This is a genomic window from Cupriavidus sp. H19C3 (assembly GCF_049393815.1).
Classification (GTDB): Bacteria; Pseudomonadota; Gammaproteobacteria; order Burkholderiales; family Burkholderiaceae; genus Cupriavidus.
The window spans coordinates 2,154,545-2,378,363 of sequence record NZ_CP184986.1 but is presented as its reverse complement, the minus strand read 5'-3'; the positions used below and the strand labels follow the sequence as shown (position 1 = coordinate 2,378,363).

Annotated in this window: 207 protein-coding genes and 1 pseudogene (2 of these 208 cut by a window edge); 141 read left to right on the top strand and 67 right to left on the bottom strand. The window is 66.8% G+C overall.

The genetic code is table 11. From position 1 onward, the window contains the following. Window positions 1-157, top strand: the 3' portion of a protein-coding gene (locus DFLDMN_RS30155) for a hypothetical protein (protein ID WP_423200620.1). The gene continues 215 nt to the left of window position 1, outside the view; the window shows 157 of its 372 coding nt (coding positions 216-372); its start codon lies beyond the left edge, outside the window; its stop codon occupies window positions 155-157. Between the two features lie 90 nt (window positions 158-247). Here DFLDMN_RS30155 and DFLDMN_RS30150 read toward each other — a convergent pair whose 3' ends face one another. Next, window positions 248-2,236 carry a diguanylate cyclase domain-containing protein gene (locus DFLDMN_RS30150; RefSeq protein ID WP_423199407.1) on the bottom strand — a complete coding sequence of 663 codons (1,989 nt, stop codon included), beginning with the start codon at window positions 2,234-2,236 and terminating at the stop codon, window positions 248-250. Between the two features lie 341 nt (window positions 2,237-2,577). Here DFLDMN_RS30150 and DFLDMN_RS30145 point away from each other — a divergent pair, with 341 nt between their 5' ends. Both DFLDMN_RS30145 and DFLDMN_RS30140 read left to right on the top strand, forming a co-directional pair. Next, window positions 2,578-5,436: a bifunctional diguanylate cyclase/phosphodiesterase gene (locus DFLDMN_RS30145; RefSeq protein WP_423199406.1), complete on the top strand. Its 2,859-nt coding sequence runs from the start codon at window positions 2,578-2,580 to the stop codon at window positions 5,434-5,436. 214 nt (window positions 5,437-5,650) lie between these two features. Further along, window positions 5,651-5,809 carry a hypothetical protein gene (locus DFLDMN_RS30140; RefSeq protein WP_423199405.1) on the top strand — a complete coding sequence of 53 codons (159 nt, stop codon included), beginning with the start codon at window positions 5,651-5,653 and terminating at the stop codon, window positions 5,807-5,809. Between the two features lie 136 nt (window positions 5,810-5,945). Here DFLDMN_RS30140 and DFLDMN_RS30135 read toward each other — a convergent pair whose 3' ends face one another. Beyond that, window positions 5,946-6,269: a PadR family transcriptional regulator gene (locus tag DFLDMN_RS30135; RefSeq protein WP_423199404.1), complete on the bottom strand. Its 324-nt coding sequence runs from the start codon at window positions 6,267-6,269 to the stop codon at window positions 5,946-5,948. Window positions 6,270-6,802: 533 nt separating this feature from the next. Here DFLDMN_RS30135 and DFLDMN_RS30130 point away from each other — a divergent pair. Then, window positions 6,803-7,732 (top strand): DMT family transporter, encoded by a 930-nt coding sequence (locus tag DFLDMN_RS30130; RefSeq protein WP_423199403.1) that lies wholly within the window; start codon window positions 6,803-6,805, stop codon window positions 7,730-7,732. 39 nt (window positions 7,733-7,771) lie between these two features. Here DFLDMN_RS30130 and DFLDMN_RS30125 read toward each other — a convergent pair whose 3' ends face one another. The 5 genes from DFLDMN_RS30125 to DFLDMN_RS30105 all read right to left on the bottom strand — a co-directional run bounded on the left by DFLDMN_RS30125 (window position 7,772) and on the right by DFLDMN_RS30105 (window position 13,645). Next, window positions 7,772-8,080 (bottom strand): hypothetical protein, encoded by a 309-nt coding sequence (locus tag DFLDMN_RS30125; protein WP_423199402.1) that lies wholly within the window; start codon window positions 8,078-8,080, stop codon window positions 7,772-7,774. A gap of 144 nt (window positions 8,081-8,224) precedes the next feature. Continuing rightward, entirely contained in the window at window positions 8,225-8,668 is a 444-nt protein-coding gene (gene fur / locus DFLDMN_RS30120; RefSeq protein ID WP_423199401.1) for a ferric iron uptake transcriptional regulator, read from the bottom strand. A gap of 518 nt (window positions 8,669-9,186) precedes the next feature. After that, entirely contained in the window at window positions 9,187-10,386 is a 1,200-nt protein-coding gene (locus DFLDMN_RS30115; protein WP_423199400.1) for a mechanosensitive ion channel family protein, read from the bottom strand. Between the two features lie 176 nt (window positions 10,387-10,562). Next, window positions 10,563-11,954: a dihydrolipoyl dehydrogenase gene (locus tag DFLDMN_RS30110; protein WP_423199399.1), complete on the bottom strand. Its 1,392-nt coding sequence runs from the start codon at window positions 11,952-11,954 to the stop codon at window positions 10,563-10,565. Window positions 11,955-12,085: 131 nt separating this feature from the next. Next, window positions 12,086-13,645 (bottom strand): methyl-accepting chemotaxis protein, encoded by a 1,560-nt coding sequence (locus DFLDMN_RS30105; RefSeq protein ID WP_423199398.1) that lies wholly within the window; start codon window positions 13,643-13,645, stop codon window positions 12,086-12,088. A 250-nt stretch (window positions 13,646-13,895) separates the two neighbouring features. On the opposite strand from DFLDMN_RS30105, the gene DFLDMN_RS30100 reads away from it, so the two are divergent. The 8 genes from DFLDMN_RS30100 (at window position 13,896) to DFLDMN_RS30065 (ending at window position 22,340) form a co-directional block, all read left to right on the top strand. After that, window positions 13,896-14,351, top strand: coding sequence for a hypothetical protein (locus DFLDMN_RS30100; protein WP_423199397.1), 456 nt, complete (start codon window positions 13,896-13,898; stop codon window positions 14,349-14,351). Then, window positions 14,308-14,664 carry a hypothetical protein gene (locus tag DFLDMN_RS30095; RefSeq protein WP_423199396.1) on the top strand — a complete coding sequence of 119 codons (357 nt, stop codon included), beginning with the start codon at window positions 14,308-14,310 and terminating at the stop codon, window positions 14,662-14,664. The genes DFLDMN_RS30100 and DFLDMN_RS30095 overlap by 44 nt, the downstream gene beginning before the upstream one ends. A gap of 302 nt (window positions 14,665-14,966) precedes the next feature. Further along, the gene (locus DFLDMN_RS30090; protein WP_423199395.1) at window positions 14,967-15,620 is read left to right on the top strand and encodes a PepSY-associated TM helix domain-containing protein; all 654 of its coding nucleotides are present in this window, start codon (window positions 14,967-14,969) and stop codon (window positions 15,618-15,620) included. A 38-nt stretch (window positions 15,621-15,658) separates the two neighbouring features. Beyond that, window positions 15,659-16,171: a DUF2271 domain-containing protein gene (locus tag DFLDMN_RS30085; RefSeq protein WP_423199394.1), complete on the top strand. Its 513-nt coding sequence runs from the start codon at window positions 15,659-15,661 to the stop codon at window positions 16,169-16,171. A gap of 26 nt (window positions 16,172-16,197) precedes the next feature. Further along, entirely contained in the window at window positions 16,198-17,031 is an 834-nt protein-coding gene (locus tag DFLDMN_RS30080) for a DUF4198 domain-containing protein (RefSeq protein ID WP_423199393.1), read from the top strand. A 16-nt stretch (window positions 17,032-17,047) separates the two neighbouring features. Next, window positions 17,048-18,055, top strand: coding sequence for an FAD:protein FMN transferase (locus DFLDMN_RS30075; protein ID WP_423199392.1), 1,008 nt, complete (start codon window positions 17,048-17,050; stop codon window positions 18,053-18,055). After that, complete coding sequence (locus DFLDMN_RS30070; RefSeq protein ID WP_423199391.1) at window positions 18,052-19,692, top strand: flavodoxin domain-containing protein; 1,641 nt, start codon at window positions 18,052-18,054, stop codon at window positions 19,690-19,692. Before DFLDMN_RS30075 ends, DFLDMN_RS30070 begins: the two co-directional genes overlap by 4 nt. A gap of 209 nt (window positions 19,693-19,901) precedes the next feature. Beyond that, window positions 19,902-22,340 carry a penicillin acylase family protein gene (locus DFLDMN_RS30065; RefSeq protein WP_423200619.1) on the top strand — a complete coding sequence of 813 codons (2,439 nt, stop codon included), beginning with the start codon at window positions 19,902-19,904 and terminating at the stop codon, window positions 22,338-22,340. Between the two features lie 43 nt (window positions 22,341-22,383). Here DFLDMN_RS30065 and DFLDMN_RS30060 read toward each other — a convergent pair whose 3' ends face one another. Both DFLDMN_RS30060 and DFLDMN_RS30055 read right to left on the bottom strand, forming a co-directional pair. Further along, complete coding sequence (locus DFLDMN_RS30060) at window positions 22,384-25,410, bottom strand: FAD-binding and (Fe-S)-binding domain-containing protein (RefSeq protein WP_423199390.1); 3,027 nt, start codon at window positions 25,408-25,410, stop codon at window positions 22,384-22,386. A gap of 73 nt (window positions 25,411-25,483) precedes the next feature. Then, window positions 25,484-26,176 carry a GntR family transcriptional regulator gene (locus DFLDMN_RS30055; protein ID WP_423199389.1) on the bottom strand — a complete coding sequence of 231 codons (693 nt, stop codon included), beginning with the start codon at window positions 26,174-26,176 and terminating at the stop codon, window positions 25,484-25,486. A 250-nt stretch (window positions 26,177-26,426) separates the two neighbouring features. Here DFLDMN_RS30055 and DFLDMN_RS30050 point away from each other — a divergent pair, with 250 nt between their 5' ends. The 5 genes from DFLDMN_RS30050 (at window position 26,427) to DFLDMN_RS30030 (ending at window position 31,590) form a co-directional block, all read left to right on the top strand. Then, the gene (locus DFLDMN_RS30050) at window positions 26,427-27,638 is read left to right on the top strand and encodes a pyridoxal-phosphate-dependent aminotransferase family protein (protein WP_423199388.1); all 1,212 of its coding nucleotides are present in this window, start codon (window positions 26,427-26,429) and stop codon (window positions 27,636-27,638) included. 149 nt (window positions 27,639-27,787) lie between these two features. Further along, window positions 27,788-28,789: a Bug family tripartite tricarboxylate transporter substrate binding protein gene (locus DFLDMN_RS30045; RefSeq protein ID WP_423199387.1), complete on the top strand. Its 1,002-nt coding sequence runs from the start codon at window positions 27,788-27,790 to the stop codon at window positions 28,787-28,789. A gap of 99 nt (window positions 28,790-28,888) precedes the next feature. Further along, window positions 28,889-29,395 carry a tripartite tricarboxylate transporter TctB family protein gene (locus DFLDMN_RS30040; protein WP_423199386.1) on the top strand — a complete coding sequence of 169 codons (507 nt, stop codon included), beginning with the start codon at window positions 28,889-28,891 and terminating at the stop codon, window positions 29,393-29,395. A gap of 9 nt (window positions 29,396-29,404) precedes the next feature. Further along, window positions 29,405-30,928, top strand: coding sequence for a tripartite tricarboxylate transporter permease (locus tag DFLDMN_RS30035; RefSeq protein ID WP_423199385.1), 1,524 nt, complete (start codon window positions 29,405-29,407; stop codon window positions 30,926-30,928). 26 nt (window positions 30,929-30,954) lie between these two features. Then, the gene (locus DFLDMN_RS30030) at window positions 30,955-31,590 is read left to right on the top strand and encodes a CoA transferase (protein ID WP_423199384.1); all 636 of its coding nucleotides are present in this window, start codon (window positions 30,955-30,957) and stop codon (window positions 31,588-31,590) included. 12 nt (window positions 31,591-31,602) lie between these two features. On the opposite strand, the gene DFLDMN_RS30025 is transcribed toward DFLDMN_RS30030, so the two are convergent. After that, complete coding sequence (locus DFLDMN_RS30025) at window positions 31,603-32,301, bottom strand: dienelactone hydrolase family protein (protein WP_423199383.1); 699 nt, start codon at window positions 32,299-32,301, stop codon at window positions 31,603-31,605. Window positions 32,302-32,418: 117 nt separating this feature from the next. Continuing rightward, on the bottom strand, window positions 32,419-32,727 hold the full coding sequence (locus DFLDMN_RS30020) for a hypothetical protein (protein ID WP_423199382.1): 309 nt from the start codon (window positions 32,725-32,727) through the stop codon (window positions 32,419-32,421). 144 nt (window positions 32,728-32,871) lie between these two features. On the opposite strand from DFLDMN_RS30020, the gene DFLDMN_RS30015 reads away from it, so the two are divergent. From DFLDMN_RS30015 to DFLDMN_RS30005, 3 genes are all read left to right on the top strand, one after another. Then, complete coding sequence (locus tag DFLDMN_RS30015) at window positions 32,872-33,135, top strand: hypothetical protein (protein WP_423199381.1); 264 nt, start codon at window positions 32,872-32,874, stop codon at window positions 33,133-33,135. A gap of 224 nt (window positions 33,136-33,359) precedes the next feature. Next, on the top strand, window positions 33,360-34,355 hold the full coding sequence (locus DFLDMN_RS30010; RefSeq protein WP_423199380.1) for a Bug family tripartite tricarboxylate transporter substrate binding protein: 996 nt from the start codon (window positions 33,360-33,362) through the stop codon (window positions 34,353-34,355). A gap of 40 nt (window positions 34,356-34,395) precedes the next feature. Beyond that, window positions 34,396-36,165 (top strand): IlvD/Edd family dehydratase, encoded by a 1,770-nt coding sequence (locus tag DFLDMN_RS30005; RefSeq protein WP_423199379.1) that lies wholly within the window; start codon window positions 34,396-34,398, stop codon window positions 36,163-36,165. A 4-nt stretch (window positions 36,166-36,169) separates the two neighbouring features. Here DFLDMN_RS30005 and DFLDMN_RS30000 read toward each other — a convergent pair whose 3' ends face one another. Beyond that, window positions 36,170-37,102: a LysR family transcriptional regulator gene (locus DFLDMN_RS30000; RefSeq protein ID WP_423199378.1), complete on the bottom strand. Its 933-nt coding sequence runs from the start codon at window positions 37,100-37,102 to the stop codon at window positions 36,170-36,172. A 95-nt stretch (window positions 37,103-37,197) separates the two neighbouring features. On the opposite strand from DFLDMN_RS30000, the gene DFLDMN_RS29995 reads away from it, so the two are divergent. Continuing rightward, window positions 37,198-38,139, top strand: a complete 942-nt coding sequence (locus DFLDMN_RS29995; RefSeq protein WP_423199377.1) for a dihydrodipicolinate synthase family protein — start codon at window positions 37,198-37,200, stop codon at window positions 38,137-38,139. An 11-nt stretch (window positions 38,140-38,150) separates the two neighbouring features. On the opposite strand, the gene DFLDMN_RS29990 is transcribed toward DFLDMN_RS29995, so the two are convergent. Further along, window positions 38,151-39,644, bottom strand: coding sequence for a fumarate hydratase (locus DFLDMN_RS29990; protein ID WP_423199376.1), 1,494 nt, complete (start codon window positions 39,642-39,644; stop codon window positions 38,151-38,153). Between the two features lie 108 nt (window positions 39,645-39,752). Next, on the bottom strand, window positions 39,753-40,481 hold the full coding sequence (locus DFLDMN_RS29985; RefSeq protein ID WP_423199375.1) for a GntR family transcriptional regulator: 729 nt from the start codon (window positions 40,479-40,481) through the stop codon (window positions 39,753-39,755). 257 nt (window positions 40,482-40,738) lie between these two features. Here DFLDMN_RS29985 and DFLDMN_RS29980 point away from each other — a divergent pair, with 257 nt between their 5' ends. The 3 genes from DFLDMN_RS29980 to DFLDMN_RS29970 all read left to right on the top strand — a co-directional run bounded on the left by DFLDMN_RS29980 (window position 40,739) and on the right by DFLDMN_RS29970 (window position 44,461). Further along, a complete protein-coding gene (locus DFLDMN_RS29980; RefSeq protein ID WP_423200618.1) occupies window positions 40,739-41,977 on the top strand; it encodes a cation:dicarboxylate symporter family transporter in 1,239 nt (412 codons plus the stop codon). 62 nt (window positions 41,978-42,039) lie between these two features. Next, window positions 42,040-43,398 (top strand): class-II fumarase/aspartase family protein, encoded by a 1,359-nt coding sequence (locus DFLDMN_RS29975; protein WP_423199374.1) that lies wholly within the window; start codon window positions 42,040-42,042, stop codon window positions 43,396-43,398. Between the two features lie 91 nt (window positions 43,399-43,489). Next, window positions 43,490-44,461, top strand: a complete 972-nt coding sequence (locus tag DFLDMN_RS29970) for a Bug family tripartite tricarboxylate transporter substrate binding protein (protein WP_423199373.1) — start codon at window positions 43,490-43,492, stop codon at window positions 44,459-44,461. A 41-nt stretch (window positions 44,462-44,502) separates the two neighbouring features. On the opposite strand, the gene DFLDMN_RS29965 is transcribed toward DFLDMN_RS29970, so the two are convergent. Then, window positions 44,503-45,468 carry a Bug family tripartite tricarboxylate transporter substrate binding protein gene (locus DFLDMN_RS29965; protein ID WP_423199372.1) on the bottom strand — a complete coding sequence of 322 codons (966 nt, stop codon included), beginning with the start codon at window positions 45,466-45,468 and terminating at the stop codon, window positions 44,503-44,505. Window positions 45,469-45,764: 296 nt separating this feature from the next. Here DFLDMN_RS29965 and DFLDMN_RS29960 point away from each other — a divergent pair, with 296 nt between their 5' ends. From DFLDMN_RS29960 to DFLDMN_RS29950, 3 genes are read left to right on the top strand one after another with little or no spacing between them, the layout of a single operon-like run. Further along, entirely contained in the window at window positions 45,765-46,916 is a 1,152-nt protein-coding gene (locus DFLDMN_RS29960; RefSeq protein WP_423199371.1) for an acyl-CoA dehydrogenase family protein, read from the top strand. Further along, window positions 46,913-47,965 (top strand): acyl-CoA dehydrogenase family protein, encoded by a 1,053-nt coding sequence (locus DFLDMN_RS29955; protein WP_423199370.1) that lies wholly within the window; start codon window positions 46,913-46,915, stop codon window positions 47,963-47,965. Before DFLDMN_RS29960 ends, DFLDMN_RS29955 begins: the two co-directional genes overlap by 4 nt. Beyond that, window positions 47,962-48,975 (top strand): Bug family tripartite tricarboxylate transporter substrate binding protein, encoded by a 1,014-nt coding sequence (locus DFLDMN_RS29950; protein ID WP_423199369.1) that lies wholly within the window; start codon window positions 47,962-47,964, stop codon window positions 48,973-48,975. The genes DFLDMN_RS29955 and DFLDMN_RS29950 overlap by 4 nt, the downstream gene beginning before the upstream one ends. Window positions 48,976-48,983: 8 nt before the next feature. On the opposite strand, the gene DFLDMN_RS29945 is transcribed toward DFLDMN_RS29950, so the two are convergent. Next, window positions 48,984-49,964 carry a LysR family transcriptional regulator gene (locus tag DFLDMN_RS29945; RefSeq protein ID WP_423199368.1) on the bottom strand — a complete coding sequence of 327 codons (981 nt, stop codon included), beginning with the start codon at window positions 49,962-49,964 and terminating at the stop codon, window positions 48,984-48,986. Between the two features lie 166 nt (window positions 49,965-50,130). Between DFLDMN_RS29945 and DFLDMN_RS29940 the strand changes: the two genes are divergently transcribed. The 7 genes from DFLDMN_RS29940 (at window position 50,131) to DFLDMN_RS29910 (ending at window position 57,027) form a co-directional block, all read left to right on the top strand. Beyond that, window positions 50,131-50,910: an enoyl-CoA hydratase/isomerase family protein gene (locus DFLDMN_RS29940; RefSeq protein ID WP_423199367.1), complete on the top strand. Its 780-nt coding sequence runs from the start codon at window positions 50,131-50,133 to the stop codon at window positions 50,908-50,910. 19 nt (window positions 50,911-50,929) lie between these two features. Continuing rightward, the gene (locus DFLDMN_RS29935) at window positions 50,930-52,162 is read left to right on the top strand and encodes a CaiB/BaiF CoA transferase family protein (protein WP_423199366.1); all 1,233 of its coding nucleotides are present in this window, start codon (window positions 50,930-50,932) and stop codon (window positions 52,160-52,162) included. A 146-nt stretch (window positions 52,163-52,308) separates the two neighbouring features. Beyond that, window positions 52,309-52,713, top strand: coding sequence for an FKBP-type peptidyl-prolyl cis-trans isomerase (locus tag DFLDMN_RS29930; RefSeq protein WP_423199365.1), 405 nt, complete (start codon window positions 52,309-52,311; stop codon window positions 52,711-52,713). A gap of 295 nt (window positions 52,714-53,008) precedes the next feature. Further along, on the top strand, window positions 53,009-53,149 hold the full coding sequence (locus tag DFLDMN_RS29925; protein WP_423199364.1) for a hypothetical protein: 141 nt from the start codon (window positions 53,009-53,011) through the stop codon (window positions 53,147-53,149). 247 nt (window positions 53,150-53,396) lie between these two features. Beyond that, window positions 53,397-54,599: an MFS transporter gene (locus tag DFLDMN_RS29920; protein WP_423200617.1), complete on the top strand. Its 1,203-nt coding sequence runs from the start codon at window positions 53,397-53,399 to the stop codon at window positions 54,597-54,599. Window positions 54,600-54,751: 152 nt separating this feature from the next. After that, window positions 54,752-55,351: a histidine phosphatase family protein gene (locus tag DFLDMN_RS29915; protein WP_423199363.1), complete on the top strand. Its 600-nt coding sequence runs from the start codon at window positions 54,752-54,754 to the stop codon at window positions 55,349-55,351. 134 nt (window positions 55,352-55,485) lie between these two features. After that, entirely contained in the window at window positions 55,486-57,027 is a 1,542-nt protein-coding gene (locus tag DFLDMN_RS29910) for a methyl-accepting chemotaxis protein (RefSeq protein ID WP_423199362.1), read from the top strand. A gap of 128 nt (window positions 57,028-57,155) precedes the next feature. Here the strand turns inward: DFLDMN_RS29910 and cyoD are convergent, their stop codons facing one another. From cyoD to cyoA, 4 genes are read right to left on the bottom strand one after another with little or no spacing between them, the layout of a single operon-like run. Then, window positions 57,156-57,578 (bottom strand): cytochrome o ubiquinol oxidase subunit IV, encoded by a 423-nt coding sequence (gene cyoD / locus DFLDMN_RS29905; RefSeq protein ID WP_423199361.1) that lies wholly within the window; start codon window positions 57,576-57,578, stop codon window positions 57,156-57,158. Beyond that, window positions 57,575-58,231 (bottom strand): cytochrome o ubiquinol oxidase subunit III, encoded by a 657-nt coding sequence (cyoC, locus tag DFLDMN_RS29900; protein ID WP_423199360.1) that lies wholly within the window; start codon window positions 58,229-58,231, stop codon window positions 57,575-57,577. The genes cyoD and cyoC overlap by 4 nt, the downstream gene beginning before the upstream one ends. Then, complete coding sequence (cyoB, locus tag DFLDMN_RS29895) at window positions 58,224-60,227, bottom strand: cytochrome o ubiquinol oxidase subunit I (protein WP_423199359.1); 2,004 nt, start codon at window positions 60,225-60,227, stop codon at window positions 58,224-58,226. The genes cyoC and cyoB overlap by 8 nt, the downstream gene beginning before the upstream one ends. A 51-nt stretch (window positions 60,228-60,278) precedes the next feature. Continuing rightward, window positions 60,279-61,346, bottom strand: coding sequence for a ubiquinol oxidase subunit II (gene cyoA, locus DFLDMN_RS29890; RefSeq protein ID WP_423199358.1), 1,068 nt, complete (start codon window positions 61,344-61,346; stop codon window positions 60,279-60,281). 361 nt (window positions 61,347-61,707) lie between these two features. On the opposite strand from cyoA, the gene DFLDMN_RS29885 reads away from it, so the two are divergent. Beyond that, window positions 61,708-63,027, top strand: a complete 1,320-nt coding sequence (locus DFLDMN_RS29885) for an MFS transporter (RefSeq protein WP_423200616.1) — start codon at window positions 61,708-61,710, stop codon at window positions 63,025-63,027. Between the two features lie 61 nt (window positions 63,028-63,088). Here the strand turns inward: DFLDMN_RS29885 and cynR are convergent, their stop codons facing one another. Continuing rightward, a complete protein-coding gene (gene cynR / locus DFLDMN_RS29880) occupies window positions 63,089-63,976 on the bottom strand; it encodes a transcriptional regulator CynR (protein ID WP_423199357.1) in 888 nt (295 codons plus the stop codon). Window positions 63,977-64,112: 136 nt separating this feature from the next. Between cynR and DFLDMN_RS29875 the strand changes: the two genes are divergently transcribed. Continuing rightward, window positions 64,113-64,772: a carbonic anhydrase gene (locus tag DFLDMN_RS29875; RefSeq protein WP_423199356.1), complete on the top strand. Its 660-nt coding sequence runs from the start codon at window positions 64,113-64,115 to the stop codon at window positions 64,770-64,772. A 30-nt stretch (window positions 64,773-64,802) separates the two neighbouring features. Then, complete coding sequence (gene cynS / locus DFLDMN_RS29870) at window positions 64,803-65,273, top strand: cyanase (RefSeq protein ID WP_423199355.1); 471 nt, start codon at window positions 64,803-64,805, stop codon at window positions 65,271-65,273. A gap of 90 nt (window positions 65,274-65,363) precedes the next feature. Here the strand turns inward: cynS and DFLDMN_RS29865 are convergent, their stop codons facing one another. Next, window positions 65,364-66,278 carry a LysR substrate-binding domain-containing protein gene (locus DFLDMN_RS29865; protein ID WP_423199354.1) on the bottom strand — a complete coding sequence of 305 codons (915 nt, stop codon included), beginning with the start codon at window positions 66,276-66,278 and terminating at the stop codon, window positions 65,364-65,366. Between the two features lie 135 nt (window positions 66,279-66,413). On the opposite strand from DFLDMN_RS29865, the gene DFLDMN_RS29860 reads away from it, so the two are divergent. Together DFLDMN_RS29860 and DFLDMN_RS29855 are read left to right on the top strand one after the other, a co-directional pair. Then, a complete protein-coding gene (locus tag DFLDMN_RS29860; protein ID WP_423199353.1) occupies window positions 66,414-67,169 on the top strand; it encodes a glucose 1-dehydrogenase in 756 nt (251 codons plus the stop codon). A gap of 76 nt (window positions 67,170-67,245) precedes the next feature. Continuing rightward, window positions 67,246-67,785, top strand: coding sequence for a carboxymuconolactone decarboxylase family protein (locus DFLDMN_RS29855; RefSeq protein ID WP_423199352.1), 540 nt, complete (start codon window positions 67,246-67,248; stop codon window positions 67,783-67,785). Window positions 67,786-67,916: 131 nt separating this feature from the next. Here DFLDMN_RS29855 and DFLDMN_RS29850 read toward each other — a convergent pair whose 3' ends face one another. Continuing rightward, window positions 67,917-68,900, bottom strand: a complete 984-nt coding sequence (locus tag DFLDMN_RS29850) for a quinone oxidoreductase family protein (protein WP_423199351.1) — start codon at window positions 68,898-68,900, stop codon at window positions 67,917-67,919. A gap of 50 nt (window positions 68,901-68,950) precedes the next feature. Beyond that, window positions 68,951-69,517 carry a TetR/AcrR family transcriptional regulator gene (locus DFLDMN_RS29845; RefSeq protein ID WP_423199350.1) on the bottom strand — a complete coding sequence of 189 codons (567 nt, stop codon included), beginning with the start codon at window positions 69,515-69,517 and terminating at the stop codon, window positions 68,951-68,953. Window positions 69,518-69,800: 283 nt separating this feature from the next. On the opposite strand from DFLDMN_RS29845, the gene DFLDMN_RS29840 reads away from it, so the two are divergent. The 12 genes from DFLDMN_RS29840 to DFLDMN_RS29785 all read left to right on the top strand — a co-directional run bounded on the left by DFLDMN_RS29840 (window position 69,801) and on the right by DFLDMN_RS29785 (window position 82,786). After that, the gene (locus DFLDMN_RS29840; RefSeq protein ID WP_423199349.1) at window positions 69,801-70,469 is read left to right on the top strand and encodes a CDP-alcohol phosphatidyltransferase family protein; all 669 of its coding nucleotides are present in this window, start codon (window positions 69,801-69,803) and stop codon (window positions 70,467-70,469) included. A gap of 7 nt (window positions 70,470-70,476) precedes the next feature. Next, complete coding sequence (locus tag DFLDMN_RS29835; protein WP_423199348.1) at window positions 70,477-71,316, top strand: HalD/BesD family halogenase; 840 nt, start codon at window positions 70,477-70,479, stop codon at window positions 71,314-71,316. Then, the gene (locus tag DFLDMN_RS29830) at window positions 71,313-72,302 is read left to right on the top strand and encodes a lysylphosphatidylglycerol synthase domain-containing protein (RefSeq protein WP_423199347.1); all 990 of its coding nucleotides are present in this window, start codon (window positions 71,313-71,315) and stop codon (window positions 72,300-72,302) included. Before DFLDMN_RS29835 ends, DFLDMN_RS29830 begins: the two co-directional genes overlap by 4 nt. Before the next feature lie 88 nt (window positions 72,303-72,390). Next, window positions 72,391-73,155, top strand: coding sequence for an NTP transferase domain-containing protein (locus DFLDMN_RS29825; protein ID WP_423199346.1), 765 nt, complete (start codon window positions 72,391-72,393; stop codon window positions 73,153-73,155). Next, window positions 73,152-74,843, top strand: coding sequence for a bifunctional phosphoenolpyruvate phosphomutase/phosphocholine cytidylyltransferase family protein (gene aepX, locus DFLDMN_RS29820; RefSeq protein ID WP_423199345.1), 1,692 nt, complete (start codon window positions 73,152-73,154; stop codon window positions 74,841-74,843). The genes DFLDMN_RS29825 and aepX overlap by 4 nt, the downstream gene beginning before the upstream one ends. Then, the gene (aepY, locus tag DFLDMN_RS29815) at window positions 74,840-76,060 is read left to right on the top strand and encodes a thiamine pyrophosphate enzyme family protein (RefSeq protein ID WP_423199344.1); all 1,221 of its coding nucleotides are present in this window, start codon (window positions 74,840-74,842) and stop codon (window positions 76,058-76,060) included. Before aepX ends, aepY begins: the two co-directional genes overlap by 4 nt. Next, window positions 76,060-77,127 carry a 2-aminoethylphosphonate aminotransferase gene (locus tag DFLDMN_RS29810; RefSeq protein WP_423199343.1) on the top strand — a complete coding sequence of 356 codons (1,068 nt, stop codon included), beginning with the start codon at window positions 76,060-76,062 and terminating at the stop codon, window positions 77,125-77,127. Before aepY ends, DFLDMN_RS29810 begins: the two co-directional genes overlap by 1 nt. 157 nt (window positions 77,128-77,284) lie before the next feature. After that, window positions 77,285-78,268, top strand: a complete 984-nt coding sequence (locus DFLDMN_RS29805) for a tripartite tricarboxylate transporter substrate binding protein (RefSeq protein ID WP_423199342.1) — start codon at window positions 77,285-77,287, stop codon at window positions 78,266-78,268. Between the two features lie 298 nt (window positions 78,269-78,566). Next, complete coding sequence (locus tag DFLDMN_RS29800) at window positions 78,567-79,763, top strand: hypothetical protein (protein ID WP_423199341.1); 1,197 nt, start codon at window positions 78,567-78,569, stop codon at window positions 79,761-79,763. Between the two features lie 166 nt (window positions 79,764-79,929). Further along, on the top strand, window positions 79,930-80,874 hold the full coding sequence (locus tag DFLDMN_RS29795; protein ID WP_423200615.1) for a Bug family tripartite tricarboxylate transporter substrate binding protein: 945 nt from the start codon (window positions 79,930-79,932) through the stop codon (window positions 80,872-80,874). Further along, window positions 80,871-81,995 carry a CaiB/BaiF CoA transferase family protein gene (locus DFLDMN_RS29790; protein WP_423199340.1) on the top strand — a complete coding sequence of 375 codons (1,125 nt, stop codon included), beginning with the start codon at window positions 80,871-80,873 and terminating at the stop codon, window positions 81,993-81,995. Before DFLDMN_RS29795 ends, DFLDMN_RS29790 begins: the two co-directional genes overlap by 4 nt. Before the next feature lie 8 nt (window positions 81,996-82,003). Next, window positions 82,004-82,786, top strand: coding sequence for an enoyl-CoA hydratase (locus DFLDMN_RS29785; protein WP_423199339.1), 783 nt, complete (start codon window positions 82,004-82,006; stop codon window positions 82,784-82,786). 100 nt (window positions 82,787-82,886) lie between these two features. Here DFLDMN_RS29785 and DFLDMN_RS29780 read toward each other — a convergent pair whose 3' ends face one another. Continuing rightward, complete coding sequence (locus DFLDMN_RS29780; RefSeq protein WP_423199338.1) at window positions 82,887-83,468, bottom strand: YdeI/OmpD-associated family protein; 582 nt, start codon at window positions 83,466-83,468, stop codon at window positions 82,887-82,889. A gap of 144 nt (window positions 83,469-83,612) precedes the next feature. On the opposite strand from DFLDMN_RS29780, the gene DFLDMN_RS29775 reads away from it, so the two are divergent. From DFLDMN_RS29775 to DFLDMN_RS29765, 3 genes are all read left to right on the top strand, one after another. Next, window positions 83,613-84,524 carry a LysR family transcriptional regulator gene (locus DFLDMN_RS29775; protein WP_423199337.1) on the top strand — a complete coding sequence of 304 codons (912 nt, stop codon included), beginning with the start codon at window positions 83,613-83,615 and terminating at the stop codon, window positions 84,522-84,524. A gap of 90 nt (window positions 84,525-84,614) precedes the next feature. Next, on the top strand, window positions 84,615-84,956 hold the full coding sequence (locus DFLDMN_RS29770) for a DUF2322 family protein (protein WP_423199336.1): 342 nt from the start codon (window positions 84,615-84,617) through the stop codon (window positions 84,954-84,956). A gap of 261 nt (window positions 84,957-85,217) precedes the next feature. Beyond that, the gene (locus DFLDMN_RS29765) at window positions 85,218-85,637 is read left to right on the top strand and encodes a hypothetical protein (protein WP_423199335.1); all 420 of its coding nucleotides are present in this window, start codon (window positions 85,218-85,220) and stop codon (window positions 85,635-85,637) included. 39 nt (window positions 85,638-85,676) lie between these two features. On the opposite strand, the gene DFLDMN_RS29760 is transcribed toward DFLDMN_RS29765, so the two are convergent. Together DFLDMN_RS29760 and DFLDMN_RS29755 are read right to left on the bottom strand one after the other, a co-directional pair. Continuing rightward, window positions 85,677-86,231: an RloB domain-containing protein gene (locus tag DFLDMN_RS29760; RefSeq protein WP_423199334.1), complete on the bottom strand. Its 555-nt coding sequence runs from the start codon at window positions 86,229-86,231 to the stop codon at window positions 85,677-85,679. Window positions 86,232-86,236: 5 nt separating this feature from the next. Beyond that, complete coding sequence (locus tag DFLDMN_RS29755) at window positions 86,237-87,427, bottom strand: AAA family ATPase (protein ID WP_423199333.1); 1,191 nt, start codon at window positions 87,425-87,427, stop codon at window positions 86,237-86,239. A 226-nt stretch (window positions 87,428-87,653) separates the two neighbouring features. Between DFLDMN_RS29755 and DFLDMN_RS29750 the strand changes: the two genes are divergently transcribed. The 7 genes from DFLDMN_RS29750 to DFLDMN_RS29720 are packed head-to-tail and all read left to right on the top strand — an operon-like array spanning window position 87,654 to window position 94,905. Next, window positions 87,654-88,619 (top strand): Bug family tripartite tricarboxylate transporter substrate binding protein, encoded by a 966-nt coding sequence (locus DFLDMN_RS29750; protein ID WP_423199332.1) that lies wholly within the window; start codon window positions 87,654-87,656, stop codon window positions 88,617-88,619. 25 nt (window positions 88,620-88,644) lie between these two features. Beyond that, a complete protein-coding gene (locus DFLDMN_RS29745; RefSeq protein WP_423199331.1) occupies window positions 88,645-89,601 on the top strand; it encodes an NAD(P)H-dependent flavin oxidoreductase in 957 nt (318 codons plus the stop codon). Between the two features lie 4 nt (window positions 89,602-89,605). Further along, window positions 89,606-90,337 carry an enoyl-CoA hydratase/isomerase family protein gene (locus DFLDMN_RS29740; RefSeq protein WP_423199330.1) on the top strand — a complete coding sequence of 244 codons (732 nt, stop codon included), beginning with the start codon at window positions 89,606-89,608 and terminating at the stop codon, window positions 90,335-90,337. Between the two features lie 6 nt (window positions 90,338-90,343). Beyond that, window positions 90,344-91,543 carry a CaiB/BaiF CoA transferase family protein gene (locus tag DFLDMN_RS29735; RefSeq protein ID WP_423199329.1) on the top strand — a complete coding sequence of 400 codons (1,200 nt, stop codon included), beginning with the start codon at window positions 90,344-90,346 and terminating at the stop codon, window positions 91,541-91,543. A 31-nt stretch (window positions 91,544-91,574) separates the two neighbouring features. After that, window positions 91,575-92,333, top strand: coding sequence for an enoyl-CoA hydratase/isomerase family protein (locus DFLDMN_RS29730; RefSeq protein WP_423199328.1), 759 nt, complete (start codon window positions 91,575-91,577; stop codon window positions 92,331-92,333). Beyond that, window positions 92,330-93,952 (top strand): AMP-binding protein, encoded by a 1,623-nt coding sequence (locus DFLDMN_RS29725; RefSeq protein ID WP_423199327.1) that lies wholly within the window; start codon window positions 92,330-92,332, stop codon window positions 93,950-93,952. The genes DFLDMN_RS29730 and DFLDMN_RS29725 overlap by 4 nt, the downstream gene beginning before the upstream one ends. 23 nt (window positions 93,953-93,975) lie before the next feature. Continuing rightward, window positions 93,976-94,905: a hydroxymethylglutaryl-CoA lyase gene (locus DFLDMN_RS29720; RefSeq protein WP_423199326.1), complete on the top strand. Its 930-nt coding sequence runs from the start codon at window positions 93,976-93,978 to the stop codon at window positions 94,903-94,905. Here the strand turns inward: DFLDMN_RS29720 and DFLDMN_RS29715 are convergent. Further along, window positions 94,902-95,525, bottom strand: a complete 624-nt coding sequence (locus DFLDMN_RS29715; protein WP_423199325.1) for a MarR family winged helix-turn-helix transcriptional regulator — start codon at window positions 95,523-95,525, stop codon at window positions 94,902-94,904. The genes DFLDMN_RS29720 and DFLDMN_RS29715 overlap by 4 nt on opposite strands. Window positions 95,526-95,734: 209 nt before the next feature. Between DFLDMN_RS29715 and DFLDMN_RS29710 the strand changes: the two genes are divergently transcribed. The 14 genes from DFLDMN_RS29710 to DFLDMN_RS29645 all read left to right on the top strand — a co-directional run bounded on the left by DFLDMN_RS29710 (window position 95,735) and on the right by DFLDMN_RS29645 (window position 107,708). After that, a complete protein-coding gene (locus DFLDMN_RS29710; RefSeq protein WP_423199324.1) occupies window positions 95,735-96,874 on the top strand; it encodes a porin in 1,140 nt (379 codons plus the stop codon). A gap of 218 nt (window positions 96,875-97,092) precedes the next feature. Beyond that, entirely contained in the window at window positions 97,093-97,251 is a 159-nt protein-coding gene (gene napE / locus DFLDMN_RS29705) for a periplasmic nitrate reductase, NapE protein (protein ID WP_423199323.1), read from the top strand. A gap of 93 nt (window positions 97,252-97,344) precedes the next feature. After that, window positions 97,345-97,719: a chaperone NapD gene (locus tag DFLDMN_RS29700; RefSeq protein ID WP_423199322.1), complete on the top strand. Its 375-nt coding sequence runs from the start codon at window positions 97,345-97,347 to the stop codon at window positions 97,717-97,719. Continuing rightward, window positions 97,691-100,186: a periplasmic nitrate reductase subunit alpha gene (gene napA, locus DFLDMN_RS29695; protein ID WP_423199321.1), complete on the top strand. Its 2,496-nt coding sequence runs from the start codon at window positions 97,691-97,693 to the stop codon at window positions 100,184-100,186. Before DFLDMN_RS29700 ends, napA begins: the two co-directional genes overlap by 29 nt. A gap of 35 nt (window positions 100,187-100,221) precedes the next feature. Beyond that, window positions 100,222-100,710, top strand: a complete 489-nt coding sequence (locus DFLDMN_RS29690; protein ID WP_423200614.1) for a nitrate reductase cytochrome c-type subunit — start codon at window positions 100,222-100,224, stop codon at window positions 100,708-100,710. Between the two features lie 14 nt (window positions 100,711-100,724). Further along, window positions 100,725-101,315, top strand: coding sequence for a NapC/NirT family cytochrome c (locus DFLDMN_RS29685; protein ID WP_423199320.1), 591 nt, complete (start codon window positions 100,725-100,727; stop codon window positions 101,313-101,315). Between the two features lie 10 nt (window positions 101,316-101,325). After that, entirely contained in the window at window positions 101,326-101,949 is a 624-nt protein-coding gene (gene ccmA / locus DFLDMN_RS29680) for a cytochrome c biogenesis heme-transporting ATPase CcmA (RefSeq protein WP_423199319.1), read from the top strand. Then, a complete protein-coding gene (ccmB, locus tag DFLDMN_RS29675; protein ID WP_423199318.1) occupies window positions 101,946-102,626 on the top strand; it encodes a heme exporter protein CcmB in 681 nt (226 codons plus the stop codon). The genes ccmA and ccmB overlap by 4 nt, the downstream gene beginning before the upstream one ends. A gap of 1 nt (window position 102,627) precedes the next feature. After that, window positions 102,628-103,392 carry a heme ABC transporter permease gene (locus DFLDMN_RS29670; protein WP_423199317.1) on the top strand — a complete coding sequence of 255 codons (765 nt, stop codon included), beginning with the start codon at window positions 102,628-102,630 and terminating at the stop codon, window positions 103,390-103,392. 28 nt (window positions 103,393-103,420) lie between these two features. Then, a complete protein-coding gene (locus DFLDMN_RS29665; protein ID WP_423199316.1) occupies window positions 103,421-103,582 on the top strand; it encodes a heme exporter protein CcmD in 162 nt (53 codons plus the stop codon). Beyond that, the gene (ccmE, locus tag DFLDMN_RS29660) at window positions 103,579-104,037 is read left to right on the top strand and encodes a cytochrome c maturation protein CcmE (protein ID WP_423199315.1); all 459 of its coding nucleotides are present in this window, start codon (window positions 103,579-103,581) and stop codon (window positions 104,035-104,037) included. The genes DFLDMN_RS29665 and ccmE overlap by 4 nt, the downstream gene beginning before the upstream one ends. Continuing rightward, a complete protein-coding gene (locus DFLDMN_RS29655) occupies window positions 104,034-106,106 on the top strand; it encodes a heme lyase CcmF/NrfE family subunit (RefSeq protein WP_423199314.1) in 2,073 nt (690 codons plus the stop codon). Before ccmE ends, DFLDMN_RS29655 begins: the two co-directional genes overlap by 4 nt. After that, complete coding sequence (locus tag DFLDMN_RS29650; RefSeq protein ID WP_423199313.1) at window positions 106,103-106,642, top strand: DsbE family thiol:disulfide interchange protein; 540 nt, start codon at window positions 106,103-106,105, stop codon at window positions 106,640-106,642. The genes DFLDMN_RS29655 and DFLDMN_RS29650 overlap by 4 nt, the downstream gene beginning before the upstream one ends. Next, on the top strand, window positions 106,635-107,708 hold the full coding sequence (locus DFLDMN_RS29645) for a cytochrome c-type biogenesis protein CcmH (protein ID WP_423199312.1): 1,074 nt from the start codon (window positions 106,635-106,637) through the stop codon (window positions 107,706-107,708). Before DFLDMN_RS29650 ends, DFLDMN_RS29645 begins: the two co-directional genes overlap by 8 nt. A 21-nt stretch (window positions 107,709-107,729) precedes the next feature. Here the strand turns inward: DFLDMN_RS29645 and pobA are convergent, their stop codons facing one another. Next, entirely contained in the window at window positions 107,730-108,899 is a 1,170-nt protein-coding gene (gene pobA / locus DFLDMN_RS29640) for a 4-hydroxybenzoate 3-monooxygenase (protein ID WP_423199311.1), read from the bottom strand. A 147-nt stretch (window positions 108,900-109,046) separates the two neighbouring features. On the opposite strand from pobA, the gene DFLDMN_RS29635 reads away from it, so the two are divergent. After that, window positions 109,047-109,940, top strand: a complete 894-nt coding sequence (locus tag DFLDMN_RS29635) for a helix-turn-helix domain-containing protein (RefSeq protein ID WP_423199310.1) — start codon at window positions 109,047-109,049, stop codon at window positions 109,938-109,940. Between the two features lie 2 nt (window positions 109,941-109,942). Here the strand turns inward: DFLDMN_RS29635 and pcaD are convergent, their stop codons facing one another. The 4 genes from pcaD to pcaH form a co-directional block, all read right to left on the bottom strand. Then, window positions 109,943-111,130: a 3-oxoadipate enol-lactonase gene (pcaD, locus tag DFLDMN_RS29630; protein ID WP_423199309.1), complete on the bottom strand. Its 1,188-nt coding sequence runs from the start codon at window positions 111,128-111,130 to the stop codon at window positions 109,943-109,945. Window position 111,131: 1 nt separating this feature from the next. Then, window positions 111,132-112,538, bottom strand: coding sequence for a 3-carboxy-cis,cis-muconate cycloisomerase (locus DFLDMN_RS29625; RefSeq protein WP_423199308.1), 1,407 nt, complete (start codon window positions 112,536-112,538; stop codon window positions 111,132-111,134). A 116-nt stretch (window positions 112,539-112,654) separates the two neighbouring features. Further along, window positions 112,655-113,224: a protocatechuate 3,4-dioxygenase subunit alpha gene (pcaG, locus tag DFLDMN_RS29620; protein WP_423199307.1), complete on the bottom strand. Its 570-nt coding sequence runs from the start codon at window positions 113,222-113,224 to the stop codon at window positions 112,655-112,657. Between the two features lie 3 nt (window positions 113,225-113,227). Then, a complete protein-coding gene (gene pcaH, locus DFLDMN_RS29615) occupies window positions 113,228-113,938 on the bottom strand; it encodes a protocatechuate 3,4-dioxygenase subunit beta (RefSeq protein WP_423199306.1) in 711 nt (236 codons plus the stop codon). A 105-nt stretch (window positions 113,939-114,043) separates the two neighbouring features. On the opposite strand from pcaH, the gene DFLDMN_RS29610 reads away from it, so the two are divergent. Beyond that, window positions 114,044-114,976: a LysR substrate-binding domain-containing protein gene (locus DFLDMN_RS29610; protein ID WP_423199305.1), complete on the top strand. Its 933-nt coding sequence runs from the start codon at window positions 114,044-114,046 to the stop codon at window positions 114,974-114,976. A gap of 10 nt (window positions 114,977-114,986) precedes the next feature. Here DFLDMN_RS29610 and DFLDMN_RS29605 read toward each other — a convergent pair whose 3' ends face one another. Beyond that, window positions 114,987-116,093 (bottom strand): porin, encoded by a 1,107-nt coding sequence (locus DFLDMN_RS29605; RefSeq protein ID WP_423199304.1) that lies wholly within the window; start codon window positions 116,091-116,093, stop codon window positions 114,987-114,989. 74 nt (window positions 116,094-116,167) lie between these two features. Next, on the bottom strand, window positions 116,168-117,556 hold the full coding sequence (locus DFLDMN_RS29600) for an MFS transporter (protein WP_423199303.1): 1,389 nt from the start codon (window positions 117,554-117,556) through the stop codon (window positions 116,168-116,170). Window positions 117,557-118,012: 456 nt separating this feature from the next. On the opposite strand from DFLDMN_RS29600, the gene DFLDMN_RS29595 reads away from it, so the two are divergent. The 13 genes from DFLDMN_RS29595 to mdcH all read left to right on the top strand — a co-directional run bounded on the left by DFLDMN_RS29595 (window position 118,013) and on the right by mdcH (window position 130,042). Next, window positions 118,013-119,095, top strand: coding sequence for an FUSC family protein (locus DFLDMN_RS29595; protein ID WP_423199302.1), 1,083 nt, complete (start codon window positions 118,013-118,015; stop codon window positions 119,093-119,095). A gap of 160 nt (window positions 119,096-119,255) precedes the next feature. Next, on the top strand, window positions 119,256-120,137 hold the full coding sequence (locus DFLDMN_RS29590; protein WP_423199301.1) for a hypothetical protein: 882 nt from the start codon (window positions 119,256-119,258) through the stop codon (window positions 120,135-120,137). A gap of 117 nt (window positions 120,138-120,254) precedes the next feature. Next, entirely contained in the window at window positions 120,255-120,569 is a 315-nt protein-coding gene (locus DFLDMN_RS29585; RefSeq protein ID WP_423199300.1) for an EF-hand domain-containing protein, read from the top strand. A 21-nt stretch (window positions 120,570-120,590) separates the two neighbouring features. Continuing rightward, window positions 120,591-121,313 carry a response regulator gene (locus DFLDMN_RS29580; protein ID WP_423199299.1) on the top strand — a complete coding sequence of 241 codons (723 nt, stop codon included), beginning with the start codon at window positions 120,591-120,593 and terminating at the stop codon, window positions 121,311-121,313. Further along, window positions 121,313-122,653 carry an ATP-binding protein gene (locus DFLDMN_RS29575; RefSeq protein ID WP_423199298.1) on the top strand — a complete coding sequence of 447 codons (1,341 nt, stop codon included), beginning with the start codon at window positions 121,313-121,315 and terminating at the stop codon, window positions 122,651-122,653. Before DFLDMN_RS29580 ends, DFLDMN_RS29575 begins: the two co-directional genes overlap by 1 nt. 88 nt (window positions 122,654-122,741) lie before the next feature. Then, window positions 122,742-123,653 (top strand): LysR family transcriptional regulator, encoded by a 912-nt coding sequence (locus tag DFLDMN_RS29570; protein WP_423199297.1) that lies wholly within the window; start codon window positions 122,742-122,744, stop codon window positions 123,651-123,653. A gap of 126 nt (window positions 123,654-123,779) precedes the next feature. Beyond that, window positions 123,780-125,438 carry a malonate decarboxylase subunit alpha gene (gene mdcA, locus DFLDMN_RS29565; RefSeq protein WP_423199296.1) on the top strand — a complete coding sequence of 553 codons (1,659 nt, stop codon included), beginning with the start codon at window positions 123,780-123,782 and terminating at the stop codon, window positions 125,436-125,438. Further along, window positions 125,438-126,352: a triphosphoribosyl-dephospho-CoA synthase gene (locus tag DFLDMN_RS29560; RefSeq protein WP_423199295.1), complete on the top strand. Its 915-nt coding sequence runs from the start codon at window positions 125,438-125,440 to the stop codon at window positions 126,350-126,352. The genes mdcA and DFLDMN_RS29560 overlap by 1 nt, the downstream gene beginning before the upstream one ends. Before the next feature lie 2 nt (window positions 126,353-126,354). Next, the gene (locus DFLDMN_RS29555) at window positions 126,355-126,669 is read left to right on the top strand and encodes a malonate decarboxylase subunit delta (protein WP_423200613.1); all 315 of its coding nucleotides are present in this window, start codon (window positions 126,355-126,357) and stop codon (window positions 126,667-126,669) included. Continuing rightward, complete coding sequence (locus DFLDMN_RS29550; RefSeq protein ID WP_423199294.1) at window positions 126,666-127,517, top strand: biotin-independent malonate decarboxylase subunit beta; 852 nt, start codon at window positions 126,666-126,668, stop codon at window positions 127,515-127,517. The genes DFLDMN_RS29555 and DFLDMN_RS29550 overlap by 4 nt, the downstream gene beginning before the upstream one ends. Next, on the top strand, window positions 127,514-128,386 hold the full coding sequence (mdcE, locus tag DFLDMN_RS29545; RefSeq protein ID WP_423199293.1) for a biotin-independent malonate decarboxylase subunit gamma: 873 nt from the start codon (window positions 127,514-127,516) through the stop codon (window positions 128,384-128,386). Before DFLDMN_RS29550 ends, mdcE begins: the two co-directional genes overlap by 4 nt. 4 nt (window positions 128,387-128,390) lie before the next feature. Beyond that, complete coding sequence (locus tag DFLDMN_RS29540; RefSeq protein WP_423199292.1) at window positions 128,391-129,116, top strand: malonate decarboxylase holo-ACP synthase; 726 nt, start codon at window positions 128,391-128,393, stop codon at window positions 129,114-129,116. Further along, complete coding sequence (gene mdcH, locus DFLDMN_RS29535) at window positions 129,113-130,042, top strand: malonate decarboxylase subunit epsilon (protein ID WP_423199291.1); 930 nt, start codon at window positions 129,113-129,115, stop codon at window positions 130,040-130,042. Before DFLDMN_RS29540 ends, mdcH begins: the two co-directional genes overlap by 4 nt. Window positions 130,043-130,095: 53 nt before the next feature. Here the strand turns inward: mdcH and DFLDMN_RS29530 are convergent, their stop codons facing one another. Further along, on the bottom strand, window positions 130,096-130,995 hold the full coding sequence (locus DFLDMN_RS29530; protein ID WP_423200612.1) for an AraC family transcriptional regulator N-terminal domain-containing protein: 900 nt from the start codon (window positions 130,993-130,995) through the stop codon (window positions 130,096-130,098). Between the two features lie 326 nt (window positions 130,996-131,321). Here DFLDMN_RS29530 and DFLDMN_RS29525 point away from each other — a divergent pair, with 326 nt between their 5' ends. The 3 genes from DFLDMN_RS29525 to DFLDMN_RS29515 all read left to right on the top strand — a co-directional run bounded on the left by DFLDMN_RS29525 (window position 131,322) and on the right by DFLDMN_RS29515 (window position 134,270). Then, on the top strand, window positions 131,322-132,371 hold the full coding sequence (locus tag DFLDMN_RS29525; RefSeq protein WP_423199290.1) for an aldo/keto reductase: 1,050 nt from the start codon (window positions 131,322-131,324) through the stop codon (window positions 132,369-132,371). A 103-nt stretch (window positions 132,372-132,474) separates the two neighbouring features. Then, window positions 132,475-133,122, top strand: coding sequence for a DsbA family oxidoreductase (locus tag DFLDMN_RS29520; protein ID WP_423199289.1), 648 nt, complete (start codon window positions 132,475-132,477; stop codon window positions 133,120-133,122). A gap of 77 nt (window positions 133,123-133,199) precedes the next feature. After that, window positions 133,200-134,270, top strand: coding sequence for a phytoene/squalene synthase family protein (locus tag DFLDMN_RS29515; RefSeq protein ID WP_423199288.1), 1,071 nt, complete (start codon window positions 133,200-133,202; stop codon window positions 134,268-134,270). Between the two features lie 85 nt (window positions 134,271-134,355). Here DFLDMN_RS29515 and DFLDMN_RS29510 read toward each other — a convergent pair whose 3' ends face one another. Further along, window positions 134,356-135,156 carry an N-acyl homoserine lactonase family protein gene (locus DFLDMN_RS29510; protein WP_423199287.1) on the bottom strand — a complete coding sequence of 267 codons (801 nt, stop codon included), beginning with the start codon at window positions 135,154-135,156 and terminating at the stop codon, window positions 134,356-134,358. Between the two features lie 111 nt (window positions 135,157-135,267). Here DFLDMN_RS29510 and DFLDMN_RS29505 point away from each other — a divergent pair, with 111 nt between their 5' ends. The 11 genes from DFLDMN_RS29505 (at window position 135,268) to DFLDMN_RS29455 (ending at window position 145,592) form a co-directional block, all read left to right on the top strand. Beyond that, on the top strand, window positions 135,268-136,326 hold the full coding sequence (locus tag DFLDMN_RS29505; RefSeq protein ID WP_423199286.1) for a LacI family DNA-binding transcriptional regulator: 1,059 nt from the start codon (window positions 135,268-135,270) through the stop codon (window positions 136,324-136,326). Between the two features lie 122 nt (window positions 136,327-136,448). Continuing rightward, entirely contained in the window at window positions 136,449-137,228 is a 780-nt protein-coding gene (locus DFLDMN_RS29500) for an SDR family oxidoreductase (protein ID WP_423199285.1), read from the top strand. 138 nt (window positions 137,229-137,366) lie between these two features. Continuing rightward, complete coding sequence (locus DFLDMN_RS29495) at window positions 137,367-138,749, top strand: MmgE/PrpD family protein (RefSeq protein WP_423199284.1); 1,383 nt, start codon at window positions 137,367-137,369, stop codon at window positions 138,747-138,749. A gap of 52 nt (window positions 138,750-138,801) precedes the next feature. After that, window positions 138,802-139,701, top strand: coding sequence for an NAD(P)-dependent oxidoreductase (locus tag DFLDMN_RS29490; protein ID WP_423199283.1), 900 nt, complete (start codon window positions 138,802-138,804; stop codon window positions 139,699-139,701). A 56-nt stretch (window positions 139,702-139,757) separates the two neighbouring features. Beyond that, window positions 139,758-140,084 (top strand): NIPSNAP family protein, encoded by a 327-nt coding sequence (locus tag DFLDMN_RS29485; protein WP_423199282.1) that lies wholly within the window; start codon window positions 139,758-139,760, stop codon window positions 140,082-140,084. A gap of 11 nt (window positions 140,085-140,095) precedes the next feature. Further along, window positions 140,096-141,526, top strand: a complete 1,431-nt coding sequence (locus DFLDMN_RS29480) for an aldehyde dehydrogenase family protein (RefSeq protein WP_423199281.1) — start codon at window positions 140,096-140,098, stop codon at window positions 141,524-141,526. Between the two features lie 153 nt (window positions 141,527-141,679). Further along, a complete protein-coding gene (locus DFLDMN_RS29475; RefSeq protein ID WP_423199280.1) occupies window positions 141,680-142,075 on the top strand; it encodes a carboxymuconolactone decarboxylase family protein in 396 nt (131 codons plus the stop codon). Between the two features lie 80 nt (window positions 142,076-142,155). Next, window positions 142,156-143,508, top strand: coding sequence for an MFS transporter (locus DFLDMN_RS29470; protein WP_423199279.1), 1,353 nt, complete (start codon window positions 142,156-142,158; stop codon window positions 143,506-143,508). Window positions 143,509-143,521: 13 nt separating this feature from the next. Next, window positions 143,522-144,439 carry an NAD(P)-dependent oxidoreductase gene (locus DFLDMN_RS29465; RefSeq protein WP_423199278.1) on the top strand — a complete coding sequence of 306 codons (918 nt, stop codon included), beginning with the start codon at window positions 143,522-143,524 and terminating at the stop codon, window positions 144,437-144,439. Further along, a complete protein-coding gene (locus tag DFLDMN_RS29460; RefSeq protein WP_423199277.1) occupies window positions 144,436-144,831 on the top strand; it encodes a cupin domain-containing protein in 396 nt (131 codons plus the stop codon). The genes DFLDMN_RS29465 and DFLDMN_RS29460 overlap by 4 nt, the downstream gene beginning before the upstream one ends. Next, a complete protein-coding gene (locus DFLDMN_RS29455) occupies window positions 144,828-145,592 on the top strand; it encodes a carboxymuconolactone decarboxylase family protein (protein WP_423199276.1) in 765 nt (254 codons plus the stop codon). Before DFLDMN_RS29460 ends, DFLDMN_RS29455 begins: the two co-directional genes overlap by 4 nt. Window positions 145,593-145,667: 75 nt before the next feature. Here the strand turns inward: DFLDMN_RS29455 and DFLDMN_RS29450 are convergent, their stop codons facing one another. Next, window positions 145,668-146,237: a helix-turn-helix domain-containing protein gene (locus tag DFLDMN_RS29450; RefSeq protein WP_423199275.1), complete on the bottom strand. Its 570-nt coding sequence runs from the start codon at window positions 146,235-146,237 to the stop codon at window positions 145,668-145,670. A gap of 247 nt (window positions 146,238-146,484) precedes the next feature. Between DFLDMN_RS29450 and DFLDMN_RS29445 the strand changes: the two genes are divergently transcribed. The 7 genes from DFLDMN_RS29445 (at window position 146,485) to DFLDMN_RS29415 (ending at window position 156,471) form a co-directional block, all read left to right on the top strand. Continuing rightward, window positions 146,485-147,855: an LLM class flavin-dependent oxidoreductase gene (locus DFLDMN_RS29445; protein WP_423199274.1), complete on the top strand. Its 1,371-nt coding sequence runs from the start codon at window positions 146,485-146,487 to the stop codon at window positions 147,853-147,855. Window positions 147,856-147,870: 15 nt separating this feature from the next. Continuing rightward, complete coding sequence (locus DFLDMN_RS29440) at window positions 147,871-148,377, top strand: flavin reductase (protein ID WP_423199273.1); 507 nt, start codon at window positions 147,871-147,873, stop codon at window positions 148,375-148,377. A gap of 18 nt (window positions 148,378-148,395) precedes the next feature. Then, entirely contained in the window at window positions 148,396-149,655 is a 1,260-nt protein-coding gene (locus tag DFLDMN_RS29435) for an MFS transporter (RefSeq protein ID WP_423199272.1), read from the top strand. Between the two features lie 123 nt (window positions 149,656-149,778). After that, on the top strand, window positions 149,779-151,206 hold the full coding sequence (locus tag DFLDMN_RS29430) for an aldehyde dehydrogenase family protein (protein ID WP_423199271.1): 1,428 nt from the start codon (window positions 149,779-149,781) through the stop codon (window positions 151,204-151,206). A 436-nt stretch (window positions 151,207-151,642) separates the two neighbouring features. Further along, a complete protein-coding gene (locus DFLDMN_RS29425; protein ID WP_423199270.1) occupies window positions 151,643-153,742 on the top strand; it encodes a hydantoinase/oxoprolinase family protein in 2,100 nt (699 codons plus the stop codon). After that, the gene (locus DFLDMN_RS29420; RefSeq protein ID WP_423199269.1) at window positions 153,739-155,370 is read left to right on the top strand and encodes a hydantoinase B/oxoprolinase family protein; all 1,632 of its coding nucleotides are present in this window, start codon (window positions 153,739-153,741) and stop codon (window positions 155,368-155,370) included. The genes DFLDMN_RS29425 and DFLDMN_RS29420 overlap by 4 nt, the downstream gene beginning before the upstream one ends. 114 nt (window positions 155,371-155,484) lie before the next feature. Beyond that, the gene (locus DFLDMN_RS29415; RefSeq protein ID WP_423199268.1) at window positions 155,485-156,471 is read left to right on the top strand and encodes a Bug family tripartite tricarboxylate transporter substrate binding protein; all 987 of its coding nucleotides are present in this window, start codon (window positions 155,485-155,487) and stop codon (window positions 156,469-156,471) included. 186 nt (window positions 156,472-156,657) lie between these two features. Here the strand turns inward: DFLDMN_RS29415 and DFLDMN_RS29410 are convergent, their stop codons facing one another. The 3 genes from DFLDMN_RS29410 to DFLDMN_RS29400 all read right to left on the bottom strand — a co-directional run bounded on the left by DFLDMN_RS29410 (window position 156,658) and on the right by DFLDMN_RS29400 (window position 160,295). Next, on the bottom strand, window positions 156,658-157,641 hold the full coding sequence (locus tag DFLDMN_RS29410; RefSeq protein ID WP_423199267.1) for a LysR family transcriptional regulator: 984 nt from the start codon (window positions 157,639-157,641) through the stop codon (window positions 156,658-156,660). A gap of 190 nt (window positions 157,642-157,831) precedes the next feature. Then, on the bottom strand, window positions 157,832-158,692 hold the full coding sequence (locus DFLDMN_RS29405; protein WP_423199266.1) for an oxidoreductase: 861 nt from the start codon (window positions 158,690-158,692) through the stop codon (window positions 157,832-157,834). 139 nt (window positions 158,693-158,831) lie between these two features. Further along, window positions 158,832-160,295: an MFS transporter gene (locus DFLDMN_RS29400; protein WP_423200611.1), complete on the bottom strand. Its 1,464-nt coding sequence runs from the start codon at window positions 160,293-160,295 to the stop codon at window positions 158,832-158,834. Window positions 160,296-160,526: 231 nt separating this feature from the next. On the opposite strand from DFLDMN_RS29400, the gene DFLDMN_RS29395 reads away from it, so the two are divergent. Both DFLDMN_RS29395 and DFLDMN_RS29390 read left to right on the top strand, forming a co-directional pair. Beyond that, entirely contained in the window at window positions 160,527-162,500 is a 1,974-nt protein-coding gene (locus tag DFLDMN_RS29395; RefSeq protein WP_423199265.1) for a DUF4153 domain-containing protein, read from the top strand. Window positions 162,501-162,539: 39 nt separating this feature from the next. Beyond that, window positions 162,540-163,298 (top strand): SDR family oxidoreductase, encoded by a 759-nt coding sequence (locus DFLDMN_RS29390; RefSeq protein WP_423199264.1) that lies wholly within the window; start codon window positions 162,540-162,542, stop codon window positions 163,296-163,298. Between the two features lie 76 nt (window positions 163,299-163,374). Here the strand turns inward: DFLDMN_RS29390 and DFLDMN_RS29385 are convergent. Next, window positions 163,375-164,106 (bottom strand): annotated as a pseudogene (locus tag DFLDMN_RS29385) (YoaK family protein); the annotation flags it as partial. 342 nt (window positions 164,107-164,448) lie between these two features. Between DFLDMN_RS29385 and DFLDMN_RS29380 the strand changes: the two are divergent. Together DFLDMN_RS29380 and DFLDMN_RS29375 are read left to right on the top strand one after the other, a co-directional pair. Further along, window positions 164,449-164,835 carry a DUF805 domain-containing protein gene (locus DFLDMN_RS29380; RefSeq protein WP_423199263.1) on the top strand — a complete coding sequence of 129 codons (387 nt, stop codon included), beginning with the start codon at window positions 164,449-164,451 and terminating at the stop codon, window positions 164,833-164,835. Then, complete coding sequence (locus tag DFLDMN_RS29375; RefSeq protein ID WP_423199262.1) at window positions 164,832-165,992, top strand: hypothetical protein; 1,161 nt, start codon at window positions 164,832-164,834, stop codon at window positions 165,990-165,992. The genes DFLDMN_RS29380 and DFLDMN_RS29375 overlap by 4 nt, the downstream gene beginning before the upstream one ends. A gap of 12 nt (window positions 165,993-166,004) precedes the next feature. Here the strand turns inward: DFLDMN_RS29375 and DFLDMN_RS29370 are convergent, their stop codons facing one another. Together DFLDMN_RS29370 and DFLDMN_RS29365 are read right to left on the bottom strand one after the other, a co-directional pair. Continuing rightward, window positions 166,005-166,547: an ankyrin repeat domain-containing protein gene (locus DFLDMN_RS29370; RefSeq protein ID WP_423199261.1), complete on the bottom strand. Its 543-nt coding sequence runs from the start codon at window positions 166,545-166,547 to the stop codon at window positions 166,005-166,007. Between the two features lie 140 nt (window positions 166,548-166,687). Then, entirely contained in the window at window positions 166,688-168,142 is a 1,455-nt protein-coding gene (locus DFLDMN_RS29365; RefSeq protein ID WP_423199260.1) for a catalase, read from the bottom strand. 443 nt (window positions 168,143-168,585) lie between these two features. Between DFLDMN_RS29365 and DFLDMN_RS29360 the strand changes: the two genes are divergently transcribed. After that, window positions 168,586-168,969 (top strand): hypothetical protein, encoded by a 384-nt coding sequence (locus DFLDMN_RS29360; RefSeq protein ID WP_423199259.1) that lies wholly within the window; start codon window positions 168,586-168,588, stop codon window positions 168,967-168,969. A gap of 38 nt (window positions 168,970-169,007) precedes the next feature. Here DFLDMN_RS29360 and DFLDMN_RS29355 read toward each other — a convergent pair whose 3' ends face one another. Continuing rightward, window positions 169,008-170,162, bottom strand: coding sequence for a diguanylate cyclase domain-containing protein (locus DFLDMN_RS29355; RefSeq protein WP_423200610.1), 1,155 nt, complete (start codon window positions 170,160-170,162; stop codon window positions 169,008-169,010). A gap of 341 nt (window positions 170,163-170,503) precedes the next feature. Here DFLDMN_RS29355 and DFLDMN_RS29350 point away from each other — a divergent pair, with 341 nt between their 5' ends. The 4 genes from DFLDMN_RS29350 to DFLDMN_RS29335 all read left to right on the top strand — a co-directional run bounded on the left by DFLDMN_RS29350 (window position 170,504) and on the right by DFLDMN_RS29335 (window position 176,359). Beyond that, a complete protein-coding gene (locus tag DFLDMN_RS29350; RefSeq protein ID WP_423199258.1) occupies window positions 170,504-173,722 on the top strand; it encodes a response regulator in 3,219 nt (1,072 codons plus the stop codon). A gap of 89 nt (window positions 173,723-173,811) precedes the next feature. After that, complete coding sequence (locus DFLDMN_RS29345) at window positions 173,812-174,603, top strand: CheR family methyltransferase (RefSeq protein ID WP_423200609.1); 792 nt, start codon at window positions 173,812-173,814, stop codon at window positions 174,601-174,603. Window positions 174,604-174,605: 2 nt separating this feature from the next. Further along, window positions 174,606-175,211, top strand: coding sequence for a chemotaxis protein CheB (locus DFLDMN_RS29340; RefSeq protein WP_423199257.1), 606 nt, complete (start codon window positions 174,606-174,608; stop codon window positions 175,209-175,211). A gap of 11 nt (window positions 175,212-175,222) precedes the next feature. Beyond that, window positions 175,223-176,359, top strand: a complete 1,137-nt coding sequence (locus DFLDMN_RS29335; RefSeq protein ID WP_423199256.1) for a hybrid sensor histidine kinase/response regulator — start codon at window positions 175,223-175,225, stop codon at window positions 176,357-176,359. 64 nt (window positions 176,360-176,423) lie between these two features. Here the strand turns inward: DFLDMN_RS29335 and DFLDMN_RS29330 are convergent, their stop codons facing one another. Next, window positions 176,424-176,645: a DUF2188 domain-containing protein gene (locus DFLDMN_RS29330; protein ID WP_423199255.1), complete on the bottom strand. Its 222-nt coding sequence runs from the start codon at window positions 176,643-176,645 to the stop codon at window positions 176,424-176,426. Window positions 176,646-176,851: 206 nt separating this feature from the next. Between DFLDMN_RS29330 and DFLDMN_RS29325 the strand changes: the two genes are divergently transcribed. After that, complete coding sequence (locus DFLDMN_RS29325) at window positions 176,852-177,163, top strand: hypothetical protein (RefSeq protein ID WP_423199254.1); 312 nt, start codon at window positions 176,852-176,854, stop codon at window positions 177,161-177,163. 109 nt (window positions 177,164-177,272) lie between these two features. Next, window positions 177,273-178,007: an alpha/beta hydrolase gene (locus DFLDMN_RS29320; RefSeq protein ID WP_423199253.1), complete on the top strand. Its 735-nt coding sequence runs from the start codon at window positions 177,273-177,275 to the stop codon at window positions 178,005-178,007. Here DFLDMN_RS29320 and DFLDMN_RS29315 read toward each other — a convergent pair. Further along, window positions 177,998-178,819 carry a MipA/OmpV family protein gene (locus tag DFLDMN_RS29315; protein WP_423200608.1) on the bottom strand — a complete coding sequence of 274 codons (822 nt, stop codon included), beginning with the start codon at window positions 178,817-178,819 and terminating at the stop codon, window positions 177,998-178,000. The two genes, DFLDMN_RS29320 and DFLDMN_RS29315, sit on opposite strands and share 10 nt — an antisense overlap. A 369-nt stretch (window positions 178,820-179,188) precedes the next feature. Then, window positions 179,189-179,650, bottom strand: a complete 462-nt coding sequence (locus tag DFLDMN_RS29310) for a two pore domain potassium channel family protein (RefSeq protein ID WP_423199252.1) — start codon at window positions 179,648-179,650, stop codon at window positions 179,189-179,191. Window positions 179,651-179,846: 196 nt separating this feature from the next. On the opposite strand from DFLDMN_RS29310, the gene DFLDMN_RS29305 reads away from it, so the two are divergent. Next, window positions 179,847-184,796 carry a response regulator gene (locus DFLDMN_RS29305; RefSeq protein ID WP_423199251.1) on the top strand — a complete coding sequence of 1,650 codons (4,950 nt, stop codon included), beginning with the start codon at window positions 179,847-179,849 and terminating at the stop codon, window positions 184,794-184,796. A gap of 42 nt (window positions 184,797-184,838) precedes the next feature. On the opposite strand, the gene DFLDMN_RS29300 is transcribed toward DFLDMN_RS29305, so the two are convergent. Both DFLDMN_RS29300 and DFLDMN_RS29295 read right to left on the bottom strand, forming a co-directional pair. Beyond that, on the bottom strand, window positions 184,839-185,480 hold the full coding sequence (locus DFLDMN_RS29300; RefSeq protein ID WP_423199250.1) for a copper resistance protein CopQ: 642 nt from the start codon (window positions 185,478-185,480) through the stop codon (window positions 184,839-184,841). A gap of 377 nt (window positions 185,481-185,857) precedes the next feature. After that, window positions 185,858-186,556, bottom strand: coding sequence for a CerR family C-terminal domain-containing protein (locus DFLDMN_RS29295; protein ID WP_423199249.1), 699 nt, complete (start codon window positions 186,554-186,556; stop codon window positions 185,858-185,860). A gap of 106 nt (window positions 186,557-186,662) precedes the next feature. Here DFLDMN_RS29295 and DFLDMN_RS29290 point away from each other — a divergent pair, with 106 nt between their 5' ends. From DFLDMN_RS29290 to DFLDMN_RS29270, 5 genes are all read left to right on the top strand, one after another. Further along, window positions 186,663-187,790 (top strand): HlyD family secretion protein, encoded by a 1,128-nt coding sequence (locus tag DFLDMN_RS29290; RefSeq protein ID WP_423199248.1) that lies wholly within the window; start codon window positions 186,663-186,665, stop codon window positions 187,788-187,790. Next, window positions 187,783-189,360 carry a DHA2 family efflux MFS transporter permease subunit gene (locus DFLDMN_RS29285; protein ID WP_423199247.1) on the top strand — a complete coding sequence of 526 codons (1,578 nt, stop codon included), beginning with the start codon at window positions 187,783-187,785 and terminating at the stop codon, window positions 189,358-189,360. The genes DFLDMN_RS29290 and DFLDMN_RS29285 overlap by 8 nt, the downstream gene beginning before the upstream one ends. 2 nt (window positions 189,361-189,362) lie before the next feature. After that, the gene (locus DFLDMN_RS29280) at window positions 189,363-190,895 is read left to right on the top strand and encodes an efflux transporter outer membrane subunit (protein ID WP_423199246.1); all 1,533 of its coding nucleotides are present in this window, start codon (window positions 189,363-189,365) and stop codon (window positions 190,893-190,895) included. A gap of 46 nt (window positions 190,896-190,941) precedes the next feature. Then, window positions 190,942-191,778, top strand: a complete 837-nt coding sequence (locus DFLDMN_RS29275; protein WP_423199245.1) for a mechanosensitive ion channel domain-containing protein — start codon at window positions 190,942-190,944, stop codon at window positions 191,776-191,778. 166 nt (window positions 191,779-191,944) lie between these two features. Beyond that, window positions 191,945-193,507 (top strand): phospholipase D family protein, encoded by a 1,563-nt coding sequence (locus DFLDMN_RS29270; protein WP_423199244.1) that lies wholly within the window; start codon window positions 191,945-191,947, stop codon window positions 193,505-193,507. Here DFLDMN_RS29270 and DFLDMN_RS29265 read toward each other — a convergent pair whose 3' ends face one another. Both DFLDMN_RS29265 and DFLDMN_RS29260 read right to left on the bottom strand, forming a co-directional pair. Continuing rightward, a complete protein-coding gene (locus DFLDMN_RS29265; protein WP_423199243.1) occupies window positions 193,508-194,152 on the bottom strand; it encodes a response regulator in 645 nt (214 codons plus the stop codon). 243 nt (window positions 194,153-194,395) lie between these two features. Next, window positions 194,396-196,039 carry a hypothetical protein gene (locus DFLDMN_RS29260; protein ID WP_423199242.1) on the bottom strand — a complete coding sequence of 548 codons (1,644 nt, stop codon included), beginning with the start codon at window positions 196,037-196,039 and terminating at the stop codon, window positions 194,396-194,398. 191 nt (window positions 196,040-196,230) lie between these two features. Here DFLDMN_RS29260 and blaOXA point away from each other — a divergent pair, with 191 nt between their 5' ends. Next, window positions 196,231-197,097, top strand: a complete 867-nt coding sequence (blaOXA, locus tag DFLDMN_RS29255) for an OXA-1206 family carbapenem-hydrolyzing class D beta-lactamase (RefSeq protein WP_423199241.1) — start codon at window positions 196,231-196,233, stop codon at window positions 197,095-197,097. Between the two features lie 167 nt (window positions 197,098-197,264). On the opposite strand, the gene fliR is transcribed toward blaOXA, so the two are convergent. The 7 genes from fliR to fliL form a co-directional block, all read right to left on the bottom strand. Then, window positions 197,265-198,050: a flagellar biosynthetic protein FliR gene (gene fliR / locus DFLDMN_RS29250; RefSeq protein WP_423199240.1), complete on the bottom strand. Its 786-nt coding sequence runs from the start codon at window positions 198,048-198,050 to the stop codon at window positions 197,265-197,267. A gap of 10 nt (window positions 198,051-198,060) precedes the next feature. Beyond that, window positions 198,061-198,330, bottom strand: coding sequence for a flagellar biosynthesis protein FliQ (gene fliQ / locus DFLDMN_RS29245; protein ID WP_423199239.1), 270 nt, complete (start codon window positions 198,328-198,330; stop codon window positions 198,061-198,063). Between the two features lie 13 nt (window positions 198,331-198,343). Then, window positions 198,344-199,153 (bottom strand): flagellar type III secretion system pore protein FliP, encoded by an 810-nt coding sequence (fliP, locus tag DFLDMN_RS29240; RefSeq protein WP_423199238.1) that lies wholly within the window; start codon window positions 199,151-199,153, stop codon window positions 198,344-198,346. Then, a complete protein-coding gene (gene fliO / locus DFLDMN_RS29235; RefSeq protein WP_423199237.1) occupies window positions 199,150-199,686 on the bottom strand; it encodes a flagellar biosynthetic protein FliO in 537 nt (178 codons plus the stop codon). The genes fliP and fliO overlap by 4 nt, the downstream gene beginning before the upstream one ends. Further along, window positions 199,683-200,132 (bottom strand): flagellar motor switch protein FliN, encoded by a 450-nt coding sequence (gene fliN, locus DFLDMN_RS29230; RefSeq protein WP_423199236.1) that lies wholly within the window; start codon window positions 200,130-200,132, stop codon window positions 199,683-199,685. Before fliN ends, fliO begins: the two co-directional genes overlap by 4 nt. Next, on the bottom strand, window positions 200,125-201,135 hold the full coding sequence (gene fliM / locus DFLDMN_RS29225; protein ID WP_423199235.1) for a flagellar motor switch protein FliM: 1,011 nt from the start codon (window positions 201,133-201,135) through the stop codon (window positions 200,125-200,127). Before fliM ends, fliN begins: the two co-directional genes overlap by 8 nt. Before the next feature lie 143 nt (window positions 201,136-201,278). Further along, the gene (gene fliL, locus DFLDMN_RS29220; protein WP_423199234.1) at window positions 201,279-201,767 is read right to left on the bottom strand and encodes a flagellar basal body-associated protein FliL; all 489 of its coding nucleotides are present in this window, start codon (window positions 201,765-201,767) and stop codon (window positions 201,279-201,281) included. 252 nt (window positions 201,768-202,019) lie between these two features. Between fliL and DFLDMN_RS29215 the strand changes: the two genes are divergently transcribed. The 3 genes from DFLDMN_RS29215 (at window position 202,020) to DFLDMN_RS29205 (ending at window position 206,127) form a co-directional block, all read left to right on the top strand. Beyond that, window positions 202,020-202,739, top strand: a complete 720-nt coding sequence (locus DFLDMN_RS29215; protein WP_423199233.1) for a 4'-phosphopantetheinyl transferase family protein — start codon at window positions 202,020-202,022, stop codon at window positions 202,737-202,739. Window positions 202,740-202,911: 172 nt separating this feature from the next. Then, window positions 202,912-205,497 carry a bifunctional aconitate hydratase 2/2-methylisocitrate dehydratase gene (locus DFLDMN_RS29210; RefSeq protein WP_423199232.1) on the top strand — a complete coding sequence of 862 codons (2,586 nt, stop codon included), beginning with the start codon at window positions 202,912-202,914 and terminating at the stop codon, window positions 205,495-205,497. Between the two features lie 174 nt (window positions 205,498-205,671). Further along, window positions 205,672-206,127 carry a hypothetical protein gene (locus DFLDMN_RS29205; RefSeq protein WP_423199231.1) on the top strand — a complete coding sequence of 152 codons (456 nt, stop codon included), beginning with the start codon at window positions 205,672-205,674 and terminating at the stop codon, window positions 206,125-206,127. A gap of 44 nt (window positions 206,128-206,171) precedes the next feature. On the opposite strand, the gene DFLDMN_RS29200 is transcribed toward DFLDMN_RS29205, so the two are convergent. Next, window positions 206,172-206,915 (bottom strand): SDR family oxidoreductase, encoded by a 744-nt coding sequence (locus DFLDMN_RS29200; protein ID WP_423199230.1) that lies wholly within the window; start codon window positions 206,913-206,915, stop codon window positions 206,172-206,174. Window positions 206,916-207,029: 114 nt separating this feature from the next. Here DFLDMN_RS29200 and DFLDMN_RS29195 point away from each other — a divergent pair, with 114 nt between their 5' ends. The 3 genes from DFLDMN_RS29195 to DFLDMN_RS29185 all read left to right on the top strand — a co-directional run bounded on the left by DFLDMN_RS29195 (window position 207,030) and on the right by DFLDMN_RS29185 (window position 210,997). Then, the gene (locus tag DFLDMN_RS29195) at window positions 207,030-207,953 is read left to right on the top strand and encodes a LysR family transcriptional regulator (protein WP_423199229.1); all 924 of its coding nucleotides are present in this window, start codon (window positions 207,030-207,032) and stop codon (window positions 207,951-207,953) included. A 273-nt stretch (window positions 207,954-208,226) separates the two neighbouring features. Continuing rightward, window positions 208,227-208,529, top strand: a complete 303-nt coding sequence (locus tag DFLDMN_RS29190; RefSeq protein ID WP_423199228.1) for a hypothetical protein — start codon at window positions 208,227-208,229, stop codon at window positions 208,527-208,529. Between the two features lie 248 nt (window positions 208,530-208,777). Further along, the gene (locus DFLDMN_RS29185; RefSeq protein ID WP_423199227.1) at window positions 208,778-210,997 is read left to right on the top strand and encodes a DUF6351 family protein; all 2,220 of its coding nucleotides are present in this window, start codon (window positions 208,778-208,780) and stop codon (window positions 210,995-210,997) included. A 46-nt stretch (window positions 210,998-211,043) separates the two neighbouring features. Here the strand turns inward: DFLDMN_RS29185 and DFLDMN_RS29180 are convergent, their stop codons facing one another. Both DFLDMN_RS29180 and DFLDMN_RS29175 read right to left on the bottom strand, forming a co-directional pair. Continuing rightward, entirely contained in the window at window positions 211,044-211,802 is a 759-nt protein-coding gene (locus DFLDMN_RS29180; protein ID WP_423199226.1) for an anti-sigma factor family protein, read from the bottom strand. Beyond that, window positions 211,799-212,317 (bottom strand): sigma-70 family RNA polymerase sigma factor, encoded by a 519-nt coding sequence (locus tag DFLDMN_RS29175; protein ID WP_423199225.1) that lies wholly within the window; start codon window positions 212,315-212,317, stop codon window positions 211,799-211,801. The genes DFLDMN_RS29180 and DFLDMN_RS29175 overlap by 4 nt, the downstream gene beginning before the upstream one ends. A gap of 360 nt (window positions 212,318-212,677) precedes the next feature. Between DFLDMN_RS29175 and DFLDMN_RS29170 the strand changes: the two genes are divergently transcribed. The 3 genes from DFLDMN_RS29170 (at window position 212,678) to DFLDMN_RS29160 (ending at window position 215,269) form a co-directional block, all read left to right on the top strand. Continuing rightward, the gene (locus DFLDMN_RS29170; protein ID WP_423199224.1) at window positions 212,678-213,250 is read left to right on the top strand and encodes a hypothetical protein; all 573 of its coding nucleotides are present in this window, start codon (window positions 212,678-212,680) and stop codon (window positions 213,248-213,250) included. Between the two features lie 62 nt (window positions 213,251-213,312). Further along, the gene (locus DFLDMN_RS29165) at window positions 213,313-213,516 is read left to right on the top strand and encodes a CsbD family protein (protein WP_423199223.1); all 204 of its coding nucleotides are present in this window, start codon (window positions 213,313-213,315) and stop codon (window positions 213,514-213,516) included. Window positions 213,517-213,841: 325 nt separating this feature from the next. After that, window positions 213,842-215,269 (top strand): ATP-binding protein, encoded by a 1,428-nt coding sequence (locus tag DFLDMN_RS29160; protein ID WP_423199222.1) that lies wholly within the window; start codon window positions 213,842-213,844, stop codon window positions 215,267-215,269. 69 nt (window positions 215,270-215,338) lie between these two features. Here the strand turns inward: DFLDMN_RS29160 and DFLDMN_RS29155 are convergent, their stop codons facing one another. The 3 genes from DFLDMN_RS29155 to DFLDMN_RS29145 form a co-directional block, all read right to left on the bottom strand. After that, complete coding sequence (locus tag DFLDMN_RS29155; RefSeq protein ID WP_423199221.1) at window positions 215,339-215,836, bottom strand: acyl-CoA thioesterase; 498 nt, start codon at window positions 215,834-215,836, stop codon at window positions 215,339-215,341. A 166-nt stretch (window positions 215,837-216,002) separates the two neighbouring features. Continuing rightward, window positions 216,003-216,413: a hypothetical protein gene (locus tag DFLDMN_RS29150; protein WP_423199220.1), complete on the bottom strand. Its 411-nt coding sequence runs from the start codon at window positions 216,411-216,413 to the stop codon at window positions 216,003-216,005. A 205-nt stretch (window positions 216,414-216,618) separates the two neighbouring features. Then, window positions 216,619-218,670 carry a hypothetical protein gene (locus tag DFLDMN_RS29145; protein WP_423199219.1) on the bottom strand — a complete coding sequence of 684 codons (2,052 nt, stop codon included), beginning with the start codon at window positions 218,668-218,670 and terminating at the stop codon, window positions 216,619-216,621. 414 nt (window positions 218,671-219,084) lie between these two features. Here DFLDMN_RS29145 and DFLDMN_RS29140 point away from each other — a divergent pair, with 414 nt between their 5' ends. The 3 genes from DFLDMN_RS29140 to DFLDMN_RS29130 all read left to right on the top strand — a co-directional run bounded on the left by DFLDMN_RS29140 (window position 219,085) and on the right by DFLDMN_RS29130 (window position 222,204). Next, window positions 219,085-220,260, top strand: coding sequence for a DUF535 family protein (locus DFLDMN_RS29140; protein WP_423199218.1), 1,176 nt, complete (start codon window positions 219,085-219,087; stop codon window positions 220,258-220,260). 90 nt (window positions 220,261-220,350) lie between these two features. Further along, window positions 220,351-221,892 (top strand): acetolactate synthase large subunit, encoded by a 1,542-nt coding sequence (locus tag DFLDMN_RS29135; protein WP_423199217.1) that lies wholly within the window; start codon window positions 220,351-220,353, stop codon window positions 221,890-221,892. 42 nt (window positions 221,893-221,934) lie between these two features. Continuing rightward, the gene (locus DFLDMN_RS29130; RefSeq protein WP_423199216.1) at window positions 221,935-222,204 is read left to right on the top strand and encodes a DUF1272 domain-containing protein; all 270 of its coding nucleotides are present in this window, start codon (window positions 221,935-221,937) and stop codon (window positions 222,202-222,204) included. A 15-nt stretch (window positions 222,205-222,219) separates the two neighbouring features. Here the strand turns inward: DFLDMN_RS29130 and DFLDMN_RS29125 are convergent, their stop codons facing one another. Both DFLDMN_RS29125 and DFLDMN_RS29120 read right to left on the bottom strand, forming a co-directional pair. Next, on the bottom strand, window positions 222,220-223,080 hold the full coding sequence (locus DFLDMN_RS29125) for an FAS1-like dehydratase domain-containing protein (protein WP_423199215.1): 861 nt from the start codon (window positions 223,078-223,080) through the stop codon (window positions 222,220-222,222). An 11-nt stretch (window positions 223,081-223,091) separates the two neighbouring features. Next, window positions 223,092-223,819: the 3' portion of an MmgE/PrpD family protein gene (locus DFLDMN_RS29120; protein WP_423199214.1), read on the bottom strand. It continues 655 nt past the right edge of the window; only the last 728 of its 1,383 coding nucleotides appear in the window; the start codon falls outside the window, past its right edge; the stop codon is at window positions 223,092-223,094.

Below are 223,819 nucleotides of genomic sequence, written 5' to 3'. Positions count from 1 at the left end.
CGAGCCGAATGCCGTGGCTGAAGCGATGCTGGCCTACGAAAAGATGATGGGCGAAGGCACCAAGCTCGGCTACCAGCACGCCGACGGGCGGCACGTGGCGTTCGACGCGTCGGCCCCGCAGGCGTCCGATGCCGCGGACGATTCGACGCAGCACTAAGGCCGCGCGGCGTTGCCGCGTGGTCCGCCCCTGCTGCTTTCGGCGCTGAAAGCAGCAGGGGCGCCAGCGCGTCAGCGGGGGCCCGGGCCGTCAAAAGGTCACCTGCAGCAGCTCCGGTGGACCGATTTCGTAGCGGCCGCGGCCCAATGTCTTGGCGCGATACAGCAGCACATCGGCGGCGCGCGACAGTTCGTCGTCGCGCATCGCGCCGCCTTGATACAGCGCGATGCCGATGCTGACGTCGACATCGGCCTGCACGCCCTCGAACGCAAAGCCGTTGCCGACCGCTTGCAGAATCGCCTCCGCCACGCGGCAGGCGTTGGCCGGACTCTCGATGCTTTCCAGAATGACCGCAAACTCGTCGCCACCGAGGCGCGCCACGGTATCGGTGTCGCGTACGCAGCGGCGCAGGCGCTGCGCGAATGCCTGCAGCAACTGGTCGCCCACCGCATGGCCGTGGCTGTCGTTGACGGCCTTGAAGCGATCCATGTCGAGAAAGAGCAGGGCCATCAGGTGTCGGCTCGCGCGGCAACGTTCCATCGCGGCGAGCAGGTGCGACTCGAACGCGCTGCGGTTGTACAGTTGCGTGAGGTGGTCGATCTGGGACATGCGCGCCAGGCGCAGGGTTTCGACCTTGCGTTCGGTAATGTCCTGCACATGGATATGGACGCCCACCACCTCGGTGCCGTCTTCGTTCCATTCGGGCCGGAAGCTCGTCTCCATCCAGTGCGGCGCGGGATCGGGATACTCGGCCTCGAAGCTCACCACCTTGCCGGCGAGCGCCTGCAGCAGGTACGGGCGCGCCCGCGCGTAGCGTGTCTCGCCGAGCAGCTCGCGCACGGTCATGCCGCGAATGCGGTCCACCGGTATGCCGAAGGCGCGCTCGTAGGCGATGTTGGCAAACACGTAGCGCTCGCCGGTATCGATGAACGAGAGCAGTGCGGGCAGCGTATCGGTGACCGCGCGCAGGCGTCGCTCGCTGAGGGCGAGTTGCTGGCGGCGCTCGCGAATGTCGCGCATGAGCCCGATAAACGCGCGCGTGACGTCGCCGATTTCGTCGCGGTGCTGCCGCTGCGGCAGCCGTTCGAAGGCGGACGCGTCGCCGGCGCTGTCGCTGACCACCTGATGCAGTCGCGACAGCGGCGCCAGCAGGCGGCGCACCGCCAGCCAGATCAGCGCGGTGACGACCACCAGCGCGAGCCCCGACATCAGCACGAAGCGGCGCTGCATCTGACGCAGCGGTGCGAAGGCTTCCTGCGCGGGGAGGACGGCCACCAGTTCCCAACCGGTCGTCGCCATCAGGTAGCGCGCGATGATCGGGCGGGTCGGCATCAGGAACTCGAACAGCGCGGCGCCGTCGTCGACGCCACACGTATCGTTGACCGCGCGCGCGGGCTGCTGGCGCTGGGCCGGGTCGGGGTGCTGTACATAGACCGGTTCGGCACCGGCGGAAACAAGGCAGTAGAAGCCGGTATTGCCGAGCCGGACATGCGAGAGCTCGACGAGAAAGTTCAGGCTGGTCAGGTCGAGCCAGCCTCCCGCCAAGCCCAGGAAGGCACCGCTGTCCGCGAGGATGGGCACCGCCACCAGCACGCCGCTGGCGCCGGTGCTGCGCGCCCGGATCGGTGCCGTGACCACGGGCATATGCGTGCGCGCGACCTCGCGGAAGTAGCCCCGGTCCGAGACCTCGAACGGCACCTTGGTCGGTGTGACGATGCGGCCTTGCGCATCGGCCACGACCACCGAGTTGAACGCGGCCGGCATCGGCACCGAGCGCTGCAGGAGGTCCGCAAGCTGCCTGCCGACGAGCGGCGAGCGGGAATGGCCATTGGCTTGTTGCAGGATGTCACGCAGTTGCGGCGCGAGGTGGCCGAGCAGCGCGATGCGATCCTCCATGGCTGCGTCGAGCTGGTCGGCGGAGAGGCGCACGGTGGAGTCCTGCTGGTTGCGCAGCGCCTCGCGCAGGTCGCGATGGGCGAAGTACAGCGAACCGAGCACGATGCCGGCGCCGAAGACGGCGACCAGCGCCGTGGTCATGAGCGCGATACGCGCTTTCAAGGAAGGCAGCAAACGAGGCATGTGACGAGTGGGGCCATCCGAAGATGCCGCGCGGGGAGCCACGGAACGCCGCGGACGCCAGATCGCGGCGCAACGAAGACTCCCGGCATGCAAGCCAGCCGCAACGGTAGCACGCCCGTCGCTGCACCGGCAGCCGGGGAATCCGGATTTGACAAGCACGGTTGCGCGACATCGCCCGGGGGGTAGCCACGCCGATGTGACCTGTGTGCGGCGCGGCACTGTCGGCCGTGCGGGCGGCACGGTATAGTGCGCCGTCGCGTCGAATCGGCCCACCGACAGCCGAGATCGAGCCCGCTGTGCAGGGGCGCGCTGCCGCATCCTGTCGCCCCCATCTCCTGCCCATGACATTGCCGTCCCTCCCGCCCGCGTTGCTTGCGCTGCTGGTCGCCGCGGGCGGCACCGTGCTGACGGCCGCCGCGTGGCGGCAGGCCAACCACCTCGAATACCAGGTGGCGCGCCAGGACGTGGCAGCCATGCTCGACCGCACCGCCGATGCGCTGCAGGGCCGGCTCGAGGAAAACGAACGGCTGCTGCGTGGCGCGGCGGCGCTGATGGCGGCCGATCCGGGCACCACCCGCGCGCAATGGCGCGGCTACGTCTACACCGCGCAGTTCGACGAGTTGCCACCCGGTACGCTGTCGATCGGCTATGCCCGGCTGGTCGTGCCGGCCGACGTGCCGGCACTGGTCGAGTCGATGCGAGCCGATGACCTCGGCGAGTTCGACATCCATCCCGCCGGTGAGCGGCCCCTCTACGCGCCCATCGTCTATGTCGAGCCCTTTGCCGGGCGCAATGCGCGCGCCGTCGGCTACGACATGCTCAGCGACGCGTCGCGCCGCGCCGCGATGGAGACCGCGCGGGACACCGGCCATGCCACCCTGACGCACGGTTTGGAACTGGTGCGCGAAGTGGAAGCGCAGAACCACCAGCGCGGCGCCATCATCTACGTGCCGGTCTTTCCCGCCGGCATGCCCGCGGCCACGCGCGACGAGCGGCGCGCTGCCGTCAGCGGCTATGTATATGCCACCTTGCGGCTTGGCGATCTGATCCGAGGCGTGTCGGCGCCGGCCGCCGGCGAACTCGTGCTCTCCCTTTATGAAGGCGTGTCGAAAGCGGACGGGGCGCTGCTGTCCGGCGACGGTACCGACGGCGAGCGTCGCGACGATGGCCGCCGGCCGATGCTCGAGGCCGAGCGCCAGCTGCAGTTCGGTGGCGCGACCTGGACCCTGCATGCCGCCACGCGGCCTGCCTTCGAGGCAACGCACCGTGATCATGCCGGCGCCCGCGCGCTCCTGCTCGGCTCGCCGGCCACCGCGCTGATGGCCTGGCTGGCCGGCTGGCTGGCGCGCCAGCGTCGCGAGGCACGCGCCACCGCCGAGCGCGCCCGCCAGTCCGGGCGCGAGGAAGCCGAACGTCTGCGCGCCGCGCTCGCCCAGGCCGAGCAGGACGCCGCGGCAGCGGCCACGCGCTACGTGCGTCTGCTCGACCACGCGGCGTTCTGCGTGGTGACCTTCGATGAAGCGGGCATGATCACCGGCATCAATCGCGCGGGACTGCGCATGCTCTGGTACAGCGAGAGCGAACTCGTGGGGCGCATGCCGTACGCCAGCCTCTACGAGCCCGACGAACTCGCGGCGCGCGCGCGGGACCTGTCGCAGGATCTCGGCACGCCGGTCGCGCCCGGCCTGCCAACGCTGGTGGCCAAGCCGCGCCTCGGTCTCGCCGACGAGCGCGAGAGTACCTACCTGCGCAAGGGCGGCTCCCGCCTGCCGGTGCATGTGACCGTGACCGCGATGTCCGACGCCCATCCCGGCGAGGGCGGGTACCTGGCGATCGCGCATGACCTGACCGAGCGGCGCCGCGTGGACGAATATATTCGCCACCTCGCCCAGCACGATGCGCTCACGGGCCTGCCCAACCGCACCGAACTGCACGATCGCACCGAGACACTGCTGCAGGAAGCGCGCCGCAAGGGCAATCGGGTGGCGTTGCTGCTGCTCGATCTGGACCACTTCAAGCACATCAATGAATCGCTTGGCCATCCGGTGGGCGACGACGTGCTGCGCACCATTGCCGACCGCATTCGCGGCGCGGTGCGTCCGCGTGACGTGGTGGCGCGCATGGGCGGCGACGAGTTCGCGGTCGTGCTGGCCAATCTGCGCCATGACAGCGAAGCCGAGCTGGCGGCATCGAAGATCCTGGCGCGCGTTTCGGAAGAACTGCAACTGGCCGGACAGCCGCTGCGCGTTACGCCATCGCTCGGCATGGCCGTGTTTCCGGACGATGGCGACTCGCTGACCGAACTGCTCAAGTCGGCGGATTCCGCCATGTACGCGGCCAAGCAGGGCGGCCGCGCGCAACTGCGCCGCTTTGCCAGCGAGATGGCGGAAGCATCGCTGACGCGCTTTACCATCGAGGCGCTGCTGCGGCGCGCGCTGGCCGAGCACGAGTTCCACTTGCGCTACCAGCCCATCGTGGAGGTCGGCACGCGGCGGATCATCGGCGTGGAAGCGCTGGTTGCGTGGGAGACCCCCGAGCGGGGCGTGATGCAACCGTCCGAGTTCATTCCCATTGCGGAGCAGTGCGGCCTGATCGGGCAACTGGGCGAATGGATCCTCGCTACGGCCTGTCGCGACATACAGTCCCTGCGTGCGGAATCGGGCCGGGACATCGATGTCGCGGTCAATATCTCGCCGCTGCAACTGCGCCAGCCGGGTTTCCCCAACACCGTCATGCATTGCCTGGAGGCCGCCGGCCTGCCGCCGCGCAGCCTCACCATCGAGGTCACCGAAGGCATTCTTGTCGACGGGGGCGATATCACCATCGAGACTTTCCGGCAGATCCGCAAGCTCGGCGTGGGTCTCTCGATCGACGACTTCGGCACCGGCTACTCCGGGCTGGGCTATCTGACCCGCCTGCCCATCAACAAGCTCAAGATCGACAAATCGTTCGTCGACGATCTCGCCTCGCCCGGGCACGACCGCGCGGTGGCGGCGGCCATCATCGCGCTCGGCCATCAATTGCACCTGCAGGTGGTGGCCGAGGGCGTGGAGTCGCAGGCGCAGTTCGACGTGCTGCGCAACGAGGGGTGCGACGCCGTGCAGGGTTTCCTGTTCTGCCAGCCGGTGGGACTCGACCGACTGCGCGAGATCCTTGCCAGCGGACTCGACGTCGCGGTGCACGATACCGGTGTGGTGTAGCGACACGATCGGCGGCCCTTGTCATTGTCCGGACATTCGACGGTCCCATGCTGTGACCCGAAAAGCGGCGTCACTTCGACCGATTGTTTCTCGCCAGAACGAAAATAATCTGCGTGGTGTAGCGGGGGTGGTCCTGCGCAATGCGATCGGCAGAATCGCGCGGCAGGGCCGGGACCTGGAAGCATCGGGCCGGATTCACTTTGGGCGATTCAACATGAACAAGTCGATGGTCGCGCGCGTGCTGCGCGCCCTGCGGGATGGCCTCGCGCATGCAGACCTGCCGATCGAGCGTTACCAGATGGACCGCCTGTCGCCGAGCGGGCGCCGGCATCTGTGGCTGTCCTTCGTGAGCTGTACGGTGCTGCTCGGCTGACGCAGAAACGGGTACGGTGGGGGTACGGCACGGAGTTAGGCCTGGCTTCGGCCGGAACGCCGATGGACCCCGCGACAGTAAAGAAAAACGGCATGGATGAGTGTGTCATCCACGCCGCTGGCATGAGGTCCGGAAATCAGGTCTGCCCGACCGGGACGTCCTGCGCGCCGTCGGGATTGTGCAGGCGGCGGTAAAGATCGTCGATGCGTGAGCGGCTGTTGGCGAGCTCCTCGCGGCCCAGTTCGGTCAGCAGGTAGACGCGGCCGATACCGTCGCGCAGTACGCTCTCCAGGTAACCCTCCATCTGCAGTGCGCGCAGCAGGGGTCGTACGGTGCCGATATCCACCTGGAATCCATACTCGATGAGCATTTCCGCGAGCATGGCCACGGTGGCGGGCACCTCCATGGCGAATTGCATCACATAGACGCGGGCCAGCAGGCCAAGGAACTGTCGTTTCATGAGGCAGGCAACGCAAAGCACGGGGTGGTGGTTGACGCCGGATCGCAAGACTTGCAGCCGGCCCACCCCCACACGACTGCATCAGTCGCGTACGATACTCCATTCCCGTGCCGCACAAAAAAAAGAAGCCGCCAGGAGGGCCTGGCGGCTTGTCGGGAATGCGTCGGAGGGGTCAATTAACTCTGGCGCAGGGCAGATTTTAAAGGAATCTAATACGCGGTGTCACGTCTTGTGCTAGATACCCCCTCATTGGGGGGGTAATCCCCAAAGCGATATGGCGGTCGCGGCGCGGCATAAATGCAACACGGGTGGCTTTTGCCACACTTTCGTGCAGGAAACGGCGTAGATCGCGGGGAATCGCGAGCGTGCCGAGAGCTTGACCGCATGTCCGAAAGCGGCTTGCTGGCGCGTTGTAAAGCCGCTGTAATCGCACGCATCCTCTTGCCGAAACCCGATTCCGGCCGCTGTGGGTGGAATCTGTTTCGTTTACACCACAATCATGGCGCGACGTTTTCAGTTTGCGCCAACGCCTCATGAAGCCCTCCGATATTGCCCGCCTGTTCGTGCTGTCCGCCATCTGGGGCGCAAGTTTCCTGTTTATCCGCATCGGCGCGCCGGTACTCGGGCCGCTGCCGACCGCATTCTTCCGCGTGCTGATCGGTGCTGTCACGCTGGTCGCGTGCCTGTCGCTGATGCGCGTGAGCTGGGAGATGCGTGGCAAGTGGCGGCCGGTGCTGGTGCTCGGCGCAATCAATTCAGGCATTCCGTTCGTCATGTACGCGGTGGCCGCACTGTGGCTGCCCGCCGGCTATTCGGCGATCTTCAACGCGATGACACCGTTGATGGGCGTGCTGATCGGTGCCGTGTTCTTCTCCGAGCGGCTGACGCGGGCCAAGGCGGGCGGCGTCGTGCTCGGGCTCGCCGGGGTGGCGGTCTTGACGCGTACCGGTCCGGTCAGTTTTTCGCCGAGTGTCCTGCTGGGGGCGGGTGCGTGCCTGGTGGCGACCTTCTGCTATGGGCTCGCCGGCTTCCTGACACGCCGCTGGGTCACGGCCCAGGGCGGCCTCGATAACCGGCTGGTGGCGGCGGGCAGCATGATCGGTGCGACGCTGTTGCTGTTGCCGTTCAGCGTGGCCGCCCTGGTGCGAGACAACACGTTGCCCGCGGCCGGGCCGGGGGTATGGCTGGCGATGCTCGCGCTGGGCACGGGCTGTACCGCGATCGCTTACGTGCTGTACTTCCGCCTGATCGCCGATATCGGTCCCGTGAGGTCGCTGACCGTGACCTTCCTGATTCCGCCATTCGGCATCGTGTGGGGCTGGATGTTCCTGGGCGAAACGCTGTCCGCGGCACACGCCGTCGGCATGGCCCTGATCGGCGGCGCGGTGTGGATGGTGCTGCGGCCTGCCGCGCCGGCCACATCCACCGGCCCCAAGGAAAACTCGGCAGCGGCGCGCTCCTGATCACGCCGATCCGCGCGGCCGCGGATCGGACCGCATGACTCAGTGATGGTGGTGATCGGGGCCATGGCCATGATGGCCGTGGTCCCAATGGCGGCCACGATCATGCCATTCGCGCCGACCGTACCAGCGGTGGCCATCCCAATAGCGGTCGCCATGCCAGCCGATCACGACCGGCGGCGGCGCCACCACGACCGGCGCCGGTGCGACATAGACGGGCGCCGGCGCCGCATAAACCGGGGCCGGGGCGCCGATGTTCACGTCCACATCGACGCGGGCGAGGGCGGAAGTCGACGCCGCGAACGCGGCGGCACCGATGACGGCTACAGCAAGAAGGGGGCGCTTGTTCATGGAGGTTCACCGGGGTGTGAATGGTGTACCTCTACTCTACCGGTGTGGCGTATTACCGTTCTAGCGGGTTTGTAACAAGCCTTGGGATTTCTGTAAGAGACGTTGTCGCCACGCGACGAAAGTACCCCGCCGAGCGGGCCGCCTTCAGTCGTCGGTCGCGCGCGGCCTGCAGGCCGGGCATAGACCGTACAGCACCAGCATGTGCTCGCGCAGGACAAAGTCGTTGTCCGCCGCTACCTCGCGCTGCCGGCGTTCGATGCTTTCGTCGCGGAATTCCTCGACGCGTCCGCAGTTCACGCAGATCAGATGATCATGATGACCTCCCTCGTTGAGTTCGAACACCGCATGATCGGCCTCGAAGCTGTGACGCAGCAGGATATTGGCCTGCACCAGCTGGTTGAGCACGCGGTAGACGGTCGACAGGCCGGCGTCCACATCCTGGCTAAGCAGGATGCGATAGACGTCTTCCGCGCTGAGATGACGGCGATCGCTGGTGCGGAATACCTCGAGCACGTGCATGCGGGGCGAGGTGGCCTTGAGTCCGGCATGCTTGAGACGGGGATCGAAACTCACGGGTGACAGTGACATGCGGCGATTCGCGCCAGACGGCGCGTATTAGCGTTCGGCCGGTCGTCCACACATTGCGGTGCTCGCAGGCGGGGGCGGGCGTCATGCGGCGTGTCGAGACCAGTCGGGTTGGGAGGCGAACGACAGGTGGAAGGGCGTCCGGGACGCGGGCCATATGCCTGCGCGTCCCGGACGGTGCGCCGTCCTGTCACGGCGCCCGGAATAAAAAGGCGGCCTGGCTTGCCACCGGATGACGCGATCGGGAAAGCGGGGTCTGGATGCTTTCCCGATCTTCCGGTGACTGGCTACTGCCAAACGCTCCGCGTGACGGAGCGGTCCCCACAAAAGTCGGTAACGGGCGCCGCCACGGCAACGCCCCGAGATTCGGTGCTACAACTTCGATGCTGCAACTTCGTTACTGTCTCCGCGACCGATGTCGTGAACCAGACAGTGATCGCAGTGTAAATGCGAATCGATCTCATTACAAGCGCCAACTTCAATGACCCCTCTGGGCATGGGGCCACACTGCGGACCGGCGGCTAGCGCTTCTGCCAGACCCGCAGTCCGAACAGCGGCAGCACGCCGTAGACATGGTCGAGCAGGTCGGACTGCAACTGTTCGTACGGTTCCCAGGCGGTCTCGTCGAGGTACAGGAAGATGTCCAGCGGAATGCCGCCATGAGCGTTGGCGGGGAGCAGGCGTACCACCAGAGGCAGGTCGCGCCGGACGGCCGGATGCTGGCGCAGGTAGCCGAGCAGGTAGCGTCGCAGCATGCCAAGGTTGGTGAGGCGCTCGGTGCCGGTCGCGACGCCGAGCGGCACCGCCAGTTCCGGGCGGATGCGCAGCGCGCACAGCGTCGCCTCGTCGCAAAAGCGCACGCTATCGGCATCGAAGGGAATGGCATGGCGCACGCGCCGTGCGCCGGACTCGACCATCCCGCGCCAGTTGCGCACGCCATTGGTCAGCAGCACGTAGCTGGGCAAGGTCACGATCGTGTTGTCGAAGTTGCGTACCTTGATCGTGTTGAGCGACATATCGGTGACCACGCCATCGGCCACGTAGCCCGGCACTTCGATCCAGTCGCCGATGCGCAGCATGTCGTAGGCAGCCAGCTGGATGCTGGCGACAAAGCCCAACAACGAATCGCGGAAGACAATGATGAGCAGCGCGGTCATCGCGCTGACACCGGTCAGGAAGTAGGTGGGGGAGCGATCGAGCACCAGCGACACGATCGCGATAAAGGCGACCAGGTACAGCACGATGGTGGCGACCTGCAGAAAGCTCTTGATCGGCCGTTCGCTGGCATGCGGGAAATGACCGTAACGATCCTCGATGCTCGCCAGGAAGGCGAAGCCCGCGCGCAGCGCCGCAATCACCATGCAGCAGGCGGCGATCACCCTGACCGGTTTGCCGAGCAGGGCGATCATCGGAAACGTAATGCCGGCAAGCAGCGGCGCCGACCAGTAGACGATCAGCGCTGGCACGATCAGCGCGAGCCGGTCGAACACCTTGTGCCGCTCGGCCGCGCGTATCCACTTGCGGTGCTCGCCACGCGCCAGCGTACGGACGGCCCACCGGAACACGAAGCGCGTGACCACGTAGCAGACAACGCTGGCCAACACGATGCAGAGCAGCAGCGCTGCCACCAGCCCGATGGCCACCAGCAGGCTGTCCGTATGCACGAAGATCCGATGCGCGCCGTCAGGGCCCTCCACGATGCGGAACATGTCGGCGAACATAGCTCCTCGCGGCAGCCGTCGGTCAGCCCGTATTGTAGTGGGCCAGTGGCGCTACCGTGGCCGTGGCGGACCCAGCCATCGGGATGAGGCGCCCCCGTGCGGCGGCGCACCAGATACCGCGGCGCGGCAAGGAAGCACGCGGATGCCGCCGCTTCCTTGCGCCGCCGGGGTGTGCTTCAAGCCGGCTTCAACTTTGCCGCGGCATCGCGCAGCGCCGTGCGCAGGCCTTCCTCGACCACCGGATGGTAGAACGGCATCGCCAGCATCTGCGCCAGCGTCAGCTGCTGCTGGTATGCCCAGGCCAGCAGATGCGCGATATGTTCCGCACGCGGCCCGATCCACTCGGCGCCAAGGAAGCGTCCCGATGCCTTGTCCGCGTAGACATGCATCAGCCCACGGTTCTGCAGCATGACGCGGCTGCGTCCCTGGTTGTGGAAGCTGACTTCGCCCACCACATGGCTGTCCGCGGCGAGCTCGTCGAAATGCTTGCCGACGAGTGCGATCCCGGGGTCGGAGAACACCACCGCGATCGGGGCGCGCCGCGAGAGCGGGGTCAGGTCGGGCCAGGTGGCGGCGTTGTGGCCCGCGGCGCGGCCTTCGTCGGCCGCTTCATGAAGCAGGGGCAGCACGTCGTTGGCATCGCCGGCGATAAAGACGGGGGCGGTGCCGGCCTGAAGCGTACGCGGGTCGAACACCGGGACACCGGCGGCATCGAGGGTCAACCCGCTGTGCTCGAGGCCCAGACCTTTGACATTGGGGGCACGGCCGGTCGCGGCGAGCGCATAGGCAAAGCGCTCGGTGGCTCGCGCGCCGTCGTCGCCGGTAAAGGTCACCACGACTTCGTCGCCCTCGCGTTGCACAGCATGAATCGTCGCGCGCGTCTCCAGCGCGAATTCCTGCTTGAAGATCGCTTCCGCGGCGGCCCGGATGGCGGGGTCGGTGAGCGAGCCCAGCGAGCCACTGCGGCCGAACACGCGCACGCGCACGCCGAGCCGCGCGAGCGCCTGGCCCAGTTCCAGACCGATGACGCCGGGGCCGAACACCGCCACGCTCGCCGGCAGGTCGTCCCAGGCGAAGACGTCGTCGTTGACCACGAGGCGGTCGCCAAGGCCTTGCAGCATCGACGGAATGACCGGCGTGGAACCGGTGGCGATGACCACGCGCGTGGCGTGCACGACGGTATCGTCGCCGACCTGGAGCACCGTATTGTCGATAAAACGGGCATAGCCGCGCAGGCGGTCGGCTTCCGGGATGCCCTCCACCCCTTCCACCACGAAGCCGACAAAGCGGTCGCGTTCGCTGCGGACGCGCGCCATGACGGCGCGACCATCGATCTCGACGCCGGCCACCCGTACGCCAAACGCGCCGGCATGTTGCGCCGAGTGGGCGGCTTCGGCGGCCGCAATCAGCAGCTTCGACGGCATGCAGCCCACGCGGGCACAGGTGGTGCCGTAGGGGCCGCCCTCGATCAGGACCGCGCGCTTGCCGGCGGCGATGGCCGCGCGGTAGGCAGTGAGGCCGGCAGAGCCGGCACCGATGATGGCAACGTCTGTGTAGAGCGAGTTCATGATTGGCGAGGGAATGTCGTTGGGAGCGTACCCGATGACTGCAGTCTACGTGCGCACGCTCGCGATACCGCCGCAGATCGGCGCACGTTTATGCTCGGACGTCTCAACCCTCGCCGGAGGGGTGCCGCGCGTCAGATCGCGCCGGCGAGCCGGAACTGGCCCACGGCACGGTGCAGCGCATCGGCCTGGTCTTCGAGCGAGGCCGCCGCGGCGGTGGCTTGCTCGACCAGGGCGGCGTTCTGCTGGGCCATCTGGTCCATCTGCGACACCGCCTGGTTGACCTGCTCGATGCCGCCGGTCTGCTCTTCGGTGGCCGCGCGCATCTCGCCCATCAGGTCGGTCACGCGCTTGACCGCCTGCACGATCTCCTGCATGGCCTGACCCGCGTTTTCCACCAGCACGGCGCCGTCCTCCACGCGTTGCGCGGAATTGCCGATCAGTGCCTTGATTTCCTTGGCGGCCGTCGAAGAGCGCTGCGCCAGGCTGCGCACCTCGCCCGCCACCACCGCAAAGCCGCGGCCCTGCTCGCCGGCGCGCGCCGCTTCCACCGCGGCGTTGAGCGCCAGGATGTTGGTCTGAAACGCGATGCCCTCGATCACGCCGATGATGTCCACGACCTTGCCGGACGCGGCCTTGATCTCGCCCATGGTGCCGACCACCTCGCCGACGATGGCGCCGCCGCGGGTGGCGATCTCCGAGGCACCCTCGGCCAGACGGCTGGCCTGGCGCGCGTTCTCCGCGCTCTGGCGCACCGTGCTGGTCAGTTCTTCCATGCTGGCAGCGGTCTGCTCGAGCGATGCGGCCTGTTCCTCGCTGCGACGCGAGAGGTCTACGTTGCCCGCGGCAATCTGCTTGGCGGCGCTGGCAATCGAGTCTGCCGAGCCGCGAATGGTGCCGATCGCGCCGGACAGGCGGACCTGCATCTGCTGCATGTTGTAGAGCACGCTTTCGCTATCGCCCGGATGCGTCTCCACATGGCAGGCGAGGTCTCCTTGCGCGATGCGCGCGGCGATTTCCGACGTGGTGGTCGGCTCGCCGCCGAGCTGCTTCTGCAGGATCGAGGCAATGCGCATCATCACCACGCTCATCAGCGCACCGACCGCCAGCAGCAGGCCGAGTGCCTTCCACAGCGAGGCGCGGAATTCCGCCGCTATGTCGTCGGTATAGACACCGCCGATGAAGTTCCAGTCCCACGGCTTGAAGTTGTAGACGTAGCTCAGCTTGGGCTGCGGCGCATCGGCGCCGGGCTTGGGCCAGAGGTACGCGACGAAGCCCTTGCCGGCGGTCTTGCCGATCTGCGCGATGTCGCGGAACAGGTAGACGCCGTTGGGGTCCTTGAACTCCGACATGTTCTTGCCGTTCAGCTCCGGCTTGATCGGATGCATGAGCACGACCATGTCGGAACGCATGAGGGTGAAGTAGCCGTCGTCACCGAAGCGCATCGCGCGCAGGCGGTCGAGGGCCTGCTTCTGGGCCTCTTCGCCGGACAACTTGCCGGCGCGCGCGAGGCCCTCGTATTCGGCGGTGATCGACACCGCCGTGTCGGTCACGTGTTCCAGGTCCAGCTGGCGCTCATGCATGCGCAGCTCGCGCATTTGCCAGGCGTTCCACAACGTGATGCCGAGCAGGCAGACCCAGCTCAGCACCAGGGGCAATAACAGCTTCTTTCTCAGACTCAGGTTTTGCAGCATGACGTGGTTTCCTCCGTGTCCATGGTTCCGCGGGGCAATGTCGACGGTTGCCCTCTATGCGTGCCATAACGGCGTACCTGGGGTGAACTTGATGAGGGGAAACGCGCGTTCGCGGCGGAGGGATCGCAGAATTCCGAAAGTGTGATGTGGGGTGCGCAAAAGGAGGGGGTGGGTCAGCACTTTTCGTCACATGATTGGTAGACTCGGCGGTGTCGTCATGCGGGGTGCATGAGGCGAAAGGAGCGGACTTATGAACGTCTTCAGCAAACTAAGCAACCTCAGCAAACTGGGCAACCTCAGCAAACCGGGCAACCTCAGCAAACCGGGCAACTTCAGCAAACCGGCCAGCTTCCGCAACCTGGGTATCTTCCGCAAGCCGGAGCGCGTGGCATACCGCTCGTTTGCACGCACGTGTCCGTGCGGTGGTGTCGGGCGTGATGATGCCGTAGCCGGTGCGGGCAACCCTGGCGCCGCTTCCTTAGTCCTGGCCAACCACGCAGTGGGCGCCGGCGCGACGGAGGCAATGCCGTCCAGCCGGGACAAGGATGCAGACAGTGATCGCAAGTTCGGGATGGTCGCCACCATGGTCATCGGTGCCGCCACCATCGGAGGCCAGCTGGGCCCTTGGGGTGCTGTGTGCGGGGCACTCGGAGGACTGGCCTTTGCTATTCACCGACTACACGTTGAGGCTCATCGCCGAGACTGATTTTACGTATGCGGGAACGGTTGGTGCGGCCGCGGTCGGGCTGACCGTATCGCTTGCCTGTTGTTGTCGACGTACCTGGCCCGACATCGGCGAGATGATCGCCTGCCAGCTGGCGTTGGCAGGCACCTTGTCCGGCCTCAAGCTGATTGTCCTGGCGTTTCATCTCACCCCCGAGGAGCTTGGCGGGCTCCGTGACGATCGCATTGCGTTGGTGATCGGCGGCGGAGCCACCATCTGCTACGCCTTGCGCGAGGTGGTGGAGCACTGGGTCAAGACCGTCAAGGGTGCCAAAACCCCGAAAGAGAGTACGTAAGCCTGCCGTACGTATGTCTGTAGATCAGGCTGGATGCGCGGGCGCTGCACGATGTCCAGGACAGCGCGCGGCGCCCGCGTAATCGACCCCACGTAATCGACCCCACGGAATCGACCCACGTAATCGACCCACGTAATCGACCCCACGGAATCGACCCACGTAATCGACCGTAACGGGCGCGACGTCACACCGCATTGCCCTCCTAATTGAGAACGATTATCATCCTTACCGCCTGCGCATCCTTGTGACGTCCATGTCACCGCAGCCGCGTGCCCTCCGTTTCTGATGATTCCCGTATTTTCATGATGGATACCCAGCCAGCTTCCGGCCAGCAGCGCCGCGCCTTCTGGCTCAAGCATCTTCACCAGTGGCACTGGATCAGTTCCGCGATCTGCCTGGTCGGGATGCTGCTGTTCGCGCTGACGGGATTCACGCTCAATCATGCGGGCCAGATTGAAGCGCGGCCCAAGGTGGTGACGCGCGACGATACGGCGCCGCGCGAACTGGTGGCGGCGCTGCGGCGCGCCGCCCCGGCCGATGGCGGCGCACGCAACCAGAAAGGGCCGGTGCCGCCGGCACTGGCCGAATGGCTTGCGCGCGCCTGGCATATCGATACCGCGGGCCGCGAGGCCGAATGGTCGGCCGACGAGGTGTATGTGGCGCTGCCACGGCCCGGTGGCGATGCCTGGGTCAGCGTCTCGCTCGACGATGGCGGGGCACAGTACGAAGTCACCAGCCGGGGCTGGATTTCCTATCTCAACGATCTGCATAAGGGCCGTAATACGGGCGTCGCCTGGAGCTGGTTTATCGACGCCTTTGCGCTGGCCTGCCTCGTGTTCAGCGTGACCGGCCTGTTCCTGCTGAAGCTTCATGCCGGCGGCCGTGTCGCGACTTGGCCCCTGGTGGGATTTGGCCTGGTGCTGCCGCTGGTGCTCGCCATCGTATTCATTCACTGACTTACCGATTCACTACCGAAGAGAAAGGCTGTCCTGACATGCGCCGACTGCTTACCGTCACCCTGACCGGCATGGCCGCGGTTCCCGCCGTGGCCGCGGAGATGAACGTCAAGGTGGAGATCCCTCGCCTGAACGTCGCGGAATATCATCGGCCCTATGTGTCGATCTGGGTCGAACGCGCGGACCAGAGCCCGGTGTCGACGCTCGCCGTCTGGTACGACGGCAAGAACAAGGAAGACGGCGGCACCAAGTGGCTCAAGGATATGCGCCAATGGTGGCGCAAGGCAGGCCGCGACATGACGATGCCGGCCGATGGCATCTCGGGCGCCACCCGGGCACCGGGCGAGCACGCCGTGACCTTTAGCGATGGCAAGGCCCCGCTCGGCAAGCTCCCGGCCGGCAATTACCAGCTGGTGGTGGAGGCCGCGCGCGAGGTCGGCGGCCGCGAACTGCTGCGCGTACCGTTCGCATGGCCGCCGCAAGCCGCCACCAATGCCAGCGCCAAGGGTGAACATGAACTGGCCGGCGTGCGCGTCGAGCTGAAGCCCTGAGATCGAGAAACAAACCGGAGCCCACCATGAACACACCTGCCCGCTCGCTGCAACGCCTGGCTACGCGCGCCACCATTCTCACCCTCGTCGCGCTGGCGCCGCTCGCCGCCCACGCGCACCGGCAGTGGCTGCTGCCCTCCACCACGGTGCTGGCCGGGAATGATCCGTGGGTGACCGTGGACGCCGCTGTATCCAACGATCTGTTCATCTTCGAGCATGTTCCGATGCGGCTCGACAACCTGGCCGTGACCGGGCCCGACGGCAACGCGGTGAAGCCCGAGAATCAGGCGACCGGCAAGTTCCGCAGCTCGTTCGACCTGCACCTGACGCAACCGGGCACGTATCGCGTGGCGGTGGTCAACCATGGCATCTTCGCAAGCTGGAAGGTGAATGGGCAGGTCAACCGCTGGCGGGGTACCGCCGACGCGTTTGCGGCCAACGTGCCGGCCGATGCCGCCGACGTGCAGGCCACCGAAGTGGCGGGCCGCGTGGAAACCTACGTGACGGCGGGCAAGCCGAACACCAGGGTGTTCACGACCACGGGCAAGGGCCTGGAGATGGTGCCGATCACGCATCCGAACGATCTCGTCGCCGGTGAGCCGGCGAGCTTCCGCCTGCTGCTCGACGGCAAGCCGGCCAGCAACCTCAAGGTGTCGGTCGTGCCGGGCGGTATTCGCTATCGCGACCAGCTCAACGAGTTTGACGCCGCGACCGACAGCGACGGCAAGTTCCAGGTCAAATGGCCGGCACCGGGCATGTACTGGATGGAAGCCGAGGTCCGCGACAATAACACCTCGCTGAAGCAGGTCAAGGCACGTCGCGCGAGCTACGCCGTGACGGTCGAAGTACTGCCGCAATAAGCTAGGCCACGCTGCGATGTCCCGTGTGCTGGTCCCGCTCGCGCTGACCGTGCCGCCGGCATCGCCGGACGGCACGCGTCTCTGGCACTGGGCTGGCGACACCATGGGCACGACATGGTCGGTCAAGGCCGAACTGCCGCCCGGGCCAGACCGCGAAGCCATCGGCGCGGGCATTCGTGCCGTGCTCGACGGCGTGATTGCGCAGATGAGCAACTGGTCGGTAGATTCCGCGATCAGCCGCTATAACCGCGCCGCCGCGGGCACGTGGATCACCCTGCCGGCCGACGCGTTTGCCGTGCTGGAGGCGGCATTGCAGACCGCGCGCGACAGCGGTGGCGCATACGATCCCAGCGCGGGACCGCTGGTCGACCTGTGGGGCTTTGGCCCCGCCGGGCCGCGCCGCACCGTGCCGGCGACGGACGATATCGTACGTCGGCGCGGGCACTGCGGCTGGCAGCGCGTGGCGGTAGACGCCGCGCATCGCCGCGTGCTGCAGCCCGGCAATCTCTCGCTGGACCTCTGTGCGATTGCCAAGGGATTCGCGGTGGATGCGGTGTCGCGCTATCTCGATGATCAGGGCGTACCGAGCCATCTCGTGGAGATCGGCGGCGAACTGCGCGGGCAGGGCGTCAAGGCCGATGGCATGCCATGGTGGGTGGAGCTGGAAACGCCGTGGCAAGGGGCGGCGATGCGCGTGCGCGAGCGCACGCTGGTCGCGCTGTGTGGCCTGTCGATGGCGACATCGGGCGACTACCGCCGCTACTTCGAGCAGGACGGCCAACGTTTCGCACATACCATCGATCCGCGCACCGGCTATCCCGCCACGCATGCGCTGGCCTCCGTCACGGTGCTGCATGCGGAAGCGATGATGGCCGATGCGTGGTCCACCGCGCTGACCGTGCTGGGTCCCGAAGCCGGCATGGCCGTGGCCGTTCGCCATGCGCTGCCCGCTCGCTTTCTGGTGCGTACGACACAGGGCTTCGACGAACACCTCTCGCCGGCATTTGCCGCCATGCTCCAATGAATCCCCTGTCGTCGCTCGCCCATATCGGCACCCATATCGGCGCCCACGTCGGCACTTGTGTCGCCACATTCATCGCGGGAACCGCTCTCGCGCTACTGGCGCATGACCCCCTCGCGATTGCCGCGGGTGTGGTCGTCGCCTACCTCGGCTTCAGCCTCGGCATGCTGGCACACCACCGGCGCCGCCGCGCCGCGCGTGCGTCGTTTGGCGGGGAGTCCGCCGACGATGATGCCGGCCGGCCCACGCTGGTGGCCTATGCCAGCCAGACCGGCTTTGCCGAGCAACTGGCCATGCAGACCGCGCAGGCGTTACGCGGCGCCGGCATGCCGGTGCGCGTGGTCTCGTTTGCGGACCTCGATGGCACCGCGCTGGCGGGCAGCGGGCAGGCACTGTTCCTGGTCAGCACGACCGGCGAGGGCGATGCGCCCGATAGCGCGTCGGGCTTTGCGCGGCGCCTGCTGGCCGGCGTGCCGCCGGACCGCCTGCGGCAATTGCGCTACGGCATTCTCGCGCTCGGCGACAGCAGCTATGCGCGCTTCTGCGCGTTCGGCCACACGTTGTCCGGCTGGCTGCAACGGCATCATGCACAGGCCCTGTTCGACATGGTCGAGGTCGACAACGGCGACCCGGGCGCCTTGCGCCACTGGCAGAATCACCTGTCGGCGCTGGCCGGCGGTGCCGAAATCGCGGATTGGGAACGGCCGCGCTATGGCCGCTGGCAACTCGCCGAGCGGCGCCTGCTCAATCCTGGCAGCCCCGGTGCGCCAGCGTTTCATCTCGCGCTGGTGCCGGAAGACGACGGCGCGCTGGCATGGACGGCCGGCGATATCGCGGAAATCGGGCCGCGCCAGCCGCCCGCGGTGGTGGCACGACTACTGGACCAACTGGGCAAGGATGGCAGCGCACCGGTACGCTGCGACGGTCGCCCGACCACGCTCGTCGACGCGCTGGCCACACGCCTGACCATGCCCGACACCTACCTGGAAACGCTCAGGGAGCTGTCGCCGCAGCGCCTGATCGACGCGCTGCCGGCGCTGCCGCATCGCGAGTACTCGATTGCATCGCTGCCGGCGGACGGTCGCCTGGAACTGCTTGTGCGCCAGACGCGCCGTGACGAGGGCAGCCTCGGCCTCGCCTCGGGCTGGCTCACCGCCCATGCGGCGCCAGGCGCGGCCATCGCACTGCGGGTACGCACCAACCGCGCCTTTCATCCGCCCGTCGACGACCGTCCGCTGATCCTGATCGGCAACGGCACCGGGCTCGCGGGTTTGCGCGCACATCTCAAGGCGCGTGCGCGCGCCGGCCACGCGCGCAACTGGCTCCTGTTTGGCGAGCGCACGGCCGCGCACGATGCGTTCCATCACGACGAGCTGCAGGCATGGCGTGCCGCGGGCGTGCTGCAGCGCATGGACCTGGTCTACTCGCGCGACGGCGGCCCATACCGCTATGTGCAGGACGCCCTCGCCGCGCAGGCGGACACCGTGCGCCAGTGGGTCGCCGATGGTGCCGCCATCTACGTGTGCGGCAGTCTGCAAGGCATGGCCGGCGGCGTCCAGGCGACGCTGGAAGCCATGCTGGGGACAGCCTTGCTGCAGCAGATGGGCGAGGACGGCCGCTATCGCCGCGACGTGTATTGACGCTAACCTCGGGATCGACGCCGCTGATACCACCGACGCCGCGACTCTGGCGCGGTGCCGATGAAACGCGCGTTTGCGTGACGCAAACTCGTCATTGCACGTCGGGATGACTATCCTCATTCGTTGAGTACACAACGAAATGAGGAGACCCGATGCAACCTTCGCGAAGCCGCCGTGGCGCGGTACTGGCCGCGCTAGCCGCCGGTATCATGCTGGCCGCCACATTCGCTACCACGCTTGCCAACCCGGCGCTGGCAGCGCCCGTCACGACCGACCGCTACACGGTGACGGGTCTGGAGCAGCCGGCCAGTGTGCTGATTGATCGCTGGGGCGTGCCGCATATCTACGCCAACACGCTCTACGACGCCTTCTATGCGCAGGGTTTCATGGCGGCGCGCGACCGCCTGTGGCAGATCGACCTGTGGCGCAAGCGCGGGCTCGGCGAGATGGCCAGGGACTTCGGTCCGGCCTATGTCGACGGCGACCGCATGGCCCGCGCGGTGCTGTTCCGCGGCGACATGTATCGCGAATGGCTGGCCTATGGCTCCGACGCCAAGCGCGTGGCCGAGGCATTCGTGGCGGGCGTCAACGCCTATGTAGCGCAGACCGAGGCGCATCCGGAACTGCTGCCCCCCGAGTTTCGCGTGCTCGGCTACAAGCCCGCTTACTGGCGCGCCGAGGATATCGTGCGTATTCGCCATCATGGCCTGACCCTCAACTTCACCGGCGAAGTCGATCGCGCGCAGATTTATTGCAAAGCCGGCGCCGAAGCCGCGCGCGCGGACTGGCTGCGGCGCGAACTCGACCCGCCCATCGCGCCAAAGCTTGCCGACGGACTCGACCCGTGCGCGATTCCGGGCGTGGCACTCAAGCGCGCCTACGCGTTGGCCACCGCCGCCGCGCGCTTTCCCAAAGACCAATGGACCGCGGCCAAGCGTGCCGGCGCCGGCGCTATACCGCTCGATGCCCTGTACGTGGTTCAGGACGCCGCCAGCGACCTCGCGCGCAGTCTTGGCTCCAACAACTGGGTCATTGCGGGCGCGCGCACGACCACGGGTCGACCGATCCTCGCCAATGACCCGCACCGCGCCCATGGCGCGCCGAGCCTGCGCTATATCAGCCATCTGAACGCACCCGGCCTGTCGGTAATCGGCGCCGGCGAGCCGTTCCTGCCCGGCATCTCGATCGGCCACAACGGCACCATCGCGTTCGGGCTGACGCGCTTCTACATGGACCAGGAAGACCTGTACGTGTACGAGACCAACCCGGCCCAGCCGCACGAGTACAAGTACAAGGGGCGGTGGGAGCCGATGGAGACCGTGACCGAACAGATCGCGGTAAAGGGCGAGCCGACGCCACGCACCGTCACGCTCGACTTCACGCGCCACGGTCCGCTGCTATACGCCGATGCCGCCAGCCATCGCGCCTACGCGTTACGCGCCGCGTGGCTCGATATCGGCATGGCGCCGTACTTTGGCTCGATGGACTATATGCGCGCGCAGAGCTGGGACCAGTTCCGCGCGGCGATGAACCGTTGGGGCGCGCCGGGCGAGAACCAGGTCTATGCGGACCGAAGCGGCAATATCGGCTGGCTGCCTGGCGGGCTGACCGTTATCCGCCCGAATTGGGATGGCCTGACGCCGGTTCCGGGCGATGGCCGCTACGAGTGGGCCGGCTATCGCGACATGGATGAACTGCCGTGGACGTATAACCCGGCGGCCGGCTATGTGGTGACTGCCAACGAGAACAATATCCCGCCCGATCATCCGGCCGCACAGAAGGGCATCGGCTACGAGTGGAGCGACGGTTCGCGCGCACGTCGCCTCAAGAGCGTGGTGGCGGCGAATCCGCGCAGTTCGCTGGCGGACTCGATGGCCTGGCAGACCGATACCGTGTCGTTGCCGGCGCAGCGTGTGGTCGCGTTACTGCGCGGCCTCGACAGCGACGATGCGCAGATCCAGCGCGGCCTGGAACTGCTGCGCGGCTGGGATGGCAACGAGCGCGCGGACAGTGCGCCCGCCGCATTGTTCGAGGTCTGGTTCAGCAAGCATCTGCGTCCCGCCACGGTGCAGGCCGCGCTGCCGCCCGAGGCCGCCAGGCTGGTCGGCGCCGGCGATGCGGCGCGCGTGATCGCGGTACTGGAACAGCCCGACCCGTGGATGCCGGTGGCGCGCCGCAACGAGGTCATGCTCGGCTCGCTCAAGCAGGCGATGGCCGAGGTCGAACAGAAGCTCGGGCCCGACCCGCGCGCATGGCAATGGGGCAAGCTGCACCGCGCGGTGTTCCACCATCCGCTTAGCCCGATTCTCGATGCGGCGGCGCGGCAGCAGTACGACGTCGAGGCCGGCCCGATCGGCGGCTCGGCCTATACGCCGATGGCAACGACTTACCGCAACAGCGATTTCGAGTTGACCGCCGGCGCTTCGTATCGCATGGTGCTCGACGTCGGCAACTGGGACGCGTCGCGCGCGGTGAACACGCCGGGGCAGGCCGGCAATCCCGCCAGTCCGAACTATCGCAACCTGGCGCCGCGCTGGGCCAAGGGCCAATACTTTCCGCTGGTGTATTCGCGCGAGGCAGTGGAGCGGGCGAGCGTCGGCCGCGTCGAGCTGGTGCCGCGCCAGGCGGCGGCGAAGTTGGCGCCATGAGGGGCGGTGCCCGGGGCGGCGCGCTGCCCCCCGCCCGCGCCGCTCAGCCCTGCATGGCCATCTCGAGCACGCGCGCCACGTGCAGTGCTTCGCGCTGCGCGCCATCGTGGATCTGATGGCGGCAGCTGGTGCCGTCGGCCACCACGATCGCGTCCGCGCCCGCCTTGCGTATCGCGGGCAACAGCGACAGTTCCGCCATCTTCATCGAGGCCTCGTGATGCTCGGCCTCGTAGCCGAAGCTGCCGGCCATGCCGCAGCAGGACGACTCGATCAGTTCGGCCTTGAGCTCCGGAATCCAGCCCAGTACCTGCTCCACGGGCCGGACCGCATCGAATGCCTTCTGGTGGCAATGCCCGTGCAGCAGCGCACGCGCCTTGCCGATGGCCTTCAGCGTCGGTGCAAAGCGCCCGGCGGCATGCTCGCGCACGAGGAATTCCTCGAACAGCATGGCATGGGCGGCCAGCTGGCGCGCGGCATCGCCATAGCCGTATTGCAGGAACTCGTCGCGCATGGTCAGCAGGCACGACGGCTCCAGGCCGACGACCGCCACACCGCGTGCCACGAACGGCAGCAGCGCATCGAGCGCACGCTTCGCTTCCGCCCTGGCCTCATCGACCAGGCCCGCCGCCAGGAACGTCCGGCCGCAACAGAGCGGCCGTTGGCCCGGCACGGCGGACAGGTGGACCGTATAGCCGGCCTGCTCGAGCACGCGCTGGGCCGCGCGAGCGTTCTCCGGCTCCATGTGGTTATTGAACGTATCGACGAACAGCATCACTTCCTTGCCGCCGACCGCCCTGGGCGTGTAATGCGCGCCGACGAACGCGGTCTGCCAGCGCGGCAACGAGCGGCGCGCGGACAGGCCCAGCAGATGCTCGCCCAGGCGCGGCAGGCCGGGCACGCTGTCGCGCAGGTTGAACAGCCATGGCAGGCGGCTGGCCACGCCGGCGTAGCGCGGCAGCCAGGCCACGAGCCGGTCGCGCAGGCGCAGACGGCCGGCGCGCGCATGCGCGGCGCGGACCTCGATCTTCATCTTCGCCATATCGACGCCGGTCGGGCAATCGCGCTTGCAGCCCTTGCACGACACGCAGAGGTCCAGCGTCTGCTTGACCGCCGGCTCCAGCAGGCCCTCCGGGCCGAGCTGACCCGACAACGCAAGCCGCAGCGTGTTGGCGCGGCCGCGCGTCAGGTGCTGTTCGTCGCGCGTGACGCGATAGCTCGGGCACATCGTGCCCGCATCGAACTTGCGGCAATGGCCGTTGTTGTTGCACATCTCGACGGCGGCCGCGAGGCCCCCGGCGGGATCGCGGCCGCTGCCGGGCGGGCTTTCCACTTCGGTGACCGCGTCGCGCGTGACGTTCCACGCCGACCAGTCGAGCGCCGGGGTAATCGGCTTGACCGTATAGCTGGGCGGAAAACGGAACAGCGCGGCATCGTCCATGCGTGGGGTGCGTACGATCTTGCCGGGATTGAAGCGATGATCGGGGTCGAACAGCGCCTTCACTTCCTCGAACGCGCGGTTGAGCGAGGGCCCGAACTGCCATGCCACCCACTCGCCGCGGCAGATGCCGTCGCCGTGCTCGCCGGAGTAGGCGCCCTTGTACTGGCGCACCATGGCGGCGGCTTCCTCGGCGATCGCGCGCATCTTGGCGGCGCCGTCGCGGCGCATGTCGAGCACCGGCCGCACATGTAGCGTGCCGACGCTGGCATGGGCATACCAGGTGCCGCGCGTGCCGTGCTTGAGGAACACCTCGGTCAGGCGCGCCGTATATTCGGCCAGGTGCTCGAGCGGTACCGCGCAGTCTTCGATAAAGGACACGGGTTTGCCGTCGCCCTTCATGCTCATCATGATGTTGAGGCCGGCCTTGCGCACTTCCCACAGGGCTTTCTGCGGACCGGCATCGGGCATCTCGACTACCGAGCCTGGCAACCCGAGGTCGGCCATCAGCTCGACCAGGCGGGCAAGTCCGCGCAGGGTGGCGTCGCGCTCGTCGCCGGCGAACTCGACCAGCAGGATCGCCTCCGGCTCGCCCACCAGCGCGCGCTCGATCACGGGACGGAAGGCCGGATTGCGCCGCGACAGGTCGATCATGGTGCGGTCCACGAGCTCCACCGCCGCCGGACCCAGGCCGACGATATGGCGCGTCATGTCCATCGCCTGGTAGAAGGTGGGGAAGTTCACCACCCCGAGCGTCTTGTGCGTCGGCAATGGTGCCAATTGCAGCGTGAGTCGCTTGAAGTAGGCCAGCGTACCTTCGGATCCCACCAGCAGGTGCGACAGATTCACGCTGCCGTCCGCGGTATAGGGCTTTTCGCTTTGCGGCGCGAAGATATCGAGGTTGTAGCCGCCCACGCGGCGCAGTACGTGCGGATACATTTCCGCGATGGCGGCACGCTCCCGTGTCGCGATGCGCTGCACGCCGTCGGCGATGGCGCGATGGGGGGCACCGCTCGCCGGCCAGCCGCCATCGAAGCGCACGTCTTCCCCGTTGGCGAGAATCGCGTCGATGCCCAGTACGTTGTGGACCATGTTGCCGTACTGGATCGAGCGCGAGCCGCACGAGTTGTTGCCCGCCATGCCGCCGATCGTGCATTGCGCGGCGGTGGAGACGTCGACGGGAAACCACAGCCCATGCGGCTTGAGCCAGGCGTTGAGATGGTCGAGCACGATGCCGGGCTGGACCGTGACGGTGCGCGCCACCGGATCGAAATCGATGACCTGGTTCAGCCACTTGCTGTTGTCGATGACGAGCGCCTCGCCGACGGTCTGGCCGCACTGGCTGGTACCACCGCCGCGCGGCAAGAGCGGCGCGCGAAAATCGCGCGCGATATCGAGGGCAAGCCGCGCATCGGCCTCGTCACGCGGCACCACCACGCCGATTGGCATGATCTGGTAGATCGACGCATCCGTGGCGTAGCGTCCGCGGCTGGCGGTATCGAACAGCACGTCGCCGCGCAGTTCGGCAGCCAGACGCCGGTAAAGCGGCGATTGCAGCGTCGGCGCGGCCCCGCCGCGCGGCATGAAGTGGAGCGGCTGTACGCCGGGCGGCGTGGGGGTGGTGGGCAATGCCATGGGCGTGGGGTCTCCGGTTATGGCGCGGACTCGGGCACCCACCGATGGCGGACCGCGTGCGCGGCCCCGTGCATCAGGCGGCGGCGCCCTGTACGCGTTCTATTTCGGCAATCAGCGCGTCGCGCTTGTGCTGCAGGTGCGCGCGCAACAGGTCACGCAGGCCCGCGCCGTCGCGCCTGGCCAGGAATTCGAGCATGGCGCCGTGCTCCTGCACCGCGGTGTCCCATTTGTCCTGGTCGAAGTTCGAGCGAAAACGCAGCGCCTGAATGCGCAGGTTGATGCGGCGATAGGTCTCCTCGAGGATGGGATTGCGCGCCGCGGCGTTGATCGCATCGTGGATGCGGCGATTCAGCGCGTAGTAGTTGGGCAGATCCCGCCGCGCGTGGCAGGCGAGCATCTCGAAGTGCAACGCGCGAATCTCGTTGAGCTCGGCGTCGGAGATACGGGCACAGGCAAGCTCGCCGGACATGCCTTCCAGCGCGCCCATCATCTCGAACAGATGGTCGATCGTTTCCTGCGACAGCTGGACCACCTCGGCGCCGCGATTCGGCAGCAGCGTCACGAGGCCGTCGCCGGCCAGCACCTTGAAGGCTTCGCGCAACGGCGTGCGCGAGACCTGCAGCTGGTCGCACAGCACGCGCTCGTTCAGGCGGGTACCAGGCGCCAGCTCGCCCTCCAGGATCATGGCGCGCAGGCGCTGGGCGACCGCCACATGCAGGATCTGGCGGTCGACGGCCTGGGAGGGAGGGGTCGGATTGAGACTCATCGGTGATATCGCGGCTTGACAGTATTGTATTCAAAACCTACTCTGGGGCAAGCACGAACTGCAATCCGGAGCCGCTGGCCACGCCCGGAGCGGCGCGGAGAGCGGAATAAAAGCCAGATAGATATTGATTTATAAGGCTTTTCATGGGGATTGAGGGCGCGCAAGCCAGCCAACATTATCCCGTAACCCAGTCCCGCAGTGCATCGCTGTTTTTTGAATACAAAATTCAAACATAAGGACACGAGGCGACATGATCCGACTCAATTCCCACCCGAGCGGCCGGCACTTCCTGCAGATTCCCGGACCGACCAACGTGCCGGACCGCGTGTTGCGTGCGATGGACTATCCGACCATCGACCATCGGGGCCCCGAATTCCAGCAACTCGGCAAGAAGGTGCTGGCCGATATCCGCAAGATCTTCCAGACCGAGCAGCCGGTCGTGATCTATCCCGCGTCGGGCACCGGCGCCTGGGAAGCGGCGCTCGTCAACACGCTGTCGCCTGGCGACCACGTACTGATGTTCGAGACCGGGCATTTCGCCTCGCTCTGGAAGCGCATGGCCGACAAGCTCGGGCTGGTGCCGGAATTCCTTGGCGGCGACTGGCGCCATGGCGTCGATGCCGCTGCCATCGGCGCGCGCCTCGCCGAGGACCGTCAGCACACCATCAAGGCGGTCTGCGTGGTGCACAACGAGACCTCGACCGGCGTGACCTCCGATATCGCCGCCGTGCGCCGTGCGATCGATGGGGCGGGCCATCCGGCGCTGCTGCTGGTGGACACCATCTCGTCGCTCGGCTCGGTGGACTACCGCCATGACGAATGGGGCGTGGACGTGACGGTGGCGGGCTCGCAGAAGGGCCTGATGCTGCCGCCGGGCATCTCGTTCAACGCCGTCAGCGCCAAGGCGATCGCCGCCTCGGCACAGGCGAAGCTGCCCAAGGCGTTCTGGGGATGGGAAGAGATCATCGAGGCCAACAAGAACGGGTACTGGCCGTACACGCCGGCGACCAACCTGCTCTACGGATTGTCCGAGGCGTGCGACATGCTGCTGGAGGAAGGATTGCCGAACGTGTTCGCGCGCCACAAGCGCCATGCGGAAGCCACGCGCGCCGCGGTGCGCGCATGGGGGCTCGAGATCCTGTGCCAGAACCCGGCCGAATACAGCCCCGCGTTGACGGCCGTGGTCATGCCCGACGGCCACAACGCGGACGCGTTCCGCAAGATCGTGCTCGAGCATTTCAACATGTCGCTCGGGCAGGGGCTGTCCAAGGTGTCCGGCAAGATCTTCCGCATCGGGCACCTGGGCGACTTCAACGACCTGACGCTGATGGGCACGCTGTCGGGCGTGGAGATGGGTCTGGCGCTGGCCGGTGTGCCGCACCAGGCCGGCGGCGTGCTCGCCGCGATGGACAGTCTGCGTGCGGCCGCCGCGGCAGCGGCGCCGACCTTGCGCGCGGCCTGATAACGCGCGAGTCAGCCTGGCCAGCAGATCGCAGTCCAGCAGGGAAAGCAGGGCAAGTTTTGGCAGGACGGGTGCCGGCCATCGACGATGGCGGGCGACAGGCCGATGCGGCAACAGAACCGCACGGCCTCCATGAAAGGAGACAAGCCATGACGTTGCGTTATACCGCACGCGCCCTCGCGTGCGCCTCTTTGCTCAGTGTGGCGATGGCCCCGGCGTTTGCCTGGGAGCCAACCAAGCCGGTCGAGATCGTGGTGCCGTTCAGTGCCGGCGGCGCCTCCGATCAGATGGCGCGCTCGATCCAGGGCATCATCGCCAAGCACAAGCTGATGAGCCAGCCGGTGATCGTCGTCAACAAGGCCGGCGCCAGCGGTGCCGAAGGCCTGATGGATACCAAGCAGTCCAAGGGCGACGCGCACAAGCTGCTGGTCACATCGTCGGCGCTGTATACGGTGCCGATGATCAGCCAGTTGCCGTTCAACTGGCGCGACCTCACGCCGGTGGCGATGGTGGCGCAGGACGAATTCGTGCTGTGGACCAACGCGCAGGACCCGTACAAGACCGTCGCCGATTACCTGGCGGAGGCCAGGAAGAATCCGGGCAAGCTCAAGATGGGCGGCACCAGTTCCAAGCGCGAGGACCAGATCATCACGGCGCAGACGGAACGCAAGGCCGGCGTGCGCTTTATCTACATCCCGTACAAGGGCGGCGGCGAGGCCGCCACGCAGCTATCGGGCAAGCATATCGACTCCAACGTCAACAATCCTTCCGAGTCCGTCGGCCAGTGGCGCGCGGGCGAGCATCGCGCGCTGTGCGTGTTCGCGCCTGAACGCATGCAGTACACGGTCAAGGTCACCAGCACGCAGAGCTGGCACGACATTCCCACCTGCAAGGAAGCGGGCCTCGACGTCGAATACGAGATGCTGCGCGTCTTCATGCTGCCCGGCGGCGTCACGCCCGACCAGCAGAAGTACTACGTGGACCTGATGCAGAAGGTGGTGGCCACGCCCGAGTGGAAGGAATACCTAGAGAAGAATGCGCTCAAGAACGATTTCCTGGTCGGCAAGCCGCTGACCGACTTCCTGACCGCCGACGAGAACCGGCACAAGGACGTCATCAAGGCAGCCGGGTTCGTGACGGCCGCGAAGTAGCACGCGCCAAATGCTCCGGGCTGAGCCCTGGCGCCGCTGCGGCGGCGCCAGGGCGGCGAGAGGGCAGGCCTTCCAGGAATCGATCTCAGGAGACCCATCATGGGCGAACACCCACAGGACACCGCCGCGCCTGCCGCCATCACGGTGCGCACGGCCGAACTCGCTGTTGCGTTGCTGATTGCGGCGGGGGCGGTGGTGGTGATGGTCAGCAATTACCGCATCGGCGCGGGTTGGGCGCCCGACGGGCCCGAAGCGGGCTATTTTCCCCTGCGCATCGGCGCACTGATTTTCCTCTCCTGTCTCGTCGTGCTGTGGCACGCGTGGCGCACCGATGCGCGCGAGACCTTCGTCACCTGGCCGCAACTGCGCCAGGTAGCCGTGATCGTCGTACCGCTGACCGTGTACGTGACCATCATCGCGTTCCTCGGCATCTATGTGGCTTCCGCGCTGTTCATCATGGGATTCATGGTGGCCATCGGCAAGTTCGCCTGGTGGCGCGCGGTGCTGACCGGCGTGGCGATCAACGCGGCCCTGTTCTGGATCTTCGAGATGCAGTTCCGTGTGCCGCTGCCAAAGGGACCGCTCGAAGCGGCCTTCGGATTCTGAGGAGCCGCGATGGAAGAACTCAATTCGCTGATGGGCGGCTTTGCGATCGCGATGTCGTGGCACAACGTCCTGCTGATGCTGGCGGGCATCCTGCTTGGCATCGTGGTGGGCGTGCTGCCGGGCCTGGGCGGCCCCAATGGCGTGGCCATCCTGCTGCCGCTGACGTTCTCGATGGAGCCAACGTCGGCCATCATCATGCTGTCCTGTATCTACTGGGGCGCGTTGTTCGGCGGGGCAATCACCTCGATCCTGTTCAATATCCCGGGTGAGGCGTGGTCGGTGGCGACCACCTTCGATGGCTATCCACTCGCACAGCAAGGCGAGGCCGGACGTGCGCTCACGTCGGCATTCACGGGTTCGTTCATCGGCGCGCTGGCCGGCGTGTTGCTGATCACGTTCCTCGCGCCGCTGGTGGCCAAGTTCGCCTTGCGCTTCGGGCCTCCGGAGTTCTTCGCGGTCTATTTCCTCACCTTCTGCAGCTTTATCGGCATGGGCAAGGAAGCCAAGGCCAAGATCGTGATCGCCATGTGCATCGGCTTTGCGCTGGCGGCGGTTGGCATGGACACGGTGTCGGGCACGCTGCGCATGACGTTCGGCTCCACCGAAATGCTGCGCGGGTTCGACTTTCTCGTGGTCGTGATCGGCCTGTTCGGCATCAGCGAGATCCTGATGACGATGGAGGAGGGCATCGCGTTCCGCGGCAAGCGTGCCAATATCGACCTCAAGATCGTGCTCAAGACTTGGGCCGAACTGCCGCGCTACTGGCTGACGCTGATCCGCTCGTCGGTGATCGGTTGCTGGCTCGGGGTCACGCCCGGCGGTGCCACCGCGGCCTCGTTCATGGGCTATGGCGTGGCCAAGCGCTTTGCGCGCAATCGCGAGACCTTCGGCCGCGGTAACGTGGAAGGTGTGGTCGCGCCCGAGTGCGCCGCCCATGCCGCCGGCACCAGCGCGCTGTTGCCGATGCTGGCGCTCGGCATTCCGGGCTCCGCCACGGCGGCGGTGCTGCTCGGCGGCCTGATGATCTGGGGCCTGCAGCCGGGACCGCTGCTGTTCACCGAGCAGAAGACCTTCGTGTGGGGCCTGATCGCCAGCATGTACCTCGGCAATATCGCCGGGCTGGTGGTGGTGTTGTCCACGGTGCCGCTGTTCGCCGCCATCCTGCGCATTCCGTTCGCGATCATCGCGCCTCTGATCCTGGTGGTCTGTGCGATTGGCGCGTACACCGTGCACAACGCAATGTTCGACGTCTGGCTCATGCTGATCTTCGGCGTGATCGGCTACGTGCTGAAGAAACTGGACTATCCGCTCGCGCCGCTCGTGCTGGCGCTGGTGCTGGGCGACCGCGCCGAGGACGCCTTCCGCCAGACCATGCTGATGTCGCAGGGGCAGCTCGATGTGTTCTGGTCCAACGGCCTGGTTGGCACCATCATGGGTCTCGCCATCGTGATCCTGGTGTGGCCGCTGCTGGGCGGGCTGATGGAGACGCGCAAGCGCCGCCGTGACATGGCCACGCCGGGAGGCATCAAATGAGCGCGGTCTGCTGACCGGAGTTGCCGATGTCCAATTTGCCTTCCGCGCTGGCTGGACTGCGCGTGCTGGAACTTGCGCAGATCATGGCGGGACCGACCTGCGGCATGATGCTGGCCGACCTTGGCGCCGACGTGGTGAAGATCGAGAAGCTCGACGGCGGGGACGATGCGCGCGGCTATCGTGAGCCGACCATCCATGGCGTATCGGCACCGTTCCTGATGCTGAACCGGAACAAGCGTGGCATCGCGCTCGACCTCAAGCGGCCGGAAGGCCGCGAGGTGTTCCTGCGCATGGTGCGCTCGGCCGCCATGACGGCGATACTGGTTACACGGCCGTCGGCGGACTGGCTGGCGGCCTTCGACGCAGCCGGGGTGCCGGCGGGCCCGGTCCATTCGGTCGGGCAGGCGCTGTCCCATCCGCAGACGCTGGCGCGCGGCATGGTGGTGCAGCAGGAGCATCCGGAGGCGGGCCCGATCCGCACCATCGGCCATCCGGTGCACTTCTCGGAGACCCCGCCGCAGTATCACCGCCCATCGCCAAGTCTGGGCGAGCACACGCGCATGCTGCTGGCGGAGTGCGGCTACACCGAGGCGGAGATCGACGCGATGCTGGCGGCGGGCGTGGTGGCGGAAGCCACGCCGGGGCAGTCCGCCACGGCGTGACCGCGCGCAGGCTTACTTCATCGCCTGGAAGGCCTTCAGCGTGCGTGCATTGGCCGCCTTGGCGGCGGCATCGACATAATGGATGCCGTTGTTGCGCGCAAACGCGTGCTGGCAGCCAGCGTAGGTATGGATCTCAATCAGGCGGTTGTCCTTGAGCGTCTCAACGATCGTCGCGCGAGCTTCGGCCGGCACGAACTCGTCCTGCTCGGCAATATGCATCAGCAGCGGCCTGGAGATGCGGTCTGCCTCGCCGAGGAACTTGTCCAGGTTGACGCCGTAGTACGACACCGCGGTATCGGTATCGGTGCGCGTGGCCGTCAGGAACGCCAGCAGGCCGCCGAGGCAGTAACCCACGGTACCCACGCCGCCGGTCACGCCTGGCTGCTTGCGCGCCACCGCGATGGTGGCGGCGATGTCCTCCACGCCCTTGTCCACGCTGAACGCGTTCATCAGTTCCAGGGCCTTCTTCCACTCGGCGTCGGTCTTGTCGGTGAGCTCGACGTTGGGCTCCAGGCGCCAGTACAGGTCGGGACAGATCGCCACGAAGCCTTCGCGCGCAAAGTTGTCGCAGGTCTCGCGCATATCGGCGTTGATGCCGAAGATCTCCTGGATCACGACGATGGCGGTGCCGCGTGCGTTGGACGCATCCGGGGTGGCGAGGTAGGCGGCAAAGCTGCCGTCCGGTGTGTCGATCGAAATGCGCTGGCCCATGGCTGAATCTCCTGTCGCGAGTGGGGAATCCGAATCCATAAGGTTAGCAGGCCGACGGCGCCAACAGGATGACGGCGGCAAATTTCGCGCGGCCATCGTGCGCCGTGGCGGCCGGCTTCATTTCGATACCTGATGCTCGACCCGGCCCAGACGGGATCTCACCGAGCCGACATGGATTTCGACCTTGCCCAGCCGGACTTCTACCGTACCCAAGCGGGTATCCACCTTTTCGAACTTGCGTTCCATGGCGCCCATGCGCGTCTCCATCGCCCCCATGCGGGTCTCCATGGCGCCCATGCGGCCTTCCATGGCGCTCATGCGGCCTTCCATGGCACCCATGCGTGTATCCATGGTGTCGATGCGATGGTTGATACGCACGAGGGTGGTATCGATGCTGTCGAGCCGCCCGGTCAGACGCTTGTCCATTTCGGTGATGTGTGCGGTGAGCGGGAGGAGCTTGTCCTGCGTCGAGTTACCGATGTACTGGAGCCCGCAGAATACTGCCGCAACCGCCGCCGCAATGGCTGCACCGATGGTTGCCCACGGGAAGGGCGCGCCAGGTTGGCGGCAATGACCCGCACCGTCGTCGGTGACGGCACCGGAGGTGGTGCGACGCTGCCGGTGCGGATTGTCATGCGGCTTTTGCCGGAAATGGCGTTGGCGACTGTGGTGAGCGTGGTGAGCGTGGTGAGCGTGGTGACTGTGGTGACTTTGGTGAGCGTCGTGGCCACGTGTGAGCGCGACATTCATGGCAGTGAGATAGAGGTGAAGGAAGGGCGATTCTTGCACTTCGACCCGTCGATGTCATATTTGCTTGCGTCGTTCTTGACCTGAGGCAAATCGCCCCGATCGCTATCAAAAACGGAAACAATTCCACAACATCTGCGCGAAGAAAAACATAAAAAAAATTTCGTTCATCATTCTGCGAATCGCTTTTTTCTTCTTCTCGCCGGCGCGAGACTGTGCGGCAGCAGCGCGCGTCCATGGTCCCGCTGGGCTTCGGCCGCTGGGCTTCCCCGTATCCGTGCTGCCCCATAAGAACGACACCGGAGACAACGATGACCATTGACTGGAGCCGACGCCGTGCCCTGGGCACGACGCTTTGCGCATTGCTGACCTTGCCCTTTGCCATGCCCGCCCTGGCGGCCTATCCGGACAAGCCGATCCGGCTGGTGGTGCCCTATCCGCCGGGTGGTGCCACCGACGTGATCGGGCGCATCATCGCCACGCGGTTGAGCGAGGCGCTCGGCCAGCAGGTGGTGGTCGACAATCGCGGCGGTGCCGGCGGCAATATCGGCGCGGAGGTGGTCGCCAAGGCCGCGCCCGATGGCTACACGCTGCTGATGGGCGCGCTGACCTCGCACTCGACCATGGCCACGCTCGAGAAAGGCAAGCTGCGCTACGACCTGATCAAGGATTTTGCGCCGGTAATGGTGGTCGGCTCCGTACCGCTCGTGGTGGTGGTGAATCCGAAGCTGCCGGTAAACACGCTGCCGGAGCTGATCCAGTACGGCAAGAGCCATCCGGGCAAGCTCAACTATGCGTCGTCTGGCGCGGGCGCGCCGCAGCGCATGGCCGCCGAGCTGTTCAGGAAGGAAGCGGGCATCGACATGGTGCACGTGCCTTACAAGGGCAGCGGCCCGGCCATGACCGACCTCGTGGCGGGCCAGGTCAACATGATGGTGGAGACCGTGCCCGCGGCGCAGCCGTTTATCAAGGCTGGCCAGCTGCGCGCCCTCGCGGTGGCGGCGCCCAAGCGCATCTCGATGCTGCCCGACGTGCCGTCGGCCACCGAGGCCGGCATGCCGCAACTGGAAGTCGCATCGACGTTCGGCGTGCTGGCCCCTGCCGGTACGCCCGCCGCCGTGGTCGAACGCCTGAATACCGCGATTGCCAGGATGCTCGAGAATGCCGAGGTGAAGGAGCAGTTTCTCAAGCAGGGCGTCTACGCCGCCGCGCCCACCACACCGGACAAGTCCGCGGAGCGACTGCGCAGCGAGGTAAGCCGCTGGGAGAAGGTGATCACGGACGCGCAGATCAAGTCCGACAGCTGATGCCGTTTTTTTTGTTTCGTTGAAGAAAGCCTGACACAACATGACCCGGAAACCGAACGACCCCACTCAAGACGCCAAGGAAGGCCAGCCCACCGGCAACGGCAGCGGCCTCCGCAAGGGGCTGACCAACTATGGCGACCTCGGCTTTTCGCTGTTTTTGCGCAAGGCCTTTATCAAGGGGTCCGGTTATACCGACAGCGCGCTGGACCGCCCCGTGATCGGCATCGCCGACACGGGCAGCGCCTACAACCCGTGCCACGGCAACATGCCGCAGCTTGTCGAGGCGGTAAAGCGCGGCATCATGCTTGCGGGTGGCCTGCCGATGCCGTTCCCGACCATCTCGGTGCACGAAAGTTTTGCCGCGCCGACCAGCATGTATCTGCGCAACCTGATGTCGATGGACACGGAAGAGATGATCCGGGCGCAACCGATGGATGCCGTGGTGCTGATTGGCGGCTGCGACAAGACCGTGCCCGCGCAACTGATGGGCGCGGCCTCCGCCGGGGTACCCGCGATCCAGCTGGTCACCGGCGCGATGCTGACAGGTTCGCATCGCAGCGAGCGCGTGGGCGCATGTACCGACTGCCGCCGCTATTGGGGCAAGTTCCGCGCCGGTGAGATCGACGAGGAAGAAGCCGGCCAGGTCAACAACCAGCTGGTGGCGAGCGTCGGCACCTGCTCGGTGATGGGCACCGCCAGCACCATGGCCTGCCTGGCCGAGGCAATGGGCATGAGCCTGCCCGGCTCGGCCACGCCGCCCGCCGTGACCGCCGACCGGATCCGCATGGCCGAGCTGACCGGCGCCCGCGCGGTGGAGATGGCGAAGGAGCGCCTGACCATCGACCGCATCCTCACGCCGGCAGCGTTCGAGAATGCGATGCGCGTGCTGCTGTCGATCGGCGGCTCGACCAACGGCATCGTCCACCTGGCCGCGATCGCGGGCCGCATGGGCCTCGACATCGACATGCAGGCGCTCGACCGCATGGGCCGCGAGACGCCGGTGCTGCTCGACCTCAAGCCGACCGGCCAGCACTACATGGAAGACTTTCACAAGGCAGGCGGCATGGCCACGCTGTTGCGCGAGCTGCGGCCGCTGCTCAGGCTCGATGCGCTGACCGTCACCGGCCGCACGCTGGGCGAGGAAATCGAGGCGGCGGGTCCGGCTTTTCCGCAGGACGTGGTGCGCTCGATCCAGGACCCCATCTATCCGCAAGGCGGCATCGCCGTGCTGAACGGCAATCTGGCGCCCGGCGGTGCCATCATCAAGCAGTCCGCCGCGGACGCCGGCCTGATGGAGCATGAGGGCCGCGTGGTGGTATTCGAGCATTCGCAGGACCTGGTCGAGCGCATCGACCGCGACGATCTCGACGTCAAGGCGGACGACATCCTCGTGCTGCGCAATATCGGGCCCAAGGGCGCGCCGGGCATGCCCGAGGCGGGCTATATTCCGATTCCCCGCAAGCTCGCGCGCGCCGGCGTCAAGGACATGGTGCGTATTTCCGATGGTCGCATGAGCGGCACGGCATTCGGCACCGTGGTGCTGCACGTCACACCGGAAGCGGCGGTAGGCGGCCCGCTCGCGCTGGTCCGCAGCGGCGACCGCATTCGCCTGAGCGTCAGCCGCCGCGAACTCAGCCTGCTGGTATCCGACGAGGAATTGCAGCGTCGCCGCGAGGCCTCGCCCGTGGTGGAGCCCAGCGCGTCGCGCGGTTACCTGAAGCTGTTCCTGCAGACGGTGACGCAGGCGGACCAGGGGGTCGACTTCGACTTCCTGCGCGCGGCCGAGCATCGTGGCAAGACGCCCGAATAAGGCGTCAGGCCCCGGCGCTGCGTCGTGTGCGCCGGGGCGTAGCGGCTTTGTCCAGGCTGGCGCGCGGTTGCGCGAACAGCGCGCGCGCCTCGGCCAGCAGGGCTTCGGCCAGCGAGGCACGCGGGCCGTGCGTCGACCAGATCAGCCCCACACGTCGCACCGGCGCGCGATCGGGCAACGGCCGCCGCGTGATCGCGAGCCCGCTGTGCCACATCGGTTGCCAGTCGGGCACCAGCGCCACGCCGAGTCCCTCGCCCACCAGCGCGGCAATCACCATGAGCCCATCGACCTCGAGCCGCTGCCGCGGCCGAATGCCGTGGTCGCGCAGATAGCGGTCCGCGAGCTGGCCGCCGAGTACCGAGCGGTCGTAGCGGATAAACGGTTCGGTGGCAAGCAGTGCGAGCGGATCGCGGTCCGCCATGGCCGCGGGCGCCACCACGACCAGCGGTTCGGCCATGAACTCGGCCCAGTGGTAGCCCTTGGCCACCGCGAACTGCGGTTCCACCACGATGGCGGCATCGAGTTCCCCGCGCGTCAGGCTTTCGCAGAGTTCGATCGAGCGCCCGGGTTTGACGAACAGGTTGACGCCGGGATGCTGCCGGTACAGGCGTCCCAGCAACGGCGGTACGATGCTGCCCATCGCGGTGACGAACGAGCCAAGGCGGAATTCACCGAGCGAGGCATCGCCGCTGGCCACGGCGCCCATGTCGCGGATATCGCGAATGACCTGGCGCGCGCGGTCGAGAATGCGGATGCCGGCCTCGGTCGGTACCACCGAACGCCCCGCGCGGCGCACCAGCGGCACGCCCAGTTCTTCCTCGAGCGCATGGAGGCGCGCGGCAATGGCCGCCGGCGTGAGATCGAGTCGACGTGCCGCCTCGGCGAGCGAGCCGACATCGACGACCGTGACGAAGCTTTGCAGGAATCGAACGTCCATTGCGCAATGCTAGCACCTCACCGTGTGCGGCCAGCGCGCCGGAAGCCACGCCATCTGCAGGAACCCCAGCACACCAGGAACACCAAGGAGCCACCATGCCGCTGCTGACCGCCGACGCCAAAGGCGTCTTCCCGATTGCCCCCACGCCATTCCTCGACGACGGCACCATCGATACCGCTTCGATCGACCGCCTGACGGATTTCTACCTCGCCTGCGGCAGCACTGGCATCACGGTGCTGGGCCAGCTCGGCGAAGCGCCCAAGCTCGAGCATGCCGAGTCGGTGGAGGTGGCGACGCGCATGATTCGCCGTGCCAGCCGGCTGCCGGTGGTAGTGGGGGTCTCCGCGCCTGGCTTTGCCGCCATGCGCGCGCTCACGCGCGAGGTGATGGACCGTGGCGCCGCCGGTGTGATGATCGCCCCGCCCAACACGCTGCGCACCGATGACCAGATCGTCGGCTATTACCGTCAGGCCGTGGAAGCGATCGGCGCCGATGTGCCGTTCGTGATCCAGGACTACCCGCTGACGTTCTCGGTACAGATGACGCCGGGCGTGATCCGGCGCATCGTTACCGAACTGCCGTCGTGCGCGATGCTCAAGCACGAGGACTGGCCCGGCCTGGAAAAGATCTCCACGCTGCGCGGCTTCGAGAAGGATGGCTCGATGCGCCATATCTCGATCCTGTGCGGCAACAATGGCCTGTTTCTCGACTACGAGGTCGAGCGCGGCGCCGATGGCGCCAACACCGGCTACTGCTTCCCCGACATGCTGTGCGACGTGGTGCGCCTCAACGCCGAAGGCAAGCGCGAGGAAGCCCACGACCTGTTCGATGCTCACTTGCCGCTGCTGCGTTACGAGCAGCAGCCCGGTGCCGGCCTGGCCGTGCGCAAGTACGTGATGATGCGACGCGGCCTGCTGACCTCGGCCGCCCAGCGCAAGCCGGCAGCGGTCATGTCCGCCACCGCGCGCGCCGAGGTCGACCATCTGCTGCGGCGCCTGGCCCGCCACGATGCGCGCGCCGCCACCGCGCTCGGGTAAGCCGCGCGCCGTCAGCGCTGGAACACCGTGTGGATCGAACGCCCGCGCGCATCCACCGCCACGGTGACGGGCATGTCCTCGACCTCGAATTCGTACATGGCTTCCATGCCGAGGTCGGGGAACGCCACGATGCGCGACTGGCGGATGGCGCGCGAGATCAGGTATGCGGCGCCGCCGACGGCAGTCAGGTAGGCTGCGCCATGGTCGCGGATGGCGGCGATCGCGGTCGGGCCCCGCTCGGCCTTGCCGACCATGACGCGCAGGCCGGTTTCCGCCAGCAGTCGCGGCACGAACTTGTCCATGCGCGTCGAGGTTGTCGGGCCCGCGGGGCCCACCGCTTCACTGCCGACCGGATCGACCGGGCCCACGTAGTAGATCGCGCGCTCGCGCAACGAGACCGGTAGCGGCTCGCCGGCATCGAGCATGGCCACCAGGCGCTTGTGCGCGGCATCGCGCGCGGTCAGCAGCTTGCCGCGCAGACGCAGGCGCTGGCCCACCTTCCATTGCGCCACGGTCTCGGCCGTTAGCGTATCGAGATCGACTTCGAGGTCGTCCGCATCGGGCGGCAGGCTTTCCGGAATACCCTGCCAGACCGACTCGTCGGGCGCAACGAAGCGGGCCGGGCCGGTCCCGTCGAGCGTGAAGCTGACAAAGCGGGTGGCGGCGCAATTCGGAATCAGCGCCACCGGCAGCGCAGCCGCATGGCTTGGCAAGGCATGGACCTTGACGTCGAGCACCGTGGTAAGACCGCCCAATCCCTGCGCGCCGATGCCGAGCGCGTTGATGCGGTCGTACAGTTCCAGCCGCAGCCGCTCGGCATCGTCCTGGGGGCCGCGCGCGCGCACCGCGTGGATGTCGATCGGCGTGAACAGCGACTGCTTGGCCGCCATCATCGCCTGCTCGGGGGTGCCGCCGATACCGACCCCCAGCACCCCGGGCGGACACCAGCCCGCGCCCATCTGCGGCACCGCATCGAGAATCCAGTCCACCAGTGAGTCGCTCGGGTTGAGCGTGGCGAACTTCGCCTTGACGTCGCCGCCGCCGCCCTTGGCCACCACGGTCATCCCGATGGTGTGGCCTGGCACCAGTTCGACGTGGACAAAGCCGGGCGTGTTGTCGCCGGTGTTGCGGCGCGCGCCGAGGGGGGAGCCAACCATGGTCGCGCGCAATGGGTTGTCGTGGCAGGTATAGGCGCGTCGGACACCTTCGTCGACCATCTGCTGCAGGCTTTGCAGCGTGCCCGTGCGCGCGGCAAAGCGCACATTCATGCCGACGCGCATGAACACCTGCGCCACGCCGGTGTCCTGGCACAGCGGGCGATGCCCGCGCGCGGCCATGCGGCTATTCACCAGCAACTGCGTGAGAGCACTGCGGGCGGGGCCGGGCGGCTCGGCTTGCCACGCCTCGCGCAGGGCCCCGACGAAATCGGCGGGATGGTAGTAGCTGACGAACTGGAGGGCGTCGGCGATGCTGTCGACGACATCCTCCTGGTAAACCACGGTCATGCGGGGCTCCAGCGGAGGTGGAATATGTTCAAACATATTCGCACAAAGCCGACCGGCGCGAAAGCGCCGCGAAGGTGGGGCAAGGCCGGCGAGCTTGCGCGAACGACGCTACGCGTGCCGCTGGAGAATGGTCGAGTAGGAGAACCGGTCGGCCGGATGCAGGCTGACCACCACCTCGAATAGCCGGTCGGACTGGTCGTAGTAGCGCCGCACGAACTCGAGCGCATGCGCGCCGGGCTCGGTGCCGAGCGTCTGGGCCAGCGGCGCCGGCACGCCGACCGCCCGCACGGTCTGGTGGATTTCCTTTACCAGCCGTCCTGAAGTCTGGCCCACCAGGTCGCAGATCAGGCCCTGCGCGGTCTTGAGTTTGCTCTTGATGCGGGCGCCGTCGGTCGCGGTCACGTACACGTCCGACCACGACAGCGGATGCGCGGGCGCGGCCGGATTGGTGCGCGAGGTCGGGATATGCAGCCAGCGCGTGCCGGGCTGACAGCCGAGATGGCTGGCCAGTTCGATATCCATCACGATCTCGCGTGCGCCATGGATCTTGCGCTCGGTGGCGGCGCCATACTGCACCAGCTCGTCGATGGTCGAGAGGCGCGGCATGTACTCGCCAGACTGCGGCGCCGCCGCTTCGACCCGGGTGCCCGCGCGCTTCTTGCGCGACACCATGCCGAGCTCCTGGATGCGTGTGAGGGCCACGCGCACGGTGCCGCGGCTGACCCCGTACTTGTCGGCGAGTTCGAGCTCGCCCGGCAGGCTGGAACCGACGGGATAGACGCCGCTGGTGATGTCCTGAATGAGCGCCTTGGTCAGCTCGGCGTGGCGTGGCTCCATGGAATCGTAGAAAGAGTGAGGGAACGAAGACGACGCAAATGCTAACGACAGCGGCGAGCGAAGCCAAGTCCTGCTGGTTTACCCTGATACGGCGCGCTTGACCGTGGCGCTGCATGTTCTCTAGAATATGTTCAAACATATTTTTTAGCTATACATATTTCTCTCAGGAGACCAGCGTGGCTGCATTGACAGACGCCCGCCCGGCATCGGCTTCCGGCCCGGCGGTTCCTCCCACTCCGTGGTATCGCCGGCTCGGCATGCAGGTGCTCGTCGCGATGGCACTCGGCATTGCGGTCGGCTTTGCCTTTCCCGCCTTCGGCGCTTCGCTGAAATTCCTCGGCGACATGTTCCTCGCGCTGATCAAGGCCGGGGTCGCACCGCTCGTATTCCTGACCGTGGTGACCGGCATCGCCTCCGCCGGCGATATCAAACGCGCCGGGCGCGTCGGGGTGCGCGCGGTGGTGTACTTCGAGGTGATCTCGTCGATCGCGCTGGTGATTGGCCTGTTCTTTGCCAACCTGCTCCATCTTGGCAGCCACATGCATGCCGAGCCGACCGCCTCGGCTGCCGCGGCGGCATCGAAGGCCGCCGCCCACGCGGCGCCGCCGTCGTTCAAGGAATTCCTGCTCCATACCGTTCCCGACAACTTCGTCGGCGCCTTCGCCCGTGGCGAAATGCTGCAGGTGGTGGTGCTGGCGCTGATCTTCGGCGCCGGCATCCTCACGCTGGCGCCCGAGCGCCGCGCGCGCGTGTCGGAAGGCCTGGAGCTGGTCTCCGAGACCCTGTTCTCGTTCATCAATATCGTGATGAAGTTCGCCCCGATCGGCACCTTCGGCGCGGTCGCCTATTCGGTGGGCAGCAACGGCTCGGGGGTGCTGCTCGCGCTGGCCGAACTCGTGCTGAGTTTCTATGGCGTGATCCTGTTCTTCGTGGTGGTGGTGCTAGGCCTGGTGTGCCGCCTGTCGGGCTTCAGCCTGTTCCGCTTCCTGCGCTTTATCAAGGAAGAAGTGTTTATCGTGCTCGGCACGGCCTCGTCCGAAAGCGCGCTGCCGGGCCTGTTGCGCAAGCTGGAACTGTTTGGCTGCTCCAAGCAGACCGTGGGCCTGGTGTTGCCCACCGGCTATGCGTTCAACCTCGACGGTACTTCCATCTACATGTCGATGGGCGTACTTTTCATCGCCAATGCGTTCGGCGTGCCACTGAGCCTGGAGCAGCAACTGGGCATTCTCGCGCTCATGCTGCTGACGTCGAAGGGCGCGGCTACCGTCTCGGGCGGCTCGTTCGTGGTGTTCGCCGCCACCGTTACCGCCACCGGCATCCTGCCGCCGGACGGGCTGGCCCTGCTGTTTGGCGTGTATCGCTTCATGTCGATCGCGATCGCCACCTGCAACACGATCGGCAACAGCGTAGCCACCGTCGTCATCGCCAAGTGGGCGAAGGACTTCGATCCTGAACGCGCCCGTGCGGCTCTGGCGGCGTCAGAGGCCGCTCGCTGAGCCAGGGCCGACCTGCGGCCGCTCGCCCTGCCAACCTTTTTCACCGTACTGAAAGCCTTTCCATGGCCACCACCGTATTCGACTCCGTCCTGTTCCGCGACATGTTCGGCACGCCGCAGATGCGTGCCGTATTCGACGACCGCGCCTATGTGGCGCGTTGCATCGACGCCGAAACCGGGCTCGCGCGCGCGCAGGCACGTGCCGGCCTGATTCCGGCCGAGGCTGCGCAGCAGATCAGCGCACGGTCACAGCTCGACAAGATCGACCTGGACGCGATGCGTGCCGAGACCGAGATCGTCGGCTATCCGATCCTGCCGCTGGTGCGCCAGCTGTCCGCGATGTGTGGCGAGGCCGGCCGCTATGTGCACTGGGGTGCCACCACGCAGGACATCATGGACACCGCGACGATGCTTCAGTGCAAGCAGGCGGTGGAGATCATCGAGGCCCAGCTCGACGAGGTACGCGCGGCATTGAAGACGCTCGCGGCCGACCATGCGAAGACCGTTACCGCGGGCCGTACCCACCTGCAGCACGCCCTGCCGGTGACGTTCGGCTTTCGCGCCGCGGTGTGGCTGTCGGCGCTGAATCGTCATGCCGAGCGCCTTGCGGAAGCGAAGCAACGCGCGCTGCTGGTGGAGTTCGGCGGCGCCGCCGGCACGCTGGCCTCGCTTGGCAGCACCGATATCGGCCTGACCGTGCGTGCCAACCTCGCTGACGAACTAGGCTTGCGCGACCCCAAGATTACGTGGCACGTGGCGCGCGACGGCCTGGTGGAACTGGTCTCGCTGCTGGCGGCGATCGGCGGCTCGCTCGGCAAGATCGCGTTCGATGTGATGACGATGGCGTCGTCCGAGTTCGGCGAAGTTGCCGAGCCGTTCGTGGAAGGCCGCGGCGCGAGCTCCACCATGCCGCAGAAGCGCAACCCGATCTCGAGCGAACTGATGCTGGCCGCGGCCAAGCTGCTGCGCGAGCGTGCCGCGCTCATGCTCGACGCCATGATTCAGGACTTCGAGCGGGCCACGGGGCCGTGGCATCTGGAATGGAGCGCGGTGCCGGAGGCCTTCCTGCTGGCGTCGAGCGCGCTCGGCCAGGCCGCGTTCATGCTCAAGGGCCTGTCGGTCGATACCGGCCGCATGCGCGAGAACCTCGACCTTACCGGCGGCCTCATCGTCGCCGAGGCGGTGATGATGGGCCTCGCGCCCGAGATCGGCCGCCAGCAGGCGCACGACGTGGTGTACGACGCGTGTCGCGTGGCGATCGAGCAGAAGCGCACGCTTCATGCGGTGCTGTGCGAAAACCGCGACATCGTGGCGCGCCTGGGCGAGGACCGTATCCGCGCGCTCACCGATCCGGCAAACTATCTGGGCGCCGCCGAGCGCATGGCGATGGCGGTCGTGGAGGACACGCGCATCGGCCGCTGACGGTTTTGCCGCCGTGCGCGCGGGCCATGTTCGGCCACGCGCGCGGCGGTCCCATCCCAAACCATCCCGCACAGAGGATAGAGGAGACATCATGAAGCCATTGAACGCGCTGCTTGCGACGCTATGCCTGGCCACGGGCGTGGCCCAGGCGCAAACCTATCCCGCCAAGGCGGTGACCTGGATCGTGCCGTTCGCGGCCGGCGGCCCCACCGATGCGCTGGCACGCAATATCGCCGAACGCGTCGCGCGCGAACTCGGTCAGCCCATCGTCATCGAGAACACGCCCGGCGCCGGCGGCACCGTGGGCGCGGCCAAGGCCGCACGCGCGCCTGCCGATGGCTACACCATGCTGGTCGGCCACGTCGGCTACATGGCCGCCGCCCCCTCGCTCTACAACAAGCTCGCGTACGATCCGGTCAAGGACTTCGAGGGCGTCTTCCGCTTTCCCGATACGCCGCTGGTGCTGCTGGTCGGTGCGGGCTCGCCATACAAGACCGTGCAGGACCTGGTGACGTTTGCCAAGGCCAATCCCGGCAAGCTGAACTTTGGCAATGCGGGCGTGGGTTCGACCTCGCATCTGGTTGCCGCGATGTTTGCGCAGAAGGCCGGCATCCGCATTACGCCGGTCGCCTACAAGGGCGCGGGCCCGGCGTTGACCGACGTGATGGGCGGCCAGGTCGACGGCATGTTCGACCAGACCAACACGGCATTGCCGCAGGTGAGCGGGGGCAAGGTGCGCGCCATCGCCCAGACGGCGACGCAGCGTGTGCCGCAGTTCCAGCAGGTGCCCACCGTTGCCGAGACCGTGGTGCCCGGCTTCGAGGCGTCTACGTGGTACGGACTCTATGCGCCGAAGGGCGTGCCGAAGGAGGTGGTGGCGCGTACCTATGCGGCCTGGAGCAAGGCGCTGCAGGACCAGGCCTTCGTCAAGCGCCTGGCCGACCAGGGCATCCAGATGTTGCCCGACGCGCAATATGCGCCGGCTGCCCTGACCCGACACACCGCCAGCGAGGTCACCAAATGGAAGAAGGTGATTGCCGACGCTGGCATCAAGCTCGAGTGACCGCGGTTCGCTGACGGCGCCGCGCATGACGGCGCAAGCCCTCATTCCTTCTGAATGCCGGCAAGCGCGGCGGCATTCGACCAGCGCTTGATCTCGTCGAGCTGGAAGCGGCGCAGCACGTCGGCGCCGCCAGCAAAGACCTGGCCGCTGGTACGGCCGACGAATGCGGCGGCGTCCTTGCTGTTGAAGATCTCCACCGCGGCGTCGCCGAGCTTCTTGACCACGTCGGGTGGGGTCTTGGCCGGCGCGAACAGCGACACCCAGTTGACCATGTAGTAGTCCTTGTAGCCGAGCTCCTGCAGCGTCGGCACATTGGGCTGCGCGGGTAGGCGCTTGTCGCCGCCTACCGCGATGATGCGCGTCTTGCCCGACTGCGCGAGTGCCGACGCGGCCAGATAATCCGACATCGCAAAGTCCACCTGCCCGCCGGCGAGATCCGCCACCGCCGGTGCGGCGCCCTTGTAGGGAATCGCGGCCGCGGTGATGCCGGCCTGCTTCATGAACAGCTCGGTGGCGATCTGGTACGACGCGGAGCCCGAGCCGTAGCTGAGCTTGCCCGGATGTGCCTTGGCCGCGGCGACCAGATCGGCAACGGTCTGGTACGGCGAGTCGCCGCGCACCGACAACACCATGGCGCCGTAGTAGAGCCGCGCGACCGGGGCGAAGTCGCGCACGGGGTCGTACGGCAGCGACTTGAACTGGACCAGGTTGGTCGCCATCGGCGAATTGCTGGCGACGAACAGCGTGTAGCCATCGGGGTCCGCCTTTGCCACGGTCTGCGCCGCGATAAAGCTGTTGGCACCGGGGCGGTTCTCCACCACGAAGGGCTGGCCGAAGCGGGCTTCGAGCTTTTGCGCGAGAAAGCGCGCGCTGCTGTCCGAACCCGTTCCCGGCGGAAACGAGACCACGATCCTCACGGGCTTGTCCGGATAGTTGTTGGCATTGGCCAGTGCCACCGCGGGCACGGCAAACATGGCTGCCAGAGAGGCGATCAGCAGGCGCCGCATGGTTGTGTCTCCTGTTCTCGGGGCGATGCATGCCTGCGGCACGTCACCCACTTTTCATCGAGCAGACAGCGTAGGAGATCGCCGCGCGGCGCCGCAATGCATGCCGCAACATAATCGTTATGCGTCCGCCGGCATGGCTCGGCCTCGCATGGGGCACGGGATGGCAGCACGGGGTTGCAGCGCGTTACTGCAGCGAGGTGATTGTCGCCGGATTTCCGATATCTCATGCATGCGATAGCCGTTGCGCAACCGGCGTTGCTAACCTCGTCTCGCATATCCGGAACGAGGAGACACAGTTGGAGACAGCCAGCAAGATCGTGATACGGCCGGCCGCGCCCGATGGCGCGCTCGCCCCGCTGCGCGCCGAAGTGCGCGCGTTCCTGGCCGAGACCGTGCACGACATGCCCCCACAACTGCGCGCAAAGAGCTGGTCGGGCTATGACCCTGCCTTCAGCCGCGCACTCGGTGAACGGGGGTGGATCGGCATGACGTGGCCCAAGGCCTATGGCGGGCAGGAGCGTTCGATGCTCGAACGTTATGTCGTGCTCGAGGAACTGCTTGCCGCGGGCGCACCGGTGGGCGCGCACTGGGTGGCAGAGCGGCAGAGCGGCCCGCTGCTGATGCGCTACGCCGACAAGGCCGTGGCGCGGGAGATCGTGCCGCGCATCGTGCGCGGCGAGCTGCGCTTCTGCATCGGCATGAGCGAACCCGATTCCGGCTCCGATCTCGCGTCGATCCGCACGCGTGGCGATCGCGTGGACGGCGGCTGGATCATCAACGGTACCAAGCTCTGGACCTCCAACGCACACCACTCGCAATACATGATCGCGCTGGTCCGCACCGACCGTGGCGCCGACGACAAGCACAAGGGGCTATCGCAGTTTCTGGTCGACATGACGTCACCAGGGCTGCAGGTGAGGCCGATTCGCAATCTCGCCGGTAACGAAGGCTTCAACGAGGTGGTGTTCGAGAACGTGTTCGTGCCGGACCGCATGCTGATCGGCAAGGAGGGCGACGGCTGGGCCCAGGTCACGGCCGAGCTCACGTTCGAACGCAGTGGCCCCGAGCGCTATCTGAGCAGCTATGCGCTGCTGGCCGAGATGGTCGACGCGGCCGATGCCGACGACAGCCGGCATGCCGTGGAGATCGGCTATCTCGTCGCCGAGCTGGGCAACCTGCGCCAGATGTCGCGCGGCATCGCGGCGATGCTTCATCGCGGCGAGAACCCACAGCTTGCCGCGGCCAACGTCAAGGACATGGGCGCGCTGTTCGAGCAGCGCATTCCGGAAGTGGCGCACCAGCTGTTCGGCCATGAACTGCGCCGCGCCGGCACGCCGCTGGTGGCCACGCAAGGCTACCTGACCCAGACCGTACCCTCGTTCTCCCTGCGGGGCGGTACGCGCGAAATCCTGCGGGGAATCATTGCCAGGGGGCTCGGTATCCGATGAGCGACGCGACGAACGAACTCGAACAACTGTTGACCGACAGCGCCGAGCGCCTGTTTGGCAACGAAGTCACGCTCGCACAGTCCGAGGCGATGGAACGTGGCGAATTCCCGCACGCGCTGTGGCAGACCGTGGAGGCGAGCGGCCTCACGCGCGTGCTGGCCCGCGAGGAGGACGGCGGCGCCAACGCCAGCTGGGCCGAGGCGCTGCCCGTGCTGCTGGCCGCCGCGCGCACGGTCGCGCCGGTGCCGTTTATCGAGACCGCGACGGCGACGTGGCTGCTGAGCCGGCTCGGCATGCCGGTACCGGCAGGACCGATCGCACTGGCCGATCTCGGGGCGGAGCCGGAAGCAAGGCGCGCCGGCGACGACTGGACGCTCACCGCCGAGGTGGAAGTGCCATGGGGGCGCCACGCGCCGCACGTACTGGTGCGCGCCCGCGGCGTCTGGCTGCTGTTGCCGACCGAATCTTGCCGCGTCAGCGAGGATGCCAATATCGCCGGCGAAGCGCGCGACGAACTCAGTTTCATCAACGTGACCGCGGTCGCGAGTGCTACCGGTGCGCCGCGCGCACGCTTCGACGATCCGGCCGCCCTGGGCGCCCTGATGTGCGCGATCCAGATCGCCGGGGTGCTTGAACGCGTGCTCGACCAGACCGTCCGGTACGCCACCGAGCGGATCCAGTTTGGCCGCCCCATCGGCAAGTTCCAGGCCATCCAGCAGCAGCTCGCGGTGCTCGCCAATGAAGTGGTCGCGGCGCGCATGGCGGTGGCCAGTGCCTGTGCGGCCATGGCTGGCGACGACTGGGTGCGGCACGCGATGATCGCCAAGATCGTCTGTGGCCTGGCGGCGGGGCGCGTCCCCGCCATCGCGCACCAGGTGCATGGCGCCATCGGCTTCACGCGCGAGCATTCGCTGCACTACGCCACGCGTCGGCTCTGGTCGTGGCGCGCGGAATACGGCAGCGAGGCGCAATGGGCGGCGCGGCTCGGTGCGCAGGCGATTCGCGACGGCGGTGCCGCGCTGTGGCCACGCATGACGGAGGCCGCATGAAGCCGATCCTGTATTGGCGGGATAGCCTGCATGCCGGGTTGCGCCGCGTGGTGCCGGCATGCACGGTGGCCGGGCTGGCGTGCATCGCCGCGGCCGCGCATGCCGAAAGCGCGCAGGCATATCCGACCCGCCCGATCCGCGTGATCGTGCCGTTCACCTCGGGGAGCGGCTCCGATTCATCGGCGCGCTACTACGGCGAGCAGCTCGGCAAGGCGCTGGGGCAGCCGGTGGTGGTGGAGAACCGTCCCGGCGCCAACGGCCTGATCGGCATCCAGGCGCTCAAGAGCGCCCCCGCCGATGGCTACACGGTACTGCTGGCCAGCAACTCGCCGATGTCGGTCAATCCGATCGTGATGAAGAACCTGCCCTACGATCCGCTGACGGACATGAAGCCGGTGTCCGGGCTCAGCCGCAACATGAACGTGTACCTGGTGCCGGTCGATTCGCCGCTGAAGACGATTGCCGATGTGGTCACCACCACGCGGCAGACCGGCAAGCCATTGAGCGTGGGAACCTATTCGGCCGGCTACCAGCTGGCGGCGGCGTGGTTCGCCAACCTCGCCGGCATCCGCTTTGTGAACGTACCGTACAAAGGTCAGGCGCAGATCATGACCGATGTGATCGGCGGCCAGCTTGACCTCGCGGTGGTCGATCTGGGTGGTGCGCTGGGCCTGCTCAAGGAGGGCAAGGTGCGCGCGCTCGCGGTCACGGGCGAAACGCGGCATCGCGACTTTCCCGACGTGCCGACCATCCGCGAGAGCGGCTATCCCGACTACGTGCAGTACAGCTGGGTGTCGTTTTACGTGCGCGTGCAGACCCCGGACGACATCACGGACAAGCTTGCCGGCGCGATGCAGGTCATTCTCAAGACGCCTGCGTCCGATGCATTCCTGGCGACCAAGGGCAGCGACGCGATGGCCTATCCGCCCAAGGTCATGCGCCGCTTCCAGCAGGCCGAGATCGCGCGCTTCCGCGGCGTGGCCAGCGCGGCCGGCATCCGCCCGGAATGATGCGGCGCTCAGGACCTGATGCGCCGGGCCGCCGCGGCCAGCAGTGTGCGCAGCATGGTGACGAACGGATGCGAGTGCACGTTGTTGTGCCAGCACAGGTGGATCGGCACGGACATGCCGCCATCCTGCATCGGCACGAAGCGCACGCCCGCATGCCGGCACAGCATCGGCGCGAGATAGTCCGGGATCATCGCGTAGGTCTCGGTGCCGCTGATCGCATCGGGAATCGCCAGGTAGCTGGTGAGCGTGCCGACGATATGCCGCTGCTGGCCGTGGCCATCGAAGTAGCGGTCGAGCAGGCGCGTGATCAGGCCAAACTGCGAGATATCGAGGCAGGGCAGCGGCGCCAGCTCGCGCGCGGACGTGACCGCCCCGAGATGCGGATGTTCCGCGGCGGCAAGGCAGCCGAAGCGCGCGGTCAGCAACTGCTCGGAACGCAGCGATTCCGATTCCACGGGGTAGAACGCCACCATGATGTCGATGGCGCCGCTGGTCATGGCCGACAGGCCGCTGGGCAGCGGCACCGGTTGCATGCGCACGCGCGCGCGCGGCGCCACCTGGCGCAACTCGGCGAGGAAGGCCGGCGCGATCAATGCCTGCAGCGAATCGTTGATGCCGATCACGAACGAGCCAGTCTCGGCGGCGGGATCGTAGTCGCCGGTCTGCGTGTAGATCTCCTCGATCGCGCGCAGCGCATCGTCGAGGGTGGCGCGCAGGTCCTGCGCGCGCCGCGTCGGCAGCATCTTGTGCGCGCTCTTGATCAGCAGCGGATCGCCGAGGTCGTCGCGCAGGCGGTCCAGCATGCGGCTCATCGACGGTTGCGTGCTGTCGAGCCGCTTGGCGGCCTCGCTCACGCTGTTGCTCTCAAGCAGCGCCGCCAGCACGACCAGCAGGTTCAGGTCCTTCTTGCGCAATTCCGCCAGCGCCGGACGGCGGCCATCCGGCCCGAGCAGGCTGCCGGTGTCCGGTGGAAGGGGGGCGTCGTTCATCCTGGATGCGCCTCGCGCTCATATTGAAAATGGCATAACGCAGTATGCAGCATTTTGCGCCTGGCGCGATAGCCATGACATCCCTGCCATGCCACCGGTCCGTCCATTCACTGCTCTTCATCGATGCACCGATTCACCGATTCACCCTCCCACCGAGCCAACTGCCATGACGCCCTGTTCTTTCTCGACTGAAACCCTGCCGGTGTCGCTGGACGGCCATGTCGCCCAGGTCCTGATGCGCCGGCCGCCCTACAACTACCTCGATGCCGATTATGTCGGCCTGCTCGCCGACGCGCTGGAACGGCTCGACCAGGACGATGCCTGCCGCGCCATCGTGCTGGCCAGCGAGGGCAAGGCCTTCTGCGCCGGCGCCAATTTTTCCGGACAGGATGCCGCCGTCAAGCGGGACCCGAGTCCCTTCTATCGCCAGGCCATGCGCCTGTTCCGCACGCGCAAGCCGATCGTCGCGGCAGTCCATGGCGCCGCCGTCGGCGCCGGTGCTGGCCTGGCGCTGGTGGCGGATTTTCGCGTGACCTGTGCCGAGGCGCGCTTCAGCGTCAATTTCAACCGGCTCGGCTTTCATCCGGGCTTCGGTCTGACGCTGACACTGCCGCGGCTGATCGGCGTGCAACAGGCCTCGCTGCTGTTCTACACGGGCCGCCGCATCGACGGCGCCACCGCGGTCCGCATCGGCATGGCCGACCAGCTCGCGCCGGCGGACGAGGTTCTCGCGCAGGCGCATGCGCTCGCCGCGGAAATCGCCGTATCGGCGCCGCTTGCGGTGGAAAGCACCCGCGCCGCCATGCGCACCGGGCTGGCGGAGGCCGTGCATGCGGCCAACCAGCACGAGCTCGCGGTCCAGCTCACGCAGTTTCCGACCGAGGATTTCCGTGAAGGCGTCGCGGCGATGGCCGAGCGCCGCCTGCCCAATTTCCAGCGCCGCTGAAGCGACAGGAGCCGATCTCGTGACTTCGCAACACATCAACAACGACCGCGCCGACAGCCGCCCCGGGACAGCCGGTCCGCTCGCCGGCGTGCGCGTGCTGGACCTGTCGTCGGTGGTGCTCGGTCCCATGGGCACGCAGGTGCTGGCCGACATGGGTGCCGACGTGATCAAGATCGAGGCGCCGGAGGGCGACCTCATGCGCGCCAATGGCGTGGTGGAAACGCCCGGCATGAGCTCGATCTTTCTCGCGCTCAACCGCAACAAGCGTTCGGTGGTGCTCGATCTCAAGCAGGAATCGGGGCGCGCGGCGCTACGCCGGCTGGTCGCGACAGCGGATGTCCTTGTGCACAACATGCGTGTCTCGGCGATCGAACGGCTCGGCTTTGGCTACGAGGCGGTACGCGCGTGGAATGCGGAGATCGTCTACTGCGCCGCCACGGGCTTTGGCCAGGATGGACCGCATCGCGACAAGCCCGCGTTCGACGACATCATCCAGGCGGCATGCGGCTTTGTCGGCGCGGCGTCGATCAACCGCGACGAGCCCGACTACCTGCCCAGCCTGATCGCCGACAAGACCACGGGACTGGCCGTTGCCAACGCCGTGCTGGGGGCACTGTTCCATCGCGAACGTCACGGCGAGGGCCAGTACGTCGAGGTACCCATGCTCGAGACCATGGCGGCATTCGTACTGACCGAGCATATGGGCGGCATGACGTTTCCGGGTTCGGCCACGCGGGCTGGCTACGCGCGTCTGCTCGAAGGCGGCCGCAAGCCGGTGCGCACGCAGGACGGCTGGATCAGCCTGCTGCCGTATACCGACAAGCACTGGAAGGCGTTTTTCCACGAGGTGGATCGGGACGATCTCGGCGAGCGCTACAACATTGCCAGCCGGCGCGAGCGCAACGCGCATATCAAGGCGCTGTACGGGCATTTGCGCGAGCTGGCGCCGTTGCGTACCACCGCGCAGTGGATGACGCTGTGCGAGCGGCTCGATATTCCGGCCACGCCGATCTACGCGCTCGACGACCTGCCGCGCCATCCGCAACTGCGGGCGGTGGGCCTGTTCGAGGAATCGGTGCATCCGGAGGTCGGGCCGATACGCCAGATCCGTCCGACCGCGCGCTTTGCGCGCACGCCCACCGCGATTCGCCGGCATGCGCCCGGCCTGGGGCGGGACACGGCCGAGGTGTTGCGCGAGGCAGGCTTCGACGAAGACGAGATTGCGCAACTGGTGGAAGCGGGACCGCGCTGACCGCCGCGCCGTGTCGATCCGACAAATCTGTCAGCCGTATGCAACGCGCCGCCATTTGTGGCACTTCACGTCGAGTACACTGCCGGCTGGCGTCGCCCGGTACGCGGGCGACGCCGCTTCCTTCGACACTGACACCGCAGCCACTCATGAAGAAATTCCCCCTGTTTATCGCCGCCCTGGCCCTCGCCGGCGCCGCGCACGCCGCGGATTCCGCCCCGGAGAAGCTGCCGTCCGGCATGACGATCCAGCATCTGGCCAAGGGCACCGGTCCTTCGCCGAAGGCGACCGATACCGTCAAGGTGCACTATCGCGGCACGCTGACCGATGGCACCGAATTCGATAGCTCCTACAAGCGCGGCCAGCCCATCTCGTTTCCCCTCAACCGTGTGATTCCGTGCTGGACCGAGGGCGTGCAGAAAATGCAGGTGGGCGGCAAGGCCAAGCTGACGTGCCCGGCCAATACCGCCTATGGCGCGCGCGGCGTGCCGGGCACGATTCCGCCCAATGCGACGCTGAACTTCGAAGTGGAACTGCTCGGTATTGGCAACTGAAGTTCCGGGGGCCCATCGGGGCGACCGGAGGGCAACCGAAGGAAATCGAAAGCAGCCCGCGCCAAGCCGACGCGGGTTGCGATCTTGCAGATCTTGCGTGCTGTGCGCGCTGCCTGAGCACGCTTTCATCTGCAGGGCGACATTTGCACCGGCGCGCATTGGGCCTATACTGGGTTGTGTTGCGGCGCAGCATTTCGCGCCGCGCAAAAGCCAGTTGGAAATGCCCATGATTCCCTGCGAACTTTGCAGACGGCTGATCGGCCGTCCGGGTCATGTCCCGCCTCACGCGCGGCTTGTGAAGTCGGCCACCGTGCCGCATGCCTCGCAAGGCAGCGCGTACTTCTATACCTGCGAACAGTGCCGCCAGGCCATCGTGCTGTCGGCCGACGATCGCGATGGTCCCGATGGCTGGAAGGCGGTGGCGCCGCCGTCCTGAGCCGCACGCTGACATTGGGCCACCTCCAGCATGCGCATGGTTGTCAACGAGTGTCCCGTCGGGCAACGGGGCACGCGCGCGGGTGAGATTGGCGCGGCGCGCGTAGAATAGCGCTCCATTAGCGAACCGAGAATTCGCGCGCCTGCCATGCAGAACGGCAGGGTCTTTCCTGAGAGAGTGCACGTTGAACAATCCGGCCAGCGAACGGTCCGCGTCCCCCGCGGTGACCGACGCCAACGCCCGCGCCATGCCTGCCGCCCATGCCAGCCGTGGCATTACCCTCCTGACCTTCGCCTTCGTGCTGAGCCAGTTCTACCGCAGTTGTCTCGCGGTGATCGCGCCCGAACTGCAGCATGACTTCGGCTTGTCGCCCGCGGGGTTCGGCACGCTGTCCTCGTGTTTTTTTCTTGCCTTTGCCGCCGCGCAAATCCCCATCGGCCTCGCCTTCGACCGCTATGGCGTTGGCCGTCCCACCGCCTTGCTGCTGGGCGTGGGCGCGGTGTCCGCGATCCTGTTCGTGGCGGCGCCAAGCGGAGGCGCCGCGATGCTGGCGCAGGTCGGGCTGGGCCTGGCGTGTGCGCCGGTCTTCATGGGCCTGCTGCATTACGCATCGGAGCAACTGTCCGACAAGCAGTACATGCGCGTGGTGAGCCGTTCCAATGCGATGGGCATGATCGGCGCGCTGTGCGCCACTGCGCCACTCGGCTGGCTCGCGCAATGGCTCGGCTGGCGTCACGCGATGGCGATCTCCGCGCTTGGCATGCTGGTGGCGTGTCATGGCGTATGGCGGCATGTGCGCGACACCGGCCATGCCGACGCGCGCCACGCGCCCATGACGGCGATGCTGCTCGATAGCGCCAGGCTGCTGGCGATGCGCTCGCTGTGGCTGCTGATTCCGCTGTGCGTGGCGATGGCGGCCGGCACCGCGTTCCGCAATGCCTGGAGCGGGCCGTACCTCGCCAACGTGTATGGCCTCAACGCGGGCACGCGCGGCATCGCGCTCACGCTGCTGAGCCTGACCGGCTTTGCCACCGCGTTTCTGTTGCCGCTGCTGGTCCGGCGTACCACGCTCAAGCAGACCATCGCCGGCTGGTCGTGCTTTGCGTTATGCGGTGGACTGCTGCTGACGGTCTGGCCGGCTGGCGGCGTGGTGGCGAGCGTGGCCTGCATGGCGCTGCTGAGCACCATCGGCATGCTGCATCCGCTCATCATGGCGCAGGGCCGCAGCCTGATTGCGCCGGCCCAGCGCGGGCGCGGCCTGGGGCTGCTGAACACCTTCGTGTTCCTCGGCTCGGCCCTGACCTCGTGGGGATTCGGCATGATCGCCAACGCAGGCCATGACCGTCTGTGGCCCGACGCGACGATTTACGCGGTGATCTTCGGCGCCGCGGCGCTGATCGTCGTCATCGCGCTGGTGCCGTACGCCTTCAGCGCGATGGGGCGCCAGTAGGCCACCCGCTAATCGGGTGGTCTCCGCGGCACGAGATCTGCTGCACCACTGCCGCGGCAGGGGCCGCCGCCACCGGTCGCGCGTCGGCGCGCTGTCCACAAGGCGGCATCCCGGTGCTATGGTGAAGCATGCGCCGACCACCGGAGCCTGCCATGGCGATCTTCCGCCCCGTTCCCGCGGTGACATGGATATTGACGCTGGCGCTGACGTTTGCCGCACGCGGGGCATGCTTCGCGCAGGCGCCGATCACCGCTGGCGAATTGCGGCGGCCCAACGTCGTGGTCGTGCTGCGCCATGCCCATGCACCTGGCGTGAGCGACCCCGCGGGATTCCGGCTCGACGACTGCGCCACCCAGCGCAACCTCGATACGCGTGGCAGGCGCCAGGCCGCGGCGCTTGGGGCGGCCTGGCGGGCAAACGGCTTCCAGCCCACCCGCATCATGAGTAGCGCGTGGTGCCGCTGCCAGGACACCGCCCGCCTGATGGGGCTCGGCCCCGTCATGGTGCAGCCGCTGCTCAACTCGTTCTTTGGCGCTGAGGCCAGCGCGCGAGCCGGGCAAACCGCACGGCTGGCACGCTATATCGAGGGCCTCGATCCGCGCGGCGGGCCATACTTGCTGGTCACTCACCAGGTGGTGATCACTGCCTTGACCGGTCATGGCGCGGACAGCGCCGGCGGCGTGGCGATCGAATTGCCGGTGGACGGGCGCGCCCGGCAGGTGCGGATACTGGAGGCCGGCACCGTCGACTGACCAGCGGGTCGCGCGCGACGCCGACCCGGAGCGCTGCCTCAAGTTTCTCAGGGTAAATGCCGATAGATGACGCAACGACCGTACAAGCGTTCACCCCGGACGCACGGTGCACACGTTCTCCTCAGGCAAAAGACATGAAGAACCTCGGTATTGGCGTCCGCCTTGGCATCGGCTTTGGCGTGGTATTGCTGTTGTCCATCCTCATGACGGTCTATGGCACCTTGCGGCTGCAGGACGTTGCCAGCCGCACGCATGAAATGATGCAGGAACCGCTCGCCAAGGAGCGGATCGTGAGCGACTGGTATCGCCTGATGTATGCGAGCGTGCGTCGCACGACCGCCGTGGCGCGCAGCTCCGACCCCTCGCTTGGCGCATTCTTCGCCAAGGAGACCAAATGGTCGACCGATACCATTGCCGCGATGCGCGACAAGATCCAGCCGATGCTGACGTCGGACGCGGAGAAGGCTGCGTTTCAGAAGATCCAGCAGGTGCGCAATCCGTATAACGAATCGCGCGACAAGATCAGCAAGTTCAAGAAAGAAGGCATGGCCGACGAGGCCAACAAGGTGCTCGAGACCGAGTTCGTGCCGGCCGGCGATGCCTACCTCGCGGAGATCCAGAAGCTGCTCGATATCCAGCGCACCGCGATCGATACCACCGCAAAGGACATCAACGATATCTACGTCGCCGCGCGCAACCGCATGATCGGGCTCGCCTTCCTGGTGGTGGCGATCGGCGCCGGGTTCGCGTTCTGGTTGACGGTGGGCATCACGCGCCCGCTGCATCGCGCCCTGGGCATCGCGCGCACCGTGGCATCGGGCGACCTGACCAGCCGCATCGACGTGGAGAGCACCGACGAGACCGGTCAGCTCCTCGAGGCACTGCGCGAGATGAACGAGAACATCCTTGGCATCGTGCTGGAAGTGCGCAACGGTACCGAGGCCATCGCCACCGGTACCAGCCAGATCGCGGTTGGCAATACCGACCTGTCGCAACGCACCGAGGAACAGGCCTCGTCGCTGGAGGAAACCGCTTCCAGCATGGAGCAGCTGACCGGCATCGTGCGCCAGAACGCGGACAACGCGCGCCAGGCCAGCTCGCTGGCCGTCAATGCTTCGGACGTGGCGACCAAGGGCGGTGAAGTGGTGGGCCAGGTGGTCAACACGATGGAAGAGATCAGCGGCGCTTCGCGCAAGGTCGTGGACATCATCGCGGTGATCGAAGGCATTGCGTTCCAGACCAACATCCTGGCACTGAACGCGGCGGTGGAAGCGGCGCGTGCCGGCGAACAGGGGCGCGGCTTCGCGGTGGTGGCGGGCGAAGTGCGCAGCCTGGCGCAGCGCAGCGCGACGGCGGCCAAGGAGATCAAGTCGCTGATCGGGGATTCGGCCGATCGCGTCGAGCGTGGTTCGCAACTCGTGGCCGAAGCCGGCAACACCATGGAGCAGATCGTCAGCGCGGTGAAGCGCGTGACCGACATCATGGGCGAGATCAGCGCCGCGTCGGCCGAGCAGAGCGCCGGTATCGAGCAGGTCAATCAGGCCGTCACGCAGATGGATACCGTGACGCAGCAGAACGCCGCGCTGGTCGAGCAGGCCGCTGCGGCCGCCGGCTCGCTGGAAGAGCAGGCGCAGCGCCTCAAGGAAGCGGTGGCGACGTTCCGCCTCGCGGCCTGACCCTCGCAGGGAGCGCCGCACCCCTGGTTTCGCTCCTCGCCGGGATCCGGCGGCTCACCGACCTGCGGTGCGCTCGCGCCCGGATCCCGTCTTGCGCGTACCGTCGCCGCTCACCGTGCTCACCGTGCTCACGGGGCTTTGGGCGGCATGACCGCACCGGGCACCGGAGTGTCCTGCACATGCTGCATGCTCGGCATCATGTTGCTGTTCAGATGGAACATCACCCACAGCGTGCCTGACAGGGTGATGACCACGAGCACCAGCGTGAAGATCAGGCCGAGCAGCGTCCAGCCGCCTTCCGAGCGCGCGTTCATATGCAGGAAGTAGATCATGTGCACCACGATCTGCACCGCGCCCAGCCCGAGCAGGACCAGCGCCGTGGTCGACGACTTGTCGAACACCTTCCCCATCACGAGCCAGAACGGAATCGCGGTCAGGATGACCGACAGCACGAAGCCCGTCACATAGCCGCCGAGCGTGGCATGCGCGGCGCCATCGTGGTCATCGTCATGGCCATGACCGTGGTCAGCCGCCTCGTCGTACGCGCTCATGGCAGCACTCCCATCAGGTAAACGAAGGTAAAGACGCCGATCCACACTACGTCGAGAAAGTGCCAGAACATCGACAGGCACATCAGGCGGCGGCGATTGGCGGCGATCAGACCGTGCCGGCCCACCTGGAACATCAGCGTAATCAGCCAGACGATGCCGAAGGTCACGTGCAGCCCATGCGTGCTGACCAGCGCAAAGAACGCGGTCAGGAACGCGCTGCGCTGCGGGCCGGCGCCTTCGCTGATCAGATGCGCGAACTCGTAGAGCTCCACCGAGATGAAGGCCGCGCCGAACAGGCCGGTGATGGCCAGCCAGATCAGCGTGGGGCGCATGTGGTTCTTCTGCATCTCGAGCATGGCAAAGCCGTACGTGATGGACGAGATCAGCAGGAACGTGGTGTTGAGCGCCACCAGCGGCAGGTCGAACAGTTCGGCGCCGGTGGGGCCGCCCGCATACTCGCGCCCCAGCACGCCATAGGCGGCGAACAGGCACGCGAAGATCAGGCAGTCGCTCATCAGATAGAACCAGAACCCGAGCAGCGTGCCGCTGGGCGCATGGTGCTCCTGCGTCAGGTAGAACTGCAGGGGCTCCTGCCGCATGCCGTCCTCTGGCGCTGCGGCGCCGCCGGTGAAGGGAATCGTCGTATCAGCCATGGCTGCCTAGCATTTGCGTGCGCGCGGCTTCCGTCTGGACCACCTGCTCCGCCGGAATGTAGTAATCGCGCTTGTAGTTGAAGGTATGGGCGATGGCCACCACGAGCGTGGCGGCGAACGATGCGATGACGAGCCACCAGATGTGCCAGATCAGGCCGAACGCGCAGATCGTGCTGAGCCCGGCGAGGACGATGCCGGCACTGGTGTTCTTCGGCATATGGATCGGGATAAAGCCTTCCAGCGGGCGGCGGTAGCCGTGCTGCTTCATCTGCCACCACGCATCGGTGTCATGCACGATCGGCGTGAAGGCAAAGTTGTAGACCGGCGGCGGCGACGAGGTCGACCATTCGAGCGTGCGGCCGTCCCACGGATCGCCGGTGGTATCGCGCAGTGCATGCCGGTTGCGGAAGCTGACCACCAGCTGGATCAGGAAGCTGGCGATACCAAGCGCGATCAGGAAGGCGCCGACCGCGGCGATCTGGAACCAGATCTGCAGCGAGGGATCGTCGAAATGGTTCATGCGGCGCGTGACCCCAAGCAGGCCGAGCCAGTACAGCGGCATGAACGCGACGTAGAAGCCCACCAGCCAGAACCAGAACGAGCACTTGCCCCAGAACGGGTCGAGGCGGAAGCCGAAGGCCTTGGGGAACCAGTAGGTGATGCCTGCCATCAGGCCGAACAGCACCGCGCCGATGATCACGTTATGGAAGTGGGCGATCAGGAACAGGCTGTTGTGCAGCGAGAAATCGGCGGGTGGCACCGCGAGCAGCACGCCGGTCATGCCGCCGATCACGAAGGTGACCATGAAGCCGACGGTCCACAGCATGGGGACTTCGAAGCGGATGCGCCCGTGGTACATCGTGAACAGCCAGTTGAATACCTTGGCTCCGGTCGGGATCGAGATGATCATGGTGGTGATGCCGAAGAACGAGTTCACACTCGCGCCCGATCCCATCGTGAAGAAGTGGTGCAGCCAGACCAGATAGGACAGCACCGTGATCACCACCGTCGCGTACACCATCGACGCATAGCCGAACAGGCGCTTGCGGCAGAACGTGGCCACCACCTCCGAGAACACGCCGAACGCGGGCAGCACCAGAATGTAGACCTCGGGGTGGCCCCAGATCCAGATCAGGTTCACGTACATCATGGCGCTGCCGCCCTGGTCGGCCGTGAAGAAGTTGGTGCCGACGTAGCGATCCAGCGCCAGCAGCGCGAGCGCCGCGGTCAGCACCGGGAACGCCGCGATGATCAGCACGTTGGTGCAGAGCGAAGTCCAGGTGAAGATCGGCATGCGCATCAGCGTCATGCCCGGTGCGCGCATCTTGATGATGGTGACGAGGATATTGATGCCCGATAGCAGCGTCCCGACCCCGGCCACCTGCAGTGCCCAGATGTAGTAATCCACGCCCACGTCCGGACTGTGAATGATGCCGGACAGCGGTGGGTACGCGAGCCAGCCGGTGCGGGCGAACTCGCCCACGAACAGCGACATCATGACCAGGATGGCACCGCCCGTGGTCATCCAGAAGCTGAAGTTGTTGAGGAAGGGAAACGCCACGTCGCGCGCGCCGATCTGCAGCGGCACCACGAAGTTCATCAGCCCCGCGACGAGCGGCATGGCCACGAAGAAGATCATGATCACGCCATGCGCCGTGAAGATCTGGTCGTAGTGATGCGGCGGCAGGTAGCCGAGGTTGTCGCCGAACGCGATGGCCTGCTGGATCCGCATCATGATGGCGTCGGAAAAACCGCGCAGCAGCATTACCACGCCCAGCACGATGTACATCACGCCGATCTTCTTGTGGTCGATGCTGGTGAACCACTCGTGCCACAGGTAGCCCCACACGCGGTAGTAGGTCAACGCCGCGACCAGCGCGAGGCCGCCGAGCGCGACCACGATAAACGTGACGAGCAGGATCGGCTCGTGATAGGGAATGGCTTCCCACGAAAGCCGGCCGAAGATCTGCGTGGCGAGTTCGGAGCGCTCAGGCATGTTGATCACCGAAGGCCGTGACGGCCATGAGGGTTGGTCGGAGAAGCGTGTCTATCGAACCAGGCGGCTGGCGCCGATCGCATCGGCCAGCGCATCGCCGGTGCCAGACGGCAGGATGCCGCTGTTGCTGGCGGTGCAGACGTAGGCGGACGGATCGAACTTGCCGCGGCTGGCATCGAGCGCCATCACGTCGGCACGGCAGGTCCCACCTTGCGCGCAGCGGTTCAGGATGGCGTCGTAGAGCCCGGGTGCCACGCTGGCGTAACGTTGCACCGGCTCGCTCTCGCTGGGCTTGGCGAGTTGCGCGTAGACCTCGCGCGAGAGCGGATTGCCCTTGGCTCTGGTCTGCGTGACCCAGCGTTCGAAGTCCGCGTCGGACAGGCCATGAAACTTGAACCGCATGTGCGAAAAGCCCGCGCCGCTGTAGTTGGCGGAGAAGCCATCGTAGACGCCGGCACGGTTGATCACCGCATGGAGCTGGGTCTCCATGCCCGGCATGGCATAGACCTGGCCGGCCATGGCGGGGATGAAGAACGAGTTCATCACGTCGCTTGCCGTGATCTTGAACTGGATGGGCCGGTCGACCGGGGCCGCCAGTTCGTTGACCGTCGCGATGCCCTGTTCGGGATACAGGAACAGCCATTTCCAGTCGAGCGCCACCACCTGCACGGTCAGCGGTTTGGTCCCTTCGGGAATCGGGCGGCGGTCGTCGAGCTTGGTGAGCGGACGGTAAGGATCGAGCTGATGGGTGCTGACCCACGTGACGGCGCCGAGGGCAATGATGATCAGCAGCGGTGCCGCCCAGATTGCCAGTTCCAGCGTGGTGGAGTGGTCCCAGTCGGGGTTGTAGGTCGCGTCCTTGTTGCTCTCGCGGTAACGGAACGCGAAGACCAGCGTCATGGTGATCACCGGCACGATGATCAGCAACATCAGGCAGGTCGCGATGATGATGAGGTCGCGCTGTTTGACCGCCAGATCGCCGGATGGTGAAAGCAGCACGGCGTTGCTGCAGCCTGCAAGGCCGGTCGTCAGCGCGACCAGGAGACTGGACACAGTGGCAAGCCGTAATGGCCTGCGCACCCCGAAAATGGATCGCACCGCCGAATCAGAGCTTCGCATAGTCGCGGAAGTGGCGTTGGAGAGACGTCGAGCGCGGCCCGACGAAACAGGGTTCGGTTTCTAAGGGAGTTTAGCCGCTATTCTTGTGATTGCAGTACCATGATTTCAGTACGCCGCATGAGGAGCGGATTGCGGTACCATGATTCGCTTGAGACGCATGCGGTGGCGTGAAGGGCATGGGGCTGCACCAGCTTCATGCTGGTCGCACCAAGTCGTACCAAGTCGCACCAGGTCCCACCAGGTCCCACCAAGCCGCACCGAATCAAACCAGGTCGCACCAAACCAAGTCGCACCAAGTCGCACCAAGTCGCTGCGGCCCTCGCCCGGCCGCATCTTCCACCGATGACAAGGGGGCATGACGATGTCCAGCCTGACCCATCAGCATCGTGCGTCGCCGGCCACACCGCCGGCACCCGGCCATACCCAGATTGCGCCGGCAGAGATTGCGACTGGCGTCGTGATCGGGCGTGCTTCCGAGTACTTCGACTTCTTCGTCTACGGCATCGCTTCGGTGCTGGTCTTTCCCTCCGCATACTTTCCGTTTGTCAGCGAGCTCGACGGGTTGCTGCTGTCATTCACGGTGTTCACCTTCGCCTTTATCGGACGGCCGTTTGGAACGGCACTGTTCATGCGCATCCAGCGGCGCTGGGGCCGTGGCATAAAACTGACGGGGTCGCTGTTCCTGCTTGGTACCGCGACCGTGGGCATCGCGTTCCTGCCCACCTACGCATCGCTCGGCATGACCTCGATCGTGTTGCTGGCGGTGTTTCGCTTCCTGCAGGGCATCGCATTCGGCGGCTCGTGGGACGGCTTGCCGTCGCTGCTGGCACTCAATACGCCGCCGGAGCGGCGCGGCTGGTACGCGATGCTGGGCCAACTCGGCGCGCCCACCGGCTTTATCGTCGCGGGCGGGCTCTTCCTGTTCCTGCATGCGAGCCTGAGCGAGAAGGAGTTCCTCGAATGGGGATGGCGTTATCCGTTCTATGTCGCCTTTGCCATCAACGTGGTGGCGCTGTTCGCGCGCCTGCGGCTGGTGGTGACGCACGAATACACACGCCTGCTCGATGAAGTGGAACTGGAACCGATCTCCACGTCCGAGATCCTGCGTGCACAGGGCTACAACATCTTCCTTGGCGCCTTTGCCGCGCTGGCCAGTTACGCGCTGTTCCACCTCGTGACGGTATTCCCGCTGTCGTGGATCCAGCTGCACAAGACGCAGGGGCTCACCGATGTGCTCGCGATCCAGATCGTCGGCGCGTTTATCGCCATCATGGGCACCGTGATTTCCGGCTGGATTGCCGACCGGATCGGCCGGCGCACCACACTGGGCTCGATGGCGCTGCTGATTGGCATCTTCAGTCTCTTTGCGCCGTGGCTGCTCGATGGTGGGCGCACCGGACAGGACCTGTTCATCCTGATCGGCTTTGCACTGCTGGGGTTGTCGTATGGGCAGGCGGCCGGGGTCGTGACGTCGAATTTCGAACGACGCTACCGCTATACCGGCGCGGCCCTGACCACGGACTTCGGCTGGCTGTTTGGCGCCGCTTTCGCACCGCTGGTCGCGCTCGGGCTATCCGCGCGATTCGGGCTGGTGGCGGTCAGTCTCTACCTGCTGTCGGGGGCGGTATGTACCCTGCTGGCATTGCGCATCAATCGCGCCCTGGGCACCCACGAGCAGTAGTGGCGCAACGGGATCCGTCGGGGCGGCGCCGTTGCAGCATCCTGCCCCGGGGCCCCGCGTCCTAGCCGAGCTTGCCCACGTTCTCCATCGCAAACGCGATAAATGCGTTGGCGGCAGCGGTCTGATAAGCCCCCCTCCGCCGCAGCACCGCCGCTCTTCGCGGCGGTAGCGGCACCTCCAGCTTGAGCATGCGCAGGTCGTCGTGTTCGGCCGCAATGGCCGCTGGCAATACCGTCGCAAAGCGGCCGCTGCGCACCGCCTCGATCACGCCGGCCACCGAGTTGACTTCGATCATGATGCGCGGCTCGATGTCGAGCGGACGGAAGTAGCGCTCGATATAGCCACGCGTGGCGAACTCTCGCGTCAGCAGCGCCATCGATTCGGCAGCCAGTTCGGCGGATGTCAGCGCGGTGCGCCGGCGCGCGAGCGGATGATTCGACCCCACCATCAGCGCCAGCGATTCCTCGAACAGCGAGAGCGCTTCCAGATCGGGCAGATGAATGTTGTCGAAGGCGATGCCGAGATCGAGCGCGTCGTCGGCCAGCATCGGCTCCACGCGTTCCTGCGGCATCTCGCGCACGCTCAGCGAGATATTCGGGTAGCGCGCATTGAAGGCCACGATCAGGCGGCCGAACAGATAGGGCGTGAAGGTCGGCGTCATGGCCAGGCGCAGGTTGCCGCGCGTGAGTTCGCCCACGTCGTGAATGGCGCGCTGACCCGCGTCCAGGTCCTGCAACGCGCGCCGCGCATAGCCGTGATAGGCCTCGCCCGCATCGGTCAGGCGGACGGTGCGGCCCGAGCGGTCGAACAGCGGGGCGCCGAGCATGTCCTCGAGCTGGCGGATCTGCTGGGAAAGCGTCGGCTGCGAGACGTGCAGCCTCTCGGCCGCGCGCGTGAAGTTGCCGGTCTCGGCGACGGCCAGAAAGTAGCGGATGTGGCGCAGAAGCATGGTGTACCAGCGTCGAGGCGGGAGACTGAAACTATTGGTGCTGTCTATGACAAATATAATAAACCAGTCTTGGACCCAATAGCTGCCAACATCCATGATGTATTCCATCGCAACGACATATCGATGGGAAGACATCATGCAAGACCTGATCGACGGCTTTCTCAAGTTCCAGCGGGAAGAGTTTCCCAAGCGCACGGAGCTGTTCAAGCGCCTGGCCACGACCCAGCAGCCGCCCACGCTGTTTATCGCCTGCTCGGACAGCCGCGTGGTGCCGGAACTGTTGACCCAGCGCGAGCCTGGCGAACTGTTCGTCATCCGTAATGCCGGCAATATCGTGCCCTCGTATGGGGTGCAGCCCGGCGGGGTGTCGGCCAGCGTCGAATACGCCGTGGTCGGCCTCGGCGTGCAGGACATCGTGATCTGCGGCCATTCCGATTGCGGCGCGATGACCGCCGTGGCCACCTGCAAGTGCCTTGACCATATGCCTGCGGTGGCCGGCTGGCTGCGCCACGCCGACGCGGCCAAGGCCATCAACGCGTCGCACGAACATGCCAGCGACAAGGCTCGTGTCGATTCGATGGTGCGCCAGAACGTGATCGCGCAGATCGCCAATATCAAGACACATCCGTCCGTGGCCCAGGCGCTGGGGCAGGGCCGCCTCAACCTTCATGGCTGGGTCTACGACATCGAGACCGGCTCGATCGATGCCTTCGACGGCATCTCGCAACGCTTCGTTTCCCTTGCGGACCATCCCACGGTTTCCGCTACCCCCGCCAGACTCGGCATTGCCGCCTGAGTCAGCATCTTCATCGCAAAGGAGCTTTTCATGCCGCAATCCCAGTACAGCCAGACGACGCGCCAGAACCTTGCCGACATCGTGATCGATGCCAAGGCGCGCAAGGGCCTGACTTTCGAACAGATCACCGAGGGCACCGGTCTCAGCATCGCCTTTGTCACCGCCGCGCTGCTCGGCCAGCATCCGCTGCCCGCGGAAGCCGCCCAGGTGGTAGGGGCCAAGCTCGACCTCGACGACGATGCAGTGCGCCTCCTGCAGACCATCCCGCTGCGCGGCAGCATTCCGGGCGGCGTTCCGACCGACCCGACCATCTATCGCTTCTACGAAATGGTGCAGGTCTATGGCTCCACCCTCAAGGCACTGGTGCACGAGAAATTCGGCGACGGCATCATCAGCGCGATCAACTTCAAGCTGGATATCAAGAAGGTCGAGGATCCGGAAGGCGGCCACCGCGCGGTGATCACGCTCGACGGCAAATACCTGCCGACCAAGCCGTTCTGAAGGCGGCATCAGCAAACGGTGCCTTCGCCACCGGCGGCGCTGCGCACGCGGCCTGCCGGTGTTTCCATGTGTGCCAGGACGCCCCGGCCGTCAGGCCAGCGCGCGTCCCACGAATTCCGCAAACGCCTTCACCTTGGCCGAATGCCGGCGCTGCTGCGGGCTGACGAGGTGAATCGGCATAGGGACGGCTTCCCAGTCCGGCAACAGGCGCTGCAACTCGCCGCTTGCGAGTTCCTGCTCGAACAGCCAGGTGGGCGAATAACCGATGCCCATGCCCGCCAGCAGCGACGCGCGCATGACTTCGCTGCTGTTGGTCTGCAGGTTGCCCTGCACCCTGACCACCTGCGAGGTGCCGGCCGGCACCTCGGCCCCGGCGCCGGCGGTGAAGTTCCACGCATTGCGCGACACCGTCTCCGTATAGACGAGGCAGTTGTGCGCGGCGAGGTCCATCGGGATGCGCGGCGCGGTGAGGCCCTGGGGCAGGTGACGCAGGTAGTTGCGATGCGCCACGAGCATGCGGTGCGTGGTGCCGATGCGGCGCGCGATCAGGCTGCTGTCGGCCAGTTCGCCGATGCGTACCGCCACGTCGATGCCGTGCTCGACGAGGTCGATAAAGCTGTCGTGGAGCCGCAGGTCGACCTTTACGTCGCGATGCTCGGCAAGGAACGCCTGCACGATCGGCATCAGCTTGAGCCGGCCAAATCCCACCGACGCGGCCACACGCAGCCATCCACTCAGCTGCTGCTCGCCGGTGCGCAGCGCGCCCTCGGCCTCGGCGATTTCGGCGAGCAGCCGCTGTACCTGCTCGAAGTAGCGCGCGCCTTCCTCGGTCAACGCGAGCGAGCGCGTGGTGCGGGTCAGCAGCCGTGCGCCCAGTTCGGTCTCGAGCGCGGCGACCTGCTTGCTGATGGCGCCCTGCGTGACGTCCGCCTCATGGGCCACCGCTGAAAAGCTTCCGGCCTCCACCACGCGTACAAAGGTCCGCATTGCCTGAAGCTTGTCCATATGATTATTCCTGTGTGGAATGAATGATATGAGCATACACCCCCTGAATCTCCTGCGTGGAATCAACCATAGTTCAATCACGCCAACGGCGCCGATACCCGGCACCGGTGAACCGCCCACACAAGGAGATCGATCATGAACAGCACCCGCCCCGTCGCCCTGATTACCGGCGCGCTTACCGGCATCGGCCGTGCCACCGCCCTGGCGTTTGCCCGCGAAGGTCACCGCGTGGTGATTAGCGGCCGCCGCGAGGAAGCCGGCCAGGCATTTGCCGCCGAACTGCGCGCGCTTGGTACCGATGCCGAATTCATCCGGGCCGACGTGCGCTTCGAAGCGGAGGTGCGCGCGCTGGTGGAACGTACGGTCGAGCGCTTCGGCCGCATCGACGTGGCGGTGAACAACGCCGGCGTGGAAGGGCAAGGTGCACCCCTGACCGAGCAGTCGGTGGTCAATTACGAAGAAACGTTCTCGACCAACGTGCTCGGTACGCTGCTGTCGCTGAAGCACGAGATGCGCGTGATGCTGGCGCAGGGCAGCGGCGCAATCGTCAACCTGTCCTCGATCGCCGGTCAGGTCGGCTTTCCGGGCGCGTCGGTCTATGTGGCCAGCAAGCACGCGGTGGAAGGCCTGACGCGCAGCGCCGCGCTCGAAGGTGCGGCGGCCGGCGTACGCGTCAACGCGGTCGCGCCGGGCCCGATTGCCACGGACATGCTCGACCGCTTTACCGGCAATAGCGCGGACGCCAAGTCGGGCTTCATCGCCACGATTCCGGCGCGCCGCGCGGGCGCACCCGACGAGATTGCGCAGACCATTGTCTTTCTCGGCAGCGACAAGGCGCGCTACCTCACCGGCCAGATGATCGCCGTCGACGGTGCCTATCTCGCGCAGTGAATGTTTGCGCAACGCATGGCATGCGCGCTGCGCTTCTTTTCCTTATCCCAACCCACCACAACCCAGGAACATCATCATGACGACCATCAATGTCCCCACCCGCGAAGAGGTATCCCCGGCCAACCAGGCCATCTTCGACAAACTCAAGAGCAGCCTCGGCATGGTGCCCAATCTGTACGCCACGCTGGCGCACTCGGAGCATGCTCTCGGCAACTACCTGGCTTTCCAGAACGGCAAGAGCAGCATCGCCGGCAAGGCGCGCGAAGTGGTGAACCTGGTGGTCAGCCAGGTCAATGCATGCGAATACTGCCTGGCCGCGCACACCGTGATCGGCAAGCTGAGCGGCTTCAGCGACGAGGAGGTGCTCGAGATCCGCGGTGGCACCGCGAGCTTCGACGCCAGGCTCGATGCGCTGGCGCGTCTGACGCGCAATATTGCGGAGAACCGTGGCCATGCCGACCCGGCGCTGGTCGAGGCATTTTTCGCCGCGGGCTGGACCAAGGCCAATCTGGTCGATGCGATCGTCGTGATCGGCGACAAGACCGTAACGAATTACCTGCACGCGACCACGCAGGTGCCGGTGGACTTTCCTGCGGCGCCGAAGCTGGCGGCGTGATCAGCGCGTAGGGGTAACTGGTATGGCGCCACGGCCGGCCGCTTGCCCCGCTGGAGCCCCGTATGAACCGGTACGGGATCCGCGCGGCCGGCCAGGCCGTTCGTGGACGTCTGCCTGCCGGTATGGCAGCGCTAGGGTACGAGCAGTAACTTGCCGGTCGTGGCGCGCCGCTCCATCTCGGCATGGGCTTGCGCGGCCTCCGCAAGCCCGTAGACGCCGCCGATATGGACCTGCAATTGCCCACCGGCGATCCAGTGGAACAAGCGTGCCGCACGCTCGCGCAGCAGCGCCGGCGTGGAGATATGGTCGAAGAAGACTGCGTAGCCGATCTTGATGCTGCGCGGCAGGCGCATGATGTCGAGCGCGCCGGGCCCGCCGAGCACCGGGCCATACCAGCAGAATGTGCCCGAGCGACGCAGCGAGTCCAGCGAAGCCTGGAACGTGGACGGTCCCGAGCCGTCGTAGACGACGTGTACGCCGAGGCCATCGGACAGGCGGCGCACCTCCTCGGCAAAGTTGCCCTCGGTATCGACGATCACGGCTTCGGCACCGGCCGCCCTGGCGACCGCGGCCTTGCGCTGCGAAGACACGCGGCCGATCACGCGGCCGCCGCGCAGGCGGATGATCTGCGTCAGCAACTGGCCCACACCGCCCGCCGCCGCATGGACGAGCGCGATATCGCCGGGCTGCACCGGATAGAAATCGGTGGCGAAATGGCTGGCGGTAATGCCCTGCATCATCACGGCCGCGGCGGTGCGGTCATCGATGGCATCCGGGATCGGCACCAGCGCTTCCGCGCTGGCGACGATGCGCTCGGCGTAGCTGCCCGGGACGTAGACCCATGCCACGCGCTGGCCGGCGCGCACCGTGTCGACGCCACTACCAACCGCCAGCACACGGCCCGCGCCTTCCACGCCGAGGCGACGCGGATACGGCATGCCGGCCCAGAACTGTTCGTTGGTGCGGACGCCGATATCCATGAAGTTGACGCCGGCAGCGGTCACTGCCACCAGCACTTCGCCGGGACCCGGCACGTGATCGGGCGCGGGCTCGGCCACGTCCAGGTATTCCATGACTTCCGGCCCGCCGGTGCGGGCGATCGAGATGGCTTTCATTGCATGGGCTCCATATTTGACTGATCGTTCCAAAATTCGGCAAAAAAAAGTCAACGCAGCGCACGCAGCGTCAGCGTGCCGAGCATGCTCAGGTGCGCCGCGTCCGCGCCTGCGCGCGCGGCAATGCGGATCGCGGCGAAATTCGCCGTGAGGAAGGCGGCCGCGGCCTCCGGTGCCAGCGAGGCGTCGAGATCGCCGGCCGCCTGTGCCTCCGTCACACGCGCCACGATGGCAGCCTGGATCACGTGGCCAGCGCGATCGTGAATCGCGGCAAGGTCAGCCGGCGCATGGCCGAATTCACAGATCGAGTTGACGCCAAGGCAGGCATGACCGGCATCGGCAACAACCCGTTCGATCATCGCGGCGATGCCGTCGAGGGCGCGCGGCTGGCTGCGCATTGCTGCGATGTGAGCATCTGCTTCAGTTGCGGCGTAGCGCTCCACCGCCAGGCAATAGAGACGCCACTTGTCGCCATAGGTGTCGTACAGGCTCTGGCGGCCGATCCCCATGGCCTGCGTCAGCAGCTCGGTCGAACTGCCTTCGTAACCGTGGTCACGGAACACCGCGATGGCGGCATCGAGCGCGCGCGTCTTGTCGAAGGCTTTGGGTCTTGGCATGTTGCCGTTGTACGCTTTCTGGAACGATCAGTCAAGAATACGGCGGAAAGCGAACCGGCCGGGGGGCGCGCGTCATGCCTTCTATATATAGAGGGCAGCGCGGAAAGGTCTTTGAGCCCCCGCCCCGCGCACGCGCCCGCCCGAGTTGGAGTATTCTTTCGCGCCATGGTCCGGCCCGGCCGGACCTGTCCCCATAGATACTTGTCAATCCAGTGCGGCGGGCGTAGTGTTCCATGTTCCGTTGCGCAAGCAGAAGATTTACAGCCTCCTGGATAGTTTCCGGATGAACAACAATTCGACAAATTTTCCAGACGAGCCGCCATTGCCGCCGACCTGGGATGCGCGTCTTGCGCGCCGCCTTGTCAGGCCTCTCAAACACACCAGGGTCACGCCAAATCACTTGACGACGGTCCGCCTGCTGATCGGGCTGGCCGGTGCCGTCGCGCTGACGCAGGGCGGCTACCTGTGGACCAATATCGGCGCCTTTCTGATCGTGTTGTCGAATTTTGTCGACCATACCGATGGAGAACTAGCCCGCATCAGCGGCAAAGGCAGCAAGTTCGGGCATTTCTACGACCTTGCCGCCGACGCGCTGGTCACCATCCTGTTGTTCGGCTGCATGGGCGTGGCAATTGCCTCCAGTGCCGGCAACACCGTGCTCGGTCCCACCGCGCTCGGCACCATCGCCGGCATTGCCGTGGCGCTGATCTTCTTTCTACGCATGCGCATCGAGTCGATGGTCGGCAAGACTGGCACCAAACAGGCGCGCGCGGCGGGCTTCGAGACCGAGGACGTGCTCTATCTGCTGCCGCTGGTGACTCTGACCGACTCCATCGCGCCGTTCCTGAAGGCTGCCGCCATTGGCGCGCCGATCTTCGCGGCGTGGTGCATTCTCGACTACTGGCGCGTGGTACGCCGCGCGCAGCCGGTAATGAATTCCAAGGACGCCTGAGGGACCGATGACTGAACAGGCCATGCGCGCGGACGCGCCCGATGCAGCGCTCGCTGCATCTTCCCACTCCCCAGCCACGCCAGCCGCCTCCGCCGCACGTGCGGCGTCGACGCCCGATGCCGACGTGGCGGGCCAGGTCAGCACGTTCGACAATGCCGCGCTGCGCGAGGACTTCGTCCGCCAGGGTGCATTCCTGTATCTGGACCAGTTCCTTCCGCCCGAGGCCGCCGCGCAGCTGGCCACGCTGGCGCGGGCGCTGCAGCCGCATATCAACCGCAACTACCTGCCCGGCCACAAGCAGGGCGGCAGCGTCAGCCGCCATACCATCGACGAGCACGCGCCGTTCATCGCCGAGCTCTATCGTTCCAGGGCGCTGATCGGCTGGCTCGAGCAGATGACCGGCGACAAGCTGCAGGTGTGCCCGCCGGGCGACCCGCATGCGTACGCGCTGTATTACTACACGCGTCCAGGCGACCATATCGGCTGGCATTACGACACGTCCTATTACGACGGCCGCCGCTATACCGTGTTGCTCGGCGTGATCGACGATTCCTCGTGCCGCCTCGACTACGAGCTCCACACGCGCGACGACAGCCGCGCGGACGAGCCGGGTTCGGTGCAGATTCCGCCGGGCGGCCTGGTGCTGTTCGACGGTGACAAGCTGCGCCATCGCATCACGCCACTTGGCGCGAACGAAATGCGGGTCTCGCTGACATTCGAATATGTGACCGACCAGGGCATGCGTCCGTGGTTGCGCTTTATCTCCAATATGAAGGACGCCGTGGCTTACTTCGGTTTCCGGCAGGTATTCAGGCGCCTCCTGTCGGGCGGGAAGACGCGCGCGTGACCCGTGCCGCAGTCCTCCTGTTCACGATCGGCGCGGCATTGTTCGTCGGGCTGCTCGCCTGGCGCGGTTTCGATGCCGTGGTGTCCACGCTGCTGGTGGCGGGCTGGGGCCTCGCGCTGATTGCCGCGTTCCATCTGATTCCGCTGCTGCTCGACGCCGCCGCCATCTGGGTGCTCATGCACCGCCATGGCGACGGCAAGGTACTCGATGCACTGCGTGCGCGCTGGGTCGGCGAATCGGCCAACAGCCTGCTGCCGGCGGGCCAGATTGGCGGGCCGGTGCTGATGGTGCGCTACCTGTCCCATCGCGGCGCGCGCATTCGCGATGCCGCAGCCGCGGTGACCGTCAGCACCACCGCGCAGGCGCTGTCGCAGATCCTGTTCGCCCTCGGCGGCATTCTGCTGTTCAGCGCCAACGGCGGCCTGGAAGGCGAGCGCGCGCCGGTGATTGCCGTGACGCTGGTGCTCACGCTGGCCGTGGTCGGCTTTATCGTCATGCAACGTCGCGGCATGTTCGGCGGCGTGATGCGCGTGCTGTCCAGGTTGTTCGGCAAGCGCGACTGGAAGGGTCTGACCATCGGCGCGGAAGCGGTCGACGAGGCCATTCGCGAACTCTATGGCCGCAAGGGTCCGGTCGCGGCGAGTTTTTTCCTCAACCTGATCGGCTGGATCATCGGTACCGGCGAAGTCATGCTGATTCTGCATTTTCTCGGTCATCCGGTGGGTTGGGTCGATGCGTTGTTGCTGGAGTCCGTGGGCCAGGCCATTCGTGGCGCGGCCTTTGCGATTCCCGGCTCGCTGGGCGCGCAGGAAGGCGGTTATCTGCTGCTGGCGCCGCTGGTCGGGCTGCCGCCGGAGACCGCGCTGGCCTTGTCGCTGGCCAAGCGCGTGCGCGAGCTGATTCTGGGCTTGCCGGGTTTGCTGTACCTGCATTTGAGTGAACGGAAATTCCAGCGCAGACGCGCGGCGCTACAGGGTTCCGAGTGACGGGCGGCCTCGTGTGTCGTGCATCGGCCATGGACCGATGCGGACGCGGGGGCCGATTTCTTTTTCTATCGCGTGGCGAGTAACAACAATGCGAGCAATCATTCTTGCCGCGGGCCTTGGCCTGCGACTGCAACAGCAAGCCGGGGAACAGTTTCCGAAATGCCTGTTGCGTTTCGACGGCACCACGCTGCTGGAACGCCATCTGCGCATGCTCAATGCGGCCGGCGTGGACGATATCGTGCTCGCGCTCGGCTTCGAGCCGCAACAGGTGCAGGCGGAACTGGACCGCATCGGCCTGACCCGTCGTCCCGAGACCGTGATCAATCCGCGCTACGACCTCGGCAGCGTGCTGACCGTGCATACCGTGGCGGAAGCGATGACGCGCGGCGGCGATGTGCTGCTGATGGATGCCGACGTGCTCTATGACGAGCGCATCCTCAATGCCCTGGTCGCCGGCCCCACCACCAACCGCCTGCTGATCGACCGCGACTTCGAGGCCGGCGACGAGCCCGTCAAGCTGTGCCTGCGGAACAAGGTACCGGTGGAGCTGCGCAAGCAGCTGATGGCCGATCTTGAATTCGACACCATCGGCGAGTCGGTGGGCTTTTTCCGTTTCGACGAAAAGACCGCGCGCCGCCTGGCCGAGATCGTCGCCGGCTACGTCGACGGCGGCCGTGCCAACATGCCGCACGAGGAAGCCGTACGCGACCTGCTGCTGGAAGGCGGCCATACCTTCGACGTGGCAGACGTGACCGGTGCCCCGTGGATTGAAATCGATTTTCCAGGCGACGTGAAGCGCGCCGCCGAAGAAGTCCTGCCCCAACTGACGCGACCTGTAGGAGTTGCTCAATGAACGCCATCGACCCCATCCTGCTTCCGAACTCGCGCGCGGCCCGTCTGCGCCAGATGCTCCAGAGCAACGATCTCGAATTCATCATGGAAGCCCATAACGGCCTCTCCGCACGCATCGTGCGCGAAGCCGGGTTCAAGGGCATCTGGGCTTCCGGCCTGGCCATCTCCGCGCAATTCGGTGTGCGCGACAACAACGAAGCGAGCTGGACCCAGGTGGTCGACAACCTCGAGTTCATGGCGGACGCGAGCGACCTGCCCATCCTGCTCGACGGCGATACCGGCTACGGCAACTTCAACAATGTGCGTCGTCTGGTGCGCAAGCTCGAGCAGCGCGGCATTGCCGGCGTATGCATCGAAGACAAGATCTTCCCCAAGACCAACAGCTTTATCGGCGGCGAGCAGCAGCCGCTGGCCGATATCGACGAATTCTGCGGCAAGATCAAGGCCGGCAAGGATTCGCAGAGCGACGACAACTTCTCCATCGTCGCACGCGTGGAAGCCCTGATCGCCGGCTGGGGCATGGAAGAAGCGCTGCGCCGCGCCGAGGCCTATCACCAGGCCGGTGCCGACGCCATCCTGATCCACAGCAAGCTGTCCAAGGCCGACGAAATCCTGACCTTCGCGCGCGAATGGGCCGGCCGCTGCCCGATCGTGATCGTGCCGACCAAGTACTACAGCACGCCGACCGATGCGTTCCGCAAGGCCGGCATCAGCCTCGTGATCTGGGCCAACCACCTGGTCCGCGTGGCGGCATCGTCGATGCAGGCCGTCGCCAAGGACATCTACGAGAACGAGACGCTGGTCAATGTGGAAGACCGCATCGCGTCCGTCAACGAGATCTTCCGCCTGCAGGACGCCGACGAGTATTCGGAAGCCGAAAAGATTTACCTGTCGGGCGGCCAGGCCCCGGGCTCGGCGGTCATTCTTGCCGCCGGCCGTGGCAAGGGCCTGGAAGCGCTGACCGAGGACAAGCCCAAGGTCATGCTGCCGGTGGCCGGCAAGCCGCTGCTGCGCTGGCTCGTGGACGGCTTCAAGAAGCAGGGCATCAACGAGATCACGGTGGTGGGCGGCTATCAGGCCAAGGCCATCGACGCCGCCGGTATCAAGCTCGCGGTCAACGAGCGTTACGCCCAGACCGGCGAGCTGGCCTCGCTGGCGTGCGCGGCCGACAGCCTGACGACCGATACCGTGATCGCCTACGGCGACCTGTTGTTCCGCAGCTATATCCTGCGCGACCTGGTCGAGAGCGAGGCCCCGTTCAGCGTGGTGGTCGACTCCTCGCAGACCGCGCCGTCCAATCAGAGCGTGCGCGACTTCGTATGGTGCTCGGCCTCGGACGACCGCGACCTGTTTGGCCGCAAGATCCTGCTGCGCGCGGTATCCGACGACGAGAAGGGCGGCGACGGCGCACCGCACGGCCGCTGGATCGGCCTGCTCAATGTGCGCGGCGCCGGAGTGGAACGCCTCAAGACGCTGCTCGCCGAACTGCGCCAGCGTCCGGACTTCGACCAGCTCGACGTGCCGGACCTGCTCAACGCGCTGGTGGCCGCCGGTGAAGAAGTCGAGGTCAAATACGTGCACGGCCACTGGCGCGGTGTGAACGACCTTGACGATTTCCGCCGCGCGGGCGACTTCGCGCATTCGCAGACCCCGTATGCCGCCGGCACCGCTGGCGAGGGTGCGCAATGATCGAGGCGGTCCAGTTCGTCGAGGCCGCGCGGGCGCGCGGTTTCGAGTGGTACGCCGGCGTGCCGTGCTCGTACCTGACGCCGTTTATCAACTACGTGGTGCAGGACCCCTCGCTGCACTATGTATCGGCCGCCAATGAAGGCGACGCGGTGGCGTTTATCGCGGGCGTGACGCAAGGCGCGCGCGCGGGCCGGCGCGGTATCACGATGATGCAGAACTCGGGCCTCGGCAACGCCGTGAGTCCGTTGACCTCGCTGACCTGGACCTTCCGCCTGCCGCAACTGCTGATCGTGACGTGGCGTGGCCAGCCAGGCGGTGCCGCCGACGAGCCGCAGCACGCCTTGATGGGCCCGATCACGCCCGCCATGCTCGACACCATGGAGATTCCATGGGAGCTGTTCCCGACCGAGGCCGATGCCGTCGGCCCGGCGCTCGATCGCGCCATCGCGCATATGGACAGCACGGGCCGTCCGTACGCGCTGATCATGCAGAAAGGCAGCGTGGCACCGTACGCGCTTGAGGCACAACAGCCCCCCGTGGTGCGGGCGAAAGCCGCGCCCCAGGGCGCCTGGCGCCACGTCGCGGAAGCCGCGCTGCCGACGCGGCGCGCAGCGCTCGAGCGGGTGATCGCGCATACGCCGGTGGACAGCACGGTGGTGCTAGCGTCCACAGGCTTCTGCGGCCGCGAGCTGTATGCGCTCGACGATCGGCCCAACCAGCTTTACATGGTCGGCTCGATGGGGTGCCTGACGCCGTTTGCGCTAGGCCTCGCGCTGGCGCGCCCGGACCTCAAGGTGGTGGCCGTCGATGGCGATGGCGCGGCACTGATGCGCATGGGCGTGTTTGCCACGCTGGGCGCGTACGGTCCGTCGAACCTCACCCATGTGCTGCTCGATAACGGCGCGCACGACTCCACCGGTGGCCAGGCCACGGTGTCGCGCAATGTGTCGTTTGCCGGTGTGGCCGCCGCGTGTGGTTATGCCTCCGCGGTGGAGGGCGATCATCTCGGCATGCTCGACGAAGTCCTGTCCGCACCGCCCGCGGAAGGCGCGCGTTTCGTGCGGCTGTGCATCGGCGCAGGTACGCCCGATGGCCTGCCGCGGCCGACCGTATCGCCGGTGGAAGTCAGGACCCGGCTGGGCCGCCAGATTGGTGCGGATATTGGTGCGGATACCGGCGCGTCTGTCGCGACCACTGCAGGCCAAGGAGACAAGTGATGTTGCTGTTGAACCCGGGCCCCGTCACGCTGACGGAACGCGTGCGCAAGAGCCTGCTGCAGACCGACCTGTGCCACCGCGAGAGCGAATTCTTCGACCTGCAGGACGAAGCGCGCGCACGGCTGCTCAAGGTGTACGCGCTGGACCCCGCGCACTGGACGGCGGTGCTGATGACCGGCTCCGGCACCGCCGCGCTGGAAAGCATGATCGCGTCGCTGGTACCGGCGCAAGGCAAGCTGCTGATCGTGCAGAACGGCGTGTATGGCGAGCGTGTCGCGCAGATCGCCACGCAATATCGCATCGACCACACGGTGGTGGCGCATGAATGGAAGGAAGCGCCCGACCTGGCGCGCATCGCCGCGGCGCTCGATGCCGACCGCGCCATTACGCATGTGGCCGTGATCCATCACGAGACCACGACCGGCCGCCTCAACGACCTCGCGGCGATCGATGCGCTGTGCCAGTCGCGCAAGGTGCGCCTGCTGGTGGATACCGTCAGCAGTTTTGGCGCCGAGGCGATCGATTTTTCCGGCAGCATCGACGCAGTGGCCGCAACGGCCAACAAGTGCCTGCACGGCGTGCCTGGCGCGGCCTTCGTGATCGCGCGCCGCGATGCCGTCGCCAAGGCCGCCAGCCGCACGTACTACCTCGATCTCGGCCGCATGGCCCGCCTGCAGGACCAGCGCAATACGCCCTTCACGCCGTCCGTGCACGCCTTCTATGCACTGGTGGAAGCGCTGCGCGAGTTCGAGGACGAAGGCGGCTGGCAGGCACGCCATCGGCGCTATGCCACGCTGGCGGAGCAGGTGCGGGCCGGACTGGCCGCGCTCGGCATCGAGCCGCTGTGGCCGGCGTCGCAATCGTCCGTGGTACTGCGTGCCTATCGCCTGCCCGCGGGCGTGGGCTACGAGCAATTGCACGACGGGCTCAAGGCCCGTGGTTTTGTCATCTACGCGGGCCAGGGCGGGCTGTCGGCCGAGCTGTTCCGTATCTCGACCATGGGTGCGCTGACCGCGGCCGACATGGAGCGCCTGCTTCAGGGTTTCCGCGAACTCGTCAGCCGCTAGCATCTCCCGGACTTGCGCGGTTTTGCGCCAGAGTTTCGAGCCACGAAATTTTGGTGCGGTGCAAAGTGACATCGATGCGAGAGGGCGCTTATAAGCGCTCTGAACACGCCTTCGATGTCGTTTCATCCCGCAAAACCGCAGCGAGTCAGGAGAGCGCATGACCCTCATCCGCACGTATTCGCTGCTGCCCGTCGTGGCGGCAGCGCTGTTGCCCGTGGTCCCATTCTCGCCGGCCATGGCCCAGGAATATCCGGCCAAGCCGATCCGGATGGTGGTGCCGTATCCGCCCGGTGGCCCCACCGATATCGTCGCGCGCGTGGTTGGGCAGAAGCTCTCCGAGCGCCTGGGGCAGCCGCTGGTCGTCGACAACCGTCCCGGGGCGGGCGGCAATATCGGCGCCGACACGGTCGCGAAGTCGCCGGCGGACGGCTACACCCTGCTGGTAGCCACTACCGCGCATGCGATCAACATGACGCTGTTCTCCAGGCCCACCTACAGCACCAGCAAGGACTTCACGCCGGTATCGATGCTGACCAGCGGTCCGCTGGTGCTGGTAACCGCGCCGTCGACGCCCGCGAAGAATGTCAGCGAACTGATCGCGCTGGCCAAGGCCAAGCCGGGTGCGATCACGTTCGCCAGTTCCGGCAACGGCCAGTCCACCCACCTCGCGGCCGAGCTGTTCAGCAGCATGGCGGGCGTGCGCATGACCCACGTGCCGTACAAGGGCAGCGCCCCTGCGCTGACCGACGTGATGGCGGGACAGGCCACGGTGATGTTCGACACCATGCTGTCGTCGATGCCGTTCGTGAGGGACGGCAAGCTCAAGGCACTGGCGGTCACCGGTAGCGCGCGCTCGCCGGCCGCGCCCGATATTCCGACCATGGCGGAGGCCGGTGTGCCCGGTTACGAGGCCACCGCATGGAATGCGCTGCTGGTGCCGGCGGGCACCCCGCCCGCGGTCGTCGGCAAGCTGAGCGAGGCGCTCAAGGCGGTGCTGACGCAGGAGGACGTGCGCTCGCGCTTTGCCACGCAGGGATTTGCCGCCAACTGGACCTCGCCCGCCGATACGCGCAAATTCATTACGCGCGAGATCGATAAATGGGGAAAGGTAGTGAAAACTTCTGGGGCCACGATTGACTAGCCCTCATGTTGCGTCGCCACGGGGTCACGTTTCGCAAGAAATTCCTTGAGGACGTTTGCGGCGCTTGCGGTGGCCTTTGAGCTTGCCACGGAAAGCGCCGCATATCTTTCGTTCCCCGGCGGGCCCGCGAGCATGATCATGCTCCGCAGCAGCCCATTGTCTTTACGTTTTCATCCGCAATTTCGCTTCCTATGCTTCCTGCGCGTGGCCGGAGGGGCCGGTTCGCGCATATGACAGGGCGGCAGGACATCGCCGCCATCGCTTCACGAAAGTCGAGTGCGATCAACGGAGACGAGCGATGAAATCAAGACTATTTGCGCGTATTGGCGCCGCACTGCTTGCGGCGCTCTTTCCCTTACTGGCCGTCGCACAGAGTAGCGACGAGGCCAGCCGACGAGCCAGTCACGACAACAGCCAGCGTGCCGCGATGGTCAAGGCCCGCCAGTATTTCTTCGGTCCCGAGAACGTGGACGAGCGCACGGGCAAGGTGCGTGAGGACAAGGTCATTTTCTCGTGGTTCAGCGTGGCGTCTTTCGCGGTGGCGGCCAAGGGGCGCGTATTCCTGCTGGATTCGTACATCTACCGGCTGGCCGACAAGCGCGCCTACGTACCGGTGACGGTGCAGGACCTCGTCGACCTGAAGCCGGAGGTCATCTTCATCGGCCATGGGCACGGTGACCACGCCGACAACGCCGCCTATATCGCCAAGCTGACCGGTGCGACCATCTATGGTGCCGCCGAGCACTGCGACGCGATGCAGGGCGATGCCGGCAGAATCTTCGGTGCGGGCACCACGGTGAAATGCCAGTCCATCACCACGGCGGGCTCGGCGCCCGGAACGGAAGTGCGCACACTGCGCGTGCTCGCGCCGGACCTCTGCATCACGGCCTGGAAGCACGTCCATTCCGCCACGGTGCCGGTCGATCCGACGTTGCCGCCGAACCCGATCAACGCGGTGCGCGATCCACGCGTGGATACGCTGTTCCCGCCCAACCCGCCGCCCGCGCTCGATACGCGCACGACGGCTGGCGCCGGTGGTCCGATTCCGATCATGTACCAGTTCACGGTGGGCGGTTCCGATTTCACGTTCATGTGGCACGACACCGCCGGTCCGCTCAAGGAGCAGGCGCCGCAGCTGCTGCAGTTCTTCACCACGCTGCCGAAGACCGATGTGGAACTGGGCGCGGGGGTGAGCATCGGCGAAGCCAACAACGGCGTGCGCGATATCGCGATGTACGTGCAGGCGATCCAGCCCAAGGTGTTCTTCATGACGCATACCGACAACTTCAATATCGGCGCATCGGAGTTCTACGTGCAGGCCATCCAGCGCCAGTTCGACATCTTCAATATTCCACAGGCGGACCGCCCCGAGGTACGTGGGCTGCATGACCCATACGACTACGTGCGGCCATACCTGATGACGTTCGACTACAAGAACGACCTGTGGCGCGATGCGAAGAAGGGCAACCGTCATAGCCGCTTCTGCGCGGGCTGATCGTGAGGGAGGACGCGCGGGCGCCGCCCGCGCGCGCCGGGAATATATTCCATTGCACGATAAATCTATGAAAACCATTCGCTTGTGAGAATCGGTGCCGTACCTTTAGCATGCCTTCGTCAAAGCCATAACGAGGAGACATGCAGTGAAGAAGGCACTGATTGCCATGCTGGTTGCGTCCGCCGCATCTGCCGCACTGGTTCAGCCCGCATCGGCGCAGGGCGACGCCTATCCCAGCCGTCCGATCAAGATCGTGGTGCCATTTGGCGCGGGCAGCGCGTCCGATACCGCCGCGCGCATCGTCGCCGATGCCGCGCGCGATGCGCTCGGTACCATCATCATCGACAACCGGCCCGGGGCCAACGGCATCATCGGCTCCTCTTACGTGGCCAAGGCGGCGCCGGACGGCTATACGCTGCTGCTCACCAGCAGCTCAACGCATTCGGGCATCGGTGCGCTGTACAAGCACCCGGGCTATGACCCGATCAAGGACTTCGTGCATGTGTCGCGTATCGCAACCATCCCCATGGTGCTGGTGACGCGCCCCGACGCGCCGTACAAGACCGCGCAGGACCTGGCCGCGTATGCGCAGAAGAATCGCGTGCGCTATGGCTACGGTAGCGGCTCCGCGCAGATCGCGGCGGCCACATTCTCGCTGGTGGCCAATGCGCCGTCCGATGCGATTCCCTACAAGAGCCAGCCGCCCGCGGTGACCGACCTCATGGGCAGCCAGATCGACTACATGCTGGCCGATACGTCGGTGGTCATGAGTTTCCTGCACGCCGGCAAGCTCAATGGGCTGGCCATCACCACGCCGCAGCGCCTGCCGGCCTTGCCCAATGTCCCGACCATGGCGGAAGCCGGCTACAAGGCATTCGACCTCGTGGTCTGGGTGGGCCTGGCCGCGCCGGCGGGCACGCCGCCGGCCATCGTCGAGCGCTGGAGCAAGGCGGTGAACGCCGCGCTGGCGCGTCCGCAGGTGGTCGAGAAGCTCGCCACTCTCGGCATGGTGGCCAGCCCCAATACGCCGAAGGAGCATGCCGCATTTGCGGTGGCGCAACGCGATGTGTGGGTGTCCCGCGCGGCCAAGGCGGGCGTGGAGCAGCAATGACACTGAAGAACGGCCCGCTCGCGGGCGTACGGGTACTCGATCTCACGTCGGTGATCATGGGTCCGGTATGCACGCAGATCCTTGCCGACTACGGTGCCGAGGTGGTGAAGATCGAACCGCCTGAAGGCGATGTGATGCGCCACGCCGGCGCCAGGCGCGAGCCCCGCATGGGGGCGATGTTCCTGCACGCGAACCAGGGCAAACAGTCGCTCGTGCTCGACCTCAAGGCCGCCGCGGATATCGCGACGCTACGCGCGATGCTGCCGTCGTTCGATGTGCTCGTGCATAACGTGCGTCCGCAGGCGATGCAGCGCCTGGGGCTCGACGATGCCGCGATACGTCGCCTCCATCCGTCGATCGTCTATGCCGAACTGACCGGCTATGCCGAGGGCGGGCCGCTGCACGGCCGCGCTGCATATGACGACATCATCCAGGCGCAGGCCGGCCTGGCCGAACTGTTTGCGCGCCAGACCGGCGGTGCACCGCAGTATGTGCCGACGCTGATCGCCGACCGCGTGACCGGCCTGACCGCGGCCCATGCCATCCTCGCCGCCTTGTTCCGGCGCGCTCGGACGGGAGAGGGCGATACCATCCGCGTGTCGATGTTCGAGACCATCGCGGCCTTCGTGCTCGGCGATCATCTCGGCGGCGCTTCGTTCGAGCCGTCGGCCGGGCCGATGGGTTACAACCGCCTGCTGACGCCGTATCGCCGACCGTATCGCACGCTGGACGGTTATATCGCCGCGGTGGTCTACAACGACAAGCACTGGCGCGCATTCTTCGAAGCTATCGGCGACCTGCCAACCTTCGAGGCGGACGCGCGCTTCCAGACCGCCGCGGCGCGCGCGGACAACTACGACGCGATCTACGGCTACCTGGCGGACGTGCTCGCCACGCGCACCAGCGAGGCGTGGCTGCGCCTGCTCGAAGCCGCCGACATTCCCTGCGCCCGTGTCAATCGCGTGGAAGACCTGCTGAGCGATGCGCAGCTGCGCGCGGTGGGTTTTTTCGACGAGACGGATCCGCATCAGCGCCATATTGCGGCCCGCTTCCGCTCGCCCGCGGCCACGGAGGACGCCACGCCGGCGCCGACGTTGCCCGCTCGTGGCGCCGACCAGTGAGATTCGCCATGCACGACCTGCAAGACCTGAAACACCTGACGCTCGATCTCGACGCGCGCGGCATCGCCACGCTGTGCATCGACAACGGCACGTCGCTCAATATCCTCGACTCCGACACCATCGTCGAATTCACCCGCACGCTGCGGACGCTGGCGCGTTATCCCCACGTGCGCGTGCTGGTGCTGCGCGGTACTGGCGACAAGGCCTTTATCGGCGGCGCCAATATCAAGGAGCTGGCCCGCCTGCAGCCGGATACCGCGGTCGCGTTCATCACGCGGTTGCACGACCTGTGCGAAGCCGTGCGCGATTTTCCGGTGCCGACCATCGCCCGCCTGTCGGGCTGGTGCATGGGCGGCGGCATGGAGTTCGCGGCGGCGTGCGACCTCCGCATTGCCGATACCGATGCGCATTTCGCCATGCCCGAGGTGCGCATCGGCATACCGTCGGTGATCCACGCCAACCTGCTGCCGCGCCTGATCGGCGAGGGCAACACGCGCCGGATGCTGCTGACAGGCGCCGCCATCGATGCGGCACGCGCGCATGCCTGGGGCTTCCTCAACGAGGTGGTGAATAACGCCGCGCTCGACGAGGCCATCGCGCATACCGTCGGCGAGCTGCTCGAGTGCGGACCGGTCGCGGTGCGGGCACAGAAGGCACTGCTGCGGACATGGGAAGATCCGAACATCGAGCGCGGACTCAAGCACAGCATCGCGCTGTTCGGCGAGATGTACGCCGGCCCCGAGCCGGACGCGTACATGACGCGCTTTCTCGAACGCAAGAAGAAGGCCTAGCGGCGGCTGGCTTTCTCCGACGCCGACCCCGTTGCCATATCCTTTGCGGTCACGGTGCGGCGCCGGAGCGTGAACGGCATTTCGCTCCGGTCTTGAGCCATTACGTGCCGGTCTGGGGATGGATGGTCTCGCCGCGCGTCAGCATGTCGATGAACTCGGCGATCTTGCGCGCACGCGTCTCCGGCTTCTTGGCGTTCTGGACCCGAAACAGGATGGCATAGCGGTTGCGGCTATTCAGCGCCGCAAAAAACGCCAGGGCTTCAGGATTGGCGTCCAGGGCGGCCTGCAGGTCGTCCGGCACGGTGGCCTTGCCGGGAGAGGCATACGCCGTCTCCCAGCGCCCGTCGTTCCTTGCCTTCTCGATCTCCCGCAGGCCGGACGGCCGCATCCTGCCAGCGGCAAGCAGGGCTCGCGCCTTGTCCTTGTTGATCTGCGACCAGATGCTTCGGGCCGAGCGGGGCGTGAAGCGCTGCAGCCAGTAATCCGCGTTCTCGGCCCGCTTCTGTCCGTCGATCCACCCATAGCAGAGCGCGCTCTCCACGGCCTGGGCATAGGTCAGCGTCGATTGCCTGGCGGTCTTCTTCGCCAGGCGCAGCCAGGCGCCGGCCGAGGTGGCTTCGTTTTGCGCCAGCCAGTGCTCCCATTCCTCCTGGCCGGCAAACGTCATAGGCGATTCGGTCATGGCGGTGACTCGAGTGGTCAAGACAGTTGGGATCCGGTTTGCTCCCAGTATATTCGCAGCAGGTCCCGTCGTCGGCGAGTTCACCCATGGATGGGCATTGCTTCTAATATAGGGGCCCACCGACAATCGTCTTGCCGTGCCACCATGAACCTGACCCTCCGCGAATTCCGTGTGTTTCGCGTCGTCTACGAACTGCGCAGCTTCAGTGCCGCCTCGCAGACGGTTCACATGACGCAATCCGCGGTCAGCAAGATCTGTCAGGAGATGGAAGCCAAGGTGGGCCAGCGGCTGTTCGAACGTTCCACGCGCAAGGTCGTGCCGACGCGCCTGGCCGATCAGCTCTACGGCTACGTGTGCGAGGTGCTCGGCACGATGGATGCCGCCGAGCGCAGCCTGCAGAGTCTGCTCAACCTGGAACAGGGCGAGGTCCGCGTGGCCGCGTCGCCGATGATGGCCTATGGACTGCTGCGGCAACCCGTGGCCGACTTCCACGTGGCGCACCCCGGCATCCAGCTTGGCCTGTACGAGCTCTCGACTGACGAGACCATCGAGTATGTGGTGAACGGCAAGGCCGACTTCGGCCTGGTCTCGATCGAGGAACATCACCCCAAGCTGCACGTCGAGCAGCTCTATTCGGAATCGATCCACGTGATTTGCGCGCCCGACCACGAGCTCGCGCGCAAACGCGCCGTCACGTGGGAAGCGCTGGCGCGCTATCCGCATATCTCGATGCACCCGTCGTTCAGCACCCGACGTACCGTGGACCGCGTTTATGCGATGAAAGGACTGACTTATCGCTCCGCGATCGAGGTAGGGACGGTGCTGTCGGTATTGGGGATGGTGAAGTCGGGCATGGGCGTGGCGGTGTTGCCGGGCTATGTGCTGGACTTCGTGCGCGACCTGGATCTGGTGGCGAGGAAATTGCCGGCGGTCGGTCATGTCCACCCGATCTCGCTGATCCGTCGCTGGAATGCCCGCCTGTCCAATGCGGCGGAAGCGTTGATGAGCGAGGTGCGCGACGAAATGGGCCGTAAACGCCGGCCTGTCAGGGCATGACGGTGGCAGGAGCGCAGGTGGCCCCTGCTAACATACGCACCCTCGGCACCGCCGCGCTACGGCGGTGTCACAGACTATCGGAGTGCCGCAGTGATTCAACCAACCAACGTATTCAAGGACAACCTCGCGCAGATGCCTGCGATCGCCGGTATCGAGCGCATCGATCTGGTGGATGCCGGCGGCGCGGTAGTGGCCAGCATCGAGAACATGCCCGGTAAGCAAGGCTCGTTGGCCGTGTACAACTATCTGCAACTGCAGTTCGGCAAACTCGATGCCAAGGCGGCGGAATTCGGGCTGGCGGTGTTTGCGGAACATACGGCGGACGCGCGCAATCGTCCCGGCGCACATCCCAATGTCGACCGGTTGCTCGCGATTGCCGCAGGCGGCGACGCGCTGAAGATCCAGATCATCGCCAGGGCCACTGACGGCTGACGACTCAAGCCGGGCCGTGCAACCGCCGTAATATGGCGTGGACACCCTCTGAATGCCATCGAAATGAAACAGGTAGTTCCATTTGTTCTATGCGCCGCGGCAGCGTTGCTGACCTCGGCGGTGTGTGCGCGAACTTCGGTCCAAACTCCGGCCCAAACTCCGGCCCAAACGTCGGCGCGAATCCCCGACAAGATCGCCGCCCCGCTTGGGCTCGAACTCGGCCAGTCCAGGTGCGCGCGCCTGACCAGCGTGCAGAACCACGTGCGGACCGGCAAGGCCGCCTGGGCCGGTGGCGATGCGGTGGAGATCAAGCACCTCGACCGCTTCAACCTGCCAGGACTGAGCCGCGCCATCGTCAATTGCGATGCGACGGATGCCGTGGCGCTGATCACGCTGACCTTCGACCGTTCTGCACTGGATGAGGTGTCGGGCAAGCTCAACGCCCGCTACGACTCGAAGCGCAAGACGGACCCCACTGCCGAGAACAGCTATGCGGAGTGGGGCGCCGAAAACGGCAGCGTAGAACTGCTGTATGGGCGCGACAGCAAGCAGTTCACCGTGGCCTACTGGGCCAAGGGCGCAAAGGCGAAGTACTTTGCCTACAGCGGCAGTGCCACGCAGGAAAAGGCTCCGGCCGCGCCCGGCGCCGCGGCGCCGGCAAGGCGGCCCGCCCCGTTATAGCATTGGGCCCAACGGCGAATCTGTCTGAAGCGGGTGGCCCTACTCAACCAGCCCTAACGTGCTGAGCAGCGAGAAGAGTTCTTCTTCAACCTTCGCGGCACGTTGTACCCCTTCGAGATCGATACGCTCGGCCAGTTCCGCGGCAGCACAGTTCTTACGGTAGGTGGGCCATTCACGTTGCAAGGCCGCGAGCGCCAGGGAGGTTGATTGCGGGCGGCGTCGCTGGCAGCGTGGCAAGTGGCGCAACAATAGCGCCTCATGGCATGGACGCTGCCATATCAGCCGGAACCGCTCTTCGCGCGCTGCTCGTTGCACTTGCCGGTCACGAGTCTGGGTGTGGCCCACCGTATCCTCATCCAGCAAGATGTATTTCTCGAGGAATTCTCCACGGCCGCGCTGCGCTTCCCGGCGGAGCGCCTTCTTCGCAGAGTCCACAGTCGCAAGCGGATCGCCGCCGTTAAGCACGACTGTGATCAGATGGTAGGCAGCGTTCACACCCAGAAGTCGCTGCAACAGGGCGATATAGCTACGCTCGCTTTCCCCCTCGCACCCCACAAAGATTCGCTTGCGTTGTCGAACCGGTTGACGTGCCATGCGTACTATCCGAGATTGGGGACGGCTCCATAAACACCGCCCATGTATTTGCGATAGAAATTGTCGACGCGTCGTACACCGTGTATTTCGTGCAGACCGTAGACCGTCGTCGCGCCGTCTGCGTCCTTCTCGCAGAAGTAAACTTCTTCCTTCACAAGTTCCTCCAGCAGCGAAGCGTTCTGACACGTCATCCACAGCTGCGCGTGGTGCCGATTGCGTTTGCCGTCATAGAACCAGCGCAGAATTTCAGGTAGTACGTTCGGATGGATCGAGAGATCCATTTCGTCGATGACGGCAATGCCACCCTGTGCGAGCACGCTCGCAATCAGCGGATAGATCTGCAGAAAGTTGCGCGTGCCATGGCTCTCCAGAAACAAGGGCACGGGCTTGGACAATCCCTCATGTTCAAAGGTTGCACGCGGGCCATTGCCGGTCGACTCGATATTCATGGAACGGATGCCCAGGTCGATGCGCCGCAAGTCACGGTTGACGGCCTCGAGATAGGCCGGGTTTCCCTGGTAGAACTTGAGCATCGTCATCTCATCGATAGCATGTTTCTCGATAAGAATGTTCGAGACGATCTTTGCCGCCGCATCGCGAAGAAAGAGCGAGGGCTTGTGGTCTAACTGTGCCAACGTGGACACCACACTCGCATTGTCCCGAAGTATCTTGCGCAGGACGGGCCCGTGCCCGGAGAACTGAAACTCCTTGCCCGCCACTACCTCGTCCTGGTCCCGCTCGAATAGCCTCACCTTGCGCCTGGCCGAATCCGGCCAGTAGTGGAGCGATTCGGTCAGAACCACGCGCCGATCCCCCTGATCCCCAAACTCGATCTCGTACGCGTAGCGGCATTCCACGCCGTCTGGCGATGGAGAGCTTGTCCAAGCCCCGATGTCTTGCGGCCCGCTGAAATGGAGCGCCATTCGTGTGATGCGGGATGTGTTGCCGTCGCTCCATGACGGCTCGACAGGCAGCGACATATCCGGTGCCAGATGAAAGCTGTGCCGGACGAACCAGCCAAGCAATCCCAGCGTCCGCAGGACAGTGGACTTGCCTGACGCGTTGGCACCGAAGAAAGCCACCACCTTCGGCGCCTTGATGGCGGCGCCAGGCCATGTTGCGGAGAACCGCTCCGGCGATTCGGGTGCATGGCCCGCGACCTGCAAGTCGATGACCTGCGCGTCCCGGATCGACATGTAGTTCTCGATTTCCAAGCGATGGAGCATAGCTGGCAATGGCAAATGTGGAATGAAGGCAAAATATCGACAAAAAAATGTCGAAAATTGACATTCAGCTTATCAGGTACGGCCACCATCATCAATATTCGGCACGTTTTTTCAGTACCCGCATATAGTAGACAACAGCAACGATATGAAATACGATGTCAACTAAATACTTGAACAATCAAAGCAAGGAGACACGATGCTGCGCCTTCTCAAATCTCTCCTGTGGATGACCGCGTTGCTGGCCGTTCCCCCGGCATTCGCTGCCTATCCTGATCGGCCCGTAGTCCTGATCGTGCCGTTTGCGGCGGGGGGGCCTGCCGATGTCATGGCACGGACGCTGGCCAAGTCGCTTGGCAACCGTCTCGGGCAGACCGTGGTGGTGGAGAACCGGCCGGGTGCGGGTGGCCTCGTGGGCATTGCCGCGGTCACGCGTGCCACCGCCGATGGCTACACGTTGGGCATGGCCGGCACCGGCGCCATGGTGTACGCGCCGTTTATCGCGCCCAGAATGCCCTTCGATCCACTCAAGGACGTCACCTACCTGAGCACGATGGTGTCAACGCCCAACGTGCTGGTGGTCAACGCCAGCTCGCCCCTGAAGTCGGTCGCGGATCTGCTCGCGAATGCCCGGCGCCAGCCCGACAAGCTCACGGTGGCCTCCGCGGGCGTGGGTAGCAGCACCCATGTGGTGGGCGAACTGTTCCAGCACGAAGGCGCGGTGAAACTGCGCCACGTCCCGTACAAGGGCGGCGCACCCGCGGTGCAGGATCTGATGGGCGGGCAGGTGGACATGTTCATTGCCGAGATTCCGGCCGTGGCGCATCTGATCAAGGCGGGCAAGCTGCGCGGCCTGATGGTGACCGACAACAAGCGGCTGGCGGCGTTGCCCGAGGTGCCGACGGCCGCGGAAGTGGGTTTGCCGAAGGTGTTGGCTTCGGGAGCCTACGGCATCGTCGCGCCGAAGGGTCTGCCCGACGACGTCGTCCGCAAGCTGGTCGAGGCATTGACGGCGTCGCTGCGTACATCAGACGTGGTGGAGAGGTTCGCCGAGCAGGGTGGCATCGCACAGTCGAGTACGCCGGAGGCATACCGTGCGCAGATCAAGTCGGAGCAGGGCCGCTGGGGGCCGATCATCAAGGCCGCCGGCATTACTTCAGAGTGACAGGCAATTCCAGAGGACGCACAACATGAGTTTCAAGACGCGCATCACCGAGTTGCTCGGGATTCGCTATCCCATCGTCCAGGCAGGCATGAGCTGGGCCTCGTCCAGCTCGCGGCTGGTCGGCGCGGTCTCGAAGGCGGGCGGCCTCGGCGTGATCGCGGCCGGGCCGATGCGGCCTGACGATCTGCGCAATGCGATTCGCGAAGTGCGCACCTTCACCGAGGCGCCGTTTGCGGTCAATGTCGCCCTGTACAACAAGCGCGCCGCTGAGCATCTGCAGATCGTGCTGGATGAGCACGTACCGATCCTGATCGCCTCGCAGGGCAGCCCGCGCGATCATATCGCGCGCTTCCGGCAAGCCGGTGTCACCTGGCTGCATGTGGTCGCGCATCCCGACCATGCGCGCAAGGCGGAAGCCGCCGGCGTGGATGGACTGGTCGTGGTCGGCGGCGAAGCGGGTGGACATCCGCCGCCCAATGGCACCAGCACGCTTGTCCTGGTGCGGTTGATCGCGCAATCAGTGGGAATTCCGATCGTGGCCGGTGGCGGCATCGTCGATGGCGCGGGCCTGGCGGCCATGCTGTGCCTGGGCGCCGAGGCGGTGCAGATGGGCACGCGCTTCCTGCTGACGCCGGAGGCCTCGCTCCACGATGCGTACAAGGAGAAGGTGCTGACCGCGGGCGTGGGCGATACCACGCTGGTAGGGTGGCGCGGGCTGCCGATCCGCGCCGTACGCAACGCCTTCACGGCGGAATATGAGGCGGCCGAGCAGGCGGGGCAGGCGCGCGAGGTGCTCGAGGCATTGTTCGGCAGCCGCTCGCTGCGCATGGCCGCGGTGGATGGCGACGTGGAACAGGGCAAGGTCGAGGCCGGCCAGAGCGCGGCTCTGATCGATGCGCTGCTACCGGCAGCGGAAGTGGTGGAACGCACCATGGCCGAGGCTTGTGAGGTCGTCGCACGCCTGAAGCAACAACTGGGGTAAGAACATGAACGAACTGCTGATCGAAGACATCGGCCAGGTGCGCGTGCTGCGCATGAACCGGCCGGAAAAGCGCAATGCGCTGAACAACGCCCTGACCCGTGCGCTGGTGGAGGCGATGGCCGCGGCGGAAGCCGATGACAGGGTCCATGTGGTGGTGCTCACGGGCAACGGTGCCGCATTCTGCGCGGGCGCCGATATCGGCGAGTTCAAGGACCTGACACCCGACCAGATGTCGCGAGTGGAAGAGCGCGCCGAGCTGACCATGCAATTGCACCTCAGCGTGTCGCGCATGAGCAAGCCGGTGATTGCCGCCGTCAACGGATTCGCCATGGGTGGGGGCGCAGGACTGGCGATCGCATGCGACCTTGCGCTCGCGGCGCGCTCGGCACGCTTCGGCTATCCGGAAGTGAAACACGGCATCGTGGCGGCCATCGTGCTGCCGAACCTGACGCGGCAGATCGGCCGCAAGGCCGCCTTCCATATGGTGGCGACCGGCGAGACGGTCGATGCGGAACGCGCGCTTGCCCTGGGCATGGTCAATGCCGTGCATGCGGACGAGGCGCTGATGGACGAGACCCTGGCACTGGCAAGCCGCCTGGCTGCCGCGAGCCGTGCGGCCATGGCCACCACCAAGCAGACTTTCCACGAAGTGGTGGACCTGCCGTTGGCACGCGGTCTCGAAGTCGGCCGCGAAGCCAACAAGCGCATGCGCACTTTCGTGCGAACCGACCGGTAACACGCCATGGCCAAGCCACTCGGGCACATCACCATCCTCGACCTGTCGCGCGTGCTCGCCTGCCCGTTCGCCTCAATGATCCTGGCCGAAATGGGTGCCACGGTCATCAAGGTGGAGCAGCCGGGCACCGGTGACGAAACACGCGGCTTCGAGCCCCATGTGGAAGGTGCGGGCGGCAGCGAGAGCGCGTACTACATGGCGTTCAACCGCAGCAAGCAGTCGATCACGGTCAATCTGCGCAGCGAGGCCGGCCAGCGGATCGTGCGCGATCTTGCCGCCAGCGTCGACGTCGTCATCGAAAACTTTCCGGTGGGCACGCTCGCTCGCTACGGGCTTGGCCCCGACACGCTGCGCGCACTCAACGCGCGGCTGGTCTACCTGTCGTGTACCGGCTTCGGACAGACCGGCCCCTACGCGCCGCGCAAGGGCTACGACACGGTATTCCAGGCTATGGGCGGCATCATGAGCCTGACTGGCGAGCGCGACGGCGGGCCGGTCAAGCCGGGGCTGCCGGTGGCGGACCTGACGTCGGGACTGTGGGCGGCCATCGCCGTGCTGTCCGCGCTGCAGGGACGCAGCGCAACGGGCCAGGGCTGCCATATCGACCTGTCGATGTTCGACGCGCAGGTCAGCCTGCTGACCCTGGCAGCCGCGCGCTGGTTTGCGCTGCATGAAGTGCCGCCGCGCCTGGGCACCGAGCATCCCGGCCGCGTGCCCTCCGCCAGCTTCCAGGCCGCGGATGGCCGATGGCTCCATATCACGGCCAGCGATCAGCACTGGGCACCGCTGTGCCAGGTGCTGAAGCTGGAGGCCTGGGGTGCGGCGCCCTCATTCCAGTCCAACGCGGGGCGTGTGCGTTGCCGCGAAGAGGTGATGCAACGCCTGACGGCGGCCATTGCCGCATGGGACCGCGATGCGCTATGCGATGCGCTCGATGCCGCCGCAGTGCCGGCCGGTCCGATCAAGGCGGTCGACGAGGTCCTGGCGGATCCGCACGTGCAGGCGCGCGGTATGGTCGCCAGTTTCGATCATCCGACCATCGGCGAATTCCAGGCGTTGCCGGTGCCGCTGCGCTTCGACGGTTGGGACAATCCCGAGGTCGGCCGTCCCCCGCTGCTCGGCGAGCATACGGAAGAAGTGCTCAGGCGACGCCTGGGCCTGAGTGAACAGCGCGTACGCGAATTGCGTGCATCCGGGGCCATCTGAGGAACCAGGGCACCAAGGCAGCGAGGCAATCATGACGCAAGCAGAAGAACAAGCAGTGTTGTACACGGTGGCCGACGGTGTTGCCACCATCACGCTCAATCGGCCCGACAGCCGCAACGCATTGAACCTCGCGATGTGCGAAGGCCTGCAAGCCGCGGCGCACGCGGCGTCAACCAATGCCGACGTCCGCGTCGTATTGGTGCGTGGGGCGGGGGCGGTGTTCTGCGCCGGCGCGGACCTGAAAGAGCGCAAGGGCATGGACGAGTCGCAGGTGCTCGCACGCCGCATGCGCGGCTTCTTCGCCTATGAGGCGCTGGAAAGCCTGCCGATGCCGACGATTGCGCTGGTACAGGGCGCCGCCGCCGGCTCCGGCGTGGAAATTGCCGCCGCCTGCGACCTCGCCATCGCCACGCCGGACGCGAGTTTCTGGACGCCCGAAGCGCAGTGGGGCACGGTCGGTGCGACCCAGCGGCTGTCGCGCATCGTCGGCAAGCGGCTGGCCAAGGACATGATGTTCACCGGGCGCCGACTGAGCGCGGCCGAGGCCCTGGCGGCCGGACTCGTGACGCGCGTCATCGCGCACGACCACTTCGGGGCGGAGGCCGTGGAGATTGCCGCGGCCATTGCCAAGGCGCCGCCGCTCGGCGTGCGGCTCGCCAAGCGTTGCATGGACCGTGGCGCGGTACTGGGCCCGCGCGGCGCGCTGGCCGAGGAACTGCTCGCGATCGAGGAGAATCTTTCGCGCTCGGACTGGCGCGCCGGCATTGGCGCATTTGGAGACAAGGCATGAACTGGCAACCTCGTACCCTTGGTGCGTTACTCGCATCGCAGGGCCACCACCGCGCGACGGAACGCGCCCTCATCACGCCCGCCGGCGCGACGCGCTGGCAAGAACTCGACGCCCAGGCGCGACGTGTGGCACGCGCGCTGCTGGCGCGCGGCATCCGGCGCGGCGACCTGGTTGGCCTGCTGTGCGGCAATGACGAGCACTGGGTCGCCAGCTTCTACGGCGCGGCGCTGATCGGTGCGGTCACGGTACCCGTCAATACGCGTTTCAAGGCGGCGGAAATTGCCTATTGCCTGCGCCAGTCGGATGTCCGCCTGTTGATCCTGGCCGATCGCTTTCTCAACATCGACTTCATGGCGTTCCTGCGCGAGGCGGAGCCGGCGGTTGCGTCCGCGCTGCCCGGCGCGGCCTTACCGATGCTGCGGGACGTGGTGGTACTGGGTGACGATGTTCCGAGTGCGGCCCAGGATTGGCCAACGTTCCTTGCGGCCGGCGAAACGATTACCGACGACGTGCTGGCGCATGCCATGCGCGCGGTGACTCCCGATGACCTCCTCCTGATCCAGTTCACGTCGGGCACCACCGCCCATCCGAAGGGCGTGATGCTGACGCACGACAACATGCTGCGCAACGCCACGGCGGTGGGACAACGCCTCGGCATCGAAGCATCGGACTGTTACTTCAACTGCCGGCCGTTCTTCCACGTCGCGGGCTCGACGCTATCGCTGCTGTGCGCGCTCTGCGCGGGCGCCAGCATCGCCACGCTGCCGACATTCGAGGCGGGGGCCGCGCTGGGCATGCTGGACGAGGCGCGCTGCACGTTCATCTCGGGCAACGAGACGCTGTTCCAGCTGTTGATCGCGCATCCCGCGTTCGATCGTCGCCGCCTGCATCTGCGCGGCGGATGGGCCGCGGCCGGTCCCGACACGATGCGCCGTATCATCGACGAGATGGGCATCGAGCGCATCTGCTGGGCTTATGGACTATCGGAGGCTTCGCCGAATGTTGCGATCAACGACTGGCGGGACGATGTCGCGCTGCGCGTGGGCGGCCTGGCTGCGCCACATGACGGCGTGTCGGTGCGCATTGTCGATGACGTGTCGGGGCAGCCGTGTGCCGTGGAGGAAGTTGGCGAGATTCAGGTCAGGGGCTGGAGCGTGATGCGGGGCTACTACAAGCAGCCCGAGGCCAATGCCAAGGTGTTTACCGCCGACGGCTGGCTGCGGACCGGAGACCTCGGCGTATTACGTGAGGACGGCCGCCTGCGCCTGGTGGGCCGCCTCAAGGACGTGTTTCGCGTCGGCGGCGAGAACGTGGCCCCGGCGGAAGTGGAACAGGTACTGCTATCGCATCCGGCCGTGGCATCGGCGCAGGTGGTGGGCGTACCAGACGCGCGCCTGGGCGAGGTACCGGCCGCGTTCGTCACGCTGAAGCCCGGAACGACCCTCGACGCCGAGGCGCTGCTCGCCTGGAGCAAGCCACGCATGGCCAATTTCCGCGCGCCGCGCTATGCGCAGGTGGTGGCGGACTTCGAGCGCATCGGCATGACGGCGAGCGGCAAGGTGCAGAAGAACAAGCTGCGCGATCACGCCGTGGCGCTGTTTCATCTGTCCGCTTCCTGAACATGCCGGTACCGGAGACACCCATGACCGCCGAAGTCGTCCTGTGCGAATGCTTTGCCCGCGATGGCCTGCAGCACGAGCCCGGATTTATTGCCACCGAGACCAAGGCGGCGCTGATCGACCGCTTTGCCGCGCTCGGCTTCCCACGCGTTGAAGCCACGTCGTATTCCAATCCCAAGGTAGTGCCGCAGTTCGCGGACGCCACCGAACTGCTGCGCACGCTGCCGCGCCGCGCCAGCGTCATGTACAAGGCAACCTGCGCCAACGGGCACGCGGTGGAGCGCGCGCTGGCCGATCGGGAGGCGGGTATCGGCGCCAATGAGATCAGCCTGCTGGTATCGGCCTCGGCCTCGCATTCGGAGCGCAACCTCAAGCGCAGCCGTGCGTCGCAATGGGAAAACATCCGCGCGATGGCGGATGCAGCGCGCGGCCGCTTTCGCATGGTCGGCACCATTTCCGTCGCGTTCGGCTGTCCGTTCGAGGGCTACGTCGATCCGCAGGAGGTGTTGCGCGATATCGGACGCTTCCGCGATCTCGGCGTGGCGCTCGTGACCTTGGGCGACACCACCGGCATGGCTACACCCGAAACCGTGAAGTCATTGTTCGGCGCGGTGCGCACGGACTTTGCCGATATCATGCCGATTGCACACTTCCACGATACGCGCGGCACGGGACTCGTCAATTATGTCGCCGCGCTGGAAGCCGGCGTCACGCATTTCGACTGCGCGATGGGTGGCGTGGGCGGGCATCCCGCCAAGGTGCGGTATGGCGGTGGCCATACCGGCAACGTCTGCACCGAGGACTGGGTGGCCCTACTCGAATCGATGGGCGTGCATACCGGTATCGACCTCGACGGATTGCTCGACGCCGGGAGGCAATGCGAGGCGGTACTGGACCGTGTGCTGCACAGCCGTGTATTGCGCAGCGGCCTCAATCCCCTGCCGCGCGCCTAGCTGCCCACCAGCTTGCCGAGCCGTGCCACCAGCGCGCGGATCTCGGCCAGATCCACTTCTGCGGGAACCAGGGTGTCGACCGGCTCCATGCCGGCCGCGCCCACGGGCTCGTCGTCGTCGATGGCTTCGCCTGCGGCCGCGCGCCGTTCTTCGTCCAGCACGGCCCGGGCACTGGTGGTGAGCATCGCCAGCATTTCCATCAACTGCTTGCGCTGTTGGGGGCTCAACGGGCTGAGCAGGCGCTCGTTGCGCGCATTCGCATCGACGATGACCTTGCGATACAGCGCGTCGCCCGCCTTGGTCAGGCTCAGCATGACGGCCCGGGCGTCGGTGTCGCTGCGTTCGCTGGCGACCAATCCGCGCTCGATCAATCCCGATACCGTCCGGCTCGCGTAGCTCTTGTCTAGCGCGGCACGCCGTGCGAGCTCCTTCAACGACAGCGGCGCATAGGCGCCGAGCATGCCGATGGAGCGCCATTCGAGCAGTGTCAGGTTGAACTTGCGCTGCACGCGCAGCGATGCGCTCGCGGCGGAGAGGCCGGCCAGGTTGTGCAGGCGCGAAGACAGCAGGTCGGTAATGACCTTTGGCGCAGGGCCTGGACCGTGTTTCGTTCCGCTCATCGGCAAGGGCTCCGGTTGGTTGTTTCTGTCAACGATTCTAACTGCAATGTCTTGCAGAGGCGACACAGCCGTCGCTCATATAGTTGACGATGTCCATCATGTCTTTTACATTGGAAACTAATTTACAAGAGAGAGAAAGGAGGAGAGGACATGCAGGACTTGCATCACGCAATAGGCGCCGACGTCAAAGTGAAGGGTGGTGACACACCATGACAACATCCTCGACGTTCAAGCTTGCGGCAATCGGCGCGATGCTGGCTATGGCCGGCGCCGCGCATGCACAGAACTCGATCCAGCTGTACGGGTTGATCGACACGGCGCTTGCCTTTCAGACCCATCAGGTGGCGGCGACCAACGCCGCGGGACGTGCCACGCGCAGCGGCTCGGTGTCGGGCGTGGTGCCCGGCTTCTTCAACGGTTCGCGCTGGGGCCTGCTCGGCAACGAGGACCTCGGGGGCGGATGGAGCGCGGTGTTCCGCCTGGAATCAGGGTTCAGCCCGGACACGGGCGTCTCCCTGCAAGGGGGACGCCTGTTTGGCCGGCAGGCATGGGTCGGGCTCAACAGCGATTACGGTCAGGTGACACTTGGCCGCCAATACAGCGTGACATTCGACATGCTGCTGCCCTACGACACGATCGGCTGGGGCAATGCCGGCGCAAGCGATGTATGGGTGCAACTGCTCGCCGGTTCACGGCTCGACAACACCCTCAAGTACCAGCAGAACCTCGGCCCGTTCAAGATGGAGGCAACTTACTCGCTGGGCGAGGTCGCCGGCGGCGCGGCGCGTGGATCGATCTTCGGCGCGGGGGTCGGCTATGCCAGCGGGGCGCTGGGTCTGGGCATGGTCGGCCAGCAGGCCCGGGACCCCGCCGGCAACAAGCAGACCAACGGCGGCGCGGGCGCGTCGTACCGGCTCGGCCCGATCACCTTGCAAGGCTATTACCTGTTCGCGCGACGCGATGGCGCCTTTACGCCCTCGTCGGGTCAGGACCTCGCGCCGACCTACGGCACCTACAGCCAGCTCTATGCCAACCCCGGCATCACTAATGTGGGCGCCAGTGCGGCGGCGAGAACGGATCATGTGTTTCAGTTCGGCGCCACGTACCAGATGACGCCCGCCTGGGTCCTGAAGGCGGCGACGATCTACGACGCCGCCCGGCGTGTCAATGCCAATGGAGAGGATGGCCACAAGCTGTCGGTCTTCCTGATCGCCGACTATTTCTTCTCGAAGCGCACCGACACCTATGTCGCCGGCACCTACAACAAGGTCAGCGCGAGCATGAATGGCCCGTACGGCGGACAGAACGACAGCGTTGGCGTCTTCGTCGGCATGCGCCACCGATTCTGAAGCTGCTCACCTGCGATCGGGAAATCGGCAGGACTCGCGGCGCCGTCACCGGCGCCGCTTTTTTGCAAAAAATTTATATCACGATGTGAATTTATTTAATTGACGTTGCCGAGATAAAAAGATTTGGAAAACGCATGTGCCGTCTTGACACCACCGGGCACGCTTCCTTTAATGAGTCAGACATTCACGTCCCCCACTTTCTCCGACGAGCCCGAGCCATGGACGGCCCCATCGATGCGCAGCGCAAGAAAGAGGAGCTGCGGAGCTTTATCTTCCTGACGGCTGTGATGGTGCCGGTGTTGTCCGTTATCGTGGTCGCCGGTTATGGTTTCATGGTCTGGATGAGCCAACTGGTGAGCGGGCCGCCCACGCACTGACGCGTGCGGTGCCGTGGATTTTGACTTGCAGTTCCTGCAGCACGGATTTGAGACGGCGATACGCCGCCATCCCGCTACGCCGCGAGGACAGTCATGCCAGGTGCAGAGCCTTCGATCCCCGCCCAGCAAACGCTGGCAGACCGCCACGGCGACGGTGGCGACGCCGGCGTGTGTGCCGATGAATGGCATATCGCCGGCGTCCTGGTGCAGGCATGGCCAGAGCGTGTCGACGCGGTGCGCGTCGCCATCGCCGCCGTGACCGGCGCGGAAATCCATGCTGCCAGCGCGGCCGGCAAACTCGTGGTCACCCTGGAGGCGCCCAGCTCCCGTGCCATTGCCGCCCACCTCGCCTGGCTTCAGCAGCTGGAAGGTGTGCTAGCTGCGACACTCGTCTACCAGCACAACGAGGATCTGTGCAACATGCACGAGGGGATCGTCGATGACACTCACCCGCAGGGACTTTATTAAGCAGACGGCCGTGGCGGCCACCGCGTCGGCGGCGGGTATTCCGTTGCCGGCGGACGCCGCCAACTTCGTGACCGACAGCGATCTGACGCGATTGAAGTGGGACAAGGCACCCTGCCGCTTCTGCGGCACTGGCTGCGGCGTGACGGTGGCGGTCAGGGACAACAAGGTGGTGGCGACCCAAGGCGATCCGCAATGCGAGGTCAACAAGGGACTGAACTGCGTCAAGGGCTACTTCCTGTCGAAGATCATGTATGGGCAGGACCGCCTGACGCGCCCCTTGCTGCGCATGAAGAACGGCCAATACGACAAGAACGGTGAGTTCCAGCCTGTCAGCTGGGACCAGGCATTCGACGTCATGGCCGCGCAATTCAAGCGCGTGCTCAAGGAGAAGGGGCCCACCGCGGTGGGCATGTTCGGCTCAGGCCAGTGGACGATCTGGGAAGGCTATGCGGCGTCCAAGCTCATGAAGGCCGGTTTCCGCTCGAACAACCTCGACCCCAACGCACGCCATTGCATGGCGTCCGCGGTGCAGGGCTTCATGCGCACGTTCGGCATGGACGAGCCGATGGGCTGCTACGACGATCTCGAAGTGGCCGACGCCTTCGTGCTGTGGGGCTCCAACATGGCGGAGATGCACCCGATCCTCTGGACTCGCGTGACCGACCGGCGGCTTTCCGCGCCCAGGACCAAAGTCGCGGTGCTGTCGACCTTTACGCACCGCTCGTACGACCTTGCGGATATTCCGATCATCTTCACGCCGCAGTCGGACCTGGCGATCCTCAACTACATCGCCCACTACATCATCAGCAATAACAAGGTCAACAAGGACTTCGTCAGCAAGCACACGGTGTTCAAGCAGGGCGTGACGGACATCGGCTATGGCCTGCGGCCGGACCACCCGCTGCAGAAAGCGGCGAAGCATGCGGCCGATCCTGGCGCCTCCACGCCGATCACGTTCGAGGAGTTCGCGAAGTTCGTCTCGAAGTACGACGTGGCCTATGTCAGCAAGTTGTCCGGCGTACCGCGCGACAAGCTCGAGCAACTGGCGATGCTGTACGCGGATCCGTCCATCAAGGTGGTGTCGTTCTGGACCATGGGCTTCAACCAGCATACGCGCGGCACCTGGGCGAACAACATGATCTACAACGTGCACCTGCTGACCGGCAAGATCGCGACGCCGGGCAATAGTCCGTTCTCGCTGACCGGCCAGCCTTCGGCGTGCGGCACGGCGCGCGAGGTGGGCACGTTCTCGCACCGGCTGCCGGCCGATATGGTGGTGACCAACCCGAAGCATCGGGAAGAAGCCGAGCGCATCTGGAAGCTGCCGCCAGGTACCATTCCCGACAAGCCGGGCTATCACGCCGTGCTGCAGAACCGTATGCTCAGGGACGGCAAGCTGAATGCGTACTGGGTGCAGGTCAACAACAACATGCAGGCCGCCGCCAACCTGATGGAGGAGGGCCTGCCCGGGTATCGGAATCCCGACAACTTCGTGGTGGTTTCCGACGCCTATCCCACGGTGACCACACTCGCCGCGGACCTCGTACTGCCGGCTGCGATGTGGGTCGAGAAGGAAGGCGCCTACGGTAATGCCGAGCGCCGCACGCAGTTCTGGCATCAGCTCGTCGATGCTCCGGGCGAGGCCCGCTCGGACCTGTGGCAACTGGTGGAGTTTTCCAGACGGTTCACGGTGGAGGAGGTCTGGCCCGCGGATCTCCTTGCGAAGAAGCCGGAGCTGAAAGGCAAGACGCTCTACGACGTGCTCTATCGCAACGGGCAGGTCGACCGCTTCCCGCTCAAGGACGCCGATCCGGGTTATCACAACGCCGAAGCCAAGGCGTTCGGCTTCTATATCCAGAAGGGCCTGTTCGAGGAGTACGCGAGCTTCGGTCGTGGACACGGGCACGACCTCGCGCCGTTCGACGCGTATCACGAGGCGCGCGGGCTGCGCTGGCCGGTCGTGAACGGCAAGGAGACACGCTGGCGCTATCGCGAGGGCAGCGATCCGTACGTCAAGGCCGGCACCGGCTTCCAGTTCTATGGCAATCCCGACGGCAAGGCCGTGATCTTTGCGCTGCCGTACGAACCGCCGGCGGAGTCGCCGGACCAGGAATACCCGTACTGGCTGGTGACGGGCCGGGTGCTGGAGCACTGGCATTCCGGCTCGATGACACGCCGCGTGCCGGAGCTTTATCGCGCGTTTCCGAATGCGGTGGTGTTCATGCATCCCGAGGATGCGCGCGCGCTGGGCTTGCGGCGCGGCGTGGAGGTGGAGGTCGTGTCGCGGCGCGGCCGCATGCGGTCGCGGCTGGAAACGCGGGGTCGCGACGCACCGCCGCGGGGGCTCGTGTTCGTCCCGTGGTTCGATGCCAGCCAGCTGATCAACAAGGCCACGCTCGATGCAACCTGCCCGATTTCCCTCCAGACCGACTTCAAGAAGTGCGCGGTCAAGATCGTGAAGGTGTAGGAGGCGCCATGCATAGATGTATCCGGCGAGGTGTCATGAGCGTGCTGGCGATCGGCCTGGTCGTGCTGGCCGCGCTGGCCCAGGCCCAGGCACAGGGGCTGGTCGATCCCATGCGCGGTTCGACGCCGATCGCCAACGAGACCCGGCCGCCGCTACTGTTCCCGACCGAGAACAAGGATGTGCGGCGCACGCGCAACTACACCATGCAGCCGCCGACCATTCCGCACAAGATCGACGGCTACCAGGTCGACAAGGATTTCAACCGCTGCATGTTCTGCCACGCGCGCACGCGCACCGAGGAAACGCAGGCGATTCCGGTCAGCATCACCCACTACATGGACCGCAATAACAACGTGCTGGCCGACGTGTCGCCACGCCGCTACTTCTGCACGCAATGTCATGTGCCGCAGACTGACGCCAGGCCGCTGGTGAACAACACGTTCACGGATGTGGAGACGCTGCTGAAGCGACCCGCCGCGAGCCCCGGCGGCAAGAACACCGGCAAGAACGCCGGCAAGAACTAGCGGACGGACGCGCCATGGTGGACCTGATCAAGCGCTACTGGCGCACCATCAACCGGCCCAGCGCCTACTTCAGCCTGGGTTTCCTGACGCTGGGCGGCTTTATCGCCGGCGTGCTGTTCTGGGGCGCATTCAACACCGCGCTCGAGTTCACCAACACCGAGACCTTCTGCACCGGTTGCCACGAGATGCGCGACAACGTCTACCAGGAGTTGCAGGGCACCATCCACTTCACCAACCGCACCGGTGTGCGCGCGAAGTGTTCCGATTGCCATGTGCCACATAACTGGACCGACAAGATGGCGCGCAAGATGCAGGCGTCGAAGGAAGTGTGGGGCAAGGTGTTCGGCACCATCGACACGCGCGAGAAGTTCCAGGCGCACCGGCTGGAACTGGCGCAGCATGAGTGGGCGCGCTTCAAGGCCAACGACTCGCTCGAATGCCGCAATTGCCACGACTACCAATCGATGGATTTCACGCGGCAGAGTCCGCGGGCGCAGACAGCGCACTCGACCTATCTGGCCAACAAGGAAAAGACCTGCATCGACTGCCACAAGGGCATCGCGCACCGGTTGCCCGATGTGTCGAAGGCCGCAGGCGCGGAATAGGGGCCGTTCGATGCTCGCCGCCCGCCAGCTCGCCGTCACCCGCTCCGGTCACGTCGTGTTCCGCGGCATCGATCTGTCGCTCGCGCCGGGACAGGTGATGGCTGTGGTCGGGCCCAACGGCAGCGGCAAGACCACCCTGCTGCGCGTGCTCGCGGGCCTGCTGCGGCCCGCGGCCGGCGCGCTGGAGTGGCAGGGCCAGCCAGTCGGCGCGGGGCATGCGGGATATTGCCAGGCGCTTGGATATGTCGGTCATGCTGCCGGCATGGCTGCCGATCTCAGTGCGACGGAACACCTCGTGTATGCCGGACAACTGGCCGGCATGCGCGCGACGGCGGCGCAGGCGCGTGCCGTGCTCGAAGACGCGGGACTGGGCCGCGTAGCCGATGTGCCGGCCAGGATGCTGTCGGAGGGACAACAGCGCCGCGTGGCGCTGGCCAGGCTCGGCCTGATACCGCGCCGGCTGTGGCTGCTCGACGAGCCGCTTGCCTCGCTCGACGCCAGCGCGACAGCAACCTTCCTGCGGCGGCTCGCGGCGCACTGCGCGAGCGGTGGCATGGCCGTGATCGCCACCCATGCGCCGCTGCCGCCGGGCGGCGGCATACCGCTCTCGCTGCGCCTTGGAGATGCGGCATGAGCCCGCTCGCACGCGCGTTCGGCGCCACGCTGCGCCACGACCTGTCGCTGCACTGGCGCCGGCGCGGTAGCCTCGCCGGCACGCTGCTGTTCTTCGTCATCGTCGTCAGCCTCTTTCCACTGGCGATCGGACCGGAGCCGGGGCAATTGCGGGCCTTGGCCCCCGGCATCCTGTGGGTGGCGGCACTGCTCGCCTCGATGTTGTCGTTGACGCGGCTGTTCGCGCAGGAATCCGTTGATGGCGCACTCGAACCGCTGCTGCTGTCGCCCTTGCCGCTGCCGTGGCTCGTGCTGGCCAAGATCTGCGCGCATTGGCTCGCCAGCGGCCTCCCGTTGCTGGTGCTGACGCCCGTGCTGGCGCAGCAGTACCAACTCCCTGCCGCGGCCACGCTGATGCTGACCGCTTCGCTGTTGCTCGGCACGCCGGTGCTGAGCCTGATTGGGGCCGTGGGTGCGGCGCTCACGCTCGGCGTACGCGGTGGCGCGGTGCTGCTGTGCATCCTGGTCCTGCCGCTCTGCGTGCCCGTGCTGGTGTTCGGCACGAGTGTCGGCGCGGCGGCGGACGCGGGTCTCGACGTGACGCCGCAACTCTCGCTGCTGGGTGCATGCCTGGCGCTGGCGCTATTCCTGTGCCCGCTGGCTGCCGCCACGGGGCTGCGTATCGCAACGGAGTCATAGCATGGCGCAACCCAGCCACCTGCGGGGCTCGATATCGGCGTCGACCGGGACGCGTGCGCGCTGGCTGGCCTTTGCCTCGCCGGCCCGCTTCGATCCGCTGGCGCGCCGGTTGACACCGTGGTTCGCCGGCGCGGCCATGCTGTTGTTCGTCGCCGGACTGCATGTCGGCCTTGTCGTGGCCCCGACCGATGCCCAGCAGGGCGAGGTCTATCGCATCCTCTTCCTGCATGTGCCGGCGGCGTGGATGTCGATGTTCATCTATCTGGTGATGGCCGGCTACGCCGTGTTTGCGCTGGTCTGGCATACGCGGCTGTCGTCGATGATGGCATCGGCACTGGCGCCGACCGGGGCACTCTTTACCTTCATCGCATTGTGGACGGGGGCATGGTGGGGCAAGCCCACCTGGGGCACATGGTGGGTGTGGGATGCGCGCCTGACCTCGGAGCTGATCCTGCTCTTCCTCTATCTGGGCTACCTGGCGCTGGAAAACGCGATCGACGACGCGCGTCGCGCGGAGCGCGCCTGCGCGGTGCTGGTGCTGGTGGGCGTCGTCAATATTCCGATCATCTATTTCTCGGTGCAATGGTGGAACACGCTGCACCAGGGCGCCACCATCCGCCTGACCGCGGCGCCGTCGATCGATGCCACCATGCTGGCGGGCCTGTTGCTGATGACGCTGGCCTGCTGGTCGTACACGATCGCCGTGGCGCTGGTGCGCGTCCGTTGCATCATGCGCGAGCGCGCCGAGCCGCGGCTGGGAAACTGAAGACCAGCGGAACCGAAAGGAGCAGAACATGAGTGCATCCACGCTGTGGCAGTGGTCGGGGCACCTCGGTTATCTGACCGGTGCGCTGGCGGTCTCCCTCGCGTTGCTCGGGGTGGAAGTCGCGCTGCTGGCGCGCCGCGCCCGCGCGGCCAGACGGGTGGCGGCGACGGCCGCGGACCGGCATTCATGACGACACGCCAGCGTCGGCTGGCCCTGCTGCTGTCCGCAATGGTCTGCGGCGGTGTGGCGACAGCGCTCGTACTCAATGCCTTTCGCGGCAACCTCGTCTTCTTCTTCAGCCCTACGCAGGTGGCCACGCACGAGGCGCCCACCGCGCGCGCGTTTCGGCTCGGAGGGCTGGTGGCTCCAGGCTCGGTGCGGCGGGAAGGGGACGGCATGACGATCCGCTTCGTCGTTACCGACAGCGCGCGCGAGGTGCCAGTGGTCTACCGCGGCCTGTTGCCTGACCTGTTCCGCGAAGGCAAAGGGGTGGTGGCGCGTGGCCGTCTGCAGCAGGACGGCAGTTTCCAGGCGAGCGAGGTACTCGCCAGGCATGATGAGAACTACATGCCGCCGGACGCCGCGCATGCGTTGCGGCAGGCCGGCCAGCGTGCCGAAGCGATGCCGGCGGGGATGGCGCGATGATCGTCGAGCTCGGTCACTTCGCCCTGATCCTGGCGCTTTGCGTGGCGCTGATGCAGGCGCTGCTGCCGATCCTGGGCACGCTTCGCAACGATACGGCCCTGATCGCGACCGCCGCACCGGTTGCCGTCGGCCACGCCCTGCTGGTGATCGCGGCGTACGGCACGCTGACCTGGGCGTTCGTCGATAACGACTTCAGCGTGCGGTATGTGGCGGCCAACTCCAACAGTGCGCTGCCGCTGGCCTATCGCGTGGCGGCGGTATGGGGTGGCCATGAAGGGTCCATGCTGCTATGGACGCTGATGCTGTCGCTATGGACGCTCGCGGTGGTGTGCTTCAGCCGCGGCCAGCCGCGCGTCGTGCGGGCGCGGGTGCTGGCGGTGCTCGGTGCGATCGGCGTCGGCTTTCTGCTGTTCCTGCTGTTCACATCCAATCCGTTCCTGCGTCTGCTGCCGCCGGCGATGGAGGGGCGGGACCTCAATCCGCTGCTGCAGGATCCCGGCATGGTGCTGCATCCTCCCCTGCTCTACATGGGCTACGTCGGCTTTGCCGTGGTGTTTGCCTATGCGCTGGCGGGGTTGATGGGCGGACAGCTCGACGCCGCCTGGGCGCGCCAGGCCCGGCCCTGGACCACGCTCGCATGGAGCTGCCTGACGATCGGCATCATGCTGGGCAGTGCCTGGGCGTATTACGAACTGGGCTGGGGTGGCTGGTGGTTCTGGGACCCGGTGGAGAATGCGTCGCTGATGCCGTGGCTCGCCGGCACGGCGCTGATGCATACGCTGGCGATGACGGAGAAGCGCGGCGTGGCACGGGCATGGACGGCGCTGCTGGCCATCGTCACCTTCTCGCTGAGCCTGCTCGGCACCTTCCTCGTGCGCTCGGGCGTGCTGACCTCGGTCCATGCGTTTGCGGTAGATCCGCGGCGCGGCATTTTTATCCTCGCGCTGCTCGGCCTGGTGACCGGCGGCGCGCTTGCGCTTTATGCGTGGCGGGCGCCACGGCTATCGGGACAACTGTCGGAACAAGTTCCGGCGCGGATGCCATTCGGCGCCGTTTCGCGGGAAACCTTCCTGCTCGCCAACAATGTCCTGCTGGCCTCGGCGGCCGCCACCGTGCTGCTCGGTACGCTGTATCCGCTCGTCCTCGATGTGCTGGGCCTGGGGAAGATCTCGGTCGGTCCCGCGTACTTCGAGGAAGTCTTCGTGCCATTGATGGCGCCGGCGGTATTGCTGATGGGGATGGCGCCGCTGGCGCAGTGGCGGCACGCGCGCCTGCCAGGGCTGCTCATGCGCCTGCGTTGGGCAGCCATGGCAAGCCTGCTGGTCGCGGTAGCTCTGCTGCTCCTGCTGCGCAATGGGTCGGCATTGACCGGACTGGGGCTCTGGCTCGCATGCTGGTGCGTGGCGAGCGCCATCGCCAGCCTTGCTGGCCGCCTTCGCGCGCAGGGCACGTGGCATGCCGCACTGCGCCGGTTGCCGGCGGGCTATTACGGCATGCTGCTGGCGCATGTCGGCGTGGGCGTTTTTATCGCCGGGGCGACCCTGGTGAAGAGCCAGGAGTCCACGCGCGAACTGCCGATGCGGGTGGGCAGCGCCGCCGAACTAGGGGCCTATACATTCCGCCTCGAGGCGGTGGCGCCGGTGCGCGGTCCGAATTTCGAGGCGTTCCGCGCCATGGTGACGGTGCAGCGCGATGGACGCCTCGTGGCCACCCTGTTGCCCGAGCGGCGTGTCTATCGCAGCCAGGCAATGCCGACCACCGAGGCGGCCATCGATAGCGGCTTTGCGCGCGATCTCTATGTCGCCATCGGCGAGGGACTGCCGGATGGTGTGTGGGCGGTGCGACTCCATGTAAAGCCGTTCGTCAACTGGATCTGGGGCGGCTGCGTGCTGATGGCGCTGGGCGGGCTCACGGCGATGTGGGACCGTCGCTATCGTTATGCCCCGCGCCGGGACGAGCGGCGCATGCACGCTTATCCGGCCGGCGAGACAGCCACGGCTCATCCGTCGCGCATGCCCGACCACCCGCCAGCGCTGCCGTTGCCGGCCAGCAAGGAGCCGCTGGCATGACCCGCTTCGTACTGCCGCTGGTCCTGTTTCTGGCCCTGGCCGCCGCGCTGGCCGCAGGGTTGCGGCGCGATCCGCGCGAGTTGCCGTCGGCGCTGGTCGGCAAGCCGGTGCCGGCATTCTTGCTGCCCGTATTGGCGCCCGGCGAGCACGCGCTTTCGGCCCGCGACATGCACGGCGGGATCTGGATCCTGAATGTGTGGGCATCGTGGTGCACGGCCTGCCGCGTCGAGCATCCTGTGCTGATGGACTTTGCCGCACGCTCGCCGGTGCCGGTGTACGGACTCAATTACAAGGACGAAGCAGCGGCCGCGCGCGACTGGCTGCGCAAACTGGGCGATCCCTATGTGGCATCGCTGCGCGATGCCGATGGTCGGGCCGGTATCGATCTCGGCGTGTACGGGGTGCCGGAGACCTACGTGATCGATGCCAACGGCATGGTCCGCTACCGCCATGTCGGGCCAGTGACGGAGCAGGTACTGGAGCAGCAGATTGATCCATTGCTGCGTCGCCTTGCCCGGGAGCCGGGCCGTGGGTAAGGCACTGCGGCACGCTGGGGTTGCGCTGATGCTGGCCATCGCGTGCGGCGCGTGGGCGGCGCCGGTCGCGGATCTGGACGCCCGCGTGCACCGCCTGGCAGAGCAATTGCGCTGCCTGGTGTGCCAGAACCAGACTCTCGCGGACTCCGATGCGGATCTCGCGGTGGCACTGCGCGCGCAGATCCGCGAGCAGTTGCGCCACGGTGCAAGCGAGCAGGCGGTCAAGAATTACCTGGTGGGGCGCTACGGCGATTTCGTCCTGTACGAACCGCCGATGCGACCCGAGACATGGTTGCTGTGGTTCGGGCCGTTCCTGCTGGTGGGAGGAAGCGTCGGATGGTGGTGGCATCGCCGTCGTCGGCCGGCCATGGCGGGGGCGTCGCGCGGGGGTACCGAGGCCATGGCGGCGGCGGCAACGCCGACCACATCGACCACACCGGCCACACCGACCACGGTGCCCATCCCTGCTTCGGCGTCGCGCCTTGGCACATGGATCATTGCCGTGTCGCTGGGGACGATACCGTTGGCGGCGATGCTGATCTACCTGCATCTGGGCCGGCCGGAAATGACCGTTGCCGCCTGGCGCGACACCACCGTCGCCGCGGGCGATGCGAGCCATCCCGTCGATGCGACACAGATCGAAGCCATGGTTGCGCGTCTGGCGATGCGTCTGCGGGACGCGCCCGACGACGCCGGCGGCTGGTACATGCTGGCGCGCTCGTACGGCGCGCTGGAGCGCTTCGACGACGCCGCTGCCGCATACGCGCGCGCGGTCGCGCTCGTGCCCGATGCCGCGGCGTTGCGCGCCGACTATGCGGACGCGCTGGCCAGTGCGTCCGGCGGCTCGCTGGAAGGCGCACCGTTGGCGCAGGTGACGCACGCTCTCGCCCTCGATCCCGACGAACCCAAGGCGCTCGCGCTTGCCGGCACCGCCGCCGCGGAGCGCGGCGACCTGCGCGCCGCCGTCGGGTACTGGCAACGGCTCTATCGCCTGTTGCCCGCGGATTCCGAGACGGCCAAACGTGTCGCCGCCAACCTCGCGGCGGCACGCGAGCACGTCAGATAAGCGCGCCGGCCGCGGCGCCATTCAATGCGGCAGGCCTACGTAGTTCTCCGCCAGCGCACGGCACGCGGCCTCGGAGCTCATCAGATATTCGAGTTCGGTCTGCTGGATGCGCGCCGAAAAGGCATCGGCGTCGGGGAAGCGATGCAACAGCGAGGTCATCCACCACGAGAACCGTTCGGCTTTCCACACGCGCCGCAGGCAACGCTCCGAATAGGCATCGAGCAGGCTGGCGTTGCCGTGGCGGCACTGCGCGATCAGGCCTTCGGAGAGATAGAGCACATCGCTGGCCGCGAGATTGAGCCCCTTGGCCCCGGTGGGCGGCACGATATGGGCGGCATCGCCGGCCAGGAACAGCCGGCCGAACCGCATCGGTTCGCACACGAAGCTGCGCAGCGGCGCAATGCTTTTCTCGATGGACGGGCCGGTGACCAGCGTCTGTGCCGCATGCGGATCGAGCCGGCTGCGTAGTTCGTCCCAGAAGCGCGCATCCGACCAGTCGTCGACGTTCTCGCTTGACGGCACCTGCACGTAGTAGCGGCTGCGCGTACGCGAACGCATGCTGCACAGCGCAAAGCCGCGCGCGTGACTGGCGTAGATCAGCTCATCGGCGACCGGCGGCGTTTCCGCCAGTACCCCGAGCCAGCCGAACGGATAGACGCGCTCGAACAACCGCGTGGCGCTTGCCGGTACGCTCGCGCGGCTGACGCCGTGATAGCCGTCGCAGCCCGCAATGTAGTCGCAGGCGATCTCGTGCGTGACGCCATCCTTGCGATACCGCACCATCGGCGCGCTGCCGTCGCAATCGTGCAGGCTGACGCCTTCGGCCTCGTAGACCGTGGGAGTGCCGTCGGCGTGCCGCGCGGCCATGAGATCGCGCGTCACTTCGGTCTGGCCGTACACCACGACGTGGCGTCCGCTCAGTGCCTGCAGGTCGATGCGGTGGCGCTCGCCAGCGTAGGACAGTTCGATGCCGTGGTGGGGCAGGCCTTCAGCGCGCAGGCGCGCGGCCACGCCTGCGCGTTCGAGCGCCTCGACCGTGACGGCCTCGAGAATGCCGGCCCGAATGCGGCCCAGCACATGGTCCGGGCTGCGTCGTTCGAGGAGGATATTGTCGATGCCCGCACGGCTCAGCAACTGGCCGAGCAGCAGGCCGGCCGGGCCGGCGCCGATGATGACGACGGGGGTGCGCATGGTTTGTCTCCGCTATGTTGTTTTAAGTCGCATCGTCGCAAGCAACGCGATGACGGAACGATAGCGGCAGCAGGGTCCGCCACGGAATAGACAGAGCGAACCATAAACAGGAAAATCCGAACATTGCCGCCACCCGGACAAACGCCGATGATGCGCGTTCCGACCTACTCGCTGTACGGCACCAGCTCCGCGGAACCCCTGCAGAATCAGGTGCATTTCGAATCCATCGCGCAGCGCAGCAAACTACACGGGTGGGAGATCCAGCCGCACTTGCACGAGCGCTTTGTGCAGATTCTGTACATTCACGCGGGTGGCGGCGAAGCCTTGATGGATGGCGGGCGCCAGCGCCTGCGCGGCGGCTCGCTGGTGACCATGCCACCGCGCCATGTGCATGGGTTTGTCTTCACGCCCGATACCGATGGCATCGTCGTGACCATGACGGAAAGCCATATGCGCACGCTGCTGGCAGGGGTGCCCGATGCGGTGGCGTTGTTCGAGCAGGCCCGTCACGACCGTGTGCGGCGCAGCGAAAGCCTGGCCGAGGCGCTGTTGCTGTTTCGTGCGGAAATGGAAACTGTCTCCGCCTGGCGCGGTGCCTCGATGTCCGCGTTGTTGACGGTGATCCTGATCGGCATCGCACGGCGTGCCGATGCCGTGGCGCCTGCGGCGGCACGTGCCAGCAGCCGCCCGGCGCGGCACTTCCAGCAATTCCAGCAACTGCTGGAAGCCGACTATCGCGAGCAGAACGACGTCGGCAGCTATGCCGCCAGGGTTGGCATCACGCCGACGCAGCTCAATCGCATCTGCCGCCAGCTGACCGGCCATTCGGCCTTGCAACTGATTCATGCGCGCGTGATGGCGCAGGCGCAGCGAGACCTGTTGTTCAGCGACCTCGAGATCAAGCACATCGCGCTGTCGCTCGGGTTCGCCGATGCCGCGTATTTCTCGCGCTTCTTTGCGCGGCAGGTCGGCCAGACTCCGACCGCGTTCCGGCAGTCGGGGCGTGCGCGCCTGCCGGCGTTCGCCACCCGGCAGGCGTAGGGTCAGGCCTGCGGCGGACGTGCCGCGTCGAGCGCGGCAAACACTTCCTCGGCCATATGGAAGGCCGAGTTGGCGGCCGGTACGCCGCAATAGATCGCCGCCTGCATCAGCACTTCCTGGATCTCGTCGCGCGTGACGCCGTTGTTGGCGGCCGCGCGCAGATGCAGCTTCAGCTCCTCGGCGCGGTTGAGTGCCACCATCATGGCGATGGTCAGCAGGCTGCGCGTATGGCGCGGCAGCCCCTCGCGCGTCCAGATCTCACCCCATGCGTAGCGCGTGATGAAGTTCTGGAACGGCTCGTTGAACGGCGTCAGGCGCTGCAGCGAGCGGTCGACGTGGGCGCTGCCCAGCACATCGCGACGCACCGCCAGGCCGGCGTCATAGCGCGCGTGATCGTCGGTGACCGGCAGCCGGCCGGCGATAAAGTCCACCAGCGCACTGGTAAAGCGGCCCGGCTGTTCGAAGCTCGAGATATGCGCGGCGGGCAGTTCCACATAGCGCGCATCGGGAATGGCGTCGGCCAGGGCACGGCCTTCGGCGGCCGTGGTGGACGGATCGTCGCTACCGGCAATTACCAGCACCGGCACCGGGATCGCCTTGACGGTGTCGCGAAAATCAGCGTCGCGTACCGCGGCGCAGTTGGCCGCATAGCCGCGCGGATCGAGTCCGGCCAGTACTGCGCGCAGCGGCGCGATGGCCTGTTCCGCGGTAGCGACGAAGGTGGGGCGGAACCAGCGCTGCACGGAAGGCGCCACCATCTGCGCCATGCCGTCGCGCAGCACGCTTTCGATGCGGGCATTCCAGCCCTCCGCGGTGCCGATCCTGGCGGCCGTATTGGCCAGCACGATGCGCGTAAAGCGGTCGGGCGCGTGGATGCCGAGCCATTGGCCGGTGGTGCCGCCCATCGACAGCCCGCAGAACACGGCGCGGTCGATATCGAGCGCGTCGAGAATCGCGAGCACGTCGCGCCCGAGTTGTTCCACCGTAAAGGCATCGCCGGGTGCCGACGAGCGGCCATGGCCACGCGTGTCGTAGCGCACCACACGGAAGCGGCCCGCGAGGGCGGCGGCTTGCGGCTGCCACATGGTGTGGTCGGTACCGAGTGAGTTCGAGAAGACGATGGCGGGCGCGTGGTCCGGGCCATCGACGGTGTAGAACAACCGGGCACCGGCATGATCGAGGTAGGGCAATTCAGTCTCCAGTGGGGGCTACCGTATGGGGGGACGTCGCCAGCGCGTGCTGCCATGCCTGCACCGCGGCATCGGCGAATGCCGCCGATTGTCCCACGTAGTGCGCGGGATCCGACAGCCGGTCGAGCGCGGACGGATCGAGCAGGTTTGCGTGCGCGGGATCTTGCGCCAGCGTATGAGCCAGGGCTTCGCGCAGCGTCGTGCCACGCGCCACCGCGGCGCGCGACGCCTGCTCGACGAGATGATGCGCGGGTAGCCGTCCGATGCGGTCGCCCAGCGCCAGCATGGCGGCCTCGCCGAGAATCAGCCCCTGCGTGAGATCGAGATTGGCGCGCATGCGTGCGGCATCCACCTGCAGGCCCGTCACCACGTCGCGCATCTGGCGCAGCGCACCGGCCGCCAGCGTGACGATCTGCGGCAACGTATCCCATTCGGCTTGCCAGCCGCCGAGCGCACGCTCGTGTTCCTGCACCATGCCGGCGAGCAGCGTCGAGACCAGCGGCGGCACGCGTACGGCGACGGTCAGCACCGCGGCACAGCCGACCGGGTTGCGCTTGTGCGGCATGGTGCTGGAGCCACCGCGGCCGGGGCCGCCCGGCTCCGCGACTTCGGCGACTTCGGTCTGCATCAGCAGTGAGATATCGCGCGCCATCTTGCCCAGCGTGCCGGTCAGCAGGCCGAGCGCGGTTGCCACCTGCGCGAGCCGGTCACGGTGCGTATGCCAGGGCAAGGCCGGGGCCAGCAGCTGTAGTTCCGTGGCCAGTTGCGCGAGCACCTTCGGCGCGGCGGCACCGAGGCTGGCGAGCGTGCCGGCGGCGCCGCCAAGCTGCACGGTGCCGGCCTCGACGCGCGCGCCCTCCAACCGCGGCAGGTCGCGTCGCAGCGCATCGAGCCAGCCCGCGGCCTTGAGGCCGAACGTGGCTGGCAGCGCATGCTGCATCCAGGTGCGCGCCACCATGGGCGTGTCGCGATGGCGTGCGGCCAGCGCCGCGCAGGCGTTGCCGAGGGCGACGAGATCCGCCCGCAGCAGCGGCAGCGCGTCGCGCAGTTGCAGCACCAGCGCGGTATCGATGATGTCCTGGCTGGTGGCGCCCCAGTGCACGAAGCGTCCGGCCTCGGCATCGCGCGCGGTGACCGCGGCGGTCAGCTGCCTGACGAACGGGATGGCGAGATTGCCGGCCGCGACGGCCGCTTGCGCGAGCGCATCGCGATCGATGACGGTGTCATCGGCACAGGTCTCGGTGATGATGCGTGCGGCCTGCGGCGGAATGACGCTGGCATGGGCCTGCGCGCGTGCCAGCGCGGCTTCCACCGCGAGCATGCGCTGCACGGTGCCGGTGTCGGAAAACACCTCGAGCACGGCAGGGCTGCCGAACATCGGGTCGGTCAGGCGGGAGGATGTGGGCATGGCAGAGAGCCGTGGCAGGCCCACGGCGCCCGTGCATGGCTACCGGCCGACAGCAGTCGTCAACTGCCGTGCCTGACAGGTAACGGCGCACGAGCAGGCGCGGGCCTGGCCGGCATTCAGATGTCGAAGAACACGGTTTCGCCGGGACCCTGGAGCACCACGTCGAACCGCAACGCGCCGTTGGCCTGCGTTGCGATCAGGGTGCCACGCCGTTCCGCGGGCACCAATGCCAGCACGCCGTCGGCGGCGTTGGCTGCCGCTTCGTCCGGAAAATACAGCCGTGTGCTGACATGCCTGACAAGGCCGCGTGTAAAGACCGACATGACGATATGCGGAGCCTGCGGCTTGCCGTCCGCGCCCGGCACGGTGCCCGGCTTGACCGTGACGAAGCGGAACGTGCCATCGTCGCCGGTTGGTACGCGGCCAAAGCCGGTAAAGCCCGGCGTCAGCGGCAGCGCTTCGCGCGTGTCGTCGGCGTGGCGATAGCGGCCGGCCGGATTGGCTTGCCAGATTTCGACCATGCCGTCGATGACGGGCGCACCGTTGCCATCGGTCACGCGGCCTTCGATGACGATGCGCTGTGCGGCCAGAGCGGGCGCTTCGGCGGTCAGGTCGGCGCAGTTGAGGCCGGTCAGGCCGATATGCAGGTAGGGACCAACGGTCTGGGATGCGGTGGCGTACAGCATGTCTTACTCCATCGGCGTGGCATCGCGGCCGCGCAGCACGATATCGAAACGATAGCCCAGCGCATATTCGGGCTGCGTGGTTTCCCAGTCGAAGGCGGCCACCAGGCGCTGGCGTGCCTTCTCGTCAGGCGTGCAGTTGTAGATCGGGTCGAACGCGAGCAGCGGATCGCCGGGAAAGTACATCTGCGTGACCAGCCGCGTGGCATACGCGTTGCCGAACAGCGAGAAGTGGATATGTTGCGGACGCCAGGCGTTGTGATGGTTGCGCCAGGGGTAAGCGCCCGGCTTGATGGTCCTGAACTGATAGCGGCCGTTGGCATCGGTGATGGTGCGGCCTTCGCCCGAAAAGTGCGGGTCGAGCGGAGCATCGTGCTGGTCGCGCTTGTGCAGGTAGCGGCCGGCGGCGTTGGCCTGCCACAGTTCGATCAGCGCATGCGGCACCGGGCGGCCGTTCTCGTCGAGTACGCGGCCGGTGACGAGAATGCGTTCGCCGATCGGCGCGCCGCCGTTGCCGGCGGTCAGGTCGTTATCGCCTTCGCGCACGAATTCGGCGCCGAAGGTCGGCCCGGTGACTTCGGAAAGCGACTGGGGAATGCGCACCAGCGGCTGTGCGGGCGCGCGCGTCTGCGTGGAAGCATACGGGTCGAAGCGATAGTCGGGCTGGGTGTCCCAATAGGGGCGCCGATATTGCGCGGGGGCAATGATGCGGGACATGTGGGGTCTCCGGGGGTGGTCTGGTTGCAGCGAAGTTACGTCACTTTAGTGTGGGCAGGAATTCATGTAAATTGAGCTTTCCGGAAATTTCGATGAATTTTAGAAATGGAAAGGTCGCAGGAAGTTTTCCGCAACCGCATTCGCCTGCGTCACCTCTACTGCTTCGTCGCGGTCTCGCAGACGCAGCACGTCGGGCGCGCGGCGGACCGGCTCGGGCTGACCCAGCCCGCCGTGTCCAAGACGCTGAGCGAGCTCGACGAGCTCGCGGGGGCACGCCTGCTGGTGCGCCATCGCTCGGGCACCGAGCTCACCACGGCGGGTACGCGTTTCCTGCGCCACGCGCTGCGCATCCTGGCAGACGTCGATGCCGCGGCCGGCAGCTTGCTCGGCGAGGATGTGCGCACGCAGGAGCGCATTCGCCTGGGTGCGCTGCCGAGCATCGTGCCGGCCCTGCTGACCGACGCGCTGCTGCGTTTTCGCGCCGCGCACCCGGAAGTCGGGGTGGCGGTGCAGACCGGCATGAACCGCAATCTGATCGATCAGCTGAAGGCGAATGTGGTGGACCTCGTGATCGGCCGCATGGACGATCCGGCGGTGATGGAGAGCCTGTGGTTCGAGTCCCTGGGACCCGACCCGCTCGTGCTCGCCGTGCGCATCGACCATCCGTTGACCGCGCAGGCGCGGCCCACCCCGCTTGACTGTCTGGCGTGGCCGCTCGTGATCGCCGCCGTGGGTTCGATCCCGCGTCATAACACCGAAAGCCTGCTCGCGCGTCACGGCCTGCGTCTGCCGGACAACTGCATCGAGACTTCCGACGCGTATCTGGGCCGGCTGCTGGCGCAGCAAAGCGACAGCGTGTGGATGGCGCCGCTCTCCGCCGCCCGACGTGCCGTAGAGGCCGGAGAGCTGGCCGTGCTGCCGGTCGAGACCGCCGGAACCGAGGAACCGGTCGGCCTGCTGCGCCACAAGGACCGTGCGCTCACGCCGATGACGGAAGCGTTGGCGAACTGCATTCGTGGCGCGGCGCATGGCGGCTAGACGGACCGGGTCAGAAGATATGCTTGACGCCGACCATGACGCCGAACTGGTTGCCACCGGGGTTGGTGGCGGTACCGCTCGAGCCACTGTTCACCGATAGCGTCAGGTTGCCGCCATTCGTGATGTAGCCTGCCGTGCCATAGACGGAAGTGCGCTTGGTAAAGGCGTAGGTGCCGCGTGCGGCAAACATCCAGGCCTTGTTGGCGCTGTTGTGGAAGCGCTGGAAAAACGTTTCGCCGTCGACGCTGAACCGACCGGTGACGGGTACCGACGCGCCCACGTAATACAGGTCGCTGATCGGCGTGGCGCTGCCTTCGTTGTCGCGTCGCAGCCAGCCACCACCGATCTTGGTACCGTTGACGAGGAAGTAGCCATTGAGCGAGAGCCGGTCGTCCTTGAGCGAGCTGCTGGTCAGCCCGCCGAACGCGCCGGGGCCGCCGCGCTGCGAATCGTAGGCCGCGGCCACGCTCCACGTGTCGGTGCTGTACTGGAGCAACGCCGACCATTCGCGGCAGGCGCGCTTGTCGGCCGGATTCTCGCCCGCGCAATTGGTGCCCGAGGGGCTGTTGGCGTTGACCGCGTCGCGGCCGAAGCTGTACGTCGCGCCAACGGTCAGGCCACCGAACTTGCCCTTGTAGGCGATGGCATTGTCGGCGCGCGCATTGGGCAGGTAGGCGTCGAACGATCCGGAGCCGAACACGTTGGGCCCGAGCATGTCGGGTTCCAGCATGGCCCAGAACAGCATGGTGTACTGGCGGCCCACGCTTATCTGACCCCAGTTGGCCGACGACAATCCGACCAGTGCCTGGCGCCCGAACATGCGGCCGCCCTGGCCCGCGACGCCGGTATCCGGCGCAAAGCCGGACTCCAGCGTGAAGACCGCCTTGAGGCCGCCGCCGAGATCCTCGGCGCCGCGCAGACCCCAGCGCGACGGCACGGTGCCGGCCAGGTTCGGCATGAAGGTTTCCGAATGCCGCTGCGGGCCGACCCCGTTCACATAGGCGAGGCCGGTATCGACCACGCCGTACAGCGTGACATTGCTCTGGGCATGGGTGACCGCGGGTGCCGCCAGTGCGCACGCGAGCGCGCACACGCCAGGGATCTGGCGAATACTCATGATGCCTCCTCCGATGTTTTTTGTAGGCCGGCTTGGGGAACGGACGCCGGCGGCCGCTGGTATGACGTGCCGCTTCAGTGCGACACGAATGCCTTGCTGTTGTCCGTGCCTGACGGCGCGGTCGATTTCACGCCGAGGTGCTTGATGACGAGCGCGGTCGCTGCCAGGAAAGCCGGGATCGCGAGCAGGCCGAAGATGGCATCGAAGCCCAGTTTCATGCGCAGCAGTTCGGCGCCGAGCAGCGCACCGGTGATGCCGCCGAAGCGGCCGATGCCGAGCATCCATGCCACACCGGTGGCGCGGCCTTGCGTCGGGTAGAACGCCGCAGCCAGCGTTGGCATCGACGACTGCGCGCCGTTCATGGTGGTGCCGGCCATGAAGATCAGCAGCCCGAGCGCGAGCTGGTTGCCGGTGCCGTGGCCGACGGTATAGATCAGCACGCCGGTCAACGCGTAGGCGATCGCCACCACCTTGTTGGGATTGAAGCGATCCATGAACCAGCCCGCGACGATGGTGCCGATGCCGCCACCGAGCGGGAACAGCGCGGTCAGGAACGAGGCGCGCTCGATCGTGAAGCCGGCATCCTTCATCAGCGTCGGCATCCAGCTGGTCAGCAGGTAGAAGATCACCAGGCCCATGAAATAGGTGCACCAGAGCATGACCGAGCCGAGGCGATAGCCGGGCGCGAGCACCGTGCCGACCGGCGAGCGCGTGGCGGGTGCGCGCTCGCTGATGACGTACCTGGACGCCTGCGCCGCGACACCGACGACACGCCGCAAGACCTTGCCGATCTGCGCGGCGGGATAGTTGCGCATCACCATGTAGCGCACCGACTCCGGCAGGAACGCGATCAGCAGGAAGGCCAGCACGATCGGCAGCACGCCGCCGAGCAGCAGCACGCTATGCCAGCCGTAATGCGGAATCAGCGCGGCAGCGATAAAGCCGCCGCATGCCGAGCCGAGCGGAAAGCCGCAGAACATGGTGTTCACGAGCACGGCACGGCGACGTTCGGGCGCGAACTCCGAGGTCAGCGTGATCGCGTTCGGCATGGCGGCGCCCAAGCCGAGGCCGGTCAGGAAGCGCAGCGCGGTCAGCCAGCCGAGCGTCGGCGCAAACGCCGTGGCCAGGCTGCAGATGCCGAAGAAGAAGACGGAGACGATCAGCACGCGCTTGCGGCCGACGCGATCGGCCATCGGGCCGGCAAAGATCGCCCCGAAGGCGAGGCCGAACAGCGCGGCGCTGAGCACGGGGCCCAGCTCCGATTTCTGGATGCCCCACTCCTGCACGAGCGCGGGCGCGATATAGCCGATGGCGGCGGTGTCGAAGCCGTCGACGGCAACGATAAGGAAACAGAGGCAGAGGATCAGCCACTGATACGGCGTAAAGGGTTGGGAATCGATCAGCGCTTGTACGTCGACTACGTCGACGGCGCCGGATTCGTTGTGAGCGTTGGCAAGGGGCACGTTTCTCTCCACGAGAGGGTTTCAGGTGACGCTCGATATGTTCGTGATACGAACTCGCGTTCTTATTGAGAACCGAATAGTAGGAGGCCGGTGGTGGGGGTCGAATTCGGGATAACCCGGTCCATTGCGTGCGTCCGTGCTCCCCGCAGGTGTGCGTGCAAGTCACCAATGCCGCCATGAAATTGCCGGCATCTGCGCGCCGCCCGGCATATTTTCGCGGCGACCCGCACATCCCGGTCATATTGCACTCCCCGCCGCGCGATGCGATACGTCTGAATAGCGAAATTTCATGTATTACGTGCCAAATGTCATGGTTAGGGCGACCCACATCGCCATAGCATTGCTTGGATGGGACAGGTGCGTCCGCGCGGTGTATCGTCTGTCGTCGCCACGTGCATCCCGATGGCCTCTGCCGTCCATCGACCTCATCGCTTCCCTGCCTGCCCGATCGTGTCCATGGTGTATCGCGCATTCCTCATCCTCGAAGCATGGCTCGACCGGATCGATCCCGGCACCCATCGCCGCATCAAGGGGCTGCGCCTGGTCACGGCGTACGGCATTGCCGCCGCGCTCGGGGCACTTCATGACATCCATGTGAGCCTGCCGACAGGCACATCGCTGGTGACGCTGGCCGCCGGCTTCGCGCTCTGGGCCAGTGTTTCGGAAGCGCGCACCGATCGCTACGCGTCGACGCGCGACCTCGCGGCGCTCTGCCTGGCCGCGGCGGCCGGAGCCGCATTCATGGCGGGGCTGTCGCCGCTGCTCGGCCAGCACGGCGGCGGCGAGTGGCTGTTCGTCGTCGGCGCGTTCCTGGTTGGCTATCTCAAGCGCTTCGGCATCCTGGGCGGTGGCGTCGGTTCACAGTTCTACATCGGCCAACTGCTGGCTTACACGAGCAACCTCGGTCCTGCGCACCTGCCGGCCATTGGCATCGCGTTGCTGATTGCCGTCGTGTCCTCGACGGTGCCGCGCATTCTCAGCGGCCCGGCGGAGCGGCCCGCATTGCCGCCGCCGCTCGCGCCGCCGGCACGCCCGCGCTTCGGCACCGCGGAGTTCGTCATGGGCCTGCAGGCGGCGACGGCCTCGCTGCTGGTGGTGGCGCTCAACCATGCGTTTGGCCTGATCGCGTCCGAATGGGGGGTGACCGCTTGCGTCTATGTGGTGGCGGGCACCGCGGCCGGGACGCTGACGCGCGGTCGGCAGCGCATGCTCGGCACGCTGGTCGGTGTGCCGCTCGGCTTGCTCTGCCTGCCGCTGGCCGCCCACGCGCCGCTGCTGATCTGGTGCGCGGCCTCGGTGGCGATGATCATTTATGCGATGGCATTGCCGGAGCGGTATGACGTGGCGTGCGGCGCGTTTGCATTCACGCTGGTGGTGACGCTCGCCGTGGGCGGCGAGCACTCCATTGCGGTGCTGACGGCGCGCATCTGGCAGACCTTGCTGGGCGGTGCGCTCGGGATTGCGGCGGCGCTGCTGCTGTTTCCGTTACGGGCAGCGCCGGCCGAGGTAGCACGCGAGACCAAATCGCTGGATCGCTGAGGCTTCTGGCGCAGGCCAGCGGGAAATCATGTCGCCCGATGTCACTGCACGGGCGTGTAACGCCGTGACATGTCTTTCGGGTTTGGGGATGCCGGACCGGCTCCTATAGTTCGGTCCGTTGCCACGCCACGGTGCGTGCCCCAGACCGAAAGGACCCGACATGAAGCCGCTTACCCTCCTCTCCGCCGCCGCGACGCTGATCATTGCGAGCACGCCCGCCTTTGCCAGCTGGACCAGCCACGGCACTGCCTATACCCCGCATGGCACCTACAACGGCGCACGTTATGCGTCGTGCGGCGGTGGCAGCTGCTCGCATGCCGGCGGCGCGATCGGGCCCTACGGCGGCGTCGGCACCAACACCGGCACGGTGACGCGCACCGCGCCGGGACAGTTTTCCAACAGCGGCACCGCCACCGGCCCGAATGGGCGCCAGGTACAACACGACGGCAGCACCAACTGTGCCAACGGCACCTGCTCGCATAGCGGTGACCTGACCGGTTCCGATGGCCGCTCGGCCACCACCTCGGGCAGCGTGACGCGCGCCGCGCCGGGTCAGTATGCATCGAATGGCACCGTGACCACCGGCAACGGCAACACTTATCAGCACTCGGCCGCGACCAGCTGCGCCGGCAATACCTGCTACCGCGATGGCGCCGTGACCGGCTCGGGCGGAGGTACGGTGGTCCATGGCGGCAGCGCGACCAGCGTGTCCGCCGGCGTGGTAACGACGGGCGGCGCTGCCACCGTGGTGCATACCGGCACGACGGTGACCGCCGGCGTCGCCACGGTCGCGGTTGCCGCGCCCGCGGTAGTGGTGCCGCCGCCTCCGCCGCCGGCCACGCCGTACGTACTGCCACCGGTCACCGTCTACGCCCCCGCCGCGCCGCGGCCGCCGGTCTACGTGGCCCCGCCTCCGCCGAGGGTGGTCTATGTCGCGCCGCCGCCGCCGCGCGCGGTCTACGCCGTGCCGCCGGCGCGCGTGGCGGTATGGGTGCCGGCCCACTGGATCGGTCGGGTCTATGTTCCCGCGCATTGGGCTTGAATTCCGCGCCCTGAATACCGGGCCTGGGACGGCGCGAAACGCTCCCGTGGCCCACCCGCACTTCGATCGTTTCTCTCTACCTTGCCGGCGAGCGTCGGCTACACCACGGAGTTCATCATGAAGCAGATGATTGCAGCACTTTTCTTGTGTATTGTTTCCGCAGGCGCTTTTGCGCAGACCGCGGCGGCAACCGGCGCAACCGGTGCGCCAGGCATGGCCGGCGGCGCGCGGATGGCGCGCGCGGAACAGCAACTGCAGGCGCGCTTTGCCAGTGCGAATACCACGCGCGACGGCAAGCTGACGCGCGCGCAGGCCCAGGCCGGCATGCCTGGAGTCGCGCGGCATTTCGATGAAATCGACACGCAGCGCGCCGGCTATGTCACGCTGCCACAGATCGAGGCGTTCATGGCGAAGCAGATGATGAACCGCTGATGCCGGCCACGGGAGGCGCGCATGGAGCAGAGGAACAAGATAATCGTGCTCGACGACGAAGCCGAACTGCGCAACATGCTGCAGCGGTTCCTCACCGGGCACGGCTTCCAGGTACGTACCGTGGCGGACGGCAGGCAGCTCGACCGCTACCTGCAGCGAGAGCCCTATGATCTGCTCGTACTCGACCTGATGATGGAGCCCGAGGACGGTCTCACGGTATGCCGGCGCCTGCGTGCCGAGGGGCAGACACTGCCGATCCTGATGCTCACGGCCAAGGGCGATCCCGTCGATCGCGTGCTTGGCCTCGAGACCGGCGCCGACGACTATCTCGCCAAGCCGTTCCTGCCCGATGAACTGGTAGCGCGCATCCGTGCGCTGCTGCGGCGGCAGAAAATGGCGGCCGGCGATCCCACCGTCACCACGCAGATGCTGCGCTTTGGCGAGTTCGAATTCGATGTGGGCAAGCAGACCCTGACGCGGCGGGGCGAGCCCGTGGAGATGCATTCGGCGCAGATGCTGTTGTTGCATGCGCTCGGTTCTTCGCCGAACCGTCCCGTCAGCCGCGAGAATCTGCTGGCCCGCGCACGGGGCAAGGAACACGGCGCGCTCGATCGCAGCATCGACGTGCAGATTCTGCGGCTGCGCCAGATCATCGAAGAGGATCCTTCCAAGCCACGCTTCGTCAAGACGGTATGGGGCCAGGGCTACATGCTGGTAGCCGCGGTGGCCACGGCAGGTGCGTGATGGCGCGCCTGCTGCCGCGCTCGCTGCTGGCACGCAACATCGCGCTGCTGGTGGCGCTGGTCGCATTGACGCAGGCCTGTTCGCTGACGGTGTTGCTGCATTACGTGCAGCGGCCCCGCATCGAACGCGCCGCCACCATCTTTGCCGACTACGTGCGGACCCTCGATGCCGTGCTGGGCAGCATGCCGGCCGGCGAAGGGCGCGCCATGGCCGCCAGGCTCGGCGCACAAGCGCAGGCACCTGCCGACACCTTCACGGGGCGCGCGACCAGCTGGCGCAATGCCTTCGGCACCTGGCAGCGCGACGCGTTCCTGCACGCGCTGCGCCAGCAGTTGCCGGCGGAGATGGCGCCGCGCTGGCAGACCACCGATGTCGAGCGTCTATGGATCCACGTCCGCGTGGCCGGCGAGCGGCAGTGGCTGGCGTTGCCGATGACCGCGGACGCGCATGCCACCGGCATTACCACCACGCTGCTGCTGTCGCTTGGGCTGGCACTGCTGGCGGCGCTGACGGGGTTCCTGCTGCAGCGGCACATCAACCGGCCGCTGCAACATCTGGCCAATGCCGCGCGCGATCTCTGCGCCGGACAGTCGCCACCGCCGCTGCCGACCGATGGTCCCACCGAAATCGCCCAGGTCAGCAGCGCCTTCAACCAGATGCTGCGGAGCCTGCAGCAGGCGGAAGCGACACGCGCGCTGATGCTGGCCGGCATCTCACACGATATCCGCACCCCGCTCACCAAGCTGCGGCTGGCCATGGCGATGTCCCTGCCGCGTGGCACCGACGACACCTTCGTGGCGGCGACCGATGGCTATCTCGACCAGATCGACACCATCCTGCAGCAGTTCATGGACTATGCCGGCAGCGGTGAACGCGAGCTGCCACAGCCCGGCGATCTGAATGCCCTGGTGAGTCAGCTGGCCGCCGACTTTGCCGGGCTTGGCCACGAATTCGAACTCGACCTCGGTCCGTTGCCGCCGGTGGCCTTCCGCCCGATCAGCCTGATGCGGCTGCTGATGAACCTGATGCAGAACGCCATCGTCTACGGCAAGACCGGCCTGGCCGTGCGCACCTGGATCGAGGACGGGATGGCCTATGTCGCGGTCGGCGATCGCGGCAACAGCATCCAGGCCGCCGAACTCGAGCAATTGAAAGCGCCGTTCAGCCGCGGCGGCAATGCTCGCGGCCACTCGGGCGGTACGGGCCTGGGCCTGGCCATCGTCGATCGCATCGCGCGGCTGCACGGCGGCTCGCTGCGTTTCCGGCCGCGTGACGGCGGCGGACTGGAAGCGGTGGTGGCACTGCCGGCCCCCGCGCGCGTCGCCACCGCGGGGGCGTGACCGGCAAGGCCGGCCGGGCTGGCCGCCGACCGACCCGCTATCATCGTGGCGAGTCATATCGTTTCGATACATTCCCATCGTGCCCAACATGCCAACCCGCATCAGTGAAGAAATCACCTTTCGCAAGCTCGAGGCGCTGCTCGCCTTTATGGAGACGGGCAACCTGGCCAAGGCCGCCGAGGCACTCGACATCAGTACCGTGAGCGTCCACCGTGCGCTCCATTCGCTCGAGGAGGGCATGCGTTGCGCGCTGTTTCGCCACGAGGGCCGCAATCTGTTGCCGACGGAGGCCGCGCACGTGCTGGCCGACGTGGCGCGCGACGTGCTCAAGACCATGGCCGACGGCATTCGCGTCACGCGCGAGGCGGCGGGATACTCGGCCGACCATCTCAAGATCGGCTCGCTCTATTCGCTGACGATCCGCACGGTGCCGCAGGTGGTCATCGGCATCAAGACGCGGCGTCCCGAGCTGCAGGCGGAGCTGGTGCTGGGCTCCAACGCCGACCTGATCTACAAGCTGCGCCAGGGCGCGATCGATGCGGCGCTGACCGGCATGCCGGAGCCGGACCCGGAAATCGAGTCGATTCCACTGTTCGAGGACGATATCTTCTTTGCCGCCCCGGCCGATTCGGGCTATGCGCGCATGGACGCGGTCGACCTGCGGCTGTGCCGCGACGAGCCCTTTGTCTCGCTCGGCGAGGGCTTTGTGACCTCCAGCGGCTTTATGGAGGCGTTCCGCATCGCGGATTTCACCCCCAATGTGGTGATGAAGGTGGGCGACATCTTCTCGCTGATGAACCTCGTGGGCGGCGGTATCGGCTATACCCTGCTGCCGGGGCGGGTGCGCGACGTGGCCGCGCGTAACGTCGCGCTGATCCCGCTGACGGCGGAATTCGACATGAAGCAGACCATCGGCCTGAGCTTCCTGCGCCGGCGCGAGCGCGACCCCAACCTGCTGGCGCTGGCGGCCGTGTGCCGCATGGCGATGCAGGGGCGCTAGCGCCGCCACGCTTTCAGCCAGCGTAACGATTTGACGCCGTGCGTCATTGTTCGCCTGGCACCGCGTGCGTATGGTTGAGGCATCGACATTTGGAGCATCGACAGCAGCGATGCAGACGGAGAAGCGATGCCAACGCCAAGCTCGAATCGACAATGGGATACCCGCCGCGCGGAGAAGCGCCGCCGGCAGGCGCTAGGAGCCCGCATCGCGGACGGCAAGGTGGTGCCGACCGCCGATATCGTGGCCTTCCTCGAGGCCGTGACGGCGCCGGGCGACCGCGTGGTGCTGGAAGGCAACAACCAGAAGCAGGCCGACTTCCTGTCGCGCTCGCTGGCGGAAGTGGACCCGGCGCGGGTGCACGACCTCCATATGATCATCCCGAGCGTCAGCCGGGTGGAGCACCTCGACCTGTTCGAGCGTGGCATCGCCCGCAAGCTCGACTTTGCCTTTGCCGGCACGCAAAGCCTGCGGATCTCGCAGTTCCTCGAAGACGGCCTGCTCGAGGTCGGCGCGATCCATACCTATATCGAACTGTATTCGCGCCTGTATGTCGACCTGACGCCACAGATGGTGCTGATCGCGGGCTACAAGGCCGATCGCGACGGCAATCTCTACAGCGGTGCGAGTACCGAGGATACCCCTGCGCTGGTCGAGGCGGCCGCGTTCCGCGACGGCATCGTGATCGCGCAGGTCAACGAGATCGTCGACGATCCGGCCGACCTGCCGCGCGTGGACGTGCCCGGCTCCTGGATCGACTACGTGGTGCAGGCCGACAAGCCGTTCTTCTGCGAGCCGCTGTTCACGCGTGACCCCCGCCTGATCAAGCCGGTGCACGTGCTGATGGCGATGATGGCCATCCGTGGCATCTACGAGCGCCACCAGGTGCAATCGCTCAACCATGGCATCGGCTTCAATACCGCGGCCATCGAGCTGATCCTGCCGACCTATGGCGAGAAGCTCGGCCTCAAGGGCAAGATCTGCAAGTACTGGACGCTCAATCCGCATCCGACGCTGATTCCCGCCATCGAGACCGGCTGGGTCGAGAGCGTGCACAGCTTTGGCAGCGAGCTTGGCATGGAGAACTACGTGGCCGCGCGGCCCGACGTGTTCTTTACCGGCGCGGATGGCTCGATGCGCTCCAATCGCGCGTTCTGCCAGCTGGCGGGGCAATACGCGGTGGACCTCTTTATCGGCTCCACGCTGCAGATCGACGGTGACGGTCATTCTTCGACGGTGACGCGCGGGCGTCTGTCCGGGTTTGGCGGCGCGCCCAACATGGGCCATAACCCCGGCGGCCGCCGTCATGCCACGCCCGCGTGGCTGGACCTGATCGAAACCGACGATCCGCTCGCGCGCGGCCGCAAGCTCGTGGTGCAGATGGTGGAGACCTTTCAGGCCGGCGGCAAGCCCACCTTCGTCGAGTCGATGGACGCGGTGCAGGTGGCCAAGGACAGCGGCATGCCGCTGGCGCCGGTGATGATCTACGGCGACGACGTCACACATGTGCTGACCGAGGAAGGCATCGCCTATCTCTACAAGGCGCGCTCGCTCGAGGAGCGGCGCGCGATGATCGCCGCGGTCGCCGGCGTCACGCCGATCGGCCTGCGGCACGATCCCGCCACCACGCGCAAGATGCGCAGCGATGGCCTGATCGCCTTGCCCGAGGACCTCGGCGTGCATCGCGGCGACGCCACGCGCTCGCTGCTGGCGGCCAAGAGCATGGCCGACCTCGTCGAATGGTCGGGCGGTCTCTATGAACCGCCCGCACGCTTCAGGAGCTGGTAATGATGCGCCACGGTAGCCTGCCTCGCGCCAGGCCTGTCGACTGCGCCGGTGCCATCCCCGTGCCGGCTCGCGCGCTGACGATCGGCGATCTCGCGGCACAGGCATTGCATGACGAGGCTACGTTGTCGCCCAAGCCGGGCCTGGTGGATGCGCGCGGCAGCGGTGCCCATACGGATCTGACCCTGGCGCTGATGCAGCTGTCCGCGGCAAGCCTGCGTCCAGCTTTCGCCGCCATGGCCGCGGCAGGGCTCGCGGCAGGTGGCCCGGACCAGGCGTTGCGTGAAACGCTCGGTGCGCTCGGCCGCGACGCCGAGGCGGCGATGCTGCGGGCCACCGGTGGCGTGAATACGCATCGCGGTGCCATCTGGTGCCTGGGTCTGCTGAGTGGCGCGGCCGCATTGGCGGCCCCCGGCACCGATGCCCTGACGCTGGCGCAACTGGCTGGCGCCATTGCGGCGCATCCCGACCGCGCGCGGCCGTCGCAAACCGGTCACAAGGGCGAGATGGCATGCCTGATCTACGGCGTCAGTGGTGCGCGCGGGCAGGCCGAGGCGGGATTTCCGCATGTGGTGCGGCATGGCCTGCCCACCTTGCACGCATGCCGCGCGCGTGGCGATGCCGAACCGAGCGCGCGCGTGAATGCGTTGCTCGCGATCATGGCGACGCTCGACGACACCTGTGTGCTGGCCCGTGCGGGCCGCGAGGGGCTGGCGCAGATGCAGCACGGTGCGGCCGCGGTGCTCGCCGCCGGCGGGGTCGGCACGCTCGGCGGGCGCCGGCGTCTGCGCGCGCTCGAAGCGGGCATGCTGGCACGGCGCGCGTCGCCCGGCGGCGCGGCGGACCTGCTGGCGGCCACCCTGTTTCTTGATCGCCTGCCCGGCCTCGTGGCACGCGCGGACATCCAAGGAGATTGATGATGGAACAACTCCAGTTCGAGTATCCCGCCGGTGAGCCGGCGCCCCGGCGTGTGCTGGTGGGCGTGGTCGGCTCGGGCGATCTCGAGGTACTGATCGAACCCGGCGAGGCGGGCAAGACCTCGATCGACGTGACCACGTCCGTCGACGGCTACCGCAAGGTGTGGGACGCGCAGCTCTCGCGCGTGTTCCGCGCCGAGCCACGGGTGGCGATGCGTATCCGCATCCACGACTTCGGCGCCACGCCGGGCGTGGTCGGCATGCGGCTCGCGGAAGCGTTCGAGGCGCTCGATGCCTCCGGCAAGGAGGCGTCATGAGCCACGACGCATTGTTGTCGCGCGCAAGTTTCGTCGAGCTGGGTGCGCGTGCGCGTGCCCGGGCGCTGCTCGATCCGGGCACGTTCCGCGAGCTGGCCGGCCCGTTCGACGGACTGCGCTCGCCCTGGCTGGAACGGCAGGGCGTGGTGCCGCAGGGCGATGATGGCGTGATCGTGGCCAAGGGCGCCATGGGCGGGCATCCGGTCGTGGTACTGGCCATCGAAGGGGCTTTCCAGGGTGGCAGCCTGGGCGAAGTCGGCGGCGCCAAGCTGGCCGGCGCGCTGGAACTCGCGGCCGAGGACAATCGCCAGGGCATCGATACCCGCGCGGTCATCCTGTTCGAGACCGGCGGCGTGCGGCTGCAGGAAGCCAATCTTGGCCTCGCCGCCATCGCCGAGATTCATGCCGCGATCGTGGATCTGCGCCGTTACCAGCCGGTGATCGGTGTGATCGCCGGAACCGTGGGATGCTTTGGCGGGATGTCGATTGCCGCGGGCCTGTGCAGTGCCCTGGTGATGACGCGCGAAGGCCGTCTCGGGCTCAATGGACCCGCCGTGATCGAACAGGAAGCGGGCATCGCAGAGTACGACTCGCGCGACCGGCCGTTTATCTGGAGCTTTACCGGCGGCGAGCAACGACTCGCAACGGGCCTGGCCGACCGTTATGTGGACGACGACAGCGACGCGGTTCGCGCCACGGTGGCGGAGCTGGTCGCGCAACCGGTACCCGCCGACGTGCGCAGCACGCGGCCGGACGACTATTTGCGCCGGCTTTCCGATTTCGATCCGACTTCGCAGCCGGCGCCGCAAACCGTGCGCAAGCTGTATGCACAGGGAGGACAGTCATGAACCATGCTTCGGACACTGCCACCGCGACGGGGCTGGCGACGACGGCAACGACGGCGGCAACGACGGCGGCGAGCCGCGGCGAGACCTGGCTGGCGGCGTTGACCGCGGGCGCCGCGCGTCAGCGTGGGTATCCGCCTTCGGTTCAGGTTGCCGATGCCGAACTGGCCGGCGCACCGGCGCGCTTTATTGCCGTGGTGCCCGACCCCGCCAGCGGCTATCCGCGTGCGCGCCATGGCGAAGTCGGCCTGCTGGAGGGCTGGTCGCTGGCGCGCGCGGTACGCGAGGTCATCGAGGCCGACCGCACCGCGCAGGTCAAACGGCCGATCGTGGCGGTGGTCGATACGCCGAGCCAGGCCTATGGCCGGCGCGAGGAAGCGTTCGGTATTCACCAGTCGCTCGCGAGCGCGGCGGATGCCTACGCCACTGCGCGGCTGCTTGGCCATCCGGTGATCGCGCTGCTGGTGGGCAAGGCCATGTCCGGCGCCTTCCTTGCGCATGGCTACCAGGCCAATCGCCTGCTCGCGCTCTCCGACCCTGGCGTGCAGGTGCACGCCATGGGCAAGGAAGCCGCGGCGCGTATCACGCAGCGTAGCGTGGAGGCCCTCGAGGCATTTGCCGCCACGGTGCCGCCGATGGCCTACGACATCGACAACTATGCATCGCTCGGCCTGCTGTGGAAGACCATTGGGGTCACGCAGGCCACTGCGCCGGGCGCGCAGGACCTCGCCGCGGTCCGCGAGGCGCTGGCGGCGGCATTGCGCGATATTGCCGCCGACCCGCGGCGCGACCTGCGCGGCCGGCTGGGCGGCGAGAACCGTCAGGCATCGTCACAGGTGCGCGCATGTCTGGCCAGCCAGTGGCACGGTTGACACCATGCTCGCGTCCGTGGGTGCGCCCCTGTCGTCGCCGGCACCTGCCGTGGCTGCCGGTGCGCCACGATCGGCGCTGCCGGCAGAACCGGCGGCCCTCCCCACGCTACGGCCGCATGATCTGATCTGGCTCGACGATCCGCACGCATTTGCCGCGCAGGCGGGGCTGCCGGGATGGGCCGATGCGGCCTGGCTCGCGCGTGCGCCGGTGGTGGTGCGGCGCGATCGCCGCGGCGCGGACGAGATCCCGGTGGGACTGCGCGGCACCACGCGCGCGCAGCGTCATGGCACGTGGTTGCCGGCGGCGCAGTGCGCGCGCGTGATCACGCCGGAAGCGGTGGCGCGGCAGGGGCGGTGGCGGCGTCATCGCCGGCGCGGCGAACTGCCGGCGTTGCAGGCGCTGGCCCGTCTCGCCGCTCGGCTGGACGGCAGCGGCTGGGAGTGGGGCGTGACCGGTGCGGTCGGCTTCAGCCTTGCCTCCGGCATCGATGTCATGCACGCCGGCAGCGATATCGATCTGTTGATCACGGCGCCGCTCACGCTTTCCGATGGCGACGAGTGCTGGTTGGGGGCGCTCGCTGCCGTGGCCGGGGATGTGCGTCTCGATATCCAGATTGCCACGCCGTGCGGGGCCTTTGCGCTGGCCGAACGGTTGCGCACCGGCGGCCGCGTGCTGCTCAGAACCGATCGCGGACCGCGGCTCTGCGACGATCCGTGGTGCCCGGCGTGACCACGCTGCTGACCTTTCCGGGGCAGGGCGCGCAGCGGCCGGGCATGCTGCATGCGCTGCCCGATCATGCAGCCGTGCGACGTACGCTCGACCAGACCTCGACGGTGCTGGGCGAGGATGTGCTGGCGCTCGACGACGCGCACCGCCTCGCCTCGACCGTGTCGGTGCAGTTATGCCTGCTGGCCGCCGGCACGGCGATGGCGCGCTGCCTGCTGGAAGAGGGCGCGCACGCGGATGCCGTGGCCGGTCTCTCGATCGGCGCGTTTCCGGCAGCGGTGGTGGCGGGCGTGCTCGATTACGCCGATGCCGTGCGGCTGGTCGCGCTGCGTGGGCGCCTGATGGAAGAGGCCTATCCCGAGGGCCATGGCATGACTGCGATCCTTGGCCTCGAGCAGGCGGCGCTCGAGCGCGTGGTCGCGCAGGTGCATGACGCGGGCGCGCCGGTCTACCTGGCCAATCTGAACGCACCCACACAGTTCGTGGTCGCCGGCGCCTTGCCGGCGCTGGCACGTGTGGGCGCGCTTGCCTTGGAGGTGGGCGCGCATGGGGCCAGACCGGTCGCCATTGCGGTGCCGTCGCATTGTCCATTGCTGGCTCCGCAGGCGGAGGCGTTGCGCGCGGCGTTTGCCGGGGTCGCGCTGCGCCGGCCGGCATTGCAGTATTTCAGCGCCAGCGCGGCGCGGCAGCTGCGCGATCCCGCGCGCATCGGGGCCGATCTCGCGGGCAACATGGCGACGCCGGTGCGCTGGCACGAGACCATGCAGCTGGCGCGCGAGACCGGCGTGGCGCTGGCGGTCGAGGTGCCGCCCGGCAACGTTCTGACGCGGCTGGCGGCCGGGATGTTCGACGAAGCGGTGGCGTGCGCGGACATGCGCCGCGATAGCGTGATGCTGCTGATGGCGCGCTATCGGGGGCGCGATGACTGACCGCGCGGCCGACACCTTCCTGGCATGGCGTCCGGCTCATCCCCCGGCATCGATTACCGCATCGCCTCTTCCTGCCACCGCTTCTTGTCCCGCAGCGGAGGCGCGCCGTACTGGCGGCTGTACTCGCGGCTGAACTGCGAGGTGCTTTCGTAACCCACCGTGTGCGCCGCCATGGCGACCGTGACATCGCCGGCCAGCATCAGCCGGCGCGCCTCCTGCAGGCGCAACTGTTTCTGATACTGCAGGGGCGACATCGCCGTGACCTCCTTGAAATGGAAGTGCAGCGACGACGGGCTCATATGCAGGTCGCGCGCAAGGGCCTCCACGCGCAGCGGCTGTGCAAAGCGCTCGCGCAGGATGCGGATGGCGCGTGCGATGCGATGCATCTGACTGTCCTTGAGCGCGGTCTGGCGCAGCAGCGTGCCCTGTCCGTTCATCAGCAGCCGGTAGAGCAGCTCGCGCCGCACCAGCGGGGCCAGGATCGGAATATCGCGCGGCGTTTCCAGCAGTCGCAGCAGCCGCAGCACCACATCGAGCAGCGTGGCGTCGAGCCGCTGCACGTACATACCGCGTGTGGCATCCATCGGCGCGGGCGGCGGCAGGTGCTCGTCGCCGATCAGGGCGCCGATTTCCTCGGGGTCGAGCTCCAGTCGCATGCCGAGATACGGTTGCGAGGCACTGAACAGCGAGACCTTGGATACCACCGGCAGATCGACCGACGACACCAGGTAGTGCATCGGGTCGTATTCGTACACCTCGTTGCCAATCAACAGGCGCTTGGCGCCTTGCGCGATCACCGCGAACGCCGACTGCTGCAGCACGTGCTGGGGTCCGCCAGGACGGGTGACGCGATGGATCCATAAGCCGGGCACCGGGGTCTCGAGCGCGCCCTCCGCCGCCCCGGTCAGGCGGGTCAGCAGGGCGACCAGTTCCGCGCGTGCCAGATCCTCCATGCCGGGGCCGGGGGCGGCGACGGTCGTCGCGGCGGGCAGGGCCGTGGCAGCGGGTCGTTGCGGCGCGCCTGGCGTGGCGAGGGACGGGGCGAGGCTGGTGGCGGCGGGCGCGGAGACGGACATGGCAACGCGGGGGACGGGATGGACTGCATGCAGGTTATACCGGAAACCAGGATTGCCCAATCCTCCAGCGACGGGTCTGGAGAATCGTGCAAAAAGACAATAGGATCCGGCACCTCACGCGAGGGGCGGCTTCGCATAATGCATACCCTGCTGCCCCGGCACTTCCGGCCGATGGCAGCCCGAACGCAAAGGGGAATCGAATCATGCGTTACAACGCCCTCGGAAATACCGGCCTGCTGGTGTCGGAACTGTGCCTCGGCACCATGACGTTTGGCGGCAGCGGCGCCGTCTGGAGCCAGATCGGCACGCTGCAGCAGGCCGATGTCGACCAGATCGTGGCGAGTGCGCTGGAAGCCGGCATCAATTTCATCGACACCGCCAATGTCTACTCGGACGGACAGTCGGAGATCATGGTCGGACAGGCGCTCAGGAACCTCAATGTGCCGCGCGAGAACGTGATCGTGGCCACCAAGGGCTTTGGCGAGTCCGGTACGCGCAGCATCAATTCGCGCGGGCTGACGCGCCATCATTTGCTGGATGCCGCCAGGGCCAGCCTTGCCCGGATGCAGCTCGACCATATCGACCTGTACCAGCTGCACGGCTTCGATCCTGCCACGCCGATGGAGGAAACGCTCGAGGCGCTCGACCTGCTCGTGCGCCAGGGCCTGGTGCGGTATGTGGGCGTGTCGAACTGGGCCGCCTGGCAGATCGTAAAGGCGCTCGGCATCGCGGAGCGGCGTCATCTGCCGCGCTTTGCCTCGCTGCAGGCGTACTACACGCTTGCGGGCCGCGACGTCGAGCGCGAGATCTTGCCGATGTTGCACAGCGAGGGCCTTGGCCTGATGGTGTGGAGCCCGCTGGCCGGTGGCCTGCTCAGCGGCAAGTTCGGGCGCGATCGCGAGAACGAGGCGGGTAGCCGTCGCACCACCTTCGACTTTCCGCCGGTGAACGTCGAGCGCGCCTACAACGCGATCGACGCCATGCGCGAGCTGGCACAGGCGCGCCGCGTGTCGGTGGCGCAGATCGCGCTGGCGTGGCTGCTGCACCAGAAGCCGGTGACGTCGGTCATCATCGGTGTCAAACGCATGGAGCAGCTGGCCGACAACATTGCCGCCACCAAGGTACGCCTGAGCGGTGAGGAGCTGGCGCTGCTGGACAAGGTGAGCGCGCTGCCGCCCGAGTATCCGGGCTGGATGCTGGCGTACCAGGGTGAGCGCCGACGCCAGCAGCTTGCCGCGTTCGAGGACAGGTAGCCGGTAGCGCGCACGGCGTGCGCGCGCGGCGCGGAAAGACCCTACCAGCAATGCAGGCCCGAACCCGCTAAGATGGGCGCCTTGATTTTAAAGGTCGTCCATCATGTCTCAATCCATCAAGATCGATGTCGTGTCCGACGTGGCATGCCCATGGTGTGCGGTCGGGCTGGCATCGCTGCAACGTGCGCTGGAACGCATCGGTGACGAGGTGTCCGCCACGATCGAACTGCATCCGTTCGAACTCAACCCGCAGATGGGCCCGGAAGGCGAGGCCATCGTCGAGCATATCGGCCGCAAATACGGCCGCACGCCCGAGCAGGTTGCCGAGTCGCAGGCCATGATCCGCGAACGTGGCGCCAGCGTCGGCTTTGCCTTTGGCCAGCGTACGCGCATCTACAACACCTTCGATGCGCATCGGCTGTTGCACTGGGCACGCCTGGAAGGACGCCAGATGCCGCTCAAGATGGCGCTGCTGCGTGCCTACCACGGCGAAGGCAAGGACACGGCAAGCCACGCCGTCCTGCTGGACGCGGCCGAAGCCGCCGGCCTCGACCGCGCCCGCGCGCGCGAGGTGCTGGAGCAGGGCACGTATGCCGACGAAGTGCGCGCCGAGGAAGAGAAATACCAGCGCATGGGCATCCAGTCGGTCCCGTCGCTGATCTTCAACGACCGCTACCTGATCACCGGCGGCCAGCCCGCGGAAGCCTTCGAACAGGCCATCCGCGAAATCGTCGCGGAGAGTGCGAAGTAACAAGGATCGGGACGCACACATCGCGGGACGCGGGCGTTGCCGGATACAATCCGGCACCACATTCTTTTCGCTGCCCCATGTCTGAGTCCACCCGGGCCTTCCTGCTAGGTCCGTTGCTGAAGGGCGTTTCGCGGTCCTTCTACCTGACGATGAGCATCCTGCCGCCCGGCATGCGCGATCCCATCGGGTTGGCCTACCTGCTGGCGCGGGCGGCCGATACGATCGCGGATACGTCGCTGATCACGCCGGCGCGGCGGCTGGCCTTGTTGCTGGGCTTGCGCGAGGAGGTGCTCGGCGCACCGGCGGCGCCCGCTGGTGGTACGCGCGAGGTTCTGCTGCGCCAGCTGTCGGCGGAGGTTGCCACGCAACAGACCCAGTCCGACGAGGCGACCCTGCTCGAGTCGCTGGGGCCGGCGCTCGATATCCTCGCGCGGCTCAGCAGTCCGGACCGGCAGGCCGTGCGTGAAATCGTTACCACGCTGACCACCGGCATGGAGTTCGACCTGAGGACCTTCCCGGACGAGCAGTCGGGCGAGATCGTCGCGCTGCGCGAGCTCGAGGAACTCGATCGCTATACCTACCTGGTGGCCGGTTGCGTGGGCGAATTCTGGACCACGATGACCTATGCCCATCTGCCCGGCACGGTACGCGAGTTGCCCGAGGTCATGCTCGCGCGCGGGGTGCGCTTCGGCAAGGCGCTGCAGATGACCAATGTGCTGCGCGACTGCGGCAAGGACCTGCGCATCGGCCGTTGCTATCTGCCGCTGGAACTGCTGACGCCGCTCGGTTTGACGCCGCAGGACCTGCTCGTGCCCGGCGCCTCGCCGCGTGCGCGGCCGCTGCTGAACGCGCTGCTGCGCGTCACGCTCGATCACTATCGCGAGGCAATCGCTTATACGCTGGCGATTCCGCGCGGCGCCATCCGTCTGCGGCTGGCGTGCCTGTGGCCGATCTTCATCGGGCTGGAAACGCTGGTCCTGCTGACCCGCAATCCGTCGTGGCTGGATCCGCTGCACGTGTCGAAGATCCGGCGCAACGATGTGTATCGCATCCTGGCCTACTCGCTGACCACCGTGAGCTGGGACGCGCGCATTCGCGGCTGGGCGGAGCGGCTGATCGGCGAAATCGAGGCGAGCCTGGGCAACTGAGCGGGACGGGCGGTCGGCGCGTGCCACCCGCCCGTCGATGGGCCGATACGTCAATGCGGTCGCCGCCGTCCACCGCGCAGCGCCGTCAGCGCGGATCGGCATCGAGCCGAACGATCCAGCCCTCGGTGGCGCGGCTGTGCGCCGGATAGCGGCGCAGCACATCGGGGTCGTGCCCGGGCACCACATGGTGTGCGGAGTCGGCCAGGCCGTGCACGATCTGGTAACCCTCGAGCATGTCACCCACGTTGTAGACGGCGGGGAACGGCCGCTTCTGCTCCATATTGGCGTAGAGGTGCGATGCATCCGAAGCCAGCACGACCCAGCCGCGCTCGGTATGCACGCGCACCACCTGCAGGCCGTTGGTGTGACCGCCTACGAGGTGCAGGCTGATGCCGGGGGTCAGCGTCGAGGTGCCATCGTGAAATTCCACGCGACCGTCGAACACGCGGCCGACCATCGATTGCACATCGGCGGCCTCGAACGGGTGGTTCAGCACGGCATGGCACATGCAGCGCCCGGTGCAGTACGCCAGCTCGCGGTCCTGGACGTGATACCGGGCCCTGGGAAACAGCTCGCGATTGCCGGCGTGGTCGTAATGCATATGGGTGACGATAATGTCCTCCACCGCCTGCGGGCGAATGCCGAGCGCGGCCAGTCCTTCTTCCACGGCATGCGTGGTGGTGCGGCCACGCTTGTTGCCGCCTTCACGGTCGAAGCCGGTGTCGACCAGGAAGGTGCGCTCCTCGCCGACGATCGCCCACACGAAGTAATCGAGCGGCATGTTGACGTCATGGGGATCGCCACCGATAAAGTTATCGCGCGCGGGCCGATCATGGTGCGCGTACTTGATGGCGTAGATCTTGTAGTTTTCCGGGCTGCGCGTCATTTTGGCGGTCTCCTGTCATGACTATGAGAGCGCTATCATAACAACATTCGCGGTGCGTGGGTGCGGCGTACAATGCCCCACCTTCACCCATTGCCACCTCACAACTGCCGCATGAACACGCTGAAACGAGCCAGGACCGTGACGAGCGATGCCAGGACGCGGACGAGCGGCCAGGCCGTGCGCATGATCGACGTCGCCCGGGCGGCCAACGTCTCCCTGATGACGGTATCGCGCGCGCTCAACGACCCGTCCAAGCTCTCCGAGGAGACGCGCAGGCACGTCCTCGATACGGTGAGGCGAATCGGCTATGTGCCCAACAATATCGCCTCGAATCTTGCTTCGGCGCGTTCCAACGTGGTCGGGCAGATCGTGCCCAGTATCCAGAATTCGCTGTACTCGCATACGGTAAAGGGCAGCGCCGACGTGTTGCGCGCGGCCGGCATGCACCTGCTGATCGCCGATAGCGGCTATTCGCTGGAGGAGGAAGAGGCGCTGATCGGCGCGTTCATCGCGCAGCGCGTCAGCGGACTGGTGCTGCACAACACGGTGCACACGCCGCGCGCGGTGCAGATCATCCGCCAGGCCGGCATTCCCATCATCGAGACCGGCGACCTCGCCAAACATCCGCTCGATATGGCCATCAGCTACTCGAACTTCGCCGCGGCCAAGGAGATGACGTTGTACCTGGCCGGCCGCGGGTACCAGTCGATCGGCTTCGTGTGCCTCGACACGCGCAACAACATGCGCTCGCGCGAAAGGCTGCGCGGCTACCGTGCCGCGCTCACCGCCCTGGGGCGCGCGCGCAATCCCGGCCTCGTGTGCGAGGTACAGCCCGGGTTGACCGCCGGTGCCCACGCGATGATCGAGATGATGCAGCGGGTGCCCGAGGTCGATGCCATCTTCTTCGCCGGCGATGTGCTCGCGGTGGGGGCCCTGTTCGAGGCCCAGCGGCGCGGCTGGAAAGTCCCCGACCGCATCGCGATCGCCGGCTTCGACGACCTCGACATCCTGCGCCATACGGTGCCGAGGCTGACCTGCCTGAACCTGCCGCGCCTGGAAATCGGCCGCCGCAGCGCGGAGGCGTTGCTGCAGCGCATGCGCGGCGAGGGACCGGCCACGCCGACTCGCGTCGACCTCGGCTTCGAGATCATCCAGCGCGAAAGCACCTGACCTGCCTGCCGTCCACCTCGCCCGCGTGGCCTGGGTGGTCGCGCCAAGGCATTTGCATTCCGCGTTAAGTTAGCGCTATCATAAACCCACACCGACGCCGGTGTGCGCTGATGAGGATTTGCATGAAGGGAAGGACTGCGTTGGTCACGGGCTCGTCGCATGGCTTGGGATTTGCCATGGCGGATGCACTCGCGGCGGCGGGATGCCGCGTGGTACTGCACGGCGTGGAAGCGCCCGAGGCGGTGGCGCCGGTCCAGGCGGCATTCGAGGCGCGTCACGGCTGGGCCGTGCCGTACCTGCGCGCGGACCTGGGCGATGCGCAAGCGGTGTCGCAGCTGATCGGCGCGGCGGTGGAGCAGCTTGGCGGTATCGATGTCCTGGTGAACAACGCGGTGGTGCGGCACTTCGCGCCGATCGAGTCGTTTCCGGTGGACAAGTGGGACCAGGCCCTCGCGGTCAACGTCAGCGCGGCGTTCCACGCCACGCGCCTGGTCTTGCCTGGCATGCGCGAACGCGGCTGGGGCCGTGTGTTCAACATGACATCGGTCTACGGCATGCGCGGCACGGCGAATCGGGTCGACTACGTGACGACGAAGTCAGCGTTGCTCGGATTGACGCGGGCGGTGGCCGTGGAGACGCTGGGGCAGGGCATTACCTGCAACGCGATCTGCCCTGGCGCGGTCCATACGACCGCCAGCGAGAAGCGCATCCAGGCGCTGATGGCGGCGGAAGGCCTGGAACGCGAGCCGGCCATCCAGGCGTTTCTGGCCGGCAAGCAGCCGACCGGACGCTTCGTGCAGGCATCGCACGTGGCGGACCTCGTGGTGTTCCTGTGCGGCGATGCCGCCGCGGAGATTACCGGCGCGGTCCTGCCGATCGAGGGTGGCTGGCTGGCCAGTTGAGCGGCCAGCCCTGGCGGCAGGGCCATATCCGTGCGACATCGGGTCGCACGCCAGAACAGAACATCGCCGGCGCGGCGCGTGTCTGACCTCAGGGCAGACCACGACGCGCCAAACGGCGGGCTGAACGGAGACAGCAGCATGCAGCAGGACGAGCGTCCCATGGCCACGGCTGGCGTGACACGCGAGCTGGCGGCATTCGTGCATCGCACGGGATGGGCCGAGATTCCCCTGGCCGTGCGGCATGAAGCCGCGCGCGCGCTGGTCAACTATTTCGCGGTAGCCCTCGCCGGCGCACCCGACCCCACGCTCGACAAGGCCGTGTCGCTGGCCATGCGTTTCCGCGCCGGCGGCGACGCCGGTAGTGCGGCCAGCGTGATCGGTCGGCGCGTGCGCATGGACATGCCGCACGCGGCCGCGCTCAACGCCATGAGCGCGAACGTCTACGACTTCGACGACACGCACCTCCCGACCATCATTCACCCGACCGCGCCGGTCGCGGCAGCGCTGTTTGCGCTGGCGGAAGCGCAGCCGATATCCGGCGCCGACTTCCTGCTGGCCTTTGTGCTCGGCGTGGAGGTGGCATGCCGTATCGGCAATGCGGTCTCACCAGACCACTATCAGCGCGGCGCGCATATCACGTCCACCTGCGGGGTGTTCGGGGCGGCGGCTGCCGCCGCCAAAGCGCTCGGGCTCGACGTGGACCCGGTGGTCTGGGCGCTCGGCAATGCCTCGGCCCAGGCGTGCGGGCTGGTGGAAACGCTCGGCACGATGGCAAAGAGCCTCAGCGTCGGCAACGCCGCGCGCAATGGCCTGCTGTCGGCGCTGCTCGCGGCCGACGGCTTCTCGGGCCCGGAAGCCCCGCTCGAAGGCGCGCGCGGCTTCTTGCGCGTGGCCAGCCAGGCGCCACGTGCCGCTGCGACGACCGACGCGCTTGGGCAGGACTGGGCGCTGATGCGCAACACCTACAAGCCCTATCCGTGTGGCGTGGTGCTGAACCCCGTGATCGAAGCGTGCCTGGCGTTGCGCCGGCACGCATCGTGGCGCTTCGAGGACGTGGAACGCGTGGTGCTGACCGGCCACCCGCTGCTGCGCGAGCGCACCGATCGCCCCGGCGTACGCACCGGACGCGCCGCGCAAGTCAGCGCGCAGCATGCGGTCGCGGTCACGCTGGCGCGCGGCAAGGCCGGACTCGCCGAATTCAGCGACGACGCCGTGGCCGATCCGCGTTTGCGCGCGCTGGGCGCGCGGATCGAGTTTGTCGACGCGCCGTCGTGGCCGGTGGACGCCGCCGAGGTCACGGTCATCTTGCGCTCGGGCGAACGCGCACGGCACCGCGTGGCCGCCGCGCACGGCAGCCTGGCCTCGCCGCTGACGGACGACGAACTCGCGGACAAGCTGCGCACGCTGGCCGTGCACGGCGGCGCGGGCGTGGACAGCGAACGCCTGCTCGACACTCTCTGGCGGCTCGACGCTCTCGCCGACGCCGCCGCCCCCATGCGGATTGCCGTGCCAGAACGGTAGCTGCACAACGCTGGCGCCTACCGTAAGCGCCGCTCGATCGTTTGAGGAAATCATGTCGGATAGTCAGCAGATCGGTTTTATCGGGATTGGCGTCATGGGTCGCCCCATGGCACGGCGCCTGCTCGCGGCAGGTCATGCGCTGGTGGTCTTCGATACGGATGCGCAGGCCGTGGCGGAGCTGAGCGCGCTAGGCGCGCAGGCCGCGACCTCCGTGCGCGACGTAGCGGACCGCGCGCGCATCGTCTTTACCAGCCTGCCCACGCCCGCGGTGTTCCGGCAGGTAGCGCTTGGCGACGGCGGCATCGTGGAGGGCAGCGCCGTCCGCATCGTGGTGGACCTGTCGACCGTGGGCTCGCGCACGGAGCAGGAAGTGGCCGCCGGCCTGCTGGCCCGGGGCATCGAAACCGTGGACGCCCCGGTCAGCGGCGGCGCGGCCGGCGCGCAGAAAGGCACGCTGGCCATCATGGTGGCGGGTAAGCCCGCCGCGATGGACGAAGTGCGTGGCCTGTTCGAGGTGCTGGGCAAGGTGCTGGTGGTCGGCGAGCAGGCCGGACAGGCCCAACTGGTCAAGCTGCTCAACAACATGCTGTCGTCGACGGCGTTTGCCATTACCTCCGAAGCCTTTGTCGCCGGCATCAAGGGCGGGCTCGATCCCGAGGTGATGATGGCGGTCTTCAATGCCGGCAGCGGCAAGAACGGCGCCACCATGGACAAGTTTCCCCGGCACGTGCTGCCGCGCACCTTCGACTTCGGCTTTCCGATCGGCAGCGTCTGCAAGGATATCGGGCTTGCCGTGGACGAATGCCAGGCGCTGGGCGTGCCGATGTGGGTAGGAAATGCCGCACGCCAGGTGTGGAATTTCGCAATGATGCAAGATGGCACCCGGCGCGACATGACGGAGCTGGCCGCCTATGTGGAACACTGGGCGTCCGGCCAGGGCCTGGACCGTTGATCCAGACGGACGGGCCTCATCGCGCCGACCTGACCTAACCCTACGAGGAGAAAAACATGATCGTCGAAATGCGTATTTACCACTGTGCCCCGACGCGCCTGCCGGCGCTGCTGGACCGGTTCTCTAACATCACGCTGGGCTTCTTCGAGAAGCACGGCATTCGCCAGATCGGCTTCTGGACCACACTGGCCGGTCCGAGCAACCATGCGCTGACCTACATGCTGGAATGGGAAAGCCTTGCCGAGCGCGAGCAGAAGTGGAACGCGTTCCAGGCCGACGCGGACTGGGTGACGCAGCGGGCCGCCACCGAGGCGGACAAGCCCATCGTCGAGCGCATCGAGAACCATTTCCTGACTCCGACCGCCTTCTCGGCGCTGCGCTAAGGAGCCCTGTCATGTCGCGCACCGCGCAGTTCTATATCGATGGAAAGTGGGTCGAACCGGCGGCCGCGACGTGGTTCGAGATGATCGACCCGGCCACCGAGCAACCGCTCGGACGGCTGGCGCTCGGCAATGCGACCGATGTCGACCGTGCGGTGGCGGCCGCGCGTCGGGCCTTTCCTTCGTGGTCCGCCACCAGCGTGGCCGGGCGCGTGGCGCTGCTGCGCCGCGTGGTGGCTGCCTACGAGCGGCGCTACGACGAATTCGCCGAACGGATCCGCCGCGAGATGGGGTCGCCCATCACCTTTGCGCGCAATGGCCAGGCCACGCGCGGGCCGGCTCATCTGAACACGCTGATCGACGTGCTCGAACGTTTCTCGTTCGAGGAGCAGCGCGGCAATACCCGCGTGGTGCTGGAGGCGATCGGCGTGTGCGGGCTCATAACGCCGTGGAACTGGCCGATCAACCAGATCGTGGTCAAGATCGCCCCCGCGCTGGCGGCCGGCTGCACCATGGTGCTCAAGCCGAGCGAATACTCGCCGCTGAGCGCGTTGCTGTTTGCCGAGGTGCTGGAGGAAGCCGGCGTGCCGGCGGGCGTATTCAACCTCGTCAACGGCGATGGCCCGGGCGTGGGCGCGGCCATCGCGCGTCATCCCGGTATCGACATGGTGTCGTTCACGGGGTCCACGCGCGCTGGCGTGCTGGTGGCGCAGGCCGCGGCCGATACGGTCAAGCGCGTGGCGCAGGAACTCGGCGGCAAGTCGGCCAATATCCTGCTCGACGACGTCAACCTCGAAGAAGCCGTGACGCGCGGCGTGGCGGCGTGCTTTACCAATTCTGGCCAGTCCTGTTCGATTCCGACCCGCATGCTGGTGCCGCGCGGGCTGATGGACGAGGCCGCGCGCATCGCCGCGCGGGCCGCCGCGGGCTATCGCGTGGGTCCGACCGACGACGCGCAGACGCAGCTTGGCCCGCTGGTCAATCGCAACCAGTTCGAGCGGGTGCAGCGGCTGATCCAGACCGGCATCGACGAAGGCGCGCGCCTGGTGGCGGGCGGGACGGGACGGCCGGAAGGCGTGCAACGCGGCTATTACGTGCGTCCGACCATCTTTGCCGACGTCACGCCCGCCATGACCATTGCGCGCGAGGAGATCTTCGGCCCGGTGCTGTCGATGATGGCCTACGACACGGAAGCGGATGCCATCGAGATTGCCAACGGCACCGACTATGGCCTGGCCGCCTACGTGCAGTCCGGCGATCTGGCGCGCGCGCGCCGCGTGGGCCGCGCGCTGCGGGCCGGCGGTGTGCATCTGAACTACCCGCCGGCCGACTTCGGCGCGCCGTTCGGCGGCTACAAGCGCTCCGGCAATGGCCGCGAGTGGGGCGAGGCTGGTCTGCGCGAATACCTGGAGACCAAGGCGCTGGTTGGGTACGGCACCGCCTGATGTGGCGATGGCCCCGCCCGGCAACGGCGCGGGGCCAACACAGCAGGGCCAAAAAATTTTGGCTGCGCAGATTGTCTGACAGTCAACCGATTTGGCAATTCCGTGAAGCGGGATGGCGCTTACCTCCCGCTCATCTCTCATAAGGAAGCAACCATGGATAACAACGAACGTTTCGACAAGGGCTTTGCCAACCGCAAGGCCGTGCTGGGCGCGGGCCATGTGGAGAAGTCCTGGTCGAATGCCGACGACTTCAACCGGCCGATGCAGAAGTACGTCACCGAGGCGTGCTGGGGCGACATCTGGGGCGACCCCACGCTCGGCTTCAAGACGCGCAGCATGCTGAACCTCGCGATGCTGACCGCCATGAGCCAGCACCACGAGCTGGCAGTGCACGTTAAGGGCGCGCTCAACAACGGCGTGACGAAGGAGGAGATCCGCGCGGTGCTGATGCAGGCCGCCGCGTATTGCGGGGCGCCGCTGGCATTGGCGGCGTTCCGGGTGGCCAGCGAAGCGATCAAGGCGTACGAGGCGGAGACCGCGCAGTCGTGATCGTGGCCGGCCGTCATGGCCAAGGGAGCATTGCGCGACACGGCACCGATTCCGCGTGGCGCACAGATAAGGAGACAAGCATGGAAGCATTGACCGCGCATGGCGTCGTGCAGCAAGCGGACGAGCAGTCGGTGGAGACGAAGCGCAGGAACGCGATCAAGGGGGCGTTCTTTTCCGAATATATCGACATGTTCGATATCTATCTGCCGGTGGTGGTGCTGTCGCCGGTACTGGCGTATTTCCAGCCGCCGCACCTGAGCGGCGGCATGGAGACCATCCTCGCTTCGCTGGTGTTCATCACCACGCTGCTGGGCCGCCCGATCGGCGCGCTGATGTTCGGCATGGTGGCGGATCGCGTGGGCCGGCGCGCGGCGTCGATCTGGTCGGTCTCGGGTTTCGGCGTGGTCACGTTCCTGATCGCACTGCTGCCGGGCTACGAGAGCATCGGCATCACGTCGTACTGGTTGCTGGTGCTGCTGCGCTTTGTCGATGGCATCTTCCTCGGTGGTGGCTACACCGGGGCCATGCCGCTCGCGATCGAGTACTCGCGCAAGCATCAGCGTGGCTTTGTCGGCGGCTTCATCATCGCGGGCTTTCCGGCCGCCTATGTGACCATCAACCTGGTGGCGATGCTGATGTTCGCGCTGTTCCCGCTCGATGGCATGGATTCTCCGTACGCCCATTGGGGCTGGCGCATTCCGTTCGTGATCGGCGCGCTGCTCGCCGGCGTGCTGGCCATGTACTACGTGCGCAAGGTGGCGGAGTCGGAAATCTGGGAAGGCGAGGCCGGCGAGAAGCCGCAGCAGGCCCGTGAAAAGCTGCCGCTGTCCGACCTCCTGCGCGGCCGCAGCGGCCGCAACCTGCTGCAGGTGCTGGTGATGATGACAGGCTTCTGGCTTACGCAGAACATCATCACGATCTTCCTGCCGACCGGCCTGCTCGTGCGCACACTGCATCTGACGGGCTTCCAGATGACGACCACGCTGATGATCACGTACTTCGTGCTGTTCTTCAGCTATATCGCCTCCGGCATGCTCGCGCAGAAGATCGGCCGCCGCACCTTCTTCGTGGTGGTGGGCCCGCTGATCGCCACGGTCGGCTCGGGGCTGCTCTACGTGCTCTCGACCGCCCAGGGCCTGTCGCTGCCCACCATCATCGTGCTGGTGTGCCTGCTCGCGGTGCTGGTCACGTCGCCATGGGGCGTGATCGTGACCTACATCAACGAGCGCTTTGTCACGGACGTGCGCGCCACCGGCTTTGGCGTGGGCTTCTCGCTCTCCGTGATCATCCCGTCGTTCTATGCCTTCTACATGGATGCGCTGAGCGCGTTCATGCCGCTGCCGCTTACTGCCGTCGTGCTGCTGACGATCGGCGGTGTGATCGGCTGCATCGGCGCGGCGATGGGACCGGAAACCAGGGACGTCGATTTCTAGTGAGGAAACAGAAATGAACCAGGAACGGATCGGCTTTATCGGTCTCGGCAACATGGGCGGCCGCATGACGCGGCGCCTGGTGGACGCGGGTATCGCGGTGCTCGGCTACGACACCGTCGCCGAGCGCGTGACCGCGAGCGGAGCCAGGGCGGCGCAGTCGTTGCGCGAAGTGGTGGAGTTTGCCGATGTGGTGCTGTTGTCGTTGCCCGACAGCCATGTGGTGGAGGCCGTGGTGGAAGGCAAGGATGGCGTGCTCGCGCATTGCCGTGCCGGTCAGGTCGTGGTCGACCTCAGCACGGCGGCGGCCAGTTCGACCATCCGTCTGGCCCGGCGTTTTGCCGAGCGCGGTGTGCAATACATCGATGCTGGCATCTCGGGCGGCGCGGCGGCTGCCGAGAAGGGCACGCTGACGTTGATGGTGGGCGGCGATGCCGCCACCGTCGACGCCCTGCAATGGGCCTTCAGGCCGATCAGCGCCAAGGTGGCCTACATGGGTGCCAGCGGCGCGGGCCATACCACCAAGCTGCTCAACAACTTTCTCAACGCCGTCAGCCTGGCGGCGAGCGCCGAGGTCATGGTCGCCGGCAAGAAGGCCGGGCTCGACCTGCACCGGCTGCTCGATGTGCTCAACAGCAGCAGCGGCGTCAATTTCGCCACGCTCAACCGCTTTCCGAAGATCGTCGATGGCGATTACCTCGAAGGCGGCCTGACCGGCAAGCTCATGACCAAGGACGTGGTGCTCTACGTGGACCGCGTGCGCGAGCTGGGCGTGATGTCGCTGAACGCGGCCGGCCCGCTGGCCAGCTTTGGGCTCGGTACCGCGCTTGGCTATGGCGATGTGATCAGCAACCGCGTGGTCGATGCGATCGGCGATGTGTCGGGCGGCGTGCGGCTGTTCGATGGTCCCCGCAAACAGGAGAAGCAGGCATGAAGGTCTTTCACGGCAGGGCAAGCACGGGCGCCTCGGAGCGCCGCAGCGATACGTTCACGGGCATGGTGCTGGCCGATCCGGTCATGCCGCAGACCGATGGCGTGACCATCGCCACGGTGTTCTTCGCGCCCGGCGGGCGCACCTACTGGCATACCCATGAACGCGGGCAGATCCTGCATGTCACGGCCGGCAAGGGCTGGGTGTGCCTCGCTGGCGAGGCGCCGCGGGAGATCCGCCAGGGCGACGTGGTCTTTATCGGCCCGAACGAGCGGCACTGGCATGGCGCCAGCAGCGAAAGCTACATGGTCCATATGGCGATCTCGCTCGGCAAGGGGACGTGGCAGGAGGAAGTCGCGGCGCAGGACTATCCCGGCACCGAGGTCCAGGCATGAGCGACGCAGCGCAAGTACGCGACGCAGCACGAATACGCGACGCGTTCGAGCGCGTCCACGGGACCTGGAACGCGGCATGGGATGCGATGCTGCGGTGGGATGCCGGCTTCGTCGAGGCCTACGTCAGGTTTTCCGGGGTACCGCAGCGCCGCCATCATCTCGACGACAAGGTGCGCAGTTTTATCGCTCTCGCCGCCGATGCCTGCGCCACGCAACTGTACGGGCCCGGCGTGGCGCATCATATCGAACGCGCGCTGTCGTTCGGTGCCACCACCGACGAGCTGATGGAAGTCCTGGAACTGATCAGCACCATCGGCATCCACACCAGCAATGTCGGCGTGCCGGTGCTGCTGGAAGTCCTCGAGGAAGAAGGACTGCGCGACGGGCCGCGCCCGCTGGACGCCCGGCAACTCGCGCTCAAGGCCGAGTTCGAGCAGAACCGCGGGTACTGGCATCCCTCCTGGAACGGCCTGCTGGAACTCGACCCCGACCTGTTCGAGGCCTACCTCGCGTTCTCGTCGGTACCGTGGAAGACCGGCGTGCTGAGTCCAAGGATCAAGGAGTTCATCTACTGCGCCTTCGACGCCTCGGCCACGCACCTGTACGTCCCCGGCCTCAAGCTGCATATGCGTAACGCCCTGCGTTACGGCGCTACCGCGGAAGAACTGATGGAACTGCTGGAGATTGTCAGCACCACCGGCATCCACGGCGCCGAACTGGCCGCCCCGATGCTGGACGCCGCCTTGCGCCGCCGCGGCTAGCCGGGCATCCTGGAGCACGCGCCCATCAGCATAAGTCCTGCTGTCGTGGGCGCGTCTCGATGGTTCGTCGCTGGTTCAGCGCCGCACCAGCGCTACCACGTACACGCACGCTTCCTTGCCCGGATTCACGAAGGTGCAGGGGGCGGGGGTGCCCAGTTGCAGGCAGTCGCCTGGCTGGAGCGTGTGGACCAGTTCGCCTTCCTCGAATACGAGCGTGCCTGCGCGCACCCAGATCTGCTGGTGCTGGAAAGTAAAGGCGGACGAAGGGTAGGAGACGCGCACGTTGCCGGGCAACGTGACTTCCAGCAGCTCCAGCATGCCGCCGTTGCGCGGCGAGATCGCGCGGCGGGTGTAGCCGGTTTCCGGGTCTTGCCAGACCGGCTGCTCGTGGTGGCGGCTCAGGCGCTCGCCGGCCTGCTCGGCCAGTGCGAGCAGCATCGACAGCTGCAGGCCGAAGGCACCGGACAGGCGGCCCATGACCGTGGCGGTCGGGCTGGCCTCGCCGCGTTCGATCTTGCTGATCATTGCCTTCGATACGCCCGACCGTTCCGCCAGTTCCGCCAATGACCAGCCGCGCGATTCGCGTTCGATGCGGACGCGTGCCGAAATGGCGTGGGTCGGGTCGGGAGCAGGGTGGTTTGGCATGGATCGGTGGCAAGAGCCCGCGCGTAGCAGGGAACGGGAAATTATAGGGGCACGCCGCGCCCGAACTTCTCTGCCTTTCACCGCGCGCGCGACGACCTCATGGGACAAGCCAGAGACTTCGCGTTTACCCTTAGCAGAAAGCACTTTCATCGGTGGCCGTGCGTCCACTATAGTGGACGAGTTGCGATAAGAACAGCCAGCGGGAACATGCGTCCCGCCTGACGCCATTGACGACAGGAACGCCGACATGCCCCGTGAGATTCGCCTGAATGCCTTCGACATGAACTGCGTGGGACACATCCAGCAAGGCTTGTGGACCCACCCGCGCGACCAGTCGACGCGCTATGGCGAGCTCCAGTACTGGACCGACTACGCGCGCAAGCTGGAAGCCGGCCTGTTCGACGGTGTGTTCTTTGCCGACGTGGTGGGCGTCTACGACGTCTACGGCGGCAATGCCGACGCCGCGCTGCGCGGGGCCGTGCAGGTTCCCGTCAACGATCCCACGCTGGTCATCCCGGCCATGGCCGCTGTCACGCGCCATCTCGGCTTTGGCGTGACGTGCAATCTCACCTACGAGCAACCGTTCCTGTTTGCGCGCCGCATGTCCACGCTCGATCATCTGACCGGCGGGCGCATCGGCTGGAATATCGTCACCGGCTACCTGGACAGCGCCGCGCGCGCCATCGGCATCGACGGCCAGGTTGCGCACGACGACCGCTACGACCTCGCCGACGAATACATGGCGCTGGTCTACAAGCTATGGGAAGGCAGCTGGGACGACGACGCGGTGCGCGCAGACCGGGCCGGTGGCGTCTACGCCGATCCCGCCAAGGTGCGCGTGATCCATCACCATGGCAAGCAGTACAAGGTGGACGCGATGCACCTGTGTGCGCCCTCGCCGCAGCGCACGCCGGTGCTGTACCAGGCCGGCTCCTCCACGCGCGGCCGCCGCTTTGCCGCCACCCATGCCGAGTGCGTGTTCGTGAACGGGCAGAAGAAGGAAGGCGTGAAGGAGATCGTCGACGATATCCGCGCGCAGGCCGTGCAACTGGGTCGCGCCGCGCACGACGTCAAGGTGTTCCTCGGCGCCACGCTCGTGCTGGGCCGGACCGATGCCGAGGCGCGCGAGAAATTCGAGGAATATCGTCGCTACGTCAGCTCGGAAGCCGCGCTCGTACATGCCGCGGCCTCGCTCGGCATCGACTTTGCGCGCTACGACCTCGACGAGCCGATCGATACCGGCAAGAGCCAGGCCATCGTCTCGAACGTGGAAGCGATGAATCGCAGCGCGGGCCCGCAGTGGACACGCCGCAAGCTACTGGAACAGATGGTGCTCGGCAGCCGCCAGGCACCCTGGGTGGGCACCCCCGAACGTATTGCCGACATGCTGATGAGCTGGAGCGAAGAGACCGGCGTGGACGGCTTCAACCTCTCGCGCACGGTGGTGCCCGAGTGCTTCGACGACGTGGTGAACCTGCTCGTGCCGCTGCTGCAGGAACGCGGTGCCTACAAGACCGGCTATGACGAAGGCACCTATCGCAACAAGCTGTTCGGCCACGCGCGCCTGCCCGCGAGTCACCCGGCCGCGCAGTATCGCGCCGGTGCGCACTGCGGCTGAACCGGGAAGCCTGTCATGGTGGACAAGACCACGTTCCGCGACGCGATGGCCGGCCTCGGTGCCGCCGTCAATGTCATCACCACGGACGGCAATGCCGGCCTGGCAGGTTGCACGGCCTCGGCGGTCTGCCCGGTCACCGACGAGCCGCCCACGCTGCTCGTCTGCATCAACCGCGCGAGCCGCAACAACGCCGCCATTCGTGCCAATGGCAAGCTTTGCGTCAATGTGCTCGCGGCCGAGCAACGCGAGATCGCGATGCGCTTCGCGGCCCGCGACCTCTCGCTCGAGGAGCGATTCGCCTGCACGCAATGGGAGCGCCTGGCCACCGGTGCACCGGTACTGGAGGGCGTGGTGAGCGCGCTCGATTGCGAAATCGAGTCGGTGACGGAAGTCGGCACCCACACGGTTTTCTTCTGCGCGATCAAGGCGGTACGCACCACCTGCGATCGCGACGGCCTGATCTACTTCGGCCGCGATTTCCACCGCGTCGGCACCGCCGCGCTGACCGAAGCCGCTGGCTGAACGCCTGCACTCCCCGCCATGTCGCGCCCCCCTCATGCGGTTTCCCCCCAGCCGTCCGCCGGACTCGCTCCCGGCGCGCGCGGCAAACTCGCCTCGCTCGTGATCCTGCTGGTGGCACAAGTTGCCGCCATGGGCGTCTGGTTTTCGTCAAGTTCGGTCGTGGCGGTCATCAAGCAGACGCACACGATTGCCGCGTTCGACGAAGCCCTGCTGACGAGTGCGGTGCAGTTGGGCTTTGTGGTCGGCACCATCGGTTCGGCTCTGCTGTCGTTGCCCGACCGCTACGATCTGCGGCGGCTGTTTGCGGCATCGGCCTGCGTGGCGGCGCTGGCCACGGGCATGCTCGCCTTCCTGCCGCCCACCGGCACCATGGTGTTCCTGCTGCGGTTCATCACCGGCATGTGCATGGCTGGCGTCTACCCGGTCGGCATGCGGCTGGCAGCGACGTGGGCACATGGCGACCTCGGACTGCTGATCGGGCTGCTGGTCGGCGCCCTTACGCTCGGCTCGGCGAGCCCGCATCTGCTCGCCGCGACCGGTGGACTCGACTGGCGCACCATCTACGGCGTAGCTGCGGCGTGCGCGGGGGTGGCCGCGCTGCTGATTGCGTTTGCCGGTATCGGTCCCAATATCCGCCGCGCCACGCGCATCGACGTCTCCAAGATGGCACAGGCGTGGCGGCAGCCGTCGTTGCGGCTGGCCAATCTCGGTTACCTCGGCCATATGTGGGAGCTCTACGCGATGTGGGCCTGGCTTGCGTTGTTCCTGCAGCAGACCATGACCGCGCGGGGCGTAGCCGATGCGCCCCTGCAGGCGGAATGGCTGACCTTCGCCGTGATTGCGGTGGGCGCGCCTGGCGCCTGGCTTGGTGGCTGGCTGGCCGACCGGGTCGGCCGGACCGCGGTAACGATCGGCGCGATGGCCACCAGCGCCGCGTGCGCGGCGACCATGGGGTGGCTGGCGGATGCGCCGATGGCGGTGCTGGTGGGGGTCGCGCTGATCTGGGGCGTCTCGGTCATCGCCGATTCCGCGCAGTTTTCGGCCAGCGTCACCGAGCTTGCCGAGCCGACCTCGGTCGGCACGCTGCTGACGGCGCAGACCTGTGCCGGCTTTCTGCTCACCCTGGTGAGCATCCACCTGATTCCGGACATCGTGGCCGCGCTCGGCTGGCGCGGCGGCTTCGGCATGCTCGCCATCGGACCCGCGCTCGGCTGCGTGGCGATGTGGCGGCTGCGCCGGCATCCCGACGCGGTCCGGCTGGCCGGCGGCAAACGTTAGCGCCCTCCGCCCCCGCCCCCCCTGAACGTGGGCCCATCGCCTTCGATCGACTCGCCGTCGACCGCCTGGCCCCACACCTCGCGTCATCTCGTTCCTGACGAAATAACAAGAATAGGACCCGACATGCATGGCTACCCCGACATTCGCCTTCTGATCGGCGGTCAATGGCGCAACGCGCCCGGCAGACCGATCCTCAACCCGTCCGACGAATCCGTGATCGGCCATGTGCCGACCGCGATCCTGACCGACCTCGACGAGGTGGCGGCCGCGGCCGCGCGCGGCATGGCAGCGTGGCGGCGGACGCCGCCCGCCGCGCGAGCCGAGGTGATGCTGCGCGCGGCGGATCTGCTCGACGCTCGTCTCGACCATATCGCCGCGGCAGTCTCGGCCGAGCAGGGCAAGCCGCTGCCGCAGGCGCGGACCGAGGTGCTGCGCGCGGCGGAGCTGCTGCGCTGGGATGCCAGCGAAGCCATGCGGCTGTACGGTCGCGTGGTGCCGGCCGGCCCGGACCTGCAACAGACGGTGCTGCGCGAACCGATCGGTGTGGTGGCGGCCTTCACGCCATGGAATTTCCCGCTTGGCGCGCCTGCGCGCAAGGTCGGCGGTGCCCTGGCCGCCGGTTGCGCGATCGTGCTCAAGGCCGCGGAAGAAGCACCGGCCGGGGCCGTGATGCTCGCGCAGGCATTCGTCGATGCGGGTTTGCCCGCCGGCGTACTCAATCTCGTGTTCGGCGACCCCGCCACCATTGCGGCCCGGCTGATCGGCAATCCCGTGGTGCGCGCCGTCACGTTCGCCGGCGCCGCGGCGGCGGGCCGGCATCTGGCGGGCCTGGCCGCGCAAGCGATGAAGCCCGCCATGATGGAGCTCGGCGGCCACGCGCCGGTGCTGATCTGCGCCGATGCCGATCCCGAGGCAGCCGCGCTGGCCTGCGTCAAGGCCAAGCTCGACAATGCCGGACAGGTCTGCATGGCGCCCACGCGCTGTTACGTGCATGCGGCGGTCTACGACGAGTTCGTGGCCGCGCTGGCGCGACATGGCCAGGCCATCCGCGTCGGCCCCACCACCGAACGCAATATCGATATGGGCCCGGTGAGCAACCGGCGCCGGCTGGAAGCGCTCGAAGACCTCGTGCGCGATGCCGTCGAATGCGGCGCGCGCGTCCTGTGCGGCGGCATGCGGGTGCCCGGCCCTGGCTATCTGTTTCCGTTCACCGTGCTCGCCGACGTGCCGCACAACGCGCGGGCCATGCGCCAGGAGCCGTTCGGTCCGCTGTGCCTGGCCGCGCGCGTGCAAACGCTCGACGAAGCGCTCGAGCGCGCCAACAGCCTGCCCGACCGCCTGGCCGGCTACGCCTTCACACAGTCGGCCGCGACCGCGCATCGCATCGGCGCGGCGCTCGACGTCGGCAGCCTGTCGATCAACCACTTCGACGCGGCGATGCCCGGCATGCCGCTGGGCGGCGTCAAGGAAAGCGGATACGGGCGCGAGGCCGGCCTGGAAGGCGTTGCCCGCTATACACACGTCAAGAGCATCTCGCATCGGCTGGTGTAGCGGCAAAGGGGCACGACACACGCAGATAGATGGCGCTGGCGCGCAGGAAGCGTTGCATGACAGCGGGGTTCACCGCAGGATGCAGGGCGAGGTTCGCAAGGTTCGCAGGAAGGTTCACAGGAAGGTTCGCAGGAAGGTTCGCAGCAGGGTTCATGGCAGGGTTCATGGCAGGGTTCGCAGCAGCGTTCATGGCAAGGATCGTCGCAAAGCCTCGTCCGGCAGCGCGCGGGATCGTGCAAGCGGGCGGCAAGGAAACCTCCATTCTGGGATCGCGATATGGCTCACGTATATGAGACGATTCTGGAAATGCTTCGGATCGTCGCGCTGAGGCCGTCTATCGTCCAAAACGAATAATCGATCTTTATTTCTCATTGGCCATCATCAATCGCGCTCCCTATCATCGGCCCTGAACCTTTGATCATGGCGGGAGCAAGCAGTGACAGCGTGGGCGATAGGCATCGATATTGGCGGCACCTTCACGGATGTCGTGGCACTGGACTACGGGGCTGGCAGGCTGGTCAGCCTGAAGGTCCTCACCACGCACGGCGATCCGGCCCAGGGCGTGGCGGACGGGGTACGCGAGCTGCTGCGCACGCATGGCATCGACCCCGCGCGCGTCACGCGCGTGGTGCATGCCACCACACTCTTCACCAATGCGCTGATCGAGCGTCGCGGCAGCACCACCGGCCTGCTGACCACGCGCGGCTTTCGCGACGTGCTCGAGATTGGGCACGAGCGCAAGTACGACCTCTATGACCTGACCATCGAGCCGGCGCCCGCGCTGGTGCCGCGCAACCTGCGCGCCGAGATTCGCGGCCGCATGGACGCACAGGGCAACGAGGTGGAAGCACCTGACGAAGCCGAAGTGCGTGCGGTGGTGGACGAGCTGGTGACACAAGGGGTCGACTCGATCGCGATCTGCCTGCTGCACGCCTACGCCGCACCGGCGCACGAGCGTCTCGTGCGCGGTTGGATCGAGCGTGCCTGTCCTGCGCTGCACGTCACGCTGTCTTCCGACGTGGCGCCGGTGATCCGGGAGTTCGAGCGCAACTCGACCACCGTGGCCAATGCGTATATCAAGCCGCTGGCCACGCGCTACCTCGATGCGCTGGAAGGCCGGCTGCAGGCGTTGGGCCTGCATGCGGGCGTGCTGATGATGCTGTCCAACGGCGGCTTGTCCCATATCGACGAGGCCAAGCGCAATCCGATCGAACTGCTCGAATCAGGCCCCGCCGCCGGCGCCATCTCGGCCGCGCACTACAGCCTGCGCGATGCGCAGCCGGACCTGCTCGCCTTCGACATGGGCGGCACCACTGCCAAGCTGTGTCTGGTCGAGGACGGCAAGCCGTCGATCACGTTCGGCTTCGAGGCGGCGCGCCGCAAGCGCTTTGCCGAAGGCAGCGGCCTGCCGATCCGCATCACCACCATCGACCTGATCGAGATCGGCGCGGGCGGCGGCAGCATCGCCCATCAGGACCAGCTGGGCCTGCTCAAGGTGGGCCCGCAGAGCGCGGGCTCCGAGCCCGGCCCCGCCTGCTACGACCTTGGCGGCACCGATCCCACCGTGACCGATGCCAACCTCGTGCTGGGTTACCTGAATCCCGACTACTTCGCCGGCGGCACGATGAAGATCAGCGTCGACAAGGCTGCGCACGCACTGGGTGCGGCCGGCGCCAGGCTCGGGCGCGACGTCACCGGCGTGGCCTGGGGTATCCACGATATCGTCGCCGAGAACATGGCCGGCGCCGCGCGCGTGCATGTGGCCGAGCGTGGGCGCGATCCACGCGACTTCGTGCTGCTGTGCACGGGTGGTGGGGGCCCCTTGCACGCGTACTACGTGGCACAGAAGATTGGCGTGCGCACGATCCTGTGTCCGCCGGCCGCGGGCGTGGCGTCGGCCTATGGTCTGCTGGTATCGCCCGCGCGTGCCGACCGCTCGCGCACGGCGAGTTTCCGCCCCGCCACCGATTCGCTTGCCACCATCGAGCAGGCCTTCGCCGACCTGGAGTCACAGGCGCGCGCCGCGCTCGAACCGTTGATGCAGACCTTCGGCCCGGTGGCGCTCGTGCGCCATGCCGACGGCCGCTTTGCCGGGCAGGGCTTCAACCTCTCGGTGCGGCTGCCGGACGGCCCCTATACCCGGGGCGCGGAGGCGGAAGTCCGCGCCGCGCTGATCGCCGCCTTCGAGAGCGGCTATCGCGAGAAGTTCGGCCGCACGCCGCCCGACGTTCCCGTGGAGCTGGTGACGTTGCGCGTGACCGGCGAAGCGCCGCCGCGCGAGCGCTTTGAACCGGAGGCGCCCGGCCAGGGTGCGCAGGTAGCGCCCACCAGCCGCCGCGAAGTCTACTTCAGGGAGTCGGACGGCTACGTGCTTACCCCCGTGTTCGAGCGTGCCGCGCTGCCGGTAGGCTTTACCGCGGCGGGACCGTTGCTGATCGAGGACACCGGCTCGACGCTGGTGGTCGGCCCGCGCGGCCAGGTGGAACAACTCGCAAGTGGCAATCTCGTGATCCGTATCGAGGAGCAGGCAGCATGACCGGCAACACCTCTCAAGCCCGTGGCGCCGTGGCCACGGACCCCATCTTCCTCGAAGTGTTCTGGACGCGCGTGCGTTCGGTCGTGAACGAGGCCGCCAAGCTGATCGTACGCACGTCGTTCTCGACGCTCTCGACCGAGGCCAACGACTTCGCCGTCGTGGTGACCGATTCCGCCGGCCGCGCGCTTGCGGAGAACAGCGGCAGCATCCCGTCGTTTATCGGCACGCTGCCGCGCACGGTGCGCGCCACCATTGCGCAGGTGGGTGCCGACAGCATGCGGCCTGGCGATATCTACATCACCAACAATCCGTGGATCGGCACCGGTCATCTCAACGACGTGTGCCTGGTCAAGCCGCTGTTCCACGATGGGCGCCTGGTGGCATTCGCCGCGACCGCGGGTCACGTGCCCGATATCGGCGGCAAGATCCGTTCGGTCGATGCACGCGAACTGTTCGAGGAAGGATTTCATATTCCGCTGATGCCGCTGCTGCGCGAAGGGCAGGCCGACGAGACGCTGTTGCGCCTGATCCGCACCAATGTGCGTACGCCCGAGCAGACCGTTGGCGATATCTGGTCGCAGGTCGGCGCGGTGGAGCTGATCGCGGGGCGGCTCGAGGAGATCCTCACCGAATACGCGCTGCCCGGCATCGACGATCTGGCCCGGGCGCTGTTCGAGCGCAGCGAAGCGGCGATGCGCGAAGCCATCGCGCGCCTGCCCGAGGGCGAGTACCGCTACACCATGGAGACCGACGGCTTCGGCGCGCCGTTCGTGTACGAAGTGGCGGTACGCATCCGCGCGGGCGAGATCGAATGCGATTTCGCGGGAACGTCGCCGCAGCAGCCGCGCGGCATCAACTGCGTGCTGGCTTATACCAGCGCGATGACCGCGTATGCCATCAAGTGCCTGCTGCTGCCGGACCTGCCGAACAACGATGGCCTGTTCCGGCCGATTCGCGCGGTCGCGCCGGAAGGGTCGATCCTCAATCCACGCGCGCCGGCACCGGTCGGCGGCCGCGCCTGCACCGGCCACTACGTGCCGATCGTGATCTTTGGCGCCATGTACCAGGTACTGCCCGAACGTGTCATGGCCGGCGCGGGGTCGCCGTTGTGGATCGCCAATCTCAGTGGCACGCGCGACGATGGCCGGCCGTTTGCGACGGTGCTGTTCTATAACGGCGGTCTTGGTGCGACCGCGGGCAAGGATGGTGCATCGGTGATGTCATGGCCGAGCAATATTTCGCCGACGCCGGTGGAAGTGGCCGAACGGGATGCACCGCTCTTCTTCAGGTACAAGGCATTGCGCGAAGGGTCGGGGGGTGCCGGCGAGTATCGCGGCGGTCTCGGGGAGGAGATCTGCTTCGTGAGTCGTCACAGCAAGCCGCTGTCGATCGTGTTTCTCACCGAGCGCCTGCGCGTGCCGGCACCGGGTCTCGGCGCCGGCGAGGCGGGCGCATGCGGTGAAGTGCTGATCAACGGCACCGCGATCGATGCGCGTGTACCGCATGTGCTGAATCCGGGCGACGAGGTCATTCTGCGCACGCCTGGCGGTGGCGGTTATGGCCGCGCTGCCGCACGCGATGCGGCACGCATTGCGCACGATCGCCTGCACGGTTACGCGCGCGCATAGCCCGCACGGTTCTTGCTCGACGAATGCGGTCTCGCATCGTGTGAGTTCCCATGGCACGGGATCGTGCCTCAACATAACATCCGGGCGCCGCAACGTACCGGTGGAGAAGTTGCCATGCATCGCATTGCCAAGACGTTGTCAGTTGCTGTCTCGCTATTCGCCGTCGCCGTGGGGGCCGCGCATGCGGCCGATGCCGTGGAAGCGGGCTATCCGTCCAGACCGATCCGCATCGTTGTGCCGTACCCCGCAGGCGGATCGACCGATGTGCTGGCCCGCCTGCTCGGCCAGAAGATCGGCGACCAGCTGGGGCAGCCGGTCATCGTCGAGAACCGTCCCGGTGCAAGCGGCAATATCGGTGCAAGCTATGTGGCCAAGTCTCCGGCCGATGGCTATACGCTGTTCCTGGGCACGTCGACCGCGCTCGCCGCCAATCCGGGTCTGTACAAACAGTTGCCATACGATCCGCAGCGCGACTTCGCGCCGATCATTCTGGCTACCACGCTGGCCAGTCTGGTGGTCGTGAATCCATCGGTGCCGGTGAAGACGATGCAGGAGCTCACCGCGTACCTGAAGGCCCATCCCGGCACCAGCTACGCGTCGTCGGGCAACGGCACGCCCGCGCATCTGGGCGGCGAGCTCTACAAGCGCATGGCTGGCGTGCAGATGAATCATGTGCCCTACAAGGGCGGCGCTCCTGCCCTGACCGACCTGATCGGCGGACAGACCTCGCTGATGTTCGCGATCCTGCCCGAGGCAATGCCGTTCGTGAAAGAAGGCAAGCTCCGTGCGCTCGCGGTGACCACCGCGAAGCAGACGCCCAACGCGCCACAGATTCCCACTGTGGCCGAGTCGGGCGTGCCTGGGTATGAACTGGTCGGCTGGTATGCGTTCCTCGCGCCGAAGGCCACGCCGCAGCCGATCGTGACCAGGCTGAACAAGGCGTTCGACGATGCGCTGCAGGACAAGTCCGTGCGCGACAAGCTGACCGGCATGGGCTTCGACGTCGCTGGCGGCTCGCCGCAGAAGCTTGCCGACACCATGCGCACGGAAGCGAAGAAGTGGAAGCAGGTGATCGACGAGGCCGGCATCAGCCTCGATTGAGTGCCGCGCTGGCAGGGGATGGCGAGCGCGGCTCGCCTTGCCCGGCCCGACCTTCAAGGGCGCCCGGCAGCGACCTTGTGCGCCCCGCCTGCCGGATGTCGCCTACCTGATGTCGCCTACCTGAGGCCGTCTACCTGATGTCGCATACCTGAGGTCGCCTACCTGAGGTCGCGCACCTGGCGCCGCCTACCTGTTGCGTGCGCGCGTGCGCCGGCGGCTAGCGCCGGCCGCTTCCGGTGTGCCGATGATCGACACGCCATCCGGCAGCGCCTGGCCGCGGATTGTTTCCATGATGACTTCCAGCATGCGTTGTGAGCTTGGCGACAGCGAGCGCAGCCGCCGCGTGATCAGGCAGATCTCGCGCGACAGCACCGGCGCGCCGAGTTCGCGATAGGTGAGGTTGGTAAAGCCGGACGCCTTGGCCGACAGGGCCGGCACGATCGAGTAGCTGGCGCCTTCGGCCAGCACCGCAAACAGCGAGGTAGTGCTCGAGATCTCGTCATGCTCGCCGCGGAACACAGGCCAGTCGCCCGCATGCTCGCGCAGGAACGTGCCGATGCCGGTATCCGCCGTGAACGCGACAAAGCCGTCCGGGTCGAGCGCCTCCCAGCGTAGCGGTCCCTTCCGTTGCGCCAGCGGATGGTCGGCGCGGCACACCACGCCATAGCGATCCTGCAGCAGCGGCGTATAGCTGAGCTCGTCCATGCCCTTGTGGCGGCTCGTGATGGCGAAGTCGAGATCGCCGTCGAGCACCATCTGCTCCACCTGTTCCGCACCGGCATCGCGCAGCGTGAAGGTAACGTTGGGATACTGCCGACGGAACGTCGCCACGGCGCGCACCAGGAACTGGTAGATCACCGATGCGGCGGCGGCGATGCGGATATGGCCCTTCTGTCCTTCGGCAAACGACTGCAGATCGGAGATCGCGCTGTCGAAATCGCGCAGGATCTTGTCGGCCTCGATCTTGAAGCGCAGCGCTTCCTGTGTCATCGCCACGCGACGCGTGTTGCGGTCGAACAGCTTGAGTCCGACCGATTCCTCGAATTGCTGGATGGTGGCCGTGAGCGCGGATTGGGTGACGAACAGGCGCGCCGCGGCGGTGGTGAAGGAGCCGGAATTCGCCACCTCGACGAACGAGCGCAGATGCCGAAGCGAGATGTTGCGGGTCATGGCGGGGGGCAGGGCTGAATCGGTGACGTCCAGCATATATTTGTCGCGGCGATCGATCAAGCGCGATTGTTCACCCGGGCGCGGTTCGCCAGACCGCCCCCACCGCGCGCCACGGTGGTTGCCGCGGTGGCACTGCGGTGGGGACGCAATGGCGTCCTGGCGGGGCCGCGAGGGGCGGCCCCGAAGGCCTTTATGCCACCGCCACGTCGTCGTGATCGGTGGACACGGCCAGTGTGCGCCATGCCGCGAGCTCGCCCTCCACGAAGCTGTGCTTGTGTTCAATGCGCGCGATGGCATCGGTGCCGAGCGGCAGGCGCAGCGGCGGGTTGGCGGCGTCGGCCAGCGTCAGCACGGCGCGCGCGAACTTCTGCGGATCGCCGGGCTGTTTGTGGTTGAGCTCGCTGGCGAGCGCGCGCATCTTGCCCACCGTGTCGGCGTAGTCGTCGATGCGCGCGGCGGTGGAGACCAGCGAGTTGTCGTTGAGGAAGTCGGTGCGGAAGAAACCGGGCTCCACCACCGTGACGTGAATGCCGAGCGGGGCCAGTTCCTGCGACATCGCTTCGGTGATGCCTTCCACCGCGAACTTGGTGGAGCCGTACACGCCCCAGCCGAAGTAGCCGGAATAGCCGCCGAGCGAGGAGATATTGATGACATGGCCACTGCGTTGCCGGCGCATCTGCGGCAGCACCGCGCGCGAGACCGCCAGCAGGCCGAAGACATTGGTATCGAACAGGCGCTTCGCTTCCTCGATGCTGGTTTCCTCGACCGCGCCGAGTACGCCAAAGCCGGCGTTGTTGACCAGCACGTCGATGCGGCCGAAGCGGGCGACCGCCTGCGCGACGGCCGCAACGGCATCGGCCTCCTGCGTCACGTCAAGCTTGACCGCGAGCAGGTTGGGATGCTCGCCCAGCGCGTCGATGACCTGCCGCGGATTGCGCGCGGTGGCGACCACGCGATCGCCGCGTTGCAGCGCATCGCGCACGATCAGCGCGCCAAAGCCGCGCGAGGCGCCGGTAACAAACCAGACTTTCGAGGTATTCGCTTGCGACATGATCCAACTCCTTGAGATGTTCGTTGAGGGCCGGTGCCGGTGAATCGGTCACCGTTGAGAGCCATGGTAGGCAGCGGCCCTTCAACAAACAATGGTCGTTGGAATTGGATGAATAGCAACTACTGGTTGCTAATCCACATCAGAAGTCTTCCGCGTCCACGTCGTAGTTGGCGGGTTCCCAACGGATGGCCAGCAGCGCCAGCAGGCCGACCAGCGGCGCCAGTGCGATCACCCAGAACACCTTGGTGCTGAGTGCGGCGGCCAGCACCGGAAACAGAAACAGCGACACGGTCGAGCTGGCACGCATCAGGGTCTGGTTGAGGCCCACGCCGACGCCGCGCAGCGAGGTCGGATAGCTCAGCGACGCATAGGTCATGGTGTGCGCACCGGGCCCGAAGCCCTGGCCCAGCAGGAAGACCGCGAGACATGCGATGGCGCCGACCACCTCACCGCCGCCGTGCGGCTTGCCGATCAGCGCCAGACCGATCAGCGCGGCCAGCTGGAACGCGTAGCCGACCGTGGTCAGCTTCCAGGCACCGGTCTTCGGCACCAGGTGCACGCCGATCAGTCCGCCGACAAAGGCGAACAGCAGGTTCAGCGCGAGCGACACCAGGATGGTGGTCAGCATCGACTGGGCGAGGAAGCTTGCGATGATCACGGGCAGGCCGAATGCCACCGCGTTGTACGCAAACGAGGACGCGATCGACATGATGGTGGCGAGTACCGTGCGCCGCGCGTAGACGCCCTGCAGCAGCACCGCATAGTTGCCCCACGCGGCCGGACGCTTGGGCGGCGTCGCCACGGCGTCGGGCGCCACCACGGCGTCGATGCCGTACGAACGCCGCAGGATGCGCGCGGCACCCTGGAGATCGCCCTGGTTGGCGGCCCACACCGGCGATTCGCTCATGTAGCGGCTGCGCACGGCAATGATGATCAGCGCCGGCACCGCGCCAAAGCCCAGGATGATGCGCCACAGCAGGCCGCCATGCGACTCCGGCAGCGCCGAGTAGCACAGCAGCACCAGCAGGTACGAGACGCAGATGGCCGCATACCAGGTGGGGCACCACATGGCCACCCGCGCGGCCTTGTTGCCCTTGCCCTGAAGCTTGGAGAACTCCGCCAGGAAGGCCATCGCCACCGGCAGGTCGATGCCTACGCCGAGGCCCATCACGAAGCGGGCGCCGGCCAGGACATATTCGTTAGGCGCCAGTGCGCACGCGATGGCGGCCACCACGAAGAACAGCATGTCCGCCATGAAGACGCGGTAGCGGCCGATGCGGTCGGTGAAGTAGCCGCCCAGGAAGGCGCCGACGATCGCGCCGAACGTAATGGCGGACGCCACCATGCCGGTGCCGGCCGGCGTCAGGCCGAATTCACGCGTGACGTCCTTGAGGCCGAAGGCCAGGGCGCCGAGGTCGTAGGCGTCGAGGAACACGCCGCCCAGCGCAATGGCAACCACCATGCGCGCATTGTTGACGGCGGCACCGCCTTCGTTGACGAGCCGCGCCACGTCCGCGGCGGAGCGGATGGTGGCCTTGTGTTGCGTCGAGGTGGCCGAAGTGGCCTCGGCGGCGCCGGGAGTGAGGGCGAGGTCGGCAGACATGTAGTACCGGTGATGAAAGGGCAGGAGAAACGGATCGAGGTGAGGCGGTGCGGGCACGGCCCGAGCGCACCTGCCCCGAATATGGAAAAGGCCAGATACTACGCAGACATGAGGCCTCGACAAAATGCTTTGTGGTTATATGTTTAGATGCGGCGGTACGATTATCTGAATTATCATGGCGTAGCATTTCCAGCCCATACCACTTCCATACCAATAACAGCAATAACAGGAATGACGATGTATACATCGATGGCGGGGTCGACCAGCAGGGAAGCGCGGCAGCGGGAGAGGGCATTATTTGTCGGTCGCATACTGGTCGGCGCCGGGCAGGGCATTCTGCTCTATTCGCTCTATCGCGCGGCACAGGAACATACCGCGCTGGCGCGCGATTACATATTCGCCCCGATGTTGCTCGCCGCGCTGCTGATGCCACCCGTGGCAATTCTCGGATTTTCGCAGCTGCGCGCGGCCCGGCTGGTGTTCTGGTGCGTGGCGCTGGCAGCCGTGGTGGCCATGCTCGGTTATCACGATGCCTGGCGCCATATCGACCCGGCTGGCCTGGGGGTGGCACGCGCGCGTTATCCGTCCGCGCATATCGGCATGGTGGGGGCGGTCATCATGTTCATCGCCTATGCGCTGGTGGTGGCCGCGGATACTGCGGGCACCTACCTGGCGCCCTATCCCGCCTATTTCCGCATCAGCTGGAAGCTCGGCATCCAGGGCAACCTCGGCGTGCTGTTTGCCGGTGTGCTGTATCTCGTGCTGTGGATCGGCGCGGAACTGTTCCAGCTGCTTGGGCTGAGGTTTCTCGAAAGCCTGCTGCAGCAGGCCTGGTTCAACATTCCGGTGCTGGCCATGGCGTTCGCGGCGGGCCTGCATATCACCGACGTGCGCGACGAGTTCGTGCGCGGCGTGCGCACGCTGGTGCTGACGCTGCTGTCGTGGGTATTGCCGCTGCTGGTGATCCTGCTGCTAGCGTTTCTTGCCACGCTGGCCGTCAAGGGGCTGGCACCGCTATGGGCCACGCGTTCGGCGGCCACATTATTGCTCGGCGCTGCCGCGCTACTGGTAATCCTGATCAACGCGGTGTACAAGAGCGGGCTGGCCGAGGGGCCGGTGCCGCGCGTGCTGCGCCTGGCCACGGCGGCTGCCTGCCTGATCCTGGTGCCGCTGGTGGCGATTGCCGCCTACGCGCTGGCGCTGCGCATCCAGCAGTACGGCCTGACCGAGCGCCGCGTGCTGACGATGGCAGCGTTGCTGGTGGCCGCGTGCTATGCGGTGGGATATCCGTGGGCGGCGCTCGAACGCAATGCCGGCATGATGCGCATCGCCTCGACCAATGTGCTGGCCGCCTGCGTGACGGTGCTGGTGCTGGTGGCGCTGTTCACACCGCTGGCCGATCCCGCGCGGCTGGCGGTGCACAGTCAGGTGGCGCGCCTGCAGTCCGGGCGCGTGGCGCCGGACCGGTTCGACTTCGAGTACCTGCGCAGCGGCGCCGGGCGCTATGGCCGCGAGGCGCTGGCTGCGCTGCGCACGCAGGCCGAGGGGCCCAATGCCGTGGCCATCCGGCAGTTGGCCAACCAGGCGGGGCAGCAGCGGCCGGCGCCGGAGCTGCCGGGACCGGAGGCCATCGCGCACCTGATCGACCAGCGCACGCCCGATCGACCCGTGCCGGCCTCGTTCTTTGCCAATGCGTGGGGCGATGGTACGCAGCGGCGCACGCTACCCGGTTGCCTGGGGGCGCGCACCACGCGCTGCGATGCCTTTGTCGTCGACTTCATTCCCGCACGCAGCCCCAACGTCGTGCTGATGGAGCATCGCGCGACCACCGCGCATGTGTTTGCCCAGGACGCCGCGGGCGTCTGGCAGCTGGCGGCGCGCTTCCACTATCGCCCCGAATGCGGCGATGGCATTCGCGACGGGCTCGCGCGCGGCACCTATGCGCCGGTGCCGCAGGCGTTGCCGCAGATCGAGGTGGGCGGGCAGGTGGTGCGGCTGCTGCCGTCCGATGCCGCGCTGCCGACGTGTCCGATGACGCCGGCCGCCGCTGGCGCCGCGACGGTACTGGCGCCGGCCCCGGCCCCGGCTTCGGCGCCGGTCGCGGCACCGGACCCAACGCTGGCTCCGGTACCCGCCACGCCCGCCGGCCCAAATGCAACCCCGAACGCAACCCCGAACGCAACACCCCATGCAGCGGGCAGGTAACCACCACGCGCGCGCAACCGGGATACTGGAGATCACCGCATGAACCAGGCAGGAAAAGTGGCACTGGTCACGGGCGCCGCCCGTGGCATCGGCAAGGCCGTGGCACAGGCGATGCTTGGCGCTGGGTATCGCGTGGTCTTTGCCGGCCGCACGGCGGCCTCGCTCGAGGCGCTCGTGGCACAGGCCAGGGCCGACGGCCACGATGCGCTCGCCGTCCAGTGCGATGTCAGCGACGCTGCATCGGTCGAGCACCTGTTCGCGCGCATTCGCGACGCCTATGGCAGGCTCGACGTGCTGTTCAACAACGCCGGCGTCAATGCGCCCGGTATCCCGATCGACGAGCTATCCGTCGCGCAATGGAAGGCGGTGGTCGACACCAATCTGACCGGCTCGTTCCTGTGCGCCCGCGCAGCGTTCGCGCTGATGAAGACGCAGGACCCGCGCGGCGGCCGCATCATCAACAATGGCTCGATCTCGGCGCATGCGCCGCGACCCAACACCGCCCCGTACACCGCCACCAAGCATGCGATCACCGGCCTGACCAAGAGCCTGTCGCTCGATGGCCGCGCCTATGACATTGCCTGCGGGCAGATCGATATTGGCAACGCCGGCACCGACATGGCCTCGCGCATGGCGCGCGGCGTGCCGCAGGCGGATGGGGAGATCCGTCCGGAGCCGCTGATCGACGTGGCGCATGTCGCCAATGCGGTGCTCCATATGGCCAGCCTGCCGCTCGAGGCCAATGTGCAGTTCATGACCGTAATGGCCACCAAGATGCCGTTCGTGGGCCGCGGCTGAGCGCGGCACCCCGCCGCACGCCATGGCATGGCACGGCACGCCATGGCAGGGTGGTCGCCTAGTAGCGGCCGCGCACGCGGCGCCAGACGTCGTCGAAGACGGGTACCGCCGCCAGCAGGAACACCAGCAGCGCGAGCGGTATGGTCGAGACAAAACCGATGTGCTTGAAGCCGAGCGCACCAGCCACCCCGCCCAGGAAGAACATCGCCAGCAGCGACGACAGCAGCCGCAACCGCGCGCGGTTGGCTACCACCTTGTCGCCGTGTATCGCCACGTTCCAGTAGAACAGCTTGCCGAGCTCGATGCCGAGGTCGGTCACGATGCCGGTGATATGGGTGGTGCGGATTTCCGCGCGCGACACCTTGGTCACCACGGCATTCTGCAGGCCCATGATGAAGCAGAGGATCGCGACGGTTGCCGGCACGAACATCCAGTTGTGACCGATAAACGCGTGGCCGAGCAGGCCAAAGCAGAGCAGCAGGATCGATTCGACCATCAACGGTGCCGCGAATTCGCTCTGCAGGCCCTGGCGGCGCGCCCAGTTGACCATGACCGCGCTGCACGACGCGCCGGCCAGAAAGCAGAAGACGGCACCGAACCCGGCGCCGACCGCCATGACCTCGCCCACGGCCAGTTCATCGGCGATATGGGACACGATGCCGGTCATGTGCGACGTATATTGCTGGACCGCGAGGAAGCCGCCCGCGTTGGTCGCCCCCGCCACGAAGGCCAGCGACAGGCCCAGATGCTGGTTGGCGGCCGTGGAGCGCTCGCGGCTGGTAAGCCTGCGCAGGTAGTGAATCGGCATGATGGTCCTCTGATGCCCGCTTGATTCTCCACTCCATGGCTTCCATGTCGACTCTCAGGCGAGATCCCGGCGAGGTCCAGGCGGGCCTGGACGCCCGCGCAAAGCCACGATAGCGAAAGCAACGAAAGCAACGAAAGCAGCGAAAGCAGATACTGACTTCATTGTGCGCGCCGCACGATGGCGCGCGGCGATTTTCCCATGCGCGCCCGTGCGGCTGTTGTATGGCGGCGACGAGGGCTGGCGCTGGCAAGATGGCATTTTGACGGAACCATGTAAAGATGGCGCCGATTTTGCCGATGTGAAACGGTATGTCGCGATAGATCCCTCGCTTGCGCTCCCGCTATGAAATCGTTGCTCTCCCCGCATGGCCGCATGACACGCCGCGCCTTCTGGCTCGCCAGCCTGGCGTTCTGGGCGCTGTATTTCGTGCTGTTGTGGGCGGCCACTTCGGCTGTGCACGGCATGCTCGATGCCGCCGTGGCCGAGCGTGCGTGTCATCTGGTGGAGCTCGCGTTTGCCGTGGTGGCGGTCGTCTTCTTCGGCGTGACCGGTACGCGCCGCCTGCACGACCGCGGTGCCACCGGGGCGCGCTGGTTCTGGCTGCTGGTGCCGCTGATCGGGCCGCTCGCGCTCTTCTACGTGATGGCGCTGCGCCGTGGCTCGCCCGACCCCAACCGCTTTGGCCCGGATCCCGCCCGGCCCAAGCTGGGCTACCTCGTGATCCGGTGAGGACGATCGCAGCGAGGCTCGTCTCCCGTCCGGCGCGCGCGGTGGTCGCGGGAACGCTGCTGGGCATCGTGCCGGCCCTGGCGCCCTGGCATGCCGGCGGCGCCGAGTCCAGGGCGTCGACGGCGGCGACCACCATGTCCACCACTGCGTCCACCACGGCATCCACCACGATGTCGGCCACCGCCACGCCAGCCGCATACCGGCGCCCGGCCGAGGCCACCTGGCTGGCGCTGCCGGACTGGTACCTGGCCGCGGACTCGCAAGAATACGCGCGCTTCATCGCGGTGCAGTCGCCCGCCGAATTTCCGTACTTTCCCGCCATCGGCCAGTTCTGGTCGAGCTTCCGCACCGCTGCGCAAGTGCCCGACCATGCCACCCATCGTGCGGCCACGCTGCTGGTGGGCACCGGCAAGACGGTGGAGTACGTGGCCAAGGCCGCGTACGAGACCACCGTCGGACGCCTGACCGCCGCCACCTGCAGCCATGGCACCACCGACGAAGATCGCTTCGCGATGCAGGTGGCGCGGGAATATGGCGACTTCGTGCGCGGCGCGCCGTGGTATGGCTTCGACTATGCGGGACGCCTGCAGGCGCTGTGGCGCGACACCGACTGGCTCGGTGACGACATGCTGCGCAAGTGGGAGCGCCGGCTCGTGCTGAGCCTCGAATATGGCATCAAGGGCGCGGCCGGCTGGACCGCGCGCCAGGTCGTGCGGATGCGGCCGCAGGCAAATGCGGCGCGCGACGGCGCCGCCGCGATCCAGACCGCAACCGGGACCGCAACCGAAACCGCCATTGTGCTCGACAAGCTGCCGGCACCAGGCGCGGACCTGGGCTTCCTGAAAGGCGTCAGCCGCCTGGCGAACGGCAACGTGCTGGTGCCGCGCCAGGACCGCGCGGCGATCACCGCGTTGGCCACCGCCGGGGCAAACTTCGCCGAGATCGCCGGCAATCGCGCCGAAGTCGTGCTGAGCGTGCTGGCGCCGCGCGCATGGCAGCCCGCGGACGACAAGGTAACCGTAATGGTCGAGGCACCGGTGCCGGTCGCGCCGGAGACCAAGCGCGTCGCGCTCTCGACATCGGTGGCCAACCTCGCGCCGACCTTGCGCACGCTCGATGCGCATGCGGTCGCGGTCGAGCGCGTCTTCGACTACTAGCGGCCTGGTGTCTTAGTGACGGGTGGGCGGCGGCACGCCGTCGCCCGCGAGCCGGGCGCCGGTCCCGCCCGCGCCCATGAACGCGGCCGCATCGGCGGCGGTCATGCCACGGCTGTCGCGCGCGTCGGGATTGGCGCCATGCGCAATCAGCAGGTCGACGATCTCGGTGCGGTTGAACATGGCGGCGGTCATCAGCGCGGTGCGCCCATCGGGCGAGGCGCCCTCGACGTCGGCGCCATGGGCGAGCAGCACCTCGATGACCTCGCGGAAGCCCTTGAACGCGGCGCCGGCGAGCGGCGTCTGGCCGGCATCGTTGCGCAGGTCGGGATTGGCGCCACGCGCGAGCAGCGCGCGCACCACGTCCACATGTCCGTAGTAGCTCGCCAGCATCACCAGACTGTCGCCCTTCTCGTTGCGCAGGTTCGGCGGCAGCCCACGTTCGAGCAGCGCCATCAAGGTCTGCGCATCCCCGCTGCGCGCCAGCGCGAATACCTCGCGCATTTTCTCCAGCATGCGCGCGTCGTCGTCGTCCTGGGTTTGCGGTGCGTGGTCCATGAGGGTTTCCTGTCAGTCCTGCGGTCTCCCGGTCGCGCGATCTTGCCATCGTGCGGTCGGTCTTGCGGTACCGCGCCCCCGCCGGGCGGGCGCGCGGTGTACCAGGCGCAAGGCAGCGGGGAGCGCTGCCTTCGTCCGTCTTACTTGCGGCTCTGGGCGTCGAGCTTCTCGATCGCGGCTGCGACGCCAGCACCGTAGGCCGGATCGGCCTGCGTGCAGTGCTTGATGTGCAGGTCCTTGATCGGGCGCGAGACACCGGCCATCGCGCGCGCCGTGTTGTCGAACAGGCGTTGCTGCGCGTCCTTCGGCATCAGGCGGAACAGGTCGCCGGCCTGCGAGAAGTAGTCGTCGTCCACGCGATGGTTCCAGTGGTCGGCGGCGCCTTCCAGCGTCAGCGGCGGCTCGCGGAAGTCCGGCTGCTCCTGCCATTCGCCACGCGTGTTCGGCTCGTAGCCAATGCGGCCGCCGAAGTTGCCATCCACACGCATCACGCCGTCGCGATGGTAGAAGTTCACGTGCTTTGCCGCGCGCGGGGCGTTCACCGGGATCTGGAAGTGATTGACGGTCAGGCGATAGCGCGCCGCATCGCCGTACGAGAACAGCCGGCCTTGCAGCATCTTGTCCGGCGAGAAGCCGATGCCCGGCACGATGGTCGACGGCGCGAACGACGATTGCTCGACGTCGGCGAAGAAGTTCTCCGGATTGCGGTTCAGTTCCATCACGCCGACCTCGATCAGCGGATAGTCCTTGTGCGGCCACACCTTGGTCAGGTCGAACGGGTTGATGTGGTACTTGCCGGCGTCGCTTTCCGGCATGATCTGCACCTTGAGCGTCCAGCGCGGGAATTCGCGGCGCTCGATGGCCTCGAACAGGTCGCGATGGCTCGACTCGCGGTCCCGGCCGACCAGTTCGGCGGCTTCCTGGTCGGTCAGGTTCTCGATGCCTTGCTGCGAGACAAAGTGGAATTTCACCCAGAAGCGCTCCTGCTGCGCGCTGATGAAGCTATAGGTGTGGCTGCCAAAACCGTGCATATGGCGGAACGAACGCGGAATGCCGCGATCGCCCATCACGTACGTCACCTGGTGGAACGACTCGGGCGACTGCGTCCACCAGTCCCAGTTGCTCTCGGCGCTGCGCAGGCCGGTGCGGGGATCGCGCTTGACCACGTGGTTCAGGTCCGGGAACTTGAGCGGGTCCTTGATGAAGAAGACCGGCGTGTTGTTGCCGACCAGATCCCAGTTGCCTTCCTCGGTGTAGAACTTCACGGCAAAGCCGCGGATATCGCGTTCCGCGTCGGCGGCGCCACGCTCGCCAGCAACGGTCGAGAAGCGCGCGAACAGTTCGGTCTTCTTGCCCACCTCGGAGAACAGCTTCGCGCGCGTGTAACGCGTGATGTCGTTGGTCACCGTGAACGTGCCGAAGGCGCCCGAGCCCTTGGCGTGCATGCGGCGCTCGGGAATCACCTCGCGGTCGAAGTGCGCCATCTTCTCGAGGAACCAGACGTCCTGGAGCAACGCGGGACCGTTCGGGCCGGCGGTCTGGATATTCTGGTTATCGGGTACGGGTGCGCCGAAGGCAGTGGTTAATTTACTCATGACGTTTTCCTTGATGCGTGGCATGCCATCGGTGAGCCATGCCTGTCTTTGTGGAGGCTCCGCGGATGCTGCCCGCGGCGGTTACCGGTGTGTAGCTCCCCGGCGAGAGTTCGTGTGAACTATGGCAGATCAGATGCGGCAAGTCATATCGAATTGCTTTATTGTTTCGATAGGAGATTGCGTCAGTGTTTCTGCTCGACGATCGATTATGGCGAACGTTTCCATATTCGCACGGTGTCATCGCGTTGAGTGTCCGAATTCGTCAGAGCGTGTCCTGAATTGTCAATATATGCGGGAGGTCGGCGCGCGCGCGCCGCGATCGCGGACACCGGGACGGAAACGTCGGGTTTCCGTCCCGGCAACGTGACTGCGTGCTTCAGGGCGCAGGCAGATCACCGATAGAATAGGCGTCACGATCTGATAGCCCTAGCGGAAGCCGCAGCATGGACCCCATCTCATTCGAGTTCGTAAGCGTCGAGGAAGCCAGGCGGATCCTGGACGGTGACCCGCCCGCGCAGGCCGAGCTCGACTGGTCCGGGCTGCGTGACCCGCAGACGCTGGTGCCGCAGAAGCTGGCGGCGCCCGCGCTCAGGTGGCTGCGCGAACTCCCGCCCGAGGCCAGGCCGCTGGAACTGTTCCATGCCTACCCGCGCATCGGTAACCAGGTTGCGGTGCTGGCGGGCAACGAGGCGGCGCTGCTGGCGTACCTGGCCGACCTGCTGATCGACCGGCGCGGCGACCGCCAGGGCTTCCCGGGCGGCATCGCGCAGGAGCTGTCGCGGCTGCACGCCTATCTGACCGGAACCCTGCTGCCGCCGCAGGCGTAGCTGCGCCACCCCGGGGTCGAATTGCCCGCGCGTCGGGCTTATTCCTGCCCGGCGGCGGTAAAGTGATAGCGCCCCTTGCCCTGGGCCTTGGCCATGTAGAGCGCGCGGTCGGCCATATTGAGGATGGCGTCCGCGCTATGCCCCTCGGGGCGGACATGGGCAATCCCGATGCTGACCCCAAGCCGGACATGGAGTCCGCCCGAGAGCGCGTAGGGCGCGCTGATCTCGCGCAGCAACTGCTGTGCCAGCGCCTGCACGCTGTCGCGGCTTTCGTTGCGCAGCATGATCACGAATTCGTCCCCACCGATCCGGTAGACCTGGCCACGGCCGGGCACCGCGTCGCGCAGGCGTTCGCCCACCCGCACCAGCAGTTCGTCGCCACAGCCGTGGCCGTACGAGTCGTTGATCGGCTTGAAACCGTCAAGATCGAGGTAAAGCAGTGTCAGGAAGCGTCCGGCCGCCATGCGCGCGGCGCTGGCCTCGCGAATCTCCGCGATCAGGCTCGCGCGGTTCAGCAGGCCGGTCAGCGAGTCGTGGCGCGCACGATGGGCGTTCTCGCGCTCGGAGCGCATGGTCGCCACCACCATCGCATTCATGCGGAATGACGCGCTCGACATGCTCATGACGTAGACCGGCAACTGCAGCAGGGTCAGCAGGAACAGCGGTTCGCCGGCGACCAGCGCGCCCACGCAGGTGGGGCCCAGGCTGAACAGGATCATCAGCGTGGTCATGCGCGGCGCGCCGTAGTTGCGGAAACAGATGCCGCCGCACATCGCCGCCGCCGACAGACAGGCCATGGCCGCGGACAGCCAGTCGCCCTGCGTCACGCACAGGTAGGTCCCACCGCCGACGCTGCCGGCCCATGCCAGCGCCAGCAGGATATGCACATCGGTGGGCGTTGCCTGCCGCGCCAGGCCGGCGCGGCGTGCCATCGTCATGACGACGATACGGGCCAGGCAGATGGCGATCTCGGCCCCCAGCCACACATAGAACGGCATGGTGCGCAGGTGCAGCGAGATCACGAGCGCCACCAGCACGGTGTTCAGCATGCCGCCATAGAAGATGGACAGCGTGCCAAACAGACTGCCGACCAGCGCTTCCCGGATTTCCGGCGTGACGTCGCGCCCCGGATCCGCGATCCAGCGCGTCAGGCGCCAGCGCGGGGAGGAATAGACCCGGGGCGACAGGAACATGGGCGAGTACGGTTGCGTCATTTGCCGGCATTCTGCCAGAGCGTGACGAAAAAGCCCGTGGCCTGAAGTGGGGTATCGCGATCGGGGAGGGGTGGCCGGAAGGGTCGCACGAAGGGTGGTACGAAGGGTGGCAGGAAGGGTGGCAGGAAGGGTGGCAGGAAGGGGCAGCCGGCGGAGGCAGCCGGCGGGGGCGTCGGTCGGCCGGGGCACGCCGCACCGCGCCACGTGTCGGCGCGACACCGACAGCCGGACGCCGACAGCCACGGTAGGATGGAACGCCTTTTGCCAGCGGGCCGGCCCGTGCCTTGCCCGCCCTCCCTGCCCCCCTCTCCAAGATCGCAATGATCGGTATGCGACAGACCTCGTTTCATCGTTTCCTGATCGGCACGATCGTCGTGCCGGTCGCACTGGCGGTCGTCTTCTTCGCTGACGCACTGACCCCGCTGGGCGTGGCGGCGTGGCTGTTCTACCTCGTGCCGGTCTGCCTGACCCTGTTCGCGGACAGTCCGCGCCTGCCGCTGCTGACGGCGGCGGGCACCTCCGTACTGCTGATCGCCGGCTACTTCCTGTCGTCGTCGGGCGTGTCGCCCGTGATGGCCCTGACCAATCGCGGGGTCGGCTTCGTGATCGTGTGGTTCCTGGCGCTGGTGGTGTACCGCTACACCACCTCGCGGATGGCGGTGCAGCGCAATGTGTGGGTGCATCAGGCGCAGGTCCGGGTGCTCCAGGCCGTGCGCAACCCGCAGTCGGCCGGCAATATGGGCGATGCGCTCGTGCGCGCGCTCGCGCAGACGCTCGACGCGCAGGTGGGCGTGGTCTACCGCTGCGAGGGCAACCAGCTGCGGCGCCTGGCCGGTTGGGCACTGGCCGACGCCAGCCGCGCGCCCGAGGTGCTGGCGGCCGGCGAGACGCTCGCCGGCCAGGCGGCGGCCGAATGCCGCGTGATCGCGGTGGGTGGATTGCCGGCCGATTATCTGCCGGTGGCTTCCGCGCTGGGCCGCACCGGACCCAGCGAGATCGTGGCCGCGCCGCTGACCGCCGAAGGCGAGGCCATCGGCGTGGTCGAGCTCGGCTTTACGTCGCGGCAGCACGAAACCGCCGACGTGGTGGAGTTGCTCGAGCGCATCGGCGAATCGGTCGGCATGATGCTGCGCGCCGCGGTTTATCGCAGCCGGCTGGAGCAGTTGCTGGGCGAGACCCAACGCCAGAGCGAGGTGCTGCAGGTCCAGCAGGAGGAATTGCGGGTCTCCAACGAGGAGCTCGAAGAGCGCGGCCGCGCGCTGATGGAGTCGCAGGCCCGGCTCGAGGCGCAGCAGGCCGAGCTGGAGCAGACCAATGTCCAGCTGGAGGAACACACGCAGCGCCTGGAAGCGCAGAAGCGCGAGATGCTGACGTTCCAGGCCGAGCTGGCTGCCAATGCGCGCGCGCTGGAGCGCTCCAACCAGTACAAGAGCGAGTTCCTGGCCAACATGTCGCACGAGTTGCGCACACCGCTCAACAGCGCGCTGATCCTGGCCAAGCTACTGCAGGAAAACCGCGAGGGCACGCTGACCGAGGAGCAGGTGCGCTATGCGGCGACGATTCATTCGGCCAATACCGACCTGCTGAATCTGATCAACGATATCCTCGACCTGTCCAAGATCGAGGCCGGACACCTGACGATCGAGCCGGAAGCGGTCGACCTGGCCGCCTTTGCGCAAACGCTGGAGCAGATGTTCCGTCCGGTGGCCGAGCAGAAGCGCCTGGCGCTGCGTGTGGAGTTCCTGCCGGGCCTGCCCGAGCGCATCGTCACCGACAGCCAGCGCCTGCAACAGGTGCTCAAGAACCTGCTCTCCAACGCGTTCAAGTTCACCGACGAGGGTGGCGTGACACTGGCGCTGGCGGCGCAGGGGGACGACGCGCTGCGCTTCGAGGTACGCGATACCGGTATCGGCATTCCGCGCGACAAGCAACAGGTCATTTTCGAAGCTTTCCAGCAGGGCGATGGCACCACCAGCCGGCGCTATGGCGGCACCGGCCTGGGCCTGTCGATCTCGCGCGAGCTGGCGCGCCTGCTCGGGGGTGCCATTGCCGTGGCGAGCGAGCCCGGACAGGGCAGCGTGTTCTCGCTGACTGTGCCGCGCACGCTGGTGGCTGACCTCGCGACCCAGGCCGGGCTGGTGACCCCGGCGCCGGATCCGGTGCCAGGCCCCGCTCCGGCCCAGTCGCCCGCGCTGGCACCGGTCGCTTCGGCCGCGTCGTTCCCGACCTCCACGTCGTCGACGGCATCTGCGTTGCGTTCGATGGCAGCGGCCGCCGCCGCGCCCCCCGCGCCCCCCGCGGCGTCGAATGCGCAGGTGTGGCCCGAGCCGATCGCCGACGACCGCGCGCAACGGTCGCGCGGCAACCGCCTGATCCTCGTGGTCGAGGACGATATCGCCTTTGCCGGCATTCTCTACACGCTGGCGCACGAACTCGATTTCGACTGCATCCACGCCACCACCTCGAGCCAGGGGCTGGAACTCGCGCGCGAGCACCAGCCGTGCGGCATCCTGCTCGACGTGGCATTGCCCGACCAGTCGGGGCTGACGCTGCTCGACTGGCTCAAGCACGATCCCGCCACGCGTCATATCCCGACCCACCTGATCTCGGTCAGCGACCACGCCGAGGCCGCGCTGCATCGGGGCGCGGTTGGCTACACCTTCAAGCCGAGCGGACGCGAGCAACTGGCCGAGGCGATCCGCGGGCTCGAGGCGCGCATGGCGCAGGGCGTGCGGCGCGTGCTCGTGATCGAGGACGATGCCACCCTGCGCGAAAGCATCCGCGCGTTGCTGCGCTCGCTCGAAGTGGAGATCGAGACCGCCGGCACGGTGGCACAGGCGCGCGCGGCGCTCGCGCAGCAGCGCTTCGACTGCGTGGTCATGGACATGGTGCTGCCGGACGGGACCGGCCACGACCTGCTGGCCGGCATGGCTGCCGACGAGGCCCATGCCATGCCGCCGGTGATCGTCTATACGGGGCGCCAGCTGTCCGCCGAGGACGAGCAGCGCCTGCGTCGCCATTCCAAGTCCATCATCATCAAGGGGGCGCGCTCGCCCGAGCGCCTGCTCGACGAGGTCACGCTGTTCCTGCATAGCGTCGAGTCGCTGCTGCCGCCCGAGCACCAGCGCATGCTGCGCGCCGCGCGCAGTCGCGACGATGCCTTCGATGGCCGCAAGCTGCTGGTGGTCGAGGACGATGCGCGCAATATCTTTGCGCTGTCGCGCGTGCTGGAGCCGCTCGGCGCCTCGGTGGAAATCGCGCGCAGCGGCCGCGAGGCACTCGATGTGCTGCGCCGGCACGACGATATCGACCTCGTGCTGATGGACATCATGATGCCGGAGATGGATGGCATTACCGCGATGCGGCAGATCCGCCAGATGCCGAACCACGCCCGCCTGCCGATCATCGCGCTGACCGCCAAGGCCATGCCGTCGGACCGCGAGGCGTGCCTGCAGGCCGGTGCCAACGACTACATCGCCAAGCCCATCGACGTAGACAAACTGCTTTCCCTGTGTCGCGTATGGTTGCACGCAAACTGAAAGCGCGCGAGAACGCGCCCGTGACCCCTCCCACAAACGACGACGGTCTGGCCTCGGCGCAGTTGCCCGATGCCATCTTCGAGATCGAGATGGAGCTGCTGCTGGAGGCTATCTTCCGCCAGTACCAGCACGATTTTCGTCGCTACGCACGCGCGTCCGTGCGGCGCCGCCTGCAGCAGGCACTGGTGGATTTCGGCGTGGCCACGCTGTCGCAGCTGCAGGACCGCATGCTGCGCGACAGCGCGATGTTCGCACGCCTGCTGCAATACCTGACCGTGCAGGTCAGCGAAATGTTTCGCGATCCGAGCTACTTCCGTGCAATTCGCGAGCACGTGGTGCCGGTGCTGCAGACCTATCCCTCGGTCAACGTGTGGGTGGCGGGCTGCAGCACGGGCGAGGAACTGTGGTCGCTCGCGATCCTGTTCGAGGAAGAAGGCCTGGCGTCGCGCACGGTGTTCTATGCCACCGACATCAATCCGGAAGCGCTCGCGGCCGCTCGCGCCGGCGTCTACGATGTGGGCCGCCTGCGCGCGTTCGGGGACAACTATCTCGCCGCGGGCGGGCGCCGTTCGCTCTCGGACTACTATCACGCTGCCTACGGCAAGGCCAAGTTCAGCGCTGGCCTGATCCGCCAGTCGGTGTTTGCCGATCACAGCCTTGCCACCGATAGCGTGTTCCAGGAGGCGCAGCTGATCTCCTGCCGCAATGTGCTGATCTACTTCGACCGTGCGTTGCAGGATCGCGCGATCGGTCTGTTTCACGATGCGCTCGCGCGGCGCGGATTCCTCGGCCTTGGCAGCAAGGAAAGCCTGCACTTCAGCAGCCATGCCGGCGAGTTCGAAACCGTCGACGCGCGCGAGCGGCTTTACCGCAAGCTATGACCATGACCACGACGCTGCCCTGTCCGCGTGCCGCGCAATCGGTGGTGATCGGTGCGTCCGCCGGTGGCGTGGAGGCGCTCGGCAGGTTGCTGCCGCACTTGAGCGTGCCGTGCCGGGCGCGCGTGATCGTCGTCATGCACCTGCTGCCGGGCACGCCGAGCCTGTTGCCCGAGCTGTTTGCCGGGCGCTGCGCCTTGCCGGTATGCGAGGCGGAGGACAAGATGCCGATCCTGCCCGGTAACATCTATACCGCGCCGCCGGACTACCATCTGCTGATCGAGCGTGACGACGCTGACGCGCCGGATGCCTGCTTCTCGTTGTCCGTCGCGCCGCCGGTGCGGTATTCGCGGCCCTCGATCGACGTGTTGTTCGAATCCGCGGCCGTGGCGTGGCGCGAACAGGTGCTCGGGATCCTGCTGTCGGGCGCCAATGACGACGGCACCCGGGGCCTCCATGCCATCCGTGCCGGTGGCGGCGAGACCTGGGTGCAGTCGCCCGACAGCGCCGCCGTCGCGACCATGCCCCAGGAGGCGATCGCGCACGGCGCGGCCGATCGCATCATGCCGCTGGCCGAGATCGGCCAGGCACTGCGCCTTGCTTTCTGTTGAGTACGACCCCCATGTCACCTCCCATCAAGATCCTTGCCGTCGACGACATTGCCAGCAACCTGACGGCGCTCGACGCCGTACTGGCCAAGCCGGATGTCGAGATCGTCCATGCGAACTCGGGCGCGCAGGCGCTCGAGCTGTTGCTCGAGCACGAATTCGGCCTTGCCATCCTCGACGTTCACATGCCCGAGATGGACGGTTTCGAGCTGGCCGAGCTCATGCGAGGCAGCAAGCGCACCAGTCATATACCCATCCTGTTCCTGACCGCCGCGGGCGAGGACAGCCAGCGCGCGTTTCGCGGCTACGCGTCTGGTGCGGTGGATTTTCTGTTCAAGCCGATCGATGCGCGGGTGCTCGCCGCCAAGGTCGATGTGTTCGTGCAGCTGGCGCGCCAGAAGCAGCAACTGGCCGAACAGCTCAAGACCGCCGAGCAACTGCTCAAGACCAACGAGATGCTGATGGCGGTGCTGGCGCACGATCTGCGTACGCCGCTCTCGGCGATCATCGCCTCGGCATCGTTCCTGGGACGCTTCGGTGGCGAGGAAAAACTGCGTCCGGCCACCGATCGCATTCAGCGCAGCGGCGAACGCATGGCGCGCATGGTCGACCAGCTGCTGCATGTGGCACGGCTGCACGGCGGCCGGGTCCACCTCAATCCGCAGCCTGCCGACGTGCGCGCGATCTGCGCCGCGGTGGTCGACGAGTGCGAGGTGTCGCATGGCAAGGGGCGCATTGCGCTGGAAGCCACCGGCAATACCGAGGCCAGCGTCGACCCCGACCTGCTGGCGCAGGTCATGACCAACCTGATCGGCAACGCGCTGCATCATGGCGAGCCCGAGACGCCGATCACGGTTCGCGTCGATGGCGGGCAGGCGGCCAGCGTGGTGGTGGCGGTCAGCAATCGCGGCACGATCGACGCCGCGGTCCTGCCGCATATCTTCGAGGCGTTCCGCTCGGGCGGATCGGGCCTGGCCGCCGCGCAGGGCGGGGGTGGGGCGAATTCGCAGGGGCTGGGGCTGGGCCTCTACATCACGCGCGAACTCGTGACGCTGCATGGCGGCAAGGTCGAGGCAAGCTCCGGCGCGCAGGAGGGAGGCGGCACGACGTTCACCGTGACGCTGCCGCGCCGTGGCGCGGCAGCGTCCTGACTGTGCGGCGCGGGCGGCGAGGCATTGCCGCCCATCGCGTGGCGCTGACCCCATCCAGTGCCGTTTACCCCATCACGTGCCGCGGATCGTGCCCGTAGCTGTTGCGCGAGCGGATCTGCCCGTCGCGGCCGTGAATCAGCAGTTCCACCTGTTCGCGGCGTGCCCGCTCGGTGCCTGCGGCAATCGCTTCGTCCTGGTTCTCGTGGTGGGACTCGGCATAGCGCGACCCCTCGTGTATGACGTCCCAACCGGTGCCGTGCGGCACCACATGAAGGTTCGCTTGCATGTTCATCTCCTTGAGCGTGATGCTTTCATTATGGGCACTGGGCGGCGCGCGACCATCCGGCGCCGTCTGACACGCGCGACGGCCACCACACATCGGGCGCCCGGCAAGTGCGCGGCGACGCGCTTGCCACCGGGAGCCGCGCGCGATTTCGTGAGTTTTGCCGGGGCGCTTCTATGCTTGGAAAAGACGACGTGGAGGAGATGACCATGCAAGCGAGGTTCGCGCGCGGCATTGCGCAGACGCCCCTGACGGTGGCGGCCCGGGAATATCTGCTGGCGGAGGAGGCCGCCATGCCCGAGGTCGGCGACCTGGTGACCGTCCGTAGCCGCGACCAGGAAACCGAATTCAGCGTCCGCCTGAACGCCGTGGCGGGACCTGACCTGTGGTACGGCGTCATCTGTGCCATCACACGCGGCGCCGAGATGCTGGTGGTGGCGGAAGGCCTCGAGCTCGACGACGTCGTGAGTGTCCGCCGTGCCGAAATCGCGGCGGTGATCCGCGCCGATCACCATCACTGAACGCGGTTTTCGCTAGAACCGGAGCCGGCGGCGTTGCCGCCGCGACCCGGCTGCGGGTATGCTGCGACTGCACATCGTCAACATGCTCCGCTGCCGGACGCCTCCCCTCATGCCCGCTGCAACCCCTGCTGCACCCCCTGCTGCCGTTTCCGTCGCAACCTTGCCGCCGACCCGGCGCCTGACGGTGCCTGGCCCGGCCGGCGCGCTTGAAGTCCTGTTCGACCTTCCCGTGGGCGCGCCCACCGGCATCGCGGTGGTGGCCCATCCGCACCCGAGCCAGGGCGGTACCGCTGAGCACAAAATTCCCCAGGTGCTGGCGCGCGCGCTGCAGGCATATGGGTTTGCCACCGCTCGCCCCAATTACCGGGGCGTGGGCGCCAGCGAAGGCCGGTACGACGGTGGTCCCGGCGAGGCCGAGGACGTGCGGGCCGTGCTCGGGCACCTGCGGGCGCAGTACCCGGGTGTGCCACTCGCGCTTGCGGGATTCTCCTTTGGTGCCTACGTCATGACGCTGGCGGCGGGCCCGTTGCAGGCCGCCGGCGAGACCATTGCGCATCTGATCCTGAGCGGCATGCCCGCCGGTACGCTGTCGGCGACGCTCGCCTACGACACGCCCGCGATCGGTGCCATCGTGCCGGAGCCGCTGATCGTGCATGGCGAGCGCGACGAGCGCGTGCCGCTCGCCAATGTGTTCGCGTGGGCGCGGCCGCAGGAATTGCCGGTGGTCGTGATTCCCGGCGCGGGGCATTTCTTCACCGGCAAGCTGCCGGCACTGCGCACCGTGGTGGAAGGGTTCTTGCGCCGACCGGCCGCGAGCGCGGCCGGCGCGCAGCTTCAGAACTGATAGTTGAGCGAGATATCGCCGGTCAGGTTGGTCGAGCGTTGCACGATCGGGCTGCTCTTGGCGCCGCCTACCAGCTGCGATACGCCAAAGTCCGCGGTGGCGAACCAGTGCTTGTTGAACAGCCAGATCGCCGACACGCCGCCGCCATAGGACTTGATGCCCGCGCCCGGATGATGCTCCGGGTAGCCGGAGCGCGCCGACTGTTCGGCGCTGACACCGAACCAGGTCTGCATGTAGTTCGAATCGGCAAAGGTCATGGTCGGGCCGAGGAACCAGAAGAACTTCTTGTTGCTGCCGGGCATTGGCATATAGGCGCCGAGGTCGCCCACCCAGCCGTCCGAGCCGCCGAGCTGGCGGCGGATATTGGCGCGGATCACCAGCGGGAAGTCTTTCGACACCACATATTCGGCAAAGATCTTGGCCTCCGGCACGATGCCGATATTCCCCATGCCGCGCAGGTGGTCGTGGTCCTTTTTCTCGCGCCGTCCCATGTCGTAGGTCATGGCCAGCCCCGCGCGGAACTGCCTGGTATGGAACGCATTGAAGCCGATCCCCTCGCCGGTGGAGGCAAAGGCGAGATCGCGATAGCGGATATCGATGCTGGGCCCGCCGAGCGCGTAGTAGTCGCTCGCGCCCTCGTAGCGCGGTGCGATCCGCGCGGCCATGCCGATGCGGACTTCCCACTCGGGAATATCGGGCGCATACAGTTTGCGCAGCGGTACGCCCACCGAGTACTGCCATTCCGGCAACGGCGAGGGCGTCTGGGCCTGGGCCGGCACACTGGCCAGTCCGGCAAGGCCGGCCAGCCCCATCAGGCCGGCAAGGCGAAGGCGCGTGAGTCGACGCGTCGGGCTGGCCGGCCGCGCGCCGCGCGCGCGGCGTGCCAGCGCGAGCGGCATCGGCGAGCGCGAGCGGGCGGGAGGGAGCGCGGATGGATTCTTGTTGGTGATCGGCACGATTTCTCCGTTGTCAGACTGCCGTGGCATGACGGCAACTTATCTTTTCACCGAACGCCCGGTTGCCACAACTTCATCGAATCTCACATCCGTGTAGGAGGGACCCCGATTTCGCCGGCGCGGCCCCGTTCGTACCATTTGCCTCGGACGTGCGTGGTTGCCCGTCTTGTTGCCAGGCTTGATAGTCCGCGCCGATCTCGCTGGCTAGCCTGGTCGTGGCCCGGCCTAGTCTCGTTCGTCGAGCTCGTCGGCGCGCCAGTCGCGTCGCATCAGCAGGAACGTGAACGAGGTCGACCAGCCGATCAGCATCAGGCCGACCAGCGGCTGCACCGCGGCAACCAGCCGCAGCGGCCCTACGGGAAAGATATCGCCGATGCTCTGGGTGGTGAAGGTCTCGAGCGAGAAATAGACGAAGGCGGCAATGCCGTGGTCTGGCATGCCCTTGAGGGTGCCGATCTGGAGGACGCTGGTGCCGAACCAGTAGCCAAGCGCGAACACCAGCGCCTCGACGCAGTGTGCAATGATGATGAGCACCAGCATCGCACCGATGTTCACCTTGCCGCTCCAGTGGCGCGGATGGACATTCGAGATCAGGCGCAGCGCCTCGTAGTGGAGCGCCACGGTGATGACCGTGAGCGTCGTGGTGAGGAGAATCGCGATCAGGTAATGGGCCGCGGTCTCTGGCATCGGTGATCCGGCAGGTGAGCGGGGACGTGGTATTGAGCACTATACGCCCGTCGCGATGCCATCGGGTGCCGCGTTTGTACCGGTTGCGGCACGGGTCGCCACGCCGGCGCAGCGGGCACGATATCCGTGCAGGATGCGGGCGTGCGTGAACGGTGGGAGAATCGCGCGACGGCTGCCAGGCAGGCGGGAGAGGGGAATGACGACACCGGACGGGATGCCGCCGCCAACCGACGCGTGCGGGCCGAGCTTTCTTGCCGGCGGCGGCGAGATGGGCGCGCTGATCCGCGCCTTCGACTGGACGCAGTCCGCGCTGGGCGAACCCGCGCAATGGCCGCAAAGCCTCAAGACCGCCATCCGCATCATGCTGACCTCGCGCCAGCCCATCTGGATCGGCTGGGGCGAAGACCTGCTCATCTTCTACAACGATCCCTACAAGGCCATCATCGGCGGCCGCCATCCGCTTGCGCTGGGCCAGCCGACCGCGCGGGTCTGGCGCGAAATCTGGTCCGACATCAGTCCCCTGCTTGCCACCGCGATGACCGGTACCGAGGGCACCTTTGTCGAGCAGAAGCTCCTGATCATGGAGCGCAATGGCTACCCCGAGGAGACCTACTACACGTTCTCGTACAGCCCGGTGCCGGACGACCATGGCGGCACAGGCGGCATCATCTGCGCCAACAGCGACGATACCGAGCGCGTGCTCGCCGGTCGGCAACTGAGCCTGTTGCGCGAACTGGCCGCGTCCACCGCCGAGGCGCGCACGCTCGACGACGTGTGTCGCATGGCCATGCAGTCGATGGAGGGCAATCCGCGCGACCTGCCGTTTGCGCTGCTCTATCTCGGCGAGCGCGACAGCGACGTGCTGGCGCTGGCTGGCAGCACGGGCATCGCCGCGGATCATCCGGCCGCGCCGCCGTCGCTGCGCATCGGCGCGGACCGCCCCTGGCCGGTCGCTGCCGCCTTGCACGAGGGTGCGCTGACCGCGCTGGACGAGCTTGCCACGCGCACCGGCGGTCAGCCGCTGCCGGGCGGCGCCTGGAGCGTGGCGCCCACGCGGGCCGCGATCCTGCCGGTGCTACCGTCCGGAGAAACCTCGCGGCACGGTGTGCTGATCGTCGGGCTCAATCCCTACCGCCTGCTGGACGACGGCTACCGCAGCTTCCTGAGCCTGGTCGCGGGCCAGATCAGCGGCGCCATCGGCTATGTCCACGCGTACGAGGAAGAGCGCCGCCGCGCCGAGGCGCTGGCTGAGATCGACCGTGCCAAGACCACCTTCTTCTCCAATATCAGCCATGAGTTCCGCACGCCGCTGACGCTGATGCTCGGCCCCCTCGAGGAATTGCTGGGGCGCCCCGCCGAGGGCGGGGGGGCGGGCGACGGAGACCGCGAGCTGCTGACCATTACGCATCGCAATGGCATGCGGCTGCTCAAGCTGGTCAATGCCTTGCTCGACTTCTCCCGCATCGAGGCCGGTCGCGTGCAGATGCAGCCGCAACCGACCGACTTGCCGGGGTTTACGGCGGAACTCGCCTCGCTGTTCCGCTCGGCCATCGAGGCTGCCGGCATGCGCCTCGTGGTCGACTGCGCGCCGCTGCCGGAACCGGTGTCCGTCGATCGCACGATGTGGGAGACCATCGTGCTCAACCTGCTTTCCAACGCCTACAAGTTCACCTATGCCGGCACCATCGAGGTCGCGGTGCGGGCCGGCCACGGTGGCGACGTGCTGTTCAGCGTGCGCGATACGGGTATCGGGGTGCCCGAGGCGGAACTGCCGAGGCTGTTCGAACGCTTTCACCGCGTGGCCGGCGCGGTGGGGCGCTCGATCGAAGGCAGCGGCATCGGACTCGCGCTGGTGCAGGAACTCGTGCGCCTGCATGGCGGCACCATCGGCGTGGAAAGCCGGCTGGGCGAAGGCACGAGTTTTGTGGTCACGCTGCCGCGTGCGTCCGGTGCGTCCGGTGCGTCCGGTGCGTCCGGTGCGCGCCCGTCCGAGCCCGCACCGGCGCCCGCGCAGACCAGCACCCAGGCGCGCGCCTTTGCCGATGCGGCGATGCGCTGGGGTGCGTCACCGACGTTCCACGAGGACGTGTCCGAGCCGCTTGCCGCGCCCGCCGGCCACGGTGATGCCGCCGCGGGTATCGCCGCCGCCGATGCCGCCAGCGCGCGCGTGCTGGTGGTCGACGACAATGCCGACCTGCGTGACTACATGCGCCGGCTGCTCACCGGCGCCGGCTATGCGGTGGAGAGCGCCGGCGATGGCAACGAGGCGCTCGCGCTGGTGCGCCGCGCGGCTCCCGAGCTGATCGTCTCCGACGTAATGATGCCGGGCCTCGACGGCGTCGGCCTGGTCCGAGCCCTGCGCGAAGACGAAGCGTTACGCGATATCCCGGTGCTGCTGCTGTCCGCGCGTGCCGGCGAGGAAGCGCGCGTCGGCGGCCTGGCCAGCGGTGCCGACGATTACCTGATCAAGCCGTTCTCAGCGCGCGAACTGATCGCCCGCGTGGCCAGCAACCTCCAGCTGTCGCAACTGCGGCGCCAGACCGAGCGCCGTCTGCGCGACGAATCGCGCGTGCTCGAAGTGCTCAACAAGGTCGGCACGGCGGTCGCCGCCGAGCTCGACCTCGAACGCGCGGTGCAAGTGGTTACCGATGCGGCCACCGAACTGACCGGCGCGGCGTTCGGCGCGTTCTTCTACAACGTGCTCGACGAAGAGGGCGGGTCGTACATGCTCTATACGCTCTCGGGCGCGCCGCTGGAGGCGTTCGCAAAGTTCGCGATGCCGCGTAACACCGAAGTGTTCGCCCCCACGTTCATGGGCACCGGCATCGTGCGCTCGGACGACATCACGAAGGACCCCCGCTTCGGGCGCAATTCGCCGTATCACGGCATGCCCAAGGGCCATCTCGCGGTATGCAGCTATCTGGCGGCGCCGGTGGTATCGCGTACCGGCGAAGTGATCGGCGGGCTATTCTTCGGCCATCCGCAGCCGGGCATATTTACCGAGCGGGCCGAGCGGGTGCTGGTGGGGATTGCCGCGCAGGCAGCGGTGGCGATCGACAACGCCCGTCTCTACCAGGCGGCGCAGGCGGAGATTGCCAAGCGCACACGGGCGCAGGAAGCGCTGCATGAACTCAATGCGACCCTGGAGCGGCGCGTGGCGGAAGCCGTGGCCGATCGCGACCGCTTGTGGGAATTGAGCGAGGACCTGCTGATGGTGGCGGCCGCCGACGGCACGCTCGAACGCGTGAGCCCATCGTGGCAGCGCACCCTGGACCTCGCGCCCGAGCAGCTACTGGGTCGCGCGTGCCAGGCGCTGGTGCATCCCGAGGACCTCGTCGGCGTCACGGAGCAGCTGATCGCACTGCGCGGCGATGGCCATGCGGTGCGCTACGAATGCCGGCTCGGTGGCCAGCAAGGCCGGTGGCGATGGATTGCATGGACGCTGACGCTCGATCCCGCCTCGGGGCGTATCCATGGCGTGGGCCGCGATGTAACCGGCGACCGCGAGGCCGCGGAGGCGCTGCGGCATGCCGACGAAGCGCTGCGCATGGCGCAGAAGATGGAGGCCATCGGCAAGTTGACCGGCGGCGTTGCGCATGACTTCAACAACCTGTTGCAGGTGGTTGGCGGCAATCTGCAACTGCTGGCGAACGATGTGGCGGGCGATGAACGGTCAGCCGCGCGCGTGCGCAATGCGCTGGCAGGCGTGGCGCGCGGTGCCAAGCTCGCCTCGCAGTTGCTGGCCTTTGGCCGGCGCCAGCCGCTCGCGCCCAAGGTGGTGAACCTTGGGCGCTTTATTCGCGGGCTCGACGATATGCTGCGCCGCGCGCTCGGCGATGGGGTCGAGGTCGAGACCGTGGTCGCGGGCGGGCTGTGGAACACGCTGGTCGACCCGTTCCAGGTGGAGAACGCGCTGCTTAATCTCGCCATCAACGCGCGCGACGCCATGGCGGGACACGGCAAGCTCACCATCGAGGCCGGCAATGCCTCGCTCGACGAAGCCTACGCGCGCCGCAATGCCGACGTCATGCCCGGCCACTATGTGATGGTCGCGGTAACCGATACCGGCAGCGGCATGACGCCGGAGATCCAGGAACAGGTATTCGAGCCGTTTTTCACCACCAAGCCAGAAGGGCAGGGCACCGGCCTCGGCTTGTCGATGGTGTACGGCTTCGTCAAGCAGTCTGGTGGGCACGTCAAGATCTATAGCGAGCCGGGACAAGGCACCACCGTGCGCCTGTACCTGCCGCGCGTGCGCCAGCAGGAAGATATCGAGACCGATGTGGACGCCGGTCCAGCCAGCGGCGGCACCGAGACCGTGCTCGTGGTGGAGGACGACGAGGATGTGCGCGCCACCGTGGTGGAGATGCTGGCAAGCCTTGGCTACCGCGTGCTCAAGGCGCGCGATGCGCTGAGCGCGCTGGCCATCGTGGAGAGCGGCATGCCGGTCGATGTGCTGTTCAGCGATGTGGTGATGCCGGGGCCGTTGCGCAGCATCGAGATGGCGCGCAAGGTGCGCCAGCGCCTGCCGGGCATCGCGGTACTGTTCACTTCCGGCTACACCGACAACGCCATTGTCCATGCCGGCCGGCTCGACGAGGGCATCGAGCTGTTGTCCAAACCGTACTCGCAGGAAGCGCTCGCGCGCAAGGTGCGGCATGTGCTGACCAAGGGCGGCGCGGTGTTCGACAGCGTCCCGGTCGCCACGGCGCAGCAGTTGACGCGCGCGCCGGGGCCACTTGGACCGCAATTTGCCGGCCTGCGCCTGCTCTTCGTCGACGACGACGATCTGGTGCGTGCCGGCACGGCCGAGCTGCTGCGCTCGCTGGGTATCGACGTTGCCGAGGCCGCCAGCGAGGTCGAGGCCATGGAGATCCTGCGGCGCGACAACTTCGACGTGCTGCTGACCGACGTTGGCCTGGGCGCGGCCTCGGGCGTGGACCTCGCGATCGAGGCGACCCGTACGTGGCCGGCGCTCAAGGTGCTGTTCGTCAGCGGCTATGAATTTGCGTTGACGCCCGCCCAGCGCGATGCGCTGCCCCAGGCGATGGCGCTGCGCAAGCCGTACGCGTTGCAAGCCTTTGTCGATGCGTTGCAGACGGTGGTCGCAACAACGCCCGCTTCCGGGCAGGAGAGCGGGCGCTGATGGGATGACACCGGCCGGACAGCTGGCGCCGCCCGTGTCGACTCAGGCGTTGGCGCCGTCGGTGAACACGTCGAAGGTGCGCGACGGTTGGGCCGAGACACCGACGCGGTCCAGGCCGGCCACGGTGCGGGCACCGTCGGTAAAGACATCGCGCTGACCGTTGCGGGCACCGTCGACGAACGGGTTGCGTTCGCCGCGGACGTCACGGGCGCCGTCCAGGTACGGGTCGGCGGTGCGGCCCGGCTGGGCCGAGACACCGACGCGGTCCAGGCCGGCGACGATACGGGCACCGTCGGTAAAGACATCGCGCTGGCCGTTGCGGGCACCGTCGACGAACGGGTTGCGTTCGCCGCGGACGTCACGGGCGCCGTCCAGGTACGGGTCGGCAGTACGGCCCGGCTGGGCCGAGACACCGACGCGGTCCAGGCCGGCAACGATGCGGGCACCGTCGGTAAAGACATCGCGCTGACCGTTGCGGGCGCCGTCCGTGAACGGGTCGGCGGAGCGGGCACCGTCGGTGAAGCCATCGCGGTTGCTGATGCGGGCGCCGTCGGTGAAGACGTCACGGGCAGCGATACGGGCACCATCGGTGTACGGGTCGCGGGTGCCTTGTGCGGCTTGCGCGGTACCACCGATAAAGGCGGCGGCGAGGGCGGCGGCGGTGAGGATGGTCTTGGCATTCATGATTTCAACTCCGTTCGTTCTGGGCCAGGGTCGGGGCCCGATATCTGGATTCAGGAGGTTCTGGTCGGTGCCTTTATCTACTGCTAGATAGAGGTCTGGGGCCAAAAAAAGAACCGCCTACCGGTACTCGTTCACTGCTGTGCTGCTGGTCGGTGCCGCGGGGTTTGTTGTGCAGCGCTGTCCATGGCTCGAATATTATCTACTAGTAGATAGATAAGCAAGGGGAATTTCGGCGGGATGACGCCGGGGCCGCCGATTTTTCGCAAAGAAGGGCCGCGCCGGCGTCCGATTTTTCTATCTAATGCATTGATTTTTATGGGAATTCTATTAAAACAAGGGGACGGCCCCGCGTGATTAGAGCAATCGCTCTAATCACGCTAGACGCGCGCCGCGACCAGTGCGCGCAGCAGCAGCCGGGTCTGCTCGCGAATGACACGCTGGATGCGTGCGGTTTCCTCTGGCCCGAGCGCCTCCCACCCCAGTGCGCGCATCACGTTGCGCTTCTTCATCGGGAACGCCGCGCCCTGCCCGTCGATGGCGATGGTGCGAATGCGCGTGATCTCGTCATCGGCCGGCCGCCCCGTCAGGCGCCCGATCAACGCGCTGGTCACGCCGAAGAGCCGGCGGTTGAGTCCCCGCTCGAAAACCGCCGCCGCGGCCGGTGGCCCCAGTCCGGCACGCTCGCGGGCGAGAAACTGGCGCCAGGGGTCGGTACCCGCGTTGTCCGTGGCAAAGCCGATGAACTGCGCCTGGATCGCCAGGTAGGCCTCGATCAGCGCGTCGTCGCTGGCGTCGGGTTGCGCGAGCAATGCTTCCGCCGCCGACACGTTGTGGTCGAGTCGCACCCAGCAGAGATCGACGATGTACTGGATGCAGGCCAGATAGACGCCTTCCTTGTTATCGAAGTAGTACTGCAGCGCCGGCGCGTTGACGCCGGCCGCGCGCGCGATATCGCGCGTCGACGCGCCATCGAAGCCATGCGTGCCGAACAGCCCGAGCGCCGCTTCGATGATGCGCGCACGGGTTTCCTCGCCACGCTGGTAGCCGCCTTCCGCCGCGGGCCGGTGTCGCGCCATGTCTCAATGTCCTTCCGAATTTCGCATAGCCGAAATATAACAGTTGACACATTTTTTCCAAGTGGAATAATTGTGCGCTGATTTCGCCAATGCACGACGCGTCCCCATGTCTGCTTCCTCCTCCGTCCATCCCACTCCCAATCCAGCGGCGGGAACGCCGGCGCAGACCGGCGCCGGGCGTCCCGCGCGCGGCCTGCGCCGGCGTTCCTTGTTGATGATCGTTGGCGCGCTGGCGCTGATCGCGGCCGCGGCCTACGGCGTGCACTGGTGGGTCTACGGCCGCTATATAGAAAGTACCGACGACGCGTATCTGCAGGCCGACAGCATTGCCGTTGCACCGAAAGTCAGCGGTTACGTCGCCGAGGTCTTCGTGCGCGACAACCAGCAGGTCAGCGCCGGCCAGGCGCTCGTGCGACTCGATAACCGGCAGTACCAGGCGGCGTTCGACGAAGCCCAGGCCAACGTCAATTCGCGCCAGGCAGACGTGGCGCGTGCCGAGGCCGACCTCGTCCAGCAAAAGGCCCGCATCGCGCAGGCCGCCGCCCAGGTCGCGGGCGCCCGCGCCGACGCCCGCTATGCGGCGTCGCAGGTGGAGCGCTATGCACCGCTGGTCAAGTCCGGCGCCGAGACGGAAGAACGCAGTGCCGAACTGCGCAATGCGCAGACGCGCGCATCGACCACGCTGTCCGCCAACGAAGCCGCGCTCCATGTCGAGCAGACCCAGATCAGCACGCTGCAGGCCCGCCTGCAGCAGGCGCGCGCGCAACTGGAGGTGGCCGAGGCGAGCGCGCGCCAGGCCCGCCTCGACCTCGACGACACCGTGGTGCGCGCCACCCAGGCCGGCCGCGTGGGCGACCGCGGCGTGCGCGTGGGCCAGTTCGTGCAGCCGGGCACGCGCCTGCTGACGGTGGTGCCGGTGCAGGACATCTATCTGACCGCCAACTTCAAGGAAACCCAGGTCGGGCGCATGCGCGCCGGCCAGGCCGTGACGATCCACGTGGATGCGCTGCCTGGCGAGGACCTCCACGGTACCGTCGATAGCCTGTCGCCGGGAACCGGCTCGCAGTTCGCGCTGCTGCCCGCGCAGAACGCGACCGGCAACTTCACCAAGATCGTCCAGCGCGTGCCAGTGCGCATCCATGTCGACGTGCCCGGCAACGCGCGGCCGGTGCTGGTGCCGGGCCTGTCGGTGGTAGTCGACGTCGATACCCGCGCTGGAGCCACGCATGGCTGACAGCCGGCCGGCCGGCCAGCAGCAGCCCAACGCCACGGCCGCGGACTGGATCGCCGTCGGCGCGGGCTCGCTCGGCGCGCTGCTCGCCACGCTCGATATCTCGATCACCAACTCCGCGCTGCCGCAGATCCAGGGGCAGATCGGCGCGGCCGGTACCGAGGGCACCTGGGTGTCCACCGGCTACCTGATGGCCGAGATCGTGATCATTCCGCTGACCGCATGGCTTACGCGCGTGTTCGGCCTGCGCCGGTTTCTGATGTGGAACGCATTGCTGTTCACGGCGTTCTCGATCATGTGCGGCATGGCACATAGCCTGCCCGAAATGGTGATCGGCCGTATCGGCCAGGGCTTTGCCGGCGGCGCGATGATACCCACCGCGCAGACCATCGTGCGCACCCGCTTGCCGCGCCACCAGATGCCCATCGGCATGTCGATGTTCGGCCTGATCGTGCTGCTGGGACCGTTGCTCGGGCCCGTGGTGGGCGGCTGGCTCACCGAGAACGCCAGCTGGCGCTGGTGTTTCTTCCTGAACCTGCCGATCACGGCGTTCCTGGTGCCGCTGCTGTACTTCGGCCTCAAGGCCGAGCGTCCCGACTATCACCAGTTCGTCAATGCCGACTGGCTCGGCATCGTAGGGCTCTCGATCGGGCTGAGCTCGCTCACCGTGGTACTGGAGGAAGGCCAGCGCGAGCAATGGTTCGAATCGCACCTGATCGTCTGGCTATCGATCATCTCCGCGCTTGGCATCGGCATGATGCTGGTGGGGCAAGTCACCGCGAAGAAGCCCATCGTGCGCCTGCGCCTGCTGCTCAACCGCAACTATGCAAGCGTGATCCTGATCGTCTCGACGGTCGGCGCGGGCTTCTATGGGGTGGCGTACCTGCTGCCGCAGTTCCTCGCCAATATCGCCGGCTACAACGCCGAGCAGGCGGGCGGCATCATGCTGCTGTCCGGCCTGCCGGCATTCCTGATGATGCCGATCCTGCCGCGGCTGCTCGGCAAGGTGGATAGCCGCTGGCTCGTCATCAGCGGCCTGGTGCTCTACTTTGCCAGCTGCATGCTCGACATCTCGCTGACCACCGACAGCGTGGGGCACGACTTCACGCTCTCGCAGATCCTGCGCGGGTTTGGCCAGATCCTGGCGATGATGCCGCTCAACCAGGCCTCGATGGCCGCGGTGGCCGCCGAGGACGCCGGCGACGCCGCCGGGCTTTACAACATGGCGCGCAACCTCGGCGGGTCGATCGGGCTGGCGCTGCTCGGCACGCTGATCGACCGCCGCAATGCCTATCACGATGCGGTGATCCGTGAGTCCGTCACGGCCAACAGCACCATCGGCCAGGACCATATGACGCAAAGCATCGCGAGCTTCGTGGCACGGCATGGCGACCTCGCGCAGGCCAAGCTGCAGGCGATCGCGCAATTGTCGGGCGAGATCGCACGGCAGGCTGCGGTGATGACCTTTTCCGAAACCTTCTATGCGCTTGGCGTGGCCCTGCTGTTGTGCGTGCCGCTGGCGCTGATGCTCAAATCGCCGCGCGCCGGGGCGCCCCTGTCGAGCGGCCACTGATCATGACTTCCAAGCCTTTCGTTGTGCGCGCGTTGCCGTCGCCGGTCCCTGCCGGGGCGGCGCGCCTGGTTTCGCGCGCGGTCCCATATCTGGTTCCGCGCCTGGCAATACTCGCGAGCGCGCTGGTGACCGCCGGCTGCATGGTCGGGCCCGACTATCGCGGCGCACCGGAGGTCGCGGCCAACGCGCTGGCCGGCCAGCCTTTCCCGCACGCGCCCGCGCCCGCCACCGCCGCACCGGGGGTGGCCGACTGGTGGCACGCGATGGGCGATCCCCAGCTCGACGGGCTGATCGACAGCGCGCTGGCCAACAGTCCCGACCTGCGCGCGGCACAGGCGCGGGTGCGGCAGGCGCGCGCCGGCCTGCGGGGTCGAAAAGCCAACCTGATGCCCACGGCCAGTGTGGACGCGGCAATGCTGCGCACGCGCTCGCCCGACCTGTCCGCGCTCGGTGGCAACGGCAATGGCGATGGCGGCAGCGCATCGGGTGGGCGGGGTCCGCTGTCGCTCTATATCGCGGGCTTCGACGCCAGCTGGGAGCTCGACCTGTTTGGCGGCACGCGGCGCTCCGTGCAGGCGGCCGCCGCCGACGCCGAAGCGTCCGCGGCGGAGCTGGCCGATGCCCATGTGCAACTCGCGGCCGATGTGGCGCAGGCCTACGTCAACCTGCGCGAGCAGCAGGCCAGTCTGGCCCATCTGCGCGCGTCGGCGCAGCTCGAGGCCGATATCCTCGATCTCGCCGAGCAGCGCCGCGCGCGTGGCGTGGCCTCGCAGCTGGAAGTCGAGCGGCTGCTGACGCAGCTCGAGAACACGCGCGCACGGATCGCCCCGGTGGAGGCGGCAATCGTCGAAGCCAGCGACCAGCTGGCGCAGCTCACGGGCCGCGCGCCGGGAGCGCTCGATGCGGAACTGACCGCCGCGCGCCCGCTGCCCTCGTTGCCGGAGACGGTCGCGGTGGGCGATCCCGCTGCGCTGCTCAAGTCCCGTCCCGATATCCGCGCCGCCGAACGCCGGCTGGCCTCCCGCACCGCGCAGATCGGCGCCGCCAAGGCCGACTGGTTCCCGAAGGTGTCGCTGCTGGGCTCGCTCGGTTACTCGGCGGCGGTGCCCGGGCATCTGCTGCGCAAGGACAATGCGACCTGGCTGACCTTGCCGCGGCTGCAATGGAACGCGCTCGATTTTGGCCGGGTTGCGGCCAATGTCGATAGCGCCGAGGCAGGTCGCGACGAGGCGCTGGCCAATTACGAAAGCACGGTGCTGAAGGCACTGCGCGATGCCGATGTGGCGCTGTCGCGCTACGGCCACCAGCGCGAAAACGTGGCCGTGCTGCGCCGCGTGGAAGCATCCGCCGAACGCGCCGCCACGCTGCAGCAGCAACGCTATCGCGCCGGCACCGCCAGCATGCTCGAATGGCTCGACGTGGAACGCACGCGCGTGGTGGCGCAGCAGGACCGCATTTCGGGCGATGCCACGCTGCTGCGCGACTATGTGTCGCTGCAGAAGGCGCTCGGCCTGGGCTGGACGCCGGCCAGCTGACGCATTGGCGTAGACTGCGGGCTGGCCGATCCGAATTCCGCGCCCCATGCAATTCAACGTCAACGACAGCATTCTCGTCAATATCGTCACCAGCGCGATCATCGTCCTGCTGGGCACGCTGCTCGTCAAGCTGATCAACCGCTTCTTCCAGGCCCGTCTGCAGGCTGACAACCGTGGCAGTTACCGTGCCTGGACCGTCGCCATCCGCAACCTCATCGCGGCGGTGGTGTTCATGCTGCTGCTCGGCATCTGGGTGTCGGAGCTGCGCAGCGTGGCGATCTCGCTGGCGGCATTCGCGGCGGCCATGCTGCTGGTCGGCAAGGAACTCGTGATGTGCTTCCTGGGGGCGTTCATGCGCATGATCTCGCGCCCGTTCCAGTTGGGCGACCTGGTCGAGATTGGGCCGTTCGGCGGGGAGGTCATCGATATGGACGTGCTGTCGACCACGCTGGTGGAAGTGGCGCCCGCGCGCCAGTACACGGGCTTTACCGTGCAGGTGCCCAACAGCATGCTGCTGACCACGGCGGTGCGCAATCATTCGCAGGCCGGCGCCTACGCGCTCGACATGGTCCGCATTCCGCTTGCCCTGGGCGCGCATCCCGACCAGGTCGAGGCGCATCTGCTCCAGGCCGCGCGCGAGGCGTGCGCGCCGTTCATGGACGAGGCCGGCCGCGAGCTGCGGCGCTACGGGGACATGCGCTTCGTCGACCTGTCCCAGTTCGAGCCGCGCGTGATCTTCGACCCGATCGATGCCACGCGCTTCGATGCCGTGGTGCGGTTTCCGGTACCGATCAGCTCGCGCCTGCCGATCGCGCAGAAAATCGTACGCGCGTATTACCGGCTTCAGGCCGAGGCGACCGTGGCGCCGGCGGTCATCCCTTGAGATGATTTCCGAAAGTCAGGCATCGGTGTAATGTCGCGGCTGTTGGATGGCGACGCTGAAGCGCCAACCGTCGAAACGGGGACGTCGAGGAGATAGCACCATGGCGGAGCGCACCATGGGGTGGTGGCAATCGCTGGTATCCGCCTGCAGGGCCGCCCGAGGGCCCATGCCGGGCTGGCCTGTGACAATCGTGCTGGTGCTCCTGCTGCAGGCGGGCTGCAGCGCCCTGCCGCCCAACGACGGGCGCACGGTGTCGAAGGCCGTCACCAACACGGCCGATACCCAACTGGGCCAGGTGCTGGCCCCGCGCCTGGCAAAAACGCCCGGAAAGTCCATCTTCTACCCTCTGAGTAGCGGCCCCGACGCGCTCGCCGCGCGCATGGCGCTGGCGCGGGCCGCGAGCAGGTCGCTCGACCTGCAGTACTACATCTTCGATGCCGACCAGACCGGGAGCGCATTGATCGGCGAGATGATCGACGCCGCCGATCGCGGCGTGCGCGTGCGCATCCTGCTCGACGACCTCCATACCGACCGCACCGATCATGTCTGGGCCGCGCTCGATTCGCACCCCAATATCGAGGTCCGCCTGTTCAATCCGTTTGCCAACCGCGACGCGCGCTGGCTGGAGTTGCTGACCAACTTCAGCCGGCTCGACCGGCGCATGCACAACAAGCAGATGACCATCGATAACCTGGTCACCATCGTCGGCGGACGCAATCTTGGCGACGCGTATTTCTCGGCGCGTCCCGATGTCGACTTCTCCGATCTCGATGTGATGGTGGCCGGCCCCGTCGTGCCGTCGGTGTCGGCCGTATTCGACGAGTACTGGAACAGCGAGAATGCCTATCCCGTCGGCAAGCTGGTGCCAGAGACCAAGGAATCGCCGGCCGAAATGCGCGCCCTGCGCCAGCGCATCGCCGCGCAGGGCGAGGCCGCGCGCGCCAGCCCCTATGTGCAGGAACTGCTCGACTCCGGGCTCGCCAAGGGTATCGAGGCCGGCCACCTGCCGGGCTACGTGGGGGGCGCGGAGGTCATCGCGGACAAGGCCGACAAGGTGGAGCAGGATCCCGACGATCCCTCCACCCACGCCATTCCCAAGCTGCGCAAGCTGCTGGAGCAGGCGCGCAGCGAACTCGTGCTGGTATCGCCGTATTTCGTGCCCGGCGACGGTGGCGTCAAGTGGCTGGCCGGCATGGTGCAGCGCGGCGTCAGGATCCGCGTGCTGACGAATTCGTTTGCCGCCAACGATGTCGCCGCCGTGCATGCCGGCTATGCGCCGCGCCGCAAGGCGCTGCTGAAGGCGGGCGTCGAGCTCTACGAGCTGAAGCCGACCGCGTTTGCCGACCTGGCGCGCACCACCAAGAAGCCGCGCATGTTTGCGTCGTCGCGCGCGAGCCTGCATGCCAAGGCATATATGGTCGATCGCCATCAGTTGTTTATCGGCTCGCTCAACCTGGACCCGCGCTCGATCAAGCTCAATACCGAAATGGGGGTGGTGCTCGACAGCCCGGTGCTGAGCCAGCGCATGGCCGACAACATGGACAAGACGCTGCCCGATGTGGCCTACAAGGTGGAACTGCGCAAGGATGCGGGCGGCGGCGAGACCATGACGTGGACCACGCGCGAGGACGGCAAGACGATCACGTACGACAAGGAGCCGGGCATGGGATTCTTCCAGCATCTCGGCATCGGCGTGCTGCGTCTGCTGCCAGTCGAGGACGAGCTCTGATCAGTCGGCGTCGCCGAGCAGGCCATTGGCCTTCGCATACTCGTACAGCTCGTAGTCATTGGAAAGGCCGAGCTTCTTCATCGCCACGCTCTTCTGCGCGCTGATGGTCTTGGCGCTGCGATTGGATTCGCGCGCGATCTCGACCAGGGGTACGCCTTGCGCGCAGCGCCGCAGCACTTCGAGTTCGCGCCGGCTCAGGCGTGGCAGAGCCTCGGGTCTGTCGGCATGGGCCGTCGACAGCATGGCCTGCACCGAGGGCGTGATGTAGTGCTGGCCGCGAAAGGCCGCACGGATCGCCGGGAACAACTGCTCGACGTGGTCGGCCTTGTTCACGATCGACGATACGCCGACCTTCCAGATATTGCGGATCAACGCGGGATTGTCGAGCATCGTCATGACGACGATGCGGGTGGTGGGATAACGGCGCCGCAGCACTTGCAGCATGGGAAGTCCGTCGCCGATCTGGCCGCCGGGCATCGCATAGTCGGTCACGATGACGTCGCATGGCGTGCGCTCGAGTAACTGGATCAGCTCGGTCGAGTTGGCGGCCTGTCCGACCACCGTAAATCCGTCGCCGTGGGCTAACCCGCGACAGATTCCATCCAATACGACGGGATGGTCGTCTGCGACGAGAACCTTGATCATGGCCTCCGGCCTCTTCCTTACATGCTTGGTGTGGCTTGCCTGGATACAGCCAGGCGACTGGTGTTGTGGAGAGCGGTGCCAATCTTAGGATTTCTCTTAGTTCAGTGGGCTAGGGCAAGACTTAAATGCATGCAAGCGCCACCGCCAATTCTTGAAACCCTGAGAAATCGCCGCGCGGACTCCAACAAACTAGGAGGAATGCTATCTCTTTGCGTCGCCGCCGGGCGTCAGTGGTGGAGGGCGTCAGACTCTGCCTGCGAGCTCGGCCGGGAGGGTGGCGATATTGGCGAGAAAGAAGCCGCGCTCGTCGGTACGCAGCTTCGGCAATTGTGCGGTCAGACGTGCCATGGCGTGACCGGCGGCTGGCGAGGCGCCCTGCTCGTGGGCGAGGTACCAGACCGACTCGAGCAGCAGGTTGGCCAGCTGCAGCGCGTTGTAGCGGACGTGGCCGGCGTCATGTTCCTCGAGCGCGAACGCCGCCACCGAGGACCAGCGCGTAAAGCCCTTGGCCGGTGCGAACGGCGCATGGAAGGGGCGCAGCGCATCGATCGCGGCGGCCACCGTGAGCGGACGCTGGGCGCGGAACGCGGCCAGGCTGACTTGCGGTGCGCTCGCGCATTCGCCGCGCGCGATGCGCAGCAGGAAGATGGTGTTCCACGCCGAACCCCCGCCCACGCCGAAGCGGTCGCAGATCCATTCCGACAGGCCGAGCCAGCGCATGGCCTGGCGCTGGATGTCGCCGGCAGCGAGGGTCCGCGCGCTGTCCACCAGACGATGCTGCCAGAACAGCCAGAGCGACCAGCCGATATTGGCCGCGGCATGCTGCACGGCATCGACCGAGTCGGCCTCGTATGCCGATTGCAGGGCGCCGGCAAAGGCGGTCAGCGCACGCCCCGCGGCCTGCGCGCGCGCGTCGCCGGCAGCCGTGGCCGCGGCCGTGGTCGTGGTCGCCGGGCTGCTCGCCGGCCCGTGCATCGTCGTGCCGGGGCGCAGGGCCTCGCTTTTGCGTAGCAGCGCTTCGAGGTTCAACGCCTCGAAGCGGACGCGCGGATTGAAGCGCACCACCGGGCGCAGGTCGGCCTCGGCGTCGAGCTGGCCGAGCATGGCCAGCGCGGCCTCGGTCTCACCGCGCGCATAGCGTTCCCATGCACGCACGATGCAGGCCATGGCGGCAAATGTGGGCAGCGTGTCGCGCATGCCGCTGGCAATCCGGTCGAAGCGGCGCAGTGCCGCCCGGCAACGGTCGAGGCGGTCGCTCCGGCGCCAGGCCAGGCTCTCCTTGAGCAGCGACAACGCGTGCTGGAAGTCGTCGCCGGCATGGCGTTGCGCGGCGCGGAACGATTCGGCCACGCTGCTATCGCCGCTGCCGGCGAAGCCGTCCTGGGCCAGCCGCATGGCCTGCGTCATCTGGCGCCAGAACGCCATGTCGCGCATCGCATGCGCGAGACCGCCGTCCGTTGCCAGGGCCGGTGCGCCGAGATGCGCCACGCTGGCGTGCTCGCCGAGCCAGCGCGCCACGCCGGCAAGGTCGGTGCCGCGTCCACCGACACGAAAGCGCAGGCGGCGCGCACAGGCCTCGGGGAGCCAGAACGGCCCGCGGCTGCGGCGTGCACGGCTGAGCGTGGCGGGGTCGGCGTCAGGGTCGTGTCCCCAGCCCGCCGTCACCCCCCAGCGGGCGAAGTCGGCAAACGCGCGCGACACCATCATGCGGACATCGGCGGCGTCGGCAAAGCGCGCACGAATGGCCGCGGCCGGTAGCGCGGCGCCGTCGCGACGATGCGCAAGCCACAGGCGTGCGAGCAGCCAGACCGATTGATAGCGTGCCGGCTCGGTACCGACGCGGTACGGCGGGTCGAGTTCGACGGGAATGAGCGGAGTACGCGGCATGCGGGCTGCGGGTAGCGAGGTTGCGTGGCTGGCTGCGTCGTGACAAGGCGAAAGGGTGCCAGATATTGCGCATGTTACGCGTGTTACGTTGCGATCCGTTGGCATCCCGCGCGCCATCTCCTATGCTCCGCACCACGATCCGGGCCTGGATTGCGAATCGACACCAACAATACCGACAAGAGAGCCCTTTCATGCGACAAAGCATCGCCCGACGCTTGCTGCTGACGGTTATCACCGCGGCCATCCCCCTGATCTCGTTCGCAACGCCTGCGGCCAGCACCGCGGTGCCGGCCGATCAGCCCCTCGATCTGCAGGCACGCTTCGACGCCGTCCATACGCACGGCACCATGGTCATCTACGACCTGGGCGCACGGCGCACGCTGGTCTACAACGCGGCGCGCGCCGATACCGCGTATTCGCCGGCGTCCACCTTCAAGATCTTCAACTCGCTGATCGGCCTTGAAACCGGCGCGGTCAAGGACGTCGACACCGACCCGCTGCCGTGGGACGGCAAGGTGTGGATGCATCATGGCAAGCCGATCCTGCCGGCGGTCTGCAACGGCGCGGTCACGCTCCGGGTGGCATTGCGCAATTCGTGCGTGCCGGCCTATCAGGCGCTGGCGCGCCGCGTGGGCGCGCCCACCTATGCCCGCTACCTGGCGCAGGCGCACTATGGCAACGCGGACGTCGGCGGACCGGTGGACCGCTTCTGGCTGAACGGGCATCTGCAGATTACCGCGCGCCAGCAGGTGGCCTTTCTGCGCGAGGTGGTCGAGCGCAAGCTGCCGCTGTCGGCGCGCACCTACGATGCGCTCGACGACATCCTGACCATCGAGAAGACGCCGGAATATACGCTGCGCGCGAAGACGGGCTGGGCCACGTCCGCCAAGGTGGACGTGGGCTGGTGGGTCGGCTGGGTGACGCGCGGCGGCAATACCTGGCTGTTCGCGCTGAACCTCGACATGACGCGGCCGGAACTGTCCCCCGCGCGCATGGAGATTGCCCAGGAAGGGCTCCGGCAGGCCGGGGCGCTGCCGGCGCGGTGGCCGGCGCAGTAACGCTGCCGGTCAATCCTGGGTGACACCGTTGCCGGCGCCGCCGGTGGTGTCGCCGGGGTGTCGCCGGGGTGTCGCCAAGGGGTCGCCGAGGGGTCGCCTGTGGTGTCGTGGGTAGCGCGTTAGTGGTGCCGCGCGTGGTGCCGCTTGCGGTGTCCCTGCTGGCGCCGCTAGTTGGCGAACTGTCCCGTGACGTTCACCATGGCCTGCAGGCCGGCCTCGACCAGGTGCTGCATATAGGCGCCCATCTGCGGCATGACCAGCATCATCACCAGCATGCCGCCGCCCAGCGTGACCGGAAAGCCCACCGCGAAGATCGACAACTGGGGCGAGGCGCGGTTGAGAATACCCATCGACAGGTTCAGGGTCAGCAGTGTGGCGATCATCGGCAACGACAGCAGCGTGCCTGCCCAGAACACCATCGCACCGGCCCGCGCGACCGCGCCCCAGCCATGTCCGGACAGCGGCGTGGTGGCGATCGGCAGCGCGTTGAAGCTGTCGACCAGCGTGGCGAGCATGGTGAGGTGGCCGTCCATGGCGAGGAACATCAGCATCGCCACGAGGTTCAGAAAGCGCGACAGCACCATGGTCTGGCCGCCGGCATTGCGATCGTAGAACGCGGCGAACGACAGGCCCATCTGCAGGCCGATGACTTCGCCGGCGGTTTGCACGGCGGCGAACACCAGCCGCATGGTAAAGCCCATGGCGATGCCGATGCCGACTTCGTTGAGCACGACCAGCAGTCCCGCATACGAATAGACCGGCGCGGTCGGCAGGCTCTGGATGGTGGGCGATACCACCGCCGCCAGCGCCGCCGCGAGCCCGATCTTGGCGCGTCGCGGAATGCTCGACTCGCTGAACAGGGGCGCGGTGCCGAGCAGGCCCAGCAGCCGGAACATCGGCCACAGGAACGCGGCGATCCAGCCGTAGAGCTGGTCGGTGGTGACGTCTAGCACGGCGGTGCGCTCAGCGCGCGAGCGAGGGAATGCTCTGGAACACCTCGCGCATGTAGTCGACGTAGGTGTTGATCATCCAAGGGCCGACCAGCACCATGGTGACGAACAACGCGAGCAGCTTCGGGATGAAGGTCAGCGTCATTTCGTTGATCTGGGTGGCGGCCTGGAACAGGCTCACCACCAGGCCCGCGGCCAGCGCCACCAGCAGCAGCGGGGCCGCCAGCATCAGGGTCATCTTCATCGCCTGGGTGGCGATGGTCATTACCATTTCCGGTGTCATGGCGGGCTCCGGGTCAGTTCATGAAGCTCTGCGCGAGCGAGCCGAGCAGCAGTTGCCAGCCATCGACCAGCACGAACAGCATCAGCTTGAACGGTAGCGAGATGGTCGCCGGCGGCACCATCATCATGCCCATGGCCATCAGCACGCTCGCCACGACGAGGTCGATGATCAGGAACGGGATAAAGATCGTAAAGCCGATCTGGAACGCGGTCTTGAGTTCGCTGGTCACGAAGGACGGCACCAGGATCGACATCGGCACGTCCTCGGGACCCTGCATCTCGGGCGCCTTGGCCATCTGCGCAAACATGGCGAGGTCCTTCTCGCGGGTCTGGCGCAGCATGAACGCGCGCAGCGGCGCGGCGGCCCGGGTGGCGGCTTCCTCGAGGCTGATGCGGTTTTCCGAGAGCGGCTTGTAGGCGTCGGTGTAGACCTTGTCGAACACCGGCGACATGACGAAGAACGTCAGGAACAGCGACAGGCCCACCAGCACCTGGTTGGGCGGCGACGACGCGGTGCCGAGCGCGTTGCGCAGCAGGCCCAGCACGATGATGATGCGCGTGAAGCCGGTCATCATCAGCATGGCCGCCGGCAGGAACGACAGCGACGTCATCAGCACCAGCGTCTGGATCGACAGCGACCAGATCTGGCCGCCACCAGGCGCGGGCTTGCTGGTCACGCCCGGCAATGCCTGGGCATGGGCGGCCACTGGCAGCAGCAGGGCGGTGGCGACCACGGCAACCAGGGCAAGCAGGGGGAGCGCTGCGCGGGCGCCGGACGCCGCGGACGGCAGGCGCCGCGCAAGGGCGGCACGCACGGTGTTCATTTCTTCAGGTTTTCCTGCATCGAGCGCAGCAGCCGCTCGGCAAAGCTGCCGGACATGGTGTGCGGCGCTTGCGGGCCGAGGCCGGCCGTGGCCTGGCCATCCTGGGGGCGGTCGGCCGGCGCGGGCATGGTATGGAGCGGACGGATCTCGCCGGCGGACACGCCGAGTACGATCCAGGTGTCGCCCACTTCGATCATCACCAGGCGCTGGCGCGCGCCGAGCATCAGGCTGCCGACCACCTTCATGGCACCACCGGCGCCCTGGCGCATCAGGCCGGCACGGCGCGCGACCCAGGCCATGGCCAGGATCAGCGCGATCACGGCAAACAGGCCAAGGCCGGCTTGCGCCAGGCTGGCGCCGTTGCTGATCACGGGTGCCGCGGTGTGGGTGGCGGCGGTATTGCCGGCCGCGCCACTGGCGGCGCCCGACGTGCTCAGCACGAGACTGTCAGCGGCCCGCGCGCTGGCACAGACCAGGCCGGCCGCGCCCGCGCAAAGCTTCCGCGCAAGCCGCCAGCGCGAGGCGGCTGTCATTTGTTGAGCTTCCGGATACGTTCGGACGGCGTGATGATGTCGGTCAGGCGGATGCCGAACTTGTCGTTCACCACGACCACTTCGCCCTGCGCAATCAGGTAGCCGTTGACGAGCACGTCCATCGGCTCGCCGGCCAGGCCGTCGAGCTCCACCACGGAACCCTGCGCGAGTTGCAGCAGGTTCTTGATGGGCACCTTGGTGCGGCCGAGCTCGACCGTGAGTTGCACCGGAATATCGAGAATCATCCCGATATCGTTGTGGAAGCCGGTCGGAGCGTCCTGTGCCAGCGGCGGGAACACCGCGGCGGCCGCAGGCGTAGCCACGGGCGCTGCCGCGGCGGGTGCTGGCGTGGCGGCAGGCGCTGCCTCGGCACTGGTCTGCTCCGCGAGGGCGCTGGCCCAATCGTCCATCGGATCGACCGGCTTGTCCTCTTTGCCGTCAGTCATGATCGGTTTCCTTGTTGGAATCGGTGTCTTGGTAATTGATCATCCGTTCTACGCGCAACGCATACTGGCCGTTCATCGTGCCAAAGTTGCATTGCATGACCGGAACGCCGTCGACCTTGCCGAAGACGTGTTCCGGCAGTTCGATCGGCAGCACATCGCCGGCACGCAAGGCAAGGACATCGCCCACGGTGCTCTGCAGATGCGCGAATTCGGCGACCAGCTCGACCTCGGCGGCACGCAGCTGGTCGGAGAGCTGGCCCAGCCAGCGCTTGTCCACTTCCACCTCGTCCTGTAGCGGGTTGGTCAGCAGATCGCGCACCGGCTCGATCATCGAGTACGGGAAGCACACATGCAGCTGACCGCCGACGGCGCCCAGTTCGATATGGAACGCGGTGGTCACCACGATCTCGGTGGGGATCGCGATGTTGGCGAACTTGGTATGCATTTCCGACCGGACGAACTCGAGGTCGATCGGATGCACCGTGCGCCAGGCCTGACCGTAGCTGTTGAGCGTGAGGTCGAGCATGCGGCGGATGATGCGTTGCTCGGTCTGGGTAAAGTCGCGGCCTTCCACGCGGGTGTGGAAGCGGCCGTCGCCGCCGAACAGGTTGTCGACGACCAGGAAGACCAGGTTCGGGTCGTACACGAACAGCGCGGTACCCCGCAGCGGCTTCATGTGGACCAGGTTCAGGTTGGTCGGCACCGGCAGGTTGCGCACGAAGTCGCCGTACTTCTCGATGCGCACGGAGCCGACCGAGATGTCGGCGCCGCGGCGGATGAAGTTGAACAGCGCGGTGCGCAGCGCGCGCGCAAAACGCTCGTTGATGATCTCGAGCGTATGCAGCCGGCCGCGAACGATGCGTTCCTGCGTCGCGAGGTTGTAGGGACGTATCCCGGTCTCGTCGGCAACGGGTGCGCTCGCTTCGGGCGCATCGGAGTCGCCCGATACGCCTTTCAGTAGTTCGTCTACCTCGTCCTGCGAGAGGAACTTGTCGTAGGCCATCTAGTGTCCTGCCCCATGAACGGCTATGTGGATGAAGTTGTCCGGTTCCCGGATCAGCCGGCGCGGCAGGAGCGGCGGCGGCAGGAACGGAAGTCGGACAGTTTCATATCGGATTGCTCTGGTTCGTGGGGCGGTGCTGCGGCTTACTGCACCACGAACGATGTAAACAAGACATCCAGGATCTTCTGCGGCGGCAGCCCGGTGGCAAACGGCTGGCTCACGGCCTGCTGGATGTCCTGCGCGAGCTTGCGCTTGCCTTCCACGGTCGCGAGGTCGCCCGGCTGCCGTGCCGACAGGATCAGCAGGATGCGGCTGCGCGCCTCCGGCTGGTACTGGGCCAGACGCGCCTGCGTATCGCTGTCCGCCACCTTCAGCGACAGACCGGTGTGCAGGAAGCGGTCGCCATCCTCGCTCTTGAGGTTGACGGTAAACGCATCCAGCGGCACGAAGATCGGCGGAGGAACCACCGGTGCGGCCGGAGCCGCCGGTGCATGATTGCCGCCGAAGACGCTGCCAAGCACGAAGCCGCCAACGCCCAGAGCTGCCACCAGCACGCCGCCGCCAATCAGCAGCAGCCGGCCGCGCTTGCCGGAATTGCCGCCAGTCTGGGAGGGGGAAAGCGTGTTCGCCATGAGAAGCCTGTGTCGGAATGCCTGCCATTCTTCCGGAATCGCAGGCAAGCAAAGGGCCGATAAAAAGGGGGAAACCCGCTCAGCTTGGCCGTTTGAGCTGGACGGGCATGGCAGGGCCGCTGGCTTGTGCATACCGAGTGCGCCTGCATGCTGGTTAACGAATTGGCGGCGCGGAACTTAAGATGCACGTATCGTGAATACAACAAAGAGACGACTTCAGGTGGACCTCCGTTCCCATTCGTGGCGCAAAAAGTGATCCAAAGCAATCATACGCTTGCCGTGGCACTCGGCTTGCCGTCCGGTGCCGCGCTCAGTCGCTGCGTGCCGCCGGCCAGTCCCGAAGAGGCCGCCCGCGTGCTGCGCGGCGGCCCCTTGCCCGCGCATCTGGCCAGCGCCGCGCCGCGCCGGCGCACGCAGTTCCTGGCCGGGCGGCATTGCGCCAGTCAGGCGCTGGCGGCAGGTGCCGCAGCCGCGGGCGTGGCGACCCCGGAGGTGATCGTCGGTACCGGCGAGGACGACCTGCCCGCATGGCCGGCCGGATGGACCGGCAGCATCAGCCATACCGACGGCATGGCCGTCGCCGTGGTGGCCCCCACCACGCTGTGCGCGGCGCTCGGTATCGACGTCGAGCCATGGATCGAGCCCGCGCGCGCGGCCCGCCTCGCCGATGCCATTGCGTTGCCGGAAGACGTGGCGCGGGTGGCGGCAGTTGCCGCGCTCACGCCGGCGGCCGCGCTGACCTTGCTGTTCTCGGCAAAGGAGGCGCTCTACAAAGCGCTCTATCCGGAAGTACGTCATTACTTCGGTTTCGATGCGGCACGCCTGCACGCGTGTGGCCAGGGCTGGCTCGAACTCGTGCTGACACGCCACTGGCATCCGCGCTGGCCGGCCGGCACGGTGCTGCGCCTGGGAGTGGCGAGCGACCATATCCATGTGTATTGCGCACTTTACCTGAGGCAGGACAAGGGCTAGCGGTCTTTACTCTTATATAAGATATAAGACATTTGATCTCGGACCGACTTCGGATTACAATCACGTCGCCACGGCCGGCCTATTTGTTGACGGCCTGTCGGCGGCCTCGCAGAGACCGAGCGCCGTGCACCACAACCAGAAGTAACCGAAACCCTATTACCAGCAGGTTCCCATGCTTGATACCTATCGCGCCCATGTTGCCGAACGCGCCGCGCTTGGCATTCCTCCGCTTCCGCTGACCGCGAAGCAGACCGCCGACCTGATCGAACTGATCAAGAATCCGCCGGCTGGCGAAGCGCAGACCCTGCTGGACCTGATCACCTACCGCGTGCCCGCCGGCGTGGACGACGCCGCCAAGGTCAAGGCCTCGTACCTGGCCGCCGTGGCCCTCGGCAACGAGAAGACGCCGCTGATCTCGCGTGCGCGCGCCACCGAACTGCTGGGCACGATGCTCGGCGGCTACAACATCTCGCCGCTGATCGACCTGCTCGACGACGCCGAAGTGGGCACCGTGGCCGCCAACGGCCTCAAGACCACGCTGCTGATGTTCGATGCCTTCCACGACGTCAAGGAGAAGGCCGACAAGGGCAACGCCAATGCCATCGCCGTGATGAAGAGCTGGGCCGAGGGCGAGTGGTTCACGAGCCGTCCGGAAGTGCCGCAAAGCCTGACCATCACCGTGTTCAAGGTGACCGGCGAAACCAACACCGACGACCTGTCGCCGGCACCGGACGCGTTCTCGCGCCCCGACATTCCGCTGCATGCGCTGGCCATGCTCAAGAACGCGCGCCCCGGCATCACGCCCGAAGAGGACGGCAAGCGCGGCCCGGTCAAGTTCATCGAGGACCTGAAGCGCAAGGGCAACCTGGTGGCCTACGTCGGCGACGTGGTCGGTACCGGTTCCAGCCGCAAGTCGGCCACCAACTCGGTGCTGTGGTTCACCGGCGAAGACATTCCGTTCGTGCCGAACAAGCGCTTTGGCGGCGTGTGCCTGGGCAGCAAGATCGCCCCGATCTTCTACAACACGATGGAAGATGCCGGCGCGCTGCCGATCGAACTCGACGTGTCGAAGATGGACATGGGCGACGTGATCGAGCTGCGCCCGTACGAAGGCAAGGCGCTGAAGAACGGTGAAGTGATCGCCGAGTTCAAGGTCAAGTCCGACGTGCTGTTCGACGAAGTGCGCGCCGGCGGCCGCATTCCGCTGATCATCGGCCGCGGCCTGACCGGCAAGGCGCGCGAAGCCCTGGGCCTGCCTCCGTCGACGCTGTTCCGCCTGCCGCAGAACCCGGTGGATACCGGCAAGGGCTTCACGCTGGCGCAGAAGATGGTGGGTCGCGCGGTCGGCCTGCCCGAGGGCAAGGGTGTGCGTCCGGGCACCTACTGCGAGCCGAAGATGACTTCGGTGGGTTCGCAGGACACCACCGGTCCGATGACGCGCGACGAGCTGAAGGACCTGGCCTGCCTGGGCTTCTCGGCGGACCTCGTGATGCAGTCGTTCTGCCACACCTCGGCCTATCCGAAGCCCGTGGACGTGAAGACGCACCAGACGCTGCCCGCGTTCATGAGCAACCGCGGCGGCATCTCGCTGCGTCCCGGCGACGGCGTGATCCACTCCTGGCTGAACCGCATGCTGCTGCCCGACACCGTCGGCACCGGCGGCGACTCGCACACCCGCTTCCCGATCGGCATCAGCTTCCCGGCCGGCTCTGGCCTGGTGGCGTTTGCCGCCGCCACCGGTGTGATGCCGCTGGACATGCCGGAATCGGTGCTGGTGCGCTTCAAGGGCAAGATGCAGCCGGGCGTCACGCTGCGTGACCTGGTCAATGCGATTCCGCTCTACGCCATCAAGCAGGGCATGCTGACGGTGGCCAAGCAGGGCAAGAAGAACATCTTCTCGGGCCGCATTCTCGAAATCGAAGGTCTGCCCGAACTGAAGGTGGAGCAGGCGTTCGAGCTGTCCGACGCCTCCGCCGAGCGCTCCGCCGCCGGCTGCACGGTGCGCCTGAACAAGGAACCGATCATCGAATACATCAACAGCAACATCACGCTGCTGAAGTGGATGATCGCCCAGGGCTACCAGGATGCGCGCAGCCTGCAGCGCCGTATCCATGCCATGGAAGCATGGCTGGCCGATCCGCAACTGCTGGCGCCGGATGCCGACGCCGAGTACGCCGCGGTGATCGATATCGACCTGGCCGAGATCCATGAGCCCATCGTGGCCTGCCCGAACGACCCGGACGACGTGAAGACGTTGTCCGACGTGGCTGGCGCCAAGATCGACGAAGTGTTTATCGGCAGCTGCATGACGAACATCGGCCACTTCCGTGCCGCGTCGAAGCTGCTCGAGGGCAAGCGCGACATTCCGGTCAAGCTGTGGGTGGCACCGCCGACCAAGATGGATCAGAAGCAGCTGACCGAGGAAGGCCACTATGGCGTGTTCGGTTCTGCCGGCGCGCGTACCGAATCGCCGGGCTGCTCGCTGTGCATGGGTAACCAGGCACAGGTGCGCGAAGGCGCGACGGTAATGTCGACCAGCACGCGTAACTTCCCGAACCGTCTGGGCAAGAACACCAATGTGTACCTCGGCTCCGCCGAGCTGGCCGCGATCTGCTCGCGCCTTGGCCGTATCCCGACCAAGGAAGAGTACATGTCCGACATCGGCGTGATCAACGCCAATGGCGACAAGATCTACCAGTACATGAACTTCGACAAGATCGAGGACTTCAAGGAAGTGGCGGACACGGTGACGGCGTAAGTTCTTCGCCGCACCAGCAGTACTGAAAACCCCGCGCGTAGCGATACGCGCGGGGTTTTTTTCTGACGCGGCAAAAACAACGTCGAAGTGCCGCATGCAAGGCCCCACCCCGCCCGTTTTCCTGCCGTACGCGAACCTGTCCTATATTGTGATCCACACGCTCAGGAGCGCACCATGCCGAACTCCCACGAAGATCCTCTGGCCGGCCTGTTCAACGCGTGGTCGACTTCCGCGCGGGACATGATGAACGGCTATGCGCGGTTCTTTGTTCCGGAACGGCTCACACAACCCATCCTGCCAGGCTGGAACGTCGGCAATACCTATTTTGTCTCGGAAGACAATTCGCGCGATCCGGCCATGGAGCGCCGTATCCTGGCGCAAAACAGCTACGGCCGTCAGCTCGGACGCATCATGGATGCGCTGGTATTTCTGGTTGGTGCGCAGCCGCCGGAAGTGCGCGACAACAACGCTGCCCTGACCTCGTTTCTCCAGTTGGCCGGCGAGATCAACCAGATCAAGAAGACGGCTCGGGCACATCGATACGATGAATTGAAAGCAGCCATCGAGCTCTTGCGGACCGAGTGTCCCGAGGATTTCGCGCGTCTGATGAGGGCCGTGGACAGATCGTAGCGATCGTAGACGCGCGCCGTGCGACGCGCGTCCTTCTCTCTCTCTCAGGCGGCAAAGCCACCGTCGATATTGAGGCTGGCGCCGGTCACGAAACCGGCTTCCGGGCTGGCGAGGTACGCCACCATGCCCGCGATTTCCTCGGGGCGGCCATGACGCGGCAGCGCCATCAGGCCATGCAGCGAGGTGGCAAAGTCGCTGCCCTGCGGGTTCATGTCGGTATCGACCGGACCGGGCTGCACGTTGTTGACCGTGATGCCGCGCGGGCCGAGGTCGCGCGACATGCCCTGCACCAGCCCCTTGAGCGCGGACTTGCTCATGGCATAGGCGCTGCCACCGGCAAACGGCATGCGGTCCGCGTTGGTGCTGCCGATATTGATGATGCGCCCGCCCTCGCCCATGTAAGGCAACGCTGCCTTGGCGGCCACGAACACCGCGCGCACGTTGACCGCGAGCGTCTTGTCGAAGTCGTCCAGCGAGAATTCGGCCACCGGGCCGAGCAGCAGCACGCCGGCGTTGTTGACGAGGATGTCGATCTTGCCGAAGGTGTGCGCGGCGTCGTCGATGGCTCGCGTCACCGCAGCCGCATCGGCGGCGTCGGCCTGGAAGGCTTGCACGCGGCCGCCCTCGGCCTGGATGGCGTCGACCAGCGCCTGGGCGCCGGCCGCCGATTGCTGGTAGGTAAAGGCGACGGTGGCGCCGGCTTGCGCCAGGCGGCGGACCACGGCCGCGCCAATGCCGCGCGAACCACCGGTAACGAAGGCAACCTTGCCGGACAAAGAGGTGTTCATTTGGATAACTCCCGTGCAAATCGTTGAAAGTGAACCCAGTATGGACGACTGATTCCCCTACCGGTAGGCATGAGTTGCGATCAACTTCTTCAACCGCTGGTATAAGCTACGGGCATGGAAGCCCTCAATCTGCTCGAATCGTTCGTCCAGAGTGTCGATACCGGCAGTTTTTCCGCCGCTGCGCGCCGCCTGGGCATTACCCCGGCCGCGGTCAGCAAGAATGTGGCGCGGCTGGAGTCGCACCTCGGCCTGCGGCTGTTCCAGCGCAGCACGCGCCGGTTGACCCTGACCCAGGGCGGCGAACGATTCTTCCGCCAGGTCTCGGACCCCTATGCCACGCTGCGCGACGCGTTTGCCGGCGCGGCGCAGGAGGCGGGCAGTCCCGCCGGCGTGCTCAAGGTCGGCATGGCGCTCGCGTTCGGGCGCGAATACCTGCTGCCGTTGCTCGGCGACTTTCTGGCGCGCTATCCGGCCATCGTGCCGGACTGGCAGTTCCAGAACCGTGCCGTCGACCTGATCGCGGAAGGCTTCGATGCGGCCATCGGTGGCGGCATCGAACTGACCGAAGGTATCGTCGCGCGCGAGCTTGCGCATACGCACGTGGTGGCGGTGGCCGCGCCCGACTATCTGAAGGGACGGCGCGTGCCGCGTCACCCGTCGGAGCTGGCGGCATGCGATGGCATCGTGCGGCGCTCGGCGTCCACCGGCCGCGTGCGCGCCTGGACACTGCGCAACCAGACCGGCGAGGAAGTCTTCGTCGAACAGCGCGCACGCGTGATACTCGATGACCCCGAGGCCATGGCCTATGCCGCCATGCAAGGGCTGGGCGTGGCGCTGCTGCCGATGCCGCATGCGGTGCGCTGGCTCGAAAGCGGCGCGCTGCAACGGCTGTTGCCCGGCTGGTTTGCCGACAATCCGCCCGTGGTCCTCTACTTTCCCAACAAGACGCTGCTGCCCGCCCGCACACGCGTGTTTGTCGACTTTATCGTGGAGGCATTCCGCACCCGCGGGCTCGACCGCCGCTTCGACGGACGCTAGCCGGACTTGCGTGGAAGCGGCCCTGGGGTCGGGACATCCCGCCTGGACACACGCGATTGCCTGCGTGCGAGCGGCCACGGGCTAGTTCGGGGGAGGTACATCCGGGGGAGGTACATCCGATACCTTCGAGACATCCTATACTCGACGCGCCGCCCTCCTGCCCGAGACGACATCATGACCGAGCCCGCCGCCCCTCAGTCCTCACCGTCTTCATCCTCGTCGTCCTCCGCGCCCCCCGCGCCCCCCGCGTCATCGCTGCCGACATGCCAAAGCGTGCCGGCCGGCTTTCGCCAGGGTCTCATCACCGCCATCACGGTACTGCTGGGGTTCTCGCTGGCGTTCTGGCAGTTCTGGGGCCTGGAGGCGTCGGGACGATGGAATGCGCGCGCGATGTTCGCTGGCGTGTGCCTGCTGGTGGCCGTGGTACTGGAGATCGTCTCGCTGTTTCGCGCGTTGCGTATCGAGGACGATGCCGTCGAGGAATACCGCAAGACGGTCCAGTGGTTTATCGCGTCGGCCCTCGCACTCGTGGTGGGCCTCGCGGGTGCCATGGTCGACGCCGCGCTCGCCGACTGACGCGCTGCAGGTCTTCCCGCGCTTGTAAATCGCGCAGCGCGTTCTTGCACGTGATACCCGCAACTACATGGTCCCGTGCCGCGGATCTTGCGCTTCTTACACGCGCGCAAATGTATGCCAACGCGTCGACGTCACGCGTCATGGCGCTTATTTCAACCTTTTGGTAAAGCGCTTCTCCGCCATCTAAGCTGGCCTTGCAGTCGCTCAACGCGACTGCCTTAGACCAACAACGACACACGGAGACTCCCATGAAATCGTTACGGCAATGGTTCGGCGCGTTGCTCGCCGGCACCCTGGTCATCGGCCTTGCGTCCTGCGGCGGAGGTGGCGATGACGATCCGGGCGTAGCGCCCACGGTCCAGCTGCTTTCGTCGCAACCCGACTATGTGACCGGCGGCACCGCGCTCGTCGATGTGAGTGTGCCGGTAGGCGTCACCGACAAGCGGCCGCTGCAGATCACGCTCAATGGCAATGACGTGACCGCGCAATTCCAGCCCAGTGCCACCGACAGCTCGCATCGCCAGGCGGTGCTGACGGGCCTGACCAACGGCGTCAACAGCGTGGTCGCGCGCGTGGGCAAGGCCTCGTCCACCATCACCATGACCAACTATCCGATCACGGGCCCGGTCATCTCGGGCCCGTGGCAAACGCCGTTCATCTGCCAGACCAGCACATTCGTGCTGCCGGACGGCTCCACGCTCGGCGCGCCGCTCGATGAAAACTGTTCGGCGGCGACGCGTGTCAACTATCTCTACCAGTCGACCACCGACGGCCAACTCAAACCGATGACCGACCTCACCACGCGTCCCGCGGATGTCGCCACGGCCACCACGCTGGCCGGGACGCAGGTGCCGTTCATCGTGCGCGTGGAGACGGGGACCGTCGACCGCGGCATCTACCAGAACGCGGTGCTGCACGATCCCACCACCGAGAGCGCGCCCACGCCGATGAAGCCACCCAAGGCCTGGAACCGGCGCATGATCGCCATCGAAGGCTTTGGCTGCCCTGGCGGCTGGTATGTCCAGGGCGGCGCGCAGGGCAATCTGCAGAGCGCGGGCTTCGACTTCAGTCTGCTCAACCTGCAGCGCCTCGGCGAAGGTTATGCGATGTTCGCCAATACGTTGCAGCATGCGTCCAACAACTGCAACGCAGTGCTGGCGAGCGAGGCGGCGATGATGTCGAAGGAAGCCACCATCGAGCGCTTTGGCGTGCCCGACTTCACCGTGAGCGCGGGCTGCTCGGGCGGCTCCTACGGCAGTGCCCAGCCAGCCGACCGCATGCCTGGCCTGTTCGATGGCGTGATGCTGCTGTGCACATTCCCCGATCCGCTCTCGATTGCCTTCTCGGGCTCGGACGGGCATCTGATCACGCACTACATCACGCTCAATCCAGGGGCGTTGAGCGATGCGCAGATTGCCGCAGTGACCGGCTACAAGAGCCGCAAGGCGTTCGAGGATGCCGCCAACCAGGCCGGCCGCACCGACCCGGTGCCGAATCGCGTCGACTATGCCGGCTATGTGTCGGCTCCGTTCAATGCGATCGTGCCGGTGTCGCTGCGCTACGACCCCGTCAACAACCCGCGTGGCATCCGTGGCACGGTCTACGATGCGGCGAAGAACGTCTACGGTGCGGATCCGGCCACCGGATTTGCACTGCGGCCGTTCGACAACACCGGCGTGCAGTACGGGCTGGCGGCGCTCAACGCGGGCGCGATCTCGACCACGCAGTTCCTCGACCTCAACGCGCAGATCGGCGGCTACGACCAGGACGCCAACTACGTACCCACACGTAGCGTGGGCGACCCCGGTGCCATCCTGCGCGCGCAGCAGAGCGGACTGCAGCTCGGCACCAATGGCGGGCTGGCCAGCATTCCGGTGTTCGACGTCACGGGCATCTACAACGATGACTCGGGGTACCACTACCAGTGGTTCCACTTCGCGGTGCGCGAACGCATGGTGCAGGCCAACGGCGATAGCCGCAACCACGTGATGTGGCGCGGCAATCCGGTGCCCGCGGACACGGCCTGGAACACCTTCATCACCTGGGTGGCCGCATACAAGGCGGACAAGACCACCACGGCGCAGAAGGACAAGGTGGTCACGTACAAGCCGGCCAATGCCGTCGATGGCTGCTGGAGCGACGCATCCACGTTCATCAACGAGACGCAGACGCTGAGCCCGATCGCCAATACCACCTGCAACGGCCTGTTCCCGTCCTGGACCGCACCGCGCATCGCGGCCGGCGGGCCGGTGGCGGCCAACATCATCAAGTGCACGCTCAAGCCGATTGCCGCCACCGACTACACGGTCATGTTCACCGGTGCGGAAATGACGCGGCTGCAGCAGATCTTCCCCAACGGGGTCTGCGACTGGAGCAAGCCGGGCGTCAATCAGGCGGGGGTGGTGCCGAACGGCTCGTTCGGCCCGTCGCCCGTCAACGTGGTGTACGACGCGACGGCGAGCATGTAGCCGTGCGGCGCGCCCTCCCGTGCGGGAGGGCGCGCGCCGCGCAGGCTTAGCTGCGCGTGGGTTCGATCGCCCGCTGCAATGGCGCGGTGGTCGGCGTATCGGTGGGGCTGACCACGGCGTAGAAGTAGCGCCCCTGCCGCCAGTATTGCGTCAGCAGATTGCCTTCCTTGCGATTGCCGTTGTCGAAGTGGAGCAGGTCGCCGGGCGGACGCACGTAGTACACGATCGCCTGGCCCTGTGCATTCTGGTACAGGACCATCGCGGCGGTGCCCTGCTCGGACGACATCAGCCGCCCGCTCACGGGTTTGAAGCCGTACTCGGTGAAGTCGGGCAGCGGGGCGGGCTGCACGAAATGCCGGTTGAGCCAGGCCTGGATATCGCGCGGGTCATTGGCTTTGACATCGACTACGGGTGTGGTGTCGCTGACCGCGAACAGGCGATAGGCCTGCACCGCGTCCGCCATCGGCAGGTACGACTGGCGCATCGCGTATTCGCGCGACTGCCAGCCGCCAAGGCCGCCGATCACCAGCGCCATCATCACGGACGCGGCCATCGCCATGTGCTGGCGCGAGCGATCGCGCAGGTTGCGACGAATGCGGAAGGGGTCGAGCCGAGCCGGCGTGTCGGCCGGCGGCGGCTCCAGGCTGGCGCGCAGGCGTTGCGATTCGTGCCGGATCTGCTCCACCTGGCGGGCAAGATCCGGGTGGCCGGCGAGCAGTGACTCGATCTGGCTGCGCCGCGTCTCGTCGAGCTCGCCATCCACATAGGCGTGCAGTTCGGGTTCGGTGGGCATCAGGGCGTTCATTTCAGAACCTGCAGGGAGGGTTGGACGACCTGGCCTTCGGTCAGATCGCGGAGGGCCTTGCGGGCGCGCGATACCCGCGACATCACGGTGCCAATGGGCACCGCGAGGGTATCGGCGGCTTCCTGGTAGCTGAGTCCTTCCACGGAAATCAGCAGCAGCAGCGCGCGTTGCTCGACCGGCAGGCGGTTGAAGCCGTCGAGCGCGGAGCGGGCCATCACGACATCTTCGGTCGATGGCGCCATGTCCTCGTCGTCGCCCACGCCAAACAGCGAGAGCAGGCCGGCATAGCGCTTGGCGCGGCGCTGGCCGTCGAGGAAAACGCGATAGAGGATGGAGAACAGCCATGCGCGCAGGTCGCCGCCGTCCCAGCGCGTCTCGCGCCGCGACAGCGCGCGCTCGAGGCAGGTCTGCACGAGGTCGTCGGCGCTGGACTCGTTGCGCGTGAGGGACAGCGCAAAGCGGCGCAGTCGCGGGATGACCTCACGCAGGTCGTCATCGGTAAATTCCTTGCTCATATCGGCTCACCATCGCTCGCAGGTCGGTCTACTGCATGGAAGACGAACGGCGCGCCGGCTTATTCCCGCGGGCCGTAGAAAATTTTGCCGGAGCGCCGCCGCCATCACAAGCGTCGGGAACGGCGGGGTGGCGCGGCGCTCCGTGGGCCCCACGAAGTACGCCCCACGTTCCCCCGAAGTGTCGCCCCGAAGTGTCCCCCCATAGGTGTGGGAATTGTCTTACGTGTATTTCGGAAGGGGGCTTCTGCTTCGTCAACCGGCCAAAACATAACCTTCAGGTACGGTGTGGTCACGGCAGCAGGGCGCCCGAAACGCCGCGTCGCGACCCCGACAATATCCACACTAGAGAAGGAGCACGACATGATGAAGAAGTGGCTCACGGCAGCAGTATGTTCGATGATGGTGGCGGCCCCGGTCGGCGTGGCGTACGCACAGGCAGGCTCCAAAGCCGACTACGACGCTGCGACCAAGCAGGCCGACGCCGACTACAAGACCGCGCGCACCAAGTGCGATGCCATGAAGGACAACGCCAAGGACGTCTGCCAGGCGGAAGCCAAGCGTGACCGCGACGTGGCCAAGGCCAACGCCGAAGCGCGCCGCGACGGCACCGAAAAGGCGCACGCCAAGGCCCTGAAGACCAAGGCCGACCGCGACTACGACGTCGCCAAGGAAATGTGCGACGACAAGAAGGGTAACGACAAGGACGTCTGCGTAAAGCAGGCCAAGGCCGCGCATGAGCAGGCCCTGGGCGCCGCCAAGGTCGACAAGGCCGCCGCCACCGGTACCAGCACCGACGTAGCCGAGGCTCGCGCCGACGCGCGCAAGGACACCAGCGACGCCGCCTACAAGGCCGACAAGGAAAAGTGCGACGCGATGTCGGGCGATGCCAAGGACAAGTGCCAGGCCAATGTGAAGGCCAAGTACGCGCGCTAACCCGGGCGCGATTCACGACGATTGCGTCAACCACCCTATAGCACGACAGCAAGGAGCTGAACATGAATTGGGACCAGATGGAAGGCAAGTGGGATCAGGCCAAGGGCAAGATCAAGGAAAAATGGGGCAAGCTGACTGACGACGACATGACCGTCATCAACGGCAAGCGCGACCAGCTGGCGGGCCGCATCCAGGAGCGCTACGGCTACACCAAGGAGCGCGTCGAGGAAGAAATGCAGGCCTGGGAACGCGACACGCGCTGGTAAGGGAAGCGCGCGGCGCCAACTTATGGTGCCAACTTACGATGCGCGGACGAACGCATCGGCCAACGACGGGGCTTACGGCCCCGTCGTTGCATTCTTGCGCCGTCCCGGCACCCGTCTGTAGTAGGGAGGCGGGCGCGCCGGCGGCGGCGTCCTGCCCCATTGGCACCCGGTTTGTGCATGCCACGGCGCAAATTCACGCCTGTGCGTGACGAATTAAGCATTAATTAGACCTGACTACAGTCGAATTTAGTACGGGCGACAACACCGGGGTCGTACCATGGCGGCTCCTCGACTCCGTCGCGCATCCAGCAGGTGCGCGGCTGGCATGTACGCGATCCTGCCCGCCTTCGTTTCGTCGATCTTTCTCGGTTACGGCCTCTATGTGCTGGTGACCCAGGGCGTCACGCGCGTCTCCACGTCGTTCTTCCTGCTATGCGCCACCACGTTTGCCTGGCAGGGGACCTGGGCCTTCCTGTTCCAGGTCGAGCATCCCGACGTCGCCATGCTGCTGGCCAAGGTGGGCTACCTGTTCATCATCTTCCTGCCCACCACGTTCTATCACTTCATCTGCGAGGCGACCGAATGCCGTAGCGAGCGGCCGACCCTGCTGGCCTCGTACGGGCTGAGCCTGATTCTCGCCGTGGTGCTGCTGACCACGCATCAGGTGGTATCGGGCTACTACACGCTGTTCTTCGGCGATTATCCCAAGGCCGGGCCGCTGCATCCGCTCCACGTGGCGCAGACCATGGTGCTCGCGCTGCGCTGTGCATGGCTGCTGGTCAAGGCGCGCAGGAATGCCACCGCCGAGCGCCGGCGCCGCTTCAACCTGTGCCTGGTCGCGCTGGGCCTGTACTCGCTGGCGGCGGTCGACTACGGCGTCAACTATGGCCTGGCCTTCTATCCCCCGGGCGCCATCTTCATTGCGCTGAGCCTGGGCATTCTTGCGCTCAGCGTGGTGCGCTACGACCTCATGCATCCCTATTCGCTGGCGGCCACGGTGGCGCATGAGGTGCGTACGCCGCTGGCGACCATCCGCATGCAGGTGCAGGAGATGGCGCGCATGTGGCCGCAGGTGCTGCAGGGCTACCGGCTCGCCGTCGAGCATGGGCTGGTGGAGGACCGCCTGCGGCCGGAGCAGATCGAGCGCATGTGCCATGTGATGAGCGGGATTACGCGCGAGGTCGATGGCACCAGTACGGTGATCGACATGGCGCTGGCGTCGGTCACGCTGGAGCGGCTGGACCGCAGTACCTTCGCCCCGTACGGGCTGGCCAGCTGCATCGAGGCGGCGCTCGAACGCTATCCGTTCCAGCCCGAGGAGCGTGAACGCGTGCGCGTGCAGGGCGTCGACCCGGGCTGGCGCTTCGTCGGCTCCGATACGTTGCTGGTGTACGTGCTGTTCAACCTGCTGAAGAATGGCCTCTATGCGATTCGCCAGCATGGCTCGGGCGAAATCGAGATCGAGGGCGGCATGGAAGGCAGCTATTACCTGCTGCGCTTTCGCGATACCGGGCCGGGCATTCCGGCCAACGTGCTGCCGCGCATTTTCGAGCCGTTTTTCTCGACCAAGGCGCATGGGCGCGGCAACGGCCTGGGCCTGGCGTTCTGCCGGCGCGTGGTGGAGGCGTTCGGCGGGCGCATCGAATGCGAATCGCGCGTCGGCGTGCATACCACTTTCACGCTCCGCCTGCCGCGCTTCCGGCCGCTGGGCGATCATCCGGACGAGCGCTTCCGCACCCGCGCCGCCGGCTGAGACAGCCGGCGGCAACGGCTACGATGGCATCGCGGGCGATGCCAATGCGGTCACGTGGCCCGCGTCAGCTCAGTTGGCAAACGGCGGCAGGATCAGCTCGTATTCCTTGACCCGCTCGATGATCTCGCGCGGAAAGCGGGTAATCCGCTTGTCCTTGCCCGCAAAGACGATCTGCTGGTAGCCCAGGGACACAGGGCGACCTTCCACGCTGAAGCGGAACAGCAGGTAAGCCGAGCATTGCCGCACCTGGAACGTGTTGAGGTAGCAGTCGACCCGCTGGAACGGGAAGGTTTCCTCTACGTATTCCTGGTGCGCGCGCTTGGTCACGAACACGCCGCCCGCCGCCAGCAGGTTGCCATGGATGCATTCATGGAACCAGCGCTCGCGGCAGATACCCTGCCACTCGAAATACCTCGCGAAGTAGGTATTCATGAAAGCATTGGAGTCCTTGAGATAGATATCGATGGCATGGTGAAAGGTTTTTTGCGGGGAAGTGTCCAGGACCTCCTGCCCGAGCAAGGCGGTGCCGCGGTTAAGAACTTGAGGAATCACGTCTCGCATCAACATGGAAAAACTCCCGTCAATGGCTGCATTGCGGCAGCCGGCGCAGGCCCCGGGGAAGGTCGGGGCATGATGCATTCTGGCGTGATGTCCTGCGCCGGTGGCGTAGGCGAAGGTGGGGGGCGCCGGGAAATCGGCGAAATCAGGGAATTCCCCGCAATGGCGGGCAGTGTCACTTGCCGGCAGTGCTGCCGGTCGGGGAGACGGAGGCCTTGCCAGGGGCGGCGGCGCCTGGGGTGGCGCTGGTAGCGGGGCCGGCAGTGGCGCCGGCAGGATGGGCGGAAGCGGGGGCAATCGGCGTGACGGGCGCGTCGACCAGCTTGCGCGCCCGGTCGAAATTGCAGCGGAAGGCGTAGCGCCCGTCGCCGTCGGTGATCTCACCGATCACGGCGGTGCCGTTGCGGCCTTCCATCGCGTTGATGCTGTCGAAGCGGGCCTTCTCATGACCCTGGCGCACGACTGCCTTGCGGCATTCCGCACTGGCCTGGGCGCGCGCGTCCGCGATCGCCGGTGAGGTCAACGCCGACAGGCAGCCGCCGACGATGACCAGCGATACGGCATGGGATCGGGACAAGCCGGGCATGGCGCGCTCCTGGAGAACGATCGTGACAGCGAGAGCTTATCAGCCGATCGTGCCGAAGCACGTTTCAAGATGTTTCCGGGCAAGGGGCCGCTACCCCTCTCCCGGACGCGCGCGACGCGACAGAGAGAGGGCACAACCCCAGTGAGGTAACGGCCCGGAGGCAGAGGGCACGGCCGGCGAGGGCGCGCGGCCCTCGCGGCCTGACTTACTGGAACACCGTGCGACCGACCACGCGCGTGAACTTCTGCGTGTCGTCCGCCGTCGTCGAGCGGAGCTCCACCGTACGGAAGTCGCCTCCCGCCATCGCCGGCAAGGCCGCCACCTGACACGCGCCGTTGAGGTTGGAACTGGCCTGGTTGGCGGTCACCGTGGCTGCGGTCGCGCTGTGCGAGGCCGGCGAGGCCTGCAGGGCAAAGCGTACCGGCAGGGGCTGCGCGGCCTGGTACGCATAGACGACGGCGCGGTCGACCACTTCCGCGTTCACCGTCCATTGCACGTTCACGCTGGCGGTGGCGCCGCTGCCAGGCGTCAGGTACGACGTCAGCGTCGAGGCATTGACCGTATTCCACGCTTCGGATGCCAGTGAGGCGGGCGTCCGTACCGGGCCGCTGGTGCGCAGCGTGAAGGTGAGGTCAGGCGTGGCGTTCAACGCCGTCTTGTTGCTGCCATCGAAGTTGCGGTTCCACACCGCGAAGGTGTACTCGCCAAAGGTCGGCAGTGCCTCGATCTCGCTGTCCGGGAGCGGCGTCGGCGCATAGCGGACCGCGCCGCCGGTCAGTGCGCTCCACGTGAGCGTATCGGCGCTGTTCACCGGCGTGGCCGCCAGTGCCAGCGTGCTCGCCGCCTGGTTCGAGGCGAAGATGGTCGCGTTCGGGTAGACGGGGTCGTCCGCCGCGTACACCAGCGAGCCGTTGGTATTCTGGATGACCATCTCGCTGAACGTGCCGCACGCGGTCGAGCGGGTCAGCACCACGCCGGCAGCTGGCAGGCCCGGGCCGGTGACGCGCACGACCTGGGCGCCGAGCATCGTGCCGCGCATCGGATTGACCAGCAGGCGCAGCGCGGTTTCATAGCGCGACACTACCGAGCCCGCCACCGGGTTCTGTTCGATGACCCGGCTGATGCGGCGCGTGACGGCGGCCTCGAAGCTGCGCTGGTTGCCGGTCAGCGTCCAGACGCCGTTGCGATTGGTCACGAGCCTGGTGATGACACCGGTGGTGCCGTCGGGACGCACCAGCGGGAAGCGGACCAGCACGGTCTGCTCGCCCAGTTCGTTGGTCGAGGAATAGACCACCACCGGGGCGCTGAACGTCGCGCTCGAATTGTCGTCGGACGTCAACGCCAGCGACGAATCGTCGCCCACCGAATAGCTGTTGTGAAGGTAATCGCTCGAGAACGCCTGTGCGCACGCGTTGAGTGCCACGCCGCCCTGGACGCGGCTGGTCCTGGGCAGCGCGTAGCACGCCTGCAGCGCCTGGCGGATGCTGTCGAAGGTGGCCGCATCGACGTTCACCACGGGTGTCGGCAGGGCGCGCGGCGGGTTGTCCGGCGAACCGGCCGTGAGCGTGACCGACGGGCCGTCGGTGGCGTGGCCGGAGAGGTCGGCGCCGAGCGAAGTCAGTTTGACGCCGCCGGTGATCAGCGTGACGAGCAGGCGGTCGAGCACCTTGTCGGCGCCCTGGCCCTGCACCGTGAGCGGGGTCGCCATCGGGTCGAAGGTGCTCGCATCCAGTCCCGCTTCGGTAATGATGTTGCTCAGCACCGTCCGCAGCAGCGCCACCATCTTCTGCACCTGCGCAGGCGTGGCGAGCGCACGGATCGCGTTGATATCGTTCAGATTAACCGGCCCGCCGCTCGCGGCCAGCAAGGCCACGACCGCCGTCGTCAGCGGCGTGACGTTGACCGTGACGGCGCTGTTCGGTGCCGGCTTCTCGGCGACCACGGCGACGTAGTTCACCACCGCCCCGTTGGCCGTGCCGGTCGCGACGATGGCGAACGGTGCCTGGAAATTGCTGACGTCGAACGCGTAATGACCATTGCCGTCCGCAACCTGGCTGCCGACGGTGGCGCCCGTGGCGTCGACCATCGAGACGCTCGCGCCCGGCATGAACGCGCCCGAGGCGGCGGTGCCCTGCACGATCGCCACCGAGGCCGGGGTGGCCGGGGCGCTGCCGCCGCTATCGCCGCCGCCGCCACATGCCGCCAGTACGGCAGCCGTCATGACCGCCAGCGCGGGACCCCAGGCAGCTCGGCTCATTCGATGCTTTCCCATGAAACGGATTCCTTCCTTTTTCTTGTGGTGTCGTTGTGTTTTCAGGCAGGTACTGAATACCCGGGCGCCAGCATAGAGGAGTGGCATTGATGCCACTTCCCTGCCAGCGAGGGGTGTATCGGCAGTGTCACAAATGGCGTTCGGAGGGGCCGCGCCGTGCCCAAAAAGCGGCGTATAAGACATTTTTAAACGAATCGTTATTTTCTTAAAAGCCCTGTCAACGCGGCAATATTTCAATCCGTTACGGATCATTACGAGCCAGGCCTGCGCTGTCCCCACGCAGACCACAAGAAGGAGACAGGTCGGCCGAGAACCGCGCGCGAAGCGGATGTGTGTGTAACAAGCCGGACATGTCGCACCGCGTCGACGGTCCGGAAGCAACACTGGGGAGCAGTGGTCGTGCAGGAATACGTTTCGTTCTGGCAGGGGCTCAAGACGGGCGCTGCCAATGGCCTGGGGGGAGCCGGGCCGTGGCGATATCTCCGGTATTTGCGCGCAGTGCTGACGCTATCGGCGCATTGCTATCCGGCGGGCACGCGCAAATGCTGGAGCCGGCGGATCAAGATGGTGGCGATGTCCGCCCTGCGCGCCGGTGCGGTGCGCCCCTGGCTGCGCGCGGCCGGCTCATGTGCCTTGCTGCGACGCGTGGCGGCCGCGCGGCCGCTGATGCTCGAGCGCCCTTACCGGCCGCTCTGCGAGCAGGGCATGACCTTTCACGAACGGGCGCGCATCGTTCTCGACCATTACGGCGTCATGCATGCGGCCCTGCCGGCCGCGGTGTGCGAGCGTATCTACCTCGGCGGCGGCTTCGAATGGTCGTTTGCCGATGGCCGCTATGTGCTGCGCCTCGCGGACTCCGGCCCGAATCCCAAGGAAGGCGAACTCGCGTTCTACTGGATCGACACCGCAGCCGGTGCCTGCCTCACGCAGTTGAGTTTCTACTTCACCCATGGCTACGATGGCCGCGCGCTGTTCGTCGGCGGTCTGCAGGGCCCCAAGGGCGAGGCCAGCCGGGAGCTGATCCGCGCCTCGACCAAGGCCTGCGAAGGGCTGCGTCCCAAGGACGCCGTGATGGAGGCGCTGCTCGGCCTGGCCTGTCATATCGGCGCCAGGCGTATCGAGGCGGTGTCGCGCGCCAATCATGTTGGCCGCCAGCGCCATACGCCGCGCGACATCCAGGCCGACTACGAAAGCTTCTGGCAGGAGGCGCATGGCGTGGTTCTCGCCAACGGCAATATCGAGATTCCGGTCCGGCAACCGGTGCGCGATATCCATGAGATTCCGTCGAAGAAGCGGGCCGCCTGGCGCCGCAAGCAGGCGCTGGCCGAGGCCATCCGCACGCGCGTCTGCCAGGACCTGGACACGCCCGGGGTGGCGGTCGCAGGGTTCGGCGCCGCCGGCACGCCGCCGCTTGCCCACCCGGTGCCCCATCCTGCCGCCAGCGCAGCCGTGCCGCCGGCCCCCGGCGCGTCCCCCGGCGCGTCCCCCGACGTGCCCCCTGACGTGCCCCCTGGCGTGTGCCCCAACGCCTCCCTCGGCGCGGCGCTCCGGCCCGTCGTCGCCGTCGCCGCCTAACCAGCAGTATTAAGCATCCGCATAAGCCCGTTACACTACGCGTCTCCCCCAATAAAAACCGGAAATTCCGCCATGGAGACGACAGATTCAATGAACGGCGCCGAAAGCCTCGTCAAGACGCTGCTGGCATGCGGCGTGGACACCTGCTTCGCCAACCCCGGCACCAGCGAGATGCACTTCGTGGCGGCGTTGGACCGCATTCCCGGCATGCGCTGCGTGCTGGGCCTGTTTGAAGGCGTGGTGACCGGCGCCGCCGATGGTTATGCGCGCATGGCGGGCAAGCCCGCCGCCACGCTGCTGCACTGCGGCCCGGGCCTGGCCAACGGCCTGGCCAATCTCCATAATGCGCGCCGCGCGCAGACACCGGTCGTCAATATCATTGGCGACCAGGCCACCTACCATCGCCCCCTCGATGCGCCCTTGACCGCGGATACCGAAGGCTGGGCCCGTCCCGTGTCGGTGTGGACGCGGACCGCCACCACCGCCGCCTCGGTCGGCAGCGATGCCGCTGCCGCGGTGCAGGCCGCGATGGGAGCGCCGGGCGGTATCGCCAGCCTGATCCTGCCGTCGGACGTGTGCTGGGATGCGGGCGGCCAGGTAGCAGCCCCGTTGCCGCCGCTGCCGGTGCCGCAGGTCGCGCCGGACATGATCCAGCATGCCGCGCGCGTCCTGCGCAGCGGGGCGCCCACGCTGCTGGTGCTGGCCGGCAATGCGCTGCTGGAAGGCGCGCTGGAAAGCGCGCACCGTATTGCCGCGGCGACCGATGCGCGGCTGATCACGCCGATGTCCAACGCGCGGGTCACGCGCGGACGTGGCCGGCTCGCGATCGATCGCATTCCGTACTCCGGCGATGCGGCGCGCGCCAGACTGGCCGGCATCCGCCATGTGATCCTGGTCGGCGCGACGGACCCGGTAACGTTCTTCGCCTATCCCGGCAAATCACCGCGGCCTTATCCCGAGGATGCCACCGTGCATGTGCTGGCCCGTCCCGAGCAGGACCTCGGCGATGCGCTGGCCCGGCTGGCCGACGAGGTTGGCGCGCGCGCTGCAGCGTTGCCAGCCACCGCGGCCATGCGGCAGGAGGCGGCCAAGGGCGCGGTGACGTCCGAAGCGGTGGCGCAGTCGCTATCGGCGCTGCTGCCCGAACAGGCCGTCGTGATCGAGGAGAGCGTGAGCTTTGGCCGCGCGTTCTATCCCGGCACGGTTCACGCCGCGCCGCACGACTGGCTGCAACTGACCGGCGGCGCGATCGGCGCCGGCCTGCCGCTGGCGACGGGTGCCGCCATCGCGGCGCCGGACCGGCGCGTGGTGGCACTGCAGGCCGATGGCTCGGGCATGTACACGGTGCAGTCGCTATGGACCATGGCGCGCGAGAGGCTCGACGTGACCATCGTGCTGCTGGCCAATCGCAAATACGCCATCCTGCTCGGTGAGCTCGCCGGCGTGGGTGCGAATCCGGGCAAGACCGCGCTCGACATGCTCGATCTCGGCAATCCGGACCTCGACTGGGTCAAGCTGGCCAATGGCATGGGCGTCGAGGCGGCGCGCGCCGCGGACATGGAGACGTTTAACGAACTGTTCGCCATGGCCAACCGGCGCAAGGGGCCGTTCCTGATCGAACTGGTGATCTGATCATCGACGTTGACGGTGCGATGCGCACCGGGGGAGACCGCGATGCTGCAACTTCGACCTGGCTGCGAATGCTGCAACAGGGACCTGCCACCCGATAGCGCGGACGCGCGCATCTGTTCGTTCGAATGCACGTTCTGCAGCGCCTGCGCGACGCAGGTGCTGCGCGGACGCTGCCCGAACTGCGGCGGCGAACTGGTGGCGCGGCCGCGCCGCCCGGCGGAGAAGCTGGCGCGGTTTCCCGCGTCGACGGAGCGCGTGTTCAAGCCGGAGGGATGCGGCCAGGCAGCGCCCGCGCCGGCAGCTACGGCATAGGGCGCGCGCGCCCGGCTACGCCAGCGTGGCCCATCCCTGCATGGCCTGGCCGCCGGCATCGTCGCCGGTCCAGAGGACAAAGCGTCCCGGCGTTTCCGCGTCGGGCGCGGCGCCGACCGTGACGGTGTCGACATGAAATAGCGGCGCCAGTCCGCGAAAGCCGAACGCCGTGATGCGCGCGTCGGGCTTTTCCCGGCGCAGCAGCTCGATCATCAGCTGCGCCTGCAGCGGTCCATGTACGATCAGGCCCGGATAGCCCTCGACGTCGCGCACGTAGTCGAGGTCGTAATGGATGCGATGACCGTTGAACGTGAGCGCCGAATAGCGGAACAGCAGCACCGGATCGGCGCGCAGCGTGCGTTGCCATTGCGCGGTGTGCGGCAGGCGCGGGCGCGGCGGCGTGGGCTGGCCCGCGGCTGGCATCGCGCGATAGACGATATCGTGGCGCTCCTCGATGGCCGTCTCGCCATCGACTACGTAGACATGGTCCACCGTGACGAACCACAGCTCGCCCGTGCGGCCGGTCTTGTATTGCACGTCGCGAATGGTCGAGGTGCGCGTCACGGTATCGCCGACATGCAGCGGCCGCCGGAACGCGATCTCGCTGCCGGCCCACATGCGGCGCGGCAGCGGTACCGGCGGCAGAAAGCCGCCGAGCTTCGGATGGCCGTCCTCGCCCAGCGTGTGCTGCGGCGCGCGCGGCAGGAAATACAGCCAGTGCCACAGGGGCGGCAGTGCGCCGGCGGCCACCGATTCGGCATCGAGGTCGAACGTGGCGGCGAGGCCGTGGACCGGCTCCGCGGCAAGGGTCTCGGTGCGGGCCTCGCTGCGGCCGATCCATTCACGCAGGTGGGTCAGGGTTTGTTCCGGGGTCATGATGGTTGGCTTTAACGTGCCGACGGCAGCCAGTTGCTGACATCCGCCTCCTGCTCGAGGCGCCAGGTTCGGGCGATGATGGTGCGCATCTCGGCTTCGCTCGCGCCGTGGCGGAAGGCGCCAAGCTGGATCGCCTTGGCCTCGAGTTCGGGCCGCGACAGCGTATTGTCGGGATCGCCCTTGGGCACGTCGATGCGCGCCTCCAGCGTGCGGCCATCGAGGGTGCGGACGGTGACCCGGCCGATCCACTGGCGCGGATAGGCGGCATTGATCTCTTCGTCGAGCACCATCTCCACCTTGTCGCGGAATGCGGCCACGCGCGCGTCGTGCAGCGCATGGGTCTCGAATTCGCCAAGACCGGCATGCGCGTGCACCGCCACCAGGCCGAGCACGGTGCCCATCGAGAACTTGGCCTGATGGATGGTGGTGGGATTGACCACCGGGCCGAGCACATCGATGGCGCCCTGATGCACGTGCGTGGTGACGTGCGCGATCTGCTCGGCACGCACGCCCTCGCGGCGCATCAGCGCGGCCAGCGCATCGGCGGCCGGATGCGTATGGCGGCACGAGGCGAAGTACTTGAACGAGGTCTCCGCGGTGGCCCAGCGCGTGCCGAGGCGATCGGTCAGCGCGGCCGGATCGGCATCGCTCGACATGCCGGCGGCCATGCCCTGCGGACCTTCCAGAATGCGCCGCGCACCGGTAAAGCCGGCGCGCGCCAGCCAGGCCGACTGCAACC

What these genes read in the sequence shown, in the direction of transcription:
- DFLDMN_RS30150 (WP_423199407.1), bottom strand. Translation starts at nt 2,236, where the DNA reads ATGCCTCGTTTGCTGCCTTCCTTGAAAGCGCGTATCGCGCTCATGACC.
- DFLDMN_RS30145 (WP_423199406.1), top strand. Translation starts at nt 2,578, where the DNA reads ATGACATTGCCGTCCCTCCCGCCCGCGTTGCTTGCGCTGCTGGTCGCC.
- DFLDMN_RS30140 (WP_423199405.1), top strand. Translation starts at nt 5,651, where the DNA reads ATGAACAAGTCGATGGTCGCGCGCGTGCTGCGCGCCCTGCGGGATGGC.
- DFLDMN_RS30135 (WP_423199404.1), bottom strand. Translation starts at nt 6,269, where the DNA reads ATGAAACGACAGTTCCTTGGCCTGCTGGCCCGCGTCTATGTGATGCAA.
- DFLDMN_RS30130 (WP_423199403.1), top strand. Translation starts at nt 6,803, where the DNA reads ATGAAGCCCTCCGATATTGCCCGCCTGTTCGTGCTGTCCGCCATCTGG.
- DFLDMN_RS30125 (WP_423199402.1), bottom strand. Translation starts at nt 8,080, where the DNA reads ATGAACAAGCGCCCCCTTCTTGCTGTAGCCGTCATCGGTGCCGCCGCG.
- fur (WP_423199401.1), bottom strand. Translation starts at nt 8,668, where the DNA reads ATGTCACTGTCACCCGTGAGTTTCGATCCCCGTCTCAAGCATGCCGGA.
- DFLDMN_RS30115 (WP_423199400.1), bottom strand. Translation starts at nt 10,386, where the DNA reads ATGTTCGCCGACATGTTCCGCATCGTGGAGGGCCCTGACGGCGCGCAT.
- DFLDMN_RS30110 (WP_423199399.1), bottom strand. Translation starts at nt 11,954, where the DNA reads ATGAACTCGCTCTACACAGACGTTGCCATCATCGGTGCCGGCTCTGCC.
- DFLDMN_RS30105 (WP_423199398.1), bottom strand. Translation starts at nt 13,645, where the DNA reads ATGCTGCAAAACCTGAGTCTGAGAAAGAAGCTGTTATTGCCCCTGGTG.
- DFLDMN_RS30100 (WP_423199397.1), top strand. Translation starts at nt 13,896, where the DNA reads ATGAACGTCTTCAGCAAACTAAGCAACCTCAGCAAACTGGGCAACCTC.
- DFLDMN_RS30090 (WP_423199395.1), top strand. Translation starts at nt 14,967, where the DNA reads ATGATGGATACCCAGCCAGCTTCCGGCCAGCAGCGCCGCGCCTTCTGG.
- DFLDMN_RS30085 (WP_423199394.1), top strand. Translation starts at nt 15,659, where the DNA reads ATGCGCCGACTGCTTACCGTCACCCTGACCGGCATGGCCGCGGTTCCC.
- DFLDMN_RS30080 (WP_423199393.1), top strand. Translation starts at nt 16,198, where the DNA reads ATGAACACACCTGCCCGCTCGCTGCAACGCCTGGCTACGCGCGCCACC.
- DFLDMN_RS30075 (WP_423199392.1), top strand. Translation starts at nt 17,048, where the DNA reads ATGTCCCGTGTGCTGGTCCCGCTCGCGCTGACCGTGCCGCCGGCATCG.
- DFLDMN_RS30070 (WP_423199391.1), top strand. Translation starts at nt 18,052, where the DNA reads ATGAATCCCCTGTCGTCGCTCGCCCATATCGGCACCCATATCGGCGCC.
- DFLDMN_RS30065 (WP_423200619.1), top strand. Translation starts at nt 19,902, where the DNA reads ATGCTGGCCGCCACATTCGCTACCACGCTTGCCAACCCGGCGCTGGCA.
- DFLDMN_RS30060 (WP_423199390.1), bottom strand. Translation starts at nt 25,410, where the DNA reads ATGGCATTGCCCACCACCCCCACGCCGCCCGGCGTACAGCCGCTCCAC.
- DFLDMN_RS30055 (WP_423199389.1), bottom strand. Translation starts at nt 26,176, where the DNA reads ATGAGTCTCAATCCGACCCCTCCCTCCCAGGCCGTCGACCGCCAGATC.
- DFLDMN_RS30050 (WP_423199388.1), top strand. Translation starts at nt 26,427, where the DNA reads ATGATCCGACTCAATTCCCACCCGAGCGGCCGGCACTTCCTGCAGATT.
- DFLDMN_RS30045 (WP_423199387.1), top strand. Translation starts at nt 27,788, where the DNA reads ATGACGTTGCGTTATACCGCACGCGCCCTCGCGTGCGCCTCTTTGCTC.
- DFLDMN_RS30040 (WP_423199386.1), top strand. Translation starts at nt 28,889, where the DNA reads ATGGGCGAACACCCACAGGACACCGCCGCGCCTGCCGCCATCACGGTG.
- DFLDMN_RS30035 (WP_423199385.1), top strand. Translation starts at nt 29,405, where the DNA reads ATGGAAGAACTCAATTCGCTGATGGGCGGCTTTGCGATCGCGATGTCG.
- DFLDMN_RS30030 (WP_423199384.1), top strand. Translation starts at nt 30,955, where the DNA reads ATGTCCAATTTGCCTTCCGCGCTGGCTGGACTGCGCGTGCTGGAACTT.
- DFLDMN_RS30025 (WP_423199383.1), bottom strand. Translation starts at nt 32,301, where the DNA reads ATGGGCCAGCGCATTTCGATCGACACACCGGACGGCAGCTTTGCCGCC.
- DFLDMN_RS30020 (WP_423199382.1), bottom strand. Translation starts at nt 32,727, where the DNA reads ATGGACAAGCGTCTGACCGGGCGGCTCGACAGCATCGATACCACCCTC.
- DFLDMN_RS30015 (WP_423199381.1), top strand. Translation starts at nt 32,872, where the DNA reads ATGACCCGCACCGTCGTCGGTGACGGCACCGGAGGTGGTGCGACGCTG.
- DFLDMN_RS30010 (WP_423199380.1), top strand. Translation starts at nt 33,360, where the DNA reads ATGACCATTGACTGGAGCCGACGCCGTGCCCTGGGCACGACGCTTTGC.
- DFLDMN_RS30005 (WP_423199379.1), top strand. Translation starts at nt 34,396, where the DNA reads ATGACCCGGAAACCGAACGACCCCACTCAAGACGCCAAGGAAGGCCAG.
- DFLDMN_RS30000 (WP_423199378.1), bottom strand. Translation starts at nt 37,102, where the DNA reads ATGGACGTTCGATTCCTGCAAAGCTTCGTCACGGTCGTCGATGTCGGC.
- DFLDMN_RS29995 (WP_423199377.1), top strand. Translation starts at nt 37,198, where the DNA reads ATGCCGCTGCTGACCGCCGACGCCAAAGGCGTCTTCCCGATTGCCCCC.
- DFLDMN_RS29990 (WP_423199376.1), bottom strand. Translation starts at nt 39,644, where the DNA reads ATGACCGTGGTTTACCAGGAGGATGTCGTCGACAGCATCGCCGACGCC.
- DFLDMN_RS29985 (WP_423199375.1), bottom strand. Translation starts at nt 40,481, where the DNA reads ATGGAGCCACGCCACGCCGAGCTGACCAAGGCGCTCATTCAGGACATC.
- DFLDMN_RS29980 (WP_423200618.1), top strand. Translation starts at nt 40,739, where the DNA reads ATGCAGGTGCTCGTCGCGATGGCACTCGGCATTGCGGTCGGCTTTGCC.
- DFLDMN_RS29975 (WP_423199374.1), top strand. Translation starts at nt 42,040, where the DNA reads ATGGCCACCACCGTATTCGACTCCGTCCTGTTCCGCGACATGTTCGGC.
- DFLDMN_RS29970 (WP_423199373.1), top strand. Translation starts at nt 43,490, where the DNA reads ATGAAGCCATTGAACGCGCTGCTTGCGACGCTATGCCTGGCCACGGGC.
- DFLDMN_RS29965 (WP_423199372.1), bottom strand. Translation starts at nt 45,468, where the DNA reads ATGCGGCGCCTGCTGATCGCCTCTCTGGCAGCCATGTTTGCCGTGCCC.
- DFLDMN_RS29955 (WP_423199370.1), top strand. Translation starts at nt 46,913, where the DNA reads ATGAGCGACGCGACGAACGAACTCGAACAACTGTTGACCGACAGCGCC.
- DFLDMN_RS29950 (WP_423199369.1), top strand. Translation starts at nt 47,962, where the DNA reads ATGAAGCCGATCCTGTATTGGCGGGATAGCCTGCATGCCGGGTTGCGC.
- DFLDMN_RS29945 (WP_423199368.1), bottom strand. Translation starts at nt 49,964, where the DNA reads ATGAACGACGCCCCCCTTCCACCGGACACCGGCAGCCTGCTCGGGCCG.
- DFLDMN_RS29940 (WP_423199367.1), top strand. Translation starts at nt 50,131, where the DNA reads ATGACGCCCTGTTCTTTCTCGACTGAAACCCTGCCGGTGTCGCTGGAC.
- DFLDMN_RS29930 (WP_423199365.1), top strand. Translation starts at nt 52,309, where the DNA reads ATGAAGAAATTCCCCCTGTTTATCGCCGCCCTGGCCCTCGCCGGCGCC.
- DFLDMN_RS29920 (WP_423200617.1), top strand. Translation starts at nt 53,397, where the DNA reads ATGCCTGCCGCCCATGCCAGCCGTGGCATTACCCTCCTGACCTTCGCC.
- DFLDMN_RS29915 (WP_423199363.1), top strand. Translation starts at nt 54,752, where the DNA reads ATGGCGATCTTCCGCCCCGTTCCCGCGGTGACATGGATATTGACGCTG.
- DFLDMN_RS29910 (WP_423199362.1), top strand. Translation starts at nt 55,486, where the DNA reads ATGAAGAACCTCGGTATTGGCGTCCGCCTTGGCATCGGCTTTGGCGTG.
- cyoD (WP_423199361.1), bottom strand. Translation starts at nt 57,578, where the DNA reads ATGAGCGCGTACGACGAGGCGGCTGACCACGGTCATGGCCATGACGAT.
- cyoC (WP_423199360.1), bottom strand. Translation starts at nt 58,231, where the DNA reads ATGGCTGATACGACGATTCCCTTCACCGGCGGCGCCGCAGCGCCAGAG.
- cyoB (WP_423199359.1), bottom strand. Translation starts at nt 60,227, where the DNA reads ATGCCTGAGCGCTCCGAACTCGCCACGCAGATCTTCGGCCGGCTTTCG.
- cyoA (WP_423199358.1), bottom strand. Translation starts at nt 61,346, where the DNA reads ATGCGAAGCTCTGATTCGGCGGTGCGATCCATTTTCGGGGTGCGCAGG.
- DFLDMN_RS29885 (WP_423200616.1), top strand. Translation starts at nt 61,708, where the DNA reads ATGTCCAGCCTGACCCATCAGCATCGTGCGTCGCCGGCCACACCGCCG.
- cynR (WP_423199357.1), bottom strand. Translation starts at nt 63,976, where the DNA reads ATGCTTCTGCGCCACATCCGCTACTTTCTGGCCGTCGCCGAGACCGGC.
- DFLDMN_RS29875 (WP_423199356.1), top strand. Translation starts at nt 64,113, where the DNA reads ATGCAAGACCTGATCGACGGCTTTCTCAAGTTCCAGCGGGAAGAGTTT.
- cynS (WP_423199355.1), top strand. Translation starts at nt 64,803, where the DNA reads ATGCCGCAATCCCAGTACAGCCAGACGACGCGCCAGAACCTTGCCGAC.
- DFLDMN_RS29865 (WP_423199354.1), bottom strand. Translation starts at nt 66,278, where the DNA reads ATGGACAAGCTTCAGGCAATGCGGACCTTTGTACGCGTGGTGGAGGCC.
- DFLDMN_RS29860 (WP_423199353.1), top strand. Translation starts at nt 66,414, where the DNA reads ATGAACAGCACCCGCCCCGTCGCCCTGATTACCGGCGCGCTTACCGGC.
- DFLDMN_RS29855 (WP_423199352.1), top strand. Translation starts at nt 67,246, where the DNA reads ATGACGACCATCAATGTCCCCACCCGCGAAGAGGTATCCCCGGCCAAC.
- DFLDMN_RS29850 (WP_423199351.1), bottom strand. Translation starts at nt 68,900, where the DNA reads ATGAAAGCCATCTCGATCGCCCGCACCGGCGGGCCGGAAGTCATGGAA.
- DFLDMN_RS29845 (WP_423199350.1), bottom strand. Translation starts at nt 69,517, where the DNA reads ATGCCAAGACCCAAAGCCTTCGACAAGACGCGCGCGCTCGATGCCGCC.
- DFLDMN_RS29840 (WP_423199349.1), top strand. Translation starts at nt 69,801, where the DNA reads ATGAACAACAATTCGACAAATTTTCCAGACGAGCCGCCATTGCCGCCG.
- DFLDMN_RS29835 (WP_423199348.1), top strand. Translation starts at nt 70,477, where the DNA reads ATGACTGAACAGGCCATGCGCGCGGACGCGCCCGATGCAGCGCTCGCT.
- DFLDMN_RS29825 (WP_423199346.1), top strand. Translation starts at nt 72,391, where the DNA reads ATGCGAGCAATCATTCTTGCCGCGGGCCTTGGCCTGCGACTGCAACAG.
- aepX (WP_423199345.1), top strand. Translation starts at nt 73,152, where the DNA reads ATGAACGCCATCGACCCCATCCTGCTTCCGAACTCGCGCGCGGCCCGT.
- aepY (WP_423199344.1), top strand. Translation starts at nt 74,840, where the DNA reads ATGATCGAGGCGGTCCAGTTCGTCGAGGCCGCGCGGGCGCGCGGTTTC.
- DFLDMN_RS29810 (WP_423199343.1), top strand. Translation starts at nt 76,060, where the DNA reads ATGTTGCTGTTGAACCCGGGCCCCGTCACGCTGACGGAACGCGTGCGC.
- DFLDMN_RS29805 (WP_423199342.1), top strand. Translation starts at nt 77,285, where the DNA reads ATGACCCTCATCCGCACGTATTCGCTGCTGCCCGTCGTGGCGGCAGCG.
- DFLDMN_RS29800 (WP_423199341.1), top strand. Translation starts at nt 78,567, where the DNA reads ATGAAATCAAGACTATTTGCGCGTATTGGCGCCGCACTGCTTGCGGCG.
- DFLDMN_RS29795 (WP_423200615.1), top strand. Translation starts at nt 79,930, where the DNA reads ATGCTGGTTGCGTCCGCCGCATCTGCCGCACTGGTTCAGCCCGCATCG.
- DFLDMN_RS29790 (WP_423199340.1), top strand. Translation starts at nt 80,871, where the DNA reads ATGACACTGAAGAACGGCCCGCTCGCGGGCGTACGGGTACTCGATCTC.
- DFLDMN_RS29785 (WP_423199339.1), top strand. Translation starts at nt 82,004, where the DNA reads ATGCACGACCTGCAAGACCTGAAACACCTGACGCTCGATCTCGACGCG.
- DFLDMN_RS29780 (WP_423199338.1), bottom strand. Translation starts at nt 83,468, where the DNA reads ATGACCGAATCGCCTATGACGTTTGCCGGCCAGGAGGAATGGGAGCAC.
- DFLDMN_RS29775 (WP_423199337.1), top strand. Translation starts at nt 83,613, where the DNA reads ATGAACCTGACCCTCCGCGAATTCCGTGTGTTTCGCGTCGTCTACGAA.
- DFLDMN_RS29760 (WP_423199334.1), bottom strand. Translation starts at nt 86,231, where the DNA reads ATGGCACGTCAACCGGTTCGACAACGCAAGCGAATCTTTGTGGGGTGC.
- DFLDMN_RS29755 (WP_423199333.1), bottom strand. Translation starts at nt 87,427, where the DNA reads ATGTCGATCCGGGACGCGCAGGTCATCGACTTGCAGGTCGCGGGCCAT.
- DFLDMN_RS29750 (WP_423199332.1), top strand. Translation starts at nt 87,654, where the DNA reads ATGCTGCGCCTTCTCAAATCTCTCCTGTGGATGACCGCGTTGCTGGCC.
- DFLDMN_RS29745 (WP_423199331.1), top strand. Translation starts at nt 88,645, where the DNA reads ATGAGTTTCAAGACGCGCATCACCGAGTTGCTCGGGATTCGCTATCCC.
- DFLDMN_RS29740 (WP_423199330.1), top strand. Translation starts at nt 89,606, where the DNA reads ATGAACGAACTGCTGATCGAAGACATCGGCCAGGTGCGCGTGCTGCGC.
- DFLDMN_RS29735 (WP_423199329.1), top strand. Translation starts at nt 90,344, where the DNA reads ATGGCCAAGCCACTCGGGCACATCACCATCCTCGACCTGTCGCGCGTG.
- DFLDMN_RS29730 (WP_423199328.1), top strand. Translation starts at nt 91,575, where the DNA reads ATGACGCAAGCAGAAGAACAAGCAGTGTTGTACACGGTGGCCGACGGT.
- DFLDMN_RS29725 (WP_423199327.1), top strand. Translation starts at nt 92,330, where the DNA reads ATGAACTGGCAACCTCGTACCCTTGGTGCGTTACTCGCATCGCAGGGC.
- DFLDMN_RS29720 (WP_423199326.1), top strand. Translation starts at nt 93,976, where the DNA reads ATGACCGCCGAAGTCGTCCTGTGCGAATGCTTTGCCCGCGATGGCCTG.
- DFLDMN_RS29715 (WP_423199325.1), bottom strand. Translation starts at nt 95,525, where the DNA reads ATGAGCGGAACGAAACACGGTCCAGGCCCTGCGCCAAAGGTCATTACC.
- DFLDMN_RS29710 (WP_423199324.1), top strand. Translation starts at nt 95,735, where the DNA reads ATGACAACATCCTCGACGTTCAAGCTTGCGGCAATCGGCGCGATGCTG.
- napE (WP_423199323.1), top strand. Translation starts at nt 97,093, where the DNA reads ATGGACGGCCCCATCGATGCGCAGCGCAAGAAAGAGGAGCTGCGGAGC.
- DFLDMN_RS29700 (WP_423199322.1), top strand. Translation starts at nt 97,345, where the DNA reads ATGCCAGGTGCAGAGCCTTCGATCCCCGCCCAGCAAACGCTGGCAGAC.
- napA (WP_423199321.1), top strand. Translation starts at nt 97,691, where the DNA reads ATGACACTCACCCGCAGGGACTTTATTAAGCAGACGGCCGTGGCGGCC.
- DFLDMN_RS29690 (WP_423200614.1), top strand. Translation starts at nt 100,222, where the DNA reads ATGAGCGTGCTGGCGATCGGCCTGGTCGTGCTGGCCGCGCTGGCCCAG.
- DFLDMN_RS29685 (WP_423199320.1), top strand. Translation starts at nt 100,725, where the DNA reads ATGGTGGACCTGATCAAGCGCTACTGGCGCACCATCAACCGGCCCAGC.
- ccmA (WP_423199319.1), top strand. Translation starts at nt 101,326, where the DNA reads ATGCTCGCCGCCCGCCAGCTCGCCGTCACCCGCTCCGGTCACGTCGTG.
- ccmB (WP_423199318.1), top strand. Translation starts at nt 101,946, where the DNA reads ATGAGCCCGCTCGCACGCGCGTTCGGCGCCACGCTGCGCCACGACCTG.
- DFLDMN_RS29670 (WP_423199317.1), top strand. Translation starts at nt 102,628, where the DNA reads ATGGCGCAACCCAGCCACCTGCGGGGCTCGATATCGGCGTCGACCGGG.
- DFLDMN_RS29665 (WP_423199316.1), top strand. Translation starts at nt 103,421, where the DNA reads ATGAGTGCATCCACGCTGTGGCAGTGGTCGGGGCACCTCGGTTATCTG.
- ccmE (WP_423199315.1), top strand. Translation starts at nt 103,579, where the DNA reads ATGACGACACGCCAGCGTCGGCTGGCCCTGCTGCTGTCCGCAATGGTC.
- DFLDMN_RS29655 (WP_423199314.1), top strand. Translation starts at nt 104,034, where the DNA reads ATGATCGTCGAGCTCGGTCACTTCGCCCTGATCCTGGCGCTTTGCGTG.
- DFLDMN_RS29650 (WP_423199313.1), top strand. Translation starts at nt 106,103, where the DNA reads ATGACCCGCTTCGTACTGCCGCTGGTCCTGTTTCTGGCCCTGGCCGCC.
- pobA (WP_423199311.1), bottom strand. Translation starts at nt 108,899, where the DNA reads ATGCGCACCCCCGTCGTCATCATCGGCGCCGGCCCGGCCGGCCTGCTG.
- DFLDMN_RS29635 (WP_423199310.1), top strand. Translation starts at nt 109,047, where the DNA reads ATGATGCGCGTTCCGACCTACTCGCTGTACGGCACCAGCTCCGCGGAA.
- DFLDMN_RS29625 (WP_423199308.1), bottom strand. Translation starts at nt 112,538, where the DNA reads ATGCCCACATCCTCCCGCCTGACCGACCCGATGTTCGGCAGCCCTGCC.
- pcaG (WP_423199307.1), bottom strand. Translation starts at nt 113,224, where the DNA reads ATGCTGTACGCCACCGCATCCCAGACCGTTGGTCCCTACCTGCATATC.
- pcaH (WP_423199306.1), bottom strand. Translation starts at nt 113,938, where the DNA reads ATGTCCCGCATCATTGCCCCCGCGCAATATCGGCGCCCCTATTGGGAC.
- DFLDMN_RS29610 (WP_423199305.1), top strand. Translation starts at nt 114,044, where the DNA reads ATGGAAAGGTCGCAGGAAGTTTTCCGCAACCGCATTCGCCTGCGTCAC.
- DFLDMN_RS29605 (WP_423199304.1), bottom strand. Translation starts at nt 116,093, where the DNA reads ATGAGTATTCGCCAGATCCCTGGCGTGTGCGCGCTCGCGTGCGCACTG.
- DFLDMN_RS29595 (WP_423199302.1), top strand. Translation starts at nt 118,013, where the DNA reads ATGGTGTATCGCGCATTCCTCATCCTCGAAGCATGGCTCGACCGGATC.
- DFLDMN_RS29590 (WP_423199301.1), top strand. Translation starts at nt 119,256, where the DNA reads ATGAAGCCGCTTACCCTCCTCTCCGCCGCCGCGACGCTGATCATTGCG.
- DFLDMN_RS29585 (WP_423199300.1), top strand. Translation starts at nt 120,255, where the DNA reads ATGAAGCAGATGATTGCAGCACTTTTCTTGTGTATTGTTTCCGCAGGC.
- DFLDMN_RS29580 (WP_423199299.1), top strand. Translation starts at nt 120,591, where the DNA reads ATGGAGCAGAGGAACAAGATAATCGTGCTCGACGACGAAGCCGAACTG.
- DFLDMN_RS29575 (WP_423199298.1), top strand. Translation starts at nt 121,313, where the DNA reads ATGGCGCGCCTGCTGCCGCGCTCGCTGCTGGCACGCAACATCGCGCTG.
- DFLDMN_RS29570 (WP_423199297.1), top strand. Translation starts at nt 122,742, where the DNA reads ATGCCAACCCGCATCAGTGAAGAAATCACCTTTCGCAAGCTCGAGGCG.
- mdcA (WP_423199296.1), top strand. Translation starts at nt 123,780, where the DNA reads ATGCCAACGCCAAGCTCGAATCGACAATGGGATACCCGCCGCGCGGAG.
- DFLDMN_RS29560 (WP_423199295.1), top strand. Translation starts at nt 125,438, where the DNA reads ATGATGCGCCACGGTAGCCTGCCTCGCGCCAGGCCTGTCGACTGCGCC.
- DFLDMN_RS29555 (WP_423200613.1), top strand. Translation starts at nt 126,355, where the DNA reads ATGGAACAACTCCAGTTCGAGTATCCCGCCGGTGAGCCGGCGCCCCGG.
- DFLDMN_RS29550 (WP_423199294.1), top strand. Translation starts at nt 126,666, where the DNA reads ATGAGCCACGACGCATTGTTGTCGCGCGCAAGTTTCGTCGAGCTGGGT.
- mdcE (WP_423199293.1), top strand. Translation starts at nt 127,514, where the DNA reads ATGAACCATGCTTCGGACACTGCCACCGCGACGGGGCTGGCGACGACG.
- DFLDMN_RS29540 (WP_423199292.1), top strand. Translation starts at nt 128,391, where the DNA reads ATGCTCGCGTCCGTGGGTGCGCCCCTGTCGTCGCCGGCACCTGCCGTG.
- DFLDMN_RS29530 (WP_423200612.1), bottom strand. Translation starts at nt 130,995, where the DNA reads ATGGAGGATCTGGCACGCGCGGAACTGGTCGCCCTGCTGACCCGCCTG.
- DFLDMN_RS29525 (WP_423199290.1), top strand. Translation starts at nt 131,322, where the DNA reads ATGCGTTACAACGCCCTCGGAAATACCGGCCTGCTGGTGTCGGAACTG.
- DFLDMN_RS29520 (WP_423199289.1), top strand. Translation starts at nt 132,475, where the DNA reads ATGTCTCAATCCATCAAGATCGATGTCGTGTCCGACGTGGCATGCCCA.
- DFLDMN_RS29515 (WP_423199288.1), top strand. Translation starts at nt 133,200, where the DNA reads ATGTCTGAGTCCACCCGGGCCTTCCTGCTAGGTCCGTTGCTGAAGGGC.
- DFLDMN_RS29510 (WP_423199287.1), bottom strand. Translation starts at nt 135,156, where the DNA reads ATGACGCGCAGCCCGGAAAACTACAAGATCTACGCCATCAAGTACGCG.
- DFLDMN_RS29505 (WP_423199286.1), top strand. Translation starts at nt 135,268, where the DNA reads ATGAACACGCTGAAACGAGCCAGGACCGTGACGAGCGATGCCAGGACG.
- DFLDMN_RS29500 (WP_423199285.1), top strand. Translation starts at nt 136,449, where the DNA reads ATGAAGGGAAGGACTGCGTTGGTCACGGGCTCGTCGCATGGCTTGGGA.
- DFLDMN_RS29495 (WP_423199284.1), top strand. Translation starts at nt 137,367, where the DNA reads ATGCAGCAGGACGAGCGTCCCATGGCCACGGCTGGCGTGACACGCGAG.
- DFLDMN_RS29490 (WP_423199283.1), top strand. Translation starts at nt 138,802, where the DNA reads ATGTCGGATAGTCAGCAGATCGGTTTTATCGGGATTGGCGTCATGGGT.
- DFLDMN_RS29485 (WP_423199282.1), top strand. Translation starts at nt 139,758, where the DNA reads ATGATCGTCGAAATGCGTATTTACCACTGTGCCCCGACGCGCCTGCCG.
- DFLDMN_RS29480 (WP_423199281.1), top strand. Translation starts at nt 140,096, where the DNA reads ATGTCGCGCACCGCGCAGTTCTATATCGATGGAAAGTGGGTCGAACCG.
- DFLDMN_RS29475 (WP_423199280.1), top strand. Translation starts at nt 141,680, where the DNA reads ATGGATAACAACGAACGTTTCGACAAGGGCTTTGCCAACCGCAAGGCC.
- DFLDMN_RS29470 (WP_423199279.1), top strand. Translation starts at nt 142,156, where the DNA reads ATGGAAGCATTGACCGCGCATGGCGTCGTGCAGCAAGCGGACGAGCAG.
- DFLDMN_RS29465 (WP_423199278.1), top strand. Translation starts at nt 143,522, where the DNA reads ATGAACCAGGAACGGATCGGCTTTATCGGTCTCGGCAACATGGGCGGC.
- DFLDMN_RS29460 (WP_423199277.1), top strand. Translation starts at nt 144,436, where the DNA reads ATGAAGGTCTTTCACGGCAGGGCAAGCACGGGCGCCTCGGAGCGCCGC.
- DFLDMN_RS29455 (WP_423199276.1), top strand. Translation starts at nt 144,828, where the DNA reads ATGAGCGACGCAGCGCAAGTACGCGACGCAGCACGAATACGCGACGCG.
- DFLDMN_RS29450 (WP_423199275.1), bottom strand. Translation starts at nt 146,237, where the DNA reads ATGCCAAACCACCCTGCTCCCGACCCGACCCACGCCATTTCGGCACGC.
- DFLDMN_RS29445 (WP_423199274.1), top strand. Translation starts at nt 146,485, where the DNA reads ATGCCCCGTGAGATTCGCCTGAATGCCTTCGACATGAACTGCGTGGGA.
- DFLDMN_RS29440 (WP_423199273.1), top strand. Translation starts at nt 147,871, where the DNA reads ATGGTGGACAAGACCACGTTCCGCGACGCGATGGCCGGCCTCGGTGCC.
- DFLDMN_RS29435 (WP_423199272.1), top strand. Translation starts at nt 148,396, where the DNA reads ATGTCGCGCCCCCCTCATGCGGTTTCCCCCCAGCCGTCCGCCGGACTC.
- DFLDMN_RS29430 (WP_423199271.1), top strand. Translation starts at nt 149,779, where the DNA reads ATGCATGGCTACCCCGACATTCGCCTTCTGATCGGCGGTCAATGGCGC.
- DFLDMN_RS29420 (WP_423199269.1), top strand. Translation starts at nt 153,739, where the DNA reads ATGACCGGCAACACCTCTCAAGCCCGTGGCGCCGTGGCCACGGACCCC.
- DFLDMN_RS29415 (WP_423199268.1), top strand. Translation starts at nt 155,485, where the DNA reads ATGCATCGCATTGCCAAGACGTTGTCAGTTGCTGTCTCGCTATTCGCC.
- DFLDMN_RS29410 (WP_423199267.1), bottom strand. Translation starts at nt 157,641, where the DNA reads ATGACCCGCAACATCTCGCTTCGGCATCTGCGCTCGTTCGTCGAGGTG.
- DFLDMN_RS29405 (WP_423199266.1), bottom strand. Translation starts at nt 158,692, where the DNA reads ATGTCGCAAGCGAATACCTCGAAAGTCTGGTTTGTTACCGGCGCCTCG.
- DFLDMN_RS29400 (WP_423200611.1), bottom strand. Translation starts at nt 160,295, where the DNA reads ATGTCTGCCGACCTCGCCCTCACTCCCGGCGCCGCCGAGGCCACTTCG.
- DFLDMN_RS29395 (WP_423199265.1), top strand. Translation starts at nt 160,527, where the DNA reads ATGACGATGTATACATCGATGGCGGGGTCGACCAGCAGGGAAGCGCGG.
- DFLDMN_RS29390 (WP_423199264.1), top strand. Translation starts at nt 162,540, where the DNA reads ATGAACCAGGCAGGAAAAGTGGCACTGGTCACGGGCGCCGCCCGTGGC.
- DFLDMN_RS29380 (WP_423199263.1), top strand. Translation starts at nt 164,449, where the DNA reads ATGAAATCGTTGCTCTCCCCGCATGGCCGCATGACACGCCGCGCCTTC.
- DFLDMN_RS29370 (WP_423199261.1), bottom strand. Translation starts at nt 166,547, where the DNA reads ATGGACCACGCACCGCAAACCCAGGACGACGACGACGCGCGCATGCTG.
- DFLDMN_RS29365 (WP_423199260.1), bottom strand. Translation starts at nt 168,142, where the DNA reads ATGAGTAAATTAACCACTGCCTTCGGCGCACCCGTACCCGATAACCAG.
- DFLDMN_RS29360 (WP_423199259.1), top strand. Translation starts at nt 168,586, where the DNA reads ATGGACCCCATCTCATTCGAGTTCGTAAGCGTCGAGGAAGCCAGGCGG.
- DFLDMN_RS29355 (WP_423200610.1), bottom strand. Translation starts at nt 170,162, where the DNA reads ATGTTCCTGTCGCCCCGGGTCTATTCCTCCCCGCGCTGGCGCCTGACG.
- DFLDMN_RS29350 (WP_423199258.1), top strand. Translation starts at nt 170,504, where the DNA reads ATGATCGGTATGCGACAGACCTCGTTTCATCGTTTCCTGATCGGCACG.
- DFLDMN_RS29345 (WP_423200609.1), top strand. Translation starts at nt 173,812, where the DNA reads ATGGAGCTGCTGCTGGAGGCTATCTTCCGCCAGTACCAGCACGATTTT.
- DFLDMN_RS29340 (WP_423199257.1), top strand. Translation starts at nt 174,606, where the DNA reads ATGACCACGACGCTGCCCTGTCCGCGTGCCGCGCAATCGGTGGTGATC.
- DFLDMN_RS29335 (WP_423199256.1), top strand. Translation starts at nt 175,223, where the DNA reads ATGTCACCTCCCATCAAGATCCTTGCCGTCGACGACATTGCCAGCAAC.
- DFLDMN_RS29330 (WP_423199255.1), bottom strand. Translation starts at nt 176,645, where the DNA reads ATGCAAGCGAACCTTCATGTGGTGCCGCACGGCACCGGTTGGGACGTC.
- DFLDMN_RS29325 (WP_423199254.1), top strand. Translation starts at nt 176,852, where the DNA reads ATGCAAGCGAGGTTCGCGCGCGGCATTGCGCAGACGCCCCTGACGGTG.
- DFLDMN_RS29320 (WP_423199253.1), top strand. Translation starts at nt 177,273, where the DNA reads ATGCCCGCTGCAACCCCTGCTGCACCCCCTGCTGCCGTTTCCGTCGCA.
- DFLDMN_RS29315 (WP_423200608.1), bottom strand. Translation starts at nt 178,819, where the DNA reads ATGGGGCTGGCCGGCCTTGCCGGACTGGCCAGTGTGCCGGCCCAGGCC.
- DFLDMN_RS29310 (WP_423199252.1), bottom strand. Translation starts at nt 179,650, where the DNA reads ATGCCAGAGACCGCGGCCCATTACCTGATCGCGATTCTCCTCACCACG.
- DFLDMN_RS29305 (WP_423199251.1), top strand. Translation starts at nt 179,847, where the DNA reads ATGACGACACCGGACGGGATGCCGCCGCCAACCGACGCGTGCGGGCCG.
- DFLDMN_RS29300 (WP_423199250.1), bottom strand. Translation starts at nt 185,480, where the DNA reads ATGAATGCCAAGACCATCCTCACCGCCGCCGCCCTCGCCGCCGCCTTT.
- DFLDMN_RS29295 (WP_423199249.1), bottom strand. Translation starts at nt 186,556, where the DNA reads ATGGCGCGACACCGGCCCGCGGCGGAAGGCGGCTACCAGCGTGGCGAG.
- DFLDMN_RS29290 (WP_423199248.1), top strand. Translation starts at nt 186,663, where the DNA reads ATGTCTGCTTCCTCCTCCGTCCATCCCACTCCCAATCCAGCGGCGGGA.
- DFLDMN_RS29285 (WP_423199247.1), top strand. Translation starts at nt 187,783, where the DNA reads ATGGCTGACAGCCGGCCGGCCGGCCAGCAGCAGCCCAACGCCACGGCC.
- DFLDMN_RS29280 (WP_423199246.1), top strand. Translation starts at nt 189,363, where the DNA reads ATGACTTCCAAGCCTTTCGTTGTGCGCGCGTTGCCGTCGCCGGTCCCT.
- DFLDMN_RS29275 (WP_423199245.1), top strand. Translation starts at nt 190,942, where the DNA reads ATGCAATTCAACGTCAACGACAGCATTCTCGTCAATATCGTCACCAGC.
- DFLDMN_RS29270 (WP_423199244.1), top strand. Translation starts at nt 191,945, where the DNA reads ATGCCGGGCTGGCCTGTGACAATCGTGCTGGTGCTCCTGCTGCAGGCG.
- DFLDMN_RS29265 (WP_423199243.1), bottom strand. Translation starts at nt 194,152, where the DNA reads ATGATCAAGGTTCTCGTCGCAGACGACCATCCCGTCGTATTGGATGGA.
- DFLDMN_RS29260 (WP_423199242.1), bottom strand. Translation starts at nt 196,039, where the DNA reads ATGCCGCGTACTCCGCTCATTCCCGTCGAACTCGACCCGCCGTACCGC.
- blaOXA (WP_423199241.1), top strand. Translation starts at nt 196,231, where the DNA reads ATGCGACAAAGCATCGCCCGACGCTTGCTGCTGACGGTTATCACCGCG.
- fliQ (WP_423199239.1), bottom strand. Translation starts at nt 198,330, where the DNA reads ATGACACCGGAAATGGTAATGACCATCGCCACCCAGGCGATGAAGATG.
- fliP (WP_423199238.1), bottom strand. Translation starts at nt 199,153, where the DNA reads ATGAACACCGTGCGTGCCGCCCTTGCGCGGCGCCTGCCGTCCGCGGCG.
- fliO (WP_423199237.1), bottom strand. Translation starts at nt 199,686, where the DNA reads ATGACAGCCGCCTCGCGCTGGCGGCTTGCGCGGAAGCTTTGCGCGGGC.
- fliN (WP_423199236.1), bottom strand. Translation starts at nt 200,132, where the DNA reads ATGACTGACGGCAAAGAGGACAAGCCGGTCGATCCGATGGACGATTGG.
- fliM (WP_423199235.1), bottom strand. Translation starts at nt 201,135, where the DNA reads ATGGCCTACGACAAGTTCCTCTCGCAGGACGAGGTAGACGAACTACTG.
- fliL (WP_423199234.1), bottom strand. Translation starts at nt 201,767, where the DNA reads ATGGCGAACACGCTTTCCCCCTCCCAGACTGGCGGCAATTCCGGCAAG.
- DFLDMN_RS29210 (WP_423199232.1), top strand. Translation starts at nt 202,912, where the DNA reads ATGCTTGATACCTATCGCGCCCATGTTGCCGAACGCGCCGCGCTTGGC.
- DFLDMN_RS29205 (WP_423199231.1), top strand. Translation starts at nt 205,672, where the DNA reads ATGCCGAACTCCCACGAAGATCCTCTGGCCGGCCTGTTCAACGCGTGG.
- DFLDMN_RS29200 (WP_423199230.1), bottom strand. Translation starts at nt 206,915, where the DNA reads ATGAACACCTCTTTGTCCGGCAAGGTTGCCTTCGTTACCGGTGGTTCG.
- DFLDMN_RS29195 (WP_423199229.1), top strand. Translation starts at nt 207,030, where the DNA reads ATGGAAGCCCTCAATCTGCTCGAATCGTTCGTCCAGAGTGTCGATACC.
- DFLDMN_RS29185 (WP_423199227.1), top strand. Translation starts at nt 208,778, where the DNA reads ATGAAATCGTTACGGCAATGGTTCGGCGCGTTGCTCGCCGGCACCCTG.
- DFLDMN_RS29180 (WP_423199226.1), bottom strand. Translation starts at nt 211,802, where the DNA reads ATGAACGCCCTGATGCCCACCGAACCCGAACTGCACGCCTATGTGGAT.
- DFLDMN_RS29175 (WP_423199225.1), bottom strand. Translation starts at nt 212,317, where the DNA reads ATGAGCAAGGAATTTACCGATGACGACCTGCGTGAGGTCATCCCGCGA.
- DFLDMN_RS29170 (WP_423199224.1), top strand. Translation starts at nt 212,678, where the DNA reads ATGATGAAGAAGTGGCTCACGGCAGCAGTATGTTCGATGATGGTGGCG.
- DFLDMN_RS29165 (WP_423199223.1), top strand. Translation starts at nt 213,313, where the DNA reads ATGAATTGGGACCAGATGGAAGGCAAGTGGGATCAGGCCAAGGGCAAG.
- DFLDMN_RS29160 (WP_423199222.1), top strand. Translation starts at nt 213,842, where the DNA reads ATGTACGCGATCCTGCCCGCCTTCGTTTCGTCGATCTTTCTCGGTTAC.
- DFLDMN_RS29155 (WP_423199221.1), bottom strand. Translation starts at nt 215,836, where the DNA reads ATGTTGATGCGAGACGTGATTCCTCAAGTTCTTAACCGCGGCACCGCC.
- DFLDMN_RS29150 (WP_423199220.1), bottom strand. Translation starts at nt 216,413, where the DNA reads ATGCCCGGCTTGTCCCGATCCCATGCCGTATCGCTGGTCATCGTCGGC.
- DFLDMN_RS29145 (WP_423199219.1), bottom strand. Translation starts at nt 218,670, where the DNA reads ATGAGCCGAGCTGCCTGGGGTCCCGCGCTGGCGGTCATGACGGCTGCC.
- DFLDMN_RS29135 (WP_423199217.1), top strand. Translation starts at nt 220,351, where the DNA reads ATGAACGGCGCCGAAAGCCTCGTCAAGACGCTGCTGGCATGCGGCGTG.
- DFLDMN_RS29130 (WP_423199216.1), top strand. Translation starts at nt 221,935, where the DNA reads ATGCTGCAACTTCGACCTGGCTGCGAATGCTGCAACAGGGACCTGCCA.
- DFLDMN_RS29125 (WP_423199215.1), bottom strand. Translation starts at nt 223,080, where the DNA reads ATGACCCCGGAACAAACCCTGACCCACCTGCGTGAATGGATCGGCCGC.